The 230,686-nt window shown below is 46.4% G+C and carries 205 protein-coding genes (2 of these 205 only partly in view); 120 read left to right on the top strand and 85 right to left on the bottom strand.

The annotated features are described in order from the left end of the window. Together LY387_RS21355 and LY387_RS21350 are read left to right on the top strand one after the other, a co-directional pair. Nucleotides 1-723 carry the 3' portion of a YjiH family protein gene (locus LY387_RS21355; protein ID WP_234496233.1) on the top strand. 648 nt of this gene lie to the left of the window's left edge, so 723 of the gene's 1,371 nt are visible here — the last part of the coding sequence; its start codon lies off the left edge, out of view; its stop codon occupies nt 721-723. Between the two features lie 230 nt (nt 724-953). Further along, nucleotides 954-2,117, top strand: coding sequence for a conjugal transfer protein TraF (locus tag LY387_RS21350; RefSeq protein WP_234496232.1), 1,164 nt, complete (start codon nt 954-956; stop codon nt 2,115-2,117). Between the two features lie 79 nt (nt 2,118-2,196). Here LY387_RS21350 and LY387_RS21345 read toward each other — a convergent pair whose 3' ends face one another. Next, the gene (locus tag LY387_RS21345) at nt 2,197-3,333 is read right to left on the bottom strand and encodes a carbohydrate porin (protein WP_234496231.1); all 1,137 of its coding nucleotides are present in this window, start codon (nt 3,331-3,333) and stop codon (nt 2,197-2,199) included. A gap of 595 nt (nt 3,334-3,928) precedes the next feature. Here LY387_RS21345 and LY387_RS21340 point away from each other — a divergent pair. Further along, the gene (locus tag LY387_RS21340) at nt 3,929-4,111 is read left to right on the top strand and encodes a hypothetical protein (protein WP_042469775.1); all 183 of its coding nucleotides are present in this window, start codon (nt 3,929-3,931) and stop codon (nt 4,109-4,111) included. 113 nt (nt 4,112-4,224) lie between these two features. Here LY387_RS21340 and LY387_RS21335 read toward each other — a convergent pair whose 3' ends face one another. From LY387_RS21335 to LY387_RS21320, 4 genes are all read right to left on the bottom strand, one after another. Then, nucleotides 4,225-5,652, bottom strand: a complete 1,428-nt coding sequence (locus LY387_RS21335; protein ID WP_234496230.1) for a sucrose-6-phosphate hydrolase — start codon at nt 5,650-5,652, stop codon at nt 4,225-4,227. A 78-nt stretch (nt 5,653-5,730) separates the two neighbouring features. Beyond that, nucleotides 5,731-7,092, bottom strand: a complete 1,362-nt coding sequence (locus LY387_RS21330; RefSeq protein ID WP_234496229.1) for a PTS transporter subunit EIIC — start codon at nt 7,090-7,092, stop codon at nt 5,731-5,733. A 196-nt stretch (nt 7,093-7,288) separates the two neighbouring features. Next, a complete protein-coding gene (locus tag LY387_RS21325; RefSeq protein WP_234496228.1) occupies nt 7,289-8,005 on the bottom strand; it encodes a GntR family transcriptional regulator in 717 nt (238 codons plus the stop codon). A 6-nt stretch (nt 8,006-8,011) separates the two neighbouring features. Next, complete coding sequence (locus LY387_RS21320; protein WP_234496227.1) at nt 8,012-9,019, bottom strand: LacI family DNA-binding transcriptional regulator; 1,008 nt, start codon at nt 9,017-9,019, stop codon at nt 8,012-8,014. A gap of 177 nt (nt 9,020-9,196) precedes the next feature. On the opposite strand from LY387_RS21320, the gene LY387_RS21315 reads away from it, so the two are divergent. Then, entirely contained in the window at nt 9,197-10,117 is a 921-nt protein-coding gene (locus LY387_RS21315) for an aminoimidazole riboside kinase (RefSeq protein WP_234496226.1), read from the top strand. Nucleotides 10,118-10,274: 157 nt separating this feature from the next. Further along, entirely contained in the window at nt 10,275-10,877 is a 603-nt protein-coding gene (locus tag LY387_RS21310; RefSeq protein WP_234496225.1) for a 2OG-Fe(II) oxygenase, read from the top strand. 40 nt (nt 10,878-10,917) lie between these two features. On the opposite strand, the gene napH is transcribed toward LY387_RS21310, so the two are convergent. The 4 genes from napH to LY387_RS21290 form a co-directional block, all read right to left on the bottom strand. Continuing rightward, entirely contained in the window at nt 10,918-11,769 is an 852-nt protein-coding gene (gene napH / locus LY387_RS21305; protein ID WP_234496224.1) for a quinol dehydrogenase ferredoxin subunit NapH, read from the bottom strand. Next, nucleotides 11,769-12,536, bottom strand: coding sequence for a ferredoxin-type protein NapG (napG, locus tag LY387_RS21300; protein WP_042469769.1), 768 nt, complete (start codon nt 12,534-12,536; stop codon nt 11,769-11,771). The genes napH and napG overlap by 1 nt, the downstream gene beginning before the upstream one ends. A gap of 307 nt (nt 12,537-12,843) precedes the next feature. After that, nucleotides 12,844-13,311 carry a bactofilin family protein gene (locus tag LY387_RS21295; RefSeq protein ID WP_234496223.1) on the bottom strand — a complete coding sequence of 156 codons (468 nt, stop codon included), beginning with the start codon at nt 13,309-13,311 and terminating at the stop codon, nt 12,844-12,846. After that, on the bottom strand, nt 13,215-14,168 hold the full coding sequence (locus tag LY387_RS21290; protein WP_234496222.1) for a M23 family metallopeptidase: 954 nt from the start codon (nt 14,166-14,168) through the stop codon (nt 13,215-13,217). Before LY387_RS21290 ends, LY387_RS21295 begins: the two co-directional genes overlap by 97 nt. A gap of 278 nt (nt 14,169-14,446) precedes the next feature. On the opposite strand from LY387_RS21290, the gene LY387_RS21285 reads away from it, so the two are divergent. The 5 genes from LY387_RS21285 (at nt 14,447) to LY387_RS21265 (ending at nt 19,375) form a co-directional block, all read left to right on the top strand. Beyond that, entirely contained in the window at nt 14,447-15,352 is a 906-nt protein-coding gene (locus tag LY387_RS21285) for a Gfo/Idh/MocA family protein (RefSeq protein WP_234496221.1), read from the top strand. Nucleotides 15,353-15,422: 70 nt separating this feature from the next. Beyond that, entirely contained in the window at nt 15,423-16,379 is a 957-nt protein-coding gene (locus LY387_RS21280; RefSeq protein WP_128648921.1) for an HlyD family secretion protein, read from the top strand. Then, entirely contained in the window at nt 16,380-17,306 is a 927-nt protein-coding gene (locus LY387_RS21275) for an ABC transporter ATP-binding protein (RefSeq protein ID WP_234496220.1), read from the top strand. It abuts the gene before it with no gap. Next, on the top strand, nt 17,303-18,403 hold the full coding sequence (locus LY387_RS21270; RefSeq protein ID WP_234496219.1) for an ABC transporter permease: 1,101 nt from the start codon (nt 17,303-17,305) through the stop codon (nt 18,401-18,403). Before LY387_RS21275 ends, LY387_RS21270 begins: the two co-directional genes overlap by 4 nt. A gap of 33 nt (nt 18,404-18,436) precedes the next feature. Next, a complete protein-coding gene (locus LY387_RS21265; protein ID WP_234496218.1) occupies nt 18,437-19,375 on the top strand; it encodes a LysR family transcriptional regulator in 939 nt (312 codons plus the stop codon). A gap of 47 nt (nt 19,376-19,422) precedes the next feature. Here the strand turns inward: LY387_RS21265 and LY387_RS21260 are convergent, their stop codons facing one another. Further along, complete coding sequence (locus LY387_RS21260) at nt 19,423-20,934, bottom strand: CoA-acylating methylmalonate-semialdehyde dehydrogenase (RefSeq protein ID WP_234496217.1); 1,512 nt, start codon at nt 20,932-20,934, stop codon at nt 19,423-19,425. A gap of 23 nt (nt 20,935-20,957) precedes the next feature. Beyond that, a complete protein-coding gene (locus LY387_RS21255; RefSeq protein WP_234497806.1) occupies nt 20,958-22,865 on the bottom strand; it encodes a bifunctional 5-dehydro-2-deoxygluconokinase/5-dehydro-2-deoxyphosphogluconate aldolase in 1,908 nt (635 codons plus the stop codon). A gap of 529 nt (nt 22,866-23,394) precedes the next feature. Here LY387_RS21255 and LY387_RS21250 point away from each other — a divergent pair. The 4 genes from LY387_RS21250 to LY387_RS21235 all read left to right on the top strand — a co-directional run bounded on the left by LY387_RS21250 (nt 23,395) and on the right by LY387_RS21235 (nt 28,166). Continuing rightward, nucleotides 23,395-24,402 carry a sugar ABC transporter substrate-binding protein gene (locus LY387_RS21250; RefSeq protein WP_234496216.1) on the top strand — a complete coding sequence of 336 codons (1,008 nt, stop codon included), beginning with the start codon at nt 23,395-23,397 and terminating at the stop codon, nt 24,400-24,402. Between the two features lie 63 nt (nt 24,403-24,465). Beyond that, nucleotides 24,466-25,959, top strand: a complete 1,494-nt coding sequence (locus LY387_RS21245; protein WP_234496215.1) for a sugar ABC transporter ATP-binding protein — start codon at nt 24,466-24,468, stop codon at nt 25,957-25,959. An 86-nt stretch (nt 25,960-26,045) separates the two neighbouring features. After that, the gene (locus LY387_RS21240) at nt 26,046-27,065 is read left to right on the top strand and encodes an ABC transporter permease (protein ID WP_234496214.1); all 1,020 of its coding nucleotides are present in this window, start codon (nt 26,046-26,048) and stop codon (nt 27,063-27,065) included. A 267-nt stretch (nt 27,066-27,332) separates the two neighbouring features. Beyond that, nucleotides 27,333-28,166, top strand: coding sequence for a MurR/RpiR family transcriptional regulator (locus LY387_RS21235; protein ID WP_234496213.1), 834 nt, complete (start codon nt 27,333-27,335; stop codon nt 28,164-28,166). 125 nt (nt 28,167-28,291) lie between these two features. Here the strand turns inward: LY387_RS21235 and LY387_RS21230 are convergent, their stop codons facing one another. Then, nucleotides 28,292-28,603, bottom strand: a complete 312-nt coding sequence (locus tag LY387_RS21230; RefSeq protein WP_234496212.1) for a hypothetical protein — start codon at nt 28,601-28,603, stop codon at nt 28,292-28,294. A 198-nt stretch (nt 28,604-28,801) separates the two neighbouring features. Here LY387_RS21230 and LY387_RS21225 point away from each other — a divergent pair, with 198 nt between their 5' ends. Together LY387_RS21225 and LY387_RS21220 are read left to right on the top strand one after the other, a co-directional pair. Next, the gene (locus LY387_RS21225) at nt 28,802-29,173 is read left to right on the top strand and encodes a DUF2237 family protein (RefSeq protein ID WP_234496211.1); all 372 of its coding nucleotides are present in this window, start codon (nt 28,802-28,804) and stop codon (nt 29,171-29,173) included. 134 nt (nt 29,174-29,307) lie between these two features. Beyond that, a complete protein-coding gene (locus tag LY387_RS21220; protein ID WP_234496210.1) occupies nt 29,308-29,997 on the top strand; it encodes a zinc metallopeptidase in 690 nt (229 codons plus the stop codon). An 84-nt stretch (nt 29,998-30,081) separates the two neighbouring features. On the opposite strand, the gene iolG is transcribed toward LY387_RS21220, so the two are convergent. The 10 genes from iolG to iolE form a co-directional block, all read right to left on the bottom strand. Further along, nucleotides 30,082-31,065 (bottom strand): inositol 2-dehydrogenase, encoded by a 984-nt coding sequence (gene iolG / locus LY387_RS21215; RefSeq protein ID WP_234496209.1) that lies wholly within the window; start codon nt 31,063-31,065, stop codon nt 30,082-30,084. 113 nt (nt 31,066-31,178) lie between these two features. Continuing rightward, on the bottom strand, nt 31,179-32,009 hold the full coding sequence (gene iolB / locus LY387_RS21210; protein ID WP_234496208.1) for a 5-deoxy-glucuronate isomerase: 831 nt from the start codon (nt 32,007-32,009) through the stop codon (nt 31,179-31,181). A 169-nt stretch (nt 32,010-32,178) separates the two neighbouring features. Continuing rightward, nucleotides 32,179-33,003: a sugar phosphate isomerase/epimerase family protein gene (locus LY387_RS21205; RefSeq protein ID WP_234496207.1), complete on the bottom strand. Its 825-nt coding sequence runs from the start codon at nt 33,001-33,003 to the stop codon at nt 32,179-32,181. A gap of 98 nt (nt 33,004-33,101) precedes the next feature. Further along, nucleotides 33,102-33,935, bottom strand: a complete 834-nt coding sequence (locus LY387_RS21200) for a MurR/RpiR family transcriptional regulator (RefSeq protein ID WP_234496206.1) — start codon at nt 33,933-33,935, stop codon at nt 33,102-33,104. Nucleotides 33,936-34,012: 77 nt separating this feature from the next. Then, complete coding sequence (locus tag LY387_RS21195) at nt 34,013-34,840, bottom strand: class II fructose-bisphosphate aldolase (protein WP_234496205.1); 828 nt, start codon at nt 34,838-34,840, stop codon at nt 34,013-34,015. 10 nt (nt 34,841-34,850) lie between these two features. Next, entirely contained in the window at nt 34,851-35,720 is an 870-nt protein-coding gene (locus LY387_RS21190) for a 5-deoxy-glucuronate isomerase (RefSeq protein WP_234496204.1), read from the bottom strand. A gap of 166 nt (nt 35,721-35,886) precedes the next feature. After that, nucleotides 35,887-36,882 (bottom strand): 5-dehydro-2-deoxygluconokinase, encoded by a 996-nt coding sequence (iolC, locus tag LY387_RS21185; RefSeq protein WP_234496203.1) that lies wholly within the window; start codon nt 36,880-36,882, stop codon nt 35,887-35,889. An 11-nt stretch (nt 36,883-36,893) separates the two neighbouring features. Next, nucleotides 36,894-38,069, bottom strand: coding sequence for a Gfo/Idh/MocA family protein (locus tag LY387_RS21180; RefSeq protein ID WP_234496202.1), 1,176 nt, complete (start codon nt 38,067-38,069; stop codon nt 36,894-36,896). Nucleotides 38,070-38,142: 73 nt separating this feature from the next. Further along, entirely contained in the window at nt 38,143-40,014 is a 1,872-nt protein-coding gene (iolD, locus tag LY387_RS21175; protein ID WP_234496201.1) for a 3D-(3,5/4)-trihydroxycyclohexane-1,2-dione acylhydrolase (decyclizing), read from the bottom strand. Nucleotides 40,015-40,127: 113 nt separating this feature from the next. Then, nucleotides 40,128-41,021, bottom strand: coding sequence for a myo-inosose-2 dehydratase (iolE, locus tag LY387_RS21170; RefSeq protein ID WP_234496200.1), 894 nt, complete (start codon nt 41,019-41,021; stop codon nt 40,128-40,130). A gap of 553 nt (nt 41,022-41,574) precedes the next feature. On the opposite strand from iolE, the gene LY387_RS21165 reads away from it, so the two are divergent. Continuing rightward, nucleotides 41,575-43,017, top strand: a complete 1,443-nt coding sequence (locus LY387_RS21165) for a sugar porter family MFS transporter (RefSeq protein WP_234496199.1) — start codon at nt 41,575-41,577, stop codon at nt 43,015-43,017. A 120-nt stretch (nt 43,018-43,137) separates the two neighbouring features. After that, on the top strand, nt 43,138-44,040 hold the full coding sequence (locus tag LY387_RS21160; protein ID WP_234496198.1) for a LysR family transcriptional regulator: 903 nt from the start codon (nt 43,138-43,140) through the stop codon (nt 44,038-44,040). Here the strand turns inward: LY387_RS21160 and LY387_RS21155 are convergent. Then, a complete protein-coding gene (locus tag LY387_RS21155; protein ID WP_419153472.1) occupies nt 44,037-44,759 on the bottom strand; it encodes a sulfite exporter TauE/SafE family protein in 723 nt (240 codons plus the stop codon). The genes LY387_RS21160 and LY387_RS21155 overlap by 4 nt on opposite strands. 35 nt (nt 44,760-44,794) lie before the next feature. Further along, complete coding sequence (locus tag LY387_RS21150; RefSeq protein WP_234496196.1) at nt 44,795-45,682, bottom strand: sugar phosphate isomerase/epimerase family protein; 888 nt, start codon at nt 45,680-45,682, stop codon at nt 44,795-44,797. Nucleotides 45,683-45,871: 189 nt separating this feature from the next. Between LY387_RS21150 and LY387_RS21145 the strand changes: the two genes are divergently transcribed. The 3 genes from LY387_RS21145 to LY387_RS21135 are packed head-to-tail and all read left to right on the top strand — an operon-like array spanning nt 45,872 to nt 48,421. Beyond that, entirely contained in the window at nt 45,872-47,080 is a 1,209-nt protein-coding gene (locus LY387_RS21145) for an acetyl-CoA C-acetyltransferase (RefSeq protein WP_234496195.1), read from the top strand. A 10-nt stretch (nt 47,081-47,090) separates the two neighbouring features. Then, nucleotides 47,091-47,744, top strand: a complete 654-nt coding sequence (locus tag LY387_RS21140; RefSeq protein WP_234496194.1) for a CoA transferase subunit A — start codon at nt 47,091-47,093, stop codon at nt 47,742-47,744. After that, nucleotides 47,744-48,421 carry a 3-oxoacid CoA-transferase subunit B gene (locus tag LY387_RS21135; protein ID WP_234496193.1) on the top strand — a complete coding sequence of 226 codons (678 nt, stop codon included), beginning with the start codon at nt 47,744-47,746 and terminating at the stop codon, nt 48,419-48,421. The genes LY387_RS21140 and LY387_RS21135 overlap by 1 nt, the downstream gene beginning before the upstream one ends. Before the next feature lie 92 nt (nt 48,422-48,513). Here LY387_RS21135 and LY387_RS21130 read toward each other — a convergent pair whose 3' ends face one another. From LY387_RS21130 to LY387_RS21105, 6 genes are all read right to left on the bottom strand, one after another. Continuing rightward, a complete protein-coding gene (locus LY387_RS21130) occupies nt 48,514-49,218 on the bottom strand; it encodes an oligogalacturonate-specific porin KdgM family protein (RefSeq protein WP_234496192.1) in 705 nt (234 codons plus the stop codon). A gap of 311 nt (nt 49,219-49,529) precedes the next feature. Further along, nucleotides 49,530-50,684 carry a tetratricopeptide repeat protein gene (locus LY387_RS21125; protein WP_234496191.1) on the bottom strand — a complete coding sequence of 385 codons (1,155 nt, stop codon included), beginning with the start codon at nt 50,682-50,684 and terminating at the stop codon, nt 49,530-49,532. Between the two features lie 122 nt (nt 50,685-50,806). Then, nucleotides 50,807-51,616, bottom strand: coding sequence for a MalM family protein (locus LY387_RS21120; protein WP_234496190.1), 810 nt, complete (start codon nt 51,614-51,616; stop codon nt 50,807-50,809). 59 nt (nt 51,617-51,675) lie between these two features. Beyond that, nucleotides 51,676-52,977, bottom strand: coding sequence for a maltoporin LamB (lamB, locus tag LY387_RS21115; protein ID WP_234496189.1), 1,302 nt, complete (start codon nt 52,975-52,977; stop codon nt 51,676-51,678). Nucleotides 52,978-53,445: 468 nt separating this feature from the next. Next, nucleotides 53,446-54,348 carry a MalM family protein gene (locus tag LY387_RS21110; RefSeq protein WP_234496188.1) on the bottom strand — a complete coding sequence of 301 codons (903 nt, stop codon included), beginning with the start codon at nt 54,346-54,348 and terminating at the stop codon, nt 53,446-53,448. A gap of 84 nt (nt 54,349-54,432) precedes the next feature. Further along, nucleotides 54,433-55,761: a maltoporin gene (locus LY387_RS21105; protein ID WP_234496187.1), complete on the bottom strand. Its 1,329-nt coding sequence runs from the start codon at nt 55,759-55,761 to the stop codon at nt 54,433-54,435. 438 nt (nt 55,762-56,199) lie between these two features. Between LY387_RS21105 and glgX the strand changes: the two genes are divergently transcribed. Both glgX and LY387_RS21095 read left to right on the top strand, forming a co-directional pair. Continuing rightward, nucleotides 56,200-58,164 (top strand): glycogen debranching protein GlgX, encoded by a 1,965-nt coding sequence (glgX, locus tag LY387_RS21100; RefSeq protein WP_234496186.1) that lies wholly within the window; start codon nt 56,200-56,202, stop codon nt 58,162-58,164. Between the two features lie 152 nt (nt 58,165-58,316). Beyond that, entirely contained in the window at nt 58,317-60,083 is a 1,767-nt protein-coding gene (locus LY387_RS21095) for a sensor domain-containing diguanylate cyclase (RefSeq protein ID WP_234496185.1), read from the top strand. A 48-nt stretch (nt 60,084-60,131) separates the two neighbouring features. Here the strand turns inward: LY387_RS21095 and LY387_RS21090 are convergent, their stop codons facing one another. Both LY387_RS21090 and LY387_RS21085 read right to left on the bottom strand, forming a co-directional pair. Then, entirely contained in the window at nt 60,132-61,007 is an 876-nt protein-coding gene (locus LY387_RS21090; protein WP_128648908.1) for a LysR family transcriptional regulator, read from the bottom strand. A gap of 148 nt (nt 61,008-61,155) precedes the next feature. Next, nucleotides 61,156-62,379 carry an outer membrane protein assembly factor gene (locus LY387_RS21085; protein ID WP_234496184.1) on the bottom strand — a complete coding sequence of 408 codons (1,224 nt, stop codon included), beginning with the start codon at nt 62,377-62,379 and terminating at the stop codon, nt 61,156-61,158. Between the two features lie 495 nt (nt 62,380-62,874). Between LY387_RS21085 and LY387_RS21080 the strand changes: the two genes are divergently transcribed. Together LY387_RS21080 and LY387_RS21075 are read left to right on the top strand one after the other, a co-directional pair. Next, the gene (locus LY387_RS21080; protein WP_042469722.1) at nt 62,875-63,561 is read left to right on the top strand and encodes a DUF2057 family protein; all 687 of its coding nucleotides are present in this window, start codon (nt 62,875-62,877) and stop codon (nt 63,559-63,561) included. Between the two features lie 64 nt (nt 63,562-63,625). After that, entirely contained in the window at nt 63,626-64,228 is a 603-nt protein-coding gene (locus LY387_RS21075; protein WP_234496183.1) for a GDSL-type esterase/lipase family protein, read from the top strand. Between the two features lie 75 nt (nt 64,229-64,303). Here the strand turns inward: LY387_RS21075 and LY387_RS21070 are convergent, their stop codons facing one another. The 3 genes from LY387_RS21070 to LY387_RS21060 form a co-directional block, all read right to left on the bottom strand. Beyond that, on the bottom strand, nt 64,304-65,692 hold the full coding sequence (locus tag LY387_RS21070; RefSeq protein ID WP_234496182.1) for an SLC13 family permease: 1,389 nt from the start codon (nt 65,690-65,692) through the stop codon (nt 64,304-64,306). A gap of 307 nt (nt 65,693-65,999) precedes the next feature. Beyond that, nucleotides 66,000-66,848, bottom strand: coding sequence for an alpha/beta fold hydrolase (locus tag LY387_RS21065; RefSeq protein ID WP_042469718.1), 849 nt, complete (start codon nt 66,846-66,848; stop codon nt 66,000-66,002). A gap of 116 nt (nt 66,849-66,964) precedes the next feature. Continuing rightward, complete coding sequence (locus tag LY387_RS21060) at nt 66,965-67,555, bottom strand: TetR/AcrR family transcriptional regulator (RefSeq protein ID WP_234497805.1); 591 nt, start codon at nt 67,553-67,555, stop codon at nt 66,965-66,967. Nucleotides 67,556-67,689: 134 nt separating this feature from the next. Here LY387_RS21060 and LY387_RS21055 point away from each other — a divergent pair, with 134 nt between their 5' ends. The 4 genes from LY387_RS21055 (at nt 67,690) to LY387_RS21040 (ending at nt 71,155) form a co-directional block, all read left to right on the top strand. Then, nucleotides 67,690-68,646, top strand: coding sequence for an AEC family transporter (locus tag LY387_RS21055; protein ID WP_234496181.1), 957 nt, complete (start codon nt 67,690-67,692; stop codon nt 68,644-68,646). A 174-nt stretch (nt 68,647-68,820) separates the two neighbouring features. Beyond that, nucleotides 68,821-69,612: a hydroxyethylthiazole kinase gene (gene thiM / locus LY387_RS21050; RefSeq protein ID WP_234496180.1), complete on the top strand. Its 792-nt coding sequence runs from the start codon at nt 68,821-68,823 to the stop codon at nt 69,610-69,612. 8 nt (nt 69,613-69,620) lie between these two features. Then, nucleotides 69,621-70,250: a thiamine phosphate synthase gene (gene thiE, locus LY387_RS21045; protein ID WP_234496179.1), complete on the top strand. Its 630-nt coding sequence runs from the start codon at nt 69,621-69,623 to the stop codon at nt 70,248-70,250. Nucleotides 70,251-70,288: 38 nt separating this feature from the next. Then, entirely contained in the window at nt 70,289-71,155 is an 867-nt protein-coding gene (locus tag LY387_RS21040; RefSeq protein WP_234496178.1) for a glycerol kinase, read from the top strand. Here the strand turns inward: LY387_RS21040 and LY387_RS21035 are convergent. After that, nucleotides 71,152-71,712, bottom strand: a complete 561-nt coding sequence (locus LY387_RS21035; protein WP_234496177.1) for an SPOR domain-containing protein — start codon at nt 71,710-71,712, stop codon at nt 71,152-71,154. The genes LY387_RS21040 and LY387_RS21035 overlap by 4 nt on opposite strands. Nucleotides 71,713-71,957: 245 nt before the next feature. Here LY387_RS21035 and nhaD point away from each other — a divergent pair, with 245 nt between their 5' ends. Further along, nucleotides 71,958-73,400: a sodium:proton antiporter NhaD gene (nhaD, locus tag LY387_RS21030; protein WP_234496176.1), complete on the top strand. Its 1,443-nt coding sequence runs from the start codon at nt 71,958-71,960 to the stop codon at nt 73,398-73,400. Nucleotides 73,401-73,457: 57 nt separating this feature from the next. Here nhaD and LY387_RS21025 read toward each other — a convergent pair whose 3' ends face one another. Then, nucleotides 73,458-73,892 carry a DUF962 domain-containing protein gene (locus LY387_RS21025; protein WP_234496175.1) on the bottom strand — a complete coding sequence of 145 codons (435 nt, stop codon included), beginning with the start codon at nt 73,890-73,892 and terminating at the stop codon, nt 73,458-73,460. Between the two features lie 183 nt (nt 73,893-74,075). Between LY387_RS21025 and LY387_RS21020 the strand changes: the two genes are divergently transcribed. From LY387_RS21020 to LY387_RS21005, 4 genes are all read left to right on the top strand, one after another. Beyond that, nucleotides 74,076-75,080 (top strand): linear amide C-N hydrolase, encoded by a 1,005-nt coding sequence (locus LY387_RS21020; RefSeq protein ID WP_234496174.1) that lies wholly within the window; start codon nt 74,076-74,078, stop codon nt 75,078-75,080. Between the two features lie 197 nt (nt 75,081-75,277). Then, a complete protein-coding gene (locus LY387_RS21015; RefSeq protein WP_234496173.1) occupies nt 75,278-76,393 on the top strand; it encodes a DUF1254 domain-containing protein in 1,116 nt (371 codons plus the stop codon). Between the two features lie 234 nt (nt 76,394-76,627). Then, a complete protein-coding gene (locus tag LY387_RS21010) occupies nt 76,628-77,515 on the top strand; it encodes a LysR family transcriptional regulator (RefSeq protein WP_234496172.1) in 888 nt (295 codons plus the stop codon). Then, a complete protein-coding gene (locus tag LY387_RS21005; RefSeq protein WP_234496171.1) occupies nt 77,516-78,055 on the top strand; it encodes a hydrolase in 540 nt (179 codons plus the stop codon). Here the strand turns inward: LY387_RS21005 and LY387_RS21000 are convergent. Next, a complete protein-coding gene (locus tag LY387_RS21000) occupies nt 78,048-79,505 on the bottom strand; it encodes a PLP-dependent aminotransferase family protein (protein WP_234496170.1) in 1,458 nt (485 codons plus the stop codon). The genes LY387_RS21005 and LY387_RS21000 overlap by 8 nt on opposite strands. 90 nt (nt 79,506-79,595) lie before the next feature. Here LY387_RS21000 and LY387_RS20995 point away from each other — a divergent pair, with 90 nt between their 5' ends. Then, entirely contained in the window at nt 79,596-80,267 is a 672-nt protein-coding gene (locus LY387_RS20995; protein ID WP_234496169.1) for a pyridoxamine 5'-phosphate oxidase family protein, read from the top strand. Between the two features lie 65 nt (nt 80,268-80,332). On the opposite strand, the gene LY387_RS20990 is transcribed toward LY387_RS20995, so the two are convergent. Further along, the gene (locus LY387_RS20990) at nt 80,333-80,497 is read right to left on the bottom strand and encodes a hypothetical protein (protein WP_234496168.1); all 165 of its coding nucleotides are present in this window, start codon (nt 80,495-80,497) and stop codon (nt 80,333-80,335) included. Between the two features lie 256 nt (nt 80,498-80,753). Between LY387_RS20990 and LY387_RS20985 the strand changes: the two genes are divergently transcribed. From LY387_RS20985 to LY387_RS20975, 3 genes are all read left to right on the top strand, one after another. Next, nucleotides 80,754-81,827: an acyltransferase gene (locus LY387_RS20985; protein WP_234497804.1), complete on the top strand. Its 1,074-nt coding sequence runs from the start codon at nt 80,754-80,756 to the stop codon at nt 81,825-81,827. 85 nt (nt 81,828-81,912) lie between these two features. After that, nucleotides 81,913-82,638 (top strand): nitroreductase family protein, encoded by a 726-nt coding sequence (locus LY387_RS20980; RefSeq protein ID WP_234496167.1) that lies wholly within the window; start codon nt 81,913-81,915, stop codon nt 82,636-82,638. A 144-nt stretch (nt 82,639-82,782) separates the two neighbouring features. Beyond that, nucleotides 82,783-83,256 carry a Dps family protein gene (locus LY387_RS20975; RefSeq protein ID WP_234496166.1) on the top strand — a complete coding sequence of 158 codons (474 nt, stop codon included), beginning with the start codon at nt 82,783-82,785 and terminating at the stop codon, nt 83,254-83,256. Between the two features lie 79 nt (nt 83,257-83,335). Here the strand turns inward: LY387_RS20975 and LY387_RS20970 are convergent, their stop codons facing one another. Both LY387_RS20970 and LY387_RS20965 read right to left on the bottom strand, forming a co-directional pair. Continuing rightward, nucleotides 83,336-84,130 carry a hypothetical protein gene (locus LY387_RS20970; RefSeq protein ID WP_234496165.1) on the bottom strand — a complete coding sequence of 265 codons (795 nt, stop codon included), beginning with the start codon at nt 84,128-84,130 and terminating at the stop codon, nt 83,336-83,338. An 89-nt stretch (nt 84,131-84,219) separates the two neighbouring features. Next, nucleotides 84,220-85,104 (bottom strand): LysR family transcriptional regulator, encoded by an 885-nt coding sequence (locus LY387_RS20965; protein ID WP_234496164.1) that lies wholly within the window; start codon nt 85,102-85,104, stop codon nt 84,220-84,222. Between the two features lie 131 nt (nt 85,105-85,235). On the opposite strand from LY387_RS20965, the gene LY387_RS20960 reads away from it, so the two are divergent. Beyond that, the gene (locus LY387_RS20960; protein WP_234496163.1) at nt 85,236-86,183 is read left to right on the top strand and encodes an aldo/keto reductase; all 948 of its coding nucleotides are present in this window, start codon (nt 85,236-85,238) and stop codon (nt 86,181-86,183) included. A 9-nt stretch (nt 86,184-86,192) separates the two neighbouring features. Continuing rightward, nucleotides 86,193-86,588 carry a GlcG/HbpS family heme-binding protein gene (locus LY387_RS20955; RefSeq protein ID WP_419153471.1) on the top strand — a complete coding sequence of 132 codons (396 nt, stop codon included), beginning with the start codon at nt 86,193-86,195 and terminating at the stop codon, nt 86,586-86,588. A 343-nt stretch (nt 86,589-86,931) separates the two neighbouring features. On the opposite strand, the gene LY387_RS20950 is transcribed toward LY387_RS20955, so the two are convergent. From LY387_RS20950 to LY387_RS20940, 3 genes are all read right to left on the bottom strand, one after another. Next, nucleotides 86,932-88,320 (bottom strand): MATE family efflux transporter, encoded by a 1,389-nt coding sequence (locus tag LY387_RS20950; RefSeq protein WP_234496161.1) that lies wholly within the window; start codon nt 88,318-88,320, stop codon nt 86,932-86,934. 80 nt (nt 88,321-88,400) lie between these two features. After that, complete coding sequence (locus LY387_RS20945) at nt 88,401-88,946, bottom strand: NADPH-dependent FMN reductase (RefSeq protein ID WP_234496160.1); 546 nt, start codon at nt 88,944-88,946, stop codon at nt 88,401-88,403. 7 nt (nt 88,947-88,953) lie between these two features. Then, the gene (locus LY387_RS20940) at nt 88,954-89,367 is read right to left on the bottom strand and encodes a VOC family protein (RefSeq protein WP_128648852.1); all 414 of its coding nucleotides are present in this window, start codon (nt 89,365-89,367) and stop codon (nt 88,954-88,956) included. Nucleotides 89,368-89,482: 115 nt separating this feature from the next. Between LY387_RS20940 and LY387_RS20935 the strand changes: the two genes are divergently transcribed. Next, a complete protein-coding gene (locus LY387_RS20935) occupies nt 89,483-90,388 on the top strand; it encodes a LysR family transcriptional regulator (RefSeq protein WP_234496159.1) in 906 nt (301 codons plus the stop codon). Nucleotides 90,389-90,401: 13 nt separating this feature from the next. On the opposite strand, the gene LY387_RS20930 is transcribed toward LY387_RS20935, so the two are convergent. After that, the gene (locus tag LY387_RS20930; RefSeq protein WP_234496158.1) at nt 90,402-91,313 is read right to left on the bottom strand and encodes a helix-turn-helix domain-containing protein; all 912 of its coding nucleotides are present in this window, start codon (nt 91,311-91,313) and stop codon (nt 90,402-90,404) included. 202 nt (nt 91,314-91,515) lie between these two features. Between LY387_RS20930 and LY387_RS20925 the strand changes: the two genes are divergently transcribed. Together LY387_RS20925 and LY387_RS20920 are read left to right on the top strand one after the other, a co-directional pair. Next, nucleotides 91,516-92,484, top strand: coding sequence for an alpha/beta hydrolase (locus tag LY387_RS20925; RefSeq protein WP_234496157.1), 969 nt, complete (start codon nt 91,516-91,518; stop codon nt 92,482-92,484). Between the two features lie 18 nt (nt 92,485-92,502). Continuing rightward, entirely contained in the window at nt 92,503-93,057 is a 555-nt protein-coding gene (locus LY387_RS20920) for a nuclear transport factor 2 family protein (protein WP_234496156.1), read from the top strand. Nucleotides 93,058-93,122: 65 nt separating this feature from the next. Here the strand turns inward: LY387_RS20920 and LY387_RS20915 are convergent, their stop codons facing one another. Further along, entirely contained in the window at nt 93,123-93,725 is a 603-nt protein-coding gene (locus tag LY387_RS20915; RefSeq protein ID WP_234497803.1) for a class I SAM-dependent methyltransferase, read from the bottom strand. A gap of 152 nt (nt 93,726-93,877) precedes the next feature. On the opposite strand from LY387_RS20915, the gene LY387_RS20910 reads away from it, so the two are divergent. Beyond that, nucleotides 93,878-94,582 (top strand): pirin family protein, encoded by a 705-nt coding sequence (locus tag LY387_RS20910; RefSeq protein ID WP_234496155.1) that lies wholly within the window; start codon nt 93,878-93,880, stop codon nt 94,580-94,582. A 281-nt stretch (nt 94,583-94,863) separates the two neighbouring features. Here LY387_RS20910 and LY387_RS20905 read toward each other — a convergent pair whose 3' ends face one another. The 5 genes from LY387_RS20905 to LY387_RS20890 form a co-directional block, all read right to left on the bottom strand. Further along, a complete protein-coding gene (locus LY387_RS20905; protein WP_234496154.1) occupies nt 94,864-95,157 on the bottom strand; it encodes a hypothetical protein in 294 nt (97 codons plus the stop codon). Nucleotides 95,158-95,230: 73 nt separating this feature from the next. Further along, the gene (locus tag LY387_RS20900) at nt 95,231-95,695 is read right to left on the bottom strand and encodes an NAD(P)H-dependent oxidoreductase (RefSeq protein WP_267967706.1); all 465 of its coding nucleotides are present in this window, start codon (nt 95,693-95,695) and stop codon (nt 95,231-95,233) included. 5 nt (nt 95,696-95,700) lie between these two features. After that, complete coding sequence (locus LY387_RS27200) at nt 95,701-95,898, bottom strand: NAD(P)H-dependent oxidoreductase (RefSeq protein WP_267967705.1); 198 nt, start codon at nt 95,896-95,898, stop codon at nt 95,701-95,703. Then, nucleotides 95,898-96,845: an ankyrin repeat domain-containing protein gene (locus tag LY387_RS20895; protein WP_234496153.1), complete on the bottom strand. Its 948-nt coding sequence runs from the start codon at nt 96,843-96,845 to the stop codon at nt 95,898-95,900. The genes LY387_RS27200 and LY387_RS20895 overlap by 1 nt, the downstream gene beginning before the upstream one ends. Nucleotides 96,846-97,185: 340 nt before the next feature. After that, on the bottom strand, nt 97,186-98,211 hold the full coding sequence (locus LY387_RS20890; RefSeq protein ID WP_234496152.1) for an arginine deiminase-related protein: 1,026 nt from the start codon (nt 98,209-98,211) through the stop codon (nt 97,186-97,188). 467 nt (nt 98,212-98,678) lie between these two features. Here LY387_RS20890 and LY387_RS20885 point away from each other — a divergent pair, with 467 nt between their 5' ends. From LY387_RS20885 to maiA, 6 genes are all read left to right on the top strand, one after another. Beyond that, a complete protein-coding gene (locus LY387_RS20885) occupies nt 98,679-100,532 on the top strand; it encodes an ABC transporter ATP-binding protein (protein WP_234496151.1) in 1,854 nt (617 codons plus the stop codon). A 192-nt stretch (nt 100,533-100,724) separates the two neighbouring features. Beyond that, nucleotides 100,725-102,146: an anaerobic C4-dicarboxylate transporter gene (locus tag LY387_RS20880; protein ID WP_234496150.1), complete on the top strand. Its 1,422-nt coding sequence runs from the start codon at nt 100,725-100,727 to the stop codon at nt 102,144-102,146. 403 nt (nt 102,147-102,549) lie between these two features. Further along, nucleotides 102,550-103,635 (top strand): 4-hydroxyphenylpyruvate dioxygenase, encoded by a 1,086-nt coding sequence (hppD, locus tag LY387_RS20875; protein ID WP_234496149.1) that lies wholly within the window; start codon nt 102,550-102,552, stop codon nt 103,633-103,635. Beyond that, nucleotides 103,628-104,761, top strand: a complete 1,134-nt coding sequence (locus LY387_RS20870) for a homogentisate 1,2-dioxygenase (RefSeq protein ID WP_234497777.1) — start codon at nt 103,628-103,630, stop codon at nt 104,759-104,761. The genes hppD and LY387_RS20870 overlap by 8 nt, the downstream gene beginning before the upstream one ends. 1 nt (nt 104,762) lies before the next feature. Then, on the top strand, nt 104,763-105,779 hold the full coding sequence (locus tag LY387_RS20865; protein ID WP_234497776.1) for a fumarylacetoacetate hydrolase family protein: 1,017 nt from the start codon (nt 104,763-104,765) through the stop codon (nt 105,777-105,779). Beyond that, entirely contained in the window at nt 105,724-106,422 is a 699-nt protein-coding gene (gene maiA, locus LY387_RS20860) for a maleylacetoacetate isomerase (RefSeq protein WP_234497802.1), read from the top strand. Before LY387_RS20865 ends, maiA begins: the two co-directional genes overlap by 56 nt. A 42-nt stretch (nt 106,423-106,464) precedes the next feature. Here the strand turns inward: maiA and LY387_RS20855 are convergent, their stop codons facing one another. Further along, nucleotides 106,465-107,037, bottom strand: coding sequence for an acyl-CoA thioesterase (locus LY387_RS20855; protein WP_234497775.1), 573 nt, complete (start codon nt 107,035-107,037; stop codon nt 106,465-106,467). 283 nt (nt 107,038-107,320) lie between these two features. On the opposite strand from LY387_RS20855, the gene LY387_RS20850 reads away from it, so the two are divergent. Together LY387_RS20850 and LY387_RS20845 are read left to right on the top strand one after the other, a co-directional pair. After that, complete coding sequence (locus tag LY387_RS20850; RefSeq protein WP_052412601.1) at nt 107,321-107,938, top strand: HU family DNA-binding protein; 618 nt, start codon at nt 107,321-107,323, stop codon at nt 107,936-107,938. Between the two features lie 89 nt (nt 107,939-108,027). Continuing rightward, nucleotides 108,028-108,420, top strand: coding sequence for a PPC domain-containing DNA-binding protein (locus LY387_RS20845; RefSeq protein WP_042469672.1), 393 nt, complete (start codon nt 108,028-108,030; stop codon nt 108,418-108,420). A 16-nt stretch (nt 108,421-108,436) separates the two neighbouring features. On the opposite strand, the gene LY387_RS27280 is transcribed toward LY387_RS20845, so the two are convergent. Then, entirely contained in the window at nt 108,437-108,568 is a 132-nt protein-coding gene (locus tag LY387_RS27280; RefSeq protein WP_419153470.1) for a helix-turn-helix transcriptional regulator, read from the bottom strand. A 326-nt stretch (nt 108,569-108,894) separates the two neighbouring features. Here LY387_RS27280 and LY387_RS20840 point away from each other — a divergent pair, with 326 nt between their 5' ends. The 13 genes from LY387_RS20840 (at nt 108,895) to LY387_RS20780 (ending at nt 117,884) form a co-directional block, all read left to right on the top strand. Then, complete coding sequence (locus tag LY387_RS20840; RefSeq protein ID WP_234497774.1) at nt 108,895-109,695, top strand: anaerobic sulfite reductase subunit AsrB; 801 nt, start codon at nt 108,895-108,897, stop codon at nt 109,693-109,695. A 1-nt stretch (nt 109,696) separates the two neighbouring features. Next, complete coding sequence (locus tag LY387_RS20835) at nt 109,697-109,876, top strand: hypothetical protein (RefSeq protein WP_234497773.1); 180 nt, start codon at nt 109,697-109,699, stop codon at nt 109,874-109,876. Nucleotides 109,877-109,967: 91 nt separating this feature from the next. After that, on the top strand, nt 109,968-110,171 hold the full coding sequence (locus tag LY387_RS20830) for a hypothetical protein (RefSeq protein WP_128648841.1): 204 nt from the start codon (nt 109,968-109,970) through the stop codon (nt 110,169-110,171). A 55-nt stretch (nt 110,172-110,226) separates the two neighbouring features. Next, complete coding sequence (locus LY387_RS20825) at nt 110,227-110,574, top strand: helix-turn-helix transcriptional regulator (protein ID WP_042469667.1); 348 nt, start codon at nt 110,227-110,229, stop codon at nt 110,572-110,574. 625 nt (nt 110,575-111,199) lie between these two features. Beyond that, entirely contained in the window at nt 111,200-111,391 is a 192-nt protein-coding gene (locus LY387_RS20820; RefSeq protein WP_234497772.1) for a hypothetical protein, read from the top strand. Between the two features lie 556 nt (nt 111,392-111,947). Further along, nucleotides 111,948-112,244: a hypothetical protein gene (locus LY387_RS20815; protein ID WP_234497771.1), complete on the top strand. Its 297-nt coding sequence runs from the start codon at nt 111,948-111,950 to the stop codon at nt 112,242-112,244. Continuing rightward, nucleotides 112,234-112,488: a hypothetical protein gene (locus LY387_RS20810; RefSeq protein WP_234497770.1), complete on the top strand. Its 255-nt coding sequence runs from the start codon at nt 112,234-112,236 to the stop codon at nt 112,486-112,488. Before LY387_RS20815 ends, LY387_RS20810 begins: the two co-directional genes overlap by 11 nt. A gap of 222 nt (nt 112,489-112,710) precedes the next feature. Beyond that, nucleotides 112,711-113,538, top strand: coding sequence for a uroporphyrinogen-III C-methyltransferase (cobA, locus tag LY387_RS20805; protein ID WP_234497769.1), 828 nt, complete (start codon nt 112,711-112,713; stop codon nt 113,536-113,538). Then, nucleotides 113,531-114,583, top strand: a complete 1,053-nt coding sequence (asrA, locus tag LY387_RS20800; protein ID WP_234497768.1) for an anaerobic sulfite reductase subunit AsrA — start codon at nt 113,531-113,533, stop codon at nt 114,581-114,583. Before cobA ends, asrA begins: the two co-directional genes overlap by 8 nt. Further along, entirely contained in the window at nt 114,576-115,376 is an 801-nt protein-coding gene (asrB, locus tag LY387_RS20795) for an anaerobic sulfite reductase subunit AsrB (protein WP_234497767.1), read from the top strand. Before asrA ends, asrB begins: the two co-directional genes overlap by 8 nt. A gap of 9 nt (nt 115,377-115,385) precedes the next feature. After that, nucleotides 115,386-116,387 (top strand): sulfite reductase subunit C, encoded by a 1,002-nt coding sequence (asrC, locus tag LY387_RS20790; protein ID WP_234497766.1) that lies wholly within the window; start codon nt 115,386-115,388, stop codon nt 116,385-116,387. Between the two features lie 109 nt (nt 116,388-116,496). Next, nucleotides 116,497-117,135: a hypothetical protein gene (locus tag LY387_RS20785; protein WP_234497765.1), complete on the top strand. Its 639-nt coding sequence runs from the start codon at nt 116,497-116,499 to the stop codon at nt 117,133-117,135. 47 nt (nt 117,136-117,182) lie between these two features. Then, nucleotides 117,183-117,884, top strand: coding sequence for a hypothetical protein (locus LY387_RS20780; RefSeq protein WP_234497764.1), 702 nt, complete (start codon nt 117,183-117,185; stop codon nt 117,882-117,884). A 633-nt stretch (nt 117,885-118,517) separates the two neighbouring features. Here LY387_RS20780 and LY387_RS20775 read toward each other — a convergent pair. Beyond that, a complete protein-coding gene (locus LY387_RS20775; RefSeq protein ID WP_234497762.1) occupies nt 118,518-118,949 on the bottom strand; it encodes a universal stress protein in 432 nt (143 codons plus the stop codon). Between the two features lie 551 nt (nt 118,950-119,500). On the opposite strand from LY387_RS20775, the gene nagE reads away from it, so the two are divergent. After that, complete coding sequence (gene nagE / locus LY387_RS20770) at nt 119,501-120,958, top strand: N-acetylglucosamine-specific PTS transporter subunit IIBC (protein WP_234497760.1); 1,458 nt, start codon at nt 119,501-119,503, stop codon at nt 120,956-120,958. Between the two features lie 135 nt (nt 120,959-121,093). On the opposite strand, the gene LY387_RS20765 is transcribed toward nagE, so the two are convergent. Further along, complete coding sequence (locus tag LY387_RS20765; RefSeq protein WP_234497758.1) at nt 121,094-121,837, bottom strand: hypothetical protein; 744 nt, start codon at nt 121,835-121,837, stop codon at nt 121,094-121,096. A gap of 419 nt (nt 121,838-122,256) precedes the next feature. On the opposite strand from LY387_RS20765, the gene cfa reads away from it, so the two are divergent. Then, nucleotides 122,257-123,399, top strand: a complete 1,143-nt coding sequence (cfa, locus tag LY387_RS20760) for a cyclopropane fatty acyl phospholipid synthase (protein ID WP_234497801.1) — start codon at nt 122,257-122,259, stop codon at nt 123,397-123,399. Nucleotides 123,400-123,838: 439 nt separating this feature from the next. Here the strand turns inward: cfa and LY387_RS20755 are convergent, their stop codons facing one another. Next, nucleotides 123,839-126,433 (bottom strand): cellulose-binding domain-containing protein, encoded by a 2,595-nt coding sequence (locus LY387_RS20755; protein ID WP_234497756.1) that lies wholly within the window; start codon nt 126,431-126,433, stop codon nt 123,839-123,841. A gap of 398 nt (nt 126,434-126,831) precedes the next feature. Here LY387_RS20755 and LY387_RS20750 point away from each other — a divergent pair, with 398 nt between their 5' ends. The 9 genes from LY387_RS20750 to LY387_RS20710 all read left to right on the top strand — a co-directional run bounded on the left by LY387_RS20750 (nt 126,832) and on the right by LY387_RS20710 (nt 136,625). Next, complete coding sequence (locus LY387_RS20750) at nt 126,832-127,068, top strand: hypothetical protein (protein WP_234497755.1); 237 nt, start codon at nt 126,832-126,834, stop codon at nt 127,066-127,068. Between the two features lie 81 nt (nt 127,069-127,149). Next, the gene (locus LY387_RS20745; protein WP_234497754.1) at nt 127,150-127,548 is read left to right on the top strand and encodes a hypothetical protein; all 399 of its coding nucleotides are present in this window, start codon (nt 127,150-127,152) and stop codon (nt 127,546-127,548) included. A 78-nt stretch (nt 127,549-127,626) separates the two neighbouring features. After that, entirely contained in the window at nt 127,627-129,018 is a 1,392-nt protein-coding gene (locus LY387_RS20740) for a TolC family protein (RefSeq protein ID WP_419153465.1), read from the top strand. An 18-nt stretch (nt 129,019-129,036) separates the two neighbouring features. Next, complete coding sequence (locus tag LY387_RS20735) at nt 129,037-130,755, top strand: efflux RND transporter periplasmic adaptor subunit (RefSeq protein ID WP_234497752.1); 1,719 nt, start codon at nt 129,037-129,039, stop codon at nt 130,753-130,755. Beyond that, a complete protein-coding gene (locus LY387_RS20730) occupies nt 130,752-133,874 on the top strand; it encodes an efflux RND transporter permease subunit (RefSeq protein ID WP_234497751.1) in 3,123 nt (1,040 codons plus the stop codon). The genes LY387_RS20735 and LY387_RS20730 overlap by 4 nt, the downstream gene beginning before the upstream one ends. 57 nt (nt 133,875-133,931) lie before the next feature. Then, a complete protein-coding gene (gene copI, locus LY387_RS20725; protein WP_234497750.1) occupies nt 133,932-134,513 on the top strand; it encodes a copper-resistant cuproprotein CopI in 582 nt (193 codons plus the stop codon). 172 nt (nt 134,514-134,685) lie between these two features. After that, nucleotides 134,686-135,348 carry a cupin domain-containing protein gene (locus LY387_RS20720; protein ID WP_234497749.1) on the top strand — a complete coding sequence of 221 codons (663 nt, stop codon included), beginning with the start codon at nt 134,686-134,688 and terminating at the stop codon, nt 135,346-135,348. A 118-nt stretch (nt 135,349-135,466) separates the two neighbouring features. Continuing rightward, nucleotides 135,467-136,165, top strand: a complete 699-nt coding sequence (locus LY387_RS20715) for an aspartate/glutamate racemase family protein (RefSeq protein WP_234497748.1) — start codon at nt 135,467-135,469, stop codon at nt 136,163-136,165. A gap of 211 nt (nt 136,166-136,376) precedes the next feature. After that, a complete protein-coding gene (locus LY387_RS20710; protein ID WP_042469641.1) occupies nt 136,377-136,625 on the top strand; it encodes a hypothetical protein in 249 nt (82 codons plus the stop codon). A 62-nt stretch (nt 136,626-136,687) separates the two neighbouring features. Here LY387_RS20710 and LY387_RS20705 read toward each other — a convergent pair whose 3' ends face one another. Next, a complete protein-coding gene (locus tag LY387_RS20705; RefSeq protein WP_234497747.1) occupies nt 136,688-138,382 on the bottom strand; it encodes a phospho-sugar mutase in 1,695 nt (564 codons plus the stop codon). A 274-nt stretch (nt 138,383-138,656) separates the two neighbouring features. Between LY387_RS20705 and LY387_RS20700 the strand changes: the two genes are divergently transcribed. The 5 genes from LY387_RS20700 to LY387_RS20680 all read left to right on the top strand — a co-directional run bounded on the left by LY387_RS20700 (nt 138,657) and on the right by LY387_RS20680 (nt 142,177). After that, nucleotides 138,657-139,856 (top strand): MFS transporter, encoded by a 1,200-nt coding sequence (locus LY387_RS20700; RefSeq protein ID WP_234497745.1) that lies wholly within the window; start codon nt 138,657-138,659, stop codon nt 139,854-139,856. Continuing rightward, nucleotides 139,831-140,796, top strand: coding sequence for an HTH-type transcriptional regulator YidZ (yidZ, locus tag LY387_RS20695; RefSeq protein WP_234497743.1), 966 nt, complete (start codon nt 139,831-139,833; stop codon nt 140,794-140,796). The genes LY387_RS20700 and yidZ overlap by 26 nt, the downstream gene beginning before the upstream one ends. Next, nucleotides 140,793-141,242 (top strand): GNAT family N-acetyltransferase, encoded by a 450-nt coding sequence (locus LY387_RS20690; RefSeq protein ID WP_234497741.1) that lies wholly within the window; start codon nt 140,793-140,795, stop codon nt 141,240-141,242. The genes yidZ and LY387_RS20690 overlap by 4 nt, the downstream gene beginning before the upstream one ends. A 92-nt stretch (nt 141,243-141,334) precedes the next feature. Beyond that, nucleotides 141,335-141,721, top strand: a complete 387-nt coding sequence (locus LY387_RS20685; protein WP_234497740.1) for a VOC family protein — start codon at nt 141,335-141,337, stop codon at nt 141,719-141,721. A gap of 60 nt (nt 141,722-141,781) precedes the next feature. Continuing rightward, entirely contained in the window at nt 141,782-142,177 is a 396-nt protein-coding gene (locus tag LY387_RS20680) for a helix-turn-helix domain-containing protein (RefSeq protein ID WP_234497739.1), read from the top strand. A gap of 66 nt (nt 142,178-142,243) precedes the next feature. On the opposite strand, the gene LY387_RS20675 is transcribed toward LY387_RS20680, so the two are convergent. Then, nucleotides 142,244-143,254, bottom strand: coding sequence for a manganese-dependent inorganic pyrophosphatase (locus LY387_RS20675; protein ID WP_234497738.1), 1,011 nt, complete (start codon nt 143,252-143,254; stop codon nt 142,244-142,246). A 103-nt stretch (nt 143,255-143,357) separates the two neighbouring features. Next, the gene (locus tag LY387_RS20670; protein ID WP_234497737.1) at nt 143,358-144,329 is read right to left on the bottom strand and encodes a helix-turn-helix domain-containing protein; all 972 of its coding nucleotides are present in this window, start codon (nt 144,327-144,329) and stop codon (nt 143,358-143,360) included. A gap of 137 nt (nt 144,330-144,466) precedes the next feature. Between LY387_RS20670 and LY387_RS20665 the strand changes: the two genes are divergently transcribed. The 6 genes from LY387_RS20665 (at nt 144,467) to rsgA (ending at nt 150,157) form a co-directional block, all read left to right on the top strand. After that, nucleotides 144,467-145,831 (top strand): serine hydrolase domain-containing protein, encoded by a 1,365-nt coding sequence (locus tag LY387_RS20665; protein ID WP_234497736.1) that lies wholly within the window; start codon nt 144,467-144,469, stop codon nt 145,829-145,831. Between the two features lie 213 nt (nt 145,832-146,044). After that, complete coding sequence (locus LY387_RS20660; protein ID WP_234497735.1) at nt 146,045-147,160, top strand: phosphatase PAP2 family protein; 1,116 nt, start codon at nt 146,045-146,047, stop codon at nt 147,158-147,160. A gap of 114 nt (nt 147,161-147,274) precedes the next feature. Then, on the top strand, nt 147,275-147,715 hold the full coding sequence (locus LY387_RS20655) for a hypothetical protein (RefSeq protein WP_234497734.1): 441 nt from the start codon (nt 147,275-147,277) through the stop codon (nt 147,713-147,715). Continuing rightward, nucleotides 147,712-148,323, top strand: coding sequence for an SCO family protein (locus LY387_RS20650; protein ID WP_234497732.1), 612 nt, complete (start codon nt 147,712-147,714; stop codon nt 148,321-148,323). Before LY387_RS20655 ends, LY387_RS20650 begins: the two co-directional genes overlap by 4 nt. Before the next feature lie 25 nt (nt 148,324-148,348). Then, on the top strand, nt 148,349-148,810 hold the full coding sequence (locus LY387_RS20645; RefSeq protein ID WP_234497730.1) for a copper chaperone PCu(A)C: 462 nt from the start codon (nt 148,349-148,351) through the stop codon (nt 148,808-148,810). A gap of 291 nt (nt 148,811-149,101) precedes the next feature. After that, nucleotides 149,102-150,157 carry a ribosome small subunit-dependent GTPase A gene (gene rsgA / locus LY387_RS20640; RefSeq protein WP_234497729.1) on the top strand — a complete coding sequence of 352 codons (1,056 nt, stop codon included), beginning with the start codon at nt 149,102-149,104 and terminating at the stop codon, nt 150,155-150,157. Between the two features lie 55 nt (nt 150,158-150,212). Here the strand turns inward: rsgA and LY387_RS20635 are convergent, their stop codons facing one another. From LY387_RS20635 to LY387_RS20605, 7 genes are all read right to left on the bottom strand, one after another. Beyond that, entirely contained in the window at nt 150,213-151,586 is a 1,374-nt protein-coding gene (locus LY387_RS20635; protein WP_234497728.1) for a sensor histidine kinase, read from the bottom strand. A gap of 35 nt (nt 151,587-151,621) precedes the next feature. After that, entirely contained in the window at nt 151,622-152,416 is a 795-nt protein-coding gene (locus tag LY387_RS20630; RefSeq protein WP_234497727.1) for a response regulator transcription factor, read from the bottom strand. A 65-nt stretch (nt 152,417-152,481) separates the two neighbouring features. After that, nucleotides 152,482-153,177: a spondin domain-containing protein gene (locus tag LY387_RS20625; RefSeq protein ID WP_234497726.1), complete on the bottom strand. Its 696-nt coding sequence runs from the start codon at nt 153,175-153,177 to the stop codon at nt 152,482-152,484. 8 nt (nt 153,178-153,185) lie between these two features. Further along, the gene (locus LY387_RS20620; protein WP_234497725.1) at nt 153,186-153,869 is read right to left on the bottom strand and encodes a spondin domain-containing protein; all 684 of its coding nucleotides are present in this window, start codon (nt 153,867-153,869) and stop codon (nt 153,186-153,188) included. A gap of 182 nt (nt 153,870-154,051) precedes the next feature. After that, nucleotides 154,052-154,489, bottom strand: a complete 438-nt coding sequence (locus LY387_RS20615; RefSeq protein ID WP_234497724.1) for a PaaI family thioesterase — start codon at nt 154,487-154,489, stop codon at nt 154,052-154,054. Nucleotides 154,490-154,599: 110 nt separating this feature from the next. Further along, a complete protein-coding gene (locus LY387_RS20610; RefSeq protein WP_234497722.1) occupies nt 154,600-156,924 on the bottom strand; it encodes an acyl-CoA dehydrogenase in 2,325 nt (774 codons plus the stop codon). A 5-nt stretch (nt 156,925-156,929) separates the two neighbouring features. After that, nucleotides 156,930-157,592: a TetR/AcrR family transcriptional regulator gene (locus LY387_RS20605; protein ID WP_234497721.1), complete on the bottom strand. Its 663-nt coding sequence runs from the start codon at nt 157,590-157,592 to the stop codon at nt 156,930-156,932. A 698-nt stretch (nt 157,593-158,290) separates the two neighbouring features. Here LY387_RS20605 and LY387_RS20600 point away from each other — a divergent pair. The 4 genes from LY387_RS20600 (at nt 158,291) to sstT (ending at nt 162,388) form a co-directional block, all read left to right on the top strand. Next, the gene (locus tag LY387_RS20600) at nt 158,291-158,635 is read left to right on the top strand and encodes a phasin family protein (RefSeq protein WP_042469627.1); all 345 of its coding nucleotides are present in this window, start codon (nt 158,291-158,293) and stop codon (nt 158,633-158,635) included. Nucleotides 158,636-158,744: 109 nt separating this feature from the next. Continuing rightward, nucleotides 158,745-160,505, top strand: coding sequence for a class I poly(R)-hydroxyalkanoic acid synthase (phaC, locus tag LY387_RS20595; RefSeq protein ID WP_234497719.1), 1,761 nt, complete (start codon nt 158,745-158,747; stop codon nt 160,503-160,505). Next, nucleotides 160,495-160,893: a MaoC family dehydratase gene (locus LY387_RS20590; RefSeq protein WP_234497718.1), complete on the top strand. Its 399-nt coding sequence runs from the start codon at nt 160,495-160,497 to the stop codon at nt 160,891-160,893. Before phaC ends, LY387_RS20590 begins: the two co-directional genes overlap by 11 nt. 277 nt (nt 160,894-161,170) lie before the next feature. Continuing rightward, a complete protein-coding gene (gene sstT / locus LY387_RS20585) occupies nt 161,171-162,388 on the top strand; it encodes a serine/threonine transporter SstT (protein WP_234497716.1) in 1,218 nt (405 codons plus the stop codon). Nucleotides 162,389-162,467: 79 nt separating this feature from the next. Here sstT and LY387_RS20580 read toward each other — a convergent pair whose 3' ends face one another. From LY387_RS20580 to LY387_RS20555, 6 genes are all read right to left on the bottom strand, one after another. After that, a complete protein-coding gene (locus tag LY387_RS20580; protein WP_234497715.1) occupies nt 162,468-181,937 on the bottom strand; it encodes a VCBS domain-containing protein in 19,470 nt (6,489 codons plus the stop codon). Between the two features lie 302 nt (nt 181,938-182,239). Continuing rightward, nucleotides 182,240-182,725, bottom strand: coding sequence for an Lrp/AsnC family transcriptional regulator (locus tag LY387_RS20575; RefSeq protein WP_128649976.1), 486 nt, complete (start codon nt 182,723-182,725; stop codon nt 182,240-182,242). A 122-nt stretch (nt 182,726-182,847) separates the two neighbouring features. Continuing rightward, entirely contained in the window at nt 182,848-183,081 is a 234-nt protein-coding gene (locus LY387_RS20570; RefSeq protein WP_042475162.1) for a hypothetical protein, read from the bottom strand. Nucleotides 183,082-183,391: 310 nt separating this feature from the next. Beyond that, the gene (locus LY387_RS20565) at nt 183,392-186,448 is read right to left on the bottom strand and encodes an efflux RND transporter permease subunit (RefSeq protein ID WP_234497714.1); all 3,057 of its coding nucleotides are present in this window, start codon (nt 186,446-186,448) and stop codon (nt 183,392-183,394) included. Next, nucleotides 186,448-187,506, bottom strand: coding sequence for an efflux RND transporter periplasmic adaptor subunit (locus LY387_RS20560; RefSeq protein ID WP_234497713.1), 1,059 nt, complete (start codon nt 187,504-187,506; stop codon nt 186,448-186,450). The genes LY387_RS20565 and LY387_RS20560 overlap by 1 nt, the downstream gene beginning before the upstream one ends. After that, a complete protein-coding gene (locus LY387_RS20555) occupies nt 187,506-188,579 on the bottom strand; it encodes an efflux RND transporter periplasmic adaptor subunit (RefSeq protein WP_234497712.1) in 1,074 nt (357 codons plus the stop codon). Before LY387_RS20555 ends, LY387_RS20560 begins: the two co-directional genes overlap by 1 nt. 268 nt (nt 188,580-188,847) lie before the next feature. On the opposite strand from LY387_RS20555, the gene LY387_RS20550 reads away from it, so the two are divergent. Next, nucleotides 188,848-189,570, top strand: a complete 723-nt coding sequence (locus tag LY387_RS20550; protein ID WP_234497711.1) for a TetR/AcrR family transcriptional regulator — start codon at nt 188,848-188,850, stop codon at nt 189,568-189,570. Nucleotides 189,571-189,672: 102 nt separating this feature from the next. Here the strand turns inward: LY387_RS20550 and LY387_RS20545 are convergent, their stop codons facing one another. Continuing rightward, nucleotides 189,673-191,565, bottom strand: a complete 1,893-nt coding sequence (locus LY387_RS20545) for a PTS fructose transporter subunit IIABC (RefSeq protein WP_234497710.1) — start codon at nt 191,563-191,565, stop codon at nt 189,673-189,675. A 427-nt stretch (nt 191,566-191,992) separates the two neighbouring features. On the opposite strand from LY387_RS20545, the gene LY387_RS20540 reads away from it, so the two are divergent. After that, nucleotides 191,993-192,823 carry a helix-turn-helix transcriptional regulator gene (locus tag LY387_RS20540; RefSeq protein ID WP_234497709.1) on the top strand — a complete coding sequence of 277 codons (831 nt, stop codon included), beginning with the start codon at nt 191,993-191,995 and terminating at the stop codon, nt 192,821-192,823. On the opposite strand, the gene LY387_RS20535 is transcribed toward LY387_RS20540, so the two are convergent. Next, on the bottom strand, nt 192,815-193,612 hold the full coding sequence (locus LY387_RS20535; RefSeq protein ID WP_234497707.1) for a PTS sugar transporter subunit IIA: 798 nt from the start codon (nt 193,610-193,612) through the stop codon (nt 192,815-192,817). The genes LY387_RS20540 and LY387_RS20535 overlap by 9 nt on opposite strands. Before the next feature lie 3 nt (nt 193,613-193,615). Further along, on the bottom strand, nt 193,616-193,927 hold the full coding sequence (locus LY387_RS20530; protein WP_234497706.1) for a PTS fructose transporter subunit IIB: 312 nt from the start codon (nt 193,925-193,927) through the stop codon (nt 193,616-193,618). A 242-nt stretch (nt 193,928-194,169) separates the two neighbouring features. Between LY387_RS20530 and LY387_RS20525 the strand changes: the two genes are divergently transcribed. The 3 genes from LY387_RS20525 to LY387_RS20515 all read left to right on the top strand — a co-directional run bounded on the left by LY387_RS20525 (nt 194,170) and on the right by LY387_RS20515 (nt 199,501). After that, complete coding sequence (locus tag LY387_RS20525; protein WP_234497705.1) at nt 194,170-194,754, top strand: NAD(P)H-dependent oxidoreductase; 585 nt, start codon at nt 194,170-194,172, stop codon at nt 194,752-194,754. A 298-nt stretch (nt 194,755-195,052) separates the two neighbouring features. Further along, complete coding sequence (locus tag LY387_RS20520; protein ID WP_234497704.1) at nt 195,053-198,532, top strand: T6SS effector BTH_I2691 family protein; 3,480 nt, start codon at nt 195,053-195,055, stop codon at nt 198,530-198,532. 3 nt (nt 198,533-198,535) lie between these two features. Beyond that, a complete protein-coding gene (locus LY387_RS20515; RefSeq protein ID WP_234497703.1) occupies nt 198,536-199,501 on the top strand; it encodes a hypothetical protein in 966 nt (321 codons plus the stop codon). Here LY387_RS20515 and LY387_RS20510 read toward each other — a convergent pair. Then, entirely contained in the window at nt 199,487-200,389 is a 903-nt protein-coding gene (locus LY387_RS20510) for a LysR family transcriptional regulator (protein ID WP_234497702.1), read from the bottom strand. The genes LY387_RS20515 and LY387_RS20510 overlap by 15 nt on opposite strands. A 99-nt stretch (nt 200,390-200,488) precedes the next feature. Between LY387_RS20510 and LY387_RS20505 the strand changes: the two genes are divergently transcribed. Continuing rightward, nucleotides 200,489-200,860, top strand: a complete 372-nt coding sequence (locus LY387_RS20505; protein WP_234497701.1) for a DoxX family protein — start codon at nt 200,489-200,491, stop codon at nt 200,858-200,860. Nucleotides 200,861-200,961: 101 nt separating this feature from the next. Beyond that, complete coding sequence (locus LY387_RS20500; protein ID WP_234497700.1) at nt 200,962-201,546, top strand: NAD(P)H-dependent oxidoreductase; 585 nt, start codon at nt 200,962-200,964, stop codon at nt 201,544-201,546. Nucleotides 201,547-201,616: 70 nt separating this feature from the next. Here LY387_RS20500 and LY387_RS20495 read toward each other — a convergent pair whose 3' ends face one another. Then, nucleotides 201,617-203,635, bottom strand: a complete 2,019-nt coding sequence (locus LY387_RS20495; RefSeq protein ID WP_234497699.1) for a bifunctional metallophosphatase/5'-nucleotidase — start codon at nt 203,633-203,635, stop codon at nt 201,617-201,619. 155 nt (nt 203,636-203,790) lie between these two features. Then, nucleotides 203,791-204,435: a DsbA family oxidoreductase gene (locus tag LY387_RS20490; protein ID WP_234497698.1), complete on the bottom strand. Its 645-nt coding sequence runs from the start codon at nt 204,433-204,435 to the stop codon at nt 203,791-203,793. A gap of 134 nt (nt 204,436-204,569) precedes the next feature. On the opposite strand from LY387_RS20490, the gene LY387_RS20485 reads away from it, so the two are divergent. Beyond that, the gene (locus tag LY387_RS20485) at nt 204,570-204,938 is read left to right on the top strand and encodes a winged helix-turn-helix transcriptional regulator (RefSeq protein WP_234497697.1); all 369 of its coding nucleotides are present in this window, start codon (nt 204,570-204,572) and stop codon (nt 204,936-204,938) included. 59 nt (nt 204,939-204,997) lie between these two features. On the opposite strand, the gene LY387_RS20480 is transcribed toward LY387_RS20485, so the two are convergent. Then, nucleotides 204,998-205,495 carry a hypothetical protein gene (locus LY387_RS20480; protein ID WP_234497696.1) on the bottom strand — a complete coding sequence of 166 codons (498 nt, stop codon included), beginning with the start codon at nt 205,493-205,495 and terminating at the stop codon, nt 204,998-205,000. Nucleotides 205,496-205,653: 158 nt separating this feature from the next. Further along, nucleotides 205,654-206,193, bottom strand: coding sequence for a peroxiredoxin family protein (locus LY387_RS20475; protein ID WP_128649983.1), 540 nt, complete (start codon nt 206,191-206,193; stop codon nt 205,654-205,656). 230 nt (nt 206,194-206,423) lie between these two features. Between LY387_RS20475 and LY387_RS20470 the strand changes: the two genes are divergently transcribed. The 10 genes from LY387_RS20470 to LY387_RS20425 all read left to right on the top strand — a co-directional run bounded on the left by LY387_RS20470 (nt 206,424) and on the right by LY387_RS20425 (nt 215,253). Then, nucleotides 206,424-207,605: an MFS transporter gene (locus LY387_RS20470; protein WP_234497695.1), complete on the top strand. Its 1,182-nt coding sequence runs from the start codon at nt 206,424-206,426 to the stop codon at nt 207,603-207,605. Between the two features lie 251 nt (nt 207,606-207,856). Further along, the gene (locus LY387_RS20465) at nt 207,857-208,813 is read left to right on the top strand and encodes an MBL fold metallo-hydrolase (RefSeq protein ID WP_234497694.1); all 957 of its coding nucleotides are present in this window, start codon (nt 207,857-207,859) and stop codon (nt 208,811-208,813) included. After that, nucleotides 208,803-209,117, top strand: a complete 315-nt coding sequence (locus LY387_RS20460; RefSeq protein ID WP_234497693.1) for a hypothetical protein — start codon at nt 208,803-208,805, stop codon at nt 209,115-209,117. The genes LY387_RS20465 and LY387_RS20460 overlap by 11 nt, the downstream gene beginning before the upstream one ends. Further along, nucleotides 209,105-209,971 (top strand): DUF692 domain-containing protein, encoded by an 867-nt coding sequence (locus LY387_RS20455; protein WP_234497692.1) that lies wholly within the window; start codon nt 209,105-209,107, stop codon nt 209,969-209,971. Before LY387_RS20460 ends, LY387_RS20455 begins: the two co-directional genes overlap by 13 nt. Further along, nucleotides 209,964-210,674, top strand: a complete 711-nt coding sequence (locus tag LY387_RS20450) for a putative DNA-binding domain-containing protein (RefSeq protein ID WP_234497691.1) — start codon at nt 209,964-209,966, stop codon at nt 210,672-210,674. The genes LY387_RS20455 and LY387_RS20450 overlap by 8 nt, the downstream gene beginning before the upstream one ends. A 1-nt stretch (nt 210,675) precedes the next feature. Beyond that, nucleotides 210,676-211,287 (top strand): DoxX family protein, encoded by a 612-nt coding sequence (locus tag LY387_RS20445; protein ID WP_234497690.1) that lies wholly within the window; start codon nt 210,676-210,678, stop codon nt 211,285-211,287. 67 nt (nt 211,288-211,354) lie between these two features. After that, nucleotides 211,355-212,935, top strand: coding sequence for a cytochrome ubiquinol oxidase subunit I (locus LY387_RS20440; protein WP_234497688.1), 1,581 nt, complete (start codon nt 211,355-211,357; stop codon nt 212,933-212,935). A 9-nt stretch (nt 212,936-212,944) separates the two neighbouring features. Further along, nucleotides 212,945-214,081, top strand: coding sequence for a cytochrome d ubiquinol oxidase subunit II (gene cydB, locus LY387_RS20435; RefSeq protein WP_234497686.1), 1,137 nt, complete (start codon nt 212,945-212,947; stop codon nt 214,079-214,081). 12 nt (nt 214,082-214,093) lie between these two features. Further along, nucleotides 214,094-214,204 carry a cytochrome bd-I oxidase subunit CydX gene (gene cydX / locus LY387_RS20430; RefSeq protein WP_234497685.1) on the top strand — a complete coding sequence of 37 codons (111 nt, stop codon included), beginning with the start codon at nt 214,094-214,096 and terminating at the stop codon, nt 214,202-214,204. 275 nt (nt 214,205-214,479) lie between these two features. Beyond that, a complete protein-coding gene (locus tag LY387_RS20425) occupies nt 214,480-215,253 on the top strand; it encodes a DeoR/GlpR family DNA-binding transcription regulator (RefSeq protein ID WP_234497684.1) in 774 nt (257 codons plus the stop codon). A gap of 90 nt (nt 215,254-215,343) precedes the next feature. Here the strand turns inward: LY387_RS20425 and LY387_RS20420 are convergent, their stop codons facing one another. Together LY387_RS20420 and gatZ are read right to left on the bottom strand one after the other, a co-directional pair. After that, nucleotides 215,344-216,132 carry a DeoR/GlpR family DNA-binding transcription regulator gene (locus LY387_RS20420; RefSeq protein WP_234497683.1) on the bottom strand — a complete coding sequence of 263 codons (789 nt, stop codon included), beginning with the start codon at nt 216,130-216,132 and terminating at the stop codon, nt 215,344-215,346. A gap of 64 nt (nt 216,133-216,196) precedes the next feature. Further along, entirely contained in the window at nt 216,197-217,456 is a 1,260-nt protein-coding gene (gatZ, locus tag LY387_RS20415) for a tagatose-bisphosphate aldolase subunit GatZ (protein ID WP_234497682.1), read from the bottom strand. 207 nt (nt 217,457-217,663) lie between these two features. On the opposite strand from gatZ, the gene gatA reads away from it, so the two are divergent. The 5 genes from gatA (at nt 217,664) to gatY (ending at nt 221,871) form a co-directional block, all read left to right on the top strand. Continuing rightward, a complete protein-coding gene (gatA, locus tag LY387_RS20410) occupies nt 217,664-218,134 on the top strand; it encodes a PTS galactitol transporter subunit IIA (RefSeq protein ID WP_234497681.1) in 471 nt (156 codons plus the stop codon). After that, nucleotides 218,131-218,412: a PTS galactitol transporter subunit IIB gene (gatB, locus tag LY387_RS20405; protein ID WP_042475107.1), complete on the top strand. Its 282-nt coding sequence runs from the start codon at nt 218,131-218,133 to the stop codon at nt 218,410-218,412. Before gatA ends, gatB begins: the two co-directional genes overlap by 4 nt. A gap of 66 nt (nt 218,413-218,478) precedes the next feature. After that, nucleotides 218,479-219,852, top strand: a complete 1,374-nt coding sequence (locus LY387_RS20400; RefSeq protein WP_234497680.1) for a PTS galactitol transporter subunit IIC — start codon at nt 218,479-218,481, stop codon at nt 219,850-219,852. Nucleotides 219,853-219,959: 107 nt separating this feature from the next. After that, the gene (locus LY387_RS20395) at nt 219,960-221,021 is read left to right on the top strand and encodes an alcohol dehydrogenase catalytic domain-containing protein (protein WP_234497679.1); all 1,062 of its coding nucleotides are present in this window, start codon (nt 219,960-219,962) and stop codon (nt 221,019-221,021) included. Continuing rightward, on the top strand, nt 221,014-221,871 hold the full coding sequence (gatY, locus tag LY387_RS20390; RefSeq protein WP_234497677.1) for a tagatose-bisphosphate aldolase subunit GatY: 858 nt from the start codon (nt 221,014-221,016) through the stop codon (nt 221,869-221,871). The genes LY387_RS20395 and gatY overlap by 8 nt, the downstream gene beginning before the upstream one ends. Nucleotides 221,872-221,926: 55 nt before the next feature. Here gatY and LY387_RS20385 read toward each other — a convergent pair whose 3' ends face one another. Next, the gene (locus LY387_RS20385) at nt 221,927-223,099 is read right to left on the bottom strand and encodes a benzoate/H(+) symporter BenE family transporter (protein WP_234497676.1); all 1,173 of its coding nucleotides are present in this window, start codon (nt 223,097-223,099) and stop codon (nt 221,927-221,929) included. Between the two features lie 96 nt (nt 223,100-223,195). Between LY387_RS20385 and LY387_RS20380 the strand changes: the two genes are divergently transcribed. After that, complete coding sequence (locus tag LY387_RS20380; RefSeq protein WP_234497675.1) at nt 223,196-223,735, top strand: helix-turn-helix domain-containing protein; 540 nt, start codon at nt 223,196-223,198, stop codon at nt 223,733-223,735. Between the two features lie 21 nt (nt 223,736-223,756). Here the strand turns inward: LY387_RS20380 and LY387_RS20375 are convergent, their stop codons facing one another. Further along, nucleotides 223,757-223,993: a hypothetical protein gene (locus tag LY387_RS20375; RefSeq protein ID WP_234497674.1), complete on the bottom strand. Its 237-nt coding sequence runs from the start codon at nt 223,991-223,993 to the stop codon at nt 223,757-223,759. A gap of 144 nt (nt 223,994-224,137) precedes the next feature. Here LY387_RS20375 and LY387_RS20370 point away from each other — a divergent pair, with 144 nt between their 5' ends. From LY387_RS20370 to LY387_RS20350, 5 genes are all read left to right on the top strand, one after another. Beyond that, complete coding sequence (locus tag LY387_RS20370) at nt 224,138-224,557, top strand: VOC family protein (protein WP_234497673.1); 420 nt, start codon at nt 224,138-224,140, stop codon at nt 224,555-224,557. A 146-nt stretch (nt 224,558-224,703) separates the two neighbouring features. After that, nucleotides 224,704-225,870: a MalY/PatB family protein gene (locus LY387_RS20365; protein WP_234497672.1), complete on the top strand. Its 1,167-nt coding sequence runs from the start codon at nt 224,704-224,706 to the stop codon at nt 225,868-225,870. 210 nt (nt 225,871-226,080) lie between these two features. Further along, nucleotides 226,081-227,358, top strand: a complete 1,278-nt coding sequence (locus LY387_RS20360; protein ID WP_234497671.1) for a serine hydrolase domain-containing protein — start codon at nt 226,081-226,083, stop codon at nt 227,356-227,358. Then, entirely contained in the window at nt 227,355-228,161 is an 807-nt protein-coding gene (locus LY387_RS20355) for a hypothetical protein (protein WP_234497670.1), read from the top strand. Before LY387_RS20360 ends, LY387_RS20355 begins: the two co-directional genes overlap by 4 nt. Nucleotides 228,162-228,438: 277 nt before the next feature. Further along, nucleotides 228,439-229,674 (top strand): MFS transporter, encoded by a 1,236-nt coding sequence (locus tag LY387_RS20350; protein ID WP_234497669.1) that lies wholly within the window; start codon nt 228,439-228,441, stop codon nt 229,672-229,674. A 59-nt stretch (nt 229,675-229,733) separates the two neighbouring features. On the opposite strand, the gene putP is transcribed toward LY387_RS20350, so the two are convergent. Continuing rightward, a protein-coding gene (gene putP, locus LY387_RS20345; protein WP_234497668.1) for a sodium/proline symporter PutP crosses the window boundary here: on the bottom strand, nt 229,734-230,686 show its 3' portion. The gene runs 541 nt beyond the window's last position; only the last 953 of its 1,494 coding nucleotides appear in the window; its start codon lies beyond the right edge, outside the window; it ends in the stop codon at nt 229,734-229,736.

Below are 230,686 nucleotides of genomic sequence, written 5' to 3'. Positions count from 1 at the left end.
GCAGTAATTGGTACTACATTCTCAGCAGTATCTATCACGTTTAGCTTAGTGGTTATCGCTCAAGTTGAGCTCGAACACTTGTTCCTACCTTTCTATGGTGCGATTTGTTTGGCAGGTATCGTAGCGGCGATCATTATTCCTCGCTTACCACCACTACGTAACAAGAAAGACACCTTCATCGATGGGACTAAACCATCAGAAGATGCTGAAGTGACCCCTAAGGGCCATACAACGTTCTCTTGGGGTCTAGACCTCGCTCTGCAACGTGCTGGTACTGTGACGTCTGCTAAGTCAGTATTTGGCGAAGGCGTTAAAAACGCAGTTGATATGGTGTTCGGCGTACTGCCAGTAGTTATGGGCTTGGGTACTGTCGCTCTCGTTATCGCTGAATACACGTCAGTATTTGAAATCCTGGGTACACCGTTTATCCCTTACCTAGAGTTACTGGGTGTACCTGAAGCCGTTGCTGCTTCTAAAACCATGGTAGTGGGCTTTGCAGATATGTTTATCCCATCAATCCTAGCAGCTTCAATCGACAATGAGATGACTCGCTTTGTCATCGCAGCGATGTCGGTAACACAGCTTATCTATATGTCAGAAGTCGGTGCACTACTACTTGGTAGCCGTATTCCAGTAAACATCGTAGAACTGTTTGTTATCTTCATTCTACGTACACTGATCACGCTACCTGTGATTGCGGGTGTTGCGCACCTTATCTTCTAAACACCAATAGAATTTTTCTCTTTCAAAGGCTCACCTCACAGAGGTGAGCCTTTTTTTATCCTATAAAACAAAATGATAGCTCATTTACTTTATATAAATATCAATTATCATATGCTCTTGCGTGAATAACTCACGTGAATGCAGTGGCGTGATCTTCGCAATGAAGGCGCGTAATCATAAGACTCATCGGATAATGAGTACTCAATGCGAATGAATCGCAGGACATAATAATGAATAAAATGACTAAAGTGGCCGCCATCGTCTTGGCAGCAACCACTCCAATTATATCGAATGCAGCAAACAATATGGTCGAAGCACGTGGTGCCGCCATGGGTAACACCGGTGTCGCGTCAGCTGACTACTTAACCGCAGGCTTATACAACCCAGCATTAACCGCTACATACAAAGACAGCGATGATGTTGGTTTGTTGCTACCAACATTTGGTGCGAGCGCTCGTGATACGGATGAGAGCATCACTACGTTGGACGATCTGCAATCATTAATTGATGAATATGAGAAAAACCCAACGGGCGATGTCGCTAAGCTCGCTGAGATCAACCGCCTATTGGATCAGCTTGAGGGCAACAGACCGACTACGGTCACTGCCAACGTTGGATTTGCAGTGGCAATTCCATCTAGCATTGTATCGAGCAACCTGTATGCGCGTGGCTACGCAGAAGCCATTGCAGCGCCATTAATCGCGCCAAGCCAAGGTGACACTCCAGATGCCATTGAAGACCGTTATATGGACTCTGAAGTACAGATGCAGGCATTCGCGAGCGCCGAACTTGGTCTAGCCCTGGGTAAGAACTTCGTGATTGCTGATCAAGACGTCTCATTTGGTATTACGCCTAAGTTCCAAAAGCTACGCACATACGCACTGATCGCTAGTGTTCAAGACTTTGATGCCGACAATGCAGAAGACAGCATGGTTGAAAAAAGTGCATTTAACTTTGATCTCGGTGCAGCATGGCACTATGAAAACTGGCGTCTTGGCTTATCGGTACGAGACATTATTCAACAAGAAATTGACGTCAAAACCCACGACGGAACTAAGATCGACAGCTACAAGTTAAACCCTATGGCGACCATTGGTTCAGCATACAATGGCGACTTTGTAACGGTTGCGGTAGATATCGAACTCACCAAGCAAGAGCGTTTTGCAAACCTTAACGACGAAACTCAATACCTACGCTTTGGTATCGAAGGCAACGCGTGGGACTGGGCACAACTGCGCGCTGGATATGAGATCGACATGCAAGACAATGCGGACAGTGCTATAACGGCGGGTATTGGCCTCAGCCCATTCGATGTCGTCAGTCTGGATATTGCGGGTAACTATGCGGGAAGTAATCAGCTTGGCGCTTCCGCAAACCTAGCTTTCACTTTCTAATTATCGAGTTAAAACGAAAAAACGGAGCGAACTCGCTCCGTTTTAGTATTTGGCAGTGTTGTTCTATACGACTAAGCGCTTAGAAGAAGTACTTAAAGCGTACACGTACACCTTTGTCATCATCTTCAGCAAAGTTGCCTGCTGCAGTCTGAGTGCTATCAGTCTTGTTATCAACTGTTGTGTAGTAAGCACCTAGGTAGATAGAGAAATCTTCTACTTGTAGTACGTCAGCAAACTCGTAAGATGCGTACCAAGTATCAACTTTCACGTCACCTGCTGCGTAGCTAGTAGAAACTTCTTTGTTCTCGTATTCGTTCGCTGCGTGGATGTAACCAAGACCGAAGCCTTTGTATAGTGCGTTCACACCAACAGACATGTTGTTCTCATCAACTGCGTCCATGTATGCGAAGTTTGCAATAAGGTTCCAGTCTGCAGTTGTGTAGTTTGCAGTCACACCGTAACCAGTACGGTCAGATACATCAACCTCACCATTCACACCTTGAACAACTACCGCATCTTTCACTAGGTTCGCTTCCATAGAAGCTGCAATACCGAAGTTACCTGCTTGGTAACCTACTACTGGGCGAAGTAGTACAGCATCTTTAGTGCTGATGATTGGTTGACCGTGGTAAGAACGGTCGCCGTTACCATCTACACCGAACAGTACGTCACGCTCACCAATCATAGATGCTAACTCAACATAAAGATTGTTGAAGTTTTGGCTGTACATTAGCTGACCGCTAGAACCACGACCACGACCTTCTTTCATTTGGTAAACGTAAGCAGAACCGTCAACAACTAGGTCGTTTGCTGTGTCACCAGAGTACTCTAGGAACGTATCTTGACCTACAGGGAACATATCGAACGCTTCGAAGCGACCCATACGTAGATTCCAACCATCTTGTGCGCCGAATGCGAACCAAGCGTCATCTAGAGCTACGTTGCCGCTGCTTTCCATTAGAGGTTGAACGTTTACTTGGAATACGTGACCAGTGTCTGTGTAGCGCTCGCCTGCAAACTCAAGAAGAATACGACCAGTTTGGTCAAACTCTTTTGCTGTTTGAGAATCGCGGTCTTGGAAGTTGAAGTCAAATTCAACGTCACCACCGATTGAGAAGTTACCTGTCTCGTTATCAACGATGCTGATACCCGCGTTTGCAGCCATTGCAGTAGAAACCAATACTGCAGCTAGCGATAGCTTAAATGTGTTTTTCATTATTAACCCCAAGGATTGTAATTGTAATAAGTGTTTTTTTTATATTTAAAAGCTCTTTGTCTGTAGTGAATGTATTGGGGAACAACCTAGCAACACATTCACACGTCACATCAAACAAAAAACTTGAAATCATTTATCGAATGAACGAGAGCAATTTTGGGGAAATTCATTCACCCCATCAATCCTAAGAAACTGAAAATGCCTACCTAAATCACGCTTTTAGAAAAATAGATAAAGCCAATTAAATCAATACCTTATATATAAATAAATATACATTTAGCTTTAAAAACATTTATTGAGGCAATTTATGGGAACTTTCAATCAATCCGCAGTCTTATAGTGATATTCCTCACACTAATCTATTGATAAATTCATTAATCGCATGTTAACGAGTTGCTGCAAATTTGAAGCAAGACCGTATCACTAAAGGGCTCTGTGCATTTTCGTTGCCGCTTGTTATACAGAGTGCAGGCTAGACAACAAACGAAGCTCGGAGCCTCAAACCAAGACTAGTCACTAGAGTGCATAAACTTTTACTTGCTATCAGTCGCATATCGTCTAATTTATGTAGTAGGGAACCGAGGGAGGGAGTCGTATGAATCAAACGCTAGAAAAAGACATTGTTGATGCTATCCACCGTCTAGACGATGAACAGCTAAGAGATGTTAAGCTATTCGTCGACCGCCTATTTAGCGATAAACAAGTTAAAGCTCTCGTTACTGACGAAGAGTTAGACATGATTCTTGAGCTCAGCTCGTCAAAACAGCGCTTCCGATAATAACCACCCAGGCGCTGAACAACTCACCGCTCTCCAGCTCTTCATTTATTTGAAAGGCTTATAGAAGACAAAAAGGTCAGCATCCGCTGACCTTTATTCGTTATAGCATGTTGCTAGTTATACTGTATCGAACCGAGATAGTGGATAGTACCAGTGACACCAGACAAGTAGAGCTGATCTAGGTCCGCCACAAACAGTCGCGATGTAAACACAGTTTCACCACCATCACAGAAAATCTCGATGCTTGAGTTATCGACGAAGATTCTCACTCTGTTATGTGCACCGACGCGTTTTGCGTAACGAGCTGTTCCGAATTGCTCTGCATGCACATCGGTTACCTCGGTTCTATCGAGTTTCCACTCACAATCTATACCAGAGAACACCATTTTTTCGCCGCTTTGGTTAGCAAACTCGATGGAGAAACTCTCTTCAACCAAGACGTCCAACTCAAATGCACGACTCGCTAACTCCGTCTTAGCAGCAAGTGAGTGAGCACTTAATCTCAATGCTTCCATTTCAATAAGTGGCTTTTGAATCAGTTTGTTACCGCGAATTTCGACTTCTCTGGGCATGGTTAGCATATGTGCCCAGTAGTTTTTATCCGTTGGGTACTCGCTTTTCGAATTGCCAAGCCAACCAATCAGGATTCGCCTACCCTGCTCATCGAGATACGTCTGAGGCGCGTAAAAGTCGAAACCTTTGTCTAACTCAAAATAGCCTTGATTCTCAAACTTCAGGGTTTGTGTATCAATTGGCTTGCCAACAATATAGACCACGGAAAAGACGTTCTTGAGATCATATTTGTTGTCGGATGAAACGCCCTGAGGAGAGAAGATAAACACGCCGCTATCGTCTTCTTCATAGTAATTAGGGCATTCCCACATAAAGCCAAACTGCTCAAGACCAATATCGACATTTCCCATATAGTGATAGCTATCGATCGATTGACCACCATAAATAGCTAACTTACCTTCATTTTGGTGGCTTTCAGCACCAATTAGCATGTAGTAGCCATCATCCCGCTTTATGGTGACAGGGTCACGCATGTTGTGAGTGTAGTGCTCTGGGTTGAAATCGACAACGATTCCCTTTTTCTCGACATTCCCCTCTTTATCCATGACAGCCAAAATCTGAGTCGGATGACCAGTGTCAGGCTCTGGGACATAGTGCGCGGTATACAACAGATTCAATTGGTCATTTTCCACCACTGCGATACCAGTATGGCAGCCGTGTTGGTCGTAATCTTGATCAGGATAAAGCGCAACACCTCTGTCTTTAAAGTTGACAAAGTCTTTAGTCGAGACGTGATACCAGTGTTTTAGGCCGTGCACCGGACCCAGAGGAAACCACTGATAAAAGATGTGGTGTTCACCATTGAAGAAACTTAGCCCATTAGGGTCATTCACCAAGCCGTGCTTTGGTGCGATATGGTAGCTTGGATAATAAGGATCATTTTTGGTGAGTGAAGCAATGTGCTGTAAGTACTCATCCGAAACTTCGTCTAGCCTAACCATACGGTTTTGACGGTTCGAAAAATCCATAACGACTCTCTTTAAAACTGAAAATAAAAAATCCCCCCATGTGACTCGCTCATCCATGAGGGGATAAAAATCAATGTATTAGTTTGCTTCTTTGTAGAATAGCTTGGTCATTACAAAGGCTACCAATGCCGCGACTAACATAACCACAACGTACATGCCTAGACCACCACCCAAGTAAAGCAACATGCCTGGTAGCATAGTGGCACCAGTACCTGCCGAGCCAATACCAGCAATAGCACCGATACAACCACCAATCGCACCGCCCACACAACCGTAAAGGAACGGCTTAACTCGTGGAAGCGTCACAGCGAACATCGCAGGCTCAGTGATACCAAATAGTGCTGGTAGCGCTGCACCAAACATACCCGACTTTTTCACCTTGCTGGTTTGCATTGTCATCACCGCCATCGCCGCACCAAACTGACCAGCAATTGCTGCTGTGCCCAGTGGATTGATGTAGTCAAAGCCAGTCTCTGTCACCATCGCAATCGTAATTGGAACAATCGTATGGTGCATACCTGTCACAGCCATGAACTGAATAGCGCCACCGTATATGAGACCGCCAATGCCGTATGGGATTTGCAGGAAGTAAACCACGATATCAGTAATGAACTTTTCAATACCGAGTAGTAATGGACCGACAAATACCAATCCAGCAATCAGTGATACTAGGAGCGTGATAAACGGTGTAAGGATAAGATCCAGTACCTCCGGCACGTATTTACGAGAGGTTTTTTCGACCATAGCGGCGAACCAGCCCATAAATACTGCAGGCAGTATTGAGCTTTGCAGACCGGTAACCGCAATCTCAAAACCAAAGAATGGAATCATTAAGGCTTCTGCATTACCAAACGCCACATCCCACTTGTTAGCCAATTGCGGTGCCACCAGCATCAAACCTAAAACGATACCTAGGACAGGGTTACCACCGAACACTCGCATGGCAGACCAAGTCACCAAAACTGGGATAAAGATAAAAGCGGTATCGGTAAGGACTTGAGAAAGCGTCGTTAGCTGAGGTGATAATTCAACACCGAATCCACTAACGATCAGTCCGCGCAATCCCATGAGCAATCCCGTTGCAACGAGAGCAGGGATAATCGCAACGAAGATGTCTGAGAAAGTTCGAGTAACTCGTTGAAACGTGCTACCAGATTCTTCCTTCTTAGGTGCTGCGCTCGTTTCTACTTCACCGTTGCCGGTTAGCTCAGCGAAGACTTTGCCCACAAAGCCAGTACCTAAAATGACCTGATGCTGACCATTTTTAAAGAAGTAACCATGAACACCCTCTGTCTCACCGAGTTGTTCAGCGTTAACTTTTGAGTCGTCTTTGGTGACGACGCGAAGACGTGTTGCGCAGTGCGTCAACTGTTCGATGTTGCCTTCACCACCGAGCAAGTCCATGACTTGCGATGCGACAACTTTAGCATTTCTTGCCATTGTTTCGTTCTCTCCTAAGAGCACAAAATAGTAACCTGTATTCAACGTGTATTAATGTAATACAGGAAGAATACAGGATAAACCTTTTTATGTTATTGAACGTGAGAAACGTGCTTGTCATCACAATCAATAATAGATAGTGAGCATATAAAAAAACCACCTTATAGAAGGTGGTTTTCGGTAGCTTAAACGTCGATCAAAGCCTAGCGACGATCTCGAAGTCATAAACGCTAGATTTATAGTAGACCACTGAATACTCGTAAGGCTCGGTCTCATTTCGATAGTTAACCGATTCATTGATCAAGATAGGTTCCAGCGCGGCGACCGATAACTTATCTTGAACAGACTCACTGGGTAAAGAGGGTTTGATCTTTTGATGAGTTTTCACCATTTCAATCCCCTGCTCTTTTAAGTAAGCAAATTTAGAGCCTGACAATACCTGCTCATTTAAGTCTGGTAGTAGCGCCACCGGTATATAGAAATCCTCATAAGACACGACATCACCGTTCACAACACGCAGACGACCACATCGAAATAGCTCTGCATGAAGCGCGACCTTAAGCTTATCTGCTAGGGCTTCATCAGCGACCGTCTTTTCAAAATGAATAACTTGGTTACTGGCCTCTAGTCCTGCGCCTTGCAACTCCTGAGCAAACCCCGCCATACCTAAGAAATCATGCTTCAATTTCTGGACTGCGACATAGGTCCCTTTACCCTTTTCCGATACCGTATAGCCAATATCGGCGAGTTGCCCTAACGCCTTACGAACGGTAACTCGACTGACCCCTAGGCTCTCTACTAGCTGACTCTCAGAGGGCAATTTCGACCCTTGTGGATACAGCCCATCATCGATGCGTTGTTTTAGCGTATCGGCGACTTGTATATAGAGGGGTTGTAGTGATTTCGAGTCCATGTGGCGCTAACGTCTCCTGTAATGAATGCGAGCAGAGATGCTTGTGTTACTTTTATAGTCCTTATTAGACAAGGTCTTTTGCAAACAATCAAATACCTTCAAGGCGAGCTGTTGGCAATCCTGTTCTATGGAATCGATTTTTAGCGGCAAACAATCGAGAATCGAATAATTATCGAAAGTAGCAAGGCGCATCGATTGCTGTGATGCATCCGCCATCAAATCATGCTCGTTAAGGTATCGCAGTACACCCTCGAGCAAAGAGTAGGACCCGGTAAAAAGCGCCTCTGGTAAGCGACCTAATTGCTCGACGCATTGTTGCATCATGTCATAGCCACTTTGCGGCTGATAATCCTGGTTGAACACTAATTCTGGCTGCAATAACAGTTCTCGCTCTTTCAGCGCATCCACAAAACCCTGATAGCGCTCTCGACTCGGAGATAGTGACAGTTGCCCTCCAATAAACGCACATTCTTGTGCATTTCCCGTCAATTCGAACACTATCTCTTTGGTAGAATCATAGGCATTTGTAGTGACGACACTAAAGCGTTCTGACTCGAAGCCTCGATCAAAAAACACAACTGGTGTTTCTTTTTTTAGGGTTTGATAATAGTCATCATTGTCTAAACATGATGCCACCATCATGCCATCAACCTGACGCTCAATAAGATTAGCGACCGCTTTTTTCTCTTGCGATGGATCGTCATCTGTCGAAGCGATCAACAGCTGATAACCTGAAGCAAGGGATAACTGCTCTAGTGATTTAGCGATAGCAGCGAAGCCCATATTGGTAAGATCAGGAATAACTAAGCCAAAAGTCTGTGTTTTCTTAGACTTAAGCGCCCGTGCATAAACACTTGGCGAATAGTTATTCTCATCAACGACCCGTAACACGCGGGCTACCGTCTCTTTATTAATACGGTGCTTTTCTGCATGTCCATTCAAGACAAAGCTAACGGTCGATTTAGAAACCCCGGCTAGCTCCGCTATATCTGCGAGTTTTAACTTTTTACTCATCGCGCTTTACTTCTGCTTCCTGCTTATTTCTTCTATCAAGGATCAACTTCACTAATCGTGATCGTGTTTTAGATCACAGTTTTTACTGCTTTCACTATGTTGCCTATTAAAACACATTTTCTTTGCTAAATCGATTTAGTAAACTGCCAGCAAATCGATTAAGGCAGGAAATTTGTTATGAGTAAGGTTTGGGTAACGGGCGACGCCGTTGTAGATTTGATTCCTGATACGGATACCACGTATCTAAAATGTCCTGGTGGCGCACCTGCCAACGTTGCTGTTGCAATCGCTCGTCTAGGTGGCGAGACAGGCTTTTTTGGTCGCGTAGGTCAAGATCCTCTCGGTCGCTTTATGAAGCAAACGCTGAGCAATGAGAAGGTCAACACGGACTTTATGTTGCTTGATGACGCACAGCGTACATCTACCGTTATTGTTGACCTCGATGAATCGGGTGAGCGCAGCTTTACCTTTATGGTTAAGCCAAGTGCCGACCAATTTATGCAAGTAAGCGATATTCCTGAGTTTAACGCAGGCGAGTGGTTGCACGTTTGCTCTATTGCGCTTGCTAATGAGCCTAGCCGTGGTGCCACACTAGAAGCGATGAAACGCATTAAGCAAGCAGGCGGCTTTGTCAGTTTCGATCCAAACCTTCGCGACGAAGTGTGGGGCGACCAAAGCCTTATCAAGCCTGTGTGCCAGCAAGCAATCGCTATGGCCGATGTGGTTAAGTTCTCAGACGATGAACTGATGTTTCTAACTGAAACCGACAACCTTGATGCAGGTATCGCAGCGCTTGGTGAATACAACAATACACTTGTGCTCATTACTCAAGGCGCAAAAGGCGCATTGGTTATTCGAGACAGTGAGCAACAGCTGATTGCCGGCACGCCAGTCAAGCCGGTTGATACCACAGGAGCAGGCGATGCTTTTGTTGGCGGCCTATTGACTCGCTTATCTAAAACAGCAGATTGGATCAATGATGAGACAATCGTTGATGCGGTTCGCTGGGCAAACGGCTGCGGCGCTTTAGCGACAACGCAAAAAGGGGCGATGACCGCGCTACCAAGTGAACAAGCCCTTATCGACTACATCAAGTAATCTTGTGCCCCTTGCTACGGTAAGGGGCGACTTCTTTTCCCCTTATCCCCGCTTACCCTTCATCAAGCGTTATCGTCACGATAAACAACCTAAATTGAAGCATGCTGTCTATTTCTTTATAAAGCGCCCTCCCTGTTTCTAACAACGATGGTGCATCATGCAAACACTGATCGACAACCTGACCCAACATGGCTATTACGTTTGGGATGACTTCCTCTCTGCCGAGCAAGTTTCAGCTCTCAAAGAGTGCTTACCTGAAGAGTGGAACAAAGCGCGTATTGGTCGTAATGATGATGTGATGCGTGAAAGTGCCATTCGCAGTGACAAGATCTGTTGGCTTTCACCCGATCTTGGCGATCCAGTGGGGCAATTTCTTAGCAAGATGGAAATCATTCGCCAAACCGCTAACCAAAACTTTTTCTTGGGGCTATTTGAGTATGAGGCACATTTCGCCAAATATGAGAAAGGCGATTTCTACCAAAAACATCTCGACTGTTTCCGTGGCAATGAGAACCGACGTCTGACAACCGTGTTTTACATGAATGATGAGTGGAGCGACGAAGACGGCGGCGACCTGGTGGTTTACGATCTCGATGACAGCGAAATCACACGTATCAAACCAAAATCTGGCCGTTTGTTTGTGTTCTTCTCTGAGCAGTTCCCACACGAAGTACTGCCTACCAATCGCGAGCGGTTTAGTATTGCGGGCTGGTTTAGAACAAACGGAGTCAAGGACAACATACTAGATATAGCGAACTAGGATCAGCGCCAGTTGAAGCACAACTGGCGTTTTTGTTTGTCTAGAGCTCACCAGAGTCAGGTTTAACCTTAAACTCCAATACCTTAGGCGCACACACATCAATGCATCGACCACAGCTGATGCAATCTTGGCTCATAATCCGTCGATCACCAGACTTGAGTGGCTGTCTTAATACATCGGGCTCAGGACACATGTTATAGCAGTCCATACACTTGGTACAGGCCTCGCGCTGTGTCGCTTTCACGCGAATAAGGCTCTTGCGACCGATCACACCATAGGTCGCTCCAAGTGGACAAAGGTGCCCGCACCAACCGTGCTCGACTAAGACAAGATCAAGCAAGAATACCAGAGCAATTAAGATCCAACCGGCTCCCATACCAAAAACCAAACCACGATGAAGTGTCGCGACAGGATCAACCCATGCCCAAAGCAGCGATCCTGAGACAGCACTGCCGAGTAAGATCACTGGGATCAACCAATAGCGAATCGTCGGCGACCATTTGAAGCTGGTTTTGAGGTTAAGTTTGCGACGCAGCCAGGCCGCGGCGTCGGTTACGATATTCAATGGGCAAACCCAAGCGCAAAACGCGCGAGGAGCTAACAAGGCATAAAAAACCACAACGATAGTGACACCAATTAAGGCATTCACCTCTGGCCAATGTCCGGTAGCTAAGGTTTGCAGGACCAATAAAGGGTCACTTAGCGGGACAGTACCTAGCAGCATGCTAGAGGACAAATTACCCTGTAAAATACCCCACGTAGGTCCCATCATAAACAGACCAACGATGGTGAGCTGACACAACCTACGTAGAATCAAAAATCGATGAGCTCGCCACCAACCCAATTCTCGAATCGCGTCTTTACCTGCATCTTTTGCGAGATTTTTAGCCATTATTTCCTCCCGTCATTGATGCGGATATGCTCGGTTGGTGCGATATCTGGTGTTTCAGGGAATTGCCCATCACGCAGCTCAACCTTCTCTTCCCAGCCAAGCTGGTAGTGGTCGCCCATATGACCCTTCGCCAGCTCGATAGGCACCACTTTAATCACCGGCACTTCAGTTACACAGGCCTGTTCACACTTACCACACCCCGTACATGCGTCAGAGTGCACCGTTGGGATAAACATAGCGTGGTATCCGGTGCGCTGGTTTCGAATTGGCTCTAGCGTGATGGCTTTGTCGATAAGCGGGCAAACTCGGTAACAGACATCACAGCGAAGTCCCTGCCAGTTAAGACACTCTTCGTGGTCGATCAAGACCGCGAGTCCCATTCTAGAATCATCAATATTGGTCAATGAATGATCGAGTGCCCCACTTGGACACGCCACCACACAAGGGATGTCTTCACACATCTCACAGGGAATGTCGCGTGCCGTAAAGTATGGCGTACCCGATGCTACTGGTGAAAGTAAGGTTGCCAGCTTTAGCGTATCGTAGGGACATGCCTGAACACATAGCCCGCAACGCAGACAGGCTTGATCAAATTGGTTGCCTTCTAGCGCGCCAGGTGGGCGAATAGGGACACCGCCACTGGTTTTAGCTTGCCCTTGTTTAGACTGCAATCCCAAAACGGTTGCAGCAGCACCGACACCTACGGCGGTGCGTGCGGCGTCGCGGAGGAATCGGCGTCGGCTTTCTGAGGTTTTATTTCGTGACATATGCTCCGCCTTATTGGTGACTTATAACGTGCATTTATGCATAAGGCTTTCCCATAACTGTAATGGGAAAAGTGTCATTTGAAATAGTGCTTTGTGGTTATACGAGGGCTGGCTTGATATTTATCAAGTTAGCCGCGTTACTTTGATCACAATGCGGCATTCTAGTCTGCATTACACATATGTGACAGCGTCACTTTTAGGTGCGTAATGGCTTACAGAAGTATAGCCTACCGTGCTGATGAGTTTATTGATAAGAGTAGGGAACAGCGCGTCCCAGAGAAAGAAACTGGAACGCGCAGGGATTCGATTATGCAGTTTTAACGGCTTTAGCCTCCGGGGCTTTCGAGTCGGTTTTCGCGGTGTTAGCTTTAACCGCACTCACCTCTTTGCTGGTTTGACTTTTCAAAGATACAACTTCTTTTTCAGGTAACTCTGCGGTTTCACCGAAAAACTTACCGCCCGGTTCGATGCTCAAGTTGTTACTCCACACCTTACCTTTTACGCGACCATTCGCAAGGATTTGAATCTGCTCCGCGTGACAGTCACCCTCTAAGATGCCGTTGACCACAAGCTGCTTGGCAAACACCTCTCCTTTTACGCGACCAGATTCAGCAACCACTAATACCCCTTCGATATGCAGTTGACCATCAACTACACCATCGACTTGAATATCGTTTTCTAGTTTGAGTTTTCCGCTAATAACACAGCCTTTGGCGATGAGAGTTGAAGCTGCTGAGCGACTCTTTGTTCCACTGTTTTTACTAAAGATTCCCATCTTATTGCTCGTTCCTTTTTAAAAATATCTTCGAAATCATTCACGCCCCACTCCACAAAGGGTTTGGGATCCAGTGCTCGCCCAACAAAGCGAACCTCATAATGTAGATGTGGACCGGATGACAACCCACTATTGCCCGAGATGGCAATCAGCTCACCTTTACGGACAAATTGCCCTGGACGAACTTCAAAACCTTTTAGGTGTGAATAGGAGCTAGAGAAGCCAAATGAATGCTGCAATCTAAGGAAGTTTCCAGAGCCTTTGTTGCTGCGTCTGGTAACCTCAACGACACCATCCGCTGGCGCATAGATTTTGGTTCCGGTATTAACCGCAAAATCCAAACCACGGTGCATTTTGTATTTTCGAGTGACTGGGTGTTGTCGCTTACCAAACTGAGAGGAAATGCGCTCTTTCCCTACAGGTGAACCGCTCGGTATCTGATTGAGCATGGTCATACGCACGTTAGAATGGATTGCAGCTGCATCAAGTCGCGAATCGAGGTCAATGTCATCGGTGGGCTCAGAAACCCCTAACACCTTTTCTAGATCCGCTAAACGCTCAGAGACTAATGTAATGCGCTCTTCCCGCTCAGACAGATCTTGTTGAAGACTCTGCTTAAGGTCTTGCAAGTTTGCTAGCTCATCACCAAGGGTTTGTGACTCACTTGCCAGCTCTGCCTGCTTTAGCTCGGCGTAATCCACTACCTCATACAAATGCTGAATCAACAAACCAGCGCCTAACACTAGCACCAAACCAATCCACGCGAGACTCTTTAAGCTGCGGCGCATTGATTTACTCAATTGCCAATGCGAAGAGCCGTTAATCGTTGAAATTGAGATGGTTAACTGATCTTTCATGATAGTACGGTATTCCCTAACCCTGATTCCTTTACTTAATCCACGAAGCTTAATCTACGAAATCCCTATGACAGGTACTAGTAAGAAACAGCAAAAGTGTGTCAGGACGTGATGTGGTTTCAGACAATTTAGAAAAAAACGTATTACGTTTAACAACTGATTAAAAACATCCGCAACAAAATCTTCTAGCTGGGTCGTAGCAATAAACAGATGCACTGTGTTAACTTGCCAAAAAACAGCATCAATCTGCGAAACAACAGTTAAAACCGAGGCTTATATTGAAAATTGCACACATTGGCATGGGTGATATAGCCCAAAAAGCATACCTACCATTCACGACATCTCAAGCAGATGTTCATCCCATATTTTGCACTCGCGATACAGCGACTCTTAATGCGCTGGCAAGCAAATATCGTGTTATAGACACAACCACTCAGTATCAAGCTGCCCTCAACTTTAAGCCTGATGCGGTGATGATTCATGCGGCGACCTCTGTGCACCCAGAAATTGCCAGATATTTCCTCGAACATGGTGTTCCAACGTTCGTTGATAAGCCGCTGGCAGATAGCTATGAAGAGTGTGAAAACCTGTATCAACTAGCAGAACAAAAACAAGTACCGCTTTATATCGGCTTTAACCGTCGTCACCTGCCTTTGATTAACCAACACTCCCTATCGGATACGGGAACTCTGCAATCGCTACGCTGGGAAAAACACCGCCATGCACTTCCAGGTGATGCGAAAACCTTTATTTTCGACGACTTTATTCATCCATTGGACAGTATCAATCTAAACGGGAGCATTGAGTTCGATGATATCCATGTCCAGCACCAAATGGATGGTGCTAAGCTAGCGCGACTTGGTGTGAAGTGGCAACAAGGCGGCGTGATCTTTGAAGCCTCGATGAATCGTCAATTTGGCATCACACATGAAGTCATTAGCAGTAGCCACGATGACAGAGCCTATCGCTTTGACTCATTTGTGTCAGGTCAATGCTATCAAAACAACCTTGTAGAGCAGGTTCAGCTCAAGGATTGGACACCAATGCTGGCAAGTAAAGGTTTTCACAATATGTTTGATGAATGGAAGGATGTCGTCTCCAGCGGCAAGATGCCACTAAAATTAATCGAAAGAAATCTTTCGACTCATCGAATTGCTCAAAAGCTACTTGACTTCATAACTTGATGAAATTCAGCTAGAAATTCACCACTGCCCTTCTAATATTGATAATAGAAATCTGTTAGAAGGGTTATGTATGAAACGTTCGCTGCTCGTCATCTTTCCACTCGTCTTAGCACTACTTGGCTGTCAGAATGACGACAACGGTAAGGCGTTAGGCACGTTAGAGAGAGACCGAATTTCTTTCTCCTCAACGGCAAGTGAAATCATTCGCGAACTCCCCGTACGTGAAGGAACCAGAGTCAAAACCGGTGACGTACTAGTGCGCCTAGACACCAAGCGCCAAGAAGCCGTGCTTGCTCATGCGATTGCTGAAGAAGCTAAAGCCAGTGCCTACTTACTTCGCCTTACCAATGGTGAAAGACCTGAGGACATCGCCGCGGCAAAAGCGCGCGTCGACATGGCAGAAGCCAAATTAACCGAGGCTCAGAAAAACTACTCGCGCGCCTCTGAACTAGTCAGAAAGAAACTTGCCAGCCAGTCTCAAAAAGACCAAGCCGTCGCTAGTCGCGATACCGCAAGAGCCGAGCTTAACTCAGCCAATGAAGAATTCTCAAAGCTAACTGCAGGTTCCCGTCCAGAAGACATTACTCAAGCTGAGGCCGCACTTGCAGCGGTGAGAGCGGATGTTGCACTACAAACTCAACAGCTCGACGAACTTACCATAGTAGCAACACGAGACGGCATATTAGATAGCCTACCCTATAACCTCGGTGAGCGAGTGTCTGTAGGCGCGTTTGTTGCTGTCGTTCTTGCCGACAGAGTTCCTTACGCGCGCGTTTATGTCCCTTCTTCAGTGAGAGTCAAGTTTGTACCCGGCTTGCAAGTTGATGTTCATGTTGATGGTCTGGACGAGGTACTGACAGGCACGGTGCGCTGGGTTGCCGCCGATCCATCATTTACCCCTTACTATGCGTTAACAGAAGATGAGCGATCTCGACTCATGTACCTTGCCGAAGTCGACCTTCCGGAGAGCGCTGAAAACTTGCCTACCGGCGTCCCTGCTCAAGTTGACCTGCAAGGACTCAAATAGATGACTGATATCGCTGTAACCGCAACCAATCTGGTCAAGAAGTTCGGTGACTTCACCGCTATTAACGGGATCAACTTGTCTGTGCCCAAAGGCAGCATCTATGGTTTTCTGGGGCCAAATGGGTGCGGTAAATCGACGACCATACGTATGTTGACGGGATTACTTAGTCCTACTGAAGGTGAAGTGAATGTTCTTGGCCTGCAGATCCCGGAGCAGTCAGAAGCCCTTAGGCTCAAGATCGGCTACATGACTCAGAAGTTCTCTCTGTATGATGACTTAACGGTTCTTGAGAATCTTCAGTTTATCGGTCAGATCTTCGGTTTAGACAGAGCGCTGCTAAAACAGCGAATAGCAGAACAAATGACCATCTATGGACTCACTGATCTTCAAAAACAGCGCGTTGGTGGTATGAGTGGTGGACAGAAACAGAGGCTCTCTCTTGCTTCGGCGACCATGCACCACCCTGAATTGCTGTTTCTTGATGAGCCGACCTCTGCCGTCGATCCAGAGAATCGACGTGATTTTTGGGAGCAGCTTTTCGATCTTAGCGATCAAGGCACGACCATACTTGTCACAACGCACTACATGGATGAGGCGGAGCGCTGCCATCGACTCGCGATTATGGAATCCGGCGAAATGCGCGCAGATGGCGAGCCTGAAGAGCTGATGGACAATATGGGGGTCAACATCATTGAGGTGAAAGCACCTAACTTGAGAGCGCTGAAAGAACGTCTCATTGCTTGCCCAGAAGTAAGGTCTGCCGCTCAGTTAGGTATTCGACTGCGAGTACTGATATATCAGAGTGTGGCTGATCCGATTAAGTGGCTTATTCAAACTGTCCCTGAGCTCGCAGATGCCGAACTCACTCCCGCAAGACCGAGTCTAGAAGATGTGTTTGTCTCTGTCACAGGAGAAGGTCGCCAATGAAAAGTCTAACGCGCATGAGCGCCATCATGGTCAAAGAAATCCGCCAACTGTCGAGAGACCGCATTACATTTGGCATGGTGATCATGATCCCTCTGATCCAACTGATTCTATTTGGCTTTGCCATGAATACTGACGTTCGCAACATACCCGTTGCTGTCGTCGATAAGAGTGAATCAGCCCCTGGGCGAGTGATTGTCGAAGCGGTGAAAGTCACTCAGGTGGTCAATGTCAAAGCCTATTATCCGACGGTTAAGGAAGCAGAGACCGCAATCAGAGAAGGAGTAGTGCGCGCTGCGCTCATATTGCCCACTAACCTCACGCAGCGCATTACCCACCAAGAGACGCTCGGACAATGGCTTGTCGATGGCTCAGATACTATGGTCAGCGCTGCGTTGCTCTCACTTCAAACCATGCCCATCGCTGAGTTTGCCATCGCGGGCTATCAGCCCAACCAAACCAAAACCTTTGAAGCGACACTGCTCTATAACCCAAGCCAACGTTCTGCAGTAAATATTGTGCCTGGTCTGCTTGGTGTGATCTTAACCATGACCATGATTCTATTTACCAGCGCCGCGATAGTGCGTGAACGTGAGCGTGGCAATTTAGAGCTACTCATCACCACTCCTATTCATTCGATGGAGTTAATGATCGGTAAGATTGTGCCCTATATCTTCATTGGTCTAATACAGATTTTTATTATTTTGGGGCTAGGCTATTTGATTTTCAGCGTGCCGATTAACGGACAAATTAGTCAGATACTGCTTGGCAGTCTACTCTTTATCGCCGCAAGCTTAACGCTTGGGCTCGTTATCTCGACCATTGCTCAGACTCAGCTTCAAGCCATGCAGATGACAGTGTTTATTTTACTTCCTTCCATTCTGTTGTCTGGCTTTATGTTCCCCTATGAAGCCATGCCAATGGCGGCACAATGGATAGCAGAAGCATTGCCCGCGACCCACTTCATGCGCATGATCCGAGGAATTATTTTACGTGGCGCTGATTTAATGGACATGTGGCGAGATACACTCTGGCTCGCAGGGTTTACCGTCATCGGTATTGTTGTTGCTGCACTAAGATTTAAGAAGAACTTGGATTAGTCCCCCTAAACATGCACTTGGCAAGGATGCACAATGGATAACAAGGATAAAACTGGAAAAGCTAGCGGAAAGAAGTTTGATCTTAACCTGCTGCGAGTTTTTGTGTCCACTTACGAGACAGAGTCGGTCACGAAATCTGCAGAACAGCTCGATTTAACGCAGTCATCGGTCAGTAATGCGTTAGCAAGGTTGAAAGACGCTGTGGGCGGTGAGCTCTTCACGCGCACAGGGCGTGGCATCAAGCCAACCCGTTTTGCGGTTGAGCTCTATGAGCACGTACAAGAACATATTCTCGGGATTGATAGGTTCATCGAAGGGCTCGCCAACTTTGAGCCAGAATCCAGTCGACGTCGATTCGTTATCTATTGTCATGAAGCAGCCTTACTGCGTCTACACAAGCGTATGCATGTGTTTGAAAAATACCCCAACATCTCGCTTGTACTGAAAGAACTCCCCCCCAAAGACGCGCGTATCTACGAAGACTTGCGCATGGAAAAAGTAGACTTGGTGATCGATGTTGCTCCATCAGATAGTCGTGTATTTCAGTCTAAACTTCTGCACAGTGACGGCTTGATCTGTATTGCCAGCGCGACTCATCCCAGACTACAAGATGGCAAGATGACCAAACAAAGGTACATGGACGAAAACCACGTACTGCTTAATATTCGTCGCGAAAATCTAACATTTGTAGAATGGTTAGTGAGTGATGTGCTACCACCCCGCAAAGTCTTCAGCCAACATTCATCCCTACTTGGTATGTTGCCATCTGTATCACAGTCTCAAGCACTTGCCGTCGTGCCGGAAACTCTCTTTCTCCAGTACGGAGAGATGTTCAACTTACAGTCGTTGCCCTTTCCATTTGAAACCAAAACCTTTGACTCCTACATGGTGTGGCCAACGAAAATGGCCCGCAACTCAGCGCTCATTTGGCTGCGAGGATTGATTGAAGATCAACTCAGAGTAAGCAAGTAGAAAAGACCGCACTTTGGCGGTCTTATGTCATGCAAACTGATAGACGATTACTCCATTGTTGGCATCGTAAACGCGCTACTGTGCTGCTCTAGGCGAACACTGGTTGGCCAGCGACTCGTGACTGTTTTCATTTTGGTGTAGAAACGAACGCCATCATTACCATGAACATTGAGAGGACCAAACACAGAGCGTTTCCAACCACCGAAACTATGGAACGCCATAGGAACTGGAATTGGAACATTGATCCCCACCATGCCCGCCTGTACATCTTCACTGAACTGCCGAGCAGTCTCTCCATCACGAGTAAAGATTGCGGTGCCATTGCCAAACTCGTGCTGATTGATAAGCTTAAGCGCGGTGTCATAATCGCTGACTCGAACAACCGCTAAGACAGGACCAAAAATTTCCTCTTGATAAATGGTCATCGTTGGCGTGACATTATCGATGAGTGTTGGACCTACAAAAAAGCCCGTTTCATTGCCGGCCACCGAAAAGTCTCGCCCGTCGATAACGATCTTCGCGCCTTGGCTCTCACCCGTAGAAATGTAATCGCAGATCTTTTGTCTATGCTCCGCAGAGATTACGGGACCCATATCGTTTTCTTGCCCGTCTACTAAACCCGGCCCTACTCGCATTGCAGCAACTTTTGTTTTGAGCTGTTCAATCAATTGGTCTGCGATCTCATCACCGACAGCGACGGCAACCGATAACGCCATGCATCGCTCGCCTGCTGCCCCGAACGCTGCGCCTACTATCGCGTTCACCGCCATATCAAGGTCAGTGTCTGGCATCAGAATGCAATGATTTTTAGCACCGCCTAGCGCTTGACAGCGCTTGCCATGCGCTGAGGCTGTCGTGTAGATATACTCGGCGATTGGCGTTGAGCCGACAAAGCTGACCGCATCGACATCAGGTGATGTCAGGAGCGTATCCACCACCGTTTTATCACCATTGATGACGTTGAACACACCATCTGGCAGCCCAGCTTCTTTAAGCAGTTCAGCGAGCAGCAATGCCGTTGACGGATCTTTCTCTGATGGCTTCAAAATGAATGTATTACCAGTTGCTAAGGCAATAGGAAACATCCACATCGGAACCATAGCGGGAAAGTTAAAAGGCGTAATGCCCACGCATACCCCAACAGGCTGCATGAGAGAGTGGCTATCAACACCTGTCCCTACATTCGCTGAATGCTCACCTTTTTGTAGATGCGGGATACCGCAAGCGAACTCGACCACTTCTAAACCACGCGTTACCTCACCGACCGCATCTGAGTATATCTTGCCATGCTCGGTAGATATCAATCGTGCCAATTTATCCGTGTTCGCTTCTAGCAATGATTTGAACTTGAACATTACACGCGCACGCTTAAGTGGTGAGGTTTTTGACCACGAACTGAATGCTTGCTTGGCGATTTCAATCGCTTCGTTGGCCTCTTCCTCCGAACTGAGTACTACTTGTTTGATTTGCTCCCCTGTTGCAGGGTTATAGACAGGTGCAAAGCGTTCGCTGTGACTTAAAACGATTTCACCTGCGATATAGTTTTGAACGGTTTCCATATTTGCTCCAAATTCTCTGTGAGTTACGCGGTTTGCTGCCAAGCAGAAATTAGGGTTTGGTATTTCAGTTTGATTTGATTCTTAAAGGCTTCATCATCGATCGTCCCAGCAAGCCAAGCGCGAGACGCATCTCCAAAGATAGTTCTACCAACGGCAAATCCTTTGACTAATGAGCTCGCCCTCGCAGTAGCAAAGCCTTCGATTAACCGCTCTTGAGGGGCATCTAGCCCTAGCAATACCACGCCGTGACAGTGAGGGTCTTGGTTCTCGATCACGCGCTCTAGCTGACTCCATGATGAGGTTGTTAATGCAGGCAGTTTCCACCAATCAGGTTTAATGCCTAGCTCATAGAAGCGCTCGATGGCCGCAATATAATGTGTTTCATCTTGGGGTAGGTCTTTTGGAAGAATGACCTCGAGCAACAGTTCATGCCCAGACTGACAACAGGCTAGGTACACTTCTTCGAGAGTTTTCTCTTGCTCAACTCTAAGTCCCTGCTCATCATGTGGGTGATAGAACACTAAGCACTTCACGATGTGCTCTTGTGGCCAAGACACCAGTTGAGAACCAATATTGCCGTGTTCGAGCACCAGAGGTCGGGAGCTTGGCAATTCAATAGGACGACCGATCCACCAGTCTTTGCCTGTTGCTTGATTAAGCGCCGCTTGTCCGTAAGTACTATCGCATAATAGTCCCGCCAGCCCCTGCAGCCCCAGTTCGTCCACTGACTCTTGGTATGCACTTAAAATCAGTTGCTTAAGAGGTGAAATTCGAGACACTGATACGCCAGCATCTTGAGCCATTTGCTCAAACTGGCTTCGATGATCAAATGCCAATATGCACAAATCGTCCCATGACTTATCTCGTGTTGTCACTCGGTGAAGGTGGTTTAGCTTGGTATCAAGATCAGGTCTAGCAACGGATTCTGCACGAGATAAGTAATCATCCAGTTCTTCCTTACTCGGCATTGCGGGTGCGCAGCCATGTCGAGAAACGACCAGAGCGCCGCAGGCGTTGGCATAATCACACGCTTGCTGCCAGCTTTCATCATTGAGGTAACCTCTTAGTAAGCCGGACATAAACGCGTCGCCCGCACCAAGCACATTAAGTACATCCACTCGAACCCCCGTTGCATTAATGGCGCCGTCAAGGTGATCTGGGATTTGCGATTCATACACTGAACAGCCTTGTGCTCCTCGCTTACAAACCAAGACTGCATCTGTCGCTTTTCGAACGCCATTTAGCGCTTGAAGGGTATCTGTGGACCCACCTGCAATATGGAACTCTTCCTCCGTACCAACAATAAGATCAAATAAACCGAGGACTTCCTGCAACTGGTCAGTGACGGCTCCAGATTCGATAAAACGCGTTTCACCATCGCCAAGCGACGTGAGCCCCCAAAGCACTGGGCGATAGTCGATATCAAGTGCCGTTCTAACACCGTGTTTTCTGGCATAACCGAGCGCTGTCAGTACGGCATCACGGGTTTTCGGGTTCGAGAGGTGAGTTCCAGTAATCACTAGGCAACGCGAAGAGGCAATATACTCCTCATCAACGTCATCTGCTGTAATCGCCATATCAGCACAGTTGTCACGGTAGAAAATCAGCGGAAAGGTATCTTCATCTTTGATACCAAGAATCACCAACGCCGTCAGCCGCTCTTTATCAGTAATTAAATAGCTGGTATCAACGCCGAGTCTGTTTAGCTCCTCGCGTAAAAAGCGCCCCATGTGCTCATCACCAACTCGAGCGAGCATTGACGACTTTAAACCTTGTCTTGCCGTACCATAGGCGACGTTTCCCGATGACCCTCCAAGGTACTTGGCAAAGCTACTCATATCTTCTAAACGGGAGCCTATTTGTTGACCGTAAAAATCGACGGCGACCCTACCCATACAGATCACGTCAAACATCTTATCCTGCTGCCTCATCATGTCATCTCCTCCAAGACCAAATGAAACGTTTATTTCATTTTATTATAGAGTGAAATTATTCTAGAAAACCGTGATCTGTCGCTTCTTTTTCGACCAAACCGAACAACCGACGCAGAATACGATAAGATTTTGATAATATTTTTTCATTTATCGACAATCTCATTTCAAAACTCAATACGAACAAAAGCTCTAGTGGACACTTTAATTAAACACACGTTAAAAAATATGTATTTAGCATTAAATCAACCACTTAAACTCAAATCGAGCACTAAGCCAAGAAAACCAATGAGATCAGCGTAACACTTTTAACATTTATGCCACATTAACAGTGGTGATAATTTAAACATCAACATATAGTTAAAAACCAACGGGGGATAGAAAATATTTTTCAATGCCGACTATCCAAACCGTTTTATAAAAAGTCAGAGTAAATACTGAATAAACACTCTAGAAATTTCATCTAATAACGAAATGAAATGTTCATATTTATCGATAGATAGGTGTGATGGATACCAAGGAGGCATTTATGCCAACGGAGAAACAAGGGATTACTATGTTGCTGGACAGATTGTTAACACTCGCGTCAAACGCAAAAGCACTACTCAAAGGTACGTTAATGGTTATGGGACTGATTGTTCTTACAGCCTGCGGCCAAGAGGCGAAACAAGAAGACGTGACACGCATCGGCGTCGCGATACCAAACTTCGATGACACCTTTATGGTCTACATGAAAGACGCGATGGACAAATACGCGGATCAATTTGATGGCAAGGTCGAACTGACCTTTGTGGATGCCAAAGAGGATGCCGCTAAACAGCTCGGCCAAGTCGAAAATTTCATTGTTCAGCAAATGGACGCCATCATTTTGGTTCCTGTCAACACTGATGCAACTCAGCCACTTACAGACCGAATCATTAAAGCAGGTATCGAGCTTGTGTATCTAAACCGCCGACCTGATTACCTCCCTGACAGTGTTTTCTACGTGGGTTCCGAAGAATTGAAATTCGGCGAAACACAAGCTCAATACATCACGGATTCTGTCGACGGAGGCAATGTCGCGATTCTAATGGGTATGTTGACTCATGAAGCTGCCGTTATGCGCACCAAAGGCGTAGAAGACTTCTTGGCAAACAATCCGAATTTCAATGTGGTAAGAAAGCAAACAGGTCTGTGGCAGCGCTCACAAGGCATGACTGTAATGGAGAACTGGCTCAACTCTGGCGACCAACTTGACATCATCGTTGCTAATAACGACGACATGGCACTCGGTGCAATTCAAGCGCTTCGCGCTGCTGGCAAACTGGATGACACGCTCGTCGTGGGTGTTGATGCCACCCCTGATGGTCTCGTCGCGGTAAAAGATGGCGCGCTAAGCGCTACGGTATTCCAAGATGGAGCCGGTCAAGCTCGAGGCGCTATTGATGCAGCGGTTGACGCTGTTAACGGCAAACAACACGAACAAGTCACTTGGATCCCTGCCGAGCTCGTGACTCAAAGCAATCTAGAAGCATTTGAAGCGAAGCAGAAAGGTTAACCACCCTCGCTCCGTATTCTCCCCCTCTCAAGAATACGGAGCATTTTTCGGAGTAGTAATAGTATGAGTCAAGTCCTACTAGAAATGCGTGGCATTACCAAAACCTTCCCAGGTGTAAAGGCGCTCGATAACGTTCAGCTCACGTTAAAGCAAGGTCGAGTCATGGCATTGATGGGTGAAAACGGTGCCGGAAAATCTACGCTAATGAAGGTGATGTTCGGTATCTACCAGCGCGATAGCGGCACCATTCGCTATAAGGGTGAGAATGTTGAGTTCCAAGGTGCAAAGGAAGCACTTGAAGCTGGTATCTCAATGATACATCAGGAGCTATCGCCAATTTTGCACCGCAGTATCGCGGAAAATATCTGGTTAGGTCGAGAGCCTCTTAAAGGCCCTTTACGATTAGTAGACCACGCCAAAATGTACAGTGATACCGCAGAGTTGCTGGCGAAGTTAGATCTTCAGCTCGACCCTAAAACACCAATGAGTGATCTCACGGTTGCCACCATGCAAATGGTCGAGATCGCCAAAGCTATCTCTTACCAATCCGAGATCATCATTATGGATGAGCCGACCTCAGCGCTCACTGACAAAGAGGTAGACCATCTCTTTGACATCATTGAAATGCTTAAAGCTCGTGGTTGCGCCATTGTTTATATCAGCCACAAAATGGATGAGATTTTTAGAATTTGCGACGATATCACCGTGTTCCGTGATGGTTGTTTTGTGGGCGAGCGAGAAGCAAAGGCAACCAACAACGATGAACTGGTGCAGATGATGGTAGGTCGTGACTTAGGCGATGTATTCCCACCAGCAACGGCCAAACCCGGTAAAACACGGTTAGAAGTTGAGAATCTCAGCGTCGATGGCGCATTCAACGACATCAATTTCACACTCCATGAAGGTGAAATACTCGGTATTGCAGGTCTTGTGGGAGCGGGACGAACAGAGCTGATAGAGACGTTATTTGGTGTCAGACAGAAGGATACTGGAACTATTAGAATTAATGGTGACGTAGTGGAAATCAATACGCCACAAGATGCCATCCAACACAAAATGGCTTTCCTAACCGAGGATCGACGTCATTCAGGGCTCTACTTGATGCTCGATATCTTCGCCAATACTTCGATTGCTCATTTGGACGCATACAGAAACAAAGTGGTGAATGTGTTGGATGTCAGAAAGATGAAGCAAGACAGCCAAACACACTGTGAGAAGCTGAAAGTCAAAACGCCAGGCATGTACGAAATGATCGATAACCTCAGCGGCGGTAACCAACAAAAAGTATTGCTCGCTCGATGGATGCTAACGAAGCCCGATATCCTGTTCCTAGATGAGCCAACACGAGGCATCGACGTGGGGGCGAAATCCGAAATCTACAAGCTCATGCGCTTACTTACCGGTATGGGGAAAAGCTTAGTCATGATCTCTTCAGAACTTCCGGAAGTCATGGGAATGAGTGACCGCATTTTGGTAATGCACGAAGGCAAGCTGAAAGGTCTTATCGACGGACCTGAAGCGACCCAGCAAAAAATCATGTCGATGGCACTCAATTAATTAATTGAACCACCCCCTAAATTCAATCACCACGAGTCCTCAGCAGAGCGACTTGAGGAGAGAGTAGTAACTCAAGGAATGCAGTTATGATTGCGAAACTGATTAAATCGACCTCCCCAGAAGGTCAAACCCAAACCAATTTCAAGAGAATGATATCCAAGTATGCGATTTACGTGGTGTTTGTTGTCATGTGCGTCGTCATGTCTATCCTCTCGCCCGTTTTTTTGTCGGTCGCTAACTTGCTCAATGTCATGACGCAGATGGCCAGTATTGGTCTACTTGCTCTTGGTGTCACCATCATCATTATTACTCGAGGCATCGACTTGTCATCCGGCTCCGTGCTTGCGGTCGCAGCAGTCGTTTCAGCAAGTATGGCGCAGACCATTGATTGGTCGATGCGTATGTACCCAAACATGCCTGAATTGCCGATCATAGTACCGATCATTGCCGCTTTAGCTGTGGGTGCATTATGTGGTTACATTAATGGTGCGCTTATCGCTTACACGGGGATCCCTCCTTTTATCGCAACACTTGGCATGATGATCGTCGCACGCGGAGCAGCACTGCTCTATTCAGATGGTCGCCCCGTGAGTAGCCTGATCGACTCGTATCAATGGATTGGTCAAGGTAGCATCGTAGGGATACCCGTCCCCGTCATCATCTTTGCCTTTATGGCTTTTGTCTCATACGTACTGTTGAACTATACCCGTTTCGGAAAGTATGCGTATGCAATTGGCGGTAACGAAACCGCGGCGTATGTATCGGGTATCAATGTAAAGCGCTATAAGATATTGGTTTATACCTACGCAGGTCTTCTCGCAGGTATTTCAGCACTTATCTTGGCAGCTCGAATCAACTCAGGTCAGCCAGGTCTCGGTATCATGTATGAGCTCGATGCTATCGCAGCAGCGACCGTAGGTGGTGTTTCGCACGCTGGCGGTATTGGTACTATCCAAGGCACCATCATAGGCACCATGATCATGGGTGTCCTACAAAACGGTCTCGACCTTCTCAACGTCTCAGCGTATTGGCAGCAGGTGGTTAAAGGCTTAGTTATCATCTTTGCGGTAATGTTTGATATGAAACGTCACAAGAAGAGTAAGTAACCACTCCCACATCAAGATACTAACTTTGAGTAGGGTACGAAGTGGTGCTCTAACCTTGGAAGCACCACTCTCGGTTTAGCTCAACGCGCCTTGTCCGAGGCGCTTTTTTCTTTTGGCTCTACGGTTTTCTTGAAGCTCGATACTGGCAGCGAGAGCAAGACACCCTCCCCGTCCCACAATACATATTCCATGAAACAAACATTTCAAATGATCAGCTAATTAAGGTATTTTATTGAAATGCAAACAAAAGTGAGTTTGGAGCTATCTATGCCTGTGGCAACTACATTGAGTGAACTTCAAGAGCAAATTCGAGAGCAATATAGCGAGCTGAGTAAACGACTTCAGCAAGTAGCCAAGTATGTACTTGATAACCCAAATGATATTGCCTTGGAAACGGTAGCTGTCATTGCTCAAAAAGCGGAAGTGCCACCTTCTACCTTAATCCGTTTTGCCAGTGCTTTTGGTTTTAGTGGTTTCAATGAGATGAAACAGCTATTTCGCAACAAGATAGTGGAAGAAACCTCAAGCTACACTGATCGCGCCAGAATCCACAAGCAGCTGCAGACGGAACCGTTAGCTCCTGAAAGCCCTAAACAGATATTGCAAGAGTTTGCCAACGCCAATTCACAAGCAATGAATTTTCTAGCGAATCAGACCTCTGAGGACGATCTCAATCGTGCTATCGATATTCTGCAAAACTGCGAGAACATCTACCTTATTGGTTTGCGCCGCTCATTCAGTGTCGCTTCTTACTTTACCTATGCGCTGCGCCACTTAAACAAACGCGCATTTTTGATTGATGGCTTAGGTGGGATGTACGAAGAGCAGCTTAGTATGATCAGCGCGAAAGATGCTGTTGTCGCCATCAGTTTTAGTCCATATGCCAATGAAACGATAGCGCTGAGTGAAATTGCCTCTAAAGCCGGTGCCAAGCAGATCGTGATCACTGACAGCCAGGTAAGCCCACTTGCGGCGTTCAGCGACGTCAGTTTTGTTATCAAGGAAGCAAAGGTTGACGCATTTCGCTCACAATCCGCCTCGCTTTGTTTGGTTCAGAGTATCGCCGTCGCCATGGCAATTCACAGCGAAGATGGCGAGTGAACCACAGATAGCTTATGAGTTCAGTAGAAGTGTTGAGTTGCTCAAAGGAAAGCTGGATTCGGTAGAACAAGCAGACCTGTTCCCCCTAATACCAAAAAGGAGCCCTAATTCCTTGGGCACTGGGTTTACGCTTCGCACTGGAATGCGGCTGCCCTAATAGATCGCATTGCTTTTTTACCGCCAATTCCACGGCTACTCGGCTCTAGTCTGGTGATTGCGACGGTATTGGCGTTGGGATATTTGTCCTCTGTCATAATTCTCAGCACGGATTCATGGTCAGCTCGACGGTGCACGCGAATGATCACTGGACCAAGTTGCTCACATTGCGCCGATTGGACATCTTCAAGCTTGGCTACCGCTACGTTATTGCCCGTCGGCATATTTGCACAGCCTGTCAGTAATAGTGCGAATAGCGCTGCGCCAATAAATTTATACATTCGAGTTTCCTCCGGTTAATGTGACAATCTCGTTTACGTGTTTGCAGTTTCGACGATTTTTAAGCCCAAAACAAAACACATACCATCACGTTAACTGATGGAGATGTTTAGTGACCCTAGGCCATCGGACATAACTTCACAATAATTCCGACTTCTCGACTACACTGGTATCCGAGGAACCTCATGCTAGGAGTGATAATGAACAGCGCGAATAACGTACTTGGCGAGCCGTTAGAGCTTTGCGGCTGCACACCTAATACTGGATATTTTAGAGATGGCTACTGTCGCACAGTTGGTAGCGACATGGGTCAACACACGATCTGCGCCGTCATGACAGAGGACTTCCTCGTCTTCACCAAAGCCCGTGGTAATGATCTTTCTACTCCTAGGCCAGAGTTTGACTTCCCAGGGTTAAAGCCAGGAGATCGTTGGTGTCTTTGTGCACTGCGCTGGAAAGAAGCTTGGCAAGCGGGAGTGGCCCCACTCGTCGTGCTAGCGAGCTGCGAAGAGAGCTCCCTTGAAATTGTTCCACTCGATGTATTGACCATGTATGCCACCACCTCACAATAAGCCGAGAAGCTCAGAGTAAGCTAAGAAGATTGAACCAAGAGAGACTCTGACTTGGCGTGATAGCGAGTATCTGCCGGTCATTTTATGCGTATAATAACCAGTAGCCACATAATTGCTGATAACAAACTGAATTAATGCTCTGGATAATCCTATTACTCTTAATTGCGACAGTCGTCTTTGGTCCTGGCCTATGGGTCAAGCACGTGATGGAAAAATACAGTCAACCGGCTGACCGCTACCGCGAGCAGGGAAGCGGTGCTGAGCTAGCTCGTCACCTGTTGGATAGCTTCGGCTTAGATAACGTTGACGTAGAGGAGACCACTCAAGGTGATCACTATGATCCCGCAGCCAAGGCTGTCCGTCTTACGCCGAACAACTACTCAGGGCACTCACTAACGGCAGTGACAGTCGCCGCCCATGAAGTAGGGCATGCCATTCAAGATTCGCGTAGAGAGACCTTGTTCCTGGCTCGGCAAAAGCTTGTAAAAACAGCCATAATTGGCGAGCGCATTGCTGGATTGATGCTCATTGCAGCGCCTGTTGTCCTTATGCTGACTCGCGTGCCGCAAGCAGGTGCGATAACGATTATGATAGGTGTTGTTTCAATGGCATTAAGTACCTTGGTGCACCTGTTGACTCTTCCGGTTGAGTTCGATGCCAGTTATGGTAAGGCTTTACCTATCCTACAGAAAGGCAACTACCTGCACGATGGTGATCTGAAACATGCAGAAAAAATTCTTAAAGCGGCAGCATTGACCTATGTCGCAGCCTCGCTGACGAGCTTGCTAAACCTTGGCCGATGGATCGCTATTCTCCGCCGCTGATTGGTAAGTGAGGTACCTGATCAAATCAGATACCCCATAACTTATCAGTTCATCTAAATAGGATGCTGCCTTTTCAGATTAGATCTAAAGCAGCACGGTCCGCTTTTCATTCATAGACACTATCGCCGCATCAGCAAGGCGCAACGCGAACTCACCATCGGTGCCAGAGCAGTTTGGCTCTGCGCCATTGAGAACGTCAACAAAGTGCTGCCACTCGGCAATATACGCCTCTTTGTATCGCTCTAAGAAGAAGTGTAGTGGTTTCGCATCTTGGGCACCGCTATCAGAAGTGTTCGTCACTAGGTTCTCACGAACGTTGGCTACTTGTAGCATCCCCTTTTCGCCATGCAGTTCAATGCGTTGATCATACCCATATCCAGACTTGCGACTATTTAGAATGGTCGCAATCGCACCCGAGGCGAAGTTCAGAACAATCACACCAGTATCGATGTCGCCCGCTTTGCCGATCTCAGGATCAATTTTACAACTGCCGTGAGCAGTGATTGAGACAGGGTCTTCACCTAAGATGAATCTCGCCATATCAAGATCGTGAATGCTCATGTCACGGAACATACCGCCAGACACCTTGCTGTACTCGGCTGGCGGTGGCTCAGGATCGCGTGAGGTAATGGTGAGCGTTGCTGGCTCACCTACTTCACCATCAACTACGCGTTGCTTTAAGTTCGCAAAGTGTGGATCGAAGCGACGATTAAAACCGACAAGCAGAGGAACCTTATATTGCTCGACGACACCTAAGCAATCGCGCACCCTGCTTGAATCGAGATCAATCGGTTTCTCGCAAAAGATCGTTTTTCCCGCTTTCGCACCAAGTTCAATCAAGTCAGCATGGGTATCAGTAGCCGAGCAAATACACACGGCATCCACATTACTGTCCGCCATCGCTTCTTCAATCGATTGACGCTTAGCATCATATTGGTCACACAACATGTTGGCATTCACATCATAAGGGTCGATGACTGAATACAGGTTAGTTTTGGGGTGATTGGCAATGTTTACCGCATGAACTTGCCCAATGCGCCCTGCTCCAAACAGCGCGATATTATACATTCTGCACTCCTTCCTTTGCTTGTCATTGGCCTCACTCGACACTGAGTCAGACCAGAATAAATGGTTCATGAGCGGCATCGCCTCCGTTGGTAGCCATACAACACTCATTACGATTACTTGTAATCCTTAGAATTGATCCATGCGTGGTCGCGTTCCCAACTAAATTGCCATTTACGTTTGGGGCCTGCCATTACGTTCAAGTAGTAGCTGTCATATCCCGCAATCGTGGCGACTGGGTGATAGCCTTTTGGCACCATAACCACATCCTTATCGTAAACCGCCATACATTCATCGAGCTCGCGATTATCTGTGTATACACGCTGCATACAAAAGCCCTGAGATGGGTTTAAGCGATGGTAGTAGGTCTCTTCTAGATAGGTTTCCTTGCCATCAATATCTTGGTCATGCTTATGGCTTGGGTAAGAACTGGTGCAGCCTTCGTCGGTAAAGACCTCGACCACCAGCAAGCTGTCTGCGGGTTTGTCATCAGGGAGAATATTGTGCACATACCTTTGATTGTGCCCTTTGCCTCTGTGCTCTGCGTCAACCTCTTGCGGCGTGATATAACGGGTCTCTAAATTACCCTTGCTCGGCGCCTCACACACGGCAAGTTCTAAATCGGTTTCAGCGACCACTTGAATGCGCTGCTGTGGCGCGACATAAACCGAATGCGGCTTGATACGCTGCTGGTCGGTGTCTTTCTCAAATGGTGACATACGCTCACCGATATGACTAAAGACCTGATTGCCTACTGTCACCGTCGCCTTACCCGACACCAGAACTAAGCATTTTTCAGTCGCAGAGCTTTCGAGAACCAAGGATTCACCAGATGCAATCTCGTGGACAGAGAATCCAACATATCCCCAGTTAGCGCTCTCAGGAGTAATCGATTGAACTCGAGAATCGGATTGTGATTGAGAATACTTCGACAGTAGGTGAGACATAGGGGATTCTCCGTTGGTGGCAGCGTTATTCAATGAAATGTTTAATTCAATATTATACTTATGAAATATTTATTTCGTGACATGCACAACAAAGTCCACTTAATGCTGAGATTTTTCTCTGCTAAGTGGACTTCACCACGAGTAAACGGTTGTTCAAATCAATGAAAGGTTAAAACAGTGCTTTCATGCCCTTAAGCATTTTGGTCGCTACATCGTAATAATCCTGCTCCCACATTTGGTCATTGAGGTATTCACCTGAGTAGAATCCTTGATAGCCGGTTGATTGAATGGCATCGACCCATTCTTTAAGCGGAATATCACCTTGTCCAATAAAGTGGCCTCGTAACTCTCTCTCGTCCGGCCACGGTGCGCCCTCTTCTGGACGCGCGCCATCAGAGATATGGACGTTATAGATGAGCGCAGGGTCGATACTGGCTATTTTCTCGAGACTTGCTCCGCGACTTGCCCAAAAATGCCAGGTATCAAGAACGAAGCCGAAGTTGTCACGCCCTACTGCATCCAACAAGCGATAGTAGTCATCTAGCGTTGCGATCGGTGTCCATGCCGCACCCTCGTACTGAAAGCGAACACCGTAGTCTCTACCAATATCGGCAATAGAACGAATGTTCTGTGCGGTGAGTTCGATGTTCTGATCTAGCGTCAACCCATTTAAGGCTTCAAAGGCATTAAGCTGTATCGTCGGCGCACCGATCTTTTGAGCAAACTGACACAGGATCTCAGTATCTTTGAATAGCTGCGCTTTCGAGGCTTTGTCAGTCACTTCGATAGCACCAATGATGTCAATCGCCGTCGGTTCAATATTAAAGTGGTCAAGGCGCTGTTTAAACTGCTCAGCAGATAAGCCAGCTTTGATGTAGCGCCACAACTTTTCGGTATGAATTTCAAGACCTTGATAGCCAGTATCATGAGCGAGACGAATGTCCGACATGACATTGCTGTGCAGTGAGCACATTCCGTGTAAAGCAAAACGCATGGAGAATCTCCTTGAATTTAGGCAGCAAGAGACCAAGCCTTGCTGCTTCAGCTTTACAAGGCTTACTCTTTAATTGGGTTGGTGGTCATTAATGGTGATTATTTCACTTCACGGCACATCAAGCTGACCGCGAGAGTTTGGGCAAGATACATTGAGCTACTCAAAGAGCGGAATCCCATCACTTCACCCTCTTGGACCTCGAAACAGACTTCCATCTTACTGCCTTGAGGCGTCATTTGATTATCGGTAATAGCGATAATGGGTACGCTCTTCTGATACGCTTCGTCGATGAGATCACTAGTCTCTTGCGCGTAAGGATTGAATGTCACCGTAAATAGCACGTCTTTCTCATTCATTCGACGTGTCATAGGCGACAACATACCGCCATGGTCATCTAACAGCACCACGTTGTTGTCTGATTTCATCAGTGCGTACCAGAGATAAAATGCCACTGGGTACGCTCGGCGCATCCCTTGAATGTAGATGGTTTCCGCTTCTTCAAGCATCGCCACAGCGCGCTCTAGCTTCTGTGGAGAGACCATGACCTGTAACTGCTCTAACGCATCAATGTTGGCGTCACCAAAGTCTTGAAAGATAGCCTGCGGAGAATCATGCGGCACGTCCTCCATCTCACGTGCTTTACGAACACGTTCTTTGTAGTCTCTTGGGCGATTCAGATACTGATCTCTGAACAGTATCTGCATAGACGTAAAGCCATCAAAGCCCATTGCATTAGAGAATCGACTCAGTGTCGACAGCGGTACATTGGCTTGCTGGGCAATGGTTGCCATGGTTTCTACGGCGACCAGCATTGGCTGTTCCATGACAAAGTCGGCTACCTGCTGCAATCTACTGCTCAAGCTATCGTAGCGCTTCACAATAAGCTCGCGCAGCGTGTCTAAATCAGCGGGCACTTTTACTTCTACATCCATAGTGATAACGCTCTCCTATTCGAACGCAATAAATAGTCAACCGGTCCCCTTCCCTATGTTAGGTTGGGGACTCTATTTTAAGATAATAACTCAAAGTTGCGAATCGCTTCTTGCTTAACATAGGGCATTGCCTTCTGCATAAAGTAGATTCGATCAAATTTTTGCGGTTCATCATTCATATAACCACGTAAATTGTGACCCAATGCTTGACGCAAACAGGTGCCGATATTGAACTTAGATACGCGGCTCTGTTTTAGTTTGAGCATATCTTCGTCACGAATTCCGCTGCTACCATGAATAACAAGGGGCACGCTAACTTCGCTCGCGATGCGGTCCAAACGACCAAAATCAATCGTACAGGTTGGCTCCGTCAGGCGGTGAATATTGCCAACTGAAATGGCCACACAATCAACCCCGCTTTCCTCAGCAAAACGCGCAGCATCTTCTGGCTCGGTATAAATAGACTTAATATGGTCACGCCCTTCTTCATAAGGTACCGAACCAATTTCACCCTCAACCGATGCGCCTAACGCATGTGCAACGTCGACCACTTTCTTAGTACGAGCGATATTCTCTTCCAGCGTTAACTGGGAGCCATCGAACATCACGGAGCTGAAACCGGCTTTAAGCGCACGATAAACAATGTCCTCTTCATAAGTATGGTCCAGGTGCAAGCAAACAGGGACACTGCTGTTGTGAGCAAGGTTTAGGAACATAGCTGCTGCAGTCTCAACGCCATAAAAATCCACAACATCTTTGTTGCAAGCAAGGATAACGGCCTTACCAACCTCTTCCGCTGCCTCAACTACCGCTCTTGCGTCTTCGTAACCAAAAACATTAAAGCATGGTACGGAATAATCAGAGGCCGCTGCATCGGGTAATAGATCATTAAGATTAACTAACATGCATCGCCTCCTATTTGAATTTCGCAATCATATCTTTGATACCAGGAATGGTATTTACTTGATACTCATGGTGTGGGTCAAAATGTTGGATCAAAGACTTGTCTGTTTTGCCAACGATGATGGTGAAGTAATACATCTCATAGCCAGGCGCTGCCACACTTGGGTGATAACCTTTGTCGATTGCAATCACTGACCCTGTTTTTACGTGATAGACCGGACCATGGTCATCTTCGTGCTCATACAGGAACTGTGCGCCAAAGCCGAAATCTGGGTTGAAACGGAACTGATACACTTCTTCGTATAGCGTTTCACGGCTGCCATCTTCTTTCACTCGGTCTTCATCATGCTTGTGTGGTGGAAAACCTGACCAGCCACCCGCGCCAACGGTAAACAGCTCACTGACGAGCAAACGGCCGCGTTTGTCCGAGTTAGACTGACCAAGAACATGCTTGATCTTACGGTGTGTTTTGGTGTCATCAGAACCGTACTGAACAATATCGACGTTCTCTTCGCGCACACAGAATGGTTCTAGAGAAACTTCAAACTTACCGCCAGCGATCATGATGTCGGCATTTTCGCTCACACATTCTATTTGTGCTGTATAACCTAGCGGAACGTAAACCGCTTCTGGGTTACCGTCCCATACAGAGGCTCGCTTACCGATGTTGTCGAATACTTGTGTGTCATCGCCATTGATCACCGACACGCTACAAGTACCGCCCGCTAGAACTATCACAGACTCATAGCCTTCAACTTCGTGGCTGAACGTTCCGCCTTGAGTCAGACAAACTTGGTTGAAATAACACAGAGGTGTCACTGCGTCATTAATACCTACAATGGGCTCATTTTTATTATCGTAGGGTGGTATGTGTTTACCCATGTTCTTTCTCCTCACTGCTCTTTTTATGAGCGCAGTTTTTATTCCTAAACTTATTCACTGATAAAAAAACCGGGCCACGATGGTTGTATTTTCGCGAGTATCTGGAGTCGAAATACCGGCCCGGGAGACTAAAAGCTGTCTTCAAAACCACATCAAACTGATGCCATCAAACACCTTGGTTTCTTGTCTCAATAAAATCGAAAAGCTGCTCTTTGGTTGGCATAGCTTCAGTGCAGCTATCGCCACTCACGTTTATCGCCGCTGCTGCAGAGCCGTTTCTGACGCCTTCTTGCAGGGTGCCACCATTCACTAGTGTCCAAATCAAGCCACCTGCAAACGAGTCACCAGAACCAAATGGCTTGTTCACTTCCACACGGAAGATGCCTTGTTGGAACTTCGAACCATCACGGCAGTAGACTTTTGAGCCAAACTCGCCCGCCTTAATCACAACAATCTGCGTGTTGTCACGCATAAAGCGTTCTGCTGTGGCGTCGTCGTCTTTATTACCCGGTGCAATCACGGTTTCCATCATGTCAAACTCTTCGCGATTACCAATCACGATGTCAGACAGACTCGATGCAATGCCGTAATAAATCGAAGCGTCAGTATCGGTGCGCCATGAGTAAGGGCGATAATCGACATCCAGCACTACGAGCGTATTGCTACGACGAGCGTGTTGCATCGCCAAAAGCGTCGCTTCACGGCTTGGGCTTTCTGAGAGCGCAGTACCGGTAACCACCAGTACTTTAGAGCTCGCAATGTACTCAGGATCCACCTGCTCTGGCTTGATCGTCAGATCCGAAGCGTTATTGCGATAGATAAGGACCGTGCAGTCGCTTGGCTTCATCTCTGTAAACGCGACAGAAGTACGAGAGCCTGAATCGTCCGTCATCATGCCATCGAGGTTTATTCCTTGCTCTGACATGTAACCTTTGACATAGCCGCCAAACGCATCATCAGCGACGCAGCCAATAAAACCTACTTTGCCACCCAGCTTGCTCACTGCGACCGCAATGTTGGCAGCAGAGCCACCAACAAACTTGTTGAAGCCCGAAATGTCCGCCATATCGGTTTTTGATTCGCGGGCGTATAAGTCCACACCCGCGCGTCCTAAAACGATGGCATCCAACGGTCTGTCATGTTGAAATGCAATTTTTGTCATCGTCATTCCTATTATTTGTAGCTAACCCAAGCCGCGTCTTGGTCTGCTGACTCAACACACTTCTCACACAAACGTACGCCTTCGATACCTGCATCAATACCTGGGAACCAGATACCCGCTAGCGCCTCTTGATCATCTCTATCAGCAGCATCGAACGCCAAAGCAAAACGGTGATACAGGTTCGCCCAAGATTCAAAATAGCCCTCAGCGTGACCACCACCGACTCGGTTAGACGCGACACCTTCTGCATCTTGGTAGAGGTAACCCATACCGCGCTCTAGCACACGAGGTGCCTCGCCTTGCACTTCGTAACGAAGTTGGTTTGGATACTCATCCCACCATTCGATAGACGCTTTTGAACCAACGATGCGGATCTTCTGCTGGTGCATAGAGCCTGAGTTGACCGCCGATGCCCACAAGGTACCCACTGCGCCACCTTTGAACTTGATCATTACGTGCGCGTTATCTTCGAGTGGCGCACGAGATTCGATAAAGCTCTGGCGCATACATGCCAAGCTATCGACTTCTAGACCTGTCATCACCTCGTTGAGATAAAACGCGTGAGTACCGATGTCACCTAGCACATAAGTTGGACCCGATACTTCAGGGCTTACACGCCACTTCAGACCCGGATCATTCTTTTCATATTCTTCGTTGTGGAAGCCGTGCGCGAACTGCATGTTGATGACTCGGATTTCACCAAGGTCGCCACGCTGAACCATTTCACGAGCCTGCTGAACCATTGGGAAGCCGGTGTAGCCATACATAACACCGATGACACAGTTGTTTTGTGCTGCGATGGTTTTGAGCTCTTCTGCTTCTTCTGTGGTAAAGGTAATTGGCTTCTCACACACCACATGAAGCTTGGCTTCTAGTGCGGCTTTACAAATTTCGTAGTGAGTAGAGTTTGGCGTTGCGATAGATACCGCTTGAATGCCATCTTCACGCTGTGCTTCTTGCGCGAATAACTCTTTATAGCTTGAATAACAGCGCTCTGGGTCTAGTCCAAGATTGACACCGAAATCGCGGCAGCGCTCAGCATCTAGGTCAAACGCACCAGCTACCAACTTAAACAGGCCATCACGCTGCGCTGCATTGCGGTGAGAGTAGCCGATTTGACTACCACGACCACCACCTACCATTGCCCAACGAATTGGCTGCTCAAAATGACGCTCTTCATTAAACATGCTTGACTCCTTGTGTGGCTCCTAGTGTTTAGGAGCCGAGATTAAGTGTTAGAAAATTAAATAGGATTCTGAACTAGACGCCGCGGCGCTGTGTGGCGCGACCTTCTTCCCAGCTGGCAACCTTCTCTGCCACGTGGTCGTTACGAGTCACCTCTGGTAGACCGACTTCCCACCAGCAATCACACTTCGACCACGCGGCTGGTGATACTGGGTCAATATCGACAACGATGACGTAAGTACGGTCCGCTTCTTTCGCGCGTTGCAACGCTGCATCAAACTCATCAACAGACGTTAACTTCTCGCTGATTGCGCCTTGTGCTTCGGCGTGCTTAGCAAAGTCGACGCGAGCCACTTCGCCATCTGGACGGCGGCAATCTTCAAGTAGGTTGTTGAATGAGTCGTTGCCCGTGTTGTTTTGTAGCTTGTTGATCACCGCGAAACCGCCGTTATCACACACCACGACAATCATCTTGTGGCCCGTCAGTACTGATGAGTAGATGTCTGAGTTTTGAATCAGGTACGAGCCGTCACCCACGAGTACAACCACGTCGTTGTCTGGGTTAGCCACTTTTGCACCCCAGCCACCGGCAATTTCATAGCCCATGCACGAGAAACCGAACTCGATATCAAACTTACCGATTTGGTAGTTTTGCCAGTTCATTGCTAGCTCAGCAGGTAAGCCGCCTGCTGCTGTTAACACCGTATCTCCTGGCTGCATAGATTTGTTTAGCTTGCCAATCACCTCTGCGTAAGAAGAAAGACCTGGTAGCAAGTCGCCCTCTTGAGGGTTAGTGCGACGATGAACTACTGCCTTCCACTCATCTGCCTGAGTCTTAGCGGTTTGTGCCCATGCGCTGTCACCTTCCCAATCACCTAGCAGTTTCGATAGCTCAACCAAACCGCGTTTTGCATCACACTTGACTGGCAATGCGCGATGTTTGATTGCATCGAAGCGTCCGACGTTGATAGTAATCAGTTTCATGTCTGGGTTTTTAAACACGCTCCACGAGCCCGTTGTGAAGTCTTGCAAGCGCGTTCCGATAGCAACCACGACATCAGCGTGTGCTGCCATGTAATTTGCAGAATCCGAGCCTGTGACGCCGATAGGCCCTGCGTTCAACGGATTGTCTTGTAGCATCGTTGCTCGACCCGCGATGGTCTCAACGACAGGAATATTGTGCTGTTTCGCGAATGCCGCAAGCTCATCCGTTGCGAGCGAGTAATGAACGCCGCCACCAGAAACAATCAACGGCTTTTCTGCTTTCATCAATACTGCTTTTGCATCTTCCAAATCAGCAATTTCTGGCTCTGGGCGACGAATGCGGTGCACTTTCTCTTCGAAGAATACTTCTGGGAAGTCGTACGCGACGCCTTGAATGTCTTGAGGAAGACCAATGAATGCTGGACCACATGTCTCTGGATCAAGCATGGTGTCGATCGCTTGCGGTAAAGAATGCATCAACTGTGTTGGAGAGATAATGCGATCCCAATAACGCGTCAAAGGTTTAAATGCGTCATTACAGGTGATCGATGGATCATAGAAGTTCTCTGGCTGCTGCAATACAGGATCAGGTAGGCGACTTACGTATGCGTCACCTGCGATCAGCAGAACAGGCAATCGGTTAGTGTGAGCAATACCTGCTGCTGTCACCATATTGGTTGCGCCAGGGCCAATCGAGCTCGTCGCAATACCAATACGTCGGCGCTGGTTTGCTTTTGCATAAGCAATAGCAGCCGTCGCCATCGACTGTTCGTTTTGACCACGCCAAGTCGGGATTTTGTCTTCGATGTTCTTTAATTGCTGTCCAAAGCACGTCACATTACCGTGACCAAATATGGCAAAAGCGGTGCCGAACAGTTGCTCTTTCTTTCCATCAATTTCAATCATTTGAGCAGCTAAGTATTGTGCAAGCGCTTCTGCGACAGTTAGGCGTACAGTTTTCATTCTCTTCCTCGGTAGTCTCAACGTTGTCCATTCCATGAGTAAGCTACGTTTTGCATCCCTAACCCCGTAGCTTTTATCATGGGGAGCGTGGCTCCCCATTATCCAGAGCTCTATTACAAGCCGTATTTTTCCGCGTAGCCTGTGATGTTCTCGTAAGCTGTTTTCGCGAACGTTAGTGGGTGTGCCTTTGCAGGATCTTGCTCAGCTTCAACCAATAACCAACCTTGGTAGTTGCGCGCTTTAAGCGCTGCAAATACGTCGTCGTAGTCCACGTCGCCCGTACCAGGTACTGTGAATACGCCGTCTAGTACTGCGTTTAGGAAAGATTTATCCGCTTCACGTGCTGCTTTCATTACGTCTAAACGAAGATCTTTGAAATGCATGTGGCCGATACGGTGACCCCAACGCTCAATCATGGTGACTGGGTTACCGCCACCGTACGTGATGTGGCCTGTATCTAGCGTTAAGAACACAGAGTCGCCCGTGAACTCCATCATTAGATTAATGTCGTCTTCTGTTTCACAAATAGTGCCAACGTGATGGTGGAAAGAGAGCTTGATGTCATGCTCGTTCAGTAGGTAGTCCGCTACTTTTGTTAGTTTCTCGCAGTACATCTTCCACTCATCCATTGATAGGATGACACGTTGAGAAAGTGGTGTGTTGATATCGCCGTGAACGGTATTGCTCACTTCACCATAAACCATTGCTTTACAGCCAGCTGCTTTCAAAAGCTTGATGTGATCTTGCATCGCTGCAATCTCTTCATCTGCTGTCATAGTCATTAGGTTGCCACTATACCAACCCGACGCTAGTACCAGACCGTGCTCCTTTAGCAGTGGGACGAGTACTTCAGGCTCACGTGGGTACTTGGTGCCTAGCTCTGTGCCTGTGAATCCAGCTTCAGCCATTTCACTTAAACACGTTTCCAAAGGGATCTCGCCACCAAGCTCTGGCATATCATCGTTGGTCCAAGTCAGTGGGCTAATTCCATATTGCACGTTGCTCATTTTTATTCTCCGACAATGTTTTAAAGATTTTCCAAGTGACTCAAAGCTATCTCGTTGACTAAGTCATCGTGTAGGGAAGCTTTGAACATCTCCTGTTGTTTCACTGAGGACTAATTTAGCCCAAAAAATCATTTATGAAAAATATTTTTCATCTCACTCAATGAGATTTTCAAAACAACATAAATTTGGAAAAAACCTATATAGCACGTGGCTTTCCACTGTTTTTGATCTAGATCTCACTTTTAAATTAAGTATTAAAATCAATTGCTTATAATAATTGTAGGATTTGATAAAGATTTTTCATAGTTTGATAGAGGTAACATTTTTGGACAAAATGACAGTTTACCGGTAGTAGAAATCAAAAAGAGTCCATATGATTAAAACACCAGCAAAATGAAAAATAATTTTCAAACACACACAACTATAACATCTGCTGGACTTATAGAATGCCAATACTCGTACCCTACAAACCGAAGTATTGGGCTCACCTCAGCTAAACCTTGTTCGATGGTAAAGGGACAGTTTTGAGGGAATCTCAATAAGGAAAAATCTAATGGAAGCAACATCCAAGGTAGAAGCTAGTAAGCACAATATTGCCTATATCGTTCGTATCTGTTGTATAGCAGCGCTCGGTGGAATCCTCTTAGGCTATGACACCGCGGTAATATCCGGTGCGATTGGTCCCATCCGTGAACACTTCGGACTCAGTTCCGCGCAAACTGGCTGGGCCGTATCCAGTGTGGTACTCGGCAGTATTATCGGTGCCGTGAGTGCTGGTTGGGCAGCACTAAAATACGGACGACGTAACACCCTCTTTATCGCCGCCATCTTATTTATGATCTCCGCGGTTGGCTCAGCACTCGCCAGTACATTCAGTTTTTACGTCATGTTGCGTATTGTCGGTGGCGTCGCTGTTGGCTTGGCCTGTGTGGTATCACCCATGTACATGTCAGAAGTCGCACCAAAGGATTTTCGTGGGCGAGCAGTAAGTATGTTCCAACAGTCTGCCGTAATTGGTCAAACTGGCGTGTTTTATGTTAACTACCTCATCGCAAAGGGTATGTCAGAAGCATGGTTGGTAGATATGGGCTGGCGATGGATGCTCGGTTCAGAGATCATCCCAGCAGCTCTGTTCGCTGCGCTGCTATTTATTATTCCAGAGTCACCACGTTGGCTAGTATTGAAAGGCAAACTCACGGAAGCGAAAGCAACACTATCTCGCATCTCGAACCCTGAACATGCCGACCGACTCATCTCTGAAATTCAAGACTCTTTAAAGGACAGCCGCTCCTCTAACAAAAACAAAGTCAGCCTTCGCTCTCCCCTTCTATTTGCTATTTTGGTTATCGGTACGTTTATCGCAGCGGCTCAGCAGTTAACTGGTATCAACGTCATCATGTACTACACGCCAGAGATCCTTAAGCCGATTACTGGCTCAACTGAAAATGCGCTTTTCCAAACTACATTTGTCGGCGTCGTGTTTATCTTAGGTAACGCTTTGGGTATGTACCTTATCGACAAAGTGGGTCGTCTACCGCTGATGAAATACGGTACATTTGGCTGTGCGTTCGGTATGTTTGTCGTAGGCTACGTGCTGTATCAACAAACAGAAGGGTACGCTGCTCTATTCGCTCTATGTCTGTATGTTGTCTCTTACGCAACGTCATGGGGCTGTGCGTGTTGGACTATGATTTCTGAGATTTTCCCGAACAGCATCCGCTCACGTGCAATGGCAATTGCGGTAGGTGCACAATGGTTCACTGGCTTCATCGTCACGCAATCATTCCCTATGCTAAATGACAACGCTTACCTGCAAGAGAACTTTAACGGTGCCTTCGCCTTCTGGTTATTCGCGGTCCTTTCCATCATCTGTATGTTTGTGGTCGTTCGCTACGTACCTGAAACCAAAGGCGTCAGCCTTGAGAAAATGGAAGAAGCAATGGCAGAAAAACTGGGTAAAAAGCATACCCACTCAACTGACCAAGCTCATGTTTAACCATTAGTCAGTTAGCACACTTGGGAACGGATACTGTCCGTTCCCATTTTTCGTTTCTGGTTTCACGATTTGAGTCTTAGTATTGTTTAAACGCAAAACCGACACACAGGGAGACAACTTATGCTCGATAAAATGGCTTTCTTTATCTACGTCATTCGCTCTGGTTCAATATCGTCGGCTGCGCGGCGCTGCAATATCTCGGTCTCCGCGGGCAGTCGTTGGTTGCAAGAGCTAGAAAGTCACTTCGGGACAGCGCTTTGCTATCGCTCAAATCGCCTTTTAGAGGCAACACACGCTGGGCAAACCTTGTTTGAAGAATTCTCCCCACTTGTCGATAGTGCCGAGCGCATTACGCGTAAGCTCGAAGACTATCAATCCCATGAGAAAGGTCATATTGATATCGCCTGTACCCCCGTTTATGCCAATCACTTTCTAATGGATAAACTGCGTCACTACGCCAACGATCACCCAGAGGTCACTTTTAATATCAATGTCACCCCTTGGGCACTCGACCATGCAAGTACCAGTGACCTGATGATCAGCGCCAATGCGAGCTATCAGGGCTATCGAGAAAAAGATTTATTGCTAGTGAAAAGAGAGCTAATGCAATGCCCATTCGTCGTTGTGGCCTCCCCCGACTACCTGAGTGATCACAATGAACCTGAGCATCCACAAGATCTCCTTAAACATCCGTGCTTAGTAGCAACAACGTTAACAGGCAGCAACGATTGGATCTTTAGACGTCAGTCTGAAAATATTCTTTTAAAGGTGCCAAAAACCATTGAAGTCAACGACAGTGATTTACTTCTAAAAGGGGTGATGAACGGAATGGGTATCGCCTATTTACCTGACTTTGTGGTCAATGAGGCGATTGATAATGGCAAGTTAAAGCCACTTTTGCTTGATTATGAGACTAGCGTGTGGAGCCTCAACCTGTACTATCACTCGCCGCAGTCGGCTTCACCAACTGCGACAAAGTTCAAAACGTACTTGTTAAGTGATGACCCAGATGCAGGGAATTAAATGACAGCAACAGCCGCATCAAAACAGAGCTTGCTACCCGATAAAAATAGGAACAGATAACAAAGCTGATAGATCCTCGTCTGACTGACACGATGCAGCAGCATTACCCCGAGTTTGACGCCAAGCGGTGCCAAAGGAATAAGAATAAGCGCCGTTAACAGGTTGGTAGAATCAAACTCACCTAGTACTAGATATGGGATCACTTTTGCTAGATTAATAAGACCAAACAACACCGCCATGGTTGCAATCAAAGTGACCTTCTCAAGCTTCAACGGCAGCAAGTAGATGCTTGCCGGTCCTCCACCAGCATGAATAGCGGTACTCGAAAATCCACTTAAACTGCTCCAGAACCACGCCGAAAAAGTACTTGGCTTTGATCGCTCACGCTCGCCACCCAGCCAGTACTGAAAGCAGAATGCTAGTGACAGCAAACCAATAGTAAGCTTTAGACCCGCTTCTGAAGTCACTCCCAGAAACAGCCCCGCTAGTAACACGCCGAGCAAAGCGCCTGGCAGCATGCTTTTGATCACTCTGTAATCGGCGTTTTTATAATGGTGACGAACCGCAAAGATATCCATCACGATTAGAATGGGCAGCAATATCGCCGCTGCTTGTGTGGGTGCGACGGCGAGCGCCATAAGCGGCACGGCGATAATACCTAACGCCCCGCCAAGACCGCCCTTGCCAATTCCATAGATAAGGACGGCAGGAACAGCCATGACATAGAAAAGTGGGTCGTTGACCACGCTCACCGCTATACCCCAACGGCGGTTAAGTAGTGTCGACTGCGTTTGAGATCGTCTACGACGCGAGTGAGCTCACTCTTATCATGTTCATGCTCAACCACAAGCCAACCTTGATAATCGACCTGTTTTAACGTCGAAAGCACGTGTTTCAGCTTAATGTCGCCTTCACCTAAAGGGGTGACCAAGCCAGTTGCATAAGCGTCCACCCAAGGTTTTTTGTCGCGTATCGCCAGCCTCAATTTATCGACGGACACATCCTTAAGGTGAACGTGTTCTACGCGACTTGCATATCGCCTAATCACTTGGCTGGGATCCATACCATCTAAGAAGGTATGCCCAATATCGATACACAAACCTAGCTTACTATTAGGGATGGCATACAGGACATAATCGATTTCATCTTGAAAGCTGATGTAACCGCCAACACCTGGATGCAATAAGCATCTTAAGCTGTACTTATCAGCAACCGCGATGACTTTATTTAGCACATCGACCAACGCGTCTTTCTGAGCCTTATTCAACCTAGGCGCCGTTGCACTTTGACCTACTGAAGTATTACGCTCTGGATGATTCCCTTCCATTAGCAGCAACGTTTTGGCACCAAGTTTACTCAGACGAACGCAAGTTTTCTCTGTCTCTTCAAGAATCTGTTCTAAGGCATTTACGTCACTAAATGGCAATTGAAGCTTACCCGCACAAATGGTGAGTCCTCGGGTGCGGCAAGCACTGCTTAGTAGTGATTCGTCTTCGGGAAAGTACTCGGTCGGACCAAGCTCAATGCCTTGATAGCCACTGTCACTGGCCTCCATGAGCACCTTGCCCCAGCTTGGGTTTTCCGGGCTGTGAGACTCTTCTATCCCCCAGCAGCATGGGGCGCATGCGATTCGATTTTTCATACCTTATCTCCAACTAGTTTTAATTCAGCATTGATGATTCCAAGATAAGAGTTAGCCCAATAAAAAGACGTGATCCGTCACTAAGTTGGGTTTTGCAAATCTGCAAAGCGGCTTTGAATTCCTGCTTGTAACGCTCCAACGCATTGACCATTTAGACTGGTATCAAGCTTGGAAATTTAGGAGACAGGCATGGAACGTGTATTTATCGTGGCGGCAAAACGCACGCCTATTGGCAGTTTTAATGGTGCATTGAGCGCCCTATCGGCATCGGAGCTTGGCGCGCATGCTATCAAAGCGGCGCTCGAGCAAGCTGACATCTCGCCAGATATGGTTGATGAAGTGATCGCGGGTAATGTGCTCACAGCTGGCGCCGGCATGGGACCAGGAAGACAAGCAGCATTAAAGGCCGGTATACCCGATTCAGTGCCTGCCTATACGCTCAATATGATCTGCGGCAGCGGCATGAAAACCGTAATGGATGCCGCAAGCCACATTCGAGCCGGAGATGCTGAGGTGGTCGTCGCCTGTGGTATGGAGAGCATGTCCAACGCCGCATTCATTACTTCAGGACAGATTCGCCGTGGTCAACGAATGGGTCACCTTCCCCTTGAAGACAGTATCATTAAAGATGGTCTAACGGATGCATTTCATCAGTACCACATGGGGATCACAGCTGAAAACATCGCGAAGAAGTTCAGCCTATCTCGTGAAGAGCAGGACGCGTTTGCACTCAATAGCCAGAAAAAGGCCGTGAACGCTATTAATAACGGCGATTTCAATGAGGAGATTGCGCCGGTTTCCATCGTCAGTCGACGTCGTCAAATTGAATTCAAATACGATGAATATCCAAAAGCCGATTGTACTTATGAGTCATTGCAAAAACTCCGCCCTGCATTCGATGCAGAAGGCAGTGTCACCGCAGGCAATGCCTCCGGCATCAATGACGGGGCGTCAGCCATCCTTCTTGCATCAGAGAGCGCGGTAGCGAGGTTAAACCTCAAGCCGCTTGCTGAGGTGATTGAATATGGGCAAGGCGCGCTCGCTCCTGAAGTAATGGGGCTCGGTCCAGTACCCGCCATCGCGAATACACTAAACAAAGCGCATTTGTCGATTGATGATATTGATGTGTTCGAGCTCAACGAAGCGTTTGCCGCCCAGGCGCTTGGCGTTGTCCACTCTCTTGCGGAGCAACATGATATTGATGCACCGTGGCTATTAGAGCGCAGTAACCTCTCAGGAGGGGCAATTGCACTCGGTCACCCTATTGGCGCCTCAGGCAACCGCATTCTAACGACCTTGGTGTATCAACTTCACCGAACCCAGCAAGACCTTGGCTTAGCATCACTTTGTATTGGCGGTGGTATGGGTACGGCTGTCATCTTGAAACGTTGCAACTAGGGAGAATACGATGAAAAAATCTGCAAATGCCGAGCAGCTTCGTCCTCTTTTCCATGACGGAATGACCATCATGATCGGTGGATTTATGGCGACGGGTGCTCCAGAGTCGTTAATTGATTTAATCAATGAGTGGGACATTAAAGACATTACTCTTATATCGACGGATACCGCGACACCTGGCCATGGCACGAGTAAGCTCATTGCACAAAAACGCGTCAGCAAAATCTATGCGTCTCATATTGGTTTAAACCCAGAAACGGGCAAACAAATGAACGAGGGCACGCTTGATGTAGAGCTTGTTCCCCAAGGGACCTTGGCTGAGCGTATTCGAAGCGGCGGCGCTGGACTGGGCGGCGTATTAACGCCAACAGGTTTAGGTACATTAGTAGCGGAAGGTAAACAGGTCATTAACGTAGATGGTAAAGATTACCTACTTGAAACGCCGCTTAAAGCCGACGTTGCCTTAATTCGCGGTTCAATCGTCGATACTCGTGGTAACGTGTTTTATCGCAAGACAACGCAGAACTTCAACCCTTTGATGGCAACCGCCGCTGACACCGTTATCGTAGAAGCGGAAACCATTGTAAATCTGGGCGATATTGAGCCCGAATCAGTACACACACCTAGCCTATATGTGGATTACATTTTGACGGAGGATGCGTAATGACGACTCAATTGGATAAACACACTATCCGTCGCCGCATCGCGTGGCGTGTGGCTCAAGAAATGCGTGACGGCGATATCGTCAATCTTGGCATTGGCCTTCCTACACTTGTTGCCAATGAGGTGGACAAAGAGGTCGAGATCTTAATGCAGGCAGAGAACGGCCTACTCGGCATAGACAACTTGGCGACCGAGGAAAATGCAGATCCCGATCTCGTTAACGCGGGCGCACAGCCCATTACCGCAATCGAAGGCAGTTGCTATTTCGATAGTGCGGCATCTTTTGCCATCATTCGTGGCGGTCATGTAGACTCAACCGTGCTTGGCGCGCTGCAAGTTGATGAACAAGGCAATCTCGCTAACTGGATCATCCCGGGGAAAATGGTCCCTGGCATGGGCGGCGCGATGGATCTCGTGGTAGGAGCCAAAAAGGTCATTGTAGCAATGGAACACACAGTGAAAGGCAAACCTAAACTTTTACGTCAATGCTCACTGCCACTGACTGCGGTTAATCAAGTTGACCTTATTGTCACTGAGATGGGCGTTATCGAGATTACATCGAAAGGTATGTTGCTGACAGAGCTTGCGCCAGAGTTTACTGTCGAAGACGTGCAAGCAGCGACGGAAGCCAAGTTATTTGTAAGCGATAATCTAAAACCAATGGCTCTTCCTGTTTAAAGACATTTCAGTTCTCCCCAAAGTAAAAAATGCCGCTCATCGAGAGCGGCATTTTCTTAGGATCTGGTTTACTTAAATCTACGCTAAGCAGATTAGAAGTTGAACGTTACACCCACACGAACACGGTTTTCAGTTTTAACTTCAGAGTTTTGGTTAACGTAAGTCTTATCTAGAATTTGGTAATCTAGGTAAGGTGCCCACGTGTCAAAGCCAGTGTATTTCACTTGGAACGTGTGTTCCCACTTGCTGTCAGCACGAGATAGATCGCTGTTGATCTTACCACCGTCTTTTTGCGAGATATAAGCTGGGTTATATTCTAGGTTGAAGTCTGCAACGTTGTAACCAACCCAAGCGTCAACTTGGTTAGTGTTGTTCACGTTAGAACCGTCTGCTGCGTTAGTTGCAGCTTGGTAACGGTAACGAGCAGCTGTATAGAAGTTGCCAGTCGCGTACGTTGCTTTTAGGTATGGACGGTACTCAGAGTGGTTAGTACCATTCCAGTATACGAAACCTGGAGTTAGCGTTACGTTGTCGTTGATCGCGTAGTTGTAGTTAAGCTCAGTCTCGAACGCAGCTACTGTGTGCTGGTTTTGGCTGAACGCTTTGTCGCCGTGACCTTGAGTACCTTCTAGGTGAATTTCCCAATCTTCAGCAAAACCCATACCCGCGCGAACACGGCTCTCGTAAGTTTTTGCTTCTGTGTTGTATGCGCCACGAACGTCAACGTAGTTTGCGCTTGCTGGAAGTGCTACTGCAGCAACAAGAGCAGCCGCCAATGTCATTTTAAAAGATTTCATAAAAAGCTCCGTATAGAACAGGAATGCCAAATTTGGCACCGGATTTAATGTGCAAACGATGAGGCCACTGCCAAGCATCCTCATGCGTTACACCAAAACTGAGCTCAGAATATTTTTTTGAACTTTGTTTTTGTCATGGAAATGTCAAACCCGTACATTGAGTGATGGGGCTCACATCAATATTGAGTTTAATTCCATCCAAAAGAACAGACATGAAATCTTCCAGTAACATTAATGAAATATACAATCAAAAATGATTTCCACATATAAAATAGCCGCCCTGTATGAAACAGCACGTCATATTTGAAACTTTATGCGGTGTAGTTGGTTCCGTAGCTGGAATACGAATACTGAGCGGAGCTGTCATCAGTATCCGGTAGTGGCAGCTCCTGCTCTGACACTTCATTAGATGGGATTGGTTGCTCTACTTCTTCTTTGCTTTCCGCTTTGTCTACAGTTAAACCAAACAGAGGCAGTTCACGTTTATAGAGCTTGTTGAGGGCACGGATAAGCGAGTGTTTTACAACGGGTCCAAATTGGAGCTTCTTTAATACTGGTTTTGCTAGTGATTGAAGACCAACAACCGAGTCCACGCCTAATGTGCTTCCCACGGTATCGCGAGCCGATTTGGCAGGTTCATACCCCATATACGCGGACATGAACAACCAAATATAGGCGATAGACGCGCCATTAGGCTTCACTTCACGCCACGCTTCACCCGCAAAGTACATGGCCTCAACATTGCCTTTCTCCGCGGCTCGCTCCAACCAATAACAGGCACGTTGAATGTCTTGCTCTACTCCGACACCGTTTAAGTAGTTAAGACCGAGCTTAGTCATCCCTTCTTCACTTTGTTTGTCAGCAGCGATCTCAAACCATTCTGTCGATTGTTTTGGTGACGGCGTTGGGTTGTCTGGTGAGATGTTCCAATCTCCCATGAACAAAATCCCTTCGAGGTTGCCCTCTTCCGCTACCTCTTGAACCTTGGCAACACCTTGCGGAATATTTCGCTCAACACCCTTGCCATAGATGAGCGCTTTCGCAGCTTCAAACTTAGCATGGATATCGCCCTCTGCCCCAGCAATGCACAAGCGCCAGTAATTAGCTTGCTCCCGCAATACTAAATCTTCGCGCTTTTTATCACTTAATCGAACAATACCGTACATAGCGGTAATGTTGTCGAGCAACGCGCCTTTGTGATACCAATACAGCGCTTCGTTAGGTTTATTTCGCTCAGCTTCTTTGGCGAGATATAAGATGGTAGGAACATGACCGGTCTCTGCTTTAAAGATTCGATCTTGCCTTTCCTGCTGGCGAGCTTTTTCCATTGCTCTTCGATAGGCAGCTTCTCTAGCGACGCGCTCCTCCTCCATACGCTTTTTGCGTAGAGAGAGTGAGAACATCCAGACGAACACCAGTACAAGTGACAAACTGGTGGCGCCGATGGCAATGGCTAATGTCGACATAGTATGAACGGGCTTTTTAGTAACGGTTACTCTCTATAGTAACGGCTGATAGTCCGAACAATTAAGCGCGATTTTCGATCTAACCCACGCTTTTACAACATTAGCTCAATAATTCTTCTAAATTAACGCGATGCAGTCGAATTCACCGCGTTATTGAAGGTTTCTCTTGCCCCTTCCACACCGAGCGATTCCGCCTCCTCAAGTAAGCTCACCGCTTTTTTTAACTCATTATCAAGAACGGCTTTTGTAATCGCATCATGATAGAAAGCGCTCGACTCTTTTGTTACGGCGACCGATGGGGTTCGCGATACGTTTGATTGCTGTTGTTCACCGCTTGCTATTGCGATAACTACTTTCCCCGATTCTACGAACGGTACTTCGATGTCTTTGACCTCGGGCAAGTAGTTCCCGCGAGCTTCAGCATCTAGCTTTGCTGGATGGATGACACTCACAGACTTCTTCAACGCTTTAGGCTTAGTGTAAACCACGAGCATGAGATCTGAACTGTTACTTGGCGGCATAAACGTAAACGTGAGTTCTAGACGGTTTCCAAGATGGAAGCGAGCGGGTAAATAGTTGAACTCTTCTAGTTCATATTGCTCAATGACACTGCCATCCTTACGAATAATGGCGATGTAAGGCGCAAAGGCTGACGAAGCTATCAAGCTTGTCACTGTAATGTCTAAAGCGCCTGAGGATAGTGGCAAGGAAGCAACCACAACCGGACTCTCTACGCCATCAATGATGTAGCGTTGACTGTCTTCAGCTATGGAAAAGGTCTGCTCACTTGGTGCCTTTAAAGGCAATACATTCAGTTGTGAGACACTGTTTATCTTAGCCTGAGTCGGTAGTGACGTCTGCTCCACAACGCCTGCACTCTGACAGCCCGCTAAAAGCAAACAGCTACTAATGAGGGTGATTGATAGTTTCATTATTGTCTCCTAATAGGGCGAAGTATCCTCCGCCCTGTCGTCTTAGCTCTCGTTAAGTGTTAGAACCAAGCTTCCACTTGAACGCCAACGAGGAACTCATTTTTCTTTGATTTATCCGCTAACTGGGCGCTGTCTGAACGATCGTTAAGGTAAGTGCCGTAAACACGGATCTCCGGACGAGCAAAGAAGCCTTCCCCCATAGAAAACGCTTGAGCCACAGTGAGCTTGCTGCCCTTTTTGTTACCATAGTTGCTGTAGTTCTCAATGTACGAACCCGCTTCAAACACAGTGCGGACGGTGTCTGTCCACTGGTACATTGGGCGAATAACCGCAGAGATCAGATCGTGATCGGTTTTAGCACGTTTGGTTGCCGAGATAGCTGCATCGGTAGAGCGAGCCGCAAGGAACTGGTGCCCCATTTCCCACTTATCACCCAGGCTGATCACACCCCAGTTCAACAGACGAACACCTTGAGCGTCGTTATTCGCATCATCACGACGATCGAAGTTACCACCGTTGCCCAGATCCGCCATTTGTGCACCGTATGAGCTGTTACCGTACTGAACTACCGTTTGGTTGAAACCGCTGCTCATGTTTTGATGTAGGATCGCAGTCACCAAAGCGCCGTCATCAGCTTGAACGTCTTTGTTGCCAGAAGCAGTACCTGTCGAGAAGTTGTACGCACCTGCCACTTCAAGCGTTGCGTCTTCCCACAGGCCGATGTTCGCTAGACGCACATCAGCAATGTAGCCTTTTACTTCATCTTCTTTGTATTTGTCTTGCTCTACCCAGCTACCAGCGTCACCAGGGTTGGTACCAGGATTCTGCACCCACTGCTTACCATCAAGCGTCTTTTGCTTAGTGCTGCTATCTTCGATCAACGCCACAGACAGCTTTTGGTTACCGACTGAAATGTTCTCGATACCACCACCGGTACCCGACGTGTTCAAGAAGTAGAAATCCGTAATATGGACATCACGACGTTGGTAGTAGCGCTTACCGGCCCAAACGGTCGCTTCTTTGTCAGAGCTAAATATACCCGTCGCTTGAACGTTGTACTGAGCGACGTTAAAGTCACCGTCTTGCCAACCATTGGTTCCACTGTTGCCAGACGCAATCATGGATTCTACGCGCCAAGTTTGGTCATCTGTTTTCAGGTCTTTACCAAAACCAAACTCCGAGTAGTTGTCGTTTTCGTTACCTAAACGACCTACTTTTTGTTTCTCGTAGTTCGCATCACCCGTGCCATTCGAGCTAAGCGCAGTACCCGCTCGAAAGTAGCCAAAGTAATCAACAGCAAAAGAAGGGGCTGCAACTAGTGCAGTCGATACTGCCGCTGCAACTAGATATAGTTTGTTCATTATTAACTCCGTTTATTATTGTTATTTTTCTCAAGCGACATCCGAAAAGGCAGTGGAATGTTTGATTCGCAAGGAAAACAATCGGAGGAGGAGAATAATGATGAGAGTTTTGTTATTACAGGGAGACTTATTAAGCCATCGGGAAGTTGAAGAGCGATTCTTTTAAAAAAAGAGATGGTTCATTTCTGACGAGATAGAACTTTTTCTACAGATTCAGCATTAAATTTGAAGTTCGACAAAGAAACATTGTGAAATGCACATAAAAACATGACTAACATCACACGATTGCTCTTTGGAAATTCAAATAACTTAAAATAACCTTATTTGAGCGACATCACCTTTTGAGGTTAAGTGGATGTGAATCGAGAAGAGTTCGCTTTGACTAGATAAATCAAAGCCTCAGAAACATTGACGGATAAATTACCTTACAATATCCCTGAGACTTATAGAAATCACCTTGTGAACATCTTATTTGGCATTTATAGCCTTAACAAATGCATCTTGAGCACCCTCTACATTCAGTGCTTTCGCCTCTTCTAGTAAAGCTAGAGCCTTTGGAATATCGTCTGCTTTCACCGCAGCTTCAATGGAACTGATGTAGTAATTCTGGGTTTCTGGTTGAGCGGTAACTTCACTCTTTGATGTTGATGCTGCAACAGCGGTTGCAGAAGCTGCAGCGACTGTTCCATTCAGTTGAGGATCAATAGCTTCTGCTGGCGTCGCTGGCGCTTTGTTTGAACTTGGCAACAACGAGAAACTACTAGGAACAGACAGCTTCACATTAACAAAACCACTATCGCTATGGCTAACCACAGGGTCTGCTATCAAAGGTGGTTCATTACGTTTAGCTATTGCCATAGCTTTAGCTGGGTGAATCACTGTTGTCGTCTTTGCAATATCTTCATCAGTTGTGAAAATAACGGCATTAACACGAGTCGTTGAAAGCGGTAGTGTTACCGACACTTCGCCAAACAGGACTTCCCCTTTAATAAAATCATTTCTGTCGTACTTAAAGGCAGAAGAGCTATATACCTTTAATAACTTAAAATCTTGATCGTACAGCGCCAAGCTTGGTGCAAATACGTTTTTGTTTTTCATCGGCGCAGTAATAGCGATATTGATCGTTTGCGCTTCAGGTTTGAAAGAGAATCCAGCGACACGGCTATCTATTTCAGCATTATTAAGTTGCTGAGAAAGGTCATTGAATTCAAAAGTAAAGGCTGATGGAACAGATACATTATTCCACTGTACTGAGCTCGTAGCAGAAATTGTCGCCAATTCGACAGAGCTCACTTGGTTAGATACATCTGTAGCGCTTGAGCATCCCAATAGCGCCATCAATCCAAGAGAAGAAATTAACATCCGTTTCATAGTGTCACCTTATAAGAAAAAAAATAGCCAGCTTTTACACTGGCTACGATTTTACGTGGTATGTAAAAGTATTAGGTAGTTAGATTACCACCATGCTTCAACTTGAGCACCAAACATTAGGTCATTTTTCTCAACTGCTAGGTCACCCTGGTACTTACTTGCAAAGATACGGATTGCTGGACGTGCCCAGAAGTTGTCACCAGCTTGCCATTGTTGAGCGATAGTGATCTTGCTTAGGTCTTCTTTTTCAGCACCCCAATCCGAACCGAAGTCTTGTTGGAAGTAACCTACCTCAAGAATAGTACTCATAGTCTCAGACCATTTATAACCTGGACGTGCAACGATACTCATTGCTTTAGCGTCTTCGCCATCAGTACCTTTATCTAGCTGAGCGTATACGAATGAGTAGCCTAGGTTCCACTTCTCACCTTCTACAACACCCCAGTCAATAAAGCGGTAAGACTTACGGCCTTCTTGACCAGTTTCCATGTTGTAAGAATCGCCTAGGTGGTTGCCTACGAAACCAGCCCATGCGTAACCTTCAGTAGAGATTTGAATAGCTGCTTTGTTGAAACCAAGGCTGTGGCCTTGAGTATGCTCTGCTGTGAACGATACACCAAACTTGTCTAGGCCGTAATCACCAAAGTTGCCGTCTGGGTTGTTCTCGTTCGCTTCTTGAGCATCTGTGTGTGAAGGTTGTGCACCAAGAAGGATGAACTCCATGCTACCGCCTTCGTTTGTTTCAATACCAGTCAAACGCAGGTCGAAAGTGTTAGCTGTAGAGTAAACTTGAGTATCTTCTAATGGTGTACCATCTGCATCGATTACTGGCGCTTTCCATTTGTGCTGAACTGCCGCAGCGTGGAACTTAGCGAAACCAAGGTCAATATTCTCAATACCAACACCGTTACCAGAGTTGTTCACGTAGTACATGTCTAGGATATGGATGTCTTTACGACCATAGTAACGGTTACCAGCCCATAGCTTCATGCCGTTTGCCATGCTGTAATCTGCCCACGCTTCACGGAAAGAAGCGCGTTGACCGTTCCACGGGTCCGTTGGATCTGTACCAATGCTTTGGAATGAGTTACCACGGTAATCTAGACCACCGTTCTCATAGCTACCAAAAGCTAGAAGAGTGTGCAGGTTGAATGCGCCGCCATCTTGAGCTTCCCATACTTTGTTTACGTTCAGCGCTAGCTCACCGTAAACATCACATTCGTCACCTAGACGACCTACTGCGTGACCAAATGTAGTTGGACCACCGTTACCGTAACAGTATTGAGAACCACCATCAGCGTTTGCACCGAAGCCAGCACGGAAATAACCGTGATAATCTACTTCTGCTGCTGATACAGAACCAGCCGCCAATACACCTACCACCGCAGCAGCAATTACACTTACTTTTTTCATTTAGAAAACTCCGTTTAACTTATTGTTATATTCAATTTCTTTTTCTTAAACGCTTCGAAGGCAGTACCGAAGTGTCTCAGACTTGAAATATCGGTTTAGGGTCCCGAGTTGATTGAACAATTGCAGATTAACGAAGTCGGTTGATGGAGGCGTCCTCCACCCTAGCGATAGTTGGGGGGGGATGAGAAAGGAGGAGAAAAATAACCGCACGGTGTTTTTTTAGGGCAGATCACAAATACAGGGGGGAGTAGTATGGATATTGGTAATGTTTTGACGCGCACAATATGCTTTACATCACTGTTTTTAACTTTTTCGTAGTAAATGTGAAATTAAATTACATTTAAAATTCTGTGATCTTCGCTTGACCTAAAGTTTACAAACCTATTAACTATTGAAAGCACGATTAATGTCATTCACGAACAAATAGAAAAAATCTCTATGACGCAACATCAATCTAGCCCTTATCCGCTGGGTGCCACACTAGATGAATACGGCTGTAACTTTGCTATTCATGCACCCGATTGCGAAACTATTTATCTCGCTCTCTATGATGACAACAACAAACAGCAGTTGTTCCCACTTTGTGAAGATTATGCTGGAATCAAGCATATTCACCTTAACGGTATCCAAGCCGGACAACGTTATGGTTTTGTCATAGAAACTTGCGAGGAACGTCAATACATCGCCGATCCATATGCTAAAGCCCTGGATAAAGCCTTACATTACGTTCCACCTTTTACTTCTGAGAAAAGCTTTGAGCTGCCTGCTTGTATTGTTGTTGACGATGCATTTGATTGGCAAGGTGTTCGCTCTCCACGAATCCCACGTGATGAGATGGTGTTATTTGAGACACATGTAAAAGGCGTATCTAAGCTCAACCCTGACGTTCCTACCGAGCAGCAAGGTACTTACCTTGGTTTGGTTAGCAAGCCTATGCTTCAGTTCTACAAAGAGCAAAATATTAACTCGCTACAATTGCTGCCTGTCGCTGCTTGCATGCATGAGCCTCATCTATTGCAAATGGATAAGGTGAACTATTGGGGCTACAACCCTTATGTCTTCATGGCTCCTGATCCTCGTTATGCGAACAAAGATGCGGTAGCTGAGCTTAAAACCACCATTAGAGAGCTTCACCGAGCCGGTATAGAAGTCATCTTAGATGTAGTCTATAACCATACAGCAGAAGGTGGCGATAACGGCCCTGTCTTTAACCTTAAAGCTCTCGACTCCAAATTCTATCTGCGCCACGGTGAGTATTTCGCCAACTACACAGGGTGCGGAAATACCGTTGATTTGAACTATCAGCCAGCTCTTAACTTAGTCATGGATACCCTGAGATATTGGGTTCAAGAGTTTAAGGTTGATGGGTTCCGCTTCGACTTAGCAGCAACCTTAGGTCGAAATGGTGACAACTTTAACCGAGAAGCGGCTTTCTTCAGAGCGGTGGCACAAGATCCTGTTTTGAAGATGACCAAACTAATCGCAGAACCATGGGATATCGGTCCAAATGGTTATCAGGTCGGAAACTTTCCATTTGGTTGGAATGAGTGTAACGATAGGCTGCGCGACATCACTCGAAGCTTCTGGCGAGGTGACCAAGGCTACCTAAAAGAGTTCGCGACTCGTATCATGGGTTCACGTGATCTTTATAGTGCGGCTAACTGGCCTTATAAACTGACCGTCAACTACATTACCTACCACGACGGGTTCACCATGCAAGACTTGGTGTCTTACAAGCATAAGCACAACGAAGCAAACGGTGAAAACAACCGTGACGGGCACGGTGACAACCGCTCGCACAACTATGGGGTTGAAGGTCCGACGGATAATCCAGTCGTACTAGCAACTCGTGAAAAGCAAAAACGCAATTTCATGGCCACCCTTTTGTTTTCATTCGGTATTCCTCATATCTTGACCGCCGATGTGCTATCTCATAGCCAGCAAGGCAATAACAATGCCTACTGTCAGGATAACGAATTGAGCTGGTTGAACTGGGAGCCAGAAGAGGCGAAAACGCACTTCAAGCAGTGGCTGTCTGAGATGCTGGCTGCTCGTCAGGAGTATATGGTGCCGTTTATTCGTGCATTCAGCGGCGAGAAACGTAACGACAACCGTATTTTCTGGAGTCGCGTTGATGGCCAACTGATGAGCATGGAAGACTGGAATCGCTTGAGCAGTGTTGCGCTTCATATTGGTATCGGTGACGATGGCGACGAAATGGTTTACTTAATCAACCAAACCAAAGCGCCAGCGCGCTTTACGCTACCAAACGATCGCTCACAAGTATGGAAAACCATCTGTGATACCCACATCTCTGATGCGGAAGTTGGACATGCTGAGGGGGAAATCCTTCAGGCTCCGATGTCGATGGCTATTCTCCACTACTCTGCCAACGCATCGTAACTAGCGTGGCGATAAATCAACCTAAAAGAGTTCACATTGTGAGCTCTTTTTTAATTCTATTGATCTAGGTTATCGCTAACCTTATTAATACTTTGAAATACATAACTCATTAATAGTAGTATCGGCGCAGTACTCAATTAGTTTTATATTTTATGTCGTTGCCTAAGCTGTTACTTCGCACCTTCAAACCGCTCACTTTTGCGCTTATCACCCTACTGATTTACCTCTCTTATCAGCACTATGAGCGCTCACAGGCGCTGGCCAAGTCCCAGTCTCAATACAATGTGAAGGTTGCCTCTGCCCTTGTTTGGTCACAGATTGAAGCAACCTTTGCCAAGGTTGATTTGCTACAAGAAAGCATTGATTCAAATAGCTTCGATATTCTGACCAATCAAATATTAGCCAACAGCTACTTGTATAAAAGCATCGCACTATACAACACCAAGACGCAATACTATTCTAACTTTAATGATGATGGGCTCACTGATAGCAGCCAGGCCTCAATTAAATGGCACAGTTTTGATGGCTTTGCACACCGATACGCCGTTTCCACACTCTATCAAAAGGCTGATGGATTTTGGGTATTTGCGATAAAACAAGAACAGAACCAGAGTCCGATTGAAGTTTGGTTTGAAATCGACGTACAACATACCACTCAGTATCTCGCTAACCTTAAAACCTTGGACAATGGTTATGTGTTTGTCATTGATAAGATGACGGGACAACTGGTTTTTCACCCTAACCCATCTCGCATTGGCACGGCATCGATTAGTTACTTTGGTGGACTACAAGACCAAATTGAGGCGGGAGAAACGCGAGGGCAATACGATTACTTTTACAATGGAAACTTAAAGAAGAGCGTCTTTAGCGCACAAAACCCAATGGGCTGGGTGTTTGTCTCTGGAACCAGTCAGACAGATATTTTGTTTACCTCCTACCAGATATCATTGACCGCTATCGTCATCCTTGCGCTGCTGTTACTCGTCTTCTCGATAAACTACATCACCTATCAACTGAACGAGGCATTATCTGAGTTGACTCGTGCAGAAGACATCGCACAGTTTAAACATGACTTGAAGATCATCTTCGACCGATTCACCTATCACAAAGGCGTTCAATTCTGCTTATATGACGCTGAGACACACTACTTCAAAACCATAGATTTTCATGGTAACTCAAAATCCATTTTTCATTGTGAAAGACTCCCTAAAGTTTTCGGGTCAAGAGGTCTTAACTTTCTGTACAACAACAAGCATGACCCCCTCGCACAGAAGCTTCATATCACAGGGCGACACTACACTTTAGCTCTCTATCATCAAGACGCACTAATCGGTGTTATCTACCTAAAGAGTTCTTTCTATGCGTTTGAAGGACTCATCAGAGCGATAAGAGACTTTTCTGAGGTCGCACTAGCTAATCTCTTGTTAACTAAAAAGGTGGCGATGGACGATGCCCTCACAGGCCTTGAGAACGAATGGAGTATGCGAAACCATATCGCCGTATCGGAAAGCAACGATGCCATGTTTTACGCCGTGGTTGATATCAATGGTCTTAAAGGCATTAATGAAAAGTATGGCGAACACATTGGAGATAGTGTCGTCGTGCATGTGGCCGATATTGCGCGTAGGAGCTTCCCTAAGCCGAAAGCAACATGCATTGCTAGAGGTCAAAATGGTTGTATTAGTGTGCTATTTCACACTAGCCATATTGAGGATGCTGAGAAACAAATGGATTGGTTTAGGCAACTTGTCGAAAAACAGCCTTTGGATGTCGACGAAGGTTATATAAAGGTTACGGTATCTATTGGTTTGACACAACTAGGAGGCTCAGTAGACGCGACACTTAGTCGAGGAGTAAAGAGCCTGCAACAAGCTAAGTTAAAAGGACGCAACCAAGTCTATAGCTGCAAAATTGCATAAAAAAGCCCTCGCATGAGAACATGCGAGGGCTTTTTAATAAATGGGCTATTAGAACACGCCCAGCATCTCGCATAAGTATTTGGCCGCAGGGCCCAAGCGGGTATTTGACTTCCACAGCACGTCTGCAGAGTTCATCATCTCATAACGTTGAAACTCAGGTCTGAAGTCGATCAGGGTACCCATCGCTTGTTTCTCTACGATGTAATCGCGTGGCACGATGGCCCAACCAATACCTTGCTCAACCAACTTAATCACATCTTCTTGGTCATCGGCCTGCCAAATATCTTGAGAAAAGGCGCCTTGTGCTTTTAACACTTTATTCTGCATCATGCTCCGGCAGACAATTTGTCGTTCACCAATAAGCGTTTCATTGCTCACCTGCTGCATGTCAGCAAAGATAGAGTCTGGGCTGCAGATACATACCCATTCAATATTCGCTATCGAGATAAAATCGACGCCATCCGGCACAGCATCTGCGGCTAGGTTAAACCCAAGCTCAACTTCATCTTTGATCAGCGCATTGGTTAGGTGGTGAGCACCCAAACGAGATACGTCTACCTGAGTAAAAGGAAAACGCTGAGACATTTTCTCGATCGCTGAATCAATAAGCGAAAACGGCAGTAAAGGGTCAAGCGCGATTTTTAATGTGTCTTCCACACTATCCACGCTGGCTTTAGAGTAGTTTCTGATACGTTCAGCTTGTCGCAATAACACTTTCGCTTGCGACAACATTCGTTCCCCTTGCGGAGTGAGTTTAGGGTACTTGGTACTTCTATCAAAAAGTGTAATACCTAGGTCTAGCTCTAGGTTATTCACTCCGATACTCACCGAGCTTTGACTCTTACCAAGATGCCTTGCGGCCGCAGAAAATGAACCTTGCTCTGCTGCAGCGACGAATGCCACTAGCTGTTCAATATTCAGCATACTCAACCCTTTGATTAATTGATTAATTGCGTTCTATCGTAAAACAATAGCACATAAATTGCACTTAATTATAAGCACCACAAATAACGTCAACTCATTCATTCACAATGACAATTTAACCCTTCTCGCCATTGCTCGCATTCGATAGTTAGAAAGCTTCACCAAATCGAATATAGAAGCTGGTATTCCCCATTTTTGACACTGCCGCGTCTACACCAATCGTAAAACGTTCTTTGGCATTCAGTAAATACCTAACACCAATACCTGCTGACGGAATCACCTCGGTTTGAACAGCGCGATTAACCTGGCGGTCATCATTTTGGACCACTGCAGCCCCAGCAAAAGCAACACCACTCCAGAGCGTAGAGAACTTATGACGGTATTCGACTTCCGCCTGATACATTGAGTTGCCACGATACTTGTTCCAATCCGCCCCGCGTAGGTCAGGCGTCACAAACTCATATTCTGGTGTATCACCAATCATCTCTTTACCAATCACACGATAAGCAAAGACATCATCTCCAATCGGAAAATATTGGCTTACTTCGGCATCTAAACGGTGGAAAGGCTTACCGGTTTTTTTATCTTTTGAGTAATGAAGCGTGCTTAAATCGACATTGAGTCCTTGAGTGGCACCCATCATGTTGTCGCGTGAGTCATACGTCATCAAGAAACCTACCGCGTGGTTGCTCCCGCTCATGGCATTCTCGAAGGCTTTTTTGATTTCAGGGTCCGTTTTTTCGTTTAGACTGGCGTCACCACCACTCCAAAGTCCTTGAACACCAAAGTAGAGGTCATTAACGATCTGCTTGCGAACTTCACCATAAACGAAGTTTGAATATGACGCATACTGAGCCGCTTTAGGAAGTTTTGCTCCAATGCGACCTGTATATTTGAGGTTTAGACTAAAATGTCCCGCGTAGAAGCCTGCTCGCCAAGCGTCGTGAGCAAATACGTGTTCGTGACCAACGATCGCCATTCCACTATCTGAATCGGTATATTGACCGTAAAACATACTGGTAGACGGGTTCGTTGCCCCTTCCTCTCTATCATGGATATACATGGCGTTCACACCTAAGCCAACACCCAGAGCATCATCGGTAATAGGCACGGGAAAGGCTGCAAATTTACGGTCAGGAAGCGCTTCGGAATCCTGCTCGTTTTCTGAAGGCGTCACGTCACTATTTGCGGCTTTGGGTGCAGCTATGTCGTCTTTAGCTTTGATCTGAGGGTCATTGTTTGGCTTTTCTGCCGAAGGCTCTTTAACAGAAGGCTCTTCAACCGAAACAACCGGCTCTGTTGCACAAACAGCCGTGGATACAGACAATAGCGCAGCCATAACCATAGACAGCGGAGTTTTTGACGTCTTCAAATGAAATCTCTTTAAGTACAATAACTAATAGTTGTATGCGCACTACGATTCCATTCAACAAGCCCCTCTAGATACTGCGTTGGGCTATACAGTGCTTGACTAGCGATTCTCGCTTCGGAGGGCGATGCTACTAGATTCAATTTCTATGGCAAAAACAACCTATTCGAAAATCGCATAGAAATTGCCAGTTAATATCAAACAAGCGTCAGTTTAAGGGTTCAAAGTATCCAAATAGCAAATAAATGTGAGCGCAGTTGCAACCAGACGCGAATGCATCAACTACAATCTTCAAAAAATGACATATATTCATAGTGTTCCGATAATTGTCGACCTAATATGGCGTTACTAGGGCAATCACTATCTGCTTCAATTCACAGGCTTTTGTGTCAGTTTTTGATGAAAATTAAACGGAAAGTAACATACGTGATTGCAAACACACCGTAACCTAGGCAAGCTAGGCTAATCTGAATAACATATTCTGCTAGGGAAATAATAATGAAAGCATCGAATCTGATTGCTGCTGCGTTACTTGTTGGTTGCAGCACGGTTGCAATGGCTGAGGTAACTATTGCACTTCCAGAAAACGTAGACCTACTCTCTGTTAACGCTGCGGATCCACAGACTGACTCTAAAGGTTTTTTCTCATCTGCAGAGACAGCAACCTTGCCAGATGGCGTTAACCAAATTGTATTCAAATATGAGCCTTACTTCGATATCAACCGTGACGAGCGCAAAGTTATCTCTAGTAAAGCTATCATCGCTAAGTTTGATGCAACCGATGCTAAGCTCACTCTCAATGTCCCAACCTATCGCGATGCTCGTCAAGCCGAGAAAAATATCGACAACTTAGAATGGTCACTTACCGATGAAAACGGTAAAGAGATTGTTGTGGTTCAAGACCAACTCATCAAAGATGGCATGCAGATCGGTCGTGACTACAACCGCGAAGCAGAAGACTATAACCGCAAAGGCGGCGTAGCGGCTATCGCTGCTGCAGGCACGGTTGCCGTAGCGGCGGCTCCAGCAGCTGTGGCAACGACTGCAGCACAACCTACGACACTTCCTGCAGAAGCACCTGTCGCTGCATCAGACAACACGGCAGAAGAGATGCTTATCTTCTGGTACAACAAAGCAGATGCCGAGACCAAGGCTCGCTTTAAAGAGTACGTAAGCAAAAACTAAACACTAGCGTATTGTGTAAGCCGCTCTAATGAGCGGCTTTTTCGATCTTGTAAGAGACTAGAAAATGAAAAAAGTTGTATTGCTTGGCGACAGTTTGACGGCTGGCTGGGGTCTACCTCAAGGTGACAACTGGTCGTGCAAACTCGCCAAAGAATTGTCGGATATCGAGTTTATCAATCGCGGCGTACCTGGAGATACCACCACTGGCATGCTAAGCCGCTTCGAGCTACAAGTAATTGATGCTAAACCAGATGCTTTCGTGCTGTTCGGGGGACTCAATGACCTGAACTGGGGGACAGACATCAGTGTCGTGGCTAGTAATCTAAATAGTATGATTGCTCAGGCACAGCACCATGGTATTAAACCGATTCTAATCATCACTAGTGCCGTCGATCCAATTGGGTCACTACCTATGTTTGGCAACAGTTCAGAAACGGTGGAAACACTGAGACAATCAGTGAAGACGCTAAGTCGTCAACATAGTGAAAAGCTTAAGGCGATGTATGGTCATGGCCCATACAAGCTTGAGGTTGTCGATGCCTTTATCGCCTTTGAAGAACACGCGACAAGTCATGGTTATGCCGAACTTTATCAAAGTGATGGCATCCACCTCTCACCTTGTGGTGCGGATATCATCTTAGAAAAAGTACGCCCTTTATTCCTATAGAACGATCAAATTAAAAGCCCCCAGCTACCTATCACAGTAACTGGGGGCAATTTTTTTATCGATATTTTTAGAACGTTAAGCCCAGAAAGTCACAGCAATCAGGGTTAACGCGCCGATACAAGCAATGTTAAGTAAGATGCCGATTCGCATCATCTCTTGCTGCTTAATATGACCCGAAGCAAACACGATCGCGTTTGGAGGTGTCGCTACTGGCAACATAAACGCACATGACGCCGCAACGGCGATAAGCACCGATAGAATCACAGGTGACATACCAAAGGCTTCTGCAACGCTAGCAAACACGGGGATTAACAGGGCGGCACTCGCGGTATTACTCGCAAACTCAGTTAGGAACACGACGAAAGCGGCAATCACCAAGATAATGAACAACATGCTAAATTGAGAGATTAACTCGCTCAACTCATTCGCCAAGAACACACTTGTTCCCGTCGCTTTCAATACATTGCTAAGACAGATACCACCACCGAATAGCAGCAAGACGCCCCAGTCCGCGGTTTTCTCGATATCTTTCCAGTGAACCACGCGGGCAAAGTTAACGGCGACAATCGCGCCTAGTGCGACAATGGTGTCGAACTTAGCATAGCCACCTAGCATGGCATTGATTGGCTTACTAAAGATCCAGAAGAACACGGTTAAGCCAAAAATTAGCAAGGTAACAACTTTACCCTTGTCCCAACTCACTGGTTCATGATTGATTTCAAACTCACCATCGAGCTTTGGCTTAAGCACAAAGAAGAGCACGGCTAAAGCTATCGGTAACAAGATAAACGCGGTAGGCAAGCCAAATGCCATCCAGTCCGTAAATGTCATACCAATTTCGGCTGCAGCAATCGCGTTTGGCGGGCTACCAACCATAGTCGCAATACCACCGATGCTGGCGCTATAAGCAATACCAAGTAACACAAACACGTAAGTGTTGTGACCACTTTCTTCATTCACTTTACTCAGTACACCAAGTACAAGGGGTAACATCATAGCTGCGGTTGCGGTATTGCTGATCCACATCGACAGCAATGCAGTCACGCCAAAAAGCATAAACACGGCAACGCTCATACGACCTTTTGCCATAACCAACACTTTATCTGCGACCACCTTGTCTAACCCTTGCCTGTGCATCGCTGCCGCTAGGGCAAAGCCACCAAGGAATAAAAAAATGATTGAGTTGGCAAAGTTATTCAATGCAGTCTGGGTATCAAAAACATTAAACAATACCGCTATGACGGGCACCAGAACCGCCGTGACGGTAACGTGTAAAGCTTCCGTGAGCCAGAGCACAGCGATAAACGTTAAAATACTAATGCCAAGCACAACATTAGGCTCAAAAGGCAGGGTGGTGTAGAGCACGTAAAACAGAACAATATCAGCAAGAATGATTAGGCTGTTGCGGTTAAAAAACCATTCTCGGGTATTGGAGGGTAAGGGGACACTATCGTTTCTATTCATTATTATGGCTTCCTTTAGTCAATGGGCGGATGCTCCCTTGAGGGGCTAGCTCAAGATGAGCGCCCTTGAAACCACAAACATCACTAAGATATTGATCAATAACCTACTGAAAGTAGATAACTACCGTGAGTTTTGACTCGATATAGTAATTTGTTTTGAGACAAGAACCCAACACTCAGCACGGATGTAAGTGGGACCAGAATATGATCCCACATACCCAACCATTTACATAATACGAATCTATCAATTCGTTAACCACATCAACATTATGGATACATAAACGTAACCTTGATCAAATCGTTGAAGATTATGACGTTAGCGTGTCAAACGCCGCTTTCGCTTCATCACTGTGCATGACTCGACCGTGTCCTTGACCTTGCGTCGTGATCAGCGTAACTAAAGGCATTTCTTTTGCTGCTTTTTCTGACACTGAGTATTTTGTGAATCGGTCTTTTTCGTCATGTACGATCATGGTTGGTGCCGTTCGGCGACCTAACTTGTTGTATGGATCAATTGAAGTAATTGGATAGTGATACTGGTTTTGAATATCATCTACGACTGCTTCAAACAGTCGCATCGAGTACCCTGAACGCGCTACGCTACCAAAAAGGTTATCGAGGTAATCGAGAACCGGCGCAATAAGTAGCAGTGGCTTGTCTTGAAGCTTGGCATGTTTACATTCAATCGCAGCCGCCGTTCCCATACTGTGACCAACTAAACCCGCCACTTCTTCTTCACTATCCAGCAATCCTTCCAAGCCGCCAACGAAGGCTGGAATATGTCCGTAAGCACCTTCACTTTGTCCGTGAGCCGGGTGGTCGTATGCAAGAGCGGTATAACCTTTGCTGGCGATATGCTCCATAAGCGGAAAGAACTGGCTCGCTGTCCCAGACCAGCCATGTGTTAGCAACCAAACCGGCCCTGTACCCACGCGATAAGTCTTAAGTACACCCTCAGAGGTACTCACTTCCGAGATGATTAAACCTTTCGGCTCTGCATTCTTCGGCTTTGAACGAACTGGGGTTAGAAGCAGTTTCTTAGCGGTGCGTTTCGCATGATTTGGCGCAAGTTTATGGTGAGCTCGAGTAGTAAGGTTCACCATTTTCTTCTTGAAACTGAATTTCTTCGATGTATTGAAGTAGATTTTATCACTCATGACTGACTGTCCTTATTATCCTCGTCATCCTCGGATAGTTGTATTGTTGAGCTTACATTTAGAACGACCGTGCTTTTTTAAGTTAGCGTTTTACGCTGCCGTTCCATATAAAAGAGTTATTGAGATATCGACCAAGATTGCATGGAAGTGTCAACGCTAGTCCAAAATCGCTGACTGCTCTCCTGCTCACCCACCAGCGAGTAGAAAACGTGCGCACTTAAGTAATGCCCATAGAGCTCAAACGCGGCTTGTTGCGGGTCTAGTGTCGAACTGAATTCACCGCTATCGATCCCCTTTTGTATTTGTATCGTCAAATAGTGGATCCAACGGTGAATGGCTTTCCTCAGTGCTTGTTGAAGTTCATCTTGCTGGCTATCGCGCCACGCATCGATGAACATACAACTGCCCTGAAACGAATGATTCCAGCTCATCCAATTGTCGATAAGGTGCTTGAGTTTATGCTTAGCCATTTCATGATTGTGTTCACGAGCTGGCGAGATCACCCTAGCTTGAAACGTGGTATCCGCATGCTCGACAACCGCAACCTGCAGATTGACTTTGGAGTTAAAGTGAGCAAACAGACCACTCTTCGACATGTTGCATTGCTTAGCTAGCTCACCGATGGTCAGACTTTCTAGCCCATCTCTGCTCGCTATTTCAAATGCCTTCATCAAAATATGATCTTTTGTTAGCCGACCTTTACCCATAATCACCATCATCGATTTCGTCTGTATGACATCAATTTAGCACGGTCGTTCTATTTTGCAATCTGCGTTTATTTGTATGACAAGGTGTGAAATAATCACTCTGCCCCTATCCCCTAACAATATGGAAGTAAATCATGGATCTATTGATAGAACAGTTGTTGTTTTCACTTTCAATCACCGGTCCCATTTGCTTGCTGATTATTCTCGGCGTCGTCTTCAAACGTATTGGACTTATCAACGATAATTTTATCGAGGTGGCATCTAAGCTCGTCTTTAAAGTCACGCTTCCAACCATGCTGTTTCTGAGTATCGTGACCTCAGAGCACGACTTTTCCTCAGCCAAGCAGTTTCTCACCTTTGGCGTCATTGCTAGTGTCTTATTCTTCTTGTTCAGTTACCTCTCTGTCGGTACTTTATTCAAGAAATCCGCTGACCGAGGTGTGATAATTCAAGGCGCATTTAGAGCCAACACTGGCATCATAGGTATCGCTTACGTTGCCAACGCCTACGGCGAGAGAGGCATTGCCCTGGCCGCTTTGTATGTCGCAATAACGACCTTTATCTATAATGTTCAAGCCGTTATCTGCTTAACCCCCAAAGGGGCTGATTCAGGCACATCAGCAGGGAAGATCATGCTCACCACACTCACCAAAAACCCATTAATCATTGCGATATTGGCGGGCTTGGTTGTGTACCTACTCTCTATTCCTGTTCCCACTATCGTTGTGGATGCGGGTAACTACTTTGCCACGATGACGCTGCCACTCGCGCTCCTTTGTACAGGCGGTTCGCTAGACCTGAGCTCGATGAAAAAAGAGCAAGCGCCTACTTGGATCGCCAGTGGCTATAAGCTCGTGCTGGCGCCACTTGCGATTACACTCGCCGCTTTCCTAGCCGGATTTCGTGGTATCGAGCTAGGGATCCTGTTCTTTATGAATGCCTCTCCGGTTGCTGCTGCTAGCTATGTGATGGCACGCTCGATGGGTGGCAACTCGATACTTGCTGCCAATATCATTGCGTTGACCACTGTACTATCCACCGTAACTTGTACTCTAGGTATTCTGGTACTTTCTCTGTATGGGCTGATCTAGCCTCTCACCAAACTCTTATATAAAAGCATCACAGATCAGTGCTAGCCTAACCTTGGCTAGCACTATTTTTATATCCCAGTACAATGAATATACCTAAGTGACCTCAAGATGACGGATTCAGCGGTGGCTTGGGTAGATAAGCTGAAAAGCTCGAATGAGCCTTTGGAGAATAGAATGAATCAACAACAAATCGTCAGTGCCCTAAACAAAGTCCGCGAACAGAAACCGCTGGTAGTGAACATCACTAACTTCGTGGTCATGAACAACACAGCCAATGCATTATTAGCCGTTGGTGCTTCCCCTATCATGTCTCACTCAAAACAAGAAATGGCTGAGATGATGTCGTTCGCAGGTGCGCTAGTGATCAACATTGGTACGCTAGACAGCGTATGGCGTCCTGGAATGTTCTTTGCCGTAGAGCAAGCCAATGAGAACAACAAGCCAGTCATTCTAGACCCTGTGGGTTGCGGCGCGACCAAACTGCGCACCTCAACAGCTCGCCAGCTTGCTGAACTTGCAGACAGCCTGATTATTCGTGGTAACGCTTCCGAAATCATCGCTATGGCAGGTGAGAAATCGCAGAACAAAGGCGTTGATGCACTCGATGCCAGCGAAGCCGCGCTAAGTGCAGCTCGTGCCTTGGTCGACAGTTATGCGTGTAGCGTCGTTGTCTCTGGAGAAACCGACTACATCGTTACCAAAGAAAGCACCATCGCCCTAAACAACGGTCATGAGATGATGCCATACGTAACAGGCATGGGATGTTCGCTCTCTGCCGTTACTGGTGCATTTGCCGCAATTGGCGAGAAAAGTGGTGTTGCCGCAGCAGCAGTATTTAGTATCGCAGGCGAAATCGCTGCTGAGAAGTCGCAAGGACCAGGCTCATTACAAATGAACCTTCTTGATAGTCTCTACCAGATTACCGCTGAAGATATCGAGTCACGCCTTAACCTTCGCGAGCGCTAACAGACATTATGACACCAAATCCTTACCGACTCTATTTAGTAACGGATGAGAACCAAGACATAGACATACTCCTTCAAGTGGTTAAACAAGCTGTTGAGGGAGGCGTCACCATGGTTCAGCTTCGAGAAAAACACCATGATATTCGCACCTTCATCAGCAAAGCCAAGGCAGTAAAGCAAGTGTTAGAAGGTACCGGAGTTCCTCTCATTATCAACGATCGTGTGGATGTAGCATTAGCAGTTGAAGCCGAAGGCGTTCATTTAGGTCAAACGGATATGCCGGCTACTCTAGCGCGCAAGCTCATCGGTGATGACCGTATTTTGGGCTTGTCTATCGAGAGTGAAGCTCAGCTTGAAGAAGCGAAATCGCTACCCATCGATTACATCGGGCTCAGTGCCATCTTCGCTACTCCAACTAAGACCAATACCAAGACGCATTGGGGTCTCGATGGTTTGGCTGACACTCTTAAGAAAACAGCGCTGCCAGTCGTTGCCATCGGTGGTATTAATGAAGCTAATCTCACTGCTGTAGCGTCAACAGGCGTTCACGGTGTCGCCATAGTTTCTGCTATCAGTCATGCAGCGTCACCTAAAGATGCAGCCAGGAAACTACTCAATCTGATGGAAGTGGGTTCGTAAACTCATTCTTGATAAGCAAAGAGAAAAATAAGACGACTATGCACGATAAACTTTCCACCTCAGCCCTCGCAAAGCAGAGGCAACTCGAACCTAAAGCGCTTTTTAATGAGCTAAAACAGGTTGGGTACATCATTTGGCATGATTCAAGTTGGCTGTTGACCGATTTGGGTGCACGCTTTGGTGGCGAGTACAGAGAAAGTGAAAAGTATGGTCGTTTTATTGTTTGGCCTAGCAAATTGGTTTTGGATGAATCACTTAAAAGCGACAAATTACTGACAGCCACTCAGCTCGGAGAGCGCTTCGACCTTCCAGCAAAGAAGATCAACTTGCTTCTCAGTGAGCTTGGCTGGATCCAACGACAAGAATCCGACTGGGTTGTGACCATGCAGGGCTTGAGAGCCGGTGCTCAGCAACGTCGCGACAAGCAAAGCAACACTCAGTTTGCGGTGTGGCATCCTGCTGTGGCTCGTAACCATAGACTCAAACAGAGTGTGCTTGAGTTTAAAGGTGCGGATGCAGAATCGCATTCCACAGAGAAATCTTTCTCAAGTTTTCGACAGAAATTCGCCGCGAAACATAGGACGCTCGACGGTCACTATGTCCAGTCAAAAGGCGAATTGCTCATTGATAATTGGCTATATATGGCGGGCGTCGTTCACGCTTATCAAAGACAACTGCCCATTGAGCAAGATGTCGTGAGCGACTTCTATCTTCCTCAAGGCAAACTTTATCTGCAATACTGGGGCTCTGACAACGGACCGATTGACTCAAAAACCATTGAATCAACGCGCGCGCTTTACGAAGAGCATGACCTGCCCCTCATAGAAGTGTTCCCAGAAGATATCGACAACCTAGACAGTGTTTTGCCTAAAAAACTCAAGCCGTTTGGCATTAGCGCTTACTAAAAATAACACAAACAAGCTTGGTGACTATGCTGACCCGCAATCATATAGGGCGTTGAAGCAAGTACTGTGCTCACGGCTTCGTTATCAGATGATGGCGATGTTTTAGCGACTTGCTGCGTCTCGTTTGTGGACAGCTTAGTTGACGTCGAGCGAATAAAAGCGTCTTTATAGGTTTGTGTCGAACGCAGTTTCGCAAGCTCTTGTTTAGCCACGTCAAATGACTGGTAAGGCCCGATAAGACAGCGATCGCCTTTCATCTCTGGTTTTAACCAAATAGATTTGCTCACCTGTTTAGCCAAGTGTGCAGGTACATACCTCAAACTACCTGACTTCACGAATCCACACTGAATCCAAAAAGATTGGTCCGATTCATCGGGTTGAGTATTCCCCCACAAACCTTCGCCAATTGGGCACTCACTCTCAAGAACTGGAAATGGCAGCTTTGATTTGCTTGCGCTATCGCAGACAAATACATCCTGTGATGCTTGGGCGCTTGCTGTTACCGACACAAACAGAACGACTAGCAACGCAAATGCGCTTGACGCTTTTTTCCACATAAATCCTCCTTGAACAGAGTGAATAGTATGCGGTGCTGGACACTTCCTTCTGAAGCTTATTTAACACCTTCTATTTAGATTAGGCGCTAATCAAGCCTTGTCAAAAGATGGAACCGTTAACAAAAAATAGCCGTACGCGATGTGGCAGATTCGAGTCAGCTCACAACGAAGATGTTGAAATACCATTAAAATAACGTATCGCAATTGTTAGCGCCTGATTTTTTTAGCTTTTGAAGGATCAAAACATGAAGAAAATAAGTCGGTGGCCGACCCTTTTACTATCCCTTTTTTTCGCCACCTCTAGTTTCGCTTCCTCCGGGGCATCACACGATGCTTTTAACTTTACCCAATCCACAGTGGGCTACGCCTCATTACTGATCTTCGGTATCGCCTACACTCTCGTTATGATGGAGGAGTATTTAAAACTCAGAAAGTCAAAACCTGTCCTACTTGCCGCCGGTCTTATCTGGATACTCATTGGTTTTGTTTACAAAGACATGGGACAAATAGAGGTTGCCAAGTCCGCACTAGAGCATAACCTGCTTGAGTACGCCGAGCTCTTATTGTTCCTATTAGTCGCCATGACCTATATATCAGCTATGGAAGAGCGGAGGCTTTTCGATGCTCTGCAATCTTGGATGGTGGGTAAAGGCTTTGATTTCCGCTCACTATTTTGGATAACCGGGATACTTTCGTTCTTTATCTCTCCCATTGCCGATAACCTGACCACAGCGCTATTAATGTGTGCCGTCGTTATGAAGGTAGGTGGTAGCAACCTTAAGTTCGTTAACATTGCCTGTATCAACATTGTTGTCGCGGCCAACGCTGGCGGGGCATTTAGTCCATTTGGTGATATAACTACCTTGATGGTTTGGCAAGCAGGTCATGTGGCATTCTCTGAATTTATGCCACTGTTTGTGCCTTCAGTCGTTAACTACTTAGTTCCTGCTGTCATCATGTCGTTCTTTGTGCCCAAGACAAAACCTGACGCTGTACATACACACGTTGAACTAAAACGCGGTGCCTTTAGGATTGTTGGGCTGTTTATTCTCACCATCGCAACCGCCGTGGCGTTCCACGCTGTGCTTCATTTCCCACCTGTAATGGGAATGATGATGGGCTTAGCTTATCTCCAGTTCTTCGGCTTTTTCCTTCGCAAAACCTTACCGACGTCTATCGCTAAAAAGAAAGCAATCGCCATTGCCAACAATGATGAAGCGGCACTGAAAGCACTTGGTTCTATCGTTCCATTTGACGTATTCAGACGTGTATCTCACGCAGAGTGGGACACACTACTCTTCTTCTATGGGGTAGTCATGTGTGTAGGTGGTTTAAGCTTGCTCGGTTATCTCAGCGTCGTTTCAGAGATCATGTATACCCAATGGGATCCTATCTGGGCGAACGTGATGGTGGGTATTCTGTCTGCTATCGTCGATAACATCCCGGTCATGTTTGCAGTATTAACTATGAGCCCTGAGCTCTCGATGGGGAACTGGTTGTTGGTTACTCTTACCGCAGGGGTTGGTGGTAGCCTTCTCTCTGTTGGTAGTGCGGCAGGTGTTGCGTTAATGGGAGCCGCACACGGCAAATACACCTTCTTTGGCCACTTAAAGTGGATGCCTGTGATCGCCATTGGTTATGCCGCGAGCATCTTTGTCCACCTTTCAATGAACGGCAGCTTATTCTAGCCGCCGCTTGTAGCTGGGATATCTGATAGAAACACTTAAGCCCCTCTATAGAGGGGTTTATTTTTGCCTGAAAACCCAAATAGGGCCAATGAGAAGAAATTGGATATCGTCGAAAAACGAGGGCTTTTTACCTTCGATTTTGTGTCCCACGAATTGCATGATCCACAGCACGACAAACAAGCCTATCGACAGATTGAGAATCGATACACCAAACCTATCCGCAAACGTGATCACGGCTAAACAAGCTATGGTAAACAGCAACATTTGAATAAACACCGAGCGAGACAGCCTAAAGTAAAAAAACATCACAGGGAGCATAACCAGCCACACCCAGTTAATGGCGACGCCACCAAGAGATACATGAGGAATGCACCATATGAGTCCCACGATCGATAAATAGATACCGGGGACAGCTACTTTGTGTATTTTTCTGTTGGTGCTGTTCTGGTGGCTTTCTCCGTATGCACCTAGCCATTGCTGTAACGACTTCATTCTACTTCCTTGTTGTTTATGACAGTTGTTTTCGATTGGTGTTAAAACTCTAGACTAAAATCCGTTACTCTTCCTCCTCACACAAGCCTATTAGCAATACTTAAAGGTGCTAATTTAACCTAATCGCCATTTCCTCTTACTATGACCTCAACGAAACAAACTACTCCACCAAGTGAGGTCATTATGAACAAATCAGTCCTTAGCCTAGCTCTCGTTGCAACCCTATCTGCCGGTTACGTTGCCGATACTGTCGCATGTACATCAGCAATCTATAACAACGGAGAGGCAAGCCTAACAGTAAGAACCATGGACTGGTTCGGTCACGATGACGCCATCGTTGTCGGCGCTGGCAAAGGCATCGCTAATCAGTATGGTGATACCGCGGTATCCATCAAAACAGAAAGCAAATATGCATCGCTAAAGATTAAGTCATTCGCACCTCAACTGGTTGCTGAAGCGATGAATGAAAATGGCTTGGTTGCTCGTATCCTATACCTAGGTAACGATTACACTGAAATGGCACCTGACCGTGCGGGCGTGCCTGATGTCGCAGCCTCTCAGTTCCCAAACTACGCTGTCGATAACTTTGCATCTGTTGCCGATGTCGTTAGCAACCTAGATGACATCGACGTTATCCAAGACAAGGTCTGTGACCTACCAGGACACGAGAATGAGTGTATTGCAGCACCTGTACACTACCACCTTACCGATGCGAGCGGTGACAGCGCAGTCATCGAGTTTGTAAAAGGTGAGGTGAAGATTTACCACGGTGACGTGACAGAAGCTGCAAGCGTGCAATACCTGTCTAACGACCCTGAGTTTGGCTTCCATATAAACCTGGATAAAGAGCAAACGGAGTCGGGCTCAACAATTCGTGCCTACGACCGTCGCCTACGCGCCAAAGAAGTCATTGAAGATATGTATGCACGCAATGTCACTGACAACACCTCAGCGCTAAACAGCTTGAAAGCTGCCGGAGCATCAGTATTCGCAGGCTACGACCAACTGGACCCGTACGCAGATGATGTGTTCCCGACGCTTTGGACTATCTACACAGACCAAAATGCAAAGGAAATCTACCTAGACCGCTACGACACATGGCAAGTAGAGCAATATGACTTCACCATGTTTAACAATGATGAGGCGAAAGAGGTAGTACTTGGTGCACACCCAAGCGCTGACAAATAACCCGATTAAAGCTCACAAAAAGGCCCCCGCAAGGTGGTCTTTTGATATTCTCTTTATGCATATCAGTAATTGAAATTCATGATTTCAAAATATAATTACGACACCTTACTATAGCCACAGACCCAAGGAATGAAGTCGACACACTGCTTGAGCTTAATCACTGCAAGCACTTCAAACTTGAAATAAGGCTATCTAAGATGAAAAAACTTACTATTTTGGCAACGATTACCGCTTCTCTATTTGCAACCACGACCATGGCACATGACCTTGGTGATCACTTACCGAAGAAGGGACAACCAACCGCTTTGCAGCTTAAAAATGGTGGCACAACCAAGGTCAGCAAAGATAACTTCATCGCTGCTGAGTCAGATAAGTACTTCTTCGAGCAACAAGAGAAATCTGGCATCAATCACTTCACCCACGATCGACAACTGTTGACGATGGAGACACAAACCGTCGTTAGGCAGAACCGAGACACACTGTATTCAAAGTCAATCTGGGACACAAAAGGTGGTGTGACTTTTGAACTGCCAATCCTAGACAGCTATCAGGCACTTCAAGTGATTGATGAGCAGCATCGCACTGTCGCCGTACTTTATGCATCAGAAGGGCAAAACAAGGTGACGATCACGCCAGATATGCTCTCTTCAGGACAGCACGTTTGGGTTATCGCCCGCACTCAAGTGGCCTCCAATGATCCTGCTGACATCAAAGAAGGCAACCTTAAACAAGATATGATCAAAGGTACGGCATCATCTGCTGAACGCTACACGCCTAAAGGCTTTGATCAGTTTGATCGAGAAAAAGTTCGCTTAGCGCTGGAAGCGAACGTGCTCCAACTCGACTTTACCAAAGCAATGGGTGCCCCTGATGGCAAAACGCTGAAACCCGAGCAGCACTTAGTACCGCGCAAGGTGGAGCAGTTCCATGCGTTGGGTCTGACATCGATGGGCTTCGGCGGACTGCCTAGCGAACACGCTTACTACAAAGTACTTTTGGCAGACGACCGCTCAGGTCAGTGCCAGACTATGAACTTTGACGCGCCACCACTGGGTGAGAACGGTTTCTTCTCCATCACGACCTATGGTTCAGATGCGTATGTTCATACTGAAAAATTCGCTCTATCGAGTCGTAAAGATGAGTTGAAGGCGAACAAAGACGGCTCTTACACCGTGAACTTTAACTGTGGCGAGCAGGCAATCAACAATATTGATGTAGAAGAAGGTTGGACAGGTATCCTTCGCATGTACAAACCAAACTCAGACAAGCAAATTGTTAGCTATGCGAAAGGAGTAGAACAACCACACGGTTAATCTCGGTTAGCATCCACCCGCCTATCAAGAGCTCAACAGACGTTGGGCTTTTTTGATTTACAATGTAAAGACTGACTATAGCTGCGTTGACGTGGGATTACAGCCACTAGGAAACAACTTATCATTCAATAAGCTATCTTTAAATAAACTTTCTTTGAATAAACCATATTTAATGGTTTACGTCCTTACTACTTTCTTGCAGAGTAGACTTAGTCTTTGTTGTTGGTGGAACGCATGTTACTGAATACCGAGCGTCTTTTATATCTGGTTTCGATTGCCGAAACAGGTTCATTCTCTGCGGCAGCTCGCAAACTGGGCGTCAGCCCTTCGGCCGTGAATCAAGCAGTGCAAGCCATGGAGATCGATTTAGGGATCAGCGTGTTTGAGCGAGTGGCAGGAAAGGCACCCACGCTGACACCAGAAGGCAAGGTACTCTACTTCCAAGCATTAGAGATAGTACCAAGACTCAAAGCAATTGACCGCAAAGTGCAATCTTTACAGCGGGGTGAAGAGCCGACTATCACTGTTGCGACTCATAGCATGACCCTCTACCCGAGATTTGTAGAGGTTTTCGCAGAACTGACGCGTCAGTTCCCTGAAGTCGACTTAGTGCTGGTCGATGCCGAAACTCACTCCCTCGCCATCGACAATGACGACGAGGGTGCCGATATCATGATTGCGCCAGGTGGACTTAGCCCTGCACGTGGTACCAATGTTCAGACTGTTGACACTATTGAATGGTGCTTTTTGGCTTCTCCAGATCACCCGCTCTCTAAATTACGCGGCGAAATCACCACCGAAGATCTTGAACAATACCCACAGATCCTGTCATTAGAGGGTAAGGTCGCCACCAGCGAACTGATTGAATCGCTCCGCTACAGCCCCAGACTAATTCGTTACGAAAATCACTATCAACTGCAAGATATGTTGCTTCAAGGTATCGGCTATGTCGCTTACCCTACGAAACTCGCCCAACCGTTTATCGACCATGGTCTAGTTACCAAACTCAATGTCGGTCGCTATGATGGTTCTTTAGTATGGCCCGTTGATTTGTCTTGGCGCAGCGGATTAGGCAGTGCAGGCACTTGGTTTGTCGAACAAATATTAGATCAGGAGAACTAGATGTTAGAGCAGAACAACACGCAACTAATGATCATAGATGTGCAGGGAAAACTTGCGCAGCTGATGCACGACAAAGAGACACTGTTTAACAACCTCAATACGCTCACTAAAGCCGCAAGTCTCATGGAACTCCCTATTATCTGGGTCGAGCAGATCCCAGATAAACTCGGACCAACGATTGAAGAAATCAGTCAAGAGCTTAGCCATCAAACTCCAATTGCAAAAGACGTGTTTAGTGCTTGGGGGGAGGCGAATGTCCGAGAGACAACAAACGCGAGTGACAGAAAACAGGTTTTACTCGTGGGTATAGAAGCGCACATCTGTGTTCATCAGACGGCCTGTGATCTATTGCAAGCAGGTTATGAAGTACACCTAGTTACGGATGCGGTCTCCTCTCGAACCCAAGCTAACAAAGATCTAGCGCTGAAACGCTTAGCTCAAGAGGGTGCTGTGCTCACCTCCACTGAAATGGCACTGTTCGAATTGCAGAAGGTTGCTCGCGGAGAGCAATTTAAATCACTGTTGAAGCTCATTAAGTAGTGACATTCAGTAGCGAATAGTAAAGCTGACTCAACGCCTTAATTTTCTCTGGTATCGCCTCTAATGGGGCGTTACCAAACCCGAGGACTACTGACCCAAACTCTCGCCGTTTTTCTACTGGTTCGTAAAAGCGCATCGGTCTCACCACCATTCCAGCATCCTGCGCTTTCTCAGACAGCTCAACTTCATCAACGCCGCTTTGCCACTCAACCGTTACATGCAAACCCGCTCCTTGCGATACCACTTGCCAATCGCTGCCAAAAGACACTTGAATGCTTTGTCTTACTTGGCGGTACTTCTGTTCATACAATCGGCGCATCTTACGAATATGCCTTACCAATGCCCCCTCGCTAATAAAATCCGCTAAAGCCGCTTGAACGAGAGCTGGCGTATCTCCAGACAGCGCATCTTTTATTTCCAAACACAATTGCACCATGTGGGGAGGAACGACCATATAGCCAACGCGCAGCGAATTAAACATCACTTTGCTCATCGAGCCTATATAGATCATTTTGTCCGCATTGCCGCTCTCCGCGGCTAAGCCCTGCATGCTGCGAAATGGACGACTATCAAACTGAAACTCACTGTCATAGTCATCTTCAATAATCCATGATTGATTGGTCTGCGCCCACTCTATGAGCTGCAAACGTTGCTCCGTTTGAATAGAACATCCTATCGGGTATTGATTGCTCGGCGTTAAGTAAATACCTGTTGAATCACTGCTAAGCACACGTTGGATATCCAACCCTTTGCTTGCCTCAACATCGACGTAGTCATAGTCGATGTTGAAGGTATCCAACACCTTAACGACCTGTCGATAGCCAGGGAACTCCACCAGAAAGCCTCGATGAGGTTTGAGTCTTTGGGTTGCTAGTAGTGCTATCGCAATCGACTGCTGCGCACCCGACGTAACGATGATTTGATTCGGATGGCAGACAACACTTCGACTTCCTGTTAGGTAGCGATGGAGTGCTTCCCTTAGCGTCACTAGCCCCTGTAAGTCTTGATTTCCAAGTAACGCACTACGACTGCTATGACGTTGTAACAGCCGATTCCAAGCGCTCATTGGAAATGAGGCAAGTTCAGCAACGCCAGGCGCAAATAACCCATTGTTTGGCGTATTGTCGTCTCCGAATTCTGCGGATGGCACTACCTGCTCCGTTGTCAGGTATTGCTCTGGGAGCGACACTGCAACATAGAAACCGCTGTTTGGTTTCGCTATTAAATACCCCTCCGCAACAAGCTGCTCGTAGGTTTGAATCACAGTGTTGCGACTGAGCTTAAGCTGACTAGCCAACGTCCGGGTAGAAGGCAGCTTTGCACCTGAAGCCCAGAAGCCCTTTAAAATACGCGTTCGTATTTGCTCAAAAAGGGTTTGCTGAAGTGTTGTACCGCTAGAGGTCAAAGACGATACCTGTAAAGTCAACTCACTAGAATCAATAGCACTCAAACTGGATCCACCATTTATCTTATTCTGGACCTAAACAGAGTACCAAAATATTCTTAATCTGGCTGTAAAGGATTAAGGAGGAGAAAGTACATGCTGTCACAAACACAACGAACACAAATCAAAAAAGGGGCTCACAAAGCGGTGCTAGAGGAGCAAGCTCTTTACGATATTATCGATGAGTCGCTTATCGCGCACATAGCCATAAACCAAGACAACAGTCCGATCATCATTCCGATGCTGGCTTGGCGTGTAGATAACAGAGTTTACGTTCACGGAGCGAAGAACAGCCGTCTCATTCGAGCGCTAAAATCTGGTCAGAAAACGTGTCTCACCTTTACATTATTTGACGGTTGGGTGTTAGCGAGGTCAGCGTTTCACCATAGTGCTCACTATCGAAGTGCCGTTGTGTTTGGGCAATTTGAGACCATTGATGACAACCAAGAAAAAGATCGAGTACTAAACTTCTTTATCGAACATATTGCTCCGGGCAGAACCGAGCAAGTAAGACTGAGTAATCAAAAAGAACTCACGGCCACAGACGTGCTTGCTATTGAACTCACCGAGGCTTCTGTGAAAATTGGACGTCACGGCGTCAATGACGACAAAGAAGATCTTGATGTCCCTGTCTGGGCTGGCATTTTGCCCTATCGAACGATAGTTGGACCGCTAGAGCCATGTGATGACCTCGCCGAGTGTATCGACACTCCGGATTATTCGAGCGCTTATGGAGACAGGTGGATTGGTAAACTCGACAACGAATGATGTCGCTTTACCCTAATGTCTTTTGCATTCTGAAGAGGTCGTCTAGAGCGCGGGACGACCTACCCTCATACTTGCAGCCAGCGCCATACCGCAATAGATAGAGCCGCCACCAGAATCAGTAAAAATACGCCAAGCTCTATAAGCCACTCTTTATCATTCCACCCCAAATACTCGATATCGCATTCATCGAGCTCGAAGCTAAAGTCTTCAAATTCATCTAACTGTTGCATAGCTGCCTCCCATAAATCGGATCCCATGCTATGCGGTAAGTTAACGCTATAAAATCAAATAATTTCTTCGCTCAGTTTAGAAAAAGTGAACGCTCAACAAGCGACAAGGAAATTACGACTCAGCACAAATTGTTGCAAAATTCTTGTTGTTGCACGCAAAATTATTGACGCTGAACACATCAGTAATACACATAAATGCTAATGTGGTCAGGTTCCAATTACATTGCAGAGCCATTTATAAGATATGCAGCAAGCTATTAAAAAATCAGAAAAAATTGCGAGTTTCGAGCTAGCTCGAGTGATCGCTTTAGTGGCTATTATTTCTATTCACTGTCAGTTGTTTATGGACTACGGCTACATTGATGAAGAGCCCTGGTTAAACTTTGTCACCAACCAAGCCGCACGATTCGCTGTGCCGCTGTTTTTCCTTATTGCCGGTTATCTCATCTATCCAAAGCTGAATGCCGCTCCGTACAAAACGGCGAGAGACTACTGCATACCGCTGATGGTGATTTGGTTAGTTTGGAGCATCATCCACCTCCTATTGCCGTTTAACTTGGGTGTTGTCGCAGAACAAGGTTATCTAGCGGAGCGACAAGGGTACTGGCAATATCTAATGCAAGCACCTCTAAACTCCTTGTTTGAAGGCGGATTAGTTCACCTGTGGTTTATTCCATCCTTGGCTATAGCAGTCTTGATGATTGCTTGGTTTGTTGACAATAAATGTCGCAGACTGATCATTCCTTTTGCCGCCATTATTTATGTGTACGGACTTATCGCAGGAAGCTATGGCGTGATAACTGAGGTAGCAACGCCAATTTTTACCAGAAATGGTCCTTTCTTTAGCTTCTTGATGGTCGCCATTGGATTCGAAGCCCGCCGTAATAATTGGTCCATGTCCGCAACAATCGCCCTTCTAATTGCTGCTGCAGGTATGTTGCTACATTTTGCAGAAGCTTATTATCTGCATGGAAAGGGGCAAATATTTAATATGAATGATTTTCTATTGGGTACGGCGATTTGGGCGACAGGTTTGTTCTTTTTCTTACTCGCTAAACCAAATCTCGGCAATCAGCCAATATGGCTAAAGCTCGGGCAGTGGGTGTTACCGATCTATGTAGTGCATCTGTTGGTCGTCATCTATATGAACAACTTGGTCGCCGTACTCGAGCTACAAACAGTCTCAGCTGATCTTGTCATCTTCTTTGGCACCCTAGTTGGCTCGGTCATCTTGATGTTCATCATCGAGAAAACCCCTATTTCGTTTGCCAAACTGCGCAGTATTAAGCTGAAAGGAAAACCCGTGGCAAACTGTCCATCTGCGAAGTAATTCCTCTCTGACTGAGCGCCATGTTACTTGTAGAGAGGCGAGATACCTGATAGAAAGGTGCCGATTACAAGCATCAGGTACAACCATGAATAACGCCTCTCCACTTGAACAACTCCTTAACTCTCGCCGCTCAGTTCGCAAATACGATGCTGAAGCGGCGTTTGACCATAATGCCGTACAGCGAGCACTTGAACACGCAACGCTTAGCCCTAACAGCAGCAATATGCAGATGTGGGCGTTTCATCGTGTCATCAGTGAAGATAAACGTCAGAAGCTTGCCGACATTTGTATGGGGCAAAATGCGGCGAAGACCGCCAATGAGCTGGTCGTAGTGACCGTTACTCCAGGTAAATGGAAACAGCGCGCCGCTATGAACGCCGACATTGTTCGAGCAAACTTTGCTGGCCGCGAAGATGAAACATCAAAGCGTGCATTTAAGTACTACGACAAGTTGATCCCTATGGTCTATAACAATGATGCGTGGGGTATTCGAGGCATGGTAAGAAAGCTCTACAGCTTTTGGTTAGGGCGCAACAAACCTATGGTGCGCGAAGTCAGCAAGCAAGATGTACGCGTGTGTCTTCACAAAAGCGCAGCACTGGCGTCTATGACCTTTATGCTTTCTATGCGAGAACAAGGCTATGACACATGCCCAATGGAAGGATTCGATTCCAAGCGAGCAAAAGCATTACTTGGTATCGCAGACCATGATGAGATCACGATGATCATCAGTTGCGGCGTGCGAACTGAAGAAGGCATCTACGGGGAGCGTCATCGTGTGCCTAATGAAGAAGTGATTATTTCCCACTAATCCCTAAAAAGAGACCTCATCAGGTCTCTTTTTAATAGTTTAAAACTATCAATACTATCCTTACAATCGATTATCCCGACCTCTGGAAACACCATATACTGACCCCAACAAAACAAGATTTCACTCTTCCCAGAGGACAGTATTATGACAAGCACTAACCTAATCGGCCTTGATAAAAACGCATCTCAGTTAATCGCAGTTGAGCTAAACCAATTACTCGCGAATTACCAGGTGTTGTACATGAACACTCGTGGTTACCACTGGAACATTAAGGGTGAGCAGTTCTTTGAACTCCATGTGAAATTTGAAGAAATCTACACCGACCTCCAGACCAAAATTGATGAGCTAGCGGAGCGTATTCTGACCATTGGTCATACTCCAGATCATTCGTTCAGTCGTTACCTTGAACAAAGCCAAATTGAAGAGCACCAAAATGCTTTCCGAGGCAAAGAATGTGTCACTGGGTTGGTTAATGGCTTCTCTGTGTTGATTCATCGTCAACGAGAGATCCTAGAGCAAGCCGCAGAAGCGAGTGATGAAGGTACCGCCGCACTGATGGGCGACTATATTCGCGAACAAGAAAAGCTGCTTTGGATGCTCAATGCTTACCTAAACTAATCAATAACATACAAGTCCAAAAGAGGTGCTTAGCGCACCTCTTTTTCCATTCTGCTTTCAATCAACGACCAAGCACTCGCTATTTCAATTGGGTTCCCACGTAAGCAATATTGCTCGAAAAAGCATAGTTCCCGTCCGGCCACTGCACCAATGGGTAATGATAACGCTTCGACTCGAAGATTTTCACAAGTCCCGGCAACATGTGCTGTAACTCTTCGCGCGTTTTGACACGCATTTCATCGTTTTCAAGATCGGCTTTAGACCCCAAGTACGCGGCCGTTCCCAAATAGAAGAACTCTATGGTTTTACATGCATCATCACAGGTAGGGTCGTCATATTTATACAGCCCTTGTTGCTCCGCTAACTGCCACTGTTTATAGATCTCACTGCGTTGCGTTTTACTATCACTAAACACCGCAGGTAAATAAGATTGCCATCCAGCATTGACAATAAGGTGATGAATCTCCTCTTGAGAAGCATCTCGTTGACGTTGTGGGTTAGTTTCATTAGCGGCTAGGTCCTGACCAACCATATGATCAAAATAAGGCTCTAGCTTATCAAACGCCTGATCACTAAATCCTTCGCTGCTCATCAACAAAGTCGCATGATTGCCCTGCAGTGGTACAATCAATCTTGGCTCATCAACCACGCCATCTTGATTATTATCAAGCCATTGCGCCGTCACGTTAGCAGCATGCTGTAATTTGCTATCCGCGACATGTTGGGTGGCACAAATGGTCACGGCATCAAAGATCTTTGCCTTCTTAGTAAAAAAATCACCCGGACAACCTGCCGTCGGCGCTTCCGCAGTAGAAAACTCCCCTGCACTAACCAAACTACTCAGTAAAGCGAGCACACCAAGGCTGTATCTCATCCCTGTCCCCTTATATCTATCGCGCGAGTTGCTTACATGTTAATCAACTAGTGCAGAATTACTGTATTAAGAGGTCAGCAAATGTAAGGCTAAGAAGCTTCAGATTCAGGAGCGAATTCTTGCAAGATAAACTCGATAAACTTGCTAAGTCGTTGCGAACAGTTAACGATAGGCGGATACAGCAAGTAAAAGTCATTCGACGTTGATATATGATCTGATAACACACTGACCAATTTACCACTGTCCACTTCTTTACGAACAAAGTAGTCCGGTGTGTAGATGATGCCTCTTGCTTCAAGAGCCTGCGTTTTTAGGATCAGATTATCGTTATTCTTAAGCCAACCACGAATTGGGTAATCACCGTCGGCAAATGACCAGGTCGCATCATCACTATTGTTCATGCAATCATGTTCGACCAACTGTTTTGGATGCGTGGGCACGCTCTTCTGCGAAAAATAGTCAGGAGAACCAGTCACCGCATGGCTATAAGAAAAGAGCTTTTTAGCAATCATATTTTCAGGTGGATTTCGCGTTGCTCGAAAAGCGAAATCGAAATTGTCTCTAACCAGATTAAAGCTCCGATAGCTGCATTCAACCTCAAACTGTATACCTGGGTGTTTATGACTGAACCGGCGGCATAAATCTAACAATACCCCTTGAGTAAACTGCATAGGTGCAGTAATTCGAATCGTCCCCTCGAGGCACTGATTTTCATATTCGGCTTTACGTTCAAGATCCACCAGCGTCTGTGAGATAGACTCCATCCCTGCCGCCACTCTCTCCCCTTGAGGCGTCAATCGAATGCTTCGTGTAGAACGAATCATCAAGCTATAGCCCAGCTCTTTTTCAAGCTGTTTGATTTGTGTCGAGAGATAGCCACGCGAGATATCTAGCGCGTCCGCAGCCTTGGTGAAACTGAGCTGTTTCGCTACTTCCGAAAATAACATCAGCCTTTCTATTTTCTTATGCTGCATTCACTTTACCTAACTCTGATCTCGCTCACTTGATTGTTTGTTATATCAAATAATGATTTTCATTGGCTATATTTTTCTTACCAATTTCTTCAGGCATTCTAGTGTCAGTCAAAATAAAATGGAGTCGCGAGATGTCTTCTCAAAATGTGAACAAAGGAAACCACTCTCAACTTATTTACGGTTGCATGGGGCTCGGTGGTGGATGGGATGATAGTCCTATTACCGCTAACCACATTCAACAAGCCCATCAAGTTATTGATACTGCAATTGAATCTGGAATTACCGTGTTCGATCATGCAGACATCTATACACGCGGCAAAGCGGAAAAAGTATTTGGCATCGCGCTAAAAGATCGCCCAGAGTTAGCCGACCAACTCACCATTCAGTCTAAGTGCGGTATTCGCTTCGCCGACGAAATCGGGCCAGGTCGATACGATTTTTCTAAAACGCATATTCTCAACATGGTTGATGGCATTCTTGAGCGTTTAGGCATTGAACAAATTGATACACTGCTCCTTCATCGTCCAGACCCACTGATGGTGCCAGAGGAAGTGGCAGAAGCGGTCGAGACGTTGCAACAGTCGGGTAAGATCCGTCAGTTGGGCGTGTCCAACATGAACTTGCACCAGATGACGTTGCTTCAATCAGCGCTATCTACACCTATCGTTTGTAATCAGTTAGAGATGAGCCTCACCAAACTAGACTGGCTTGAAGAGGGAGTCACCTCACATGCAAGCTCAACACTTGGCACGATAGAGTATTGCCGTAGCAACAACACAGAGCTACAGGCATGGGGCAGCCTAAGCCAAGGTTTATTCACGGGGCGCGATGTCAGTAACCAGCCAGAGGCCGTAAAAAATACTGCCGCTACGGTTGCTAAACTAGCAGCAAAATATCAAGTCTCTACAGAAGCTATCGTCTTAGGATGGTTATTGCGCCACCCAGCGAAGATTGCACCTGTGATCGGCACCACGAATGTTGACCGTATCCGAGCTTGTGCTCAGGCTGAGTCTTTCGAACTCACTCGTGAAGACTGGTATTCACTATTTGTCGCTGCTCGCGGCCAGCAAATGCCATAGGAAGGACAAATCATGACATTAGACCAAGCACAAAAGATACTGAACTTTATTCAAGCGTACGCGAACGAAAACAACCTGCACCTCGCCGCAGCGGTGACCGACAGTCACGGAGAACTAATTTCGTTCTTTAAAATGGATAATTGCAGTTTACAATCTGGCGTATTAGCCCCTAACAAAGCCTATACCGCCGCACGAGAACGCCAACCAAGTGGCAATCTCGGCAAATGGGCTCAAGAAACTGGAAAGGATATGGGCTACTGGACTGACACAAGATTCACTGGCCTTGGTGGCGGAGTGCCGGTCGAGGTTGATGGTAACGTCATTGGTGCGGTCGGCGTAAGTGGTATGAGCGAAGCCGAAGACGAAGCTTTAGCGAAACAGACAATAGCTCAAGTAATCTCTTAGCAAAAAGCTGAGGTATGACCACGTAATTTGCAGTTCGTATCACAACGAACAAAGAAGCCGAAGCACACCGCTTCGGTTTCCTTTTTTAAGGGACTTGCGGTCGCTGGACAATAGTGATTAAAACTTTTCTATTTGCGTTCATTTCTAACATCCCCATGTAGCCGTCATCCTCGCGAAAGTGAGGATCTCCTACCGCGTGTAGGTAACTGAAAAAAATCGACTAAGTCACTTAAATCAGCTTCGCGACGCGCTGAATGAGATCCCCTTTTTCAAGGGGATGACAGTAACTTTTTGGAGATGGTGTGAAACCGAAACGGAGCAAAACCCTCTGAGACTAAGCGATCTATTTCAAGAACTTGAAATCAGAGCGATAATCAGCCATAACTTTCGTGGTCGGCAACTTAGAACCACTTTCAAGCAGCCAGCGATTCAACACTTTGTATGCGTAAATACTTCCCAGTAAGTTCGCCAACGCTAGGGCTACCCAAATAGATTCAAGTGACCACCATGCTCCAAAGAGAGCCATGGGAATCGTTAATACAAGTGATTTAACAACCGTCAGTTGAAGCGACAGACGAGGCGCTTGCACACCATTAAAAAACGACGTTGTGATTAACAACAAGCCAAAACTTGGAAAGCTGATACCCACAATCCAAAAGTAGGGAGCACCAAGACTGATAACGTTAGAAGACTGAGTAAAGATCCCTAAGATTTCGTCTGAAAACAAACCAACGACAGCGAAAGCCAATAATCCCCAATAAACCGTCAATCGACCTGCATTCGCCACTGTTTGATCTAATCGCAGCCATTTTTTCGCCCCATAGTTTTGCGCGACAAACGGTGTCATCACGACACTTAGCGATAAGATCCCAACCAAAATCAAAGACTCTACCCTCGTCACAATACCAAACGCCGCCACCGCATCATCACCGTATTGGGCAACGCTTCGTGTAATTACGGCGATAGCAATTGGAGTGAGTATCTGCGCTGCAATAGCAGGACCTGCAATGACCATGACGCCTTTGAGATCGCTTATAGCTGTGCGTATGTCTCGTAAGAAAGCCAAAGAAAACAAAGATTCACGAACGATTAGACCTATCATCAATACCGCGATAACCAACCAAGACAGGACGGTTGCATACGCTGCACCGGCTAGACCCAACTCGGGGAAGAATCCAATACCAAATATTAAAAGATAGTCAAAAACCACATTGACGATACCGCCGATAGCCATAACGACCGTTGAGCGAATCATGACTCCCTTCGCCATCAACGCTGCATTACCAATGAGCCCAACTATCAAAGCAAACATGCCGACAAACAGAGGCATCATATAGATTTTTACCATAGGTAATATCTCTGCATTGGCTCCAACCGCTAGGAACAACTCATCAATAAAAACTAGGCCAATACCCGCAAGGCAAAATGTCAGCAGCACAAATGATAGGACTGAAATGGTGGTTAACTGCCTTGCCTTTTCTGATCGTTGTTCACCCAGCGCTCTGGCGACAGAAGATGAAACTCCGGCGGCGGCACCCATAAAAAATGCCACGAGGAAAAAATAGACAGGATAGGCATAACTCATTGCAGCAAGTGGCTTGGTACCGAGCTTTCCAACAAAGTAGGTATCGATAAGTTGAAACAGAAAGGTCATTAGCATGCCAAATGCGGCAGGTGCTGCCATAGTGACAAGTGTTGTTCGAACAGGCGCAGTTAGTATCTTATCATCCATCGTTTCATCCCTTTTACTCTGGTTCTTACAGGGTTAGGGTCGCCAAATCCCATGGCAACTCATCTAAACTCATTCGATAGCTATTCGATAAGAAGCTGAGCAACTGCGGACGACAGTTGATCCGCTAGGGTACCGTCGGTAATAGTTTGTGACTGCATATCAAAGTTGTCGTAAAAACTTGGAATAGAAACAGATGCTTTTACGTTAGCTGCAAAGTAAGGAGCTGAACCCGTCGCGGCAGCTAAAACACTCTGTGCACCGCCAGGTCCTGGTGATGTCGCCAAATACACAACTGGTTTGTTTTGAAATACCTGCATATTGATACGCGATGTCCAATCAAACAGGTTTTTGTACGCTGCGGTATAGGAGCCGTTATGCTCAGCGAAGGACACTATAACCGCATCTGCTTCACCAATGAGCTGATAGAAGCGCTGTGCTTCTTCTGGAATACCTGATGCCTTTTCACGATCCTCACTATAAAGCGCTGATCCAAAATCACTAATATTAATAAGATTCACTTCTGCACCATCAACAAGACTCGCGGCATAAGCGGCCAGAGTTTGGTTGATTGAGTTGCTGCTATTGCTGGCACCAAATGCCAAGATGTTTTTTGTAGTAGTCATCATATGTTCCTTAATTTTTGTATGCGCCTAAACCAACGTACTCAATAAACTCAATCACATTGTCGTCAGGATCTCGGATAAAAAACGAAGTGCCCGTCGGGTGGTTCATGGGTTCACCACTAAGCGGAATATTCAACTCAGCGAGGTTCGCTAACACTTCCTCTGCACTCGATACCTCAATCGCAACGTGGGTGTAACCGGTATATTTTTCTGGCACATCCATTAAGCGATTGAGCGTTTCACCAGGTGCTGCATTGAGAATAAAATTGATGTTAATGCCGCTTGGATGCTCAACAATCGCAACAGGCTCAGGGCCTGTTGGGCCTGCGATATACTCAAACCCGAGTTTGGCGTAAAAGTCTCTCGACTGTTCAAAGTCACTCACTCGAATTCCAATGTGATTCACTCGGCTGATCTGCTTCATGGTTACACTCCATTGCTTACCTTGTTATCGTTAAATTCAGTTTAATTGCTAGCCATTAGGAAATTAATGACTAGAATGAAAAATCATTATTTCCAAATGACTAGGAATAGTAGGCATGTATAACGGGAAGTTACTGGATGGATTTGTTGTGTTTGTCGAGGTCGTCGAGAGCGGCAGTTTCACCATTGCCGCAGAGCGAACGCAACATTCGACTTCCTATATCAGTAAGGAAGTCACCAAGCTCGAAGAGCGTTTAGGTGTGAGACTGCTGCAGCGCACCACTCGCACTCTTAAGTTAACTCCTGAAGGTGAAAGCTTCTACCAGCGAGCACGTGATGTCGTAGATGCGGCCAAAGCGGCAGAAGAATTGGTCTCTGGCAGTCAGATGGAGCCGACAGGACTTTTGAAGATCACCTGCCCTGTGGCTGTTGGTTTAACCATGATGAAGTCGGTGTTTACTGAATACGCCAAGCTTTATCCAAAAGTGACCTTAGATATCGACTTGAGCGACAAAAAAGCCGACGTGATAGAACAGGGAATCGATATCGCCATTCGCGCTTCAGACCGACTGGAAGATTCATCACTGATTAGCCGTAAGCTGTTTTCAGATACAGGATTAACCATCGCTTCTCCTGACTATCTCGCAAAACATGGCACACCTGTAAATCCTCAGGAACTGTCTCAGCACGATATCATCAGCTACAGCTACGCCAAAAACCCAAAACGCTGGGTGTATGAAGACTTAGAAGGGAAAGAGTGTGTCGTCGATATCAACAGCAGAATTATCGTTAATAGCGCTCAAATGGAGTTAGAGATGTGCAAAGCCGGACTTGGGATCACTCGCTTACCCCGTTTTTATCTTGGCAACGAGTTAGAAACAGGCGAACTTACCGAGCTATTTTCAGATTACCCAAAGCACCAATTAGGCGCTTACATGGTCTACCCAAGCCGAAAGCACATGTCAGCTAAGGTACGCGCCTTTAAAGAGTTAGTTGAAAAGACGCTCACGCGAAATGAGTAGATAGGAGCTTGGCTCACTCAACGCTATGCTGCTTAACAAACTGTCCCGGTGTCACGCCAAAATGCGCTTTAAATGCCCGAGTTAAATGAGATTGATCGTTGAAGCCAAGCTCTTGCGCCGTAACGGCAATGTTTACGCTGCCAGCACTGAGCCTCTGCTTGGCTTGCTCAAGCCGTTGGCTCACTAGATATTGATAAGGGGTCACGCCAGCAAGCTTTTTAAACTCTCGCAGAAAGTAAAACTTACTGCAGCCCAAAAGATCCGCGAGATCGTCCACCGAGATGTTGCTACCGATATTTTCTGCGATATACGCATCAACACGATCCATTTGCCTTTGATCGAATTTAGACGCAGCTAGTTGACTGTTCTTAATATCAACATAGTTGGAGTAGTTTTGAATGTAGTGCGTCGCCAAAAGAGATATCAGATTATTGAGGTAAACAGGACCGTTACGCCCTTTGTTCTCACTCTCTAGCAAGAACAGTTCTATCACACCTTTAATGGACTCATCTAATACATTGTAATTATTGAGAAACTGAAGTGGTACACCCTCTAAGTTTAACGGACAAAGCTCAAGAAAGACGCTCTCTTCCACAGCAAGGATGACGAAATAGCAGGGCTCATCAATATTATGTGTAAACGGGTTTTTGGGAGGGTTGATCCAGATGTTACCAGGACTCGTTTTCAGAGATGCAATGCCCTCCTCTTTTTCGACCTCCCAAGTAAGGTCCTGCTCTAAAGCCAGCGCAAAATAGAAATAAGGCGTATGGACATTTTGCGGATAGAAATGCGGCGAACTGCCCTTTTCAATCACCACGCCGTTCCAACCCAAACCTTGATTAGAAAGTTCAATATCAAGCACTTGCCCACAATCAGACCGCGCGCCTGTTTCATGATCTATAAAGGTTAGTTGCGACTTCATCATTCATTCCATTAGTCTCCATATTATTTGAAACTAGCGCAATGTTGACCGTATCGTCAATGACCAAAAAGCCCGTTAACGGCACTGCAATAAAGTTCAAAAAGCCAAGCAGGAATGTTCAATCTCAAAACCCACTCCAGAGCTAATCTATACCCAAGTTAGCCAAACAGAGGCTAAGTCGAAAAGTCAGCAAGAGGGATACAAGATGATTAAGCCAGCGCTCATTTCAACAATCGGTCTATTCTCTATATCAGGGATGGCAAACGACCTTGACCAATCTAGCAATCCAGCACAATACGAGGACACAACTATGCAAGCGATTCAACTCGATACTAAAGTCGGTCAATTAGCAGCAAATCTTTACCTACCAGAAGGTGTAGAGAATCCGCCAGTTGTCGTCGTGACAGGAGCCTGGACAACCGTTAAAGAGCAGATGCCAGCAGTTTATGCCCAAGCACTAGCAGATCAAGGCTACGCAGCGGTAACGTTTGATTTTCGTGGATGGGGTCAATCGGGTGACACCGTCAAATACCTAGAAGACCCGACCCGTAAGACAGAAGACATTCGCGCCGTCATCGACGCAGTGGCGAACCTTCAACAAGTCGATGGCAGTCGAGTGGCGGGTCTGGGTATCTGCGCGTCTTCCGGTTACATGATGGATGCGACGGCAGGTAATGACAAAGTGGCCGCAGTCGCACTAGTCGCACCGTGGCTGCACGACAAACCAATGGCAACTGCCATTTACGGCGGTGAAGAGAGTGCCAATAATCTCCTTGCTGCTGCCCACCAAGCGGAGCAAAGTGAGACCCCAGTGTACATTGAAGCTGCAAGCCTAACGAACGAAGGCGCCCTGATGTATCAAGCACCTTACTACACAGAAACCGACCGTGGTCTTATTCCAGAATACGACAACCAATATAACGTGGCTTCTTGGGAAGGTTGGTTGAACTACGATGCTCAAGCAAGCGCAGCGACTCAAGATAAACCCGTCATCATGGTTGCCTCTGAAGCGATGGCGCTTCCTGCAGGTGCACATCAATATCTTGACCATGCTGGCAAAAACGTTGAAGCGGTCTGGCTAGAAGATGTCTCTCAGTTTGATTTCTACGACCAACCAGAAGCCGTTCAAGCCGCAGTTGCTGCGATGACCAAACATTTCAAAGCCAACCTGTAATTAAAGGGAGCTAAGAAAATGCGTATTCGTAACCTGTTTATCTTGTTAATTGGAGTAGTCTCAATGAACGTGCATGCTCAAACCCATGCTCTATCTAAGGATGAAGCGATCATTCGTAGCAATATTCAAAGCTTCTCAGCAATGGCTGACCAAGGTGCTTTTGAATACTTAGGTCGACTGTTTGCCCCGCAAGTGACCGTGGACTATACCTCACTGTTTGGAGGCCAAGCAGCGCCCGTTGACCGTACGAATTTAATGAAGCAATGGGCGGCATTCTTGCCTGGCTTTGATGCCACTTATCATGATCTTAGCAACCTAAGAGTGGATGTAAATGGCAGCTCTGCAAGCGCATCAGCAGATATTACTGCCAGCCACTGGCTTGGCGATGACGGCTTTTGGGCGGTATCGGGTAATTACGAGTTTACGCTTCAAAAAAGCGGCGATAACTGGGTGATTACCTCGGTAACACTCAATAGTCAAAGTGAGTCTGGAAGCCGAGACATTCTAGGTGAAGCACCTAAAAACGCAGAACAGAATCTCTCTACAGAGCAATCTGAGCTAGTAGAGCTATAAAAGGTAGGCTATTACCGCAAAGGCGCCCTTGAGGGCGCTTTTTTGTGGTGACAAACTCTCAAGTGTCAGAGACCTTTCTCCACAATCAGATAGGTGTGAAGCTCTGGGTGCTGATCAAACTCTAAGTGGCGAATGATACAGCCAAGATCCATAAACAGTTTCAAGAACCCATTTGTCCCCAGAGAAGAGTAGTAAACCTCGGGGCCCATAAAATCATCGGTATGCTCCCCTGCTTCTATGGTGCCGCCAAATGAGAAGATGAACACGCCACCAGCATTTAGGCTTTCCACGATTTTGGTTAGCACCGGAACTTGTTGTTCTAAAGGGATATGCCAAATGCTATCCCATGCCGTGATAAAGTCATACTTGGATGGCAGTTGTCCTTCACAAATATCTCGATGATGAAAGGTCACATCAGGGTGTCGCTCCCTAGCAAGCTCAACCATCTTAGTCGAGATATCCAGACCTTCCGGCTCAAACCCTTGTTGGCGAAGTAAATCGATAAATCTTCCGGTACAGCCACACCCAATATCCAACGCTCTGCCGTTTTCTTTAGCGAACCCTAGTGCACGTTTATGAGCTTGGATCCCGTTATTTTGATTGAAATCTTTGCTTTGCCACATATAGGTGATCGTATCGTACGCTTGACCTATCTGACGGGGTTTGATCATTGCTAACTGTCCTACTCGATAACTTGATTCACAGAGTCGATCTTCAAAATTGTTGACCGACCTATTCGAATTACTCCCGTTCATTGTTAATCACCGCGCGTCTACACTGAATTCCAACGCTACAAAGTTACAAGCAAGGGAGACTTATTATGATCACTGTCAGACACTCGCAAGACCGAGGCCGTGCAAACTTTGGCTGGCTGGATAGCAAACACACTTTTTCATTTGGGAGTTACTACGACGCTGATTATATGGGTTTCTCAGCGCTTCGTGTAATCAATGATGATATTGTGCAAGCTGGCGCAGGCTTTGATACTCATGGGCATCGCGATATGGAGATCATTAGCTATGTACTTGAGGGAACTATCGAGCACAAAGACAGCGAAGGTAATGTACAAAGTCTACCTGCTGGCGAGTTTCAACTGATGTCAGCGGGAAAAGGAATTTACCATAGCGAATACAATGGCTCAGCCACGGATGAGCTGAGGTTTTTGCAGATTTGGATTCAGCCAAATGAGTTCGGTAAAGAGCCTGGCTATCAACAGAAGAACTTCGGTCGCTCGTCGGGCATCATCACTGTCGCAACTCCAGATGGCAGAGATGGGACTTTACAGATAAAACAAGATGCTTCTTTACATCAATTAATTTTGGAACCTGGAGCTAAGTATCGTTACGAGATAGAGCAAGGTCGCAACTTGTATATACACCAAGTTGAGAGTTCGCTCATCATAGGGGAGGAAACTCTAATGTCAGGCGATGGTGCCAAAATAGAGAACGAGAGTAGCTTACTGCTGAAGAATTCCTCATCAGAAACGGCTATAGCTTTAATATTCGATTTACCGGAATCTGTCTAGCGCTCTAGCGATTCGGCTAAACTCATACTCCAAATCTCGGCCTATCGTTCGAATTTGATGGAAAATATCGAAGCCAAGAATATTTTCCATCTCTCTGGGATGTTGACTCGCGATCACCAGCCCAAGAACAAGGAATAGATACGTGACTAACCTACTCAATTGATATCCTTATCTTTTTTGAGGTTAAAAATTGCATTCACTATTGAATAGCAACTCAATAAGGTAGTCTAAAAAAACTTGAGCAAATGTCCAATCTATTTGAGAATAAAACCTGTTTCCGGTTAAACACAGAGCATGCTGCGAATGATATAGTGCGCCTCCGAGAGCATAGCCTCATCCCCAGAACATATGACATCGAGCGGTTTCTTACCTTCAAAGAAAACACTCTTCGATGGCTGCTTCAAAAAACTAATTTTGTGAGACGAGTCCGGATACAACATCTGAAGACACTCCTCAATTCCCGAAATGTGCTCCCACTGTGACTCTAGGTTGCCGCTATCGACAACGGTTTGTACCTGTTGAGGACTCGCTCCCCAAGATTGCAATATAGATATGGTGCGCTCTGTTATATTCATGTGCTGCTTACCTTTAAAACACTGGTCAATGCTCGGCGACGGCGGATGTCAGAAACACCGCCACGCTACATTATCAGTAATGACCAACATCAATTGGAGATTCATCAAAAATCGCCGCTAAGCGCTGTCCATAACGCTCCAACTCATCAGAACGCTCTTCTTGTGACATTCGAGCAGGACCAAATACCTTCTGCGGCTCCAATACTGAGAACCCTGTAAACTCAAACACGCCTCGGTGAATCGGTCGCAGAATCGCGTCGAGATCGCCATTCCAACCGTCTTTTACGTACAAGTCTTGAGGTCCGCCCATGGTCACACTGAGCGTGGCTTTTTTGCCTTTAAACACGCCATTTTCATAAAAGCGTCCGCCGCCATAAACGCGACCCATTGCAAACACTCGATCAACCCATCCTTTTAACATTGCGGGCATACCGAACCACCAGAGAGGGAACTGAAAGATCACTAAGTCACTCCACTCTAGCTTTTTGATCTCAGCTTCGATTTCTGAGGAGAAAGTCTCCGTCTCACTGGCGTGCATTTCCTCTAGTTGCTGTTTGAAGAACTCAGCGTCGTTAACATCGGAGAAATTATGTCGTCCGACACAGGATTAAAATTCATCTCGTGCAAATCAGAAGTTTTTACTTCGTGCCCTGCGGCCTCAAAGCTCTCAATGGCGCGTCGAAACATAGCACCGTTAAAGCTGTTTGGTTCCGGATGCCAATAGACAATAAGTACGTTCATTAGTTTTTCTCCAACAACTCGACGATATCTTGGTATTGGTATTCTCTCGCAAGCTCGAGCGGTGTTTTGCCATCAAAGCTCACTAACTCTGTATTTGCACCTGCTTCGATCAGTACTTTTGCAGCCTCTGTATGACCGTGCCAGATGGCGTCATGCAGCGGCGTATAGCCATTATTCGGGCCTTGCGCATTCAAGGTTTCTTTGAATCCAGGGTACTGTGCTAACAGTTTTATTACGTTGGTTCTGCCGTTATATGCCGCTTTATGAAGCGGGATTGCCTTCATGTAATGATCGGGGATCGTCTGATCACCACCGTGCTCCATTAGAATGTTCAAAGATTCCACCAAACCATCTCGAGCAGCAATCATTACCGCAGTGTGTTCGTCATTACCAGAAGCTGTAACCGCAGACGTCGTATTTAACGACGACCAGTCTTCAAGTGCATTTAGCTTTGCCGCTTTTTGCTCATCTGACAGCGCCGAATCTGTCACAATTTGATAGGCACTCAGTGAAGATTCGTGCTGTAAACGACGTGCGTTGTAGTCAACAAAGATCTGCTTAAGTTGGTTAGCTTGTTGCATGCCAAACTTGTCTTCCTCGCTTGCGCCGAACTCGGTCAAATCGGCGGCTTTTAGCCCGAACGTTGAAATGATTTCAGTATTAATTAAAGGCTGAGCAAGTAGCGCTGTTACCACCTCTGGCTTACGATGCCAAACCGCCACCATCAGAGGTGTCACACCATGTTTTGGCGTTTGTAAGTTGATAAACGCACCGGCATCAATCAACGCCAACGCCCACTTTGCCGACGACTGCTGCGACGCAATGTGAAGCGGTGAGTTACCCATTTCACTATCCAACTGATTCACGTCAGCACCTTGTTCAATCAGCGCAATAAAGGTGTCGTAGTCACCAGAAATAATCGATTGATGGAGTTTCGGTAAGTTCATCTCAGCCTCACTTAGGATGTGTCGTTTTGATGGAGTTAGTATCGACCATTCCTTCGTTAACTTGTAGCACTCAATTAATCACCATTAAGATAACTATTAGTTAATGAGATGACGTATAACTCTATTGCTCACCTTCATTCTAGTTGCTAAAACAACAGTTTCACTATGACGACACGAGTACTTGAAGTCTAAGCTACAGCGATAGACCAAATTAAAGTTAGGCGAAAAGAGTAATGGAGTTTTGTGTACGAACGTCAGAACGCTCGTTTGATTATCTGGTTCAGAATAGTGAAGAGAAGGGATAACAATCAGCCCATAGAATGGGCTGATTAGGGGGCATCTATAACGCTTGGGAGCGAGTCGGCAAGAAGACTTCACCCAACATACATCGAACGCTTCCACCACCAATACTTTCTATGGTAGATACGTCAAATGGCAGTAATTTCCCGTGAGTGGCGAGCTGCTGTTTTTGAGCAGGAGTAAAGGCGTTAAAGGCTGATTGCGACATGGCAATCACCTTATCACCATTCACTGTCTCCAATTGCAGGATGTTGCCACAGAATTGGTTTACTTGTTCCAGGCTTATATCAATAACCTGTTTACTGTTCGCAAGTGACTTAACCACAAAACGTCTCTCGTATTCAGGGATGACCTCTGAACATATCACCGCAAAGTACTCTCCGATCGCCATCATCACGTTGGTGTGATAAATCGGTTGTCCTGATGGTAGCGCAGTCTGGAAGGAAACCACTCGATGGTAACTAATGCGTTTAGCGTAATCCTCAAGGGCTTCACGCTCACAGCGCTGAGATAGCGCCGCATAGATGGTTTTGTTGATGTGGTCTTTCACCATAACGCCTGTGCTTTCGAGAAACGCGCCTTGGTCAATGTACCCAAGCAGATTATCTGTCGAAACCACCTGCCTACCCGCAGCGTTTAAGCTGCTTATCAGTGCATCAGGTCTCACCTCTCGCTGGCGATTCTCACAGGCCATTGGGAAGGTAAAGAATGCACCATCATGGGTCGTGCTAAACCAGTTATTCGGAAACACAGCATCCGGCGTTTCTTTGGCTTCAGACGGGTAGTCAAACTCTACTACTTGCACGCCTTCTTTACGAAGCCCTTCAACCATAGCGTTGAACTCAGACATCGCTTTTTGCTTCACTGAGCTCGCATCAAGGTCAACTTGATGCTGAAATTCATTGTCCGCGGCGGTCTCTGCGTTAAAACCAAACTCTTTCGGCGGTACCATAACCACACAATTGGCGTTTTGAACCGACTTCCCTACTCGGACTACTTTGCTTTGGTTGATTTCGTCTTGGTCGACAAAACTGAGATCGCTGCGTGCTGTCATTCCGTGATTCATAGAACATCCACTTAACTAGAAATGTTTTCAACAATCCTTAAATTGTAAATAACGTGTTAAATATTAATTTACTGAATACTGAATTGAATCACAGAGTAAACAAGAATGTTTACTGCAAGATGACAGAAAAACCGCAAATATTCCTGCACAAAAGTCAGGCATAAATGAAAAATATGCACCAAATTGTGGATTATTATTCCGAGCGACCACGAAAATAGAGTGTTTATCTGTGGCAGTTATTGAGAGAGATGGTTAAAAGCTATACACTTGTCATCATCTGATTCGTCAGATCTCTTTCATGTGTTCTAACCTGCGAAACGGAACATTCGCTATGTAAAATCAAAACAATAACGCTCTTACTATTTACTCTAATCCCATGACTTCAAAAGCGGATTGGAGGTTTTCTTGTCTCTTCTTGAAAGTGCCCCTTTAAAACTGAGGTACTTTACAACGTTACTAGGTGAATCATGTTTAAACGCTTTGAAAAATTTACCGAAGCTTTTCCAAAGCAAGATCCTGAGAAGCCGCCAGAGGGCATACTCGCCTTCTGTCGTTACTACACTCGGGGCTTTGAAAAGCCCATTATTCTAATGTCACTGTTCTCGACCGTCATTGCGATCGCAGAGGTGATGCTGTTTGGCTTTATGGGTCAAATAGTCGATTGGTTGACAGCGAGCGACCCTCAAACCTTCTTGTCTGAAAACGGACACACCCTGTTTTGGGTCGGCTTTTGTGTGCTTGTGGTACTGCCTACCATTCTATTAATCGCCTCCTTGTTGGTGCACCAGACTCTGCTTGGCAACTACCCAATGGCGATCCGTTGGCAGGCGCACCGTTACCTGCTTAAGCAAAGTCTCTCCTTCTATCAAGATGACTTCGCAGGACGAATTGCAACTAAGGTGATGCAAACCGCACTCGCCGTTCGTGAAACCGTGATGAAAACGGCTGACGTATTTGTTTATGTGTCGGTCTACTTCACATCGATCTTAGTGATGCTGGCTGCAGCGGATTGGCGACTCATGATGCCGATGCTGGTTTGGCTTTGTGCCTACATCGGCATCCAGATCTACTTTGTGCCTAAACTGAAAAAGGTCGCGACGGAGCAAGCGGATGCCCGCTCAACCATGACAGGACGCATCGTCGATAGCTATACCAATATCTCTACTGTCAAACTCTTCTCGCACACCGATCGTGAGACAGAGTATGCCGAGAAAGGTATGAAGGGATTCTTGGATACGGTCTATCGTCAAATGCGCTTGGTGACAGGTTTTGATGTCGCTGTTGAGTTTACCAACTATGTATTGCTGTTTACGGTTACCTCTATCTCTATCTATCTTTGGATGGATGACGCTATCTCAGTCGGTGCGATCGCGATTGCGATTGGTTTGGCGTTACGTATCAATGGTATGTCGATGTGGATCATGTGGGAAGTCGGTGCCCTGTTTGAAAACATGGGTACGGTTGTGGACGGCATGAAAACGCTCTCGAAGCCCATTGATATTAAAGATGAAAAGGACGCGAAGCCTATCGTTGTTGACCAAGGTGGTATCGACTTTGATGACGTGAGTTTCCACTATGGTGAAAACAAAGGGGTAATCAGTAATCTTAATCTGAACATCAAGCCGGGTGAGAAAGTTGGCTTGGTTGGGCGTTCGGGTGCGGGTAAGTCAACGCTTGTGAACCTGCTTCTGCGTTTCCACGATGTAGAAGGGGGCAATATTCGCATTGATGGGCAGTCAATCTCAAAAGTGACTCAAGACTCGCTGCGAAGCAAGATTGGTATGGTGACACAAGATACGTCACTGCTGCACCGCTCTATTCGCGACAACATCTTATATGGTAAACCAGATGCGAGCGAAGAAGAGCTGCTTGCGGCAACCAAACAAGCGCACGCGCATGAGTTTATCGAAACGCTTACCGACCCGTTTGGCAACGAAGGTTATGACGCTCAGGTTGGTGAACGAGGCGTCAAGCTTTCCGGAGGTCAGCGCCAGCGTATAGCGATTTCACGAGTGCTACTCAAGAATGCGCCGATACTGATTTTGGATGAAGCCACCTCAGCGCTCGACTCCGAGGTAGAAGCCGCTATTCAAGAGAGTCTTAACGAGCTCATGGAAGGCAAAACGGTCATCGCTATCGCTCACCGCCTGTCGACCATCGCTGCGATGGACCGCCTTATCGTACTTGATAAAGGCGAAGTCATCGAGCAAGGTAGCCACAAAGAACTGGTGGAACTAGGTGGGGTGTATGCCCAACTTTGGGCACACCAGACCGGCGGCTTTATTGGCGCTGAAGACAAAGACGATAGCAACGTCGCGTAGACAGAAAAGCGGAGCTACATGGCTCCTCTTTTTTATTTCATTTCAATCACATATATGACAATCCAGCAACAATGTGACCTTGTGTAGAAATTTGCACACTCGTTTAAATATGGGCGATTTTCCGTATCTAGATCAGTATTTGATACTGCATACGGGCGCATGATAACTCTGTCGCTATTAAAAGGAGTTGTTATGTTTTATGTTCACATGCTGCTGCTTCTGGCAGTCATTTTTGTAGGTATACGCTACGGCGGTATCGCCTTCGGTTTATTGGGCGGTCTCGGCGTTTCTATTCTTAGTTTCTTCTTTGGTATTGCTCCCGGGACGCCACCTATTGGCGTTATGCTCATTATTCTTGCGGTTGTTGCAGCTTCCGCAACGCTTGAAGCAACAGGCGGTCTAAAACTACTCGTTCAATACGCTGAAAAATTGCTTCGTAAGCACCCATCTAAAGTGGTTTTCCTTGGTCCTCTTTGTACCTATTCACTGACTGTGATGGTCGGTACAGGTCACTCGGTATATCCACTGCTTCCCGTTATTTACGATGTAAGTATCAAGCGCGGTATTCGCCCTGAACGCCCTATGGCGATTGCAACGGTTGCCTCGCAAATGGGGATCACTGCAAGCCCTATTGCAGCGGCAGCAGCCGTGGTCATGGCAACAGCAGCGACAAACAACCTTGATATCACCTTGGGCCAAGTGTTAATGGTGACCATTCCTGCCACCCTTACAGGCGTCTTAATTGCGGCAACTTGGAGCTTGAAGCGCGGTAAAGAGCTGAACGATGATCCTGAGTTTCTTGAGCGTATGAAAGATCCTCAGTTTAAAGCGCAGCTTATCGATACCAGCGAAGCGAGTACTGGTGAAGCTGGAATGAAGGAAAACCAGACAGCAAAACGCGGTCTTACTGTTTTCTTACTGGGTATTCTGACCGTTATCTGTGTGGCGATGTTTGGTAAAGATCTTGGCTTATTACCAGACGGTGTGAGCACATCTACCGCCCTACAATTCTTAATGCTGTCGGTCGGTGCGATTATTTTGCTCACTACCAACGTTGACCCTAAAAAAATCGTCAACACCAACGTGTTCATTGCCGGTATGAGCGCGGTCATCATCATCTTTGGCATCGCTTGGATGAGTGACACCATCATCGCTTACAACAAGCCTTACATCATCAGTTTGGTTGAGGACGTAGTAAAGTCACACCCATGGACCTTCGCGATCGCTATGTACGTGTCGTCCGTCTTCCTTAAAAGCCAAGCGGCGGTACTGACCATCATGCTACCTCTTGGATTCGCGTTAGGCATCCCAGCAGAAGTCTTAATTGGCGTTCTCCCTGCTTGTTACGCTTACTACTTCTTCCCATTCTACCCATCGGACCTTGCTGCCATTACCTTTGACCGCTCTGGTACCACTAAGATTGGTAAATATATCCTTAACCATAGCTTCCTGATCCCTGGTTTCATTGGCGTGATTACCGCAACAGCTATTGGTTATGCGATATCGACAGGCGTGCTTCCTATCTGGTTATGGGCAATCGCCGTTGCAGGTCTTGCATTTGCTGTAAACAGCTACATGAATCGCTTGAGCAGTGAGACGCTAAAACTGGCGTAAAAGTGCAACCAAAAACGTGATAACAAGTGGAGTCGGACAAACGACTCCACTTTTTTTTATTCTTAATGCTCCCCGTTTCAGAGAAACTAGTGCACAGCTAATTGGGTGTACAATAAGGTTTACTTCTTTAACATTTCATTTACACCAGCATCCTGCAATTCTTTCACGCGCCAACACTTTGCTTTCTTTTCATTTCAACAAGTTAATTGGCTGATGTTCTCAACATTAGCCGTGACATTTGCTTTGTAGCAAATTTGTTACAGAAACAACCCTCTGACTGCATTTTTGTCTAACGCTTTGACCCTATTCCCTTTTCCCTCAACTTTGCTCAAATTTAAGTCATGTCCCCTACAACAAGGTCTTCCAACGAAGGAGACCGTCTTATTATCAAAAGGAAATGACCATGACTATCAACTTCAACCCTCTTGGAACCGATGGCTTTGAATTCGTTGAGTACACTGCAGCAACGGATGACGGTATTAACGATCTGAAACGTCTGTTCGACTCGCTGGGGTTTGCCGAAATTGCCAAGCATCGTTCAAAAGAAGCCTGGCTCTATCGTCAAGGCGATATCAACTTCATTGTTAATGCTCAGCCTCACAGCCAAGCTGAGGAGTTCGCGCGTATTCATGGTCCTTCGGTTTGTGGCATGGCTTTTCGAGTTGAGGACGCAGCGAAAGCGATGGCGCATGCGTTAGAAAATGGTGGTGAGCAATATGTCACCGAGATTGGTCCTATGGAGTTGAGCATTCCTGCGATTTACGGCATTGGTGAGAGCCTGCTTTACTTTGTTGACCGCTATGGAAGCAGCAGCATCTATGATGTGGATTTTAAGTTCTACCCAGATGCACAAAAACGCCTAGCTGAGCAAGATGTTGGGCTCTATGAATTGGACCACCTTACTCACAACGTAAAACAAGGCAACATGGATGTTTGGTCGGGCTTCTACGAACGCATTGGTAACTTTCGAGAAATTCGCTACTTCGACATCGAAGGTAAACTCACGGGACTTGTTAGCCGCGCAATGACGGCTCCTTGTGGCAAAATCCGCATTCCTATTAACGAATCTTCAGACGACAAGTCGCAGATCGAAGAGTTCATCCGAGAGTACAACGGCGAAGGCATTCAGCACATTGCGTTAACCACAGATGATATCTATCAGACTGTACAAACACTGCGTGATCGCGGCATGGACTTTATGCCGACGCCTGATACCTACTATGAAAAAGTCGACGCTCGAGTCAAAGGTCATGGCGAGGATGTAAGCCGTCTGCAAGATCTGCGTATTCTTATCGATGGCGCACCAATGAAGGATGGCATCTTATTGCAGATCTTTACTCAAACCGTGATTGGTCCGGTGTTCTTCGAAATCATTCAGCGAAAAGGTAACGAGGGGTTTGGGGAAGGTAACTTTAAAGCGCTATTCGAATCGATAGAAGAAGACCAGATCCGCCGCGGCGTATTAAACGAGGTGACCGACGATGCGTAAATGGCCAACGTTCCCTCATCGCGAGGGGACTTATTCGAAGCAGGCTCATGCGGATTTCCCTGAAGAGGCGATCTATGAGCGTGAAGCTGGTCGCGAGGGCTTCTTTGGACCAGCTAGCCACTTTCACCACCAGCATGCACCAACGGGCTGGTCTGAATGGGAAGGTGAGCTCAAGCCACGTGCCTTTAATCTCAATCACATTGAATCCGCGCATCAACAAATACCGTGGACAGCGCCAACCGTGCTTGAGAATCGCGAATGTAAGGTTCGCATTTGGAAGGTCGCTGAAAACATGCCAGGTCTTGTTCGCAACGGTGATGGCGATGAGCTTCTGTTCATACACCAAGGAAACGCCGACCTTTACTGCGATTATGGGCACCTCTCGGTAGAGGAAGGGGATTATGTCTTGATTCCTCGATCGACAAATTGGCGCCTAGAGCCCAAAGCACCGATGTTTGTCTTAATGATAGAAAATACCGGCGCCGCTTATGCATTGCCAGAAAAAGGCATCGTCGGTCAACACGCGGTTTTTGACCCCGCGGTACTCGAAGCACCTTCGATCAATGATGAGTTCAAAGCGCAATATAGCGAGGAGCAAACCAAGGTTTTCCTCAAGCGTGCAAACAGGATGAATACCATCACCTATCCATTCAATCCTCTTGATGCGGTAGGTTGGCACGGTGACCTTTCAGTGCTCAAGTTAAATTGGCGCGACATCAGACCGTTAATGTCTCACCGCTATCACCTACCACCTTCAGCACATACCACCTTTGTGGGTAACGGGTTTGTAGTATGCACCTTTGTACCAAGGCCGATAGAGAGCGATCCGGGTGCACTTAAGGTGCCGTTCTATCACAACAATGATGATTACGACGAGGTATTGTTTTACCACGCAGGCGATTTTTTCAGTCGCGACAACATCGAAGCAGGCATGATGACGTTTCATCCCGCGGGTTTTACTCACGGACCACACCCAAAAGCGTTCCAAGCTGGGCTTGAAGCGAAGAAGACCTTCACAGATGAAGTCGCCGTGATGATCGATACCCGTAACGCGTTGGAGCACACCTCCGCTGCCGCTGACGTTGAGAACAGCGAGTACGTCTACAGCTGGAAAGTAGGGAAATAATATGAAATTAGCCACACTCAAAAACAACACACGTGACGGTCAGCTTGTGGTCGTCAGCCGTGATTTAAGCCAATGCATTGCGGTACCCGATATTGCCCCGACTTTGCAAAATGCACTCGATAATTGGCAACAAGCGAAGCCCCTTCTGGAGGAAGTCTATATCGGTCTAAACCAAGGCATTTTGCTGCAAGCACTTCCCTTTGAGCAAACTCAATGTGAGTCACCGTTGCCCCGTGCCTACCAGTGGGCAGATGGCTCCGCGTACGTAAACCATGTAGAGCTGGTTCGAAAAGCACGCGGGGCTGAAATGCCTGAGAGCTTCTGGACTGACCCGCTCATGTATCAAGGTGGATCCGACGCATTTTTGGCACCACGTGACCCTATTATCATGGAAAGTGAAGAGTGGGGAATCGATTTTGAGGGTGAAGTTGCCGTGGTAACTGGCGATGTGTCCATGGGAAGCAAAGCAGAAGAGGTTCAAGATTCCATTCGCTTACTCATGCTCGTTAACGACGTTTCCTTGCGAGGTCTAATTCCAGCAGAGCTGGGCAAAGGCTTTGGCTTCTTCCAATCTAAGCCGTCGTCAGCATTCTCTCCTGTTGCCATCACACCGGATGAACTTGGCAATGCTTGGCATGAGTCCAAAGTACATCTGCCATTGGTTTCTGACTACAACCGCGAGCCTTTTGGTCACCCTAACGCAGGGGTGGATATGACCTTTAACTTTGCAGAATTAGTCGCGCACGCGGCGAAAACAAGGCCTCTGTCGGCCGGCACAATAGTAGGGTCGGGCACCGTTTCCAATAAACAAGGAACCGAGTATGGCACCTCAATCGAAGAAGGTGGCGTCGGTTATTCGTGTATTGCAGAACGCAGGATGATTGAAACCATTCGCGATGGTCAACCCACCACAGCATTTATGCGCTTCGGGGATACCATCAAGATAGAGATGTTCGATGACAATGGCGACTCGATATTTGGCGCCATTGAGCAAACCGTGGAATCGTACCGAGGGTAGCTATTTGATTCTCTATGATTACTGGCGCTCCTCTGCTGCTTATCGAGTCAGGATTGCGCTTAACCTTAAAAACATCGCCTATCAATCAGTGCCAGTAAACTTAATTAAAGATGGGGGCGAGCAGCATCTGCCTCCCTTTCATCAACTGAACCCAAATGAACTGGTGCCTGTACTGATTGATGGAGACGTTGAGCTCAACCAATCTCTCACCATCATAGATTATCTGGATGCCCACTATCCAGAGCCTAGGCTGGTGCCACGCGATGAACGACGTCGATACCAAGTGACTGCACTGGCACAAGATATTGCCATCGACATTCATCCAATCAACAATCTACGAGTGATTCAGCATCTCAGTAAGACGTTCGGAATTGATGATGACGGTAAGCAAGATTGGATGCGACACTGGATCAATAAAGGCTTTAACGCGCTCGAGCAAAAGCTGACTGTGACGTCCGGTAGGTATTGTGTAGGTGATGAGGTGAGCTTGGCAGATGTCTGTTTAGTTCCGCAAGTCTATAACGCTAGGCGCTTTGGCTTAGATATGTCTTCGTACCCACACATTGTGAAAATCGTGAGCCACTTACAACAGTTGGATGCCTTCGAGCAGGCTCAACCAGAGCGGCAGCCCGATGCAACTTAATGCCGCAAAACGTATAAGGGCTGAAGACTCAGCCCTTATTGCTTACTGTTCACTTACTTGAAGCTGGCTTTGCTGGGTAACATCAAGCGAGGTTGGCGGCCAAGGTCTGTGTAGCTCAGAATCAATCCACTCTTGAACCCACATAGGTATATCCGTGCTCATCTCCTCCTCACCAGCCGCCTCAATCACTTTTGATGGAGGCACAATACCTTCTTTGGAGGTCACGCCCGCTCGAATCAATACAGACGAGCACGGCGCACCTTTCACCCACATAGATTGCTCTAGATAGAACCATTTATCGTCGGTCGCGACGCACTGTGTTTTCATCGTTATTTTGTCGAACATTCGGACTCGCTTGCGGTAACGTACCGAACTCCCCGCCACAACTAAGCCCCAGCGCTGCTGCTTCAATGTTTTCATCAATCCGCATTTTACCGATAGTGCCGTGCGGCCGAGGTCATAAAGCGTCAGGATGCGACCATTATTCATCTCCATGAACATATCTATATCCCATGGATGACATCGGAACTCTATTTCGTCTTGTTGTGTATACGTGATTGCTGGCTTCTTATTAGATTGAAGAATCGTTTTGGCCAGTCTAAAAAAAGGGTACATGTTTATACTCATCTTTGAATGCTGATCTGTAACCATAGACCGGGTTTGGAATTTTTACTCTAATACGAGTAATTTTTGTGACCTGGCATTCAAACCGAACCGTCTCAACGTGCCCTTGAGAAACTAGACCTCAATAAGCAGTTAGAGAAAAAACTCTCGCCGTCGCTCCTCCTAATGAGAAAATACGCTCCTAGTCGCTTACCCCGTAAGTCGTAACATGTTGTTAGCCGTTAATCGATTGAATCAAATGTCGACGCTATTGCGTCGCAGACAGGAGAACCACATGACAACCATTACTAAAAATATGATCATTCATCGTATTCATGATTCTTACAACGCAATTAGCTCATTGCCTTATGCATCCTATGAAAACTGCTCCAGCGTGTTTAACGAATATATGGATTTCCTTATTCGCTCTTTATGTAACTGGAAAGCCGTACAATTTAAGGGATATGGCAAACTGGTCCCGAGATTCAAGAAAGGGGGGCGCCCGGTTCGAAATCCAAAAACGGGAGAAGCATTAGTCATGCAAGATACTTATACCGTGCGACTTGGCTCTAAGGCGAATAATAGCGACGGTGAACTTGAAAGGATTGTCACTAGCAAGCAGAAATCTCATGTCGCGTTTATCGTCGGAGTCGTACGTAAAGCGGACACTATCAACGCGGAGGTAATGGGAGATATCGTCGTTAACGAGTTCATTAGTGCTCTTAATGAGAGCGCAAACACTGACCATCGAATAGAGCTTCGCGGTTTTGGGGTGTTTTCATCTAAACAGGTTGAACAAACGTTCTCTAGAAACCCAAAGACAGGAGAAAAAGTCCTGACCCCTGCAAGAAGACAAAACCATTTTAAAGTCAGCAAAACACTGAGAAAGCGTCTCAAAGAGGCAAGAAGATAGCTGAAGGTAGTTTTAGATAAAAATCCATTACTGTTACTGCATACCTAAAACCCTTAGACTATCCCCTGTTGCAAAACAGAGGAAAGCACATGCCAATCGTCCCAGTAGCAGTAAGACTTGAGCGCGGCACCGATCTAAAACTCGCGATTGCTAACTTAGTAAAGCAAACCAATATTCAAGCTGGCTCAATCGCATCTTGTGTCGGCTGTTTATCTGAGCTTCATATACGCCTAGCGAGTGCGCAGGATACGCTTAACATCGTAGAGCCTTTCGAAATCGTCTCCATCATGGGCACACTCACGTCAACGCATCAACATGTCCATATCTCGGTAGCTAATCGTTCGGGAGAAGTACTTGGGGGTCATTTGTTGGAAGGCTGTATTATAGATACGACAGCAGAGCTAATCGTTCACGACTACCGGGGACAGGTGTTTCGCCGTGAACATGATGAAAATACGGGCTATAGCGAGCTGATCATTTAGACTTTCGCGGAAAGGGTTAAGGGAAATACCACGCAATAGGCTGGTGCGTGATATGGGCTATTTGGGCAATAACCGTCGCCCTTGGGTCCGACTCTCCCTGCTCAATGGAAATATACGTCCTTCGGGTAACACCTATTCTTTCAGCCATTTGCTTCTGGGTTAACCCTCGTGCCTTTCTGGATTTTCGTATTCGTTCACCAATAAACTTTTTCATCTTTGGCACTCTTCTTGTCTATATTCTTGTAACAAAAGCAATGTCTAAACGTAGACACCAAACAAAATACTACTCGTTTCTTTAACTCAGTTTTTACACGTATTTTCTCTTCATCGAGAGAGTTTCTTCTCATCTAAATAAAATCAATAACATAGTCATAATCTGTTCAACGCTCACTAACCAAAGTTTAATTTAAGTTAATTTTTTACCCTCGCACCTTAAATTACCATGATAAAACTACAGCGACTTGGAAAGGCAAAATGAGTAGTTGCAATACCGCAATAAAAATCACTCCTTATGAGATTATTGATGTGACCAAACATACGGATCTTGAATGGAGTTTTCGGGTACGTTCTGACATGGCAATTCAATATGGTCAATATATCGACCTGGTCTTACCTATGTACGGAGAGGTGCCAATCGCTATCTCAGATTTCGGCAATGGCTATCTTGAGATTATGGGGTCTAAGCATGGCTGTACGATGGAAGCATTATTCGAGAAAAAGATAGGCGATCAGGTTTGGCTTCGAAAGCCAAAGGGATCAGGTTACCCGCTATCGAAGTTCAACGACAAACACTTGGTTGTCATCGCACAGGGGACTGGGGTTGGCGCGGTAAAAGGGCTTATTAGCCACTATTGTCGAGAACCATACCTCTTAAAACACATGGACATCATACTCGGCTTTCACAACGACAAAGAGGCGCTGTTCAAAGACGAAATGCGTGCTTGGAACAATTGCGTCAATCTTATCGCGACCACAGATATCCCTTCGGAAGACGAGTTTTTTGAGTCGGGGTTGGTAACCGAATATCTAGATACCGTCGATATTCGGGAAAAGAAGGATCTCCGTGTCGTCATCGTTGGTTCTCCTGTGGTGATTCGCTCGGTCGGTCAAATCTTCACTGAGCTTGGTCTTACGAAACAGCAAATCTGGGTTTGCTATGAGAGACGAGTGTCATCGGGTAACTGTCAGTGTGAACATTGCCGAGTGACTCGCCCATTCTGCTGCCAATATGGTCCTGTATTTCGATACGACAAAGCGTTAACTATGGAGCGTTAATATGACGGATAAACAGTTTCAAGATCGAATCAACACCCTTTTCTTTTGCTGTAAAGAACGCGGGGAGCAAGTAAGTATCCGAGACCTAAGCAATATCATCGCTGACTATATTGGCGAGCAAGACAACTGGGAAGAGCTGCTTGCTATTTTCAAGGCTCATTGGGCTCGCCCTATCGTTTAGAATATCTGAACTTGCGTTCGCTTAAAGGTGATTTATCTGAACAAAATAACTCGTTAACATTGATGACATAAGATTGATTGGTGGAGGCTGTATGCATAGAGAACTAGAACGTTACTGCGATGAACTCGATCTTCGACTCACCGAAAAGCAAGCTCGGGATCTGGGCTTCGATTATCACGATGAATTGGATCATCACGTCGAGAGACGCCTAATACGCAGAAGTATTATTCGACTGAGCATCCTACTCACTAGCTTTATCGCGCTGGTTTCAGCCGTTCTTTTTATAGTGTTGTAGATACTCTACCAATGACAAATCACCTCGATAAACAACTTCGATTTAGAGCCTGAATATGAAATACGAACAGTTCAATGTGAGACTAAGAACACTTAAGCAACAGAGACGCCTGTCTTGTGAACAGATTGCAGACGCAATGAGCGTGACCCGACGTACAGTGCAAAGTTGGCTGACAGGGACTTCCCAACCGAAGGCAGACCAGATATACCGGCTTGCTAAGGTTATGCGTGTTACTCCAAATGATCTGTTCTATCTGGCAAGTGACGGAGATGTTCAGGAATCAATGATTCTTAGAGTAAACGCACTGGTAAACGATTTACCTGTCGACCATCAGCGCCAACTGATGGCACTGATGGGAAACTGGATTGAACTAACCGAACCCTTTCTAAGAAAAGCATCATAGTCCCTCATAGAAGCACTGTTTAAGATGTTGAACAGATAAATTGAACTACATACATTGAGAAGCCTTAATCGACATGAATAACACCAAGCGTAAAGAGAAAATAGAGAAACTTCTTTCGACAAAAACTATTAATAACCGAACGCAGAGAATGAGCTCAATGGCAATCGCATTTTTCTTGAACTCTCAACATTATCTGGACCGGGAATATCAAAAGTCAGTTAACCGTACCCTAAATACTATGATTAGCTCTGGTAATTTAAAATACTCAGTTGAGTCAAGAATCGTATCGACTACCACGACCAATGGTGAAAAAAAGGCTTGCTTGAGACAAGTATTAGTATACTCAATGCAATAGCCTCAATACTTCAAAGTATTAAATCCCAAGCAACAGTCGTTTAACTTACTTCTATCGAGAATAATTCAACTGTCTTGGGATTGTTTTATCAAACCATTCAATATCTACTTTCCGTTGTTCATTAATATTACAGAAACGCCTGCAATTAGGCAGGCAATACAAGATAAATAATGTAAAGTTGAGTTTTACGCACGATAAACAATTAGAAACCAAATTTCAGTACAACTAAGATATAATTACCACATTGACTTAGGTATTAAAGATTATTTAATGAAACCCTATCAGCAACAAGACACTATGATATCAGTTCAAGTCGTTCTAGATATGATTGCAGATATTCTTGAAGAGACCGAACCAAGTGTAGTCAATAAAGAAATGGCTGAATCACTTCAAAAAAGCCGTGAGCAAAATAAGAAATGCGTGAGGCAGACTAAAAAGATAGGTATCTCGGAGGATTCATGAACTACCGCCGTTATCGACTACGCAAACGACGTGCGGATTGGTGGAGGCGTATATCCGATCAAAAAAAGGTTAATATCACCTTGATATTGCTGCTGGTCGCCATCATAGCATTAGCGACATTGGGCACCATACAACAGCCTTAGACATAAAAACACTTTAACACTACTCGAGTGTTGTTAGCTTTTCAGAGGTGGCGCAGTTGGTTATCTATCTTGAATTATTCTCCACGGTGCTACTCATCATGATGTGTCTAGGTTTCTACTCAATTTATAAGTCTCAGTATCGGCCCTTAGATAAAATTCTCTCTAATATCGAACTGAACAATGCATCATGCCAGCACTACCTCGTTCAATATTTCAACCGCCACAATTGTACATTCAAACAGCCAGATATTGTCCATTCCTATTCAACTGTAATCGAGCTCATTAAGTTTGAAGCTAGGCAGTCTAATCTCAATACAGGGCAATTATGCAATAACACCTCGAGTGAACTTGTCCTCCAGTTATCCATGCACAGAAGCCTACCATTCTTTCAACCTAAGGCTCCGAAGACGCTTATGATCAGCGAAATCTGTTTAGAAAATGTGTGTCAACAAAACTTACTATCAGCAAGCTCCTCAGAGACTCGCGATAACACGCGGGACACCAAAGAAATAAACGACGAATCAACCATCAAAGAGAACCTGAAACGATTTGACACCCAGTGCATGACTCACGATGGCACAGAACACCGATATCAAACGCACTTGGTACAAGTAACAAAGAAAGGCAAACGCCGCAGCTACTTTATCGATGGTAGTAAAGCGTCAAAAAAGAAAATCATCGATTTAATTAAGGGGTACTATGAACACTAAAGACCTATTAGACCACCTGACAGGCACTTACCTGCACCATAGAAAAAAGCAGCTCAATCTCGATGTCATCGACATAGGGCGAATTATAGGCATCTATATTGAGCAGCAACCTAACAGCATAGAGCTCTATGATCGCTTTATGAATGGTTTTGAGAATGGACTCGATATATCTCAGCAAATAGCTCCGTTTCCTTCATGTGAACACACTCCAAGTCAATTACCACACAGTCAAAAGGCTTCGTAATGACACTTAGTAAAGAGCAAACAGACGCAATCATATGGATTATCGGTGCCGCTGTTATTTACCTAATAGTCAAATGTAAGAAGAAAAAAATGTAATAAAAAACCGCCTACATCGAGGCGTTTTTTTGTTCAGCCAAGTCTAACAGCAGTTAAAAGTAAGTTGATTTTTCATTCCTCATCAATCAATTACCATAAGTTTATTACGGTTATTTAAAGTAAAACCATGACAATTGAATCTATATATGGTCGCAAAGGACACGTTTACCTAGTAGGTGCAGGATTAGGCGATCCAGAACTGATGACAGTCAAAGCGTGTCGAATTTTGGCCCGCTCAGACGTGGTTATTTACGACAACTTGGTCTCTGATGAAGTCATGCAATTTATTCCAAGGCATGCGGAAATCATATATGTCGGAAAAATATTTGATTCCAAATGCCACCTCCAAGAAGAGATAAATAAAGAGATTATCAAGCACGCAAAGCTTGGTAAATCGGTATGTCGATTAAAAGGTGGAGACCCGTTTGTCTTCGGTCGTGGTGGTGAGGAAGCGATTGCACTGGCTAACGCTAATGTGCCCTATGAAGTAGTCCCTGGCATCACGGCGGCGATTGGCTGTTGTGATTATGCAGGAATCCCAGTAACCCACCGCGGTGTCTCAAGTGGTATGACGATAGTGACAGGACGCGACCAACATGATTCGGACCACATAAACTGGGAAAGCCTTGCGAGCATCGGCCACACCCTCGTCTTCTATATGGGTCTTCACAAGGCTGAGAATATTGCCAACAATCTCATCCGATATGGGCTCGACCAACAAACTCCTGTCGCCATCATCAGTAATGGGACCCGTCATAACCAGTGCGTTATTACCTGTGAGTTGGGTGAGTTAGTCGATATCGTCGCAACCTGCAAACCTCCAATGCCTGCAGTTATCGTTATTGGCGACGTTGTGAAGCTTTCCTATTCCATTGAGTGGTTCTCACAACGAGATGTATTCGATGGAGAGTTAAAAAGATTCTATATAAAAAAAACTGAGGCAGAGCATGTCTAAATTCCTAAACCATGACGAGTTTGAGCAAGTCATATCAACTATCCGAGAGTCCTACAGGATCATGGCGCCCGTCTACGAGCGCATGGGCGGACGTTTCGCTCACACCGACAACCTTATCTACGACGAAATACATAAAGCTGACGACATCGTTTGGAAAGAGAAGTCGCACTTTTCCCCCAAAGAGGTCGTATTTCCAATAACAGAGACTCTATTCTGGTTTAACGCTAACGAACTGCGTGAATCCGATATAGACGCTAGACCTGTCCTTCTGTTTCTTCGCGCTTGCGACATCAATGCGCTCAAAAGCCTAGACCACATGTTTCTCAACAATGGAGGCAACGCAGACTTCTATTACAAGCGTCTTCGAGAGAAGCTCAAGCTCGTGCTTATTGAGTGTGAGTCTAGCTTCGAGAATTGCTTTTGTGTATCGATGGGAACCAACACCACCGACAATTTCTCAGCCTCTGTTCGCCTAACGGAAAAAGGCGCTGACCTGTGTATCAAAGATCAGCAACTTGAGCACTACTTTGCTGATATCGGCACAAAGTCTCAACACACGACTCAATTTGTCACTGAAAATCACGTCAAGGTAAGAACGCCGGATCAAGTATGCAGTGACCCACTAAAAGTAAGAACCATTCTAACCAATCACTCAGTATGGGATGAGTACGACAGCCGTTGCATTGGATGTGGTCGCTGCACTACATCTTGCCCTACATGCAGCTGCTACAGCGTGTTTGACGTAGTACACAACAAAGAATACCGCGTTGGCGAGCGTCGACGCCAACACGCAAGCTGCATGACGGGTAACTTTACCGACATGGCTGGCGGCCACAGTTTCCGAGATAAAACGGGTGAACGACTTCGTTATCGAGCACTTCACAAGGTCAATGATTTTAAAGCAAGGCAGGGTGAACACCATATGTGCGTCGGTTGCGGTCGATGCGACGATCGATGTCCACACTACATCTCATTCAGCAACATCATTAACAAGATGGCTGACCAAGTTGAACTTACTCTAAAAGAAGAAGCTGCGAATGTGTAACTGTGAAAATAGACTTATCCCCCACCCGTACGAAATTCTTGAAATCATTAAGCACACTGAGCTTGAGTGGAACTTTCGTGTGGAATGCGACTTTGATGTCCATTTCGGTCAATTCGTTGAAGTCTCCCTACCTTTGTTTGGCGAAGCACCTATCTCCGTTTCCGACTATGGCGATGGTTATATTGATTTGTTAATCCGTAAAGTCGGTAAGGTCACCGATGAGTTATTCAAACTAAAGGAAGGTGACGAAGTCTGGATGCGAGGCGTTCATGGTAACGGCTACCCTATGGATAAGTACCACGATAAGCACTTAATAGTACTTGCCGGTGGCACTGGGGTGGCGCCTGTTAAGGGGTTAATTAACCATTTCAGTGAGAATCGTCAACTTGTCAAAGCCATGGACGTCGTCGTTGGCTACAAAAATGATCAAGCTGTGCTTTATAAAGATGAGATGAAAGATTGGGACAAAGCGATCAACCTCACCTGCACACTCGATGAAGAGTCAAGTAACCCCTTCTATCAAACTGGTCTTGTCACCAAATATATCGACTCCCTAGACCTAACCGATATGCAAGACGTACAGCTCATCGTAGTTGGACCGCCAATCATGATCAAATTCGTCGTTCAAGCCTTCCTTGAACTTGGTTTGCGCGAAGAGCAAATCTGGGTCGATTATGAACGCAGGATGGCTTGTGCAGTGGGTAAATGTGGTCATTGTCGCATTGGTAAAAACTACGTGTGTATTGATGGACCGGTATTTCGATATGACGAAGCGAAATCAATGGTCGACTAGGAGAAAACTATGAGTTTGGATGTAGATATCATCAAAATGCGGGCAGACGCAGACTATCGTCTTTCGAAAGTGCGCGGCGAATGCATGATCAGTGTTCGTATACCGGGCGGCATTATGCCCGCCTACTTACTCTCAACGGCACAAGAAATCGCAGAGAAATACGGGAACGGCATCATTCACCTAACAACCCGTCAAAAACTCGCAATGCCAGGTATTCGCTATCAAGATATTCCCAAGGTCAATAAAGCCCTCAAGCCTTTTATCAAAGACATTACTCAGGATATTTGTGGCGTTGAGGTTGAGGATCTAGAAGCGGGCTACCAGAGCATTGGTGGACGTAATATCGTCGCATGTCAGGGCAGTCAAATCTGCCAAAAAGCCAACACAGATACAACAGGGTTAGCACAGCGACTAGAGCATCATGTCTACCCAAACAAGTACCACCTAAAAATCGTCACTGCAGGATGCCCTAACGATTGCGCTAAAGCGAATATGTCAGACTTCGGCATTCTAGGTATCGCCAAAATTAACTTTACGCCAGAGCGCTGTATTGGCTGCGGTGCTTGTGTCAGCGCTTGCTCTCATCACGCGGTCAATTGTTTATCGATTGAGAATGGAAAGGCGGTGAAAGAAGAGAGTAAATGCATCGGTTGCGGCGAGTGTGTACTTGCCTGTCCAACACTTGCTTGGCAGCGAGATCCCAAACAACTCTATATGGTTAAGCTTGGGGGACGCACCTCTAAGAAGACACCTCGTGTCGGCAAAGTTTTCCTCAACTGGGTAACTGAAGATGTTCTTCATCAAGTACTTGAAAACCTGTTTGAGTTCGAAAAAGAGATGCTGAAAGGGGTCCCGAAATACCTCCACATGGGCCACCTAATCGACAAGGGAGGCTACATGCGTTTTAAAGAGCGTGTACTGCGTGACGTCGAGCTCAACCCAGGGGCCATGGTAGCAGAGCGCATGTACTGGGCTGAAGACGAGTACGTTGCCAATATGCACGTTAAGTAAGTAACGACAACCCATTGACGTCACGTTCATACAAGCCGCCTTTCAAGGCGGCTTACTCCCCTCAAACTTCACAATCTAGCTATATATCATCCGTCACTGGAGGCATCCATTGGATATCTATAAAAAACTAAAAACCGAAGTGCTACACGCTAACTTTATGTGGATTACCTTTAGAGACGTGTTTGCCGTCGATGAACCAACCACGGAACTACTTGCCAACAGCGGTATCAATTTTTTCTCAACTACCCAGAATCTTTTTCTCAAAGACATACTGAGCTCGTTATTCAAATTAACCGACACTAGCCCTAAAAAAGAGTCACAAGATCTCGAGCAACTTGTATTCCTTGCAAGACAGTCGGGACATCATGAATTAGGTGAACGCCTCGACCAGCGCTGTCAGCATATCGCGTCTGTTTGCTCAGAAACCCTGATGTCTTTTGCTGAAGGGCGAATTGCCCACATCGATATGAAGCACGCTATCAACCAAGAGCACTCTGACTTACTTGAGAGTGTTTACTTGCCCATTGAAACATTGCTTGGATTGATTAATGACTACATGAACGCCTATGAGTCAGCACTTCATATACCCCACACCTCATATGATGCAATTTTTTGTAATCCAAAATACTGCGGTGACATGCTCATTCGTTCACTGAAAATTGCGCGTGCTGCAGAGCACATTTTAGAAGAAGACCGACTCGATGCCATGGGCGTTTCTGAGCACGAAGCGATGGCAATCAAACTCTAAACCTTGAGCCGCCTAATGGCGGTTTTTTCTTATTTGGAGAAACCACTATGAACACATTCGAAGAGATTAAAGAAAGAGCCAAATTACTGCACTATAAGTGGGGAGTATACAGCAAGGTATGTAATCGAAGCCCTGAAATTACAACGATCATCAACGAGTATGGATTTAACTTTTTTGTTGAATCCCACCGTTTGACTTTTAATAGCGGTATTTCAACCATCATGCACTTTGCAAACAACAGTCGCTGCTCAACTGCTCATGGAATAAACCTTGATCGTCTCATTTATATCGCTAGATATATTGGAAAAGAAACCTTGGCATCAGAACTCTCTACAGACTTTGTTGAGTTTCAGAAATACTGTGAACGCTTTGAAGAGCATAGCTATGACTACACGATCGATTCCAGTCCACTCATGGGGTTAACGGAGCATCAGGATGGTGACATAGAGTGGTCTCTCACCTCTTCCATCAAAACATGCGACATTGACGAAGCATTAGAAATGATCCGCAGATTCATCAACAAATACGACATGGAAATCAACCACAAAGCCACCTTTTATGAGTGGTTCATGCAGAATCAACAAGGTGACAGTGAAAAACTCACACAAGCCTTGGTCTCACATCACGACATGCAGAGTCTTTTAACTCCGAGCTATTTTGAATCTATGGGAGTCTCGAAGGATCTTGCTTCAAAACTCAGCCTAGATATTCGCACTAAAGCCAACAAAGCAGTGAGTCAGTTTCGATAGCTTACTCGCTAAGTTGATATCACGTTAGATAAAACAACGACCAGATGGAGAAAGAAACAAAAACTCCACTGGCCGTTGCTACCGAGTACAGTTCAAACAAAACCAACTCACACACGAAGATTTAATGTCTTACTCGGTAATAAAATAATAAGATTTAGCCTAGAAAAAATAAAGGTATAGATTTACACGAACTATGTGAAGAAAATTAATTAGCAAGAAGAAAATAAATAAGAAGAATGCGGCACCTGTCGGAAACGTCAGCAAAACCGACAGGGTGTCCATTGCCGCATATTTTTATGATTGGGTTTTCAGCACCATTAGTAAAAACTATACATATACCAACCTTTAATTTGCAAGAGTAAGACTGGTTGGCAATTAAAAGTGGCCGCCCTCAACCTATATTCTCAACACTACGTTTTAATCCGTAGAAATAAATCTCCTTGGATGACTAATCTTCCATGTCTTTTTTAGAGACAAATGAAATACAAGTAACACTTTGAGGGTCGGCCAATTCAATTAGTTTTTATTTCTGATTTTGCCCTGCATGTCTCACGACAGTCAATATATTCATATTAACACAATACGCCCTATTATATGTCTTGATATATTTAACAGTGCGTTCTGATTAATTGACTATTTGTCTAACCTAACCAACATCACGTCACACGGCATCATACGTACCAGTGACTCTGTCTCAGAGAACATTTGGGTAAATGCATTCGTTCTATGATGACCCATAATCAGTAAGTCAATATCATTGGTTTCAATCGCAGCGACGATTTCATTTTCTACACTACCTGCATAAAGCAAATGCTTACTGATCGGCATGCTCATAGTCTCGATAAGGTGCTTCATCTCATGCACCGACTCTTGATGGTCAGTGCTATCATAGGCTTTCAGATCAAGACCAACAGCGCCTTGATAGAACTCAGCCACATTCATATCGACATGAATAATACTTAGTGTCGCACCTGGGTAATGGCTGGCTACAGATTCAGCTTTTTGGAGCAAAGCTTGTGCTTGGTTATCAAAACCAACTGCAACCATAATATTTTTATATCCCATAATGACTTCCTTTATAGAAGATAGCTTTCGCTAGGAAAATAGTGGCAATCTTAGGAGGATGGGGCAAAAGGCATAACGCGAGTTAGCTTAACAATCACTGAGGTAATACCTATATTCGCCCCATCAAAAACGAGTACAGCATCGCTCAAAACGCCGAACTCGATTTCTCTACCTAATCTCTAATAGTAATAATTATAAATTTAAGTGTTATGAATTAATATCAAAACAAAATCAACCCTCGTTCAGACAAGCTAAACGTTAATAAGTAATATTTAGTCTTTGAAAGGGAGAAGATAAATAATTACTGACTGATGTTTAGCTAGATTAGCGATTGGGGGGGGTTATCGAAGAAAAATAGGTGAAATTAAATTCACATCATTATCTAACACTATAAATGGTATTGTATACATAATTTAAATTCAATAACTAACGACCCCATATTAACTTTTTTATTTATAAAAGTGACAAAACCCACAATCACAACATAGTTATTTTGCGACGCAAATTTAAAGGCGTAGGATTCGTTCGAAATTTAAGGCTATCTATCGGAGATGAATACAATGCTAGGGTATTTACAAAATGTGGGTAAATCACTCATGGTTCCAGTCGCCACACTACCAGCGGCTGCGATACTCATGGGTATCGGTTATTGGCTTGACCCAACGGGTTGGGGGGCAAACAGCGTTCTTGCTGCGTTCTTAATAAAGTCAGGTGCTGCGATCATCGACAACATGGCTGTGATCTTTGCGGTTGGTGTAGCGTTTGGTTTATCCAAAGGCAAAAACGGCTCTGCAGCGCTATCAGGTTTCATCATGTGGCTTGTCGTTACCACGTTGCTAGGTAAAGGTGTAATTGCACAGCTTAAAGGCATTCCTGTAGAGGATGTCAACATGGCTTTTGATAAAGTAGCAAACCAATTTGTAGGCATTGTGGTTGGTATTATCTCAGCAGAGATATACAACCGTACCTCACATGTCGAGCTTCCCAAGTTCCTGGCTTTCTTTTCGGGTAAGCGTCTTGTTCCTATCCTGACCTCTCTAGCAGGCATGGTACTCGCGTTTGTTCTAATGGCAGTTTGGCCGCCAGTGTTTGCTGGTTTACTCAAACTTGGCACAACGTTACAAGGCATGGGACCGGTTGGTGCAGGCCTATTTGGCTTCCTTAACCGTCTATTCTTATCTGTCGGTATGCACCACGCTTTGTACCCGGTATTTTGGTTTGATGTTGTAGGAATCAACGATATTCCAAATTTCCTTGGTGGCGCTCAGTCAATCGCCAATGGTACTGCAACACCTGGAGTCACAGGTATGTATCAGGCAGGTTTCTTCCCGATCATGATGTTCGGTCTGCCTGCTGCCGCACTTGCAATCTATCACTCGGCTGACAAAGTCAACCGCTCTAAAGTCTTTTCTGTCATGCTTGCAGCAGGCGCTGCCTCGTTCTTTACCGGGATCACAGAGCCGCTAGAGTTCTCGTTTATGTTCCTTGCACCTGCTCTTTACCTGATTCACGCGGTACTTACTGGTATCAGTTTATGGTTTGCAGCGCAGATGGGTTGGATGTCAGGATTTGGCTTCTCTGCTGGCTTCGTCGACTTTGTCCTAGGCACGCGTAATCCACTTGCAACACAATGGTATATGCTTATAGTACAAGGTGCTGTTTTTGCAGTGGTTTATTACTTTGTTTTCCGCTTTGCAATCGCTAAGTTCAATCTAAAAACATTGGGCCGCGGCGAAGTTATGGGTGAAGAAAATGAATCAAGTGACGAACAACTCGCAGCACAGTACATCAAGTTCCTTGGTGGCGATGACAATATTGTTTCCATCGACAACTGCATCACTCGTCTGCGCCTTCAATTGAAAGATTCCAAAGCAGTAAACAGCGATGAACTGAAAAAACTGGGGGCTGCTGGTGTGGTTGTAATGGGCGAAACTACGGTACAGGTTATTGTTGGAGTGGGCAAAGTAGACAAAGTTGCGACAGCAATGAAGCAGATCCACAAACACTAATTTTAAGAATTTTGTTCGGCTAGAGTTCCCCCTATGTTCTCGAAAAGCGATTAGTCACCGTTCTGCCGAACAAACCTAACAAAAAGGCCACGATCGTGGCCTTTTCTCGTCTCTATGCCCCTTAATGGGAACAACTTAGCGATCTCCATCCAAATCTGTGAAACCTCCAATTGTCATCAGGTCTTGCTCAGTTACATTGTAGTGTTGAGACTCCACTTTCGATAACCACTTCTCGGCATGTGCATACATGCGCTTTGGCATTGCTGGCAAGCCGCGTCCCGCCACTTCTTCGTCTAAGTTGATCTCTCCATTCATTACTGTCACTAGGTAACCAATTCCGTTCGGTGCTAAGTGCAGCAAGGCAATAATACGCTCTACCCCTTTCCCCCTATCAATACCTAATTTTGTTGGAATCATCCAGAGCTCATGTCCACTATCGGTGTAAGCATGAGTCATAGCCAGCTGCGTTCGCGTGATGAGCTGGTTTTTAAGATCTCTTCTCAGTCCATTCATTTCCTTGCGATAGTCCTGACTCTGAATCTTAAGCAGCCCGTTTCCTTTGGTTAATGCCTTATTCTTTTCCTTCAATCGCGCTATCTGCTCTTTAAGCTTCTTAGGGTTACTGCCTCCTTTTAACGACTTCACTTCTTCTTCAAGATTGGAAATTTTTATCTTTAACTGCTTCAGTTGTTCACTCAGCTTGTGGTCCGTTTCTGCTGGATCTACTTCTGATCTCGCGAGCTTACGCTCTAAAGATTGAATTTTGGTATGGGCATGGTCAAGCTCGCAGCTTCGCTCTAAGAGTTTGAGCTGTAATGATTCTAATACTTCACGCTGCTGCTCAAACTCATCCAATGCGTCTTGTAACTGTTCGAACATCTCACTCTCCTCTGCTTTTACATCTTCAGCAATTTCAATGAATACTCCTGTATGTTGTTAGAAACAAAGTAAATAGCCGTTTCTAACGGCAATAAAGAGCTCATCTATTCGATATAATCTATTGGAATGTTTAAGAAGACTAATTTTAAAAATAATGACAGTAAAGGATTTTATTAGAATTTAAAAACAATACTTGATGTTAAACTCGGTAAAACAACAGTTAAACAAAAATTGATTTTATAGCCACATTACAAATATTAGACTCACGCCATAAAAGTTAGCATATTAGCGTATTCATTCTCACATCAGTGAGCGCTTTATTTCTAATTGCTAACTTTTACTCAAACCGACAAACAAAAAATATATAACAATGAATGCATATTGTCGGTCAGTAGTCACCGAGGAGTAGTGTAATGGCACTGAATGAATATCGTATTTTTGAAAAACTCTTAAGCTCTGCGGATATCTGTCTAAATGGCGATCGTCCGTGGGATATTAAGGTCAAGGACGAAAAAATGTTTGACCGAGTCATCTGCGATGGGTCGCTGGGATTGGGTGAAACCTACATGGAAGGATGGTGGGAATGCCAAGATATTGCGGAGATGATTTCTCGAGTAATGTCGAATGACCTTGAGAGCAAGTTAAGTACAGGATTGAAGCTTGCTTTGGGTAGCAAGATTGGCAAAGCAAAAGTGAAGAAGTTGTTTAACCCTCAAAGTATTTGCCAAAGCAAAAAAGACATTAGCTTTCATTACGATATCGGAAATGATCTCTATGAAGCTATGCTAGACAAGCGCATGACGTATACTTGTGCGTATTGGAAAGACGCATCTACACTCGATGAAGCTCAGGAAAAAAAGCTGGATCTGATCTGCCGTAAAATCGGTCTTGATCCAGGTATGAGGGTGCTCGATATCGGCTGTGGCTGGGGTAGTTTAATGAACTATGCGGCTGAGAAATATGGCGTTATTTGTGATGGTCTAACGCTATCGAAAGAGCAAGCAAAAGCAGGTCAAGTGATCGCCGAAAGCAAAGGGTTGGATGTCAATTTCATCCTTCAGGATTATCGCGAATACCAACCTAAAGAAACTTATGACCGTGTCGTCTCCGTTGGAATGATTGAACACGTCGGTGCCAAGAACTATCGAGAGTTTTTTAAGGTCGCCAACACATTCATGAAAGAAGATGGTTTGTTCTTACTACACAATATTGGTTCATTTGAAACAACGACAACAACTGACCCTTGGATCAATAAATACATTTTTCCTAATGGCGAAATCCCATCACTTTGTCAGCTTAGTTCCGCCATGGAGCCGATGTTTAATTTAGAAGACCTACACAATATTGGTGAAGACTACGATAAAACGCTTGTCGCTTGGTATAAAAATTTCGATAAAGCCTATAATTCTGGTTCACTAGAACAGAGTAATATGTTCTATCGCATGTGGAAATATTATTTACTCAGTTGTGCAGGAGCATTTAGATGTCGACATTTAAGTGTCTGGCAAATGGTATTAAGTAAAGTTGGTACGCATAAATTAGAATGTGCGCGCGCTTCATAATGTTAACCAAACCTGTCTTCTTAGAGCGTGCATTAGCGTAGCCGGGTGCATAACATGCACTAGCGGAGTCCTCAAATAATCAGTTTGCACCTCTAGGAAGGCAGCTCTTCTCGAAAACGACGCGGAGTTTAGTACTCCACTGCCTTGCTAGAGAGCGACAAACCAATGCCTACAAACGCGATGAAGCAGTGCCCAATATGCCATAAGAAAAACGGTTACTTGCCTGCCCAAAAGACCCTGTTAGAGAAGTATTTCACCCATAAGTACACCAAAAAGTACCAATGCCAATACTGTTGCAATGTCTACTACTCACCCGTTTATAGTGCGAGTCGCAATAAAACTAGGTTCTAAACCACGAATAACATCATGTAAAAAGGCTTCCCGCTAGCAAACCCTAGTGTGGAAGCCTTTTCGCTTTACGAATATAGCTACTGATTCGTTATTGTGGATTTAGCCCCAGCGTTTGCAATACAAGCTTAAAGTTATCTTGTCGCTCTTTCACTGCGTGTACCTCACCGCTCACAGGACACGTGCTATCTGGGCAACCGCGGTTAACAATACCTGACACTGCATCAATAAACTCAGTGCCTTGCAGTCCGCCATCCACGTATTTCTTCAGCTCAGTATGATAGTTCCAAGCCGCATAAGGACCACCTTCATCATTGTAGGTTTGTACTGAAGAAACCCAGTAGAACAGACCTGCTATCCATTTGATTTCACGATTCTCCTCTGAACTACAGATCAAGCCAGGGTTTGAACAGAAATCAAGGTCAGCATAGAGAGGGTTTGCCGGCGGCGCTTCCACGACAACACCATTGACTGTCGTACCGACGGTCTCTGGATCCACATGAGAGCGCCCCATAAAGTGGTTGAGCGTACCGAAGTTTTGGCGACCAGTGGTTTGAATAACACCACGTCCCCACCAACCACAGCCTTCAACCGTTCCAGTAGTATCGCTGCCATCCCAAATGAACTTACCTGCCTTTTGACCTTCGTAAACTTTACAGTCCGCTCGCTCCCAAACTTGCTTTGAGCCATCAACTGTTGCAGGTACTTCCATACAGTGACCATCATTAGTCCAGCGACCAACGTTGCCATTCACCAATAAGCCTTTTTCTGCGAGCACCGAGTCTGGAGCCGCAAAAATAGGTGCTGGAGCCCCGTACCATTTCGCATTGGTCAGCGCACTGACTTCCATCTTAGGATCTCGAGGACAAGAATAAGGGTGATCAACACCTGTCACTGGGTCCATACCATAGTCCGCGTATTTTTGACCTAGCTGTCCACAACTTGCCGTCATTGGGTAGTTAACTGGCGCGCCGTATCGTACTTCTGACCAGTTGTTTTCATCACATGCGTTGTAACGAATGGTCTCTTGCATACTCTGCGATAAGAATGCCGCAATCGCGACTTTCGCATAGATGGCATTGGTCGCATCGTCTGCAGTGTCATCAATCAACCAGAACGTGTTCCCTGCCACACCTACATTGTGCATCGAGTTTAGACCCGCCAGGAAGTCCGCCCATTTATAAACTGTTGAAGGTGCCCAATTGCCCTGAGAGACTTCATACAAGAACGCTTGGTTGTTCATTGCATTCTCTGCACTCGTTAGCTCGCTATTCAGTGAGGCAATACGAGTAAGCGGTCCGTTGGTGATACTCTCGCCTACGTAATAAAGAGGCACGGTCGCCGTGTTGTAGGCTTCGATCTTATTGGTTAACTCAACTGTTTCAGAGTCAAACAAGATAGCAAATACATTGCTGTGTGCCGCTTTTCGAAGTTGACTGCTCGCTGTCGTCGCTCCCATAAAATAGGTGGCAGCTTGAGCCGTTGGCAACTGAGACAATAGCGCTGGCGTCTTAATATGATCAGAAACCTGTTTAACGTATTCCAGCGCATAGTGCCACTGCTCATCACTCAGAGCAGGTGTCGCGGCTGATTTAGTAAAGGCAATAAAATCGGCTTTATTCTGTGAGTCAGCTTGGTAAAGGGCAAAACTTGAAAGTAGATCTGCTGATTCAGAAGAAGCGGCGTTCCATACTGCTCGCTTGCCAGAATAAGTATTGTAAGCAAAGTCACCAATAGTTAATGTCCAACCGAAGGTTGCTTGCGGGGCTAGCGATGAGAGGACGAGATTATGAGCCTGAGCCAGACCCTGTGCATCATCAGTAAGTGAGTTGATGTCGTTGACATCGATTTGGCTCGAGGTCGAACTTACCGCTGCGGTCAATGCCTCTTTAACTGCGATGACACCAAGTGCTTGACCTTTGTCTGCACTTGCTACGTCGAGAAGATCGCTGCTAATGATGATGGAAGTGGAACCCGCTGAACTCGCCTCGTTAATCAAAGTGACAAAGGCATTGGTAAGTGCTGTCGTATCTGCCAATGACTGACTATCTACACCAGTCACCATTGTGTGTGATGGTGCCTCTAATGTCGCAGGACTTGCGACTACAAAATGATTTGGCCATCCACTCACCTCTAAGCGAACGGGGTCTAGAGGGTTTGGCAAGGATACTGCCGCTCCAGAACCGCCACCTGAGCCAGCGTCATCACAGGCAACATGGAGAGTCCAACTGCCATCACTACCCGGCAAAGACGATGTCCACCAGTTAGCTTTATAAGCAGAGTTGTCATTTACCATGATGTCACCCGCGTTCGCGTGGTCACCTTGGGTCCAATTTGGATAGACGTTGAAGTCGGCACATACACCGTCAGAAGGTCCAGGATCTGGGCTTGGGTCTGGCGTAGGATCAGGAGTTGGGTCCGGTGTAGGGTCTGGATTCGGATCCGGCGTTGGGTCTGGCGCAGTCCCGCTGACCAGTTTCCATGGCGAGTCCCACTCATTAGCGTAAGTATCGGTTGGACTTTGTCCTACTCCGACCCACCATTTCGCTTCATAAATAGCCCCATCCACTGTGACCTGTGTCCCACCTGCATAAGATTGAGTTGCATCGTACGGTTCTGCAGCGAGTAACTGCCCACTTAACACAATGCAGACCAAAGAGGTCGCTATCTTGTTCATCCTAAACATATTTTTACCTTTTCTAGTAGGGTACTGTCTTTTAAGAACATCGATATCAATCAACTCATATGATGTTCAATAGATAATTGCCAGTTAAAAATATGTTAACACTCAGAGGGGGAGCCATCAGATAATCTGCCTAAAAAGACACTTAATTGCGGCTGATTTCACACAAGATTTGTAACTATTCAGGTTGTTATTTTCTTTTTTAAAATAAGCCTTCCAAATTTAGAACAAGAATGGCGATGGATGATCGAAGCAAAACCTTCGATTTTGGCACTATTGCCTCTCTCAAAAAGTGCCAACCAGTGCGCCTAGTTGCAATAAAGCTGTCACAGTTCCTGTTTATCTTGCCTCTCAACCTTACAACAACATCCTTTTTAATGTTCTGATTCAAAGAATACAAAATGAACCAGCTTAAACACCCCACAGATGCAACCATTGTTCGCCTGCTTCAGCAGCAAGGCTGCATTAAAAGCGAAGCTCGCCAGAGACTTAAACGAGATGTCTACCAACTCGATAAAGACCAGATATCTAAAGTACAAAACTATGCCGAGCATTTTGGTATTAATGCGAAAGAGAAACTGATAGATGAAATTTTGGATCTCAGAAGAGAGAGATTAATTTCTCATTTGTCGAAATAGCGTTCACTTGCCTACATGCTTTCTTGACTTTACCCTAGGGGTAACCTTTATAGTTACTATATTCTGCTAGAAAGGTTTGTTATGCGCACCATCATTGCCAACAAAACATGGATCACATTGCTGAGTTTGACAGCACTCGTTATTGCAACGTTTGTTTCAAGCTATCCGGCAATGGGCATGAGCAATGGTGACATAGACCCTCTGTCTCCCTGTGGCATGACTCACCAGCCCTCATCGGCTCATCACATGCACCACGGAGAATCCGCGCAAACTGACTTGTCGAATCAACAGCAATGCTCTGATGCAGAGTCAGACTCCGCATTAAACTGCTGTACAACCTTATGCGGAATGACCCTTGGTTTCACTTGGTCTTTCATCACGCCAGGAGAAAGCCTCTCGCGTTTCTCTAAACGTGCTGTTGATCCCTTTGAACATCCAGTACAACGCATCGAGCATCTCGAGCGCCCACCCTCGGTTTAATCATTTCACAACGTAATTACGCCCAGCATTTGTTGGGGAATGTTTGTCGTGCCTGTTTTTCGGGCTCGTAGTTTGGAAATGATCGTGAAAACAACAATCCATTCGGTTGCACTGGCTGTAAGTGCGATCTTATTTGTTGTCCCCGCTACTCATGCTGTGAGTGGCGCTGGGACTAAACAGCACGCGAGTGAACAGAGCGTTTCTGATGCTTTGTCGCTTGAAACCCTAATAAACATGGCGATTGCTAATGATGCAAATCGTACGCAGTACCACGCTCAGTCTCAGGCGATGCGTGACACAGGCATCGCCAGTTCAACACTCAAAGACCCGACAATTAAGGTCGGTGTGGGCGGTTTACCTACCGATAGTTTTCGGTTTGATGAAGATCCTATGACCAATATTTCTGTGGGTCTAATGCAACAATTTGGGCGCGGCTCAACGCTCGATCTGCAAAACAAGAAGGCCCAACAACAAGCCGATGGCATTGGTTTTCAAGTTGAAGTACGCGAGCTAGACATTGCCAATAGCATCACTCAATTATGGCTAGAGTTAGGCTTCCAACAACAATCTGAGCGAGTGCTGCTTGAAAATCGAACCTTGATGGTCGAAATGGAGCGATTCATTCAAACCAACTACGCCATTGGCAACAGTGAGTCTCAAGATCTGATTCGTACGCAACTTCAAGTCGGTAAGCTGGATGAAAAGCTGCATGCGAACCGCCAGATGCAAAACCGCATTGTATCGCAGCTCTCAGAATGGCTAGGCGCAGAATGGTTAGCCAACCAACCAAGCTTAACTGCTGACGTTTCAGCAGACTGGCAGCGCCTTGAGCAGCAACTTAGCAATCAGCAGCGAGCAAATTACTTTCAACTGTTGAATCAGCACCCCATGGCACGCATTGCAGATGTGCAAATCGCAGCGAGCGAGACTCAGGTATCCATCGCAGAAGAAGCGTACAAGCCGCAATTCGGGGTTGAGGCCATGTACGCCCATCGCCAGGCTCCCAATATGCGCGGCGCACCTGCCCCCGATCTATTAAGTGCCTACGTCACTATGGACATCCCTTTATTCACGGGTAATCGACAAGATAAAAACCATTCTGCGGCGGAGTATCAAGTTGTTGCTTCCAAATCCAGTAAAGATGCCCTACTGAGCCAGATGAATGCCAAAGTAAACGCTCTTTTAATGGATAAACAAAACCTTAGTGAACGTTTTGAACGTTATCAACAAAGCTTGCTTCCCCAGGCTAAAGCTCGGACTCAGGCAGTAGAAAGAGGCTATGAAAACAATACCGCTCAGTTTAGCGATGTCATCACCGCGGCAAGCGATGAGCTTGCTATCGAGATTGAAGCGCTACGTCTTGAGACTGACCTCAACATTGTTAACAGCAACTTAGCCTATTTTCTTGGTGGTTTTAATTACCACGCCGAAGCGCCTGTGCTTTCAAAGCCAACAACGAAACAACAATAATTCAAAGGGAAACAACTAATGAAAACACTAAATGTCGCTCTGTTGGCACTCGCCGTTGGTGCAGGTCTTGGATATGTCGGGAACCAATACCTTTCGAGCCATTCAATGAGCTCTATGGGAAATGGTGATACAGCGGGTTCTGCTGCAGACAGCAACGAGCCACTCTATTGGGTCGCGCCAATGGATCCAAATTACAAACGAGACCAGCCTGGCAAGTCACCCATGGGCATGGACTTGATTCCCGTTTATGCCGATGACCTAAATGGCGGTAACGACAAGCCAGGTACAGTGAAAATCGATCCATCAGTCGAGAACAACCTTGGAGTCAAAACGGAGTCTGTTAAACAGGAAAAGCTCTCACCGCGTATTGAAACCGTCGGATACATCGCATTTGACGAGAGCCGCCTGTGGCAAACCAATGTACGCGTCTCTGGCTGGGTAGAAAAACTCTACATCAACTCTGTAGGTGAGCGAGTGAGCAAAGGTGACGTATTGTTCAAACTCTACTCTCCTGAACTGGTAAAAGCGCAAGAAGAACTACTCAATGCCTACCGCACGAAACGCAACTCGCTTATCAAGGGAGCAACGGAGCGTCTTATCACACTAGGCGTCGACAAACAGCAAATCCGTCAGATAGTGAAACAGGGCAAAGCATCACAAACCGTTGATGTCAAAGCCTTTGGCAATGGTGTTGTCGCAACGCTTAACGTCCGTGAAGGTGGCTATCTGTCACCAGCTCAATCAGTCATCAGTGCTGGTCCTATCGACGAAGTTTGGGTCGATGCCGAAGTCTTTGAAAGACAAGCTGAATGGATCAAAGCAGGCAGCGAAGCGGTAATGACGCTTGACGCAATCCCAGGCAAAGAGTGGCACGGCGCTGTCGATTATGTCTATCCGATCCTAGACCCTGCAACTCGAACACTGAGAGTTAGGCTCAAGTTTACTAACCCAGACTTTCAGCTCAAACCAAACATGTTCGCCAACATTGCTCTGGAACCTAAGACGGAAGAAGCCGTATTGACCATTCCGCGTTCAGCGGTCATCCGTTCAGGTGGCATGACACGTGTCGTGCTCTCTGAGGGGGAAGGCAAATACCGCTCTGCGCGCATTGACGTCGGTCGTGAAGCGAGTGACCGAATTGAAGTGATTCAAGGGCTTAGTCTTGACGATGTTGTTGTCACATCAGCACAGTTTATGCTCGACTCAGAATCGAGCCAAAGTGCTGACCTATCGAGGATAAATGGAGTTGAACCACCAGCGGAGTCTGTTTGGGCGAGCGGGGAGATCACCAAGGTGATGCCGGGACACTCTATGCTAACCATCAACCATCAGCCCGTTCCAGAATGGAGTTGGCCAGGTATGGTCATGGACTTCACTATCGACACTTCCGTGGACATGTCCACTCTATCATCAGGTCAACAGATTGACTTCGAGATGGAAAAAACACCGCAAGGACAATACGTCGTTACCGAGATTAAACAAGCTGAAAACGCCATGCCAAGTGAAGTATGGGTGGATGGCGAAATAACAATGCTCATGGCCGACTTTGGCATGATCACAATCCAGCACAGCGCCGTTCCTGATTGGCAGTGGGAGCAAGGTGAGATGAACTTCTCTACCGACGGCAGCATCGATCTAAGCGGTTTTTCTGAAGGCGATAGCGCTCGCTTCTTAATAAAAAAACAAGGCAGTGATTTTATTCTTTCAGAGCTCAAGCATGGGGAGGTTCAACCATGATTGGTGCCATCATCCGTTGGTCTATCAACAACCGATTCTTAGTGTTGGTCGCGACGTGTTTCCTAACGCTTGCTGGTCTTTACAGCGTCAAGAACACGCCTGTAGACGCCATACCTGACCTCTCTGACGTACAGGTAATCATCAAAACCAGTTATCCAGGGCAAGCGCCTCAAGTGGTCGAAGATCAGGTGACTTACCCGTTGACGACTGCCATGCTTGCCGTACCCGGTGCAGAAACCGTTCGCGGCTATTCGTTTTTTGGTGACTCCTACGTTTACATCATCTTTAACGATGATACCGACATGTATTGGGCTCGCTCACGTGTGCTTGAGTACTTGAGTCAAGTCGCGCCTAAGTTACCGTCTCAAGCCAAACCGACCCTTGGTCCCGATGCGACGGGTGTTGGTTGGATCTACAGCTATGTCCTACAGGACAAAACAGGTCAGCATGATCTTGCCGAGCTGCGCAGCATTCAAGACTGGTTCCTCAAATATGAGCTACAAACCGTCGAAGGGGTTTCTGAGGTAGCGACCGTCGGTGGCATGGTCAAACAATACCAAGTGCAGATCGATCCCGCCAAACTTCGTGCCTACGACTTAACGCTTCAGCAAGTCAACCAAGCCATCAAAAACGGTAACCAAGAAACAGGTGCATCGGTCATTGAAGTTGCCGAAGCTGAACACATGGTGAGAACTACCGGATATCTAACAAGCATCGATGATATCAAGGCACTGCCACTAAAAGTAACCGGCAAGGGCACACCTCTACTGCTGGGTGACATTGCGGACATCAACCTCGGACCTCAGATGCGCCGTGGTATCTCTGAGTTTAATGGGGAAGGCGAAGCGGTGGGTGGCGTTATCGTCATGCGCTTTGGAGAAAATGCTAGTGAAGTGATCGACAACGTCAAAACTAAGTTGGACGAGTTACAACGAGGTCTGCCTGAAGGCGTCGAGATTGTTCCAACTTATGACCGCTCAACACTGATCAATGATGCCGTCGACAACCTTTGGAAGAAACTGGCAGAAGAGTTCATCGTTGTCGCGGTGGTGTGTGCGCTGTTCCTGTTTCACATTCGCTCCTCAATCGTTATCGCGATCAGTTTGCCTGTGGGCATATTGGCAGCGTTCATCGTCATGCATTGGCAAGGTATCAACGCCAACATCATGTCCCTTGGTGGCATTGCGATTGCTATAGGCGCGATGGTGGATGGGGCTATCGTTATGATCGAAAACGTGCATAAGCACATCGAGAAAACACCACTCACCGACAAAAACCGCTGGCAAGTCATCGGCAAAGCGGCAGAAGAGGTGGGGGCACCGTTATTTTTCTCATTGCTCATCATCACGCTCAGCTTTGTCCCAGTTTTTGCCCTTCAAGGGCAAGAGGGCAAGATGTTTTCGCCATTGGCTTTCACCAAGACCTACGCCATGGCAGCAGCCGCGGGTTTGGCGATTACTCTGGTCCCCGTGCTCATGGGCTACTTCATTCGTGGCAAGGTATTACCTGAACATAAAAACCCAGTGAACAAAGCGCTTATTGGTCTGTACAGACCAATGCTGAGCTTAAGTCTGCGTTATCCAAAGAGCATGATCATCATCGCACTCGGGTTAATGGCATCCGCCTACTACCCTACCTCAAAATTGGGCAGTGAGTTTATACCGCCATTAGATGAAGGCGATCTCATGTACATGCCAACGACCTACCCTGGTATCTCGATTGGTAAGGCGCGTGAATTACTTCAGCAAACCAATAAGCTGATTAAAACGGTACCTGAAGTGAAAAGCGTCTGGGGCAAAATTGGACGCGCAGAAACCGCTACCGATCCTGCACCACTGACCATGATAGAGACCACCATTCAGCTCAAACCTCGAAGTGAGTGGCGTGAAGGGGTGACGACGGAGTCATTGCGAAAAGAGTTTGATGATTTGGTACAGTTCCCTGGACTCACTAACGCCTGGGTGATGCCGATTAAAACTCGAATCGACATGCTCGCGACGGGCATCAAGACACCGATTGGTATTAAAATTGCCGGGCCGGACTTAAGCGTCATTGAGCAAATAGGTTCAGACCTTGAACCTATCCTAAATGACATTCAAGGCACGGTATCAGTCTATGCCGAGCGTGTTGCCGGTGGTCGCTACGTAACCATCGATATCAAACGCCTCGCCGCTGCTCGTTACGGCTTGAACGTTAGCGATGTACAGCAGGTCATCTCTACTGCTGTTGGCGGTATGAACGTTGGAGAAACCGTCGAAGGGCTTGAACGCTACCCTATTAATGTTCGCTATCCACAAGATTATCGAGATTCTGTCGTTAAGCTGCAAAACCTGCCCCTAGTAACTCCAAATGGAGCAAGAATCGCGCTCGCTGATGTCGCCGATATTCGCTATGAAGACGGTCCACCCATGATCAAGACCGAAAATGCGCGTCCAAATGGTTGGGTGTTTGTGGATATTGCTGATCGTGATTTGGGCTCTTACGTTGAAGAAGCTAAACAAGTGGTTGCTGAGAAGCTTTCACTGCCGGCTGGTTACTCATTGGCTTGGTCTGGTCAATACGAATATATGGAGCGAGCCAAGCAGCGCCTTGGCGTGGTCATTCCGATTACCCTCGCCATCATCATGTTACTGCTTTACCTGAGCTTCCGCCGTGTTGGTGAGGTGATGATCATTATGGGCACCTTACCATTAGCAATGGTCGGAGGGCTGTGGCTAATGCACTACCTCGGCTATAACTTCTCTATTGCCGTTGGGGTTGGCTTTATCGCGCTGGCGGGTGTCGCCGTCGAGATCGGGGTAATCATGCTGGTTTATCTCAACCAAGCCTGGCACGCAAGAAAACTCAGCGCCGAGCAAGAAAACACTCAATTGACACCAGAAATGCTAACCGACGCCATTCGCGAGGGCGCAGGTCTGCGCGTTCGCCCCGTAATGATGACTGTCCTGACCGTCATCATCGGCCTTATTCCCATTATGTACGGCTCAGGTACTGGTTCAGAAGTGATGCAGCGTATCGCCGCACCAATGATTGGGGGGATGGCTTCTGCACTGCTACTGACTCTGCTGGTGTTACCTGCAATCTACAAACTTTGGAAATCAAAAGAAACTCAACACTAACGAACAAACTCCCTCCAGAAAACGCTGGAGGGACATCAACACAACAAGGAAAGACACATGAAAAAGACACTTATTGCATTCACTATGACGCTATTAGCGACTCAGGTTTGGGCTGATGGCATGGATCACTCAAAGATGGATCATGGCAACATGGACCACGGCCATATGAACCACGACCAAATGGACCATAGCTCGATGGATCATGGTTCAATGGATCATAGCAAAATGGATCACAGTATGATGGACATGGAAGGAATGTCAGCTGTGGGCATGCCAGCACCAGGAGCAAAACCTGACAAGGTTGTGCACGTCATTCTTAAAGACGATATGACGATTTCATTCAAGCGTGATGTGGAGATCAAGCCAAACGATGTGGTTCAGTTCGTAGTGATGAATACTGGCAAAGACGACCATGAATTTGTGATTGGCTCACCTGCGGAGCAAGTCGCCCATCGTAAGATGATGGAGAACCCAACCGGAGACCATGACCACCACAATATGGGTAATGTGGTCTATCTAAAACCAGGTAAAGCAGGTCAAATCAACTGGCACTTCCATGGAGAAACCGAGATAGAATTCGCCTGTAATATCCCTGGGCATGCTGAAGATGGGATGACAAAAACCATCACTATCAAGTAATTCGCGAGACTAGACCAGAGGCTCTGATTTTCACCAATCGGAGCCTCTTTCGACTCCCACATTGTTGATGCAAAAATTCCGTGATCGATTTTCACAACGCATTTCGTATCATTCCGTTATGATTACTACTCATAGATCACTTTTTCCAAGCACCACTTTAAGAGAGTTAAGTATGGATACACTCATTAACGCCGACTTTGATAAACGCGTCGTCATTCGCCCAGAAGATTACCAATGGGTAGACTCTCCTATGCCAGGTGTTGTGCGGATGAGACTCGACCGAATCGGCGATGAGGTAGCGAGAGCAACCTCGTTAGTTCGCTATCAACCGAATAGTGAATTCTCACCTCACACTCATGGAGGTGGGGAAGAATTCTTTGTACTTGAAGGCGTGTTTTCAGATGAACATGGTGACTACCCTGCTGGAACATATGTGCGCAACCCAATCGGTACTGCACACACTCCGAAAATAGGACCAGAAGGCGCGACAATCTTCGTTAAGCTTCAACAATTTAAAGCTGAAGACCAATTGCAATTTAGTATCGATACCCATAGCCAACCTTGGTATCAAGGACTTGTCGAAGGATTAACGGTAATGCCTCTACATGAGTTTGAAGCGGAGCACGTAGCACTCGTTAAATGGGCACCTAATACTCAGTTCAATGCTCACCAACATTGGGGCGGTGAAGAAATCCTCGTTCTCGAAGGCACCTTCTATGACGAACATGGCGTCTACCCCAAAGGTACTTGGATCCGCAGCCCTCATGGAAGCAAACATACGCCATACACAAAAGAAGACGGCGCGTTGATTTATGTTAAGACGGGTCACCTCTGATCCGAATAGGTTGCGCTCGAATACACATAAATTCATGCCAGTACAGGAAAAAGAGACTACCCAACAGGCTTCGATGGCGCTTTAATAGAGTCATCAAATCAACAACAGGAAGTATGGTATGAAAACAATTGGCTTGTTGGGAGGCATGAGCTGGGAGTCTACGCTCAGCTACTACAAATCCATTAACGAAGGCGTAAAACAAACGATGGGTGGACTGCACTCAGCAAAAATCTGTTTGTATAGCGTTAACTTCGATGAAATAGAAAAACTACAACACCAAGGACGCTGGGATGAGACGGCCACTATCTTGGGCGAAGCGGCGGCATCGGTAGAAAGTGGTGGCGCAGATTTCCTGCTTATCTGTACTAATACCATGCACAAAGTTGCTCCCGACATTGAAAAGCACATCACTATTCCAATCTTGCACATTGCCGATGCGACAGCAGAAACGCTAAAAAGCGATGGCGTCATAAAGGTGGGGCTTCTCGGCACACGTTTCACCATGGAACAGCCTTTCTACAAGGACCGATTAATTGAACAGCATGGTATCGATGTTGTTGTCCCAAACGAAGCGGACCGCACCCTAGTTCACGACATCATCTATCAAGAGTTGTGCCGAGGCGAGATCAAAGACCAATCAAGACAGGTCTATCTAGAGATCATTGCTAGGCTTAAGCAGCAAGGGGCTGAAGCGGTAATCTTGGGCTGTACCGAGATTGCATTACTGGTGCAACAGCAACACACCGATGTCGCGCTATTCGATACCACTGCGATTCATGCTGATGCGGCAGTCAGCATGGCGTTAAAGCAAGACTGAACAACATATCGATACTCGTGCTAGCTATCTGGCGCGAGTATAGTTCACTGATTTACATAACATTTCTATTTATCCCTCCTCCCATTTACGTGCTATCCGCCACATTACGCCATCATATAACTTGAGTTTCATATACCATCACCACAAGATAGGTCCAAACCCCAACAGTGCTATTTCGTTTAAGTACAGCACATAGAACAAAGGAACTGGAATGTCCGACTCTGAAACGGCTTTACACTGCGGTAACTGTAACCAGAAAACCCAACACCAGCGACTCACGCCCGCCGAGATTGAAGCTCAAAAACAGCAAAAAAACAGCGCTAAATCCCAATGGCTTAATCTGATCGTTGGCGTATTCCTAGGAACTCATAAATCTGAAACCCACATCAGTTACTTCAAATGTAAGGTGTGTGGTGCTGAGTATGACGATAGAGAGAACTTGCCTCATGGATGGGGTTAGCGTTCAGATCTCAATAAAAAAGGGTTACCTCGTAAGGTAACCCCAATCGAAAAGCCTCACTCTTACAAGCTCTTCTGATGAGCCTCTATCAAAGCACTCATTTTTACATCCGCAGCTTGACTAGCCTGCTCGTAATCCATATCTTCTGGGAAGTCATTGATCACCTCGTAGTAGCATTTGAGCTTGGGCTCAGTGCCTGAAGGGCGAACAATGACCCGAGACTTATCCTCCAATAGGTAAATCAATACATCACTGGCTGGAAGGTCAATCCGCTCTGAAGAACCATCGGCAAACTGACGTTGAGATAGCTTAAGGTCCTCGATGATTTCTACACGCTGACCTGCAATTTGAATTGGAGGGTTGCCACGAAGCTTATCGCCAATTGGCCGCGCATTGGGGTCGAGTGCGATGCTACGCTGAGCATTACAGTAGAAACCATGTTGACGATACAAATCCTCTAGCTTGTCCCAAATGGTTTTGCCTTGTGCCTTAAGCTTGCCCGTTAATTGTGAGAAAGCCACCAGTGCAGACAGCCCGTCTTTATCCCAGACTTTATTGCCAACGGTGTAACCCAACGCCTCCTCGTAAGCAAACAAGAATGGATGAGAATCTGTCTCTTGCTTCATCGCGACGTTGGTTAGCCATTTAAACCCAGTCAATGTTTGGTAGTAATGTGCGCCATGCGCCTTGGCAATGCTGCTTAGTAGGCGTGAAGACACTATGGTATTCCCCACCAAAGAATTAGGCTGCCCTTCAAGAAGATAATCACCGAACAAAGCCCCGACCTGATCGCCTGTTAGCATTTGATATTCACCATCAGGGCGCTTTACCGCGACGGCGAAACGATCGGCATCGGGGTCGTTCGCGCAGGCTATATCAGCGTCAACCGCTTGACCTAACGCCATCACTCTATCCATCGCACCGGCTTCCTCTGGGTTAGGGAAGTTTACAGTCGGAAACGTACCATCGGGCTCTCGCTGCTCAGCAACACTAGCAACTTTGTTAAATCCAGCATCGGCTAACAAAGTTTCCGCCATTTCAGCTCCCACCCCGTGCATTGCAGTGTAAGCAATCGAGATGTCAGTATTGCTATCAGGTTTGAGCAAGTGACTGTTATTCATGACCTTACGATAATTCTCGTAATACTCATCATTTAACCAGAAAAGCAGCCCCTGCTGCTCAGCGTCTTTGAGAGGCTTCAAGTTGAGTGGCTTAGTAGTTGTTTGATCAATCTTAGCTGCGATCCCTGAATCATGAGGCGGTATGATCTGAGCGCCATTTTCCCAATAGACCTTAAAACCATTGTACTCAGGTGGATTGTGACTCGCGGTAACTACCACAGCGGCAGCAGCATTTAATTCTCTAACCCCAAACGCAACAATTGGGGTTGCTGCTACTTTATGAGTTAAGTAAACCTTGATACCTTGCGCGGTCAATACTGATGCGGCGTCATGAGCGAACTGCTTTGAGTCTGGGCGGCCGTCATAGCCAATAACGACGCCGCGCGATTTAGCTTCTTTGACCTGTTCTACAAGGTAGTCGCCAAGTCCTGTCGCCGTCTCTTGGATCACCAAACGGTTCATTCGGTTTGGTCCAGCACCGACTTTTCCACGCAAACCGGCGGTACCAAATTCCAAGCGTGAGCCAAAACGATCCGCTAACTCCTGCGTACTGTTAGCATCAATAAGCTGCTTAAGCTCCTCGCGAGTTGCAGCATCAGGATCCCGAGCGAGCCATTGAGTGAATTGTTCTGTCATAGTTACCCTTCCTTTTTCGTGGCATCTTCATCGATCTGCCATCATTCTTAATTTTCTTTCGTTACTCCTTAAGTGTAAATGAAAACTACTCTCATTTTAGAGAGGGCAACCGATAAAATACAGTTTGCTTTATAAAGAGCATAGTCAAAGAGACTTCAAGTCACTCACGACAAAGACAGTATGTCGAAAACGGACATTACCGTTGTCGCATTGCTCACTCGTGTAACCGAGTACCACTCACTAAAATCTGGTTACCGTTTACAGTGAGGTTTTCATGTTAAAGTTTCTTATTTGCAGCTTCGCGCTGGTTCTGCTCTATCCAACCGCCATCGATCTTTATCTAGTTGGGCTACCACAAATCTCCGCAGACCTCAGTGCAACGGAGTCTCAACTTCATATCGCCTTTTCCATCTATTTAGCGGGGATGGCAACGACAATGCTACTAGCAGGAAAACTGTCTGACTCATTGGGAAGAAAGCCAATGGCGATAGCAGGGGCCACCATATTTGTCGGAGCCTCGCTGATGGGAGGCGCTGCCGAGCAAGTGAGCACTTTCCTCGCCGCAAGGTTTGCTCAAGGTATCGGTGCTGGCTCTTGCTATGTTGTCGCATTCGCCATACTACGCGACACATTGGATGACAAACGTCGAGCCAAGGTTCTGTCGATGATTAATGGCATCACCTGTATCGTTCCTGTCATAGCGCCCGTAGTAGGTCACCTAATTATGCTGAAGTTTCCTTGGCAGAGCTTGTTTACCACAATGGCAGGCATGGGGGTTTTGGTGTGTTTACTTTCACTGTTGCTACTTAAGGAAACTAAGGCAACGGGAGAAATATCCAAGTCCATAAGTGGGAGCGGCCCTCAATCTCACCATGAACGCTTTTTGAGTCGATTTTTCGTTAGTCGCGTCATCATCGCGTCATTAAGCTGTACCGTCATCCTCACCTACGTCAACGTATCGCCAATGTTGATGATGGGAACACTTAAATTAGATCGTGGGGGATATTCTTCGGTAATGGCAATGACTGCGCTGGTTAGTATGATCACATCATTTTCAGCGCCACTCGCTTTGACGTTTTTTCGTGAGCGCACACTTATTATCACCTCACAGAGTCTATTTGCTATTGCGGCAGCAACGCTTGTTCTAGTTAGTCGTTACGATGTGAATACGGTTGGCTATTTCATTAGCTTCGGACTGATCTGCGCCGCATTCTCGATAGGATTTGGCGTGACCATGAGCCAAGCACTGAGCCCCTACTCACAGCGTGCAGGTGTAGCAAGTTCCATACTCGGTGTGAGTCAGGTCTGTACCTCTGCGTTTTATATTTGGTTAATGGGCATAATAGGCGTCAGTGCACTGTATGCTCTGATCGCTATATTGGCGCTAACTAGCATAGTTTGCTTAGCTCTAATATCATGGATACCAAAACCAACATCATCGCCTCAGTATGAAGAAAGCCACTACTCGACTTGATCTTAACTTGCTCACCACGCTGCAACTGTTACTACAGGAACGCAGCGTGTCTAAAGCCGCGAAAAAGCTTAATGTCACCCCATCCACGGTGAGCAAATCATTAGGCAAGCTGCGAGATTGGTTCGATGACCCACTATTCATTAAAACCCCGAATGGGCTGGTTCCAACACCTGTGGTGCAAAGCATGGAACACGAGCTTAGCGATTGGTTTCAGATGGGTGGACAAATTCTAGAAAAGCGCAGTGAGGGCTCCACCAAAGGGCTGAGCTTTAACTTAATGGTAGAGTCCCCGCTCCTGCTTACCATGCTGAATGAGTTGCTGCCTCTTATACAAGAGCGCTACCCTGATGCAAAAGTAAAAACTAGCAACTGGGACTATGACTCACTAGAAGCCATCATTCGTGGTGACGCCGATATTGGATTTACAGGGCGAGAAAGTCATCCACGTTCGAAGGAGTCGGTAGACCTACTCCCCTACTTCATCGACTTTGAAGCGCTGTTTTCTGAACTGCCTCAAGTCTATCTACGTCGTGACCATCCAGCTTTTCAGCAAGAATGGGATCTAGAGAGTTTTCTCTCCTACCCGCACATCAATACGGTATGGGAAAAAAGTGAGAAATGGGCACTGGATGAAGTGCTCACTGAGTTAGGTAGAGAGCGTAATGTCTCTCTCACTATGGCAAGCTTCGAGCAGTCTCTGTACATGGCTGCCCAGCCGAATCACGATATGGTAACAACAGCGCCTAAATACTGTGAGCACTACGTTTCGCGTCTTCACCCAGAGCTAACGTCATTGCCTATTCCTGTAAATGAAGAACACCAAGAGAAGCTACTTATTCCATTTACGATGATTTGGCATAAACGCAATGCCCACAATGCCAAAATCCGTTGGCTAAAAGAGACCATAAGATCGCTCTATCGCGACAGAGAACAACAATGAAAATGAAATTTGATTTTTATATCGGCACCATAGACGACGCCCTAATTGTCGACGGCTCCATTCCTGAGTTTGTGCAAAAAACACCAAAAGAAAAACTCACCGAGCGTTTGAAAGACAAAAAGCACCTCGTGTTAATCGCTGCCCACAACAACAAGCCCATCGCTTACAAAATTGGCTATGAACTGTCAAAGAGCGTGTTCTACAGTTGGCTCGGCGGTGTTTCTATCGATTACCGTAAACTGGGTATCGCAACCGAGTTAAGAGAGCAGCAAGAGGCATGGGCACTTGCGCAGGGCTACCGAGCGATCAGCGTTAAGTCTATGAACCGCTTCCCTGCTATGCTGCAGCTGCTACTTTCATCCGGTTATAAGATTTCCGGTTACGAAGACAATGGAAGCGTTGATAACAGTAAGATTCACTTTGCGAAACAGCTATGTGACAAATAACCTCAACGACAAAATCGAGCAATCTGGAACAAGTTTTCTCGTGCTAGTCTGACTATGCTTTGCTTATTCCAGATAACAAGGGTAACTATCAAATGAAAATCTGCATCACCAGCGTTCCTGTACAAGACCAAGACAAAGCACTTGCCTTTTACACCGATGTACTAGGCTTTATCAAGAAGACTGAGGTTCCTCTCGGCGAGCATAAATGGTTAACCGTGGTATCACCCCAAGAGCAATCTGGGGTTGAACTGCTACTCGAGCCGATGGCATTCGAACCGGCGAAACAGTACCAAACATCACTAAAAGAGGCCGGGATCCCTTGGACTTCATTTTCCGTTGAGGACATCAACGAGGAATATGAGCGGCTACTCGCTCTTGGGGTCGAGTTCTCTGTTGCCCCACGCGAAGTAGGTAACGTTATCATCGCGGTGCTTGATGACACCTGTGGTAACTACATTCAGATCATGCAGATGCTTTAGCTCATCTCTCAAAACAGGCGAGGAGAAAGCCTCGTCTACCAAAACTTTGGCGACAATAAGATGCCTGGTAAAAAGAAAACGTATTATGAACTAGAGATCGAGCGTATCTACAAAGAGCATTCAATGCCTGCCAGAAAGACCACGCTCATCAGACAATCAAAAGCCTTCATGGAGGCCCACCATGCCGAGAGTATCGATCTGGATGATCTCGCCAAAGCCGCATTTATGTCGCGCTTCCACTACATCAGAGTCTTCAAACAACTCTACGGTGTGACACCTCGCAACTACCTAAGAGACATGCGTATCTCTAAGGCAAAACTGTATCTAAAACAAGGCCGCACCATCACCGACGTGTGTTTGGCAGTTGGCTACGAGAGCGTGGCAACCTTTTCTAATACCTTCAAAAAGTGCACTAGTATGTCTCCGAGAGAGTATCAAGAGCGAAATCGAGAGTAATCCGATAATGCAGATATCGTTTTGCTAACAAGGGATACTCGCGTATCCCTTACCGTTTTTCCGAAGCTACATCTGCTCAATAGAGTTTTGGATTGCCGGTCCAATCTGACGTTTACGAGATGTAACACCATCAAGAGTTAACATGTCACCCGTCACTGTTGTATCAAATGCTTGACTCAGGATCTGCTTCTCAACATCATCTCCCCAGATGATATTGGCACGTTTGTTCTTTGTATCTGTGATGGAGAAGAACAAGTGATCGAGGTTCTGTGCCTTCTTGTACTCAGCCATCGCTTCCAGTAGCTCATCTTTACGATCAATAAGCTGTTGCGCTGTTAAGGTTTCAGCAACGCCGATACCTACTTTTTTACCACCGTATTCGAAGTTCTTGTAATCCATTGTCAAGATTGAAGCGGCTGGAAGATGGCTGAGATCCGACTTGGCCACTAGCATCTGCTGACCAAAGTCTTCAATATCTTCAACGCCAGCGATCTTCGCTAACTTTTGAGCAAAGTGATGGTCGTAATCTGTGGTCGTTGCCGACTGAAATACAACGGTATCTGACAAAATAGCACCAAGACCCGCGCAGGCAACCGGCTTAGAAAGTGAAACACCTAGTTGCTCAGCATTCGCAGCAAGGATAGTTGCCGTTGAGCCCCAAGCACGAATATCCATTGAAACAAGCTGCGAAGAATTAATCGGCGCTCCACCAATAGCATGGTGGTCGATGACGGCAACAATCGACTCGGTGTTGATGCTTGGTGCTAGCTGCGTGCGTTGATTGAAATCGACCAGACCTACTTGATAGCTGGAGTAATCAGCAACAATCTCTGGCTTTTCGGCATTACAGTAGTTCAGAACAAAGGTACTTTCTGGATTGATGTCTTCTGCAACCGTTGCTTTGCCTCCATAGATATGAGCAGCCATCATAGCGGCAGAAACCGTGTCTGTATCTGGGCTCATGTGACCAACCCAAACCAAGTTGTCCGTTTCATTGTTCGATGGTTCATAGAGATCGAGTGCCGCGTGTGCCGATGTAGCAGCCAGCAAAGACAATGCGATTACTGAGAGTTTCATATTTTGTCCTGAGGTGAATTGAAAAGTCAGGCAATACTAGGAAGACAAGATGTCGAATTTGTGACAGTTTTCATTCAACAAGATGTCGACATGTAACAAATAATTATTTTGATAATAAAGAGTTACGATAGTTTGGTGCCGTCATTCCCACCTGTTTTTTAAAGGCTCGATTGAAATTACTCAAGTCGGTATATCCCACCTGCCAGCTGATTTCTGCCACTGATAAGTCAGTGCTGGCCAGCAGCTCTTTCGCCTTATTTAAACGCGCTTGCTCTTTCATCTGCTTGAACACCAAACCACGTGCTTTTAGATTACGCTGTAGTGTCCGTCGCGTCATTCCAAGCGCCTCTGCAAACCAATCTATATTAAACCAGGGCAAACAGGAGTAACTTGCTATCAGAGTCGATACCGATTCAAACCAATCTGGCTTGGCAACGTCGACCTGCAATGGGCGATAGTGCGTGTCGAGGGGAACTTGAATTGCCCCGTACTCACAATCTAAGGTGATTTGCCCAAATCGAGGTGGGAGGTTTCTGTTTCTCGAGTTGCTTGATACCAATTTAGACTCATTGGGATTCCAGTCTTCTCCTAGCAACTGCTGGCAAAAATGGATTAAAGCCTGCGTTCGAAACCACTCAGCAAGTTCGAAACCAAGATTCTGCGGACGATAACAGCTACGATGACACAGCCACCAGCTATAGTCTCGATATTCAACCCAGATCGTCACATGATTAGAAAGCGTTGATATCTCATCAAGCAACACTTGTATCGCCCGCTCTAAAGAGGTGATGTTCTGGAGACGTAGCTTAAGGCCTGGTGACAATATTGAGAGAGTCGCTTTTCCCACAACGTCGAACCCTATTTTATCTCCATAGCGAACATCGAGCTTGTGTAGAAACCTCATCACATCATTCGTCGGCAACCATTGATCTGGAATTAACATCTCTATAGGCAAGCCACACTCTTTCGCACTGCTGCGCCATTCTAAGCCCTGCTGGTCACAATAATCGATAAAGGGCAGCAAATTGCTTGCAGAAGTGACTAAGACTTGGTGTGTTTTATGTATCGCTTTCATTACGATTACTAGCCGCTCCTTAACGCAAAACGTTTACTAATAGTTCTACACCTAAAGGAGGTAAATGTCACCAAATGACCTAACCTGTTACCACTTCTTAAAGAATAATTCTCCTAAATCCAATTAGGAGATCTCACATGAAACTCAAGCTTATCGCTTTAGCCACTTCTATGCTTTCAGCGGTGGCGTTCGCCTCAGAAAACACCACTGATAATCCCGTGGAAGCCGCATTAAAGGTGGAGGGGGCTCAAGTCGTATTGCCAGTTGAAGCCGCCAAAGGGACATTCAGCCCTGAATTTGTCGATGCCGCTCGCGCCAAATTCAACAACTTTCATTGGCAGATGGGAGGCGACCATGCACTCTACTACAACGCCTACATGAATGAGTTTATGCCAACGGCTGTAGCGTCACCGAATCAAGAATACAAGGCGTTGAAACGAAACATTCATAAGGAACTGGATAACCTCTTGGTTGAGACCAATACCAAGGGCGAAATGACAATGAGAGACTATTTAGCCGAACCAGATTTTCGCACTCAAGGATTTATGCTGATTCACAAAGGAGAAGTGGTCTATGAGGCGTATCCGGGTATGAGGCCTACCGACCGTCATGTATGGGCATCGTCTGCCAAAACGACTGTCGGACTGATTGTTGCTCAGCTTGTTTATGAAGGAAAAATCGACACTAGCAAACCAATCACCAACTATGTTCCAGAGCTATCCGGAACCGTTTGGGATAAGGTTAGCGTTCTTGATTTATTGAATCACACGACAGGCCTTGATAACGAAGAAAAGCTTGAATCAATACTTGACCCCGACTCACCTGTGGTCCGTTTCTTTGCCTCGATAACAGGCTCTGCTCGTCACTCGACGGGCGAAGTAGAAACTTGGCTTAGTGTTGCCAAAGACACCGACGCGCTGCCTGGTGAGAAACCAGGAGAACGATTCAGATATGCGTCAATCAACACGATGATTTTGACACAAATGATCGAGAACATAGAGGGCGAAACGTTTACTCATGTATTTGAAGATCGAGTCTGGAGTAAGACAACCGCTCGTCAGCCAATGATGTTTAACCTAGCACCGGATGGTAAAGCAATCGCGCTAGGGTTAGTGCTATCCACATTAGAAGACAAGGCTCGATTCGGCACGCTGTTTACCCCAAGTTGGAAAGCAGTGGCGACGGAACAAGTCGTCACTTCTGAGGTACTCGATATCATTCGAAGCAATGGCAACGCTGAGAGCCACGCAGGTTCAACAAAACAAGCCAGTTCAATCGGTGCCTTTAACGAGATGTCGACGACGCAGTCTTATCAATTTGACTTCATCTATGACGATGGCGCAATTGCAAAAAGCGGCAACTTAGGACAAATGATATACATTGACCCCGAACGTGACTTCGTTGGTGTGATGTTCTCTACCAACCCGTATCACTCTGGTTATGGTGAAAATAAAGGACCTGCATTAATGCGCTCTGCGGCTAAGCAACTTGCTGACAAATAAAACATCACTCGAAAACATTCAAAGCTTCAAGGAAGAAGCTTTAAAAGCTCCAACCTACAATAGTTCAAACCCTACTCTGGTCTCTATCTTGTTGATTTATTTGCACCGTTCTAGGCATTATGCAACCATATCAAATGACAAGGAACATAATGCTGGATGAATATCGCTCGGCTCCTTGAGGTATGACTTTATCTGCATTTTAGAGACTTTCTTATGGCGCGCTCTTCATCACACTATCTTTTCAATTTCAACCACCGAGTAAGCCGCGACCTCAATGACATTGCTAACGACATTCGAAGTGATGCTAAGCTCTATTTGTTAATCGCAGCTGTCACGTTGTGCACCTTTGTCTTCTCTTCACTGTATGGTTACACGGGAAAACTGTCGTTTTTCTCTTACATGCGAGCTCTCAACGTTCTAGTACCAATATCACTGACACTTGCTGGTAGCGGCTACTTCTTTGTTCTACTGCTTCGCCGAGAAAAGAGCCCTATTCAATGCTACGTAAACAAAATCAAACTGCTCTACCAATATCGGGCGAGGATCATCTCCAGTTTTGTCTTACTTACCGCGATTAGCATATTTATGTCAGCCTTTTCCTCATTCAAAGGGCTAATTCCCATTATTCATCCGTTCCAGTATGACTTGCTCTTCCATCAACTCGATGTGTGGCTGTTTGCTGGAAACGAGCCATGGACGGTTGTCCACACGCTCCTTGACTCTCCGTACATCACCGTCACACTCAATTTCTGCTACAACCTCTGGTTTTTCTTGATGTGGGGGATGGTTTGCTACTTTTTGCTATCCTCAAAATCGCCACTAAGAACACGTTTTTTCTTAAGCTGGTTACTATCGTGGACCTTACTCGGCATGATACTAGCAATGTGCTTATCGTCGGCAGGGCCGGTCTTCTTGTCTAAATTAGGATATGACAATCATGGCTATGGTCTTCTTTTGCAACTGCTTCAGCAGCAAGATGCCTGGCTAACTGAACACAATAGCTGGGGGCTATTTGCGCTCGAGACCCAACAAGACTTGTGGCTGGCGTATTCTGAAGGCAAAGATATGTTAGGCAGTGGCATTTCCGCAATGCCAAGTATGCATGTCTCCATGGCTGTGCTCATGGCATTAACGATGAACGCCATCAACCGCACGTTGGGTATTGTGTTTTGGTTGTACGCCCTAGTGATTTTTATCGGTTCGATTTCTCTGGGTTGGCATTATGCTTTGGATGGAATTGTGAGTGCGCCATTAACTTGGTTGATTTGGTGGTTTGCAGGAAAGATCTCTCATTCAAATACACAACCTAAACGTCTTGCCAATGCTTAACGCTGGCGCAGCAGCCTAACAGCAATGTGTAAGTCGTTTAACAGACGGCAAAAATTAGGACTACCGCACAGATGCCGCAACGGAATATGTTAGGATGCGGTTACGATTCTTTCTATGGTTAACATTACGTTGAACAATAAAATCAAAATCTTGCTCGTCGCCGCTGCGCTAGGAGCGGGATTCTATTTACCGAATCTGTTAAATCACGCGCCAAACGCCGATGTCGACCTGAGCAGCTATTGCATGCTCTCTTCAAAAGTGTGCGAGCAACAAGGTGTAAAACTTAAACTCGATGCTCAGCGGGTCACGCCATTGACGCCCATTAAGGTCGATGTATTTTGGCCTAACTCTGAAGCCGAGACATTGTCTATCTCTCTGCAAGGCAAAGAAATGGACATGGGCATAGCAAAGTATCAGTTAGAGATGATAAAACCTGACGTTTATCAAGGTGAAATCATTTTACCCGTTTGCGCTGAAGAGCGTATGACATGGTATGGCACTGTTTCTGACGGTAGCACTGACATCAAAGCAGCACTGAGGATGAGCGCTCGATGAATAAAAAATGGATAGCACTACTGATTGTCGCTTTTGGTCTTGGTGTGGGGAGTAAGGTGTATCTCGACAACCAACAGCAAAAAGAGAAACAGGCACTAGAGTTAGCGCAACTTGAAAAAGTGTCTGAATCCATTTTGTATGGCGAGAATGGCGACCCCGTCGAGATTTTTGACCAAGCGGACCCACGTACACGCATCGTGTATTTTGGGTTTACCCGCTGCCCTGACGTGTGCCCAACGTCACTTGCCATGTTGGCTGGCGCACTGAATCAGATCGATGATGAAACCAAATCAACATTAAGACCAATGTTTGTCTCTCTCGATCCCGAGCGCGATGCCGCTGAAGCCTCAGCGGAATATGCACACTATTTTCATCCCATGATTGAGGGGCTATCTGCACCGCTTGAGGTCACAAAACCTTTAGCTCACAAGTATGGCGTGATATTTAGAAAAACGGAACTCGAAGATTCCCAGCTTGGCTACACGCTCGATCATAGCTCATATTTCTATTTTTTAAGCCCTGACGGTACGCTTATTGAAAAAGTGCCGCACACCATGACTCCTGCTCCAATTATTGAAGCGATAAAACGCGTCAATAACCAAGGATAAAACTCATATAACAATGGAATAAACCATGAAGCTCAATACAATCCTTCTAACTGCTCTTGCCCTTGCCCCTCTCTCAGCCGCCAATGCGGCGATTGATGTCAATGACGCGTATGCTCGCACAACACCACCTAATGCGACGACCAGCGCCGTGTTCGGTACCATCGAGAACACAAGCAACGAGGTGCGTACTATTGTCAGCGCCACCTCTCAAGCCTCTTCCGTCGTTGAACTTCACGATGTCATCAAAGACGGTGACGTGATGAAAATGCGTCAAATAAAATCGATTGAAATACCAGCGAATGGAAAAACCGTTCTGAAGCCGGGTAGCTTGCACATCATGCTGCTAGACGTAAACCAGCCAATGAAAGAAGGCGAGACCATTAACGTTGAGCTGAGCTTTGCAAATGGCGAAGTAAAGGTATTGAATGTACCAGTCAAAAAGGTGATGTCTGGAATGAAGCATAACCACGACCACATGCATCACTAAACTGGAAGAATCGTAATTTACCGCGGTGCTGTACAAATAGCGCCGCGGTGCTATTATTGCCACGTCTTATACTAATATTTTTGGAGGATTTTCATGATTGTAATGCGTACCCACCCGGTAAAGTTGGAAACAAACCAGCGTTAAGCGAAACGTAAACACACTCTTAGTTCCGCTCAACCACACTCTTCTGCTTTACCCGGTGATAAAAACCGGGGTCTTGTGCAACCTGCACACACTTACATCGGTAAGTACCTGACCCTTATAAAAATAAGTCTAATTTAGGTACTAACAATGCATTCTATTTTTACCCATCCAATCGCGATCAACGAACTTGGCTGGAAAACCTATTTTCAACAACAACTCACTCTTGAAGAGTACGAAGGTATTATCTTCGGTCGTGTTATTGCTCATCATCGCAGTGGCTATATCGTCTGTACTGAGCAAGACGAGTTTCACCTTGAGCATCATATCAGTCACCCTCAAATGACAGTGGGTGATTGGATACTTCTGGATGAACAACATCGATTTGTAAGACTGCTCGATCGTAAATCTCTGTTTAGCCGCAAAGCTCCCGGCTCAAAGCTAGAAGAGCAATACATTGCGGCCAACGTCGACACTGTTTTTATTGTCTGTTCTTTGAACTTTGACTTTAATCTCAGTCGCATAGAACGCTACCTGACTTTGGTCAATGAAGCCAAATCAGAAGCAGTGATCGTGCTAACCAAAGCCGACTTATGCGAAGACGTAGAAGAGAAACGTCAGCAAGTACAATCACTGGACCCATTCTTAATAATAGAAACGGTCAACGCGTTAGAGATTGATTCTCTTCATGGCCTTCAGTCTTGGTGTGGAGTTGGTCAAACCGTGGCATTTATGGGCTCTTCAGGTGTGGGGAAATCGACACTGGTAAACACCTTGATGCAGGCGCAAACGCAAGCAACAGGTGGTATTCGTGAAGATGACAGTAAAGGTCGCCACACAACAACCTCTCGTTCCATGCACAAGATGCCCAACGGCGGTTTGCTGCTTGATACGCCTGGGATGCGAGAGATTCAGCTCACAGCAAGTGAAGACGGTCTGTCCGAGACCTTTAGTGATGTTGAAACCTTGATTAACCAATGCCGTTTTGCGGACTGTCAGCACACCAATGAGCCAGGCTGTGCTGTGCGCAGTGCACTAGAGAGCGGTGAGCTTGATGAGAGACGAGTCGATAACTATTTTAAGCTTCAGCGCGAGCAAGCACGAAACAGTGCGTCTCTAGCAGAGAAACGAACCAAAGATAAAGAACTGGGTAAGTTCTATCGCTCGGTTCAGTCGGAAAGCCGTCATCGCAAGAAAGGTTATTAATCAACACCAAGTGAAATGAAACCATAGACCAGCCCCGAACCCTATCGGGGCTTTTTTACACCACTCGCAAGGCAAACCGCTGTTGGTAAATCGACTCACTCGCGCTCGTTTCCAAGTAGCTATGATGTAGCATTAGGATAGATTGAACAATTTTAGTTCCGATGCCTAGCGAGCCACTTGGCGCACTTTGCTCAACCTTATTGATAAACACAAACTGGATGCTCTTTCCATCTTCTGACTTATGAGCCTGACAATCCACAGTGGCGCCACTTGGGCTATGACGCAGGGCATTTTCTAGAAGGTTTAACACTAGCCGCTCCAACAAACCTCTGTCGCCAATCGTTTGAATGCCACTATCCACATCGACGTTAAGCTCTATCTGCTTACGTTGAAATTGACTCATCATGGTTTCGGCGCATTCAGCAACCAAAGAGCTCAGTTCTACAGGCTCATATTGATAGCTAGGCAAGCCAGCATCTGATTTTGCTGTCTCTAGCAGCGAGTGAAGTTGATCCGATAGCTTACCGCAATTTCGATACGCCACCTCAATCAATGGATCGGAGCCTGGGTGCTGTAACTTCCAAGTTTCCAGATAACCAAGCACACTCGACAGGGGCGTTTTGAGATCATGACTCAGTTGCACCAGCGTATCTCGACGGCTACTGGCTTGATACTCAAGTTGTAAAAACTGCTGCTGTATATGCTTTGCCATCTTTTGGTAAGAGTGAGCAATAGGCACAAGTTCGGGTACCTGTTTGGTGAAGCCTGGATTAAGCCGAAAATCATGTTCAGCTTGCTGCTCTAAACTCGAGGTCACCTTTTCGATTGGTGTAAGTAAGCTACGTTTAACCAGCCAATAGGCGCCTAGTGCAAAGCCTAGAATCGAGAGTAAGGTCAATCCGGTAAGCGCGATATAAGGCGTGTCGACCTGAGCTTTTGCGATGGTTGAATGTTTGGTACTACCTATTACCACATATAGATAGCCTATCGTTGAACCAAACTCCTTAATTGCCGCGACGGAGAACACGGTGTCTTCACCAGGATGACGGGGGTCTTGACCTAATATCGGAAAAGGCTCATCAGCGAGAAATCGTTTTATCGGCTCGACATCAATGGAGCCCATGATCTCAGCACCTTCAGGTGCAGCGTGTGTGGTGATATTACCTTGAGCATCAAGAAAGTAGATCTCGAAGTCGGGTCCAATAAGCATCAAGGTGTGGAAAATGGATTTAAGCGCTTTGGGGTTGTATTCCGTGCCTATCATCAGCGGGTTATCGTCCCGCATATGGACAGCGAGGTCTTTATGTAAGCTTTGCGTGGTGCGATGTTCTATGGTCTGTCGCTGCCAATGATAGGTGTAGGCAATAATGACCGTCATAATACAAAACCAGAGGCTTGTGAATATCACCAGTCTTGCTTTAAAACTCATAATCCCTTCATCCTTAAGCTCTTTGTTGAGTCCATTCAAAGTGACTGAAACTTATAACCCACGCCCCAAACAGTGTGCACAAAATGTTGTTCATCACGCTCTTTACTTGGCTGAGTAACGGCTGTTTCCACCGCCAATTTAGTTCGAAGCCGGTTAATCGTGCTACACACCGTATGGTGATAACCAGAGTGATTGGTATGCCAAACATGGTCCAACAGTTCATCTTTGCTGTATACGCGTCCCGGTCTCGATGCTAAAAAATGCAGTAAGGTAAATTCTGTGGCGGTTAACGCTATCTCCTTGCCATGCAAGGACACTGTGTGTTGATTTGGGCGGATTTCTAGAGGACCAAATATCATGGCATCATCTTCTGGCTGAGACTCTTCGGTATCAGGTCTAGATTGTCGGCGCAGTATGTTTCGTACACGGGCTTGAAACTCTAAGACGCTAAAGGGCTTAGTAATGTAATCATCAACCCCAGCCTCTAAACCATCGACTTTATCCATTTCACTGTCTCGTGCAGTGAGCATCAGCACTGGCGTCCAATCTTGAACGCGGCGCAGCGAGTGGCAAACGTCTATCCCATCGCCGTCAGGTAAACCCCTGTCGAGAATAACCAGATCAAAAGGTTGGGCTGAATAGCATTGACGAGCTTCGCCGCATTGACTCACTCTTGTGACTTGATGCCCTTGAAATTTAAGGTGCATCTGCACCAACTCTGCGAGATCATCGTCGTCTTCCACCAATAGGATACTAGCGGTTTTGAGCACTGCGCCCGCATCTAGGGACGCATCTGCTGAAAACGAACTGCGGTTTAGTTGACTTGCCATATCACGATACCTGCTCCAATTCCGTAGACCTAGCACATGACCGGAGCAGGTAAGAATATCTTTCATTATTCTATTCGTGTGATGGTAATTCTCGCCCCTGGGTTTAAGAACCTATGGTTTGCGGATAGTGCGGAGGTTGCTAAACCATCGTCTTTACTGACCACTCCCGAATGGAAAGAGACCTTGTCATCATCGTTTCGAGCCGCGTTAAAGCCCTCACCGCCACCCGCTGGACCGGGAATGGTTGCTGCGAGCTCATCGTTAGCTTCAGTACCCGAGTCCCAAACATTCATATTCATCACGAAGGTTTCGCCTGTCGCCAGACTACCGATAGAGAGCCCGGTTTCACCCACAAACGCATCGTTGGTATTCACAAACATAGAGGCAACCGACAGATACTTGGCGCGATCAGGAGATAAGGTCAAAGTAATCGAGTCACTCGTCCCTGGCATGATGAGCCCATTACCTGACGTTCCAGTATAAATGTTGTCATCACTGCTGCTTAGAGCCAGCAACTCCGCATTGCTGCCACCCTCAGCAAGATGCTCCAGCTCAACGGATGCAGGTTGTCCTACTTCAAACATGCTAAAACTGCTGTTATGAGCGAGTACCGCGAGCGGACTCAATGGCTGATTCGCAGATAGGTTTTGAACACTGACGGTATAACGATAGTTTTGAGCAGCAGGACTGTCATCATCGTTGTGACCGCACCCTGCTATTACGGCAACCGCACTTGCGAGTAGTAAAATTCGTGTCTTCATGGGACCTCCTATTTCACTACAACAGTGATAGTGGCTACAGGGTTCAGCCAACGGTGGCTAGTGTTATCAAGGTCGCTGATACCGCCTGCTGGGTCGCTGTCACCTAGATTACCAGGATGAACATGAACTGTATTATTGGTTACGGCCGTTTCAACGCCTGTACCACCCGCGCCAAACGTCAGGAATGGAGGGTTTGGCATACTACCCGCTAACTCGTCATTTGCTTCGGTGCCAGCATCATAACCGCGCAGTGTTGCTTTGTAGGTACCAGGCTCTGACGGGATCTTCCAACTATCCAACCCCACAAAGCCATCATTGGTTGGTAGTAACATCGCACTGAGCGAAAGGTAGCCAAAGCTACCGCTATCCATAGAAAAAGTGGTGGAAACGCCTGGATTCAAAATCCCCGAAGCAGGGTTTTCAACGACCACACCACCAGCGTTACCAATGACACTTGCCAAACCAGAAATGTCACCACCTTCAGCCATCGACTCCAGCTCTGCAGAAGCGGCCTGTCCAGTACGGAACATCACTAGGTCCGAATTGTGTGCGGCGACAATGAGAGGGGTGAAGTAAATGCCTTTGGTGGCGTTGGTAATGGTTATTTCTAAGTCTGCTGCAGCTGCTGAGCCAGCACCTAGAAGAAGAGATGCAGACGTGATTGCGAGTCCAAGTTGAGTACGTTTTTTCATTGTGATTCCATCCTTTAACGGTCCCTGGGGACACCATGTATTAAACGCACAATGCACAGTTTAAGACGTTGCGCGTTTCCATGTGTTAAAGCATGCAGGGTAAGGTTTGCAGCAGCCTCACTAATTTCTCACAAATTTCTCTCAAATGACTCTGATGTTTCTCCGCGTGTTGGAGGCAGTGTCTAGAATTGATAACCGGGTATATCAGCCAGCAACATTTTACTTCGAACAAACAATCCGTTACCTCGTCCAATTTCACGACCCTCACCATCGTACACCACAGATTCAACGATAAATTGACTGCTATTTATGTTCACCACTTTACCTACCGCTTTCATTCGACCTTTAGAAACAGGTCGCGTGATATAGGTTGTGAAAGACGTGGTGAGTACAAAGTACTCTTTCTCTTGGCTAGCAGCGGCAAAGAAAGCAGCATCGTCTAGCATCTTGAAGTAGACGGAACCGTGGACGGCACCTCCAGTGTGGAAGTACTTTTTATGCAGTTCAATCTCGATGTCTGCCTGACCTTCTTGAACCTTAATTTTAGGCAGATAAAACTCATTGATTGGTGCTGCTAAGTACATATTTTCTAGGGCTTGGTAGTGTTGTGCGTTTTCCATCGTGTTCCTCGATCATTCTGACTGTGTTTTTATTGTTATATAAGAAAGTGTTACGTAAAAAAGTGCTATATAAAAAAGCCTGTCTACATAAGCAGACAGGCTTCAGGGGATTAGCTAACGCTGGCTAGCTTTTCTTGCGGGGTATTTTTAGTCTGCTTCGGTGTACCCTTTCTCTCCTGCACGATACTACCAGTTAACGTGGTTTTCATATCATGGCTGAAATGGTCAACCTGAATCGCTCGATAGCGCAGCGCATCTGCTTCTAGGATTTTGTCGACTTCTTCCTGGCTTAAGACGTTTTCTTGCAGCGCTTGAGCCAGACGCTCAGTCAGTACGCCCTTGCGCGCAACCTTTCCTGCTTTTACGCCAGCGAGGAGCTTTTTCTCTAAATCTCGAACGCCATACATAGCGATGAAGGCACGATCCATTAGACCGACATTGTCATCTTCTGCTGCCCCCACATAGCAAAGATGGGTCAAGCGGTCGCGCATCTCACCTGGCACCATCAGCTTATTAGCTATGCGAAGCGTCACCTCATCACTAGGCAGTTTGAAATGGTTACCAATTGGGAACAGTAGCGATTTAAGCGTTTTGCCAGCAACCTGGCTTGGGAAGTTGCGATATGCCTCGTTTAAAGACTTAGCGGCATGATAGAAACAGTAGTCAACCGCGTAATCGACAAAGTCGCGCTCTTCTGCTCGGCTACCTTCGTCCTGATACTTCTTCAATACCGCTGACGCCAAGTACAAGTAGGCAAGACCATCACCCAATCGCGCTGAAATCAGCTCTTTACGCTTTAGTTCGCCCCCCAAGGTTAACATCGCGAAGTCAGCACTCACGGCAAGCGCTTTGCTTAGACGCTTCAAGTTCTTGTAGTGGCGAGCTGTAGCACCACTGACCGGAGACGACGTCAACGCAGATCCCGTCAACGCAGCAAATAAGCCTCCAATAGAGTTCTTGGTTGCGTGACCGATATGTTTGAACAGCAGCTTATCAAATGCTTCGAGACCCGCTTCATGATCCGGGTTTGCTGCCGCTTCCATCTCTTGAAATACATATGGATGGCATCGCGTGGCACCCTGACCAAAGATCATAAGGTTACGGGTCAGGATATTCGCGCCTTCTACAGTGATGGCAACAGGCACACCTAAGTAAGCCGATGATAGATAGTTCATTGGACCGCATTGAATCGCACGTCCGGCGTGGATATCCATCGAGTCATTAAGAATGGTGCGTGATATTTCCGTCATATGGTACTTCGCAATAGCAGTAACGATGCCTGGTTTTTGCCCCATATCGAGCGAGGTAGTCGTCAATGTTCGGCTGGCTTCGAGTAAGTAGTTCAAACCACCAATGCGACCTAGTGCTTCCGCTACCCCTTCAAACTTACCAATCGACATACCAAACTGCTTGCGAACATAGGCGTAAGCGCCCGTTGTCCTTGCAGTGAGATGACCAATGGCTGTGCCTAGTGCCGGAAGTGATATTCCTCGACCTGCTGACAAGCATTCCACCAACATGCGCCATCCTTTACCCGCATAATCGGCACCGCCAATCAACCAATCCATCGGGATGAACACATCCTTACCCTGAATCGTACCGTTCATAAAAGCAAGATGAAGAGGGTCATGTCTTTCACCAATAACGACACCAGGATGATCCGTTGGGATAAGCGCACAGGTGATACCGACATTCTTCTTGTCCCCCAATAAACCCTCGGGATCAAGCATCTTGAACGCGAGTCCCATTACCGTCGCAATTGGAGCAAGCGTTATGTAGCGTTTATTCCAATTGAGTCGAATACCCAGCACCTTTTCACCCTGATATTCGTCATAACAAACCACACCCGTGTCTGGAATACCGCCCGCGTCAGAACCCGCCTCAGGTCCCGTTAGGGCAAAACATGGTGTGTCGGTTCCGTTTGCAAGTCTCGGCAACCAATAGTCTTTTTGCTCTTGGGTACCATAATGGGAAAGCAGCTCTCCTGGACCTAAAGAGTTAGGAACCATGACTGTAATCGCTGCACTCATGCTACGTGTTGCTATCTTGGATACTATGGTCGAGTTGGCCAATGCAGAGAAGGCGCGTCCGCCATATTCTTTAGAAATGATCAGCGAGAAGAAACGCTCTTTCTTCAGGTACTCCCAAACCTCTGCTGGTAAGTCACGATCTTCTTTGACGATCTTGTGATCATCGAGCATAGAAAGCAGCGTTTCGAGTTGGTTATCAATAAAATGCTGCTCTTCAGCGGTAAGAGTAGGCTGAGGGTAGTTATGCAGCGTGTTGAAATCTGGATTGCCGGAAAACAACTCACCATCCCACCATACACCACCGGCTTCCATTGCCTCACGTTCGGTTGCTGATAGTGGTGGCAGCACCTTCTTAAATAAATTAAATGCTGGCTGGCTGATCAACTTCTTTGTAATGACACTCATATCCACTAGTCCTTTTGTTGAGTTTCGCAATTAACTTGCGTGTTGTCGGTTTCTAAGCCAGCCGAAATGTAGGGTATGGCTTGCTCGATAATATTTAATAAATCACTGTCTTGTTCGAATTGGCTTGATGCGATCTCGTTTAATGCCTGAGAGGACACGGTGGCGAAAACAAACGCTCCCAAGGCAAAATGCAATCGCCAAAACAGCGACTCCTCATCAATATTGGGATTGGCTTTCACCATCGATTGCTTAAAAAGCGCTAGGGTTTTGCCGTAGTGATTGACGATGAACCAGCGCAGATGTCCTTGCACATCGCTGTATCCACTGGCGATGAGCAGCAAAAAGCTATGCATGCCATTTGGATGCAAGGTGTTCAGGCTAAGCAATGGTGCCTTAACGGTGGTAAGTACCTCTTCAACGCTGAAGCTCGCTTTAATATTTAGCTTTACAAGTTGCTCATGAACCTCTGGCATTAGGTGAACCAAATAGTGATCCAGTATTGCTTGTACCAGTGAGTTCTTGTCTCCAAAGTGATAGTTCACAGCGGCTAAGTTTACTTCTGCTTTTTGAGTAATATCTCTTAGAGAAGTATTGTTATAGCCACGCTCTATAAATAAAGACTGAGCAATATTAAATATCTTTTCTTTCGTTCCAACTTTAACTTTCATAATTTAAAACGCCCGTATCAAACGCTCGTTTTAATATATCCAGCAAAATTTAATTCAACAAGTGATTAACATCAACTTTTTTGCATTAACATCCATTACAAGCCTCATATGCACCTAAGTTTATGAAACCAATAGAAAAATATTTTAATTGTAATTTAAAATCCAGTTAAAAATATAAAAACAGCAACAAAATCAGAACCTTAACTTTAAGGAGTTATGTTTGATAATGTTTGGTCGAGATAATATTCACACCATCAATCTATAGCGAATAAACACCACCAATTAAAATATTAAATAGCTAGTGCGCGCTATTAATTAATAATCGAATATTTGTATTAGTTTGCCACCCAGGTTATATCGAGGATTTTTGTGATCTGGCCATCATTTTAAGTAATTGTTCACCGACCATTTTAATCGCGATTCAAACACAGCTTAAATAACAACAATTCGTTAACACCAATAAAATTGGGCACTTATGCAATAAGACACAAACGTCAATTAAACGCTAAGACTTATATTTAGAGTGATTCACCTATAAATAATGCCGCTGTGGGCTAGTGACAAAGTGACATGCATTCTTCATCATATCCATATTCAAACGCTTGTTTGAATTCCATGACTTAAATCAACAACTGGACAGGTAACTCGATAATAGAGACGCGTTGTTCATCAAAAAGACGTTTAAAAGGAAGGTAACCATGCAAAATCAAGCCGCTCTAGAAGCAGTGAATGCTCAACTTCAATCTGTTCTTAACCCATTTGCTAACTTCAGCCAATTGGTTGCAAAGAATGTAGAAACACTTTCAAAAATGCAGATCGAAACTCTAACTGCATACAGCGAATTGACTAACGAGAACCTACAAAGCCTAGTCGCAATCAAGCAGCCACAAGATCTTATGAACCACGGCAGCAAGCAACTAGAGATCATTACTAAAGTAAGCCAGCGTCTACTAGAAGACGGTCAAAAGCTAAGCCAAATTGGTAATGAGTTTAAAGCTGCAGTAGACGAGATCTCTGCAAGCTCTATCACGCCAAACAAGTAACCTTGGCTCCCCCTTTTGATATGGGCGTACCACTTCACTGACCATGAGTTTAACGCTTGGTTTGATGAACATGAGTCGCCCTATTTTTTTAGCAATAAAGGATGAGAAGATGGAAAAAAAGCCCCCATTCCAAGATGTCATCGATAGTTACTTTCAAGCCACCCAAGGATGGTTTGGCGCGTTTCAAAAGCCTACTCAATCCACCATCTTCAAATCTCAAGTGGAAGACTGGAGTCAGCTTGCTCAATCGGTCGCGAGTAACCCAACCAGTATTTTAGAGCAGCAAATGACTTGGTGGAATCAGCAGATCAACCTATTTAATGACTGCATCTTATCGACCAGTGAGCAAACTCAAAAAGAAACGGACCCACGCTTTAGGGATGAAAGTTGGTCGGAAAATCCTTTCTATAGCTACATCAAAGAGAGCTATAAATTAGTGTGTAAGTCTGTGTTAGATACCATCAGCAACACACAAGATATCGAGCCTGAGGCGAAAGAGCGCCTTGAGTTCTTTGCTCGCCAATTTCTAAACGCCATGTCTCCGAGCAACTTTATTACGACCAATCCAGAAGTCATGAAACTGACGCTCGAGTCCAACGGTGAGAATCTAGTAAAGGGTCTCGACCAACTACAAAAGGACATGAGCAAGAGTGTCGACATGCTCAATATCCGCATGACCGACAGCGAAGCGTTTGTCGTTGGTGAGAACATTGCTGCCACAGAAGGCAAAGTCGTATTTAAGAACCACCTGTTTGAGCTAATCCAGTATCAGGCGACAACAGAAGAAGTGTACAAGCGACCGATGATGCTAGTACCGCCATTCGTAAACAAGTACTACATCATGGACTTGAATCAGCGTAAGTCGTTCGTAAAGTGGCTCGTCGATCAAGGGCACTCAGTATTTATGATCTCTTGGATTAACCCAGATGAGTCTTATCGAGATACCGATTTCGGTGACTATGTGACCGACGGCATTATTCCTGCGCTTGATGCCATAGAGGCGCAAACTGGAGAGCGTGAGGTCAACGGTCTAGGGTACTGCATTGGTGGCACCTTACTAACGGCTGCGATGGCATACCTTGCTGGTAAACGCCGCAAACAACGCATTAAATCGGCAACTCTTTTGACAACGATTCTCGATTTCCAACAACCAGGTGAACTCGGCATCTTTATCAATGATCCAATGATTTCGGCGATTGAAGCTCAAAACAATCACCAAGGTTATATGGACGGGCGTCAGATGGCGGTTTCATTTAGCTTGCTTCGCGAGAACAGCCTGTACTGGAACTACTACATCACCAATTATCTAAAAGGTGAAAAACCTGTCGCGTTTGACTTGCTGCATTGGAACAGCGACAACACTAACGTACCAGCTAGCTGCCACAATCAGATGCTTCGCCAGTTCTATCTCGAGAACAAACTTAGCCAACCAAACGGTATCGAGATCGATGGTGTCGGTATCGACCTCTCTAAAGTCAAGTCGCCGACTTTTTTCCTATCGGCTATCGAAGATCATATCGCGCTCTGGAAAGGTACCTTCAAAGGCACAGACCTGCTTAACGGTCAAAATACCTTTGTGTTAGCCGAAAGTGGTCACATTGCTGGTCCTATGAATCATGCAGATTCGACAAAATATGGTTATTGGACCAACGACAATGTCGATACAGATGCAGATACTTGGCTCAACACAGCGGACAAGCACACTGGCTCTTGGTGGGGACACTGGCAAGAGTGGCTAGATGCGCGCAACTTCTCGCAAAAAATTGAAGCTCGCGTACTAGAAGGTGAACTCGATGCCCCAGGAAACTATGTAAAACAACGAATTGAAGACGTACTAGCGAAACAAGAGGAGAACAGCCATGTCGCTTGAAGTAGGACAATATGCAAGCCTAAGTAAGACACTCGACAAAGCAGCGGTAGAGCAGTTTGCCTCGTTAGCAGAAGACTATAACCCTGTGCACTTAGATGAAAATTTTGCAGCGATGACACCCTTTGAGGTACCTATTGTGCATGGCATGCTAGGCGCAAGCCTTGTGTCCGGTCTCTTGGCGTCCAAAATCCCTGGACCTGGTGCCATCTACCTTGGGCAAACATTGCAATTTACTTGTCCGATCCGTGTTGGTGAGACGGTAACGGCTCGTGTGGAGGTAACAGAAGTCAGAGAAGACAAGCCTATCGCTAAGCTGTTGACTCAAGTACTTAATGAGCAAGGAAAAGTAGCTATCAAGGGCGAAGCGACGGTTATGCTTCAAGGCTAACCATTCGTTTTTAGGCCGTACTTTTCATCAAAAAAGGCAGCTTTCGCTGCCTTTTTTCGTGTCACAACAATCACAACATGCAACATATACCACCCATTTTTACTACAAAACCAAATAAATCATTCAACAATTGAATTATTTGTAGACACATCACTCTGTCTTGATAAGATACCGAACGCAAACACACTTTCTTACATAATAACCGTTCTGCCTGATTGGGATCTTAAATAAACCATTACTCCTAGGGTAAGTTCGGAATCAATACAGGGATATAAAAATGCAAAGTTCTAGCATGCTGGCCCGTTATGCGAATGGTAATCTGGTTCTCCAGATCCTCGCGGGTATCGTTTTTGGTGTTATCCTCGCTGTCGCTTCTCCCTCAACGGCTCAAAGCTTTGGAATGCTTGGTAGCTTGTTTGTTGGAGCACTTAAAGCTGTTGCCCCAATTTTAGTCTTCATTCTTGTTGCAGCTTCTATTGCGAATCAGAAGAAAAACCAAACGACCCATATGCGCCCAATCGTGGTGCTTTACCTAATCGGTACATTCTCAGCAGCACTGACTGCGGTTTTACTTAGTTTCCTATTCCCAACCGAGCTAACATTGGTTGCCGGTGCGGAAGGAGCAACGCCGCCGCAAGGTATTGCTGAAGTTCTACACACACTGCTGTTCAAACTTGTCGACAACCCAGTTAGCGCGCTGATGAACGCTAACTATATCGGTATTTTGGCGTGGGCAATTGGTCTTGGTTTAGCTTTACATCATGCTTCAGACACAACCAAAGCGGTATTTGAAGACCTAAGCCACGGCGTGTCACAAATCGTGCGTTTCATCATTCGTCTAGCGCCATTTGGTATCTTTGGCCTAGTGGCGAACACCTTCGCAACAACTGGTTTTTCTGCGCTTGCGGGCTACGCACAACTGCTGTTCGTTCTGCTGCTTGCTATGGCCATCATTGCGCTGGTTGTAAACCCAATCATTGTTTACGTTAAGACCAAAGAAAACCCATACCCACTTGTATTCCAATGCCTGCGTGAAAGTGGTGTGACGGCATTCTTCACTCGCTCAAGTGCAGCCAACATTCCGGTAAATATGACGCTTTGCGAAAAGCTGGATCTAGATGAAGATACTTACTCAGTCTCTATTCCGCTCGGCGCAACCATCAACATGGCGGGTGCCGCAATCACTATTACGGTGCTGACATTGGCCGCTGTGCATACTATGGGCATCGAAATCGACATCTTTACTGCACTGCTGCTAAGCATCGTTGCTGCAGTATCTGCTTGTGGTGCGTCAGGTGTTGCTGGTGGTTCGCTACTGCTTATCCCGCTTGCTTGTGGCCTATTTGGTATCTCAAACGATGTGGCGATGCAGGTTGTTGCGGTTGGCTTTATTATCGGCGTGATTCAAGATTCAGCTGAGACAGCGCTTAATAGCTCAACAGATGTGGTGTTTACCGCTGCAGTTTGTAAGGCTGAGCAGAACAAGCTTCGTTAATAAACACTAACATCCATATAACCAAAGGGCTGTGTCATCGACACAGCCCTTTTTCTATTTAGACGTTTCAACTCAGCGGCTATGGATCAATCTTGATTACGTTCATCGTATCGAGCTGGTTGAGTAACTCAGTCTGATGGTTGCCAGGGTCGTTTATTACACTAGCGTCCGAGATTCCAAGTTCATTCCAGCCAATACCCTCTAGAGTGATGTCCGTTTGCTCGCCATTGTTGGTGACACTGATCACCGTTGTGGCAGTGTCCGTTGCATCGGCAGGGTCATCCGTCACCGAAACTGTTATATTACCCAGCAAGTCTCCGATATTTTCATGTGCTGGCAACAGATCAGAAATATCTAAGATATCGCTGCCAACGCTAAAGTCGGTGACCGTTTGCTCTGCCGGATCGGCAGTTGTCCCTGCCGCATCTTCGGTAAACAAGAATAAATCGTGACCATCGCCTCCGGTTAGGATGTCGTTACCACCGCCACCAAACAAGATATCGCTGTTGTCAGTACCCACGATCGTTTCCGTGGTCGCAGAATCAGTACCCACTTTGATCTGATCTGGAAGCGTCAATTGCTCAGACTGGTATAGCGCAACCAACAGCTCTGTCGGGGTGAAATCACTGATCTCACTTGGCGTTACGCCAAGTAAGGTATGAAGTGCAATACCTTCGAGGACAATAGATTGAACGACAACACCATTGTCGGAAATCTCAAACACAGTATTACCATCATGCTCAGACACACTAAGTTGATCGGTCAATAACTGATCATCTTTAAACGCCACTGCTGTTAAGTCGACAACATCGTGCTTGATGTTTGGGTCACTGCTAGTAAAGTCACGAACATCAAAGTCTTTAATGGTATCGGTGCCTGCCAGATTCGCCGTCTCCCAGCGGAACGTATCTTGCGAATCATTGTCGCTAGTAATACCGCCGCCAGCAGGAATGGTATTACCAAACATCCATTCGTCGTCTGACGTCGCAACTAGAATGTCATCTAGCACGCTGTCACCACGAAGTCCCTGATTACCTGTCACTGTGATAGTGATAGGTTGTTCCACTTCACCAAATCCATCATCAGCAAGGATCGTAAATGTGTCGGTATCGGTTTCACCAGCAGCTAACGCATTGCTACTGCCCGCCAAGAGTACATAAGCCCAAACACCCGACGCGATATTGAAGGTAAACGTGCCGTAGGTTCCTGTCACTGAGTACACATCACCTACCAAGCTTCCACCACGAACGGAGCGCGTCGCCGTATTGTCTGCATCGGCAACCGTCACGGTTCCAGTGACGGAATCGGTTACGCCCTCTTGCACACCTTCCGCTACGTCGCCCGTGATAGTCGGTGCATCATTAGTACCCTTTATCGTGATAGTGACGGTTGAAGTGGTGCCATCAATAGACTGCACATTAAAGGTCTCGACAACTTCTTCACCATCTGCGAGAGAGTTAAGCGCATCGTTCGCGACAAAGCTCCAGTTACCCTCGACGGTAATAGAGAAGGTGCCATAGGTACCATCTGTATCCGTTTGAGCGATAAACTGACCATCAAGGTTATCGACATCCGATGCGGTCAGCGTACCGCTTGTCGATAGTACCGCATCGGTTTCACTCAACCTGACAGCCGCTGAACTCACAGTCGCGGCATCGTTGGTGCCTTCAATGGTGACTTTGACTGTCGAAACAGTGCCGTCGATAGACTGTACATCAAACGAGTCGACCAGCGAGTCGCCATCATTCAAATTATCGTAGGCACTATCTGCGACATAGCTCCAAGCACCATCTTCATCGATCGTAAACACCCCGTGGTCACCTGCCACGCTTGATTGTGCAATGAACTTGTTATCGAGATTGTCAGGATCTGAAGACGTCAGTGTTCCGCCCGTGGACAGCGCTAAATCTGTCTCATCGAGAACTTGATCGACAGCACTAATGGTTGCTGCATCATTGGTACCATTAATGGTTACTTTCACACTAGATTCTGTGCCATCAATAGACTTAACAATGAAAGTATCAGAGACGGAATCACCGCTGTTTAGGTTGTTGAACGCTTCATTCGCAACATAAGTCCATACCCCATCCTCATCAATGGAGAACTGCCCATGATTGCCATTAATACCAGTTTGAGCAATGAAGGTGTCATCATCATTATCGACATCAACAGACTTGAGCGTCCCTCCCGTAGTTAACGCGGCGTTCGTCTCTTGCAGACTTACATCCGCAGAATCCACCGTTGCTGCATCATTGGTACCAGTGATGCCTATCGTCACTTGCGACTTAGTACCATCGATAGAAAAGACATCGAATGACTCCTCAACACGCTCACCATCTGCCAGATTGTCATAAGCGCTATTCGCTTCAAATGTCCAAGCCCCTGACGCACTCAATGTAAAGGTACCTAGTGTGCCCGTTGTGCTTGCCTGAGCAATAAACACATTGTCTAGATTGTCAGGATCGCTTGCGGTTAAGGTGCCACCAGTGGTGAGTACGCTATTACTTTCCGTCAGCTCTACAGCTGCAGCACTGATGGTTGCAGCGTCATTCGTGCCGTTAATTTGTACCGTAACCGTTGATGGTGTGCCATCTGCGGAGGTAACGTCGAAGGTTTCACTGACGTTTTCTCCAACATTTAGATAATCGAACGACTGGTTGGCGATAAAGCTCCAAACACCATCGGCAGCTATCGAGAAACTTCCGTATGTGCCCGTCTCGCTTGAAGGGGTAAACGCATTATTTGGGTTATCAATATCAGTCGACGTTAAGCTATCCGTTATCGTCAGCGCAGCATCGGTTTCATCGGTGATCACGGAGCCAACGCTCACGTGCGCAGCGTCGTTGGTGCCCTCAATTTTTACCGTTACGGACGTTGGAGTGCCGTCAATGGTCGTCACTTGGAACGTCTCAGAGACACTTTGACCTGCATTGAGGTAGTCATAAGACTCACTAGCGGTGAAAGTCCACTTACCATCGGATTCGATACTGAACGTACCATAAGTGCCTTGAACATCGCTTTGAATCGTAAAGGTATCATCGGGATTATCCACGTCTGTGGCGTCAAGGTTGCCAGTAATTTCTAGCGCTGCATCGGTCTCATCACGAGTTTGGGAATCCGAGCTTACGATCGCAGCATCGTTTCTACCTTGGACAGTTACATCGATAGTTTGGGTTATCGCATCCCCTTGAGATACACCGCCGACTAGGCTCTCAATGTAGAGATCAAAACTCTCGTTTACTGGACCATCGTTAAGTGAATCCGCTTTGCTTTGGTCAATGACATATTCCCATTTAACCGTATCAGCGGTATCCCCAGCAATCAGCTTCAATGTTCCGTATGTACCAACGACCTCAGTAACCATTCCTGAATCACTCAGACTAAAGCTGTGTGTATCGCTTTGGTCAACATCGGAAATCTTCACCTCGCCCGCAGCCGTTCCTGACTCCGCACCTATTGGGTCCTCATAAACCGTTCCTGTTGCAACGGTATCGCCAGCGACGACTTGCGGTGCATCATTAGTACCCGTTACTTGGAACTCGACCGTAATGGTATCTGAAGCGCCATGTTCATCAGTGACCTTAACCTCATAAGTTAGCGGTACCGGCAACGTCTCCCCTTCAGAAAGGTACTCGAAATCACCGGTGAGTTCGAACGTCCATGCCCCTGTTGTCGGGTCGACAGTTAGCTCACCTCTTGGGTCTCCCGATACGACTTCCCACTCATGATCATCGGCGATATTGACCGTATCAACATCGCCATCATCGAATGTTCCCGACAGCTGAGTATTGGTGTTCTCGGTCGCCAGTTGCTGACCAATATCAACAATTTGAGGGGCATCATTGGTACCAACGATAGTGATAGAGATTAGGTGCTCATTAGATTCATTAGTCGCAGCCACACCTGAGTCGTCGGTAGCCACCACACTCACTTGGATAGTCTTAGTTTGACCTTTCGCCAGCGCGTTAATCTCAGCGTTGTTTGGGTCAACTTCAAACGTCCAATTGCCATTACTATCAATTGAGAAATTGCCGAGATCACTATCCTGCTTCACTGAGAAAGAGTGATTATCACCCACATCAACATCAGCAACAGTGACCTGACCGCTTGCCGAACTGCCTGGGTTATCACTGACAGAGCCTGTCACGGCACCAGACAGAGTTGGTCTATCGTTAGATCCAGTCACGGTCACTTCAACCGTTTGCGTCACTTCAGCGCCAAAGCTGTCGGTTGCTCGAATTGTAAATTCTTCTGTGACGGAAACCCCCTCTCCCAGCGCCTGCACGTGTGCAGCGTCATTGTACAGCTCGTAGCTCCAGGTGTTTGTATCTGGGTCGACAACAAATTGACCATAGGTACCATTCAAATTAGCAGCCGTTAGAGTCACAGTATCGTTGGTATCAAGATCATCGAGAACAATATCGTTAGTAACCGATACGACACCCGAACCACCTAAATCATCTTCGGTGACTGCGCCATCAACTGTCGACATCGTTGGTGGTTGGTTCTCGCCTTGAATGTTGATGGTAAGAGTTTGCGTGTCCGTTAAACCGCTAGGATCGGTCACTGTCACTTCCCAACTTTGCGCAATAGATTCATTAGCGGCAAGAGCAATGATGTCACTGTTGTTAGGGTCTACCACATAAGACCATGAACCATCACTGTTAAAGGTGAGAGTGCCGTAATCGGTATTGACGTTACCATCTGGCGTTGCCGCCCAAGTATGTAATCCCTGGTCTTGAGTATCGACATCAGAGACTGTTAGCTGACCAGAAATCGTTTGGTCTGAGTCGTCTGCAACGATGGTTTCTTCAACGTCGGCATCCAATGTCGGTGCATCATTCTGACCGTTAACATTAACAACAATTTCCAAGGTTTGCGGCAGGCCACCGTCATCCACGATGGTTTTACCATATTGGTCAACAGCATAAACCTCGAACACATCTTGGCGAGTTTCACCTTCTTGGAGAGATTGTACCGCTTGACTATCGTTGTCGAGCGTAAACACCCATGTTCCATCTTGGTTTACCGTAATGTCACCGTATGTACCGCTGCCATCGATTAGAGTCCAGGTAATTTGATCGCCCAATCCCAAACTTGGATCGAGAGCGAGTGGTCCCCCCGCATCTTGTGAGGTAATGACGATCGAAGCATCACCCGTCCCCGTTTCCGAAGAATCAGCGTTATCCTCGTTTGCCGTAAACGTCTCTACGATGATCTTTTCATCACCGGGGTTGGGGTTATCGACGTTTTCGGCTGATCCCACAATCTTGATTTTTACTTCTCGAATATCGGTCTTGGATACCAATGGTTCGTTAGGATCTGTATCGCTAACTTTCACAAAGAAGGTATCGAAAACTTCATCCTCAGCAGGAAGTTCCACGCCTTGGTCTAAGACATAAGTCCATTGCCCTGTCGTTTGATCGATTGAAAGGCTTCCATATAACCCCTCTGATGAAGCTGGATCACCCTGCAAATCAACAATTGACCACTCGTGGGTTTCACCAAAATCTGGGTCAAAGACACTTAATAGCCCACTCAAAGAATCTGTTACATCTTCTTTGGCTTCTCCTAGCTCTATCGTGCCATTCTCAAAATCACCTGTGTCAGTTTCAAAGGTAATTTCCGGTTTATCTGCTTTCCCCTCTACAGTCACAGTCACATTGACATAGTTACCATCTTCATCAATGACACGCCAAGTTTCAGTGGCCGTCTGCCCTTCCTCTAGTCCTTGCGTAAGTGGAGAGTCATTATCTAATTGATACGTCCATGTTGCATCGCCATTGTCGTTGCTAGCAACCAAAGTACCATAGACACCACCTGATATAGGTGTAACGGTTAGGTCTCCCACTAATGGCGTTGATGCATCTGCGTCGTCATCGCTATCAGTTAGTGTGTCATCTTCTTTTACGTCTAGCAGCGAGTCATCAACTTTAGTAGTACCGCCAGGTCCACCATTGCCAAAATCATTCTGTCCAACGACGTTAATCACTACTGGATAACGTTCAGAGACACCTCCTTCATTGTCAGTCGCAACGACATAAAACGTTTCCTGCTCAGTTTGACCCGCCGTTAAAGCTTGTGTAGCTGGCAAAGAGTTGTCGATGACATACGTCCATTTACCATTATTATCTACAGTAAAGGTACCATAGGCACCTACTCCCGAGTTCTCGATAGACCAAGCCTTTATTGAGCTGTCATTATCAACGTCCGTAGCGACAAGCTGACCCTCAGCTCGAGTTAAATCGACGCCTAAATTCTCAACCGTACCATCTTCTACGACCGTACCATCAGCATCTCCTGCTACTTCTGGGACATCATTTATTCCCTCGATTGTAATAGTGATGTCTTGGGTGATCGTCGCCCCATTTTGGTCTTGAGCGAGAACTGTGAATACTTCTGTTTGAGTTTCTCCATCGGCAAGGGCTTGTAGCGATTCATTGTTGGGGGTAAATTCCCAATTTCCGTCCTTGTCGATCGAAAGGTCTCCACGAAGTCCGTTGTATGTATTGCGAGCTTGACCATCTAGAACGACAAATTCTGCGAAGTCATCGTTATCCACATCTTCAAGGATGGCACGTCCAGTAATAGTCGTATTATCGTCAGATAAATCGTTAGGAGTATCATTGTCCTCGATGAAGCGTCCTGATACGTCACCGGTAACGGTTGGTGCATCATTTTGCCCTTCGATCCTAATCGTCACGAACTCGGTAGAGGTTTCTCCATGACTATCCGTCACTGTGACTTCGAATGTATCGCTTACTCTCTCGCCCGGTTTTAACGATTTGATATCGTCCAACTTATCCAGCTGATCAAAAGTGAACGTCCATTCACCGCTCGACGACAAAATCAACGAGCCATATTCACCACGCCCACTATTTGCATCGGATATTTCCCACTGATGGGTATCATCCGCATCGACATCCCCTGGTCTCAACTGACCAGTTGAAGTGTAATTTCCTGCTTCGATGGTATCTTCAGAAATCGTACGAGTCTGGGCACCGCGAATATTTGGTGCATCATTTTCACCAATGATTTCGATGTTGATATCTTGAATCGATTCATGGCCAAATTTATCAAGCACTCGAATACGAACGGTGTCATCTAGCGTGTCGCCTTTATCCAAGGAATCAACCGCATTCAGGTTATTGTTGAGTACGTACTGCCAGGTACCTGTTGACTCATCGATACTAAAGGTACCGTATTGTCCTTCATCTAGAACGCTCCAAGAGACAACTTCACTCAGATCGGGGTCACCTGCACCAATCACATTATTATCAAGGTCGTTTTGAGTTGGCACCCCTGCGATAATAGTACCTGAGAGCACATCACCATCTTCGATAACATTGTATTCCGGCTTAACAGCGATTTCGGGATCAGTGTTAGTACCTGCAACCGTCACCGTGACAGTGATAGTGTCCGTTAATCCACCTTCATCGGTAACGACAATATCGAAGGTATCAGTGCGAGACTCTCCTGGCGGGATCTCACGCGTGGCATCCCAGTCACTTTGCAACTGATACGTCCATTTGCCGTTGTCATCAACCGACATATAGCCGTAGGTACCCGTTGCTTGTCCGGTACCAGAATCCTCATTTTCAACCGCCCAGGTATGAGAGTCGGTTGTATCAACATCACTTACCGACAAGTCACCCGTGGCTGTTGAACGACCCGTAGACGCTTCAATCACGCTGCCCGACGTCTCACCTTTGACCTCTGGCGCATCGTTGGTGCCTTTGATTGTCACGGTGATCGTTTGAGTCGCAGTGTTATCGCTCGCTCCAGAGTCATCTCTCACTGTGACCGTGAAGGTGTCTGTCAGCGTCTCGGCGTCGATGCCTTTAAGCCCTTGTACGGTTGGGTTACTGTTGTTGAGGGTATACACCCACTCACCCGTTTGTGGATCTATGGATATGCTGCCGTATTGACCTTTGGTTGAATTGATAAACCAGGTGTGGTCATCACCAATATCGACATCTCCGTCTGTCAAAGTACCGGTAGCAGTAATTGGATTGGCCGTGTCATTATCAGGATGGGCATCTTCGGTTACTTCACCACTCAATGTACCGCCAATCACTGGGCGATCATTGTCACCATTGACGGTAATCGTGATCGTTTTTGTGCTCACGGCATTGTATTTATCAGTCACGCTTACTGAGAAGGTTTCTGTCACGACACTATCGTGCGCTAATCCATCCACCGATGCCTTTTGACCATCGCTCACGCCAAGAGTATACAACCATTCACCCGTCGCTGGGTCTAGTGTTAATGTACCGTAAGTTCCCACCCCAGCATTTGAATCATTGATTACCCATGACTCTGTTTCATTTTCATCAGGATCTTGGGTACTAAGATCGGCACCAACAGTTTGTTCATAGCCATCAACCTCATATAAGATACCCGTTCTAGTACCCCCGATATCTGGCGCATCATTAGTGCCTATGACATCAATGCGAACCTCAAACACTTTAGTTGCAGTGCCATCTGTGACTTCAACTTCAAAGATCTTTTCGCCACCAGTTTGTCCGGCTTCGTACCTTACTCCCTGCTCTAGATGGTCAGACAGAGATTGGTCTAGGGTGTACGTCCATTTACCGTTTTGGTCAATCGATAGTGAACCAAGGTTACCTTGAGGATCGACGACTCTGTATTGGAAAGTATCATTAATATCAATGTCGTCGACATCGATGACACCGCTTTCTGTCACATCTAGATCTTCGACTAGAGTTGCACTGTCATCACCGCTGAGCACCAACGCATCGTTGGTGCCAGTCACATCTATGGTGACATTTTGAGTACGCGTTCCGCCATTCCCGTCATCAACCTGAACCGTAAACGTCTCTGTGACTAGTTGATCTTGACTTAGAGAATCCGCTTTAGCGTTATCTAACGTATATTCCCAAGTGCCTGTTGTCGCATTAATCGTAAACGAACCATATTGCCCTTCAGAGGAACCTACAACAGACCAAGTATGCACATCAGTGACGTCTACATCTCTAGGATTAAGATCCCCTGTTGCAGTCACAGTGCTGTCATCACCCTCTGCATTTTCAGTCACATCTCCCGTTCTATCACCTCGGATTCGAGGTCTATCATTAGTACCTGTAATCGTGATAGTGATGGTTTCAAACGAAGTGCCATCGACAGAGTAAACTCTAAATGACTCTTGCATCGTTTCATCAAGACCCAGCTGCTGAATTGCGCGTTCGCGCGTGTTCACTTCGTAGTCCCAATCACCCTGAGCATTGATAGTAAGGGTTCCAAGCGGCGAGCCTTGAGGTTCAACCGTTGTGTTGAATAAGCTTTCTCCCGTATCGACGTCATCAACGCGAAGTGAGCCTTCACTTTTTATGTATCGTACGCCATCTTCTCGAATCACATTCCTGTCTTCGATAACATCACCAGTATTGGTCCCGGAGATAGTTGGCTGGTCATTGGTACCGTTAATCGTTACCGTTAATGTCTGGCTTATGTAGGCGTCTCGGTCATCAATAATAAATGCATCAATATCAACGGTTGTAGATTCACCTTCACGTAATGCTTGGGTCGCGGGTTTGGTATTATCTAGAGTAAATGTCCAGCTGCCATCGGCGTTGATGTTGAACGTACCGTAATCGTTTTCGACACTTGTACTCGTGTTGTCAGAATCAAACGCGAAGTTAAGATCGGCGTTATCCGCTAAATCATAATCCGCGGCATTTATTTGACCTTCGGCTAATTGATCTCCCGCTTCATTGAAACCCGATTCTGTTACGGAGTCAGTGAAGATACCGCCTGTTGTCAGGTACGGTTTATCATTCGTGCCTTCCACCGTAATGGTCACGGTTCGCGTCGCGGTCACGTTTTGATCGTCGGTCACCACCACATCGAAGGTGACCGTTGCGCTCTCACCTTCTTCCAGCGCTTGCGTCGCTCCAGCGCCGTTGTCGAGCTCAAACGTCCACAGACCATTTTGGTCGATGGATACCGTGCCGTATGGGTTCGCATCGTTTTCAATGCTGTAATCCAGCACGTCACCTTCGGCGAGGTCGACATCGCTCGCGAAAATCTGACCATCGATAGTCGGCGTGCCCGCAACCGTATCGCCCGCGTCTTCATGGCCCGCTTCCACCACGGTGCCTGTGATTTCACTGGTATTCGCAATCACAGGCGCATCATTGGTACCGTTGATGGTGACCGTCAGGTTTTGACTGATGTACGCGTCGCGGTCATCGATGATGTAGGCGTTGATGTCAACGGTGACAGACTCGCCCGTTTCCAGCGCTTGCGTGGCGGGTTTAGTGTTATCTAATGTGAAGGTCCAACTGCCATCGGCGTTGATGTTGAACGTACCGTAATCGTTCTCGACGCTGGTCGTGGTGTTACTTGAGTCAAACGCAAAGTTTAGGTCGGTGTTATCCGCTAAATCGTAATCCGCGGCATTGATTTGACCTTCGGCTAATTGATCTCCCGCTTCATTAAAACCAGACTCAGTGACCGAGTCCGTGAAGATACCGCCCGTGGTGAGATACGGTTTATCGTTGGTCCCTTCCACTGTGATAGTCACGGTTTGTGTCGCGGTGACGTTTTGATCGTCGGTCACCACCACATCGAAGGTGACCTCAACGCTGTCGCCCTCTTCTAGTGCTTGCGTCGCCGCCGAAGTGTTATCCAGCTCAAACGTCCACAGACCGTTTTGATCGATGGATACACTACCGTAAGGGTTCGAGTCGTTTACAACGCTGTAATCGAGGACGTCACCTTCAGCTAGGTCGACATCGCTCGCGAAGATTTGACCATCGATAGTAGGCGTGCCTGCAACGGTGTCACCGTCGTCCTCATGGCCCGCTTCAACCACGGTGCCGGTGATTTCACTGGTATTAGCAATCACTGGCGCATCGTTGGTGCCATTGATGGTCACGATCAGGTTTTGACTGATGTATGCGTCGCGGTCATCGATGATGTAGGCGTTGATATCGACGGTAACGGATTCACCCGCTTCCAGCGCTTGCGTCGCTGGTTTGGTGTTATCGAGCGTGAAGGTCCAACTACCATCAGCGTTGATGTTGAACGTACCGTAAGCATTCTCGACGCTGGTCGTGGTGTTGCCAGAATCAAACGCGAAGCTCAGTTGCTGACCATCGGCTAAATCGTAATCTGCAGAATTAATTTGACCTTCGGCTAATTGCTCTCCCGCTTGATTGAAACCAGATTCAGTGACCGAGTCAGCAAAGATACCGCCTGTTGTCAGGTACGGTTTGTCGTTGGTACCTTGCACTGTGATGGTCACGGTTTGCGTGGCTGTCACGTTTTGATCATCAGTCACCACCACATCGAAGGTCACCGTTGCGCTCTCGCCCTCTTCTAGCGCTTGTGTGGCTGCAGCGCCGTTATCCAACTCAAACGTCCACAAACCGTTTTGGTTAATGGAAACCGTGCCGTATGGGTTCGCATCGTTTTCGATACTGTAATCAAGGACGTCACCCTCGGCGAGATCGACATCGCTCGCGAAAATTTGACCATCGATGATAGGCGTACCTACCACGGTATCGCCCGCATCCTCATGGCCCGCTTCAACCACAGTACCGGCAATTTCACTGGTATTAGCAATCACAGGGGCATCGTTAGTGCCGTTGATGGTGACCGTCAGGTTTTGACTGATGTACGCGTCGCGGTCATCGATGATGTAGGCGTTGATGTCCACGGTGACAGACTCACCCGCTTCGAGCGCTTGCGTGGATGGTTTGGTGTTGTCGAGCGTGAAGGTCCAGCTGCCATCGGCGTTGATGTTAAACGTACCGTAAGCGTTCTCAACACTGGTCGTGGTGTTGCCAGAGTCAAACGCGAAGCTCAGTTGCTGACCATCCGCGAGGTCGTAATCCGCGGCATTAATTTGACCTTCCGCTAATTGGTCGCCGATTTCATTGAAACCCGATTCCGTGACCGAATCAGTAAAGATACCGCCCGTGGTGAGGTACGGTTTATCATTGGTGCCTTCCACTGTGATGGTCACGGTTTGCGTGGCTGTCACGTTTTGATCGTCGGTCACCACCACATCGAAGGTCACCGTCGCGCTCTCACCTTCTTCCAGTGCTTGCGTGGCCGCAGCGCCGTTATCCAGCTCAAACGTCCATAGACCGTTTTGGTCAATGGATACACTGCCATAAGGGTTCGAGTCGTTTAAAACGCTGTAATCAAGGACGTCACCTTCAGCTAGGTCGACATCGCTCGCGAAGATTTGACCATCAATAGTAGGCGTACCTGCAACGGTATCGCCTGCGTCCTCATGCCCCGCTTCAACCACAGTACCGGTAATTTCACTGGTATTCGCAATCACAGGTGCATCGTTGGTGCCGTTGATGGTGACCGTCAGGTTTTGACTGATGTACGCGTCGCGGTCATCGATGATGTAGGCATTGATGCCGACCGTGACGGACTCGCCAGCTTCCAACGCTTGCGTCGCGGGTTTGGTGTTATCTAATGTGAAGGTCCAACTGCCATCGGCATTGATGTTGAACGTACCGTAAGCGTTCTCAACGCTGGTCGTCGTGTTACTTGAGTCAAACGCAAAGTTTAGGTCGGCGTTATCCGCTAAATCGTAATCCGCCGCATTGATTTGACCTTCAGCTAATTGGTCTCCGGCTTCATTGAAACCAGCCTCGGTCACTGAGTCAGCGAAGATGCCGCCTGTTGTCAGATACGGTTTATCATTCGTGCCTTCCACTGTGATGGTCACGGTTTGCGTGGCTGTCACGTTTTGATCGTCGGTGACCACCACATCGAAGGTCACCGTCGCGCTCTCACCTTCTTCCAGTGCTTGCGTGGCCGCAGCGCCGTTATCCAGCTCAAACGTCCATAGACCGTTTTGGTCAATGGATACACTGCCATAAGGGTTCGAGTCGTTTAAAACGCTGTAATCAAGGACGTCACCTTCAGCTAGGTCGACATCGCTAGCGAAGATTTGACCATCAATAGTAGGCGTACCTGCAACGGTATCGCCTGCGTCCTCATGCCCCGCTTCAACCACAGTACCGGTAATTTCACTGGTATTCGCAATCACAGGTGCATCGTTGGTGCCGTTGATGGTGACCGTCAGGTTTTGACTGATGTACGCGTCGCGGTCATCGATGATGTAGGCATTGATGCCGACCGTGACGGACTCGCCAGCTTCCAACGCTTGCGTCGCGGGTTTGGTGTTATCTAATGTGAAGGTCCAACTGCCATCGGCATTGATGTTGAACGTACCGTAAGCATTCTCAACGCTGGTCGTCGTGTTACTTGAGTCAAACGCAAAGTTTAGGTCGGCGTTATCCGCTAAATCGTAATCCGCCGCATTGATTTGACCTTCAGCTAATTGGTCTCCGGCTTCATTGAAACCAGCCTCGGTCACTGAGTCAGCGAAGATGCCGCCTGTTGTCAGATACGGTTTATCATTCGTGCCTTCCACTGTGATGGTCACGGTTTGTGTCGCGGTCACGTTTTGATCGTCGGTCACCACCACATCGAAGGTGACCGTCGCGCTCTCACCTTCTTCCAATGCTTGCGTGGCCGCAGCGCCGTTATCAAGCTCGAATGTCCACAAACCGTTTTGGTCAATAGATACCGTGCCGTATGGGTTCGAATCATTTTCAATGCTGTAATCGAGCACGTCCCCCTCGGCGAGGTCGACATCGCTAGCGAAGATTTGACCATCGATAGTAGACGTACCGGCAACGGTATCGCCTGCGTCCTCATGCCCCGCTTCAACCACAGTACCGGTAATTTCACTGGTATTCGCAATCACAGGGGCATCATTGGTGCCGTTGATGGTGACCGTCAGGTTTTGACTGATGTACGCGTCGCGGTCATCGATGATGTAGGCGTTGATGTCAACGGTGACAGACTCGCCCGCTTCCAACGCTTGCGTGGCGGGTTTGGTGTTATCTAATGTGAAGGTCCAGCTGCCATCGGCGTTGATGTTGAACGTACCGTAGTCGTTCTCGACACTGGTCATGGCGTTGCCGGAATCAAACGCGAAGCTCAGCGCTGCGTTATCCGCTAAATCGTAATCCGCGGCATTGATTTGGCCTTCGGCTAATTGGTCTCCGGTTTCATTGAAACCAGCCTCGGTCACTGAGTCAGCGAAGATACCGCCCGTGGTGAGATACGGTTTATCATTGGTCCCTTCCACTGTGATAGTCACGGTTTGTGTCGCGGTGACGTTTTGATCGTCGGTCACCACCACATCGAAGGTGACCGTCGCGCTCTCACCCTCTTCCAGTGCTTGCGTCGCCGCTGCGCCGTTATCTAGCTCAAACGTCCACAGACCATTTTGATCGATGGATACACTGCCGTATGGGTTCGAGTCGTTCACAACGCTGTAATCGAGGACGTCACCGTCGGCGAGGTCGACATCGCTCGCGAAGATTTGACCATCGATAGTAGGCGTACCTGCAACGGTATCGCCTGCGTCTTCATGACCTGCTTCAGTGACCGTGCCCACTATCTCACTGGTGTCGGCAATCACTGGCGCATCGTTGGTGCCGTTGATGGTCACTGTCAGGTTTTGACTGATGTACGCATCGCGGTCATCGATGATGTAGGCATTGATGTCGACGGTGACTGACTCGCCAGCTTCCAGCGCTTGCGTCGCTGGTTTGGTGTTATCAAGCGTGAAGCTCCAACTGCCATCGGCGTTGATGTTGAACGTACCGTAGTCATTCTCAACGCTGGTCGTGGTGTTGCCGGAATCAAACGCGAAGCTCAGCGCTGCGTTATCCGCTAAATCGTAATCCGCGGCATTTATTTGACCTTCGGCTAACTGGTCGCCCGCTTCATTGAAGCCAGACTCAGTGACCGAGTCAGCGAAGATACCGCCGGTGGTCAGATACGGTTTATCGTTGGTGCCTTCCAACGTGATGGTCACGGTTTGTGTCGCGGTGACGTTTTGATCGTCGGTCACCACCACATCGAAGGTCACCGTCGCGCTCTCACCCTCTTCTAGGGCTTGCGTCGCTACAGCGCCGTTATCCAGCTCAAATGTCCAAAGACCATTTTGGTCAATGGATACCGTGCCGTATGGGTTCGCATCGTTTTCAATGCTGTAATCGAGCATGTCCCCCTCGGCGAGGTCGACATCGCTCGCGAAAATCTGACCATCGATAATTGGCGTACCTGCAACGGTATCGCCTGCGTCCTCATGACCTGCTTCAGTGACCGTGCCCACGATCTCACTGGTGTCGGCAATCACAGGCGCATCGTTGGTGCCGTTGATGGTCACAGTCAGGTTTTGACTGATGTACGCGTCGCGGTCATCGATGATGTAGGCATTGATGTCGACGGTGACGGATTCACCCGCTTCCAGCGCTTGCGTGGCCGGTTTGGTGTTATCGAGTGTGAAGGTCCAGCTGCCGTCAGAGTTAATGTTGAACGTCCCGTACGCGTTTTCAACGCTGGTCGTAGTATTGCCAGAGTCAAACGCAAAGCTCAGCGCTGCATTATCCGCTAAATCGTAATCCGCGGCATTTATTTGACCTTCGGCTAATTGGTCTCCGGCTTCATTGAAGCCCGACTCTGTCACCGAGTCAGCGAAGATGCCGCCTGTTGTCAGGTACGGTTTATCGTTGGTGCCTTCCACCGTGATGGTCACGGTTTGCGTCGCGGTGACGTTTTGATCGTCGGTCACAACCACATCGAAGGTAACTGTCGCGCTCTCGCCCTCTTCCAATGCTTGTGTTGCCGCAGCGCCGTTATCCAGCTCAAATGTCCACAGACCGTTTTGGTCAATAGATACGCTGCCATAAGGGTTCGCATCGTTTTCAATGCTGTAATCGAGCACGTCCCCCTCGGCGAGGTCGACATCGCTCGCGAAAATCTGACCATCGATAATTGGCGTACCTGCAACGGTATCGCCTGCGTCCTCATGACCTGCTTCAGTGACCGTGCCCACGATCTCACTGGTGTCGGCAATCACAGGCGCATCGTTGGTGCCGTTGATGGTCACAGTCAGGTTTTGACTGATGTACGCGTCGCGGTCATCGATGATGTAGGCATTGATGTCGACGGTGACGGATTCACCCGCTTCCAGCGCTTGCGTGGCCGGCTTGGTGTTATCGAGTGTGAAGGTCCAGCTGCCGTCAGCGTTAATGTTGAACGTCCCGTACGCGTTTTCAACGCTGGTCGTAGTATTGCCAGAGTCAAACGCAAAGCTCAGCGCTGCATTATCCGCTAAATCGTAATCCGCGGCATTTATTTGACCTTCGGCTAACTGATCCCCAGACTCGCTATGTCCTATTTCCCTGACAGAATCAACAACCGTACTTCCCTCAGTTAAGTAAGGTTTGTCATTGGTTCCTTGGATAGTAATGGTCACTTCTTTCGTTGAAGATAAGTGCTTATCATCAGTGACTACAACATCAAACGTAACCGTCGCAGTTTCGCCTTCTTCTAGCTTTTGCGTCGCATCAGCGTCATTAGCAAGCTCGAACGTCCAGAGTCCATTTTGATCAATGGAAACAGAGCCGTAAGGGTTCGAATCATTCGCTACACTGAAGTCCAACACTTCACCGTCAGCAAGATCGACATCACTCGTCACTAGCTGTCCACTAATCGCTGAAGTACCATCTACGACAGCTCCAGCATCTAAATGTCCAGCTTCAACAACCGTGCCAGCTAATTCACTGCTATCGGCAATAACAGGAGCGTCGTTGGTGCCGTTTATCGTAATTACAATGTCAAACGATGTGCCATCTGCAGATAGTACGGTGAAGGTTTCAGTCGCCGTATCTCCAGTCGACAAATACTCTACTGCCGAATTCGCGATGTCATAGGTCCAAGAGCCATCTTCTAGTAACGTGAGTGTGCCTACCGCACCGTTTTCTCCACCTGCCACAGTACTGACCGAGGTAAACGTTGTGGGATCAGTCTGGAACACTTCCTCATCAGCACCATCAACATCATCAATGGTAAGCTTTCCGCTATCTGACAGAATGGTAAGCGTATCGTCTTCTGTGACGGTACCTTCATCATTAGAGCCCGCGATTAAAACAGGTACATCGTTCGTCCCTACGATATCCACCGTTATGGTGTGCTCGGTGCCATCTACTGTTTTGACCGTAAAGGTTTGCTTGACGGTTTCTCCAGCACCTAAAGCTTGAACTTGAGCATCCTCGTTGGGAATCGTGAAGACCCAATTGCCCACTTCGTCAATCGTCAGTTCTCCATTGGTAAAGTTTCCATCACCAACAACAACCTCGGATTGAAACTTAGACTCACCATCATCTACATCACTGACGGTAAGCGTATCCTCCACAGTTAACTGATTTGTATCGGCGTCAATATCATCAATATTGTCTTCTGTTAACTGACCAAAAGATGTACCCACAATAGATGGAGCATCGTTAGTACCCACAATGGTAATGGTGAGTGTTTCGGTGTTTTCAGCACCAAACTCATCCCGAACAATAACCTGATAAGTTATATCTACTGTGTCACCGGCGTTGAGAGCTTGCGTTGTGGCTGAGTTATTATCCAGCTCAAATGTCCACTCACCATTTGGCTTTAGAACAAATTGACCATAGTCACTGGCACCGTCTTCAACATAGAATGTTAGCGTTGCATCCGCATCTACGTCCTCACCGACGAGTGTTCCTGACGCTGAAGGAGTACCATCAACATTTTTTCCCGACTCCACAACGGTGCCCGATAGCTCACTAGATGAAGCGATCGTTGGTTGATCATTGGTACCAAAGATTTCAACGATAATTGGCTGGATGACGAAAGCACCTGTCTCATCTGCAACTTTCACGTTAAAAACAGCTTCGACTGTTTGTCCCTCTTTAAGCGCTTGAGATTCCGTCGAAGTATTGTCCAACGTAAAGCGCCAAACACCAGTAGACTCCTCAACGGCAAACGTTCCATAAGGGCTGGTGTCTGATGTCGTAAAGCTTAACGTTCCGTCGCTATCTGAAGCCCTAATGATTCCCGTGTCGGTATCTTTACCAGGAACCACCGTGCCGTCATCTCGATTACCTGCCTCACTCACAGCACCTGTAGTACCGCGCGGGTCTTTAATCTCAGGCGTGTCGTTAGTACCAATTATCGTAATCGACACAACCTCTTCGCTTTTGGCTCCAAACTCGTCCGTCACTGATACCGTGTAGTTAATGGTCTTGGATTCACCATCGGCAAGCGCTTGAGTCACAGAAGCATCGTTGTCTAAGTCAAACTGCCACTTGCCGTTCTCATCGATAGAGAAAAAGCCGTACTCAGTTTGCGCAGACTCTACTTGGAAGGTCAGACTAGCGTCATCGTCGACATCGGTAACAGACAAAGTACCTAAAGCGATGTTGTCACTGCCAATACCGTCACCTTGCTCTGTAACGGTTCCGGCCGCATCACCACCAGCGTCAAACGTAGGTAGATCGTTAGTACCATTTATCGTCAGCGTTAACGTCTCTGTTACCACCGCACCTTTATCATCGGTAACGGTTATCTCGAACGACGTTTCAACTGACTCTCCCTCTTTCAGGCTTTGCGTTGCTGAAGAGCGGTTATCAAGAGTGAAGACCCATTCACCTGTCTGTGGGTCGACGCTCAATTGTCCGTATTCATTGGTATCGGCCTGAACGCCGTAAGTAAGAACTGAGTCCGTATCATTGTCTTGAGCGACAATTGTGCCTGTCGCAGTATTTACGCCCTCTACGACTTGACCATCATCTAGATTCCCCGCCTCGACTAGGGTTCCATCGCCTACATCGTCGATAACCGGAATATCATTAACAGGGTTGATGGTAAGGAGAACACCACCTTCTTGAACCGAGTTTTCCTGCCCTTGCCCATCATCCGCAGAATAGGTGAACTGACCCGCATCATCGCCGAGAGTGTATTCTTCAGGGGCATCGAACTGCAGGCTTTCAAACTCTTGTTGTGTAAGGGTTTGACCAAGGATAACGGGCGTACCGTCTGCAAGAGTAATTTGTCCTAGGACTGGGAGTTCTGTAATGGTGACAATAACCGAGTTACCGTCAGCATCACTGGGAAAGGTTAGCCCCAGTTCACCGTCGGTCGACTCCTCATCAAAAGTGCGAGCATCAAAGACCGTAACTGGCGCAGAGTTAATGAAGATATCAACGAGCGTGTTTGTCTGAGTTGGAGAGAGCGCCTGTCTATCGAGACCGATAGTTTCAAAAAGCGTTTCCGCTAAAATTTGTACCTGCGTTGCTTCTACCGTCGCTGCATCGGTAATACTTGAGCTCAACTCACCACCAGCAGCGGTAGCCTGGTCTTCATTTTGAGTCGGGTCTTCACCTGCCTCAATCTGAGCAATGATGTCAGCCGCGTCCTGGTCATCACCGAACGCCAGGGACAAGCTTGAATCGTCGCCACTTTGTTCACCGAAGCTTTGTTCGCCGAAGTTTTGTGCAAACAAAGCTTCTCTAAGCTCTACATCTGGAACTAAGTTATCGGGTGATAGCTCCACATCTCCGGGACGGGCTTCAATACCTTCTGGCAATAAAACTATTTTCCCATTCTTATCAAGAACTAACGTACCCGATATTTCTACCAGCCCCAATAATGCAGCAACATTCATGGCGAACTCCTCAACAACCGTCGCTTTTGGACACAAGCAATACGTAACCAATCACTACAGCAACTTATTGTTTAATCGAAATTTTCGTTTAATTTTAGTGTAGGACTGTTAAATCACATTTCTAATTTATATACATCATTTCTTAACAAAAAAACTCAGATATATAAACACTTAGCCACCAGAGATTGCGCTAATTCTCAAAAAAGAAATACGTACTTCTCTGGCGGTACACATGGGCTGAAAGAGTCTGTGACGGGAGCGTTTATATCAACGCAGGATAGGTAATGGTTTGTCTAATTGCGTCAAAGTGTGTCAAGAAGGTCAGGGTTAACACCAAAGCCGGTTTTATGTTCTTCTATGACGACTTCACTGCGAGTCTGAATAACTCCTGGAAGCGTGCCTAGCTTGGTCGACATAAAGGATTGATAAGATTTCATATCTTTGGTGCGGACTTTGATCATAGTATCGAAGTCACCCGATAAGGAATAACACTCTTCTATTTCCGGCATAAGCTCAACAGCTTTAGCAAACTTTTCAAAAATGGAGAAACTCGTCTGATCCAGACGGATATGAATAAAGACCTGAACATCCAAGTTCAACTTTTCTGGGTTGAGCTCAGCATGGTAACCAAGAATGAACCCCTCTTTCTCAAGCCGTTTAACGCGATCAGAACATGGAGACGTCGTAAGGTTGACGAGCTTGGCCAACTCGACAATAGGCATACGACCTTTACGGCTGAGTATTCGAAGGATTTCCAAATCGATTTTATCTAAAGCAAGCGAAGCCATTGATTTAACTCAAGTGAATTGGAGATTTCACGATTGTAAATCAAAGGTTATGCCTGTAAATAGATGTGAGATCACAAAGTTGTGACAAATCCCACTAATCGACAACAGTTTACAGTGTGAATCTATGCCAGATTCGTTTGACCAGTGATAACTGGTTTTACGGACTCTTGGTTCTGAGTATTGCAAACTCGGCAATACAGTTGGCGTTCTAACTTGTAGTAACCACTACCGTTAACCAGTTGAGACATAAGCATTTGGAAGCTTTGAAGCGCGGATGAACTGTCGTTATGACTGCGGCGCATGACTGCTTTATGGGCGGTATCTTTCTTGCACGCTGCGCAGTAGTTAGTCGGCATGTGAGGTGTCTCCATTTGCATCTGATCGTTTCGTGACCATATTGTGTTGAAAGTGGGTCGAATTACAAAACGATCATGCCAAAAAATGTGGTTGGTATTCCAAAATAACGTCATTATTTTGCGAAAATTTGATCAAGATTTCGAAATTAACTTACAAATAACTCGATAAAGACGATGAATACCGAACTCGTCCGCAAAAATCACAAAAATGGCGTCAAAATGCGAGAAGCGGGTTCAAAATTCACATCCTAGTAACGTAAAAAAGCCTGCAATAAGTGCAGGCTTTTCGTCATATCCACTGTAATTTCAGTTATTTCGCAGGTTTTACCTTAAAGAAAATAGCAAACAATACAGGGACTACTATGAGTGTTAGTACTGTTGCAAAGCCAAGGCCAGCCATTATCGTGATCGCCATTGATCCGAAGAACGCATCAAACACTAACGGAATCATACCTAAGATAGTGGTCAGTGCTGCCATACTCACTGGGCGCACACGGCTCACCGCACTATCAACGATAGCTAGATACGGATCTTTACCACTTTCTAGCTCAAGGTTTATCTGATCCATCAGGACAATCCCGTTTTTCAAGATCATACCGCTCAAGCTCAGTAGTCCGAGCAACGCCGTGAAACTAAATGGCATGTTCGATAATAAAAGACCAAATGCAACGCCAATAATAGACAGTGGCACAGTCAACCAAATCACCAGCGGCTTTTTGAACGAGTTGAACAGCAACATCGTAATGATAAACATCAGTAAGTAGCCCATAGGCAACGATTTAAACATCGCTTCCTGTGCATCTTTAGACGATTCATACTCGCCGCCCCATTCGATCGTGTAGCCAGTAGGCAAAGGCAATGATTCTACCTGTGGCTTAACACGAGCGAACAAACTCGCTGCCGTCTCATCTCCAAGTACATCATGGTCAGCCAACACGGTTAACGTGCGTTTTCTGTCACGACGCTGAATGATTGGCTCTTGCCACTCAAGCGTCACATCATCAATCACCTGCTCTACCGGCACATACGTCTGCAGCATCGGGCTCCAGATAGAGATGTTCTGCAGTGATGCGTAATCGACACGCTCAGCTTCCGTTAGACGAGTGACGATAGGGAGCATTTGTGTCCCATCGCGGAACACACCAATCGTATTACCGCCAAAGGCTAGCTGCAGTGTGCTCGACAGATCTTCTTTAGAGATACCTAAGCGACGTGCCTTCGACTCATTGAACTGAGGAACCAACTGCTTCGTGCGCTCGCGCCAGTCGTGACGAACATTTCGTGAACCAGGATCTGCGAGCAAAATGTCTTCTACTTGCACCGCGATATCACGCAGTACTTGCGGATCAGGTCCCACAATACGCGCTTCTATCTTAGATGCCGGTGACGGGCCAAACTCCATTAGCCTCAACTGGAATGTTGGCGCAGCAAATTCATGTGCAAGTTCAGAATCCAGCTTGTGTAGCAGCTCAAACATGTTGTCTCGGCTCGTAGTACGAACCTGCAGTTGCGCGTAGCCCTCATAGCTCTTCTCTGGCTGGTAAGTCAGCATGAATCGTTGCAAACCCTGACCTACCGAGGTCGATACGAACTCTACATTGTCTTGCGACTGAATATACTCTTCTACTTTCTCTGTTTGTTTCAGGGTCTGACGGATATCCGTGCCTTCAGGCATCCACATATCCACGAAGAACATTGGCGTATTCGATGGTGGGAAGAACGACTGCTTCACCAAACCAAATGCCATCACAGCCGAAACCAACAACGCAATCATACCCGCGACCGTCAACCAGCGAAGCTTAAGAGCCAACTCCAGCGACCAGCGGAACACCGTAAACAACACGCCTTTATATGGGTCAGCATTGTCTGCTTGTTCATTCTTGTCCGACTCTTTGAGCAGCAAGTCTGCTAAGAATGGAGTCAGTGTCAGCGCCGTAATCCAACTTAGGAACAGCGAGTAACAAAGCACCCAAAATAGAGAACCCATAAACTCACCCGTCGCATCTTGCGAAAGACCGATAGGTGCAAACGCAGTAATCGCGATCACTGTTGCGCCGAGCAATGGCCACTGAGTCTGCTTAGCAATACTCATCGCTGCCTGCTTCTTGGTTTGACCTTGTTTTAATCCAACCAAAATACCTTCAACAATGACAATGGCGTTATCCACCAGCATGCCCAGAGCAATGATTAGCGCGCCTAAGGAAATACGATGAAGCTCAATATTGTTGATACTCATCATGATGAAGGTACCAAACACGGTGAGTAGCAATACTGCACCAATAATAATGCCGCTGCGCATACCCATGGTAAACAGCAGCACCACGATAACGATGCCCACCGCCTGAGCTAAGCTCACAACAAAGTCTTGAACTGACTTATCAACTTCCGCGGACTGGTTATAGAAATAATCAAGATGAATACCCGCTGGTTTGATGCTTTCTAAAGCTTGTAGCTCAGCATCAAGCGCTTTACCTACCTCAACCACGTTCACGCCAGAGCCGAACGAAATCGCTAGGTTAATCGCAGGCTTACCATTAAAGGTGATCACATTGGATGGCTTCTCTTGAATACCCTTAGAGATATCAGCCACATCTTTCAGACGAATCAAGTTACCTGTGTCGCGACCATGAATAATTAGGTTTTCCAATGACTCAACAGAGTCCAAGCTGCCATTAGGACGAATTGCCAAGCTTTCGCCGTTGATCATGATTTCACCGGCAGATTGGACGCTGTTTTGTTGATTCAGCAGTCCCATCACGGTGTTCATGTCTAGGTTGAGAGCTGAGAGACGCTCCAATGATAGCTCGACAAATAGCATCTCTTGTTGATTGCCAGAAATATCGACTTTACCTACGCCATCGACCAACTCTAACTCTCGGCTAAGGTAATCCGCGTAGCGCTTTAGCTCGACATAGTCATAGCCATCACCCGTCACCATGATCATCACACCAAACACATCACCAAAATCATCGATGATTTGAATTGAGTTAACACCGGCAGGCAGATTTGGACGCAGGTCATTGATCTTACGACGCATCTCATCCCAGATTTGCGGAAGCTCGTCTGGGCCATAATCCATCTCCATACTCACCATAATCTGAGAAAGACCGGCAGAGGATGTGGATTTGATGTTGTCGATATAAGGAAGCTTACGGATCTCTTTTTCTAGCGGATACGTCAGTTCTTCCTCAACCTCGGTTGACGTTGCACCCGAATAGGTAGAGATAACCATGGCATCTTTGATGGTAAACGCAGGGTCTTCTAGACGCCCTAAGTCGTTAAACGATTGAATACCACCGATTGCTAAGATAACTAGAAACAGCCAGCTTATGACGCGGTTTTTAATTGAATACTCGGTAAGACTCATTATTTATTGTTCTCCATGAGCGCTACTGCTTCACCGTCTCTCAGTTTTCTTAAACTAGAGCTAATCAAAATGTCACCTTGGCTCACGCCAGAATCGACAATCACACCGAAGCTGTTGACTTGGTCAACACGCACTGGCGTTTTTGTTGCTACGCCTTCTTCATGTTTCCACACAAAAAATTCGCTCGGCTGGTTGCCTGCTTCTAGCACTGTCATTGGCAATTGATAACCTTGAATTGTGCTTAGTCCGGCAGCCACCATATCAACGTGCACAGACACGCTCGTACCCGGCAAGATTTTGGCACCTGGCTGCGGCATCTGAAGCCAAAGCTCGTAGGCACGGCTCACTGCATCGGGCTCGCTAGAGTGCTCTAGATACTCCATGGTGTAGCTTTTATCCTGACCAGAGAAGAAAGCTCTTGGTTCATAAGCATCTCGCTGTGCTTGTGGCGTAATAGAGGCCAGAATATGATCGGAGAGACTGATCTTCACATAGACCTTGTCATCTTGATAAATCGAGACCACAGTTTCACCTGGACCAACATTCTCAAAACGCTCTTTGTCCACTTCAGCGACGACGCCAGCAAATGGCGCTTTCAAACTGGTGTATTGAATCTGATGCTGAATATTCTGATATTGCGCTTTAGTAAGCTGTCGGTTAGAGGTCAGCTCATCTAGCTCAGAGCTCGAGATCATTTCGCGAGAGTAGAGCTCGGCACCACGGCGTAACTGCTTAGTCGCCAACTCATACTGAGCTAGTGCATCACGATATTGCTGCTGGAGCTTTTTGTCGTCGAGCTTAGCGACCACTTGACCCTTCTTCACCGATTGTCCCGGCTTCACAAGAAGATGAGCAATCTCACCCTGAATTCGAAATGACAGGTTTGTTTGCTCTGCAGTCACCACCTGACCACGAAACTCGCGATACTGCTGCTCAACAGGCTTAGACACTTCAATAGTCTCAACCATCAAAGGTGCTCGTTCACGTTCGGTGATATCCGAGTAGCAGCCCTGAAGCGTGAGAGCTGCCAGTCCGATTGCAATAATTGACTTTTTCACTAGATACCGCCCTCACGTGTCCATAGTTTTACGCGTTGCCCTTCCACTAGATTGGCAGCGCCTGCAACCACAATTTGGTCGCCTTGCTGAAGACCTGCGGTTACCGCACCAACCTCGTTGGTAGAAAGTTGGACTTGATGAATTTGCTGCGTTTCTGGATCAAAGCGCCATACTTTTCCGCTGCTGTCTTGTTGGCTAATCCAAGCGCTTGCTGGTAGTGAGAACGCTCGCTCTTTGGCTTCACTTTGAATATGCACTTGTCCTGACATACCAGACAGAACATTGATGTTTGCAGGCTTAGCAATTGTTACCGCAGCGGCATAGCTGTTGGTATCAAGATCAGGCTGCATCGCAATTTCGCGAAAACGCGCTTCGATTCGTTGGTTGCGATGGCTATCTAAAGTCACAAAGAAATGCTGGTCTTTTAACTGCTCAAGCGTCATCGCCTTCACCTCTGTCACTGGAATCGTGAAGGTAACATCCAAATCTTGGCTGCTAATAAGGTTCAAAATAGGCTGCTTCGCACCAACAACTTCAAAAGGCTTTTGATACGTTAGCGATACCACACCATCAAATGGCGCGATAATTTGGGTATAACCTAGGTCAGCTTTAGCTTGGGCAAGGGATGCCTCAGCGGCTTTAAACTGAGTTTCGTTGCGGTCAAACTCATCGGCACTGATCAGCTTTTTGGCAAAAAGCTGCTTAGCGCGTTTCAGTTGAGATTCCGCCAAATCAAACTCAGCCTGTCTTGCATCCAGCGCGACTTGGTAATCGGTAGGATCGAGCGTTGCCAAAATCTCACCTTTATTAATCGCCTCACCCATCTTTACGTCTATGGATGAAATTTGCCCTGCTACTTGAAAAGAGAGTTGCGCACGGTCTGTTGCATCAACCTGCGCTAGGTAGCTGTTTACAGGAGCAAAATTGAGTTCTGGGACCTCCACCACTTTAACAGGCTTAATCACTGGCTCATTGATTTCTGATTGTGCTTGGTTGCACCCAGACAGACCAAAGGCCGCCAAAACGGGGAGCACCAGCATGCTGGTTTTTTTGAATAGACGATGGGTTTTCATAATATTTATCCCAAATTATATTTTACGGGTGTGCAGTAAATTACTTTACAGTTGTGCAGTATATGTATAATTTGAAGGAGATCAATAATTATTGTACATGTGTGCAGTATAATTTTTTCGATGAGCTTCATCGCTTTTGGTTATAAGAAGCTCTCAAACCCTGGCTTAAGTAGATCTACTGCATTGTGCAGCTCTGTTGATGTGCACCTTGTCGATAGGTAGGTAATTCAGTACCCTGTATAGGATTGATTAATTAAAAAGGTATCGAGTGGAGAAGAAGAAAGGTCGTCGCAGCGCCATGGCGGCAGAAGAGACGAAAAACCTGATCATGACGGTCGCCGCAGAAATGTTCTGCGAACTTGGGTATGAGCGAGTTTCTATTCGTAATATCAGTGAGCGCGCCGGCGTGTCGCACAGCTTGATCCGTCACCACTTTGGTAGCAAAGAACAAATCTGGTACGGCATCAGCGACCACATGCATGCTTACATGCAGAAGTACATTTTAAATCTGCTCGAGCAACTCCCAGAAGATACACCCGCGAACATCAAGCTATATCGATTTGCCTGTGAAATGCTAGCCAACCTAATGGTAGTACGTCAGCCCATTCAGCTCATCGCAGATGCTATGCGCCAAGAAAATGAATTTTTTGACTACTTCATCGATAGTAAAGGTGAAATTGAGTGCATCGTGATGGCATTGGTCGACAAATATAACCAAGACCGCACCGATGGCAAACACTTCGAAATGCGCGAGCTTAAATGGCAAATGATGCTATATGCCTATGGTTCTGCCTGCATGATGCCAATGCTTAAAGAGACCTGGTCCGACGTAGCAACGGAAGAGGATGAATGCCTACTAAAACATTGGCAACTATTCGAACAGCTGACAGCACATATGCTTCAAGTAGAGGCAAAGGACCGCTTAACACCAACTAAGGTGACAGACCTTATTTACCACGTTGAATGCGATTGGGGCGAATGCCCGATGTAAGCAAGTTTCATAAAAAAAGCCCCATTTATGGGGCTTTTACGTTAGAGGCGCGGGGGGCACCTTTAGGAGCTCGTTAACAGCATAGAGTGTAGAGTTTACTAATTACGCCGCAGCCAATTGAACTTTTTCTACACGCATTTTCTTCAAGCTAATGCAAACCAAAGCAGTCACAACAGTACCAGCAGCCATACATACTAGAGCAAGCAGTGGTTTGTTCATCGCACCAAGTAAGGCAACAACTGGACCGCCATGGGCTACGCTATTCGTGATGCCGAATGAGAACGCCATAACCGCTGCAACCATAGAGCCGATTACGTTAGCTGGAATAACTGACATTGGATCTTGCGCTGCGAACGGTATCGCACCTTCAGAGATACCTACTAGACCCATCGCACCTGCTGCTTTACCCGCCTCAAGTTCTGACTCTTCGAATAGGTTGAATTTACGACCGAGTACTGTAGCTAGTCCCATACCTAACGGTGCAACTGGAATAGCACACGCCATCGCACCCATGAACTGCGTTTGACCACTGGCAATCATGCCTACTGAGAATAGAAACGCTACCTTGTTAAAAGGGCCACCCATATCAAAGCCAGCCATACCGCCGAGTACGATACCCAGCAAAATAACGCTGCCCGTACTCATGCTAATTAGCATCGCATTCAAGCTGTCCATCAAGCTCGCAATCGGCGCACCAATAACAAAGATAAACAGCGCTGAGATAAACAATGAACCCGTGATTGGCGCAATCATAATTGGCACCAAAGGCTGGATAAACTTGTGGTAATTGCGCGTCGTTACCCATTTCACGAAGTAACCGACCAATAAGCCCGCGACGATAGCACCAATAAAGCCCGTGCCTGCTTCAGCACCATAAAATGAACCGTTGTTTGCAATCCAACCGCCAATCAAACCAGGTGCCAAACCCGGGCGGTCAGCAATCGCATACGCAATATAGCCAGCTAGGATAGGAATCATCAGCGTAAAGGCAACAACGCCCACATCGAGCACCTTGTTCCACATGCTGCCATCAGGAATGGCCATACCCGCTTCTGTAGGTTGACCACCAATCGCCAACGCCAAAGCAATCAGCAAACCACCAGTGACAACAAACGGAATCATATGCGATACGCCGTTCATCAGATAACGATAGAGATCTGAACGTTTTGACGAGTTATCAACAGACTTAGCGGCTGTCGCATCGGCAACAAAAACCGGAGCGTTTAGCGATTTTTCTATCAGACCTTTTGCATCGCTAATCGGCGCTTTAACACCAGCCTCAATGAGTTTTTTACCAGCGAACCGATTCATATCAACTTGTTTATCTGAAGCGACAACAATCGCATCCGCTCGAGCAATTTCTTCAGCAGTCGGGGCATTTTTAACACCGATAGAGCCATTGGTTTCGACCTTAATTTGGTAACCAAGCTCTGCTGCCCCTTTTTCTAGCGCTTCAGCAGCTAGGTAAGTGTGCGCGACCCCTGTCGGACATCCAGTGACACCAATCAAAAAGCCTTTGTTTGCTTCTGGCAGATCGTTACTAGATTCTGATTTTGCGAGTAATAATTCGAGAGCTTGCTGCTCAGATTGAGCGTTAAGGAAGCTCTCAATAAACCCTTCTTCAATCAATTTCGAAGAAAGCTCGGCGAGTACCTCGATATGATGCTCTGAGCCACCATCTGGGGAGGCGATCATAAAAAACAGTTTCGATGGTTGACCGTCTTCCGCGCCATAATCGATACCAGTTTTACTGACACCGATAGCTACCGCTGGCTCATTAACCGCTTTACTCTTCGCATGGGGCAGAGCAACGCCATCCTCAAAACCGGTATTGCCGATTTCTTCTCGCGCATAAATGTCTGCTAAGAACTGGGGTTTGTCACTGATTCTACCTTGTTCAGCTAGAAGCTCTGCCATCTCAGTGAACACTTCATCCTTACTGGTCGCTTTTAGATCTAGGCAGATCAGTTTTTCATTGATGAGATCCGTAATCATAATGATTGTCCTATTTAACCTTGTGTCGGGAGGTTGGACTACAAGATTCTCTTTCCCAGTTTTTATTACCGTGCATGTCACCGGCGCTAGAGTCGAGAAGTGATGTAGTCACTCGATAGGATAATTATCCGTAGATTTGGCAATATTTTTTAGTGCACCAAGAAGGCTTTTACTGGATTATTGTAACCACACTATTTTAGTGTGAACTAGCTCAATATAAACTACTAGTCCATCGGCTTAAATTAAATGACAATATATTAATATTTTACAATAACTTATATTGATTCGTGTTTGAGACAAGAATCGAGAGACATTTTTCTTGTCATACCTTTCTAGAGCTTTGTAACCTGCTCTATAGTGAGAATAAGCATGACGTGAATCACGATTTTTTCTGTTTTTGCTCTCGTTTACTGGAGAAACTGTCGCCATGTTCCACAACCTGATTGAAACCCTGATCTCTGAAAGAGAGCATTTCAACCGCATCTGGTTTGCGGCCGATCAGTTAACACCACCAGCATTTAGCTATCAGGTCAACTTCCCACGCTTAGAGCTGGTAATAAGTGGTGAGTATGAAAATGAGCTCGAAGACCCTGAACAAGGCATTTCAACCATTAAAGTACTCTCTGGTGATGCGCTCTATATCCCACCAAACTGTTGGAATAAACCTAACTGGCAGGGAGATTGCTCAGTGCTGAGTTTGCTGTTTGGCAAACGTCAAATGGGCTTCAGTTTAGTGAGTAAGCGTGAGGGAGAAAAAGGGTTCTATGATATCCAAAAACACAGTATCCAGACCCGTACCGGCCATGCTATCGACCATATTTTAGAGGCATTGAATGCGATTGCTCGCGAGCCCCAAAAGTCGCCAATGGATGAACATCTATTGATGGCGCTGCTTTCCTATAGCCAATCCATGGTGTCCGAGCCCTCGGATAATCTAAAAAGTGGTGATCTCTATCAGGGTATCTGTATCTACATTCAAGAGAACTTTCATCGGACGATCACGAGAAGCAGTATTGCACGTCGTTTTCACATCAGCCCCAACCACCTTTCACGACTGTTTAGGCAGCATGGACATATGACTTTGGCTGATTACATTACTTGGGTACGAATGGAGCGCGCGAAGTTCATGCTCAAGAAATACGATTTTAAGCTTCAAGAAGTCGCTACCCGATGTGGCTATCAAGACGTCAATTATTTCTTCAGGGTATTTAAATCTCGCTCTGGGCAGACCCCAAGTGAGTATCGCCAATCACTGTGAGGGTTGGGCGCGCTGCCCCTTAACAAGTTGATGGGTGAGGATGGCTCTTATCGCTTCTGGCTCGCGACTCGTGGTCAAGAGATGGCAGAACTCCTCATCTAGTAGAGACTTGGTTAAATGGGTAAAACTTACCAACAAAGGCCGGTTAGGAGGAGATGGCAAGATTAATGAAATGACCAGCGATACTGGTCCAAGTTTCGGTGATTGCCAGTCCATAGGCTCAGGCGACTTAATCACGACCAACGTCGCCCTCTCAATCAATGGAGTGATGATATGAGGCAGAGCAATCATTTTTCCTGTGGCAGTAGATGAGTGCAATTCGCGGTTAAGAAAATCTTGTTCCAGCTTATCGCCATGTTCTTGACTCGCTAGATTGGCAATCTTTGCAAGTACCTGTGCTTTTTCGGCATCCTCAACGCGAGCAAAGTGATAATCAAGCTCGAAGGGTAACTGAAAGGTGCTAAGCGCTTTGAGAAGCGACAGATTTGCTCGCTTATTAGAGCGATGCGCCGTGTTGACCAACATAAAGTGTTCAGCGACAAAGTCCATCAATACCATGCAGGCAAGCTCGGCGTCAGAGCCTTCTATGTGAAGTTGGCACAGATCATCTTGTTTTCCTGCGAGCGCAAAGACTTTGAGGGCGTGTTCGATGTTAGCACTGTCCCAGCACGTCAAATTGTGCAATATCACCACAGAGCGAAACATGCCGCTCAAGGTTTTCAATCGATTCACCTTCCAACCTGAAAAACCATCTTCAGGCAGAACGAATGTAATTCGACGCTCTATCATGCTCTAACGACCAGCCAATTCAACGCAGCGCTGAAGTACAGATTCGACATCCGTAAGGACCTCTTCGATCGTTACACAATGTATTTTGCTACCCGTGAAGCGCGCTCGATGCTCCACTTCAATGTCAGAGGCAATCAATACCAAGTCTGCATTAGCAATATCTTGGGTACTCAATTGGCTTTCTATTCCCATTGCGCCCTGAGTTTCCACTTTGACGCCTATGCCCTGTTTTTGAGCAGCCTTGCGAATGGCGTCTGCTGCCATATAGGTATGAGCGATGCCTGTCGGGCATGCGGTTACCGCAACAACCTTCATTGTTTTGTCTCTGTTTGATAAACCACAATTAATTGAGATTCAGATTACTAAGTTGTTGATTGAAGGTACACAATCAAGATCAAAAACTGTGTGATCAACGATGACCGTTATGTCACAAGAGTGTCAAACACTAAGGTTACTAAAAGTATACTAATTGCATTTGGTTTTTAGGTTACCTTAATATACCACTCAAGCGCTCGGAGTGATTCCTAGCCAACATGAAACTAAGAGGTCATTAAACCATGAGCAACGTACTTATTATCAACGCACACCAACCTTATCCATTCTCTGAAGGCAAGCTTAACGCTGCTCTTGTGGACAAAGCGGTAACTCTTCTTGAAACCAAAGGTCATCAAACGCGCGTCGTCACTATGCAAGAAGAGACTGATGTACCAGCACAATTAGAACACTTCAAATGGGCAGATCGAGTGATCATTCAATCGCCAGTAAACTGGATGACTGTGCCTTGGAGTTTTAAAAAGTACATGGACGAGGTATTTACTGCTGGTATGGGTGGTGACTTGTGTTTGTTTGATGGTCGTTCAGAAGAAGAGCCAAAGAAAAACTACGGCACAGGTGGTACTCAAACCGAGTCTAAGTACATGCTCTCTTTGACTTTTAATGCACCAGAAGAATCATTCAACAATGAATCTGAATACCTTTTCCAAGGAAAAAGCGTCGACGATTTGATGTTCCACATGCACGCCAACTTCCGCTTCTTTGGCATGCAAGCTTTGCCAACCTTTGCTGCGTATGACGTGATGAAAAATGCAGATATCGACAACGACTTTGCAAGATTCGAAGCGCACTTAAACGAGTACTTCTAACTCGCTTTCAACTGTGACACCACTCAATTAATGGGCATTAAGTAAAAGGTTCATCCGCTGCGAATCTCAACTTACTTTCTGCCCATTTCAAGCAACGTATCCGCCCACCGCCATCTTATAGAGCAGCGAAACAATATCTTGCATCGCTGACACCATTTGTTGTTTTCTTATCCAATAACTTGTTTTAATTACAAGATAATCATAATAACCATCTGATTTATAATAATTTAACTGGTGGTTCAATTTTTGCAAAAGCCTGAGATTCGTCGTAAGTTTGATTTATCTGTTAGGTTGAAGCATGAACACTCCGTTACCTCCCAAAACATCCATGATGTGGGTGAACTCAAAAAACACCTTTGAAGAAACCACTGAGACCTATGGTCAAGATGGAAACCTTATTTCATTAACAGAAAAATCGGACCTACCATCCGATCATATCGACGGTTCTCCACCAGAGCGAAGCATGTTTTGGGAAGGGGAAACAAAAAAAATCGAGATCGAAGAGTCCGAGCCTAATGTGCAAGATTACACAAAGAAAGAACCGGAGAATGAGGTCGCAACCGTCAACTTTATTCCAGTTCGCTACGCTATTGATGAGATTGAAGACGACAATACTCAGCCGTTTGGGTTGCCCGAAGGCTGGAAAGGCTCAGGACCTGCGAGACTGACCAATCACAGCTATACATTACGCCAGTTAAGGGATGGTTGGCTCTATATCTATGATGCAAAAAGCAAATCTCTTGATGAGTACAATGTAGAAGGTAACAAGATTACCCAATACAAACTCGGCGCGGCAGAAAACATCGACACCAACATAGTGCGAGGCGCAGAGCAAGAGAAGAAAACCTACCTCAGCTATCCCGAAGGCAGCGCACTTTCGCTTTGCTTTTCAATTCACAGATGGTCTTGGACCTTTTTCGAGATGGTAGCAAACAGCCCAGATAAGCACATCGGCAGAATGCAAACCGTCGTCTTAGACAAGGTTGAAAACCAACCTCACATTGACTCGATTGACGCCCTTTCAGAGGTCGCCGATATCGAAAACGCCGTCTGCGATGACCAGCGCTTTGCGTTCTCTTGCTTACTTACTAAAGCGCCGAAAGACAGCGATTCTCCGCCAGCAAAACTAAAGCCAGTAGCAATCATCGATGACCTCACCTCAAGTCTGCCTGAAGAAGAAACAGCGTATGTCGTTGCTATCAATGACCATAAAGCTGACATTGAAGACTTAGCCCACCACCTTGCTGGCTCTGCCAGCCAATTTCGAGTGTTTGAGGAGCAATTCAGCAATCAGTGGATGCTTATGCAAACGATTATGCAGCTCTGTATGTTTGGCGCCACAGAAGACACTAACCTGCCACGCTCTCTGAAAACTGAAGCTGATAAAGTTGCCTTTTATTCCGATATGGCGGAATACTATGACGCCAGCTCTAAAGTCGATAAAGCAACACAGAACCAATCTGCAGTGGCATCCGGATACCCTGCAATGTTTTCTGCTGGCGCCAAAGAAGCGCACCAAAACAACCAAGAACACCTCGCAAAAGCAATTCGTGACAAATACCGTATCTCAGAATCGAAATTCGATCGATATGAGCACTGGATAGCAACCGACAAGTGGCGAAAACAGCTCAACTGGTCACAAATGATGTCAGAAATGCACGAGCTGTCTGAAGAAAAAGAGCGACTATTAAAACCTGCACTGTCCAGCAAAGCTGATTTCATCGCAGCTATGGACGCGTTAAGCCCCAAACACCTTGAGCGCATTGTTGATTTGTGGAGCGAAGATACTCAGTTTGAATTGCACAGCCTTCACCAAACGGTTGTTGACGCGTTTGCGTTGGTGAGTGGAGAATCCGATCAGCAGTGGGCAGATCAGCAATGGCAGCGTCCAACCAGCTTATGGGCACTCAACGGCGCTGGGTTCAGTGAGTCGATTTTTAAGAAACTTGGTGGCGATTTACGAGCACCATTGCCAGATTTAGCGAAAAGTACTCCAAATGAAAGTTCAAAAATAGATAGCGAAGAAAACACCGAGAAATCATTGAGTGAACACCTATCCAAATTGGGAATGGGACTTAGCATTCACTCCAAGCTAGGGGATTTCATCTCTAACCCCAATACCCACGAAACGCTGATCTTAAAAGACCTCGCAAAAGGCTTCTTACAGCTCGATGGCATATTCACGGCATCTGCCGCCGCGATTACGCGCTTTGTGGCGGAAATGGGCGCAGACGCCATATCAAAGTCAACCGTGATGATGCTTGCCTCGATAAACACGCCAGTGACACGTAATACCTTCTACCTGCATGCCCTTATCCTTGAGCGCTTAGCATCCGCCACGACAATAGAAATAAACCCAAACTATGCTTCAGAGTTCAAAACATGGAAAGACCGACTTCACAACAGCGTTAAAGAACTGAAAAAACAAACCGCTATTGTAAAAGCTTTCGAAGCTAATGATCCCACCGTTTCAAAACAACAATACCAAGATGCATTAAAACAAAGAACACACTTTAAACGAGTCGTGGCTGGAAACGCGCTCGAGTACAAGCAGCAAATCATCATTCCAAGTAACGCTGCCAAAGCAATGAAAGCAGCCAACATGGATATTCTAGAAGGCAAAGTAAAAGCCGCGGAAAAACACTTCAAGGATCTCGGCGGACTGGGAACGGTCGCGTTTATCTTTAACCTAATAGCCTTGTATGACGCGATGCAAGGGGTTAATGAAACGGGATTGATGGATACGGATGACTTTTTGGATGTTCAACAGAAGTTTTTTGCTTGTGCTGCGGCTTGGACGGGGTTTACTACTGGTAAGGCTTGGGAGTCTGTTAAAGGTAACGAACAGCTAAGAAGACACTCGGTAAGCAAAATAACAAAGCATTTGTTAACCAAAAAGGAATACGCAACTCTGCCCTTGCAAGACTTAAAATACTTCAACCGCTGGCTGGCGATTACAGCGTCTGCAGGTGTTATTTCAGCTAGTATAGAATGTTATCGAATATTGCGAAATTTTGACGCCATTTATGGTAAGGAAAAGGTACTTCAATACTTCAACTTAGGTGCACTTAGTACACAAATCGTTATAGGAATGACTCAGTTTGTTGGTTCAGTTACAGGTCGCCTATCCGCTAACTTTATGTTTGGAGGACCTGTTATGGCAACTTTGTTAGTTATAACTACTATTTACGTTGTCGTGAATATTGCTTTGAGTAATCTAAAGAAAGATGCATACGAAACTTGGTTATCGGAAACACCTTGGGGAGCGAGCAAAAACAGAAGTAAGTGGAGCTCGAGTATTGACTCAATCCAACGAGTGACAGAAAACCAGGCGATCGTCACTAAAGCTATTTCTAAATTGCAAACCATAATTAGGCAACCAACTATAAATCATACTTTGAATGAGAGAGTCGTTGCTTACCCGAGGTATACGTTCAGAGAGACTATAAGTATCACAGTGAATATTTACGTACCAAATTCCGCATCAAAAATACCTATTCGCGTTAAGTCTAACATAAATGAAATCATCGAGAATTCAATTATCAAAATTAACCAAAGCGGCTACTCTATCGAAGTTTTTGCTAGGGAACTACCTCAACACTTATCAATGAAAATTGAGTATCTTTCAAATATAGATAACAAGAAAATGCATGAGTATTGGTTCCAGCATTCACTGAAACAAAGTGCATCTTACTCATCCGTAGTAGATAATGTAAAACAAAAACGAATTGATGAATCAATAACTTCAGATTGGCTACACTTAGAGATAAAGGAGTAAACCTTGGCGTACTTACCATATTACCTCACTCCGGAGGAGTTTGAGGTATACCAAGAAGAACAGGAAAAGCAGATCCGAAGTAGTAAACTTGTTAATGAATGGTCATGCAACAACATTGAAGAAGCAAATCGATATGATGCTTTGCTATTTACAGCGTGGTCATCACTTCTACCCGGTTTAATAGTTATGGGACCCATCGGTTATATTGGTTATGAACACTTCAATTGGATTGCCCCTTTTTGCATTTTTATAGTGTTTTCTATCGTCGCTTATTCTTGGTATCTGACAGTCGGACTCGATAACCACTATAAATATACGCTCTCTCACATTGGGTTGGTACAGAAACAGAATCGCGCAGAACCCAAATGGCTGAACAAAGCTATACAGTCAGTGGCTTGGATATGTTCCATCGGCTGCCTTCTTGCTGTTGCTATTGCAGGTCCTATGGTTTTGGTAGGCTCGGGAGCTCTGATGCTACTAGCTTTTGGTATGACTAAGAGACAACCACAGAATTTTGTCGAAACAACTGTAGCAATGAGAGATGATTGGCTTTTTGCTCACTACAACAAACGTCGTAAAGTCATCCAGCTCTTTCATAAGTATGATTACTGCGCTTATGAAGATGTGGCAGCAACTATAGCATGTCGAACGCAAGGCAGATGTGGCACGTATTTGTTCTTCGATACTATCGAAGAGTTAACAAATACTCTAACCCTACTCTCTGTTAGCTATAAATTAGAGTGTATAGAAATTGACGATCACAAGCACATCTTTAGCATCGAAGGTCAGAGTCCAGAGAGACTACTCCAAATACCTGCTCGAGCAAACACTTACTCTGTCGCAGAGACTTATGATTTAAAAGCTAATAATGCACCGCTACCGAATTGGGAATACATGTATTCTGGCAAGTGGGTGACAGAGCAAGAACTGAGAGAAGCTTCTAACAGAAGCGGTTCACTTACTGAGTGAACTTGCACCCTCAAACCACTCACTCAAATAATCAATAAACGCTCTCACCCGTCTAGGCTGATGCTCACTGTCTTTGTAGACCAAATACATAGGTAGCTTGGCTGACGGGTATTGCTCCAGCACTTGTCGCAATATCCCTGCTTCTAACTCTTCTGCCACCATCCATCTAGGCATAGCTGCGATACCAAGTCCAAGCTTTGCCATTTGAACCAACATGTCTGGGCTGTCACTGGTTAGAACTTCATTCACCTTAACTGTGAAGCGATTGTTACCATCATTAAAGCGCCACAAGTTCGAGGGTGATGAGAGTGAGTATGTCAGACAATCATGACGTACCAGGTCTTCTACGCTGGATATAGGCTCTCTCGCCTCAAGATAAGTCGGTGATGCAAAGTAGATCAGTTCGTTGTCCATGAACCACTTAACTCTAAGCCCAGAGTCTTTCAGTTGGGTGGCGCGAATCGCAATATCAACGTTACCTTCGACTAAGTCTATGAAACGATCAGAGACTGACACATTTACTGAGAGCTCGGGGTTACGTTTGAGAAATTCATTCAGAGGTTTTGAAAGCAGTTTGACACTGAATGCGCTCGGCACTGAAAGCGATAGCACCCCTGAGACTGAACGCTGCTCTTTTCTAAGCTGCGATTCTATTGCAGCCATCTCATCCATCAACTTTTGCGATTTGCTCAAATAGTCATGGCCTGCCGTAGTCATACTGATGGCTCTGGCGTGGCGATGAAATAGGGTGACCCCAAGGTCTCGCTCAAGCCAGGCTATTTTCTTACTTATTGCGCTCTGCGTCGTATTGAGATCGTTAGCCGCAGCGGTAAACGTGCCATTGCGAGCCACACTAAAAAATGCACTTAGGCAGTCAAACTTATCCATAATCATTCCTATTAGGAATACTAAATAGGTTAATTATGGTCTACATGATAATTTTTGGGAATGGTTAAATGGCTTCGTCATTTAACGAGGAAGCACATTATGTTCATCGCCCAAATTTTACTCATCGGTTTCTTTTTGTTTGCTAGCTCAATCAAAATCTTTGGCTGGGTGAAGCCAATTTTCGAGCCACAACTGACCTTCTTTCATAAGTATGGGCTGAACCGTACTGCAATGTTTTTGGTTGGCATTATTGAGTTAGGAGGGGCTTTGGGAATTCTGTATGGACTATTCACAGTCAATGCCTTAACAAGCGCTGTTTCGTCTGGATTGATCGCGTTTACGTCCATTGGTGCTATGTGGTTTCACTTTCGATTTGATACTTGGAAAGATGCCGTCCCATCGATGATAACTCTGTTTGTATCTCTATGGGTCAGCGTACCTTTATTAGACTTACTGTTTAATAGCATTTGAGTTGTACTACCAGACTTGAAACCAGCAATATCAAGACCATACTTAGTGAGATTCTACCCCGCTGTATCGGTATTCACTCTATACATTAAAAGGGAACATTCATGAGTAATGTGTTTATCATCAACGCGCATCAACCTTCAGATTTTTCACCAGGCAGACTCAACGGCAGTCTTGTTGATCAGGCAAAAGGCATACTACAAAGCAAAGGCCACACCGTTCGTGTTGTAACAATGCAAGATGATTTAGATGTCGCGGAGCAACTGGCTCATTTCGAATGGGCTGACAAGGTCATCGTACAGTCTCCAGTCAACTGGATGATGATTCCATGGTCTTTTAAGCGCTATATGGACGATGTGTTTACTGCAGGTATGGGCGGAGCACTGTGTAATATGGACGGCCGCTCATCAAAAAGTCCGAAAGAAAACTACGGGACAGGCGGCACCCTAACCAATAAAAAGTACATGTTGTCTTTAACGTTTAATGCGCCAAAAGAGTCATTCGATGACCCGAAAGAGTACCTGTTCGAAGGCAAAAGCGTCGATGACCTTATGTTTCCCATGCATTGCAACTTCCGTTTCTTCGATATGACAGCACTGCCCACATTTGCCTGTTATGACGTACTGAAGAACCCAGAAATTGAATCCGATTTTGCGCGATTTGAAGCGCACTTAAACGAACACTTCTAATAAAAAGTCGCTCGCCCCAGTATTTGGGACGAGCGACTTGTTCTTTCTGCTAGTCAGTTCTTTCTACAAGTTATTCAGCGCTTACAATGCGAGCATCAGTGTGGCTAGCATCAAATAGATTGTCTGACATGCTGTAACTGTTCGCTGCATCCGGATAAGTTGCAAGCAAAAACTCGGCCAATGCATCTTGCTCACTGCCCGTTTCGGCAAAGTTACTTGCACTAGGGTCCTTTGACATATCTGCCAGTGCCTGCTGGTTACTACAACTTCCAGACACCTCAACACATGGGAACGGATAACCATCGCCACCTGTAGCAATATAGCCAAGCGTGACCACTTTGAAGCTGCGCGTAGCATCGCCTTGAATCACACCGTCTTTCACTAGTATGTCATTACCGACTTTTAATGTACGCACACGCTCTCCTGCAGTGGTTTCAACACCGTTTTCATCGGCTTCTCTGGCCGTCTGCGTTGCGTCAAACATTACCTCAAGGCCTGCTATTTGAGGGAAACGGCCACCTCCATATCCAGTTGCATCGACTCCTCCAAACGAATGCTCAAGCACAGTCTTTAGCTCAGATGCAGTAACATCTAAGACAACGAGGTCGTTATTGAATGCCAGCGCTGTCTGGATATCAAACTGTGAGATATCGCCAGCCTCTTTACCTGCGGAAGGAAATGCTGCCGTCGGCAAATACTGTAGATCGCTTGGATCCGTTGACCCTGCAGGGTAAACCGCTTGGCCAATTTCAGCACGTATCCCACCACCATTTTTAATAGATATTTGTGTTGCACCATACTCTTGCTTCGCATACCAAAGGTTAGCGTCAGCAGTTAGGTTACCAAGGTTAGTTTCTTCGGAACGGACATGGGCACGCACACCATTTAAGAACACACTTGAGTTACCCAGTATCACACTCTCAGAAGCGACGATCACGTCGTTCATTTTCGCTGCGATATTGTCGACATCGGTGTTTGCCTCACCACCAAGCGTTAGCGCCATCTCATCACTACTCAATACGACACCACTTTTGTCACTGATGCCGTTTGTATTAATTACACCGGACTCGTCGAACTCAACAACCAATCGCCCCAGGTACTTAAAGTCTCCATCAACGTTAACCACAAGCACCGGTTCATCGGATGCGGAGGTAAAATGTAGAGGATAAGCATCGGCTGCCGTATCTCCAGGCCAAAGTTCGTCGTTATCATTAGCAAGCAACGTATTTGAGCCACCAGCTACGATAATATCAACACCAGAGAGCAGTGGTGCGAGCGATCTTTCTACCTCAATGCTCTGCATATGCGCCAATACAATAACCTTGTTTATGCCTTGACTAGTCAGTGCGTCAACCTCGGTTTGGATAATGGCAGCTAAGCCCTCTAGTGATTTATCTTGGGGTAGCACCTCTACATCGCCAGTAGATGTAATAACATCTTGAGTCGGAGTCGTCGCGCCTACTAGACCGATTTTCTCACCATTCACCTCAACTACAGCACTCGCTGCAAGCTTATTGCTGAGATCACTTACCATTTGACCTGCGCTTGCCACTAAGTCTTGTGTATTCACATCCTTTGTGAAATCGAGGTTTGCACTAAGATAAGGAAATTGCGCTCCAGGATACGCATTATCAACATTGATTATCGAAGCGAACTCAGCAGGACCACCATCCATATCATGGTTTCCAACCGCCGATGCCGCAACACCCATGGCATTTAAGAACGCAATATCACCGCGACCCACTCCAGGCACATTGACACCAGCAACATTGGAGAAGCTTGTATCAGCACTGGCATCATATCGAGCTCCGGGAATATAATTGTCACCAGAGCTCACGAACAACGTGTTGTCAGGATATTGCTTTGTGAGTGCATCGATATTTTTAGCGAAATTCCCTGCGTTATCTATAACGCGAGCATTAGAGCCATCCATATCCGCTACGTGCAGCAGTTGAAGCGTATACGTGTTTCCTGAGGATCCCTTGGCATCAGTGTTATTGTCATCACCACAGCCGTATAGAAACGCTGAAGCCAACGCTACTGATAGAATGCTTTTTGCAGCGATCGCGTTTCCGTCTTGTTTAGACATGTCATACTTCCTTGCAGATTGAAATAATTTGTTTCTTGACGATGCCTAGGGTTTCATAGGTAAGTGAATGATTTATTAAGAGTTAATTAAGCTAATAGGAAGGAAATATGACGCTGCCCAATCATTAATCAGGCAGCGATTTGACTGATTTATAACTAGCTCGCGAGTAGTTCTTGCAACACCTGCTTATAAACATCCACCGGCTGAGCACCCGTCAATGCACTCTCTCGGTTAAACACCACAGTTGGGACGGAGCTAATACCCGCTCGCTTCCACATATCTTCTGCTTGTTGAACTTGCAGACGTGCTTCTGGGTTGTCGAGAAGTTGGAGCGCCTCTTGGCTGTCTAGTCCAACTGCCTGTAGCTCAGTAGCCAATACTTCGCGGTTACTAATATCTTTCCCCTCACCAAAAAACGCGCTGAACAGTCTTAGTTTCAGGTCAGTTTGTTTACCTTGTGATTTAGCGTACTCAAGCAAGATGTGTGACTCGAACGTGTTAAGCATTTTCATATCGTCGTCGTACTGAAATCGAAAGCCCAACTCTGCGCCTAAGTTCGTTAGGTTTTCACGCGCACGAATACTATCTTCTTTGGTCGTGCCATATTTTTCTGCCAAGTGCTCACGAAGATTTTGACCTTCCAACGGCATATGGGGGTTGAGCTCAAACGGCTGCCACTCAAGATCGATACGATCCTCGACACCCAGTTCGCGTATCGCCTGCTCTAGTCGCTTGTAACCTATGATGCACCATGGACACACAACATCCGATACGACATCCAATTTGATTTTTTGGCTCATAATGACTTTCTCTTTGTTGATACTTTCTTATATTGAAATTCTTTCTTTTATTGAATTTCTAGTGACTAGGTATATTATGGTGACCTATATTTCTGTTTCAACCAGTTACCATTTGGTGACCTAGGAGCTTTATCGTGGAAAGCCAAATCAAGATTGATAACCGCGGGCGTAAGTCGGTAGAAAACGTCTGCTCAGAGCCCTGTGCGATCGAGAAAGGCATGCGCCTGATTGGTGGTAAGTGGAAGGGTTCGATTATCTATCATCTCAAAGATGGTCCGGTGCGTTTTAATGATCTAACGCGCCTGCTAGGCGGCGCTAGTAAAAAAATGGTCGACCAGAGACTGAAAGAGCTTGAGCTGGAAGGCATGGTTGAGCGTAAGGTTATCAGTGATAGACCGATTGCCGTCAGTTATGAGCTTACCGAGTTTGGTCAAAGTGCACTTAAGATACTCGATGACCTGCGTATTTGGTCAGAGACGTATGACATCCAACTTCGTGCCTGAGCCGGATAGATCAAGAAGAGGGAGCCTAGCGGCTCCCTCTTCATATCAAACAACGCATACTATAGCTGTGGCTCGACAATGACGAACTGACTGGTGCCTGCAATAGGGGCATACCAGTCCCCACCATCGACATAAAAGGTCGCACCGTCTACGGTTACCGTCGTTGCATTCTCTGGAACTAATTGCACGACTTTACCCTGCATTCCCGTTACCGTTGACTGACTCTCACTACTCACACCAGCTTGAATCTGAGGTTGCGTAGAAACGGGTGGCTGTTCTACATAAATGTAGGTGTCATTACTACGCTTGTAATAAGCGTTGTCTATTACCGCATAGCTAATTCCAGCAATCAAAACAAACGTTGCGCCTTTAGGAAGTTTTCTATAGTGAAAACTGCGGTGCACTGGCGCTTTTTGAACTGGCTTAAACGCGGACTTCACCACCACTGGCTTCACTTTCGACGGTGGGACAGGGATCGGCTTGGCAGCGGCTGGAGCAACCAACGCGGCAAGTAAAGTACCAATAATCGTTTGTTTGATGTTAAGTTTACGAATCATGCATCTCTCCAATTTGTCCTTTGCAACAACTAAAAGTTCAGTTGGCAAGTCACGTGTAGGGATTGGAAAGATACGCGGTAATTTTGCAGAAAAGTTGAAGAAATTGTGGAGATGATGAAAGTGGTGCAATCAGATATCACACCACTTTTGAAATGAGCTTAGTAATCTAGCGTCCCGCGAATTGGGTAGTTGTTATTTGGATCGCGAATCCAAGCAAGACCGCGTGATAGCGCGCCTAATTCCGGTCTTACAAACGGATTGTTTGAGATGTCGACGACATGAAGATTGCCATGCTCATTCACCACAAACAGCCCTGGTTCAGCGAAATTATGGTCTGTCTCCTTCTCAGAACGCGGCAAAGAGATATATACGCCAAGCTGTTTCATTTGCTCTTCAGTCAAACCATAAGCCAGTGGAAAGCTGACATCCAACTGCTCTAGATGCTTTTCTAATTGCTCTTTAGAATCGCCAGATACCGCTAATATATCCACACCTGCATCAGCAAATGCTTGCTTGTAAGACTCAAGTTCGTTGAGGTATTTGGTGCAAAGTGGACAGTGTTTACCGCGATACACAAACACCGCCTGCCATGTTAAACCGTTTTTTGGCTCACCAAGTGTGACCGATGAACCATCCAATAACGTTGCTTGTAGTGATGGAAACGCATCGCCCGCTTTTAGTTTTACCGATGTAGACATACTCACTCCTTTATTCACGTTTTAATAGGTTGCCATTGATTGTGGGTCGAGATCCTCATACTTTCAAGTAGTTAACTTTTAGTAACCTGGTCAGAACCTATATTTGCAATATTTGTAAAAATCATTTGTTACAATTACTATTTTTCGCAATCCAACTTTCTTCAATAATGCGCTCAACAAAACGAAGGTAGTCACTAATAAAAGCGGCTGCGCATTACTGGAGACATCACATGCCTATTGCACTTTTTGCACTTACACTCAGTGCCTTTGCCATTGGTACCACTGAGTTCGTCATCGTTGGATTAATACCAACTATGGCTGCCGATCTTGGCGTTTCACTTCCTTCTGCCGGGCTACTGGTTAGCTTATACGCGCTTGGGGTAGCGGTTGGCGCACCTGTACTGACCGCGCTAACAGGAAACTGGAAACGCAAATACGTTCTACTCTCTGTTATGAGTTTGTTTGTCGCGGGAAACCTTTTGGCTTGGCAAGCGCCTGGCTATAACACTCTTGTCCTTGCGCGCATCCTGACAGGTCTTGCTCACGGGGTATTCTTCTCCATTGGCTCGACCATTGCGACAGGCTTGGTTTCTAAAGAGAAAGCCGCGAGCGCTATCGCCATTATGTTTACTGGTCTGACTGTCGCTCTAGTGACGGGTGTTCCGCTTGGCACTTACATCGGACAAACCTTCGGCTGGCAAACCACGTTCTTGGTTGTTGCGGTACTTGGATTAATCGCTCTGATTGGCAGTGCTTTCCTTGTTCCAAATAACCTAAAACAGCCACCAGCGGCAAAACTTTCAGCGCAAATGAAGGTACTGGCGCAGCCTCGTCTGCTTCTAGTGTACGCGATTACTGCGCTGGGCTATGGTGGTACGTTTACCGCATTTACTTACCTTGCACCGATCTTAGAGCAAGTGTCGGGGTTTGATTCAAGTGCCGTCGGCTTGATCATGTTGGTCTATGGAGTTTCTGTCGCTATCGGTAACATCTGGGGCGGGAAAATGGCAGACTCTATGGGTCCAATTAAAGCCCTAACGATTATCTTCGCAGGTCTTGCTGGCATCTTACTGGTGTTCAACTTCACAGCAGTAAACCCGATTGCAGCCGTCATCACTATCTTGGTATGGGGTGCCTTTGCCTTCGGTAACGTCCCAGGTTTGCAAGTTTATGTAGTGAAGCTAGCAGAGAAGTATGCGCCTGATGGGGTTGACGTTGCCTCAGGCTTAAACATCGCGGCCTTTAACGTTGGTATCGCATTAGGTTCATGGGGTGGCGGTCATATCGTCGCTGAAGCGGGGCTCATGCATACCCCTTGGGTTGGAGCGGCAATCGTCATAGTTGCACTATTACTAACACGCCTCAGTGGTGCTCTTGATAAAAAACAAAGCGCAATCCCAAGCGTGGCATAGTTCAAACCAAAAGGGCTCACTTTATGTGAGCCCTTGCCATTTCTGTCTTCATCGCACTTTCAATCTCTTAGCTTCCCATTCGTTTAGTTTTACTAAACACGACATTTTATATATTCATACATACTTAACGGTCGTTTTTACTTATCTTACTCACGTGCCTTGACCAAGATCAACAAAACACGTGGATCCCAGTCGGCACATTCACACTTTTACCCAAAGTAAAACGCAGACAAAAAAGATAGGAACTGGTTATGAAATGGCCGATTAAAGCACTCGCTCTAGCGCTGGGCTGCTCTCTTGGGGCAACACAATCTTTTGCAATCAATCTTGAACCCCTAGACAAAGACTTTACCCTGCAAATCCTTGGATCAGGCGGTCCCATTTCCGATGACTTACGCGCGTCATCTGGCGAGCTCATTTGGTGGAAAGGCAAATCAAGAATCATGATTGATGCCGGCGGTGGTAACTATCTGCGATTTGGTCAAGCTGGTGCCAAGCTAGAGGATTTAGACCTCCTTGCCATCTCACACTTTCATACCGACCACGTTGCCGATTTGCCAGCCATCCTAAAAGGGGCTTACTTCTTCAATCGTGAAGATGCACTGGACATTACAGGTCCCGAAGCGGGCTCTGCTTTTCCAAGTCTAACGGGCTATATGGACGCTATGTTCAATAAAGAGAAGGGCGCGTATGCCTACCTTAACGGTCTCTATGATGGCACCGACGGTCTGTTCCCGGTCGACCTCACCGATGTGTCCTATACCGCAACGACACCACAAAAAGTCTACGCGCTAGATGGCTTAACTGTATACGCACTAGGTATTCCACACGGTGATGTTCCGACGCTGGCATACCGAATCGAGAGTGACAAAGGCACCATCGTTATCTCAGCTGACCAAAATGGTAGCAACCCAGCTTTCCTTAACTTTGCCAAGGGTGCCGACATTCTCGTCATGCCAATGGCGATTCACGAAGAGGCAGATGAGATTTCCGCTTTTATGCACGCCAAACCATCTGTCGTTGGCAAAATCGCTGCAGAAATCAATCCTAAGCTACTTATCCTAAACCACTGGATGGGTCTTGGTCTTAAACGTAAAGCTCTGTCGCTCGACATTGTAGCCAAATACTACAAGGGCAAGATTTTCTCTGCTCGTGACCTCTCTAGCTTCCCTGTTGCTTCTCTAAAGGAGACTTCAAATGAACAATAAACTCATCATTTCGGTTGCGCTTACCTCACTGGTTTCACTTAACTCAGCTATCGCTGCAACGACGGATGCTGCCGAAACGCCGGTAAAAGCACAATCATCAGGACAAAATGGTGGTAAGTGTGCTGCGGGTAAATGTGGTACTGAAAAACGCTTTGAAAAACAAGAGCTCACTAGTAACCCCCAAGACAAACTTGTTCGCGCACGAGACGGTAAATGTGGACTATCGGGTCAAGGCATCAATGCACCAGAAGATGCGATCACCTCGGCCAACAGCAAAGTAACAGGTGGGGTATGCGGACAATAACCGACACCAGCAAAGGGATTGGTTTACGCATGGAACACATCGAGATGCTCAGCGAAATGCCTAAACATCCAGACATCGATTTTCTTGAGCTAGCGCCAGAAAACTGGATGAACATCGGCGGAGAAAAGCGAGAACGTCTTATTGAAATTGCAGGTAAATACCCTCTCGTTGCTCACGGACTCAGTCTATCCATTGGTGACTGTGTTCCACTAAATGAGAGTTATTTGGCAGATGTTGCGCGATTTCTAAACGAGTTTGATATCGAGATTTACAGCGATCATCTCTGTTTTTCGAGAGACAGTCAGGGGTATCTGTATGACCTGCTGCCAGTTCCGAGGAATCAAGAAAATATCGACTATTTAGTATCACGCATTCAACGAGTTCAACACTTGGTCGAGCGCCCACTAGTCTTGGAAAACATTTCGTATTACCACAACTTTGATAACGAGATGCCAGAAGGTGAATTCTTTGCCGAGTTGATTGAAAAATCAGGGTGCCAGATGTTGCTAGACATCAACAATGTCTATGTGAACAGCGTGAACCACGGCTACTGCCCTTACGAGATGTTAAGAGCCCTACCCAGTGACGCCATTCGCTACTACCACATCGCTGGTCACCTAAAACAGAGTGATGAGTCACTGCTAGATACCCACGGTAAACCCGTGCCTGACAGCGTTAAAGATCTCGCACACTATGTGTATCTCCTACATGGGAGCAAGCCTCTGCTTCTAGAGCGTGACCACAATGTGCCTCCGCTGGTCGTGCTGAGCGAAGAGTTGCGCCAGATCTATGCAGACGTGAGTACTCCATCTCGGCTGACAAACTCAGTCAAGCAAGGAGAGGCGTATGCATAATCCTCCAGGACAAATGCTGCATCAAACTGAATCGCTCGCTCGATTAGTGCGCGCTGGTCGCACTGAAGAATGTCAATACGGAGAGTTTATTCGAGACAACATCTTTGGTGTAGTCACCAACACCTTCCCTCTTTTTGTGGCGCGTGTTGGCGATAAGAATCTCAATCAATTACTCGATGGGTTTCTGCTGAAACACTGCGCCATGGAGCCTGAATTTCACCATATTGCGACAGAGTTTGTTCAATACGTTCAGCAATGCCCAATGGCGGAAGCACTTAGCACATCGATTATTGAATACGAGTGGACAGCGTTTAGCGCTGAGATTGATTGCGACGTAGTAATGCCAGCAAGGGATTGGAGTGACGACATTCTGGCGAGTGCAGAGTATTACCGCATCTTGCTCAACCCAACCGCTCGGCTTCTTGAATTGCCTTTTGAGGTATCCAGTCATTCGATAACGCCAACAGAAAATAACAAATCGAAATATTACGCCGTTTTTCGGCATGCTCAACACCATGTGGTATCGCAAAAGCTAAGGCCTATTGATGTCGCGCTAGTACAGATGATTCAGTCGCTGCCTTGCGCCAGCTTACTGGAACTAAAACTACAAACAGACGCTCAACTTGCCGACTTCAACCTAGCGAATTGGATACAACATTTCACACATCTTGGGCTGTTACACATCGAAGCCCTAGGAGAATAACATGATTAAGTCAGTCATTACTTGGTACGACAACCTTATCGAAAAATGTCGCAAAATAGACTTTTTGGTCCTTTTTTCCATCCGTCTTTTTCTGGTTCCAGTGATCTTTGTAGGCGCACGCTCTAAGGTTCTGGGCTACGCAGGTACCGTCGCATGGTTTGGCGCTCCTGTAGCAGACGGTGGATTAAACTTACCTTTTCCCGAACTCCTTGCGTTCCTCGCTGCTGCCACTGAAGTTCTTGGGTGTATCTGTATTGCACTTGGACTATTCACCCGCATTGTCTCAATCCCAATGATTTTCATGATGAGCGTAGCCAGTGCCATGGTTCACTGGAAACACGGCTGGGATGCGATCGCAACAGGCAGCATGGAATCAACCATGCGTCTTAACGGCTTCATTACCTGGCTGGCAGAGAACTTCCCTGGTCGCTACAACTACATCACGGAGCTGGGCGACCCGGTCATGCTTAACAATGGTATGGAGTTCGCCGCCACCTACTTTGTGATGCTGATGGTGCTGTTCATCTACGGTGGAGGTCGCTACGTGAGCCTAGATTACTGGATAAAAAAACCTTTCATGAAAAACCAACAAAGGCTTAATCACACCAAATAAATAGCCTTTATCAATCTTATCTTTTTACTGTTTCGGCCCGCCACATATGTGGCGGGAAGGGGATGTTATGTTAACAGATGTCGTTGATCTGTCGCGTCTGCAATTTGCTAGCACCGCGCTTTATCACTTTATATTCGTGCCTCTCACCATAGGTCTTTCGTTCCTACTTGCTATTATGGAATCGGTCTATGTCATGACAGGTAAAACCATCTACAAGGATATGACCAAATTCTGGGGCAAACTCTTTGGGATCAACTTTGCCGTCGGTGTCGCCACCGGCTTAACCATGGAGTTCCAGTTCGGTACTAACTGGTCATATTATTCTCACTATGTAGGCGATATCTTTGGCGCACCACTTGCCATCGAAGCATTAGTCGCATTCTTCCTAGAGTCGACGCTAGTCGGGATGTTCTTCTTTGGCTGGGATCGCCTGAGCAAACGTCAACACTTGACTGTCACTTGGCTAACTGCGCTTGGTTCAAATTTCTCTGGTTTGTGGATTTTGATGGCGAACGGTTGGATGCAAAATCCTGTCGGCGCGGATTTCAACTTCGAAACCATGCGAATGGAGATGACTAGCTTCGCGGACGTCGTCTTCAACCCAGTGACTCAAGTTAAATTTGTTCACACGGTCGCAGCAGGTTACACCACAGGTGCGCTTTTCATCATGGGTATCAGTGCGTACTACTTACTTAAGAATCGTGATGTAGCGTTTGCAAAACGTTCTTTTGCGATCGCTTGTTCATTCGGTATGGCGGCAATTTTCTCTACGCTAATGCTAGGCGACGAGTCTGGGTATGAGCTCGGTGACGTACAGCAAGTGAAACTTGCAGCCATCGAAGCCGAGTGGCACACCGAAGAGGCACCGGCATCATTTACGCTGTTTGGTTTCCCGAATCAAGAGACCATGGAGACCGACTACGCCATCAAGATCCCATATCTAATGGGTATCATCGCCACTCGCTCTCTTGATGAGCCTGTTACCGGTATTCGAGATCTTCTGGCTAACAATGAGCAACGCATCCGAAACGGTATGATTGCTTATGGATTGTTGGAGCGCCTTCGTAATGGTGACAAGACTGAAGAGAACATTGCTAAGTTCAACGATGTGAAATCTGACCTTGGCTACGGTTTGCTACTCAAAAAGTACACACCAAATGTATCGGATGCGAGCGAACAACAAATCAAAATGGCTGCGAAAGACACCATTCCACAAGTGGCTCCACTCTTCTGGAGCTTCCGCATTATGGTGGCGTGTGGCGTGTTGATGTTTGCGTTAATTGGCTTCTCATTCATCCAAGTATGCCGTAAGAAAATCGGCACACAAAAATGGTTACTTAAAGCGGCTATCTGGGCAATCCCACTTCCTTGGATTGCATGTGAGGCTGGCTGGTTTGTTGCCGAGTACGGTCGCCAACCTTGGGCAATCGGTGAAGTGCTACCTGTTAGCATGGCAACATCCGACCTTTCTGCCAGCGACCTATGGATATCTCTGGGTGCGGTCTATGTTCTGTACACCCTATTCCTCATCGCTGAGATGTTCTTGATGGTAAAATTCTCTCGTCGTGGACCAAGTGTTCTTAAGACGGGTCGCTACCATCACGAACAAACTCCATCTTTAGACAACGCCATCGACGGCTACAAATAGGAGGTAGACATGTTTGATTATGAAACACTCCGACTCTTCACTTGGGCGATTGTCGGGATCCTGATCATTGGTTTTGCGATTGCAGATGGCTTTGATATGGGCGTAGCAGCCCTGCTGCCGATGCTCGGAAAAACCAACGTAGAACGCCGCGTAATGGTAAACAGCATTGCACCCCACTGGGATGGTAACCAGGTATGGCTGATTACCGCTGGCGGTGCCATCTTCGCTATCTGGCCAGCTGTTTACGCAACCGCGTTTTCAGGGTTTTATCTGGCGCTTGTTCTAGTACTAGCAGCATTGTGGCTACGTCCTATTGGCATGGATTATCGCAACAAAATTGATGATCCAAAATGGCGAATGGCATGTGACATCGCGCTTACTATCAGCGGCTTCGTACCACCGCTCGTCTTTGGCGTAGGCTTTGGTAATTTGTTTGTCGGTCTACCGTTCGAGCTTAATGAGCTTCTCATGATCAGCTACAAAGGCGGTTTCTGGAGCCTGTTCACACCACTACCAATTTTGTGCGGTGTGGTAGCGGTAGCGATGACGCTGTTGCAAGGCGCGACGTTCTTACAGTTAAAAACCACTGGAGACATACGTCAACGCGCTCAATCAACCGCAGTTTGGACAGCATGCTTAGCTATCGCAGCGTTTATTGGTGGCGGTCTACTCGCAAGCCATCAAGATGGTTACATCATTCAGGGAATCCTTGACCATAACGGCTTATCGAACCCAATTGGTAAAGACGTGAACTTGGTTGAGAACGGAATGTTGCACAACTATGTTGAGCACCCTGCGCTGTTTATCATCCCTGCATTTGGTTCGCTAATGTTACTTACCGCAGCGGTTCTATCTATGGTGAAAAGAGCAGGCTTAGCCTTTATGAGCTCAAGTCTGGCTATTTTCTCTATCATACTGACGGCAGGCGTGGCTCTGTTCCCAATGATCATTCCATCAAGCTTGGTGCCTGAACACAGCTTGACGCTTTGGGACGCGACCTCTAGCTACAAAACACTCAGTATTATTTCTATCATCGCTATCATCGTTGTGCCTGTCATCTTGGGCTACACCACTTGGTGTTACTACAAAATGTTTGGCCGCATTGATAACAAATTCATTGAAGAGAACAGCACCTCGCTGTACTAAGGAGAATCGAGTATGTGGTATATCTGCTGGGTACTGGGCATCCTGCTAGCCTGCTCTTTTGGCATCATCAATGCGATGTGGCTAGAACAGCGTGGTGAGCATGATGACGATGGCGAGCCATAATCGCTAGGTATTAGCAACTAGCTAGGTCTCTTGGACCTAATTGTTAACCGCTGTAGAAATCGAAAGTAGTCGCAAATGACTATTTTGATTTTTACGGCGGTTTTTACATTCAAGATGATATAAATCGATCAATTCCTCAACAAATCTTAGATAAATACCTCTACTTAAATGACTTACTAGTCAATATAGCATTACTACATAAGTGGTATACAAAAATAAAAACAAGGTTATACTATCGAAATTGAAAGAATACGAAAGACTATAAAGAGGTTGCGATGAATCAGTTAGAGCGTAGAGAGACTATCCTTCAGTCGTTAAACGACCACGGTCAGGTCCTAGTTAAGGATATGGCTGTGACTCTGAATACTTCCGAAGTAACGCTTCGAGCTGATTTAAAAGCACTGGAACAAGAAGGCAAACTCAAACGCTTTTTTGGTGGTGCACAATCCATCAAACACCTACCGCTCTCGCAGGTCGATAGTGAAGTTCAAATCGATCGCCGCTACGAAATCAACAGCAAATCCAAGCACAAAATTGCAGAAGCTGCAGCGGCCATGATTGCCCCGTCCGATACTATTATTCTGGACAGTGGTAGCACGACGCATTTAGTTGCCGAGCAACTGGGCTTGCGCGGAGGCAACACCATCATTACTAACAACCTGGCCGCTTGTGTGTCACTAATGGACGCGGAAAACACCACGCTAGTCGTGATTGGTGGCACCTACCGCAACAAAACCAAATCCCTACATGGTTTTCGAGCGGAACAGTGTCTCGATGGTGTCCAGGCAGACATATTAGTTGTTGGTGCCGATGGGCTTGATCCTGATAAAGGCATTACCACTTTTAACGAAGGTTATGCCATTACTGGAGTGATGGCGAAATGCGTGAAAAAAGTGATTGCAGTTGTCGACTCAACTAAGCTAGGTCGCATTGGCTTCAACCAAGTTCTTGATATTTCTCGTATCGACGTCCTCGTCATCGACGAAGGGATCAACGCAGAAGACAAAGCACGATTTGAGCAATGTGGTGTTCAGGTCGTCGTCGTATAGGAACTTCTCGTCGATTTCTAGCATGAAGCAGCAGCCCTAAAGAGCTTGGCTCCAAAGGGCTTATCCTCTTTCTTATATATCCAGCGACAATCAAACCGCTATCACATGTATACCTTGCGCGCGAAAATGCGTCATATCGTCATTAGAAATACCAGTATCTGTGATCAACATATCGAGCTGCTCTGGTAGCAGTACTTGATTGAACCCAGAGCGCGATAGCTTTGAGGAATCGGCAAGAATCACTACTGTTTTGGCACACTTTGCCATCATCTGTGTAACGTTATAACCCTCATTAAACGTCGTCACTCCTTTCTCTGGGTCTAAACCATCCGCACCAATAAAAGCAATATCAGCATAGACCCCATCAAAAAACTCTTCTGCCTTATGCCCGTGAATAGATTGGGAAACATTACGATATACTCCTCCGCTAATAGCGAGAGTGACTGAACCAATACCTGCTAATGTCGAGGCAGCCGCCAAGTTATTGGTGATCACTGTGACATTACCTGAGTCGGCTAAAGCTTGCGCAAGTAGATGTGTCGTACTGCCACTATCGATGATGATAGTTGAGTTAGATGCCACCATCTCTGCAGCTTTTGCTGCTATCTTTCGCTTTGCTTCATCGTTAATTTGATAGCGCTGGTTGACTGCAAGTTCGCGATCCAATCCACTTTGCGAAGCTGCCGGCATTCGCATCATGGTTGGCAGTGCCGCACCACCAAAAAAACGCTCCAGCTTCCCTTCTTTTTCGAGACTCGTGAGGTCATTTCTGACCGTGACATGAGACGTATTAAGCTCTTTAGCTAGGGCTTTGACCTCAACCGTCCCTTGTGCACAGAGTAAATCCAGTATCTTCTTTCTTCTTAAAGTGACATTCATAGGACCCATCCTTAACACTCAACAACAAACGAAGCGCCTTCGCGCTTCGTCCCTCGATCGCAGATTATTGGCAAGCCGCTGAATACTGACCAACAACCTCTTGGATTTTATCGATTATCAACGCATGAGCATTTGCTACGATCTCGCCTGAGCTGACTTTAAGATATTGATTTGGCATATACTGGCTGAGCATAGTCAGTGGAATGTCGACTTTGTTGAGGTTATCGATAAGACGACCCTGAGCAGCTTGAATTCGTTCATCCGTCCAGTAATAGCGAATGCGATCCGAGAAGCTGAAGTGAAGATTATTGATGATATCTGAGTGCTTCTCACCATAATAAGACTTCCAATACTTCGGCGTATCAAGCAATACATCATCAACGACCTTCTTAAACTGACTACTGTGCTCTGACTTCACCAAGCAGGTCTCGATTTCAGCAAGGGCAAATAGCGCTTCACGAAGGGCAAACGTGAGTGCAGGCCCCACTTTCAAGATCGAAAAGTGAGTTTGGACCAACTCTTTGAGGTGCTTGGCCGTTTGGTAATCCGTTGAGTGCGCCTCGTAAATCCATGGCGTGCCCTCGATGTAGCGTGAAATTTCTTGCGCTTCAGACTTTTGATAGCGAATGACCTTACTGTGGTCAAACTCAACTCCCGGCTGCACAACCACACCAACAACCTTTTCGATAGCATGACCAATACCAAGCGCTTCAAAAGCTGTGACATGGGTGTCTATGGTGTTACGCACGTCGGCAAGTTCTGTGACATGAACCGAGTTGATCTCGGAGGCTTCTCCCCCAGGAACAGGAACCTCTGTTCCTATGATATAGGTAATCTTGTCTCTGCTCTCTGCTGGTACATACTCTTCGGCCACCGCGCAAAGCTCAGCAGCGCGCTTGGCAACAATCGAGGGGTCTAGAGGCACGCTATCGTCAGCACATGACATCGAGGCATCCAAGTGAATCTTGGTAAAACCCGCTTCAACATACTGCTTAATTAATTCGCGTGATTTCTCCATCGCTTGATCGGAGGTTTCGTTTTGCCAACAATTTGGGCCTAAATGATCACCGCCTAGGATAATTCTCTCTATCGGAAAGCCTACATTATTTGCGATTTCGTAAACGTAACTTACGAAATCCTTTGGCTTCATACCCGTATAACCACCAAACTGGTTTACTTGATTCGATGTCGCCTCTATTACTACGGGCAACGAATTATCAAGTTCGTAACGAAAAGTCGCTTCAATCACCATAGGGTGAGCAGAACATACTGAATATACGCCTATATTATTGTTTGTTTTATGTAAACCAACGATCTTTTTCATAACTTACCTCATCGAAAACGAAAGCCATTAACACTTTCGAGTTTGCAACTGAATTAAACGAATACCCAGAAACATACCAACAAAACTTACGAATGTCTTCGTTAATTTGTGTTTATTTTCGTAGATTGACGAAATGTGCGACAGATCGCTTTTTTAATCGAAGGTTTTGATTATGATTATTCCGAAGCAAAACGAAAGGTTAAGAAAATGATAGAAACTCAGCTTCTGGTAAACACCGATGTTGACCTAAAGACAAATAAAGAAGTACTCGATCATCTCAGTGACTTCTTAATGGGCGAAGGATTTGTAAAGGAGAGCTATCACGCAGCGATTCACGAACGTGAATCCGTGTTTCCAACAGGTATCGACCTAGGGTTTGGAGCAGTGGCAATCCCACACTGTGACGCATCTCATGCGAACAAGCCTTGCGTCTATTTGATTAAACCATCTCAGGGCATTCCTTTTGAAAGAGCCGATGACGATGGTGAACTGATCGCAGAGCTGATCATCGCCCTTGTGGTCACAGACCCAGCGGAGCAGATGCAACTCTTGCGTGCCCTGTTTACCTCATTGCAGGACGAAGATTTTTTTAACGAACTCAAAAACGCGCCAACGATTGAAGCAATCACGGCCACATTCAGTTCGAAAATACTAAACAAAAATAAGGAAGTAGCATGAAAAAAGTAATTGTAGCGTGTGGCGGTGCCGTAGCGACCTCAACGATGGCCGCGGAAGAAATCAAAGAGCTATGTGAAGAGAACAACGTGGATATCGAAATTGTTCAATGCCGCGTTAACGAGATCGACACCTACATCTGCGATGACGTGACATTCATTTGCACTACCGCAAAAGTGGATCGCACCTTTGGCGACATCCCTCTGTTCCACGGCATGCCGTTTATCTCCGGTGTGGGTGCAGACGAACTAAAAGAAAAAATGCTGGCTGTTGTTCTTTAATAATCCCTGTTCGATGGCTCGGCTCCTGTATGGCCGGCCATTGAGAGACTAAAGGAATACCCTACTATGTTAAACGAAATAATCAGATACGTGCTCGATCTCGGGCCAACAGTAATGCTGCCAATTGTGATCATGATTTTCTCAATGGCATTTGGAATGAAACTGGGGGATGCGTTTAAGTCCGGTCTTCATATTGGTATTGGTTTCGTCGGTATTGGTCTCGTTATCGGTCTGATGTTGGAATCCATTGGTCCAGCAGCGCAAGAGATGACGGCGAACTTCGGCATTGAACTAAGCGTTGTTGACCTAGGCTGGCCTGGCACCGCACCGATTACTTGGGCAAGTGAGATGGCGCTGATTGCCATTCCAATAGCTATCGCAGTCAACATTCTAATGCTGGTTTCTAAGATGACTCGCGTTGTAAACGTGGATATCTGGAACATCTGGCACATGACTTTTACTGGTGCGATGGTTCACATGGCAACCGACAGCTACATGCTAGGTATCGTTGGCGTTATCGTTCACGCGGCATTTGCTTACAAGCTGGGTGATTGGTTCGCAAGAGATACTAAGAAGTACTTTGGCCTTGACGGCATTGCAGTTCCGCATGGTACCTCAGCATACTGTGGCCCTATTGCGGTAATGGTTGACGCAATCATTGAAAAGATCCCGGGTCTTCGCAATGTTCACTTCTCGACCGACGGCATTCAGAAGAAGTTCGGCGCATTCGGCGAGCCAGTGGTTGTTGGCTTCATCATGGGTCTAGCGATTGGTTTGCTCGCAGGTTACGACCTACAGAACGTGCTGCAACTAGCAGTGAAAACAGCCGCGGTTATGCTATTGATGCCACGCGTGATCAAGCCAATCATGGATGGCCTGAACCCAATTGCTAAACAAGCTCGTACTCGTCTACAAAGCAAATTTGGTGGTGATGACTACTTGATCGGTCTAGACCCTGCACTGCTGCTTGGTCAAACCAACGTAGTATCAGCAAGTCTGATGTTTATTCCTCTGACGATTTTCATTGCTGTACTACTGCCAGGTAATGCGATTCTACCATTTGGCGACTTAGCAACAATCGGCTTCTTTGTGGCAATGGGTGTGGCGGTTCACAGTGGCAACCTGTTTAGAACCATCATCTCTGGCTCTATCATCATGGCAGGAACGCTTTGGATTGCGACGCAAACCATCCCATTCCTAACCAAGCTTGGTCAAACAACAGGCCACGTAACAGGCAGCAACCTAATCGGTTCTATGGACCAAGGTGGCGCACCGATCACTTATATCCTGATTGAACTGTTCCGACTTGAAAACCTAGGTGGTCTCATCATCATCGGTGGTGTCTACGCAGTCGCTGTTGCCATGACATGGTCTCGCGCAAAGCAATACGAGAAGCAAGTCCAACAAGAGAAAGACGCGCTAACAGAAGCTAACGCTTAATCCAATTCGCTGGCAGGGCAACCTGCCAGCCCTTCACTCTTTCAAATTTAATACGTTAAGTAAGACCTACACATTTTTTGATGTGGGTGTCGTTGCGGGTAAAAACTATGAATATGAATCATCATGTCGAAGTCGTGGAGAACCAAGTACTCCAACTGACAGCCTACGACATGCCAGAACTAGGCGCAGACGAAGTGTTGGTCGAGGTGTACTACTCAGGTCTTTGTGGCTCAGATGTACCTCGAGTGTTCGATAAAGGCGCACACTTCTACCCTATCACGCTCGGCCATGAGTTCTCCGGCAAAGTCGTTGCTGTTGGCCAAGACGTTGAAAAATATACTCAAGGGGACAGTGTTTGCTGTGCACCACTCGTCCCTTGCCAAGAGTGCGATGTCTGTGAGCAAGGGTTGTACTCCCTTTGTAAGCACTACTCTTTCATTGGCTCACGTCGCCAAGGTGGTAATGCACATTACGTCGCGATTCCACAAAAATGCTGTTTTAAACTACCAAACACCGTTTCCTTGGTTGAAGGCGCATTTTTTGAACCAATTACGGTTGGCCTTCATCCCATCGTCATGGCTGGCGGATGCAAAGATAAGCATGTGATCATTATTGGCGCAGGCACGATTGGTCTACTGACTCTGCAAGTTGCAAAAGCCTTAGGTGCGGCCTCAGTGACCACCATTGACATCTGTGATGACAAGCTCGAGACAGCACGCCAATTAGGTTCTGACCGTACCGTTAACTCCCTTAATAGCGAGCAAATGGCGGAGTTCTCTGAGCTCTCTTCATCGACTCAACACCAGATGATTATTGAGCTCGCTGGCGTACCGGAGACCTTTATGCTCAGCCTAAATATTGCTGGACCTCGCGCGAGCATCTATCTGGTGGGCACCATACATAAAGATTTCAATATCGCTTACAAAGACTACGAAAAAGTACTTCGCAAAGAGCTATCGATTGCCGGCAGCTGGATGAACTACTCCTACCCATACCCGGGCGAAGAGTGGGAGATCGCTTGCCAATTGTTCTCCGAGGGCAAGGTCAACACCAAAGCACTACTTGATGGCATCTACGAACCGGATATGTACATCACACGCGTTTCACAACTACCAACACAACCAATGTCAGGCAAAATTTTACTTAGCTGGGGTCAAGAAGATGAATAACATTATCAATAGCAATTACTGGTTACGACAAGCACGACGCGATGGCTATGCGATCCCAGCGTTTAACTTCCATAACCTAGAGACAGTACAGGTAATTTTAGATACCGCCAAGTCGCTGGAATCACCGGTTATTCTTGCGGGCACACCTGGCACCTATGGCTACGGCGGCTCACGCGAACTTCTGCACATGGTGAATGCCGCAGCAAGAGAGCGCAACATGCAAGTCGTGGTGCACCTTGACCACCACCATGATCTTAACGACATTCGCGAAAAGGTAAGACTCGGTATTCGCTCAGCCATGATTGATGGAAGTGCTCTGCCTCTGCAAGAAAACATCGCACTTACACGTGAAGCCGTACAAATCTGTCATGCTTATGGCTGCTCTGTTGAGGCAGAAATTGGTCAGCTTGTTGGTCAAGAAGACGACCTTATCGTTGAGTCTGTGAATGACCCATATACACACCCTGAAGATGCCAAGCTTCTCGTAGAGCAAACCGACGTCGACTCACTTGCGATTGCCATCGGTACCGCCCATGGCATGTATAAAGAAGAGCCGAAACTGGACTTTGAACGCCTAGAGAAGATTGCTTCGATGATTGATATCCCACTAGTTCTTCACGGAGCGTCAGGTGTTGCCAGTCGTGATGTACAACGCTGCATCGATTTAGGTATCGCAAAAGTAAACGTGGCGACAGAGCTTAAAATCGCCTACTCGGATGCACTCAAGGTGGTTTTAAAAGAGCAGCCTGGTGTAAATGACCCTCGCGTTTATAACGAGCTACCAAAGTCTGCCATGGCGAAAGTGGTAGAAGACAAAATCATGATGTGCCGAAGCCAAGGTAGACTCTAGTTTCCACATATGAGCAAAGCAGTCCCCCGATAGCTGCTCCTGATATAAAGGCCACTTAGTGGCCTTTTATCTTATTATCAGAGAACAATGACGCATAACCCCAGCCGACAATCAGCCCCCACAAGGTCGCATTAATACCTAAAATCGTCACACCCGATAGCGTCACCACCAGCACCAACAGAGCTGGCTCCCGGTAATCTGGCGAATCAAACGCACTTTGCAGGCACATCATCAGGGTTCCAAGCAGCGCAAAGCCAGCAAGCATATGAGTGATTTCCTTTGGAAAGGCTAAAAACATCGACACCACGACGGATGCTAATAGCCCAGCAATGAGATAGAACACTCCAGCCCAAATCACGGCTTTGTATCGCTTGGTCTTGTCACTGTCTACATCGTCATTCATGCAAATCGCCGCCGATATCGCCGCTAAATTGACACTAAAACCGCCAAAGGGTGCGGATAGCACGTTTGCAAGACCCGTCCCCACGAGTACTGGCTTCACGGGTGTCTCATATTGATAGCTTTTCATCATCGCCACACCCGGAAGGTTTTGAGACAACATGGTTACAATATAAAGCGGCAAGGAAATATTGAGCATTGCTGACCAATCAAACATGGGCGTCACCCAGCTCGCTTGGGCAATTGATAGCTCTGGGTTTGAGAACGATTCACTATCAGCAGAAAACGCCAAAGCGCATCCAACAACAAGCAGCAGCAACATCGTGTACTTAGGCACAAAGCGCTTACTGGCGATAAAGGTGAGAAACATCCATAAAAACGCATAGGGTGTCGTCATTGCAGGCTCAAATGCGCGAACACAAAATGGCAACAAAATCGCACCTAACATCGCGGTCGCAAGAGGGGTTGGAATACGTTGCAACGCTCGAGCAAGCGGAGAGACAAGACCAGTGATAACAATCATTAGACCAGACACAACAAAGGCACCTATCAAAGCTGACATGTCGTATTCCGCGGCTGAGCTTACCAGTATCGCAGCACCCGGCGTCGACCACGCGGTCAAAATAGGCATTTTGTAATACCATGAGAAGCCTATCGACGTGACTCCCATCGTTACACCAAGCGCGAGCAACCAACTCTCTATTTGCGCGGGAGACGCCCCTGCTGCCGTCGCGGCTTGCAATATAATCACCACCGAACTGGTATAACCGACGAGCACCGCCGTAAAGCCCGCTGTGATGTGGTGCAACGTGGAAATATTTTGGCTCATTGTCATCCCTTTCTGTATAGTAACTCCATCTGTGCGTAATAACGCACAAAACAAAGATAGCACTGTGCGCTATAACGCACAACAGGAACAGAGCCAATGCAAGACTCCAAATTTAGGTCTGAGATCGCCCAGTATCTAAAATCAGAACGAAAGAAAAAGAAGTTAAGCCTAGATGCGACATCCAAACTCACTGGCGTATCCAAAGCCATGCTTGGGCAAATAGAGCGAGAAGAATCGAGCCCGACGATCGCTACTTTGTGGAAGATCGCCAGCGGACTTGAAACCTCATTCTCGGCGTTTTTTGCCAACGAACCCAGCTTGCAAACTCCCGAACGCCTGTTTCCTGACGATCCACGAATGAAGGTAAAACCGTTATTTCCTTTTCAAGAAGACACTGGTATCGAGGTCTTTGAGATCACGTTGTCAGGACATCATCAGCAAATGTCTAGTCCACACAGCGTGGGAGTGATTGAGCATGTGCATGTGATAAGTGGCCAAGTGCAGATATTCTTTGACCAAGAGTGGCACTTACTCAATGCCGGTGAAAGTTTGCGTTTTTACAGTGACCAGCCGCATGGCTATGAAGCGGTATCAGAAGACGCGGTATTCCACAATATCGTGAGTTACCCTAGATAATAAAGGCAGTCATAGTACTGCCTACTCATACTGAGCAATACTGTCATCAATGCTACCTATAGAGTACAGCACCAGCTCCTCCGGATTTTCCCCTTCGCCTAACGCGTGTACATCCTCACCCTCAGCAATGAGTTGTTTGATGATGGCTAACCCTCTCTCCTGCGGCACTTGAATGATGATAGGCATCTCAGAGGCAGACACACCGTACTTAGTGGCAATAAGCAGCTCTTTTACCCGCTCTTTCTCGCTTTTTTCCATAGATCTCAATCCTGTTTTGTGTGCTGTCGTAGAGGTTGTATCAGGGTTATTTTAGCTCGTTTACCATGCTTCGCCATTGACTGACTTTGACTACAACCTGTACGGTACTTTTACCGCTCCCAACGAGTTCACAAAGGTAAACCAATGAAACAAGGCATCGCTCACATTGCTCTGGTCGTCAAAGACTACGATGAAGCCATTGATTTTTATGTGAATAAACTTCAGTTTGAACTGATAGAGGACACCTACCAACCCGAGCAAGACAAGCGCTGGGTGGTGGTAGCACCGCCAAACTCTACAGGAGCTACCATTTTGCTCGCCAAAGCTTCAAAACCAGAACAGCATGACTTTATCGGTAATCAAACCGGTGGTCGCGTGTTCCTGTTTCTCAATACCGACGATTTTTGGCGCGATTACGAGCGCATGCGTGCTTTCGGTATCCATTTTGTTCGCGAGCCATCAGAGCAGGACTACGGTTGGGTTGCTGTGTTTAAAGACCTATATGGCAACCTCTGGGACTTGCTGCAATTGAATCCGGATCACCCGATGGCAAAAAGGCTGTAGCTCACAGTAGACAGCGCATTTCACATGCCCAACTGAAGAAAACTGTCGTTTAATTTTCACATTTCCAGAAATATAAAAATACTTTTCGTCTTTTTTCACCCTGCTTCGTCTTATAGGTACACACGAACCAAAACTAGAGACCTATTATGTTAAAAGTCACTCCTGACAACCGAGAAGCATCGAACAAGTTCATTAAACACGACAGCAACATGCTTAAGCAGATTTATGGCACCGATGATGTCACACCGTATTGGATCGCCGATATGGAGTTTCCGATTGCTTCGCCTATCACTCAGGCAATGCAAGAACTAGTGAACCGTGAAACCTACTCTTATGAGTTCGATTCACAAACGGTATTCAGCGCTATTTCCAATTGGAACCAAAAGCGTCACGGCCTAACACTTGACCCCAAACAGTTCGTGCAAGTACCGGGCGTATTGAGTGCGATCGCACTTCTGATTCGAGAGTTCACGGAAAAAGGCGACGGCGTACTCATTCAAACTCCTGTTTATCATCAGTTCCGACGCTTGATTGAATCTGCAGGTAGAGAAGCTGTAAGTAATAAACTCAGCGTTGCTGACGGTCGCTACGTTATGGATTTTGACGCGCTAGAGAGTCAACTGCGTGACAACAATGTAAAAATGATCCTTCTGTGCAACCCACATAACCCAGTTGGTCGCGTTTGGAAACCAGACGAATTGGAAAAGTTGGTCGCAATTGCTGAAAAACATCAAACGCTTATTGTCAGTGATGAAGTTCACGCAGACGTCGTATTCGAGGGAAATACATTCACGAGTATTGCCTCTTTTGACTATGACAACACCATCACGATTATTGGCTCGCCAGCAAAGAATTTTGGACTAAATAGTATCTCCAATGGCTACATCTACAGCGCTAATACTGAGCTCAAAGATCAAATCAAAGCAACGGTGGCGTCCATGTCGCTCGATCATGGCAACGTCTTTACTACTCGTGCGACCATTGCAGCTTATGAATACGGCGAAGCTTGGTTCAATGACTTCGTCCAATACACCCAACGTAATCGCGACTGGATTGTGACCTTCATGCGTGAGCAACTACCTCAAGTGACTGTATTCGATCCAGAGGGAACCAACCAAATTTGGTTCAACTTTAGCGGGCTGAATCTTGATTCTGACGCATTAAAGTCAGTGCTGGTAGACGAGGCTAAGCTCGCATTAACACCGGGGACTTGGTTTGGAGAGCCGGACGAAAACTTCTATCGCATGAACTTTGCAGCGCCACTTGAGCAAATACAAAACTCATTGTGGCAGCTCAAAAAGGTGCTGAGCTAAGCTTTTGAACGCTTGGTAGCAGCAACTTAACTCAACAAATAGATCTAAAGGCGCGAGAGCTTGTGACCTCGCGCTTAATTCTGAATGCCTCTCTACCCATTTCTAATTTCGTTCGTATTGCTCACAATTCACACCCTAGACTACCGTGTTTCCAAAATCATCTAAGTGCCTCAGCAGAGGCGAATCGAAAATTAATTTGGGAAGATGGCAATGAAAAAAACACTCCTCGCTTCAGTTCTGGCGTTAGGTTCACTAAACGTTAATGCCGTAACATTTACTGAACCAGATTTAGACTATATTGCTGCCGCTGAGGCTTATGGCATTACGGGCGAAACATGGGAAACGCCCGAGTTTATCGCCTCGGCAATGCCACACGTCTACAAGTTCACCCACAGTTATACCTTACACAAAGGCGACTATGTCCTGGAACTCCCTAAGGGCAAGCCTCTCGATCTAGCCAACGTTATGGTGCCTGACTACGATGGCGAAATGTCGGCCAAAGACTTCATGCTTAACCGCATGCAAAACCACAACGCGGTGATTCTCAAAGATGGTAAGCTTGTTCATGAGCACTTTGGTAATGGCATGACGGAGTTTTCTCCTCATTTGGATATGTCTGTTTCTAAGTCATTTACGGCGATGGCGGCTGCCATTGCGGTTGGAAGAGGTCACTTGAATTGGGATGACTTCGCGGTGAAGTATGTTCCAGAGCTTCAGGGATCTGCTTTTGAAAACGCGACCGTTCAAGAAGTGTCAGACATGCGTACAGCCGTCATCCTCGCACCGGGTACGAAAGAGAAGTACTGGGATGTTCGCTTATCTAACGCACAGGGCTATTACGGTGAAGAGGCTGCTGAACCATACCCAAATGGCACCTTGGACTTCTTCCCGCTGATTAAAGAGCGCCAAGCGTATGCCATGGGTGAGAAGTACGACTATCAAGATGTGAACTCAGAGCTCCTGGGTCTCATTGTTGATCGCGCGACTGGTCAATCCTTTACCAACATCCTCGAGCAAGACCTGCTACAAAAAGTGGGTGTCGCGGCCGATGCTCACTTTATGTCGGATAAAAAGGGGCTAGCGATGGGCTCTACCGGTATGAATATGGCAACCAAGGATCTTGCACGCGTTGGTCTACTGTTCCTCAATGACGGCAAAAATGACAAAGGCGAGCAAGTGTTGCCTGCAGAGTTTGTAAGAAACCTATGGAAAGGCAACAAAGAGGTTCGCAGAGCGTGGCAAAAAGGGAAAGAATCGGTGCTCGCTTCAGGCTACTACAAAGACCAATTCCGCGTACTGGAGATTGGTAAACACCGAATCCTAGCCATGGTTGGTGTTAATGGGCAAATGTGTGTGATGCACAAAGAAACCAACTCGGTGATTGCGCTCAACGGTGCCTACCCAATGGCAGAAACGCCTCGCTTTGCGGCAATGCAATTCCATCAGTTAGTTCCAAGCATTCTCGATGCACTGGAGCCGCCACAATGAAAACACGTTGGACGCCAATACTGATTGTTTCGCTATTCAACGTTAGTTTTGCACAAGCAGAAACGACACAACCTGACCCAAGCGATTTAACGCAAGTAAACTCGTTTGTCTTTGGTACGGTGGATAATCAGGGCATGCTAAAAGGGATGGTGGGTCTTGCAGGGCAATACTCAGAAGACAACACCTTCATGGGACTGGTCGAGCACAACCTTGCGACCAAAACCAACAGCACCGGAAGTAAAGACAACAACACTCGTCTTCGCTACTTTCAGGTGCTGGACGTTGATAGCGCGGCAATCAAGCAAGCCGGATTCTCTGTCGATTACATTCGCGGTTGGGAGAACACTAATGGTATCGGTTCAGACTTGGTCGCCATCGGTACCATAGCCAAAGTAGCTACACCTTGGGAAGCGCTCTCGATCTATCCCAATGTCGCTTATGTTATGGGAACGGCGAGACAGGATGGAAGCATGGACGCTAGCCTAAGCGGCTATCAACTGAATCTATTCGGTTCATTGTCTATTGGTAATTGGGGTCAATATGCCGTATTCCAACCTCAGTACATGCATGTGAGTGGTGACGTTGACTCCGATAAAAACAGCGGAAATCTTAGAGTATTTGGCGATGTCTTACAGGTGAAAACAGGCTACGGCCAACCGATTTCCAAAGATGGCTTGTGGTGGGTTGAAGCTTCGCACACCTATACCAAGTCAGAATTGGAGGCGAAATCGAACTCAGGAGGCATTGCCTTACCTACCGATAATGATCATAAGTTTGAAGTGGGTGTGGCGTACTATTTCTAACAGGTCTAATAAAAAACACACGTGATATCCCTAGCGCTCTGATTACTGGTAGAGCGTTCAGGGATAGCCTCCCCCTAAATTATCGAGTGATACGCTGCTTTTGAACTCCCTGTCAATAATTATTATAAAAAAGCTAATAATCATTTAGCTATTTACCATCTAGTTCTAATTAATCAACTCTTCTATTCTCCTTCCCAACGACGTAAGGCAGGTACCTTACGCCACCTTTATCAATATGGGTGTGATGAAACACATGCACCTAGACTGGGAATCAAACATGAACACTGTTACTCAAAGTAAACCGCTCAGCCATAGTGTTGGGCTCACTCTTCTGGCAGGGCTTCCTCTTTTCACACTTTTGCCCTTGGGTCTAGATATCTTCTTACCAGCAGTTCAACAGATTGGTGAGTACTTCAATAACGCCGACCTACCTTCAATGGCGATCAGTGTATATATGCTTTTTTGGGGCATTGGGCAGCTTTTCTGGGGAGGTATTGCCGATACCCTTGGTAAGAAAAACATCGCTATGATTGGCATGATACTTTTCGGGTTCAGCTCTTATCTTATCTCAGGTGTCGAGGACACCCAATCGCTCGAATTCTTGGCTTTTCGAGCACTTCAAAGCTTTGGTGGCAGTGCTGGCTTTACCGCTATCTTCGCTATTATCAGAATGCGTTTTGAAGGGGAAACACTCAACCGTGCATATAGCTACCTAAACGGAATCTTAGCATTCGTGCCCGTTAGTGCACCTCTGATTGGTGCCTATGTCGTTGCGAACAACGCTTGGTTTACCCTGTTTACTATCATGGCGTTAATGGGAGTGATTAGCATTGGTTGGATCGCTCTAACGCTACCTAATGATAAAGCGCAGACTCCTATCAAACGTGATGAACCTGTTTCACAAAATCTCGGCAAACGATACTTATCGGTACTTTCAAACACGCGCTTTAGAACCTATCTGTTCTTTGCTTTGACAGCACAAAGCTTGTTTATTTATCTACTTACTGTGGCGCCTATGTACCTAATGGGGCGCCTAGGAGTCTCACAGGTTTCGTTTGGCCAGATGTTTATGATTATCGCATTGGTGTTTATGGTCGGTAGTTTCCTATCACCAAAAATCAATGCACTAATGACTATTCGCTCGCTCATCGGTCTATCACTAGGGCTCATTGTGGCAGGCAGTGCCATCATGTTTGTGATGAGTGGGATAGAAATGTGGTACTCGCTAATTCTACCAATGGTTATCATCGCGACGGGTTGCACCATCCTACTGAGCAGCAGCCCTGCAAATGCACTGGCAGACTTTAAAGAGAACGCTGGCACGGCGAGTGGCCTGTATACCGCGACAACTTTTGGTGCTGGTGCCCTGATTTCAGCGCTGTTTACAAAACTTATCGACAGTACAGACTTAACGCAGGTCGCTCTCGTCTATGGGTTAACCGCACTGATTGCGTTGCTGGCCTTAGCATTGAACAAGACTGTTCAACCGACACAAAATAGAATCGCAAAGTAGAGCGACAAAACGAAAAAAGCCCCGAAAGAATTTCGGGGCTTTGACGACTAAAAGTTCAATTAATCTAATTCAACGAGATTCTTCTCAAACGTCGCGTGCTGTGCCTGAACATCTTTATCAGGACCGCCCGTCATAGAGCTCACTACCATGATTGAAATCCAAGATAGAATGAATCCAGGGACGATTTCGTAGATATCGAAGATACCGCCAGAAAGCTGTTTCCATACCACGATAGTCACACCGCCGACGATGATACCTGCGATAGCGCCGTTACGGTTCATACCGGCCCAGTAAAGGCTAAGTAGGATTGCAGGACCAAACGCCGCACCAAAGCCTGCCCAAGCGTAAGATACGAGACCTAATACTGAGCTGTCTGGCGTCATAGCGAGTACAAGAGCAATCACAGATAGTAGTACAACGCCAACACGACCGACCATTACAACCTGCTCAGACGTCGCATCTTTGTTGATGATTTGCTTGTAGAAGTCTTCTGCTAGTGCTGAAGACGATACCAATAGCTGTGAATCCGCAGTACTCATGATTGCCGCTAGAATCGCTGCAAGTAGGATACCTGCAATCACTGGATGGAATAGTGCGTTAACAAGCAGCATGAAGATCTTCTCACCATCAGCCAGAACGTCACCGCCAGTATTAGTGATGTACACAAGACCAACCACACCCACTAGCAGTGCACCAATCATAGAAAGACCAGACCACACAACCGCGATGCGGCGCGCTGTTGTTAGATCTTTATTGGTACGTGATGCTTTGAAACGCGCCAAGATGTGTGGTTGACCGAAGTAACCAAGGCCCCATGCGACCAATGAAATGATGGCAATCGCAGACAGAGGCTGACCTTTCGCATCATTCCAAAGTGTCAGTAGTTCAGGGTTAATCGCTTCTAGGTCTGCCGTTAGCTGACCAAGACCACCTTGCATACCAATTACCGGTACAATCATTAACGCAGCTGCCATGAGTAGGCCCTGAACTAAGTCAGTCCAAGATACCGCTA

The sequence above is a fragment of the Vibrio maritimus genome (assembly GCF_021441885.1).
Classification (GTDB): Bacteria; Pseudomonadota; Gammaproteobacteria; order Enterobacterales; family Vibrionaceae; genus Vibrio; species Vibrio maritimus_B.
Note: the sequence above shows the minus strand (reverse complement) of the source record. Positions and strands in the feature narration are given on the sequence as shown.

Excerpts from the sequence above, each read along its gene's own strand:
- LY387_RS21335 (WP_234496230.1), bottom strand. The coding sequence starts at position 5,652 with ATGGATTTTTCGAACCGTCAAAACCGTATGGTTAGGCTAGACGAAGTT.
- LY387_RS20925 (WP_234496157.1), top strand. The coding sequence starts at position 91,516 with ATGATTAAGCCAGCGCTCATTTCAACAATCGGTCTATTCTCTATATCA.
- LY387_RS20900 (WP_267967706.1), bottom strand. The coding sequence starts at position 95,695 with ATGCACGCCAGTGAGACGGAGACTTTCTCCTCAGAAATCGAAGCTGAG.
- LY387_RS20895 (WP_234496153.1), bottom strand. The coding sequence starts at position 96,845 with ATGAACTTACCGAAACTCCATCAATCGATTATTTCTGGTGACTACGAC.
- LY387_RS20540 (WP_234497709.1), top strand. The coding sequence starts at position 191,993 with ATGTTCCACAACCTGATTGAAACCCTGATCTCTGAAAGAGAGCATTTC.
- LY387_RS20880 (WP_234496150.1), top strand. The coding sequence starts at position 100,725 with ATGTTTTATGTTCACATGCTGCTGCTTCTGGCAGTCATTTTTGTAGGT.
- LY387_RS20370 (WP_234497673.1), top strand. The coding sequence starts at position 224,138 with ATGAAACAAGGCATCGCTCACATTGCTCTGGTCGTCAAAGACTACGAT.
- copI (WP_234497750.1), top strand. The coding sequence starts at position 133,932 with ATGAAAAAGACACTTATTGCATTCACTATGACGCTATTAGCGACTCAG.
- LY387_RS20845 (WP_042469672.1), top strand. The coding sequence starts at position 108,028 with ATGCCAATCGTCCCAGTAGCAGTAAGACTTGAGCGCGGCACCGATCTA.
- LY387_RS20995 (WP_234496169.1), top strand. The coding sequence starts at position 79,596 with ATGCTGTCACAAACACAACGAACACAAATCAAAAAAGGGGCTCACAAA.
- LY387_RS20565 (WP_234497714.1), bottom strand. The coding sequence starts at position 186,448 with ATGAGTCTTACCGAGTATTCAATTAAAAACCGCGTCATAAGCTGGCTG.
- LY387_RS20920 (WP_234496156.1), top strand. The coding sequence starts at position 92,503 with ATGCGTATTCGTAACCTGTTTATCTTGTTAATTGGAGTAGTCTCAATG.
- iolG (WP_234496209.1), bottom strand. The coding sequence starts at position 31,065 with ATGTATAATATCGCGCTGTTTGGAGCAGGGCGCATTGGGCAAGTTCAT.
- LY387_RS21145 (WP_234496195.1), top strand. The coding sequence starts at position 45,872 with ATGGAACGTGTATTTATCGTGGCGGCAAAACGCACGCCTATTGGCAGT.
- LY387_RS21080 (WP_042469722.1), top strand. The coding sequence starts at position 62,875 with ATGAAAGCATCGAATCTGATTGCTGCTGCGTTACTTGTTGGTTGCAGC.
- LY387_RS21260 (WP_234496217.1), bottom strand. The coding sequence starts at position 20,934 with ATGGAAACCGTTCAAAACTATATCGCAGGTGAAATCGTTTTAAGTCAC.
- LY387_RS21245 (WP_234496215.1), top strand. The coding sequence starts at position 24,466 with ATGAGTCAAGTCCTACTAGAAATGCGTGGCATTACCAAAACCTTCCCA.
- LY387_RS21120 (WP_234496190.1), bottom strand. The coding sequence starts at position 51,616 with ATGAAACTATCAATCACCCTCATTAGTAGCTGTTTGCTTTTAGCGGGC.
- LY387_RS21060 (WP_234497805.1), bottom strand. The coding sequence starts at position 67,555 with ATGGGTAAAGGTCGGCTAACAAAAGATCATATTTTGATGAAGGCATTT.
- LY387_RS21090 (WP_128648908.1), bottom strand. The coding sequence starts at position 61,007 with ATGCTGAATATTGAACAGCTAGTGGCATTCGTCGCTGCAGCAGAGCAA.
- nagE (WP_234497760.1), top strand. The coding sequence starts at position 119,501 with ATGAATACAATGCTAGGGTATTTACAAAATGTGGGTAAATCACTCATG.
- LY387_RS20610 (WP_234497722.1), bottom strand. The coding sequence starts at position 156,924 with ATGAGTGTCATTACAAAGAAGTTGATCAGCCAGCCAGCATTTAATTTA.
- cobA (WP_234497769.1), top strand. The coding sequence starts at position 112,711 with ATGACAATTGAATCTATATATGGTCGCAAAGGACACGTTTACCTAGTA.
- LY387_RS20990 (WP_234496168.1), bottom strand. The coding sequence starts at position 80,497 with ATGCAACAGTTAGATGAATTTGAAGACTTTAGCTTCGAGCTCGATGAA.
- LY387_RS21125 (WP_234496191.1), bottom strand. The coding sequence starts at position 50,684 with ATGTCGACATTAGCCATTGCCATCGGCGCCACCAGTTTGTCACTTGTA.
- lamB (WP_234496189.1), bottom strand. The coding sequence starts at position 52,977 with ATGAACAAACTATATCTAGTTGCAGCGGCAGTATCGACTGCACTAGTT.
- LY387_RS21025 (WP_234496175.1), bottom strand. The coding sequence starts at position 73,892 with ATGAAGTCGTTACAGCAATGGCTAGGTGCATACGGAGAAAGCCACCAG.
- LY387_RS20665 (WP_234497736.1), top strand. The coding sequence starts at position 144,467 with ATGAAACTCAAGCTTATCGCTTTAGCCACTTCTATGCTTTCAGCGGTG.
- LY387_RS20500 (WP_234497700.1), top strand. The coding sequence starts at position 200,962 with ATGAGTAATGTGTTTATCATCAACGCGCATCAACCTTCAGATTTTTCA.
- LY387_RS21220 (WP_234496210.1), top strand. The coding sequence starts at position 29,308 with ATGCTCTGGATAATCCTATTACTCTTAATTGCGACAGTCGTCTTTGGT.
- LY387_RS20715 (WP_234497748.1), top strand. The coding sequence starts at position 135,467 with ATGAAAACAATTGGCTTGTTGGGAGGCATGAGCTGGGAGTCTACGCTC.
- iolC (WP_234496203.1), bottom strand. The coding sequence starts at position 36,882 with ATGACAAAAATTGCATTTCAACATGACAGACCGTTGGATGCCATCGTT.
- LY387_RS20395 (WP_234497679.1), top strand. The coding sequence starts at position 219,960 with ATGAATATGAATCATCATGTCGAAGTCGTGGAGAACCAAGTACTCCAA.
- LY387_RS20755 (WP_234497756.1), bottom strand. The coding sequence starts at position 126,433 with ATGTTTAGGATGAACAAGATAGCGACCTCTTTGGTCTGCATTGTGTTA.
- LY387_RS20555 (WP_234497712.1), bottom strand. The coding sequence starts at position 188,579 with ATGAAAACCCATCGTCTATTCAAAAAAACCAGCATGCTGGTGCTCCCC.
- LY387_RS20590 (WP_234497718.1), top strand. The coding sequence starts at position 160,495 with ATGTCGCTTGAAGTAGGACAATATGCAAGCCTAAGTAAGACACTCGAC.
- hppD (WP_234496149.1), top strand. The coding sequence starts at position 102,550 with ATGACTATCAACTTCAACCCTCTTGGAACCGATGGCTTTGAATTCGTT.
- LY387_RS20775 (WP_234497762.1), bottom strand. The coding sequence starts at position 118,949 with ATGGGATATAAAAATATTATGGTTGCAGTTGGTTTTGATAACCAAGCA.
- LY387_RS20765 (WP_234497758.1), bottom strand. The coding sequence starts at position 121,837 with ATGTTCGAACAGTTACAAGACGCATTGGATGAGTTTGAGCAGCAGCGT.
- LY387_RS20660 (WP_234497735.1), top strand. The coding sequence starts at position 146,045 with ATGGCGCGCTCTTCATCACACTATCTTTTCAATTTCAACCACCGAGTA.
- LY387_RS20380 (WP_234497675.1), top strand. The coding sequence starts at position 223,196 with ATGCAAGACTCCAAATTTAGGTCTGAGATCGCCCAGTATCTAAAATCA.
- LY387_RS20505 (WP_234497701.1), top strand. The coding sequence starts at position 200,489 with ATGTTCATCGCCCAAATTTTACTCATCGGTTTCTTTTTGTTTGCTAGC.
- LY387_RS20425 (WP_234497684.1), top strand. The coding sequence starts at position 214,480 with ATGAATCAGTTAGAGCGTAGAGAGACTATCCTTCAGTCGTTAAACGAC.
- LY387_RS21150 (WP_234496196.1), bottom strand. The coding sequence starts at position 45,682 with ATGAAAAATCGAATCGCATGCGCCCCATGCTGCTGGGGGATAGAAGAG.
- asrC (WP_234497766.1), top strand. The coding sequence starts at position 115,386 with ATGAGTTTGGATGTAGATATCATCAAAATGCGGGCAGACGCAGACTAT.
- LY387_RS21330 (WP_234496229.1), bottom strand. The coding sequence starts at position 7,092 with ATGGCAAGAAATGCTAAAGTTGTCGCATCGCAAGTCATGGACTTGCTC.
- iolD (WP_234496201.1), bottom strand. The coding sequence starts at position 40,014 with ATGAAAACTGTACGCCTAACTGTCGCAGAAGCGCTTGCACAATACTTA.
- LY387_RS27200 (WP_267967705.1), bottom strand. The coding sequence starts at position 95,898 with ATGAACGTACTTATTGTCTATTGGCATCCGGAACCAAACAGCTTTAAC.
- LY387_RS21005 (WP_234496171.1), top strand. The coding sequence starts at position 77,516 with ATGTTAGAGCAGAACAACACGCAACTAATGATCATAGATGTGCAGGGA.
- LY387_RS21190 (WP_234496204.1), bottom strand. The coding sequence starts at position 35,720 with ATGGGTAAACACATACCACCCTACGATAATAAAAATGAGCCCATTGTA.
- asrB (WP_234497767.1), top strand. The coding sequence starts at position 114,576 with ATGTGTAACTGTGAAAATAGACTTATCCCCCACCCGTACGAAATTCTT.
- LY387_RS21105 (WP_234496187.1), bottom strand. The coding sequence starts at position 55,761 with ATGAAAAAAGTAAGTGTAATTGCTGCTGCGGTGGTAGGTGTATTGGCG.
- LY387_RS20730 (WP_234497751.1), top strand. The coding sequence starts at position 130,752 with ATGATTGGTGCCATCATCCGTTGGTCTATCAACAACCGATTCTTAGTG.
- LY387_RS20935 (WP_234496159.1), top strand. The coding sequence starts at position 89,483 with ATGTATAACGGGAAGTTACTGGATGGATTTGTTGTGTTTGTCGAGGTC.
- napH (WP_234496224.1), bottom strand. The coding sequence starts at position 11,769 with ATGGCTAAAAATCTCGCAAAAGATGCAGGTAAAGACGCGATTCGAGAA.
- LY387_RS20460 (WP_234497693.1), top strand. The coding sequence starts at position 208,803 with ATGAACAATAAACTCATCATTTCGGTTGCGCTTACCTCACTGGTTTCA.
- LY387_RS20525 (WP_234497705.1), top strand. The coding sequence starts at position 194,170 with ATGAGCAACGTACTTATTATCAACGCACACCAACCTTATCCATTCTCT.
- cydB (WP_234497686.1), top strand. The coding sequence starts at position 212,945 with ATGTTTGATTATGAAACACTCCGACTCTTCACTTGGGCGATTGTCGGG.
- LY387_RS20855 (WP_234497775.1), bottom strand. The coding sequence starts at position 107,037 with ATGTACCCTTTTTTTAGACTGGCCAAAACGATTCTTCAATCTAATAAG.
- LY387_RS21055 (WP_234496181.1), top strand. The coding sequence starts at position 67,690 with ATGGATCTATTGATAGAACAGTTGTTGTTTTCACTTTCAATCACCGGT.
- LY387_RS20885 (WP_234496151.1), top strand. The coding sequence starts at position 98,679 with ATGTTTAAACGCTTTGAAAAATTTACCGAAGCTTTTCCAAAGCAAGAT.
- thiM (WP_234496180.1), top strand. The coding sequence starts at position 68,821 with ATGAATCAACAACAAATCGTCAGTGCCCTAAACAAAGTCCGCGAACAG.
- phaC (WP_234497719.1), top strand. The coding sequence starts at position 158,745 with ATGGAAAAAAAGCCCCCATTCCAAGATGTCATCGATAGTTACTTTCAA.
- LY387_RS20475 (WP_128649983.1), bottom strand. The coding sequence starts at position 206,193 with ATGTCTACATCGGTAAAACTAAAAGCGGGCGATGCGTTTCCATCACTA.
- LY387_RS21200 (WP_234496206.1), bottom strand. The coding sequence starts at position 33,935 with ATGGATGTAGAAGTAAAAGTGCCCGCTGATTTAGACACGCTGCGCGAG.
- LY387_RS20950 (WP_234496161.1), bottom strand. The coding sequence starts at position 88,320 with ATGGATGATAAGATACTAACTGCGCCTGTTCGAACAACACTTGTCACT.
- LY387_RS21255 (WP_234497806.1), bottom strand. The coding sequence starts at position 22,865 with ATGAGGCAGCAGGATAAGATGTTTGACGTGATCTGTATGGGTAGGGTC.
- LY387_RS20870 (WP_234497777.1), top strand. The coding sequence starts at position 103,628 with ATGCGTAAATGGCCAACGTTCCCTCATCGCGAGGGGACTTATTCGAAG.
- LY387_RS20450 (WP_234497691.1), top strand. The coding sequence starts at position 209,964 with ATGCATAATCCTCCAGGACAAATGCTGCATCAAACTGAATCGCTCGCT.
- LY387_RS20375 (WP_234497674.1), bottom strand. The coding sequence starts at position 223,993 with ATGGAAAAAAGCGAGAAAGAGCGGGTAAAAGAGCTGCTTATTGCCACT.
- LY387_RS20965 (WP_234496164.1), bottom strand. The coding sequence starts at position 85,104 with ATGCAGCATAAGAAAATAGAAAGGCTGATGTTATTTTCGGAAGTAGCG.
- LY387_RS20575 (WP_128649976.1), bottom strand. The coding sequence starts at position 182,725 with ATGGCTTCGCTTGCTTTAGATAAAATCGATTTGGAAATCCTTCGAATA.
- LY387_RS21225 (WP_234496211.1), top strand. The coding sequence starts at position 28,802 with ATGAACAGCGCGAATAACGTACTTGGCGAGCCGTTAGAGCTTTGCGGC.
- LY387_RS20600 (WP_042469627.1), top strand. The coding sequence starts at position 158,291 with ATGCAAAATCAAGCCGCTCTAGAAGCAGTGAATGCTCAACTTCAATCT.
- LY387_RS20835 (WP_234497773.1), top strand. The coding sequence starts at position 109,697 with ATGACGGATAAACAGTTTCAAGATCGAATCAACACCCTTTTCTTTTGC.
- LY387_RS21195 (WP_234496205.1), bottom strand. The coding sequence starts at position 34,840 with ATGTTAGTTAATCTTAATGATCTATTACCCGATGCAGCGGCCTCTGAT.
- LY387_RS20650 (WP_234497732.1), top strand. The coding sequence starts at position 147,712 with ATGAATAAAAAATGGATAGCACTACTGATTGTCGCTTTTGGTCTTGGT.
- nhaD (WP_234496176.1), top strand. The coding sequence starts at position 71,958 with ATGAAGAAAATAAGTCGGTGGCCGACCCTTTTACTATCCCTTTTTTTC.
- maiA (WP_234497802.1), top strand. The coding sequence starts at position 105,724 with ATGGCGACTCGATATTTGGCGCCATTGAGCAAACCGTGGAATCGTACC.
- LY387_RS20905 (WP_234496154.1), bottom strand. The coding sequence starts at position 95,157 with ATGAATATAACAGAGCGCACCATATCTATATTGCAATCTTGGGGAGCG.
- LY387_RS20690 (WP_234497741.1), top strand. The coding sequence starts at position 140,793 with ATGAAAATGAAATTTGATTTTTATATCGGCACCATAGACGACGCCCTA.
- LY387_RS21295 (WP_234496223.1), bottom strand. The coding sequence starts at position 13,311 with ATGGGAATCTTTAGTAAAAACAGTGGAACAAAGAGTCGCTCAGCAGCT.
- LY387_RS21010 (WP_234496172.1), top strand. The coding sequence starts at position 76,628 with ATGTTACTGAATACCGAGCGTCTTTTATATCTGGTTTCGATTGCCGAA.
- LY387_RS20960 (WP_234496163.1), top strand. The coding sequence starts at position 85,236 with ATGTCTTCTCAAAATGTGAACAAAGGAAACCACTCTCAACTTATTTAC.
- LY387_RS20825 (WP_042469667.1), top strand. The coding sequence starts at position 110,227 with ATGAAATACGAACAGTTCAATGTGAGACTAAGAACACTTAAGCAACAG.
- LY387_RS20910 (WP_234496155.1), top strand. The coding sequence starts at position 93,878 with ATGATCACTGTCAGACACTCGCAAGACCGAGGCCGTGCAAACTTTGGC.
- LY387_RS20545 (WP_234497710.1), bottom strand. The coding sequence starts at position 191,565 with ATGATTACGGATCTCATCAATGAAAAACTGATCTGCCTAGATCTAAAA.
- LY387_RS20490 (WP_234497698.1), bottom strand. The coding sequence starts at position 204,435 with ATGAGCCAAAAAATCAAATTGGATGTCGTATCGGATGTTGTGTGTCCA.
- LY387_RS21275 (WP_234496220.1), top strand. The coding sequence starts at position 16,380 with ATGACTGATATCGCTGTAACCGCAACCAATCTGGTCAAGAAGTTCGGT.
- LY387_RS20830 (WP_128648841.1), top strand. The coding sequence starts at position 109,968 with ATGCATAGAGAACTAGAACGTTACTGCGATGAACTCGATCTTCGACTC.
- LY387_RS21250 (WP_234496216.1), top strand. The coding sequence starts at position 23,395 with ATGCCAACGGAGAAACAAGGGATTACTATGTTGCTGGACAGATTGTTA.
- sstT (WP_234497716.1), top strand. The coding sequence starts at position 161,171 with ATGCAAAGTTCTAGCATGCTGGCCCGTTATGCGAATGGTAATCTGGTT.
- LY387_RS21290 (WP_234496222.1), bottom strand. The coding sequence starts at position 14,168 with ATGAAAGATCAGTTAACCATCTCAATTTCAACGATTAACGGCTCTTCG.
- LY387_RS20480 (WP_234497696.1), bottom strand. The coding sequence starts at position 205,495 with ATGATTCGTAAACTTAACATCAAACAAACGATTATTGGTACTTTACTT.
- LY387_RS21320 (WP_234496227.1), bottom strand. The coding sequence starts at position 9,019 with ATGAGTAAAAAGTTAAAACTCGCAGATATAGCGGAGCTAGCCGGGGTT.
- LY387_RS20580 (WP_234497715.1), bottom strand. The coding sequence starts at position 181,937 with ATGAATGTTGCTGCATTATTGGGGCTGGTAGAAATATCGGGTACGTTA.
- LY387_RS20495 (WP_234497699.1), bottom strand. The coding sequence starts at position 203,635 with ATGTCTAAACAAGACGGAAACGCGATCGCTGCAAAAAGCATTCTATCA.
- LY387_RS20455 (WP_234497692.1), top strand. The coding sequence starts at position 209,105 with ATGCGGACAATAACCGACACCAGCAAAGGGATTGGTTTACGCATGGAA.
- LY387_RS20530 (WP_234497706.1), bottom strand. The coding sequence starts at position 193,927 with ATGAAGGTTGTTGCGGTAACCGCATGCCCGACAGGCATCGCTCATACC.
- LY387_RS20570 (WP_042475162.1), bottom strand. The coding sequence starts at position 183,081 with ATGCCGACTAACTACTGCGCAGCGTGCAAGAAAGATACCGCCCATAAA.
- LY387_RS20440 (WP_234497688.1), top strand. The coding sequence starts at position 211,355 with ATGTTAACAGATGTCGTTGATCTGTCGCGTCTGCAATTTGCTAGCACC.
- LY387_RS20630 (WP_234497727.1), bottom strand. The coding sequence starts at position 152,416 with ATGGCAAGTCAACTAAACCGCAGTTCGTTTTCAGCAGATGCGTCCCTA.
- LY387_RS20710 (WP_042469641.1), top strand. The coding sequence starts at position 136,377 with ATGTCCGACTCTGAAACGGCTTTACACTGCGGTAACTGTAACCAGAAA.
- LY387_RS20355 (WP_234497670.1), top strand. The coding sequence starts at position 227,355 with ATGAAAACACGTTGGACGCCAATACTGATTGTTTCGCTATTCAACGTT.
- LY387_RS21280 (WP_128648921.1), top strand. The coding sequence starts at position 15,423 with ATGAAACGTTCGCTGCTCGTCATCTTTCCACTCGTCTTAGCACTACTT.
- LY387_RS20840 (WP_234497774.1), top strand. The coding sequence starts at position 108,895 with ATGAGTAGTTGCAATACCGCAATAAAAATCACTCCTTATGAGATTATT.
- LY387_RS21110 (WP_234496188.1), bottom strand. The coding sequence starts at position 54,348 with ATGAAACGGATGTTAATTTCTTCTCTTGGATTGATGGCGCTATTGGGA.
- LY387_RS21265 (WP_234496218.1), top strand. The coding sequence starts at position 18,437 with ATGGATAACAAGGATAAAACTGGAAAAGCTAGCGGAAAGAAGTTTGAT.
- LY387_RS20865 (WP_234497776.1), top strand. The coding sequence starts at position 104,763 with ATGAAATTAGCCACACTCAAAAACAACACACGTGACGGTCAGCTTGTG.
- iolE (WP_234496200.1), bottom strand. The coding sequence starts at position 41,021 with ATGAGCAACGTGCAATATGGAATTAGCCCACTGACTTGGACCAACGAT.
- LY387_RS20535 (WP_234497707.1), bottom strand. The coding sequence starts at position 193,612 with ATGATAGAGCGTCGAATTACATTCGTTCTGCCTGAAGATGGTTTTTCA.
- LY387_RS20980 (WP_234496167.1), top strand. The coding sequence starts at position 81,913 with ATGAATAACGCCTCTCCACTTGAACAACTCCTTAACTCTCGCCGCTCA.
- LY387_RS20940 (WP_128648852.1), bottom strand. The coding sequence starts at position 89,367 with ATGAAGCAGATCAGCCGAGTGAATCACATTGGAATTCGAGTGAGTGAC.
- LY387_RS27280 (WP_419153470.1), bottom strand. The coding sequence starts at position 108,568 with ATGGCTGAAAGAATAGGTGTTACCCGAAGGACGTATATTTCCATTGAG.
- LY387_RS20620 (WP_234497725.1), bottom strand. The coding sequence starts at position 153,869 with ATGAAAAAACGTACTCAACTTGGACTCGCAATCACGTCTGCATCTCTT.
- LY387_RS20780 (WP_234497764.1), top strand. The coding sequence starts at position 117,183 with ATGAACACATTCGAAGAGATTAAAGAAAGAGCCAAATTACTGCACTAT.
- asrA (WP_234497768.1), top strand. The coding sequence starts at position 113,531 with ATGTCTAAATTCCTAAACCATGACGAGTTTGAGCAAGTCATATCAACT.
- LY387_RS21340 (WP_042469775.1), top strand. The coding sequence starts at position 3,929 with ATGAATCAAACGCTAGAAAAAGACATTGTTGATGCTATCCACCGTCTA.
- LY387_RS20720 (WP_234497749.1), top strand. The coding sequence starts at position 134,686 with ATGGATACACTCATTAACGCCGACTTTGATAAACGCGTCGTCATTCGC.
- LY387_RS21235 (WP_234496213.1), top strand. The coding sequence starts at position 27,333 with ATGCCTGTGGCAACTACATTGAGTGAACTTCAAGAGCAAATTCGAGAG.
- LY387_RS20890 (WP_234496152.1), bottom strand. The coding sequence starts at position 98,211 with ATGAATCACGGAATGACAGCACGCAGCGATCTCAGTTTTGTCGACCAA.
- LY387_RS20930 (WP_234496158.1), bottom strand. The coding sequence starts at position 91,313 with ATGATGAAGTCGCAACTAACCTTTATAGATCATGAAACAGGCGCGCGG.
- gatY (WP_234497677.1), top strand. The coding sequence starts at position 221,014 with ATGAATAACATTATCAATAGCAATTACTGGTTACGACAAGCACGACGC.
- gatB (WP_042475107.1), top strand. The coding sequence starts at position 218,131 with ATGAAAAAAGTAATTGTAGCGTGTGGCGGTGCCGTAGCGACCTCAACG.
- LY387_RS20810 (WP_234497770.1), top strand. The coding sequence starts at position 112,234 with ATGAACACTAAAGACCTATTAGACCACCTGACAGGCACTTACCTGCAC.
- LY387_RS21065 (WP_042469718.1), bottom strand. The coding sequence starts at position 66,848 with ATGAGTGATAAAATCTACTTCAATACATCGAAGAAATTCAGTTTCAAG.
- LY387_RS21240 (WP_234496214.1), top strand. The coding sequence starts at position 26,046 with ATGATTGCGAAACTGATTAAATCGACCTCCCCAGAAGGTCAAACCCAA.
- LY387_RS20820 (WP_234497772.1), top strand. The coding sequence starts at position 111,200 with ATGAAACCCTATCAGCAACAAGACACTATGATATCAGTTCAAGTCGTT.
- LY387_RS20945 (WP_234496160.1), bottom strand. The coding sequence starts at position 88,946 with ATGATGACTACTACAAAAAACATCTTGGCATTTGGTGCCAGCAATAGC.
- glgX (WP_234496186.1), top strand. The coding sequence starts at position 56,200 with ATGACGCAACATCAATCTAGCCCTTATCCGCTGGGTGCCACACTAGAT.
- gatZ (WP_234497682.1), bottom strand. The coding sequence starts at position 217,456 with ATGAAAAAGATCGTTGGTTTACATAAAACAAACAATAATATAGGCGTA.
- napG (WP_042469769.1), bottom strand. The coding sequence starts at position 12,536 with ATGTCACGAAATAAAACCTCAGAAAGCCGACGCCGATTCCTCCGCGAC.
- LY387_RS21095 (WP_234496185.1), top strand. The coding sequence starts at position 58,317 with ATGTCGTTGCCTAAGCTGTTACTTCGCACCTTCAAACCGCTCACTTTT.
- cydX (WP_234497685.1), top strand. The coding sequence starts at position 214,094 with ATGTGGTATATCTGCTGGGTACTGGGCATCCTGCTAGCCTGCTCTTTT.
- LY387_RS21165 (WP_234496199.1), top strand. The coding sequence starts at position 41,575 with ATGGAAGCAACATCCAAGGTAGAAGCTAGTAAGCACAATATTGCCTAT.
- LY387_RS21155 (WP_419153472.1), bottom strand. The coding sequence starts at position 44,759 with ATGGCTGTTCCTGCCGTCCTTATCTATGGAATTGGCAAGGGCGGTCTT.
- LY387_RS20700 (WP_234497745.1), top strand. The coding sequence starts at position 138,657 with ATGTTAAAGTTTCTTATTTGCAGCTTCGCGCTGGTTCTGCTCTATCCA.
- gatA (WP_234497681.1), top strand. The coding sequence starts at position 217,664 with ATGATAGAAACTCAGCTTCTGGTAAACACCGATGTTGACCTAAAGACA.
- LY387_RS20815 (WP_234497771.1), top strand. The coding sequence starts at position 111,948 with ATGATCAGCGAAATCTGTTTAGAAAATGTGTGTCAACAAAACTTACTA.
- LY387_RS21070 (WP_234496182.1), bottom strand. The coding sequence starts at position 65,692 with ATGAATAGAAACGATAGTGTCCCCTTACCCTCCAATACCCGAGAATGG.
- LY387_RS20670 (WP_234497737.1), bottom strand. The coding sequence starts at position 144,329 with ATGAAAGCGATACATAAAACACACCAAGTCTTAGTCACTTCTGCAAGC.
- LY387_RS21020 (WP_234496174.1), top strand. The coding sequence starts at position 74,076 with ATGAACAAATCAGTCCTTAGCCTAGCTCTCGTTGCAACCCTATCTGCC.
- LY387_RS20365 (WP_234497672.1), top strand. The coding sequence starts at position 224,704 with ATGTTAAAAGTCACTCCTGACAACCGAGAAGCATCGAACAAGTTCATT.
- LY387_RS20625 (WP_234497726.1), bottom strand. The coding sequence starts at position 153,177 with ATGAAGACACGAATTTTACTACTCGCAAGTGCGGTTGCCGTAATAGCA.
- LY387_RS21325 (WP_234496228.1), bottom strand. The coding sequence starts at position 8,005 with ATGGACTCGAAATCACTACAACCCCTCTATATACAAGTCGCCGATACG.
- LY387_RS20420 (WP_234497683.1), bottom strand. The coding sequence starts at position 216,132 with ATGAATGTCACTTTAAGAAGAAAGAAGATACTGGATTTACTCTGTGCA.
- yidZ (WP_234497743.1), top strand. The coding sequence starts at position 139,831 with ATGAAGAAAGCCACTACTCGACTTGATCTTAACTTGCTCACCACGCTG.
- LY387_RS20350 (WP_234497669.1), top strand. The coding sequence starts at position 228,439 with ATGAACACTGTTACTCAAAGTAAACCGCTCAGCCATAGTGTTGGGCTC.
- LY387_RS20740 (WP_419153465.1), top strand. The coding sequence starts at position 127,627 with ATGATCGTGAAAACAACAATCCATTCGGTTGCACTGGCTGTAAGTGCG.
- LY387_RS20675 (WP_234497738.1), bottom strand. The coding sequence starts at position 143,254 with ATGAAACTCTCAGTAATCGCATTGTCTTTGCTGGCTGCTACATCGGCA.
- LY387_RS21040 (WP_234496178.1), top strand. The coding sequence starts at position 70,289 with ATGCACGATAAACTTTCCACCTCAGCCCTCGCAAAGCAGAGGCAACTC.
- LY387_RS20655 (WP_234497734.1), top strand. The coding sequence starts at position 147,275 with ATGGTTAACATTACGTTGAACAATAAAATCAAAATCTTGCTCGTCGCC.
- LY387_RS21015 (WP_234496173.1), top strand. The coding sequence starts at position 75,278 with ATGAAAAAACTTACTATTTTGGCAACGATTACCGCTTCTCTATTTGCA.
- LY387_RS21135 (WP_234496193.1), top strand. The coding sequence starts at position 47,744 with ATGACGACTCAATTGGATAAACACACTATCCGTCGCCGCATCGCGTGG.
- LY387_RS21270 (WP_234496219.1), top strand. The coding sequence starts at position 17,303 with ATGAAAAGTCTAACGCGCATGAGCGCCATCATGGTCAAAGAAATCCGC.
- rsgA (WP_234497729.1), top strand. The coding sequence starts at position 149,102 with ATGCATTCTATTTTTACCCATCCAATCGCGATCAACGAACTTGGCTGG.
- LY387_RS20520 (WP_234497704.1), top strand. The coding sequence starts at position 195,053 with ATGAACACTCCGTTACCTCCCAAAACATCCATGATGTGGGTGAACTCA.
- LY387_RS20685 (WP_234497740.1), top strand. The coding sequence starts at position 141,335 with ATGAAAATCTGCATCACCAGCGTTCCTGTACAAGACCAAGACAAAGCA.
- LY387_RS20385 (WP_234497676.1), bottom strand. The coding sequence starts at position 223,099 with ATGAGCCAAAATATTTCCACGTTGCACCACATCACAGCGGGCTTTACG.
- LY387_RS21140 (WP_234496194.1), top strand. The coding sequence starts at position 47,091 with ATGAAAAAATCTGCAAATGCCGAGCAGCTTCGTCCTCTTTTCCATGAC.
- LY387_RS20605 (WP_234497721.1), bottom strand. The coding sequence starts at position 157,592 with ATGAAAGTTAAAGTTGGAACGAAAGAAAAGATATTTAATATTGCTCAG.
- LY387_RS21230 (WP_234496212.1), bottom strand. The coding sequence starts at position 28,603 with ATGTATAAATTTATTGGCGCAGCGCTATTCGCACTATTACTGACAGGC.
- LY387_RS21130 (WP_234496192.1), bottom strand. The coding sequence starts at position 49,218 with ATGAAATCTTTTAAAATGACATTGGCGGCTGCTCTTGTTGCTGCAGTA.
- LY387_RS20400 (WP_234497680.1), top strand. The coding sequence starts at position 218,479 with ATGTTAAACGAAATAATCAGATACGTGCTCGATCTCGGGCCAACAGTA.
- LY387_RS21075 (WP_234496183.1), top strand. The coding sequence starts at position 63,626 with ATGAAAAAAGTTGTATTGCTTGGCGACAGTTTGACGGCTGGCTGGGGT.
- LY387_RS20705 (WP_234497747.1), bottom strand. The coding sequence starts at position 138,382 with ATGACAGAACAATTCACTCAATGGCTCGCTCGGGATCCTGATGCTGCA.
- LY387_RS20735 (WP_234497752.1), top strand. The coding sequence starts at position 129,037 with ATGAAAACACTAAATGTCGCTCTGTTGGCACTCGCCGTTGGTGCAGGT.
- LY387_RS20445 (WP_234497690.1), top strand. The coding sequence starts at position 210,676 with ATGATTAAGTCAGTCATTACTTGGTACGACAACCTTATCGAAAAATGT.
- LY387_RS20750 (WP_234497755.1), top strand. The coding sequence starts at position 126,832 with ATGAACCAGCTTAAACACCCCACAGATGCAACCATTGTTCGCCTGCTT.
- LY387_RS21035 (WP_234496177.1), bottom strand. The coding sequence starts at position 71,712 with ATGTGGAAAAAAGCGTCAAGCGCATTTGCGTTGCTAGTCGTTCTGTTT.
- LY387_RS20360 (WP_234497671.1), top strand. The coding sequence starts at position 226,081 with ATGAAAAAAACACTCCTCGCTTCAGTTCTGGCGTTAGGTTCACTAAAC.
- LY387_RS21160 (WP_234496198.1), top strand. The coding sequence starts at position 43,138 with ATGCTCGATAAAATGGCTTTCTTTATCTACGTCATTCGCTCTGGTTCA.
- LY387_RS20680 (WP_234497739.1), top strand. The coding sequence starts at position 141,782 with ATGCCTGGTAAAAAGAAAACGTATTATGAACTAGAGATCGAGCGTATC.
- LY387_RS20470 (WP_234497695.1), top strand. The coding sequence starts at position 206,424 with ATGCCTATTGCACTTTTTGCACTTACACTCAGTGCCTTTGCCATTGGT.
- LY387_RS20745 (WP_234497754.1), top strand. The coding sequence starts at position 127,150 with ATGCGCACCATCATTGCCAACAAAACATGGATCACATTGCTGAGTTTG.
- LY387_RS20635 (WP_234497728.1), bottom strand. The coding sequence starts at position 151,586 with ATGAGTTTTAAAGCAAGACTGGTGATATTCACAAGCCTCTGGTTTTGT.
- LY387_RS21315 (WP_234496226.1), top strand. The coding sequence starts at position 9,197 with ATGAGTAAGGTTTGGGTAACGGGCGACGCCGTTGTAGATTTGATTCCT.
- thiE (WP_234496179.1), top strand. The coding sequence starts at position 69,621 with ATGACACCAAATCCTTACCGACTCTATTTAGTAACGGATGAGAACCAA.
- LY387_RS20850 (WP_052412601.1), top strand. The coding sequence starts at position 107,321 with ATGACAACCATTACTAAAAATATGATCATTCATCGTATTCATGATTCT.
- iolB (WP_234496208.1), bottom strand. The coding sequence starts at position 32,009 with ATGTCTCACCTACTGTCGAAGTATTCTCAATCACAATCCGATTCTCGA.
- LY387_RS21310 (WP_234496225.1), top strand. The coding sequence starts at position 10,275 with ATGCAAACACTGATCGACAACCTGACCCAACATGGCTATTACGTTTGG.
- LY387_RS20645 (WP_234497730.1), top strand. The coding sequence starts at position 148,349 with ATGAAGCTCAATACAATCCTTCTAACTGCTCTTGCCCTTGCCCCTCTC.
- LY387_RS20465 (WP_234497694.1), top strand. The coding sequence starts at position 207,857 with ATGAAATGGCCGATTAAAGCACTCGCTCTAGCGCTGGGCTGCTCTCTT.
- LY387_RS20510 (WP_234497702.1), bottom strand. The coding sequence starts at position 200,389 with ATGGATAAGTTTGACTGCCTAAGTGCATTTTTTAGTGTGGCTCGCAAT.
- LY387_RS20970 (WP_234496165.1), bottom strand. The coding sequence starts at position 84,130 with ATGAGATACAGCCTTGGTGTGCTCGCTTTACTGAGTAGTTTGGTTAGT.
- LY387_RS20615 (WP_234497724.1), bottom strand. The coding sequence starts at position 154,489 with ATGGAAAACGCACAACACTACCAAGCCCTAGAAAATATGTACTTAGCA.
- LY387_RS21345 (WP_234496231.1), bottom strand. The coding sequence starts at position 3,333 with ATGAAAAACACATTTAAGCTATCGCTAGCTGCAGTATTGGTTTCTACT.
- LY387_RS21350 (WP_234496232.1), top strand. The coding sequence starts at position 954 with ATGAATAAAATGACTAAAGTGGCCGCCATCGTCTTGGCAGCAACCACT.
- LY387_RS20975 (WP_234496166.1), top strand. The coding sequence starts at position 82,783 with ATGACAAGCACTAACCTAATCGGCCTTGATAAAAACGCATCTCAGTTA.
- LY387_RS21180 (WP_234496202.1), bottom strand. The coding sequence starts at position 38,069 with ATGTTTAATGAAGAGCGTCATTTTGAGCAGCCAATTCGTTGGGCAATG.
- LY387_RS21205 (WP_234496207.1), bottom strand. The coding sequence starts at position 33,003 with ATGCGTTTTGCTTTACACGGAATGTGCTCACTGCACAGCAATGTCATG.